The organism is Halopseudomonas phragmitis, assembly GCF_002056295.1.
Lineage (GTDB): Bacteria > Pseudomonadota > Gammaproteobacteria > Pseudomonadales > Pseudomonadaceae > Halopseudomonas > Halopseudomonas phragmitis.
The window spans coordinates 2,979,921-3,210,606 of sequence record NZ_CP020100.1; the positions used below are offsets into that span (position 1 = coordinate 2,979,921).

Here is a 230,686-nt window from a genome sequence, read left to right on the forward strand (position 1 = left end):
TGACCTCCTGGGCCTTCGCCCGGACGGCCTCGATGGACAGGAAGCCCTTGGCGTCGCCCAGGCGAACGCGGCGGGTGCCGAGCTTCACGCGGCGGCCTTGGGCGTCGCGCTCCTCGGAGTACAGGTCGCGCTGGACAGCGAACGACTTGGAGTTCGCATTCACGACAACCATCAGCCCAGGGACGAGGGTGTCCCGGACGGAGTACGATAGGACGCGCCCGGAGGTTGGGTCGCGCTCGGCGTGCGGCAGGTTCTCGACGAAGCGGATCGTGAGCTTGGTAGGTGCGAAGGTTGGCATGGCGGTGCTCCAGTTGTTGGCCCAGGGTGGCGAACCGTCCGCGAACCGTGCAGGTGCCGGACTAGGTATGCCTCTGGATGCCGAACTCTTGGCCAAACCGCCTTCGCAGCCAATCATTTTGTTGAGATGCGGAGCCTAAATGCCTCTAACTGCCGCCAAATGATGGCAAAATTTGAACTTAAAATCTTGCGGTCATTGCGACCGTGCCGGTTCGATTCCGGCTCCGGGCACCATTCACTTCGATGACTTACCAGCCTTACAGGCAATTCTCAAACCTTCCGAAGCTTATTGAATTGACGTAATGGCCATTTGAAATGGCTGTTATGCCCCGTTTCAATTCTGAAACAACCGGTTACAGATCCTCTGCTGCTGTTACAGCGCTGAAACACTGCAGGACAATTGTCGAGTTCACTTCAAGCCTGCGGGCGCTCGGGCTTTAACCGAGGAAAGGCCAGAAGCAGACTGATAAAAGTGTTTCATTGATGAAACAGATCGCGTCGAAACCTTCTCCGCAAAAACACCTATCTAATTAAAATATAAGGCTTTTTATTTTAGGGCATGAGTTCTGCTTTGTTTTGGGCGTTACACCCAACAACATAAGCGAAAAAAAGCCATGGACACAGGATGTATCGTAGGGCTGCGGTATCTGTTGTTCTTTTTCTGCCTGCTGCCTGCCATTGTCATGACGCCTCCCGCATTCGCTGCCGGCGGTGACATCATCATTATCCGCGAGGTCCAGCCTCGTAGCGCAACACGTCCGCCACTGGTACCCGATCCCAATCCTCATATCGTCAACCCCAAGCCCAATGCAGTCATTGATCAGGGGCTGAGCAATCTGACTGCTCCCGGTGAACTCAGCGACAGTGACTTCGCCAATATCACCGGGGGACACGGGATTCAGCACCATCTGACCAATCCTCAGGGGCCGCATGCGGTCGGGGAGCATGTCCAGCGCGGCAGTGCCGGTGTCAATCAGCAGAATATCCCCGCATCGCCTGGAGCCAGCCACAGCGGTGGCAGTCGCCTTGGCAACAATATCGATGGCCAGGTCAATCGAAGCCTGCAGCAGGGCTTGAGCCCACTGCAGCAGTTGCAAGGACGATAATCACAAGGAGTTCGATCATGCGTACAACCATGCAGCACGCCCTGAGTTTTGCTCTGGCGCTGAGCTTCTGCGCGCAGCTCTCGGCGGATCAGCAAGATCAGGCCCAGATCCATAATTCGCTCCAGGGCTACAGCGGCAACGCCATGGTCAACCAGGCGGCCGGCAGTGCTCAGCAACAGGTCAATGCTCGGGCCATTGCCGCCGGCGAGCACGCCTCGGTTCAGGTCCGCCAACAGCGCGACCAGATTGCCGAAGAGACCGGCCAGTTGGATGCCAGCAGTCATATCACAGGCAATGCATTCAGTGCCGGCAACGGCATCCTGGGGGTCAATCAGAGTGCCGGTGTCGGCAATCAGCAGATCAATGCTTTCAGGCTGGGTTTTGGTGCTCTGCCAGAAAGCCTTGACGACAGTGGACTGGCGCAAAGCGCTGCGCCGCTGTCGCTCAACTCGGGTGCAGAAGTACCCAACAACGGCGAACGCCTGGTCGAGATCGATGACCAGGCCTTTGTGGGAAGTCGTGGCGCGGTGCAGCTGAACCAGAGCGCGGGGGTTGGTAACCGGTCGGTAAACAACCTCGGCATACGGATCATCGATTGATCCGTTGGCAGTCAACTAAACGCAACACAAGGAGATCCACATCATGAAGACGCAAAGAGTACTCACTCCGCTGGCATTCGGGCTGGCTGTAGCCATTTCTGGCTCAGCCTATGCCGTAGGTGATGGGGCTTCTGCGGTGATCTATGACACCCAGAAGAACTTCAACAATGAGGTGCTGAATCAGGGAACCGAGAATACCGCTTCGGTGAATGATTCACTGAACAGTGCTTCGGGCAATGTCGGGGTCAACGTCGCGGCGGGTGACAACAACCAGCAAGCCAACGCTGCAGCGGTGGCCACAGCTGACGCGTTGTTTGTTTTTGGTTTCCCGGTTGTCGCCTCGGCTCAGGCCAGCATCGATGTTCAGCAAAAGGCGTTCAACAACGACCTGACCAACTACAGCGTGCCCAACGATGCGTCGTTGAACAATTCGGCCAACGACACTTCGGGTAATGTTGGTATCAACATCGCCGCTGGCAACTACAACCAACAGAAGAACGACATGGCGATCGCTTCGTCCAGCAGTGCATTCACTGCGGGTGCCAGTGTGAATGTCGAGCAGAAGTCGTTCGGCAACAACACTGACAACCTTGCCGTACTGGACTATGGCAAGCAGTACGTCCACCTCAAGCTCAAAGCTGATGGTACCTATGAAGGGGTGTCTGATCAGATCGGTGACGTATATCTCGATGTCTGGGAAGGGCCTACTCATCCGGGCGGTGCCAATATCGGTCATATCGATGTGGACAGCGCGGCGCAAGGAGCGGTTGACCTGAACGGTGATGGCGGCGCTTTTGCCTTCAACGAAGAAGGAACCCTGGGTCTGAAGGGATCCGTCAGCGGCTATATCCCGGTTGTTGTCGGATTCACCGGGCCGGTCACCAACAATGCCACGATCAACGGTTCGCTGAACAATGTATCGGGTAATGTTGGGGTCAACGTGGCTGCTGGTGGTGGCAACCAGCAGAGCAACTCGCTGGCGATTGCTGCCGGTTGCACCGCCTGCCCCAATGGTGGTGGCGGTGGTGGCGAACTCTGAGCGCAAGCATCTGGACCCGGGCTTTGCCCGGGCTCCAGTAGAGGAGGGCTGCAATGCGTCAGTTGATCATGGCCGCAGTGTGTTTCGCTGCGCTGGGCCTTGGCGCCGAGGTTAGCGAGGCGCGCGGACAGGGGTTTGCCGTTTTGCCGGGCGGCGGTTTGGCTTTCAAGTCAGTTACCAGCATGCGTGAGCGGCGCTATTTGAATCTGGTTGAACAGAAAACCGATTTCAGTTGCGGCGCGGCGTCTCTGGCTACGGTCCTGAACCACGCCTATGGCTGGAGTCTGACCGAAGAGCAGGTTATCGAAGGCATGTTGGCCGAGGCCGATGTCGAGCAGGTCAGGACACTGGGGTTTTCGATGCTGGACATGAAGAACTATGTCGAAAGCATCGGGCTGCGCGCCAGAGGATATCGCATTGAGCCGGAACACCTGGAGCAGGTGCAGATCCCTGCAATCGTGCTGGTGGATATCCGGGGCTACAAGCACTTCGTGGTTATGCAGCGCAGCAGTGATGGCTGGGTCTACATTGGTGACCCGGTTCTGGGGCAGAAGAAGATGCCGCTCGCCGAATTTGCCAATGGCTGGAACGGCATTGTGTTTGCTGTCATTGGCCCCGGCTATGACCGCAACAATGTTCTGCTGACACCGCCAGAACCATTGACCGCCAGACACCGGCTGGACCGGTTCAGCCCGGTCAAGGATGCGGACCTGATGGAGTTTGGTTTTATCCAGAGTGATTTTTTCTAGCGCCTGTGCAAGAGCTATTACGCTCCAGGAGCGCAACATGAACATAAAGATGAAATGCTGCTTGATAGGGAGCCTGGCCTGCTTGAGCCTGCCAGTCAGCGCTCAAGGCCTGTTCCAGCCGGTCGAGCTTAGAGATGCGGAGCTGGCTGAGCTGCGTGGGCGCTATGTGCTGCCGGACCGGGTCATTCATTTCGGCGTCACCATGACCACATTCTGGCAGAACAGCGCAGGTCAGGCGATTGGTGCTCAGGTCAACTTCCAGATGAATGGCAAAAGCGAGCCAAGCCTGCATGTAACCATGCTTGAACAGTTGGGCAACGGCGCAGTAGTCAACCCGGGAACCGGGCAGGTCATTGGCGGAGCAGGGCTGGGTAGCGTACAGGGTGTGGTTCAGAGCGTGCGTAGTGCCGGTGATTACAATGATGCACTGAACGATCTGACCATCAATATCAGCTCGAGCGAGCAGGTCTTTGCTCAAGGCGGTCAACCATGGAATGGCCCAACTCAATTTGCCAATGGTGCAGGTGTAGTCCAGATCAACAAACACGCCGGGGGCTTGCAGATTGCCCTGCAGGCGAACCATGGCCAGGGCAGCGCTCAGCAGATCATGGGCGGAGGCAACCTCTCGCAACAGGCCAATATAGGCGGCAATCTGAACCAGGTATTCAACACCGCTGAACTTAACGTGGCCCTGCGCGAGAGAGCCTTGAGCATGGACCTGGCCAACTGTGCCTGGGAGCAAATGCGGGCTCTGCGCCCGGCAGGCTATTGAACAAGAACCGAATAGCGCAAGGATACTGTCATGTGTCGATACTGGCGTGGTGCGTTACTTGTAGTAATGGCCAGCAGTAGCTGTGCCCTGGCCCAGGGAATGAGCAGTGAAGAAGCAGTGCTGCGTCAGGAGTTGGAGGTACTCAAACAGCGCTATGAGGCTCAGCAAAATGCGCTGATGATACTGGAGCAGCGCCTGCGTCAGTTGGAAGGCCGCACCAGCGAACCTGCTGCGCCCCCCGCAGCTCCGGCAGCAGCGCCTGCGGCGCCCGCTCAACCAGCAACACAGGTCGCCAGGGCAGAAGGTGGTTATGGCCAGACACTAAGAGAGTCATCCGAACCGCCACCTAGCGTTGAGGCTCTGTACCAGGAAGCCAGCGGTTTCTTCGGCGGCGGCACCTTCAGTATCGAGCCAGGGCTTACCTACAGTTATTACGATACCCGACAACTGTTTCTCAATGGCTTTCTGGCGCTTGATGCGATCTTTCTCGGCAACCTGGGGATCGATGAGATCAAGGCCAACACCTTCACCCTGGACCTGACCGGTCGCTACAACCTGCACCAGCGCTGGCAGTTCGACGTAAACCTGCCGCTGATCTATCGGCGTACCACCTATCAATCAGCAGGTGCCGGAGGCTCAACAGCCCAATTCAGCGAGAAAACCGTTACCGGTGATCCACGCTTGGGCGATATCAGCTTCGGCGTTTCCTACAAATTCCTTGATGAAGCCCCAGGACGCCCGGATGCGGTGGCCAGCCTGCGGATAAAAGCACCTACCGGCAAGGAACCTTACGGCATCAAGTTTGATCGTGTTTCAGGCAACACCAACCTCAGCGTTCCCGAGGATCTGCCGACCGGCAATGGCGTCTGGGCTATCAGCCCTGGTATTTCTCTGGTCAAGACTCTGGACCCGGCCGTGGTGTTCGGCAACCTGTCCTATACCTACCACAAGACCGAAAGTTTTTCAGACATCAGCACCGAGCGTAATGCCAAGGTTCCCGGCAAGGTCGATCTGGGTGATTACTTCCAGTTTGGCCTGGGGATGGCTTTTGCCTTGAATGAACGCATGAGTCTGTCCATGTCGTTTTCCGAACTGATCAGTCGCAGCAGCCGGATCAAGCCTCAGGGCGGCCCCTGGCAGAAAATCAGCGGCAGCGATGCCAATGCTGCCTATTTCAATATCGGCATGACTTATGCCGTGAACAATGACCTGACCGTAGTACCCAGTCTATCGGTTGGTCTGACACCCGATGCGCCAGACTTCACATTCAGCCTCAAGTTTCCCTATTACTTCTGAGCAGGGGGTTACCGCAAGTGATGCTTGTGCAGCAGTCGATAAAAGGTCGGGCGTGAAACGCCCAGCGCAGCTGCGGCTCGGCTGGCGTTGTTGGGAAACAGGCTCAGCGCGTCGCTCAGAGCGTGAGCTTCAGCGCGCAGTATATAGTCGTTGAGTGTATCTATGCGGCTGCGATGCGAGGGGGCCTGCTCCAGTCCCAGATCGAAAGCCTGGATCAGCCGCCCCTCTGCCAGGGCCATGCCGCGTCGAACCCGGTTGGCCAGTTCACGCACGTTGCCCGGCCAGTCGTAGTCAATCATGGCCTGCATGGCGTCCTCACTGAACCGTCGGGGCCGGCGCCCAACCTCAATCGCATACAGTTCGGCAAAATGATGAGCCAGTGGCGGGATATCTTCACGGCGTTCGTTCAGCCGCGCCGTTTGAACCTGCAGAACATTGAGACGGTAATACAAGTCTTCGCGAAACCGCCCCTGTTCGATAGCCTGCTCAAGGTCGATATGGGTGGCTGCCAGAACCCGGACATCGACATTGATCGGCTTGCTGGAGCCAACCCGCTCAATCTGTTTTTCTTGCAAAAATCGCAGCAGGTTGGCTTGCAACTCCAGCGGTAGGTCACCGATTTCATCCAGAAACAGCGTACCGCCATTGGCCTGCTCTATACGGCCAATCTTGCGCTGATGGGCGCCTGTGAAGGCGCCTTTCTCATGACCGAACATCTCTGACTGAATCAGGTGCTCGGCAATGGCCCCGCAATTGACGGGCACGAACGGCCCGCTGGCCCGCCGTGAGCGCCAGTGCAATGCTCTGGCCACCAGCTCTTTGCCGGTGCCACTGTCACCTCGAATCAGGACGGGGGAGTCAGTGGGTGCCAGTTTGCCAATCAAACCGTTGAGCTGTCGGGTGAGCTTGCTGTCGCCAATGATCTGGTAGCCTGCATTGATGGGCGTGGGCCGTTTGCGCAGTCTGGCCATGCCATAAGCCCGCCCCAACGCCACGCATACCCGCTCAGGCTCGAAGGGCAGGGTGTGGTAATCGAAAAACCACTCTCCGACAAAATTGCTGAAACTGGGGCACTGCATTGACTCAGGGCGTACAGCGGCCAACCATTCGGTTCCAGCCCGGCCAAGCAGGGCTTTCAAAGGCTCGGCGCGCTTAAGATGTGCATCATGAAGACGGATAAGGCCAACATCAAAGCCCTGGGCCGGAACTTCGGCCAGTTCACAGGTCGTGATGCTCCAGCCGCTGGCCTCCATGCGCGGAATCAGAGTCCGGCATTCCTGGCATGGGTCAACCAGCAGCAACCGGCGTGAATATTTCAAACCGGGGATGAGCTGGGCCAGTCCTTGGGTGTTTTCCATGAGTCTTTATTATGTGAGTGTTGGGGGTACTCCCTAAACATAGCAAGGCAATCCAAACCGGATGGACCGATTTCATCTAAGAGCCAGCAGCTATAAGTGAGTTGATGCATGTAGTGCTATTGTGTCATCAAGCCTTCAACTAGCGGTCATGGCGTCGTCATCCAGGTATGGCGCAATCGCGGTATCCCTCCACCATTTGGGAGTACAGCGATGCGTATCACGGTTATTGGGTGTGGTTATGTCGGATTGGTAACGGCGGCCTGTTTTGCCGAAATGGGCAACGATGTGATCTGTGTCGACCAGGACCGGGAACGGATCGCCGCGCTGTCTGACGGTCGTTCACCCATCTATGAGCCCGGAATTGAAGCCTTGCTGGCGGTCAATCTCAGCGGCCGCAGGTTGGCTTTTACCACGCGTCTGGACCAGGCCCTGGAACGCGCCGAGGTAGTCTTCATTGCGGTCGGTACGCCATCGAGCGCGGATGGTTCAGCGGATATTTCACAGATTCTCTCGGTAGCCGCCAGCCTGGGCCAGTACCTTATGGCGCCAGCGATTGTCGTCTGTAAATCGACCGCGCCGGTCGGTACCGCCTGTCGGGTTCAGGCGATTCTCGACCAGCATTGTGCTCGTCGCCATCTGAACTGGCGGGCCAGCGTGGTGAGCAATCCGGAGTTTCTCAAAGAAGGCGTGGCGATCAATGACTTCATGCGCCCGGACCGGATCATCATCGGGACTGAAGATGATCATGCCGCCGAGGTCATGTGCGCGCTGTATGCGCCATTCGTGCGCAACCACGAGCGGATTTTGCTCATGGGCCGGCGCGCCGCCGAATTCAGCAAGTACGCCGCCAATGCCTTCCTGGCCACCAAGATCTCATTCATGAATGAGATGGCCAGCCTGAGCGCCAGGCTTGGGGTGGATATCGAGCAGGTGCGCAAGGGGATCGGTTCAGATCAGCGAATCGGCCACCAGTTCATCTATGCCGGTTGTGGTTATGGTGGCTCCTGTTTTCCCAAGGATATTCGCGCCTTGTTGCACATGGCCGAAGCAGAGGATCAACAGTTGCCGTTGCTGAGCGCTGTTGAGGCGCGTAACAGTACGCAAAAGCAATGGCTGTTTCGTCAGATCAGCACACGGCTTGGCAGCAATTTGCGTGATATGACCGTGGCGATCTGGGGCCTGTCGTTCAAGCCAGGCACCGATGATATCCGTGATGCGCCAAGCCTGGTGCTGGTCAAATCCTTGCTGGATGCAGGAGTACGGGTGCAGGCGTTTGACCCGGTCGCAGGAACGAATATCGCCAATCAGTTTGCTGCCGCGGTGGCTCGGGGCCAATTACAGTTGAGTGAAGATCAGTACCAGGCCGCTCGCTTTGCCGATGCGCTGGTGCTGGTGACTGAGTGGAAGCAGTTTCGCCAGCCGGACTTCATTCGTTTGCGTGAGCTGATGCGTCGCCCGTTGTTGATTGATGGGCGCAATCAATATGATCCGCAGGCGTTGCAGGCGCAGGGGTTCGAGTATGTCGGGGTAGGGCGACCCAGTGCCGAGCCGCAACAGCGGCCAGCACTAAGGATCGCCTAGGAAACTGCGCTCAGAACTCGTATTTGAGGCTGGCCTGAATGGTGCGTTCGGCGCCGAACCAGCAGTTGTTTTCGTCGTAGCAACTGTAATAGCGCTCATCCAGCAGGTTGTTGACCGACAGCCGGATACTGGCACCGGCCAGGCTAGTGTCCAATTCGCTCAGGTCATAACCAACGGACAGATCAACCAGACGGGCCGAAGGCACCTTGCCGCCGGTGTTGCGCTCGTTCAGTTCTGCCTCGCCGATATAGCGCCAGCCCAGTCCCAGACTGGTACCGGCCAGCGGGCCATTGTACAGCTCGTAGTTGGCCCATAGAGCAACCTGCTGCTCGGGAATCCATACCGGGGTGGTGCCCTTGAGGCCGCTGTTGTCTTTGGTCACCTCTACATCCTGCACTGTCCATGAGCCGCTCAGGTGCAGGCTGTCAGTCACCTGGGAGGCCAGCTCCAGCTCCACACCCTGGGAGCGTACTTCGCCGGCCTGGATCAGATCATAGGGACCGCCGTTCGGGTCGCGGGTCTGGACGTTGTCCTTGGTGATCCGGTAAACGGCCAGTGAACCGCTGGTGCGCCGGTCGGGGGCTGCGTACTTGATTCCAGCCTCCCACTGCTGGCCGTTAGAGGGTTCGAACTTGCGGCCATTGCGATCACTGCCGTTCATCGGCTCGAAGCTTTCGGCATAGCTGACGAACGGTGCCAGACCATTGTCGAAGCCATACAGCATGCCAGCGCGATAGGTAGTCTTGTTCTGCTTGAAGCTGTCATTGGTGGCGAAGCCGTATTTGACGCCTTTTTCGCTGCCCTTGAAGTGGTCACGGCGTACCCCGGCAATTACCACCAAGCGGCCGAGACGCATCTGATCCTGGAAGTAGAACCCGGTTTGCCGCTTGCTCAGATCGAATTTGCTGCTGTAGCCCGACGCGGCGAAATCCAGACTACCGGGATCGATCAGATGATGGTTGGGATTGAACAAGTCGATATCCGGTGCTAGCGCATCTTCATACCGAATCCGCGAATCCAGATCCAGGTAGTCGAGCCCCAGCAGCAGGTTGTGCTCCACTACGCCGGTACGCACCAGGCCAGACAACTGGTTGTCCATGGTTACGCCCTTGCTGCGCTCATCGGTCAGGTAGGCGCGACGGCTCAGCGTCCGCTCGTCAGCGGCCAGAACCGTGGAGTAGGTGTTTTTCTGCAGTACATCAGCATCCAGGAACCGGGTGTTGTGCAGGAAGCTCCAGTTGTCGTTGAACTGATGGCTGATCTTGTAGCCAGGCATCAGTACTTCACGGTCAAAGGTGTTCCAGTTAGCGTCACCACTGTAGGTGTCGGGGTCCAGCTTGCCGTTGCTGTTGCGCAGGAACAGGCCGCTGGCCGGCAAGGTGGTATAGATGCCCATGTCCGGATCTTTCTGATAGTACAGATTGAAATTGACCAGTGTGGCGTCAGTGACCTGCCAGTCCAGCGAGGGCGCCAGCATGATCCGCTCCTCCTCGGAGGTCTGTGCCTGACCATCCTTGCTGCGGGCCAGGCCGACAATGCTGTAGGACAGGTTGGAGTCACCCAGTTGGCCGCGAGACTCAATACTCAGCTCACGCAAGTCCTGGCTGCCGATCGCCAGTTGTACGCTGTTGTAGGGATCCTTGCCGGGCTTTTTGCTGATCAAATTGACCATGCCGCCCGGTGGCATATTGCCGTACAGAGTTGACGTCGGTCCCTTGAAGACCTCGACCTGCTCAACGGCCAGCAGGTCGATCTGCGGCTGCAGGTTCCAGTCGTTGTATAGCAATTGCAGACCGTCATAGGCGTTCTGGTAATTGATGAAGCCGCGTACGTTGAACAGATCCAGCCGGGTTACCGCACCACCTCGCAGTTCGGTATTGACGCCCGGGGTGTAGCGTAGAGCGGCAGCTACCGAGTCGGCATTGCGCATGGACAGGGTGTTCTGGTCGATTACCGAGATACTTTGCGGCGTTTCCTGTGGGGCGAGCTGCGTTTTGGTGGCGGTGTTACGCTCGGTATTGCCGTAAATCACGACATCGTCCAGTTCGTGCTCATGCAGCTCGTTGGCCAAGGCCGGAGTGCAGAGCAGCGAAGCAATACTCAAGGCCAGCAGGGAACGCTGAAACGGATGGTGCGACTTCATTGAGGCTCCTGATCAGTGGTCTTACATCAGATGCTAATGATTCGCATTTTATGCATTACTGGCAGCAAGCCACTTAACATTTTGGGGCATACCTATCTCAGGGAAGGAGAGTACCCATGTTGGCAGAGCGTGACCGGAACCCAATACTCCATGCGCGCATCCGGATTCTGAGGTTCGAAGTCTGGTGGATAGATCTCCAGATCGAAGCCATTGACCCCGCAATAGCCAGAGTCCGGCAGCCAACTCTGAATAAACCAGTCGATGAGATGTTCAAGCTGCCCAATCGGGCCATGACAGGGAACCACTGCATATTGCTGGGCGGGAACGCTCAACCTGCTCAAACCTTGATCATTGGCCAGCGGTGCGACTACTCCGGCCCAGTAGGGGATGCGTGCTTCAGGGTGGTTGTCACGCACATCGAGAACACCAATCCGAACCCGTGAACGGGTATCGGCTACGCGCTGGGCAAAGCGCTGCCATAGCCTGGGTACGCTGGTTTTGAAGTCAGGATTGGCAGCATAGAGCCCTGCGATTTCTCCAAAGACCCCCACAAGCTCAAATGCCGGACGTGTCTCAATCCGCACCTGCACCATTTGCTGCAAGACCGGGCTGTTACAGTCCGGTCGCAACGGTGTTCGCAGGCCGATGCGCACACCCCGCTGTCGGTATTGGCCAGGTGGACAGCCAAACATTTGCCGGAAACTGCGGCTGAAGCTGATTTCAGATTCAAAACCACAGGCCAGGGCGATATCCAGTTGCCGTAAGGGGGTATCAAGCAGCAACTCGGCAGCCTTGCTCAGGCGTAATTCACGGATGTACTGAGCGACGCTCAGGCCGGTATGCAGCATGAATACCCGCTGCAATTGCCAGCGTGACCAGCAGCTCAGGCTGGCCAACTGGTCCAGCGACAAGGCCTGGTCCAGGTGAGCATGAATATGCTCAAGCACTCGGCTGATTCGGCTGAAAGATGGGTTGACGATGGACAAAGGGAAGGCCTGACACAGAATACTCCCGCTAGCTTACGGATGAACAGGTCAAATGCAAGTGATTGTCGTTTAGCTTGATTGATGTGGTAGGGATGCTGCCAGGTAAATACGGTATGCTCGGCTTTTTAAGCATTACGGGATTAAGCGCATGGCCGCATATGATTTTGATCTGTTCGTGATTGGCGCCGGTTCCGGCGGGGTACGTGCCAGCCGTATGGCTGCGGGCTTTGGTGCCCGGGTCGCCGTGGCCGAAGACCGTTATCTGGGAGGCACTTGCGTCAACGTCGGCTGTGTACCAAAAAAGCTGTTCGCTTATGCCGCTCATTTTGCCGAAGACTTCGAGGATGCCGCAGGCTATGGCTGGGATCTTCCGGCATCCGGGTTCAACTGGTCGCGCCTGGTCGAAAACAAGAATCGCGAGATTCTGCGGCTCAACGGTATTTATCGCAATCTACTGACTTCGGCCGGCGTTCAACTGATCGAAGGCCGGGCCAGACTACTCGACTCACATACCGTCGAGGTTAACGGCCAGAGCTACACTGCCGAACGAATTCTGCTGGCCACCGGGGGCTGGCCGCATATTCCCGAGTTCCCCGGCCGCGAACATGTGATCAGTTCCAACGAGGTGTTCTACCTGCCAGAGTTGCCCAAGCGCACCCTGGTGGTTGGCGGTGGTTATATTGCTATCGAGTTCGCCAGTATTTTCCATGGCCTGGGCTGTGATTCGACCTTGCTGTATCGCGGCGAACTGTTCCTGCGTGGTTTTGACCTGGGCGTGCGTGAGCATGTCGCCAAGACCCTGAAGGATAAGGGGCTGGACCTGCGCTTCAATGCCGATGTTGAACGCATCGACAAACAGCCCGATGGCAGCCTGCGTGTTGCACTGAAAAGCGGAGAAACACTGGACGCTGATCTGGTGCTCTATGCCACCGGACGCAAGCCGAATCTGGATGGCCTGGGGCTGGAAAACACCGCCGCAACTCTGGATGCCAAGGGCTTTATTGCCGTGGATAGTGACTACCAGACCCAGGACCCGGCAATTTTCGCCATTGGCGATGTAACCGATACCCTGCAACTGACTCCGGTTGCCCTGGCCGAAGGTATGGCCCTGGCCCGCCGGCTGTTTAAGCCAGAGGAGTATCGCCCGGTCGATTATGCCGATATCCCCACAGCGGTATTCTGCATTCCCAATATCGCCACGCTGGGCCTTAGCGAAGAGCAGGCCAGGGCCAAGGGCTACCAGCTCAAGGTGTTTGAAAGTCGCTTCCGTGCCATGCGCAATACCCTGGCCGGACGTAGTGAACAAAGCTTCATGAAGCTCTTGGTGGACAAGGTTACCGACCGGGTGCTGGGCATTCATATGGTTGGCCCCGAGGCAGGGGAGATCGTTCAGGGGCTGGCAGTGGCGGTCAAGGCTGGCGCTACTAAGGCGGTTTTCGATGCAACCCTGGGTATACATCCCACTGCAGCTGAGGAGTTTGTTACCATGCGCACCCCAACCCGGGAGGACTGACAATCCCGGTCTGACACTGCTGGAGCGTACCTGAATGACCTGGTTTTATGCGTTCGATCTGTTCGGTGTGGCGGTGTTCGCCATTACCGGGGCGCTGATGGCCGGACGCAAGTCCATGGACCTGTTCGGGGTGATGGTGATCGCCATCATCACCGCGCTTGGCGGCGGCACTCTGCGTGACGCCATTCTGGATAATCACCCGGTGAGCTGGATTCGTAACGACCTCTATATTCTGGTGGCCGTTCTGGCCGCCATCGGAACGGTTGTCTGGGTCCGTTTTACCCGGCCAATTCACGAAACCGGGCTGCTGGTGGCTGATGCCTTTGGTCTGGCGGTGTTCACCGTGATCGGCACCCAGGTTGCCCTGCAACATGATGTGCCGATCAGTGCTGCGGTGATCATGGGGGTAATGACCGGAGTGGCCGGCGGGGTGATGCGCGATATCATCTGCAACGAGATTCCACTGATCTTCCATAAGGAAATCTACGCCACTGCCTGCATCGCCGGCTCACTGGTGTATATCGGTCTGTATTATCTGGGGATTCCGGAAAACCTTGATATTACTCTGGCTATCCTGACAGTCCTGGCGATTCGCCTGGCAGCAATTCGCTGGCACTTGGGGCTGCCACGGTTCCACCTGCTTGACCGGACACCCCCAAACGACGATCAGTGATGATGGTGGCCGTTGCCATGCCCGTGTTCATGTCCGTGTGACGGCCCATCCTGATCCTCGACCGCTACCTCGACCTCAATCTCACCGGCATGCTCGAATCGCAGCGTCAGCGGGAAACGCTCACCCGCCACCAACGGCTGTTGCAGATTGAACAGCATGATGTGATAGCCGCCTGGCTCGAAACTGATTCGCTGACCTGGCTCAACCACGACCTGTTCAATTTGCTGCATTTTCATCAGACCATCGGCATGTACATGCTCGTGCAGCTCGGTATAGGCCGCTGCCGGAGTCTCGGCACCCAGTAACCGGTCAGCCTGGGATCCCTGATTTTCGATGACCAGATAAGCTGCACCAGTGGGCGCAACCGGTGGCATGGCGCGCGACCAGGGATGATCAATATGTAGCTCCCCGGCCCGGTATTCATGGGCAGAGACCATACCGCTCAGCAGAAAGGCAGCGCTGACTGTCAGAAACGCCTTGATCGACATGCAGAATCTCCTTGCAATAATGAGCCACGAGCCTAGCGCGCCAACTGGTTGCTGAACAAGGCCTATGAACTGGAACCCTCGATATCGGGCCATGCAACCGGCTCTTCAAGCTGATCCTTATGGAAAATCAAGCGCAAAAATGTGGTTTGGTTAACCAATTGGAACAAATATGTGGCTGTTCGCCATCACTCAAATGGCGCACACTGTGTTCAGAGGCGACCGTCAAGGAGTGAAGCATGCCAGCTAGCACCAATGGACTCGCAGTACAAGAACGCAGAAAACTGGAGCGTCATCACGTGAGTAGCAGCCTGGAGGTATTCGATCTGGATACCGGTGAATTTCTGGGACGGGTGGTGGATTTACACACTGAAGGACTGATGCTGCTCAGTGAGCGTCCAATTGAGCTGTATCGCGGTTATACGCTGCAGGTCAACTTGCCGATGATTTTCGATGGCATGCGCGAAATTCTTCTCGATGCGCGCAGTCTCTGGCATCGTGAAAGCCTGGCGGGCGGCCAGTACTGGACCGGGCTGCACTTCACCCATTTGCCGGATGCCTCGCGGCGCTGTATCGAGCGGATGGTCGGAAGCGCTTGATGCTAGACTGGACCCGCTCATGGAGGGGTTCACTGTATGTCCGACAACCTGCCGGTATTTCGTACCCGCAACCTGACCCGCAGCTTCCCAATGGGTGAGGTCGAAATCCAGGCTTTGCGTGGTGTTGATCTGGAGCTGTACCAGGGCGAGTTCGTGGTGATGCTTGGAGCATCGGGCAGCGGCAAATCGACCCTGCTCAACATCCTCGGTGGCCTGGACAGTCCCAGCAGCGGCGAACTTCATTATCGCGACACTGATCTCAGCCATGCCAGCGATGCGACCCTGACGCGCTTTCGCCGTGAACATGTGGGTTTTGTCTTCCAGTTCTACAACCTGATTCCCAGCCTGACCGCGCTGGAGAATATCGCGATTGTCACCGACATTGCCTCCAATCCCATGCCTCCAGCCGAAGCGCTGGCACTGGTGGGGCTGGAAGGGCGCATGCACCATTTTCCCTCGCAACTGTCCGGTGGTGAACAGCAACGCGTAGCCATTGCCCGGGCTGTGGCCAAGAACCCCAAAGTCCTGCTCTGTGATGAGCCAACCGGTGCCCTGGACTCGAAAACCGGTATCCGCGTGCTCGAAGTGTTGCAGGACATCAATCGGCGCCTGGGTACTACTACTGCAGTAATTACCCATAACGCGGCGATTGCCGACATGGCCGACCGGATCATCCGTCTGACCGATGGACGGGTCAGCGAGGTGCGCAGCAACCACAGCAAACGCTCGCCTGCCGAACTGAGTTGGTAGTCATGCGGACCCTGCATATCAAGCTGCTACGCGGACTCTGGTCCTTGAAAGGGCAGGGTATGGCCATCGCCATGGTCATCGCTATTGGTGTAGGCATGTATGTCATGGCCCTGACCGCACTGGAATCACTGCGCGAAACCCAGAGTGGCTTTTACCATGACCAACGCTTCAGTGATGTGTTCGCCGAGCTCAAACGGGCGCCTGAAAGTGTCGCCGAACGAATTGGCGAACTGCCCGGGGTAGCTGTGCTGGATACCAGGGTCCGGGCGCCGGTGCACATTCGCCTGAGTGGCTTCAATGAGTCGATTACCGGTCAGGCATTGTCAATTCCCGATGGCCGGCAACCGCAACTCAATCGCCTGTATCTGCGGGCTGGCGAGATGCCTGAAACTGGACGTGACGACCAGGTGCTGGTCAGTGAGGCCTTTGCCGAGGCTCACGCACTGGTGCCTGGCGATAGCCTCGACGTTGTCATCAATGGCCGTTTCCGGCAACTGCGGATCAGCGGCATCGTTCTGTCACCCGAATTCATTTATCAGATTCGTCCGGGGGATCTGTTTCCTGATTTCGCCCGCTATGCGTTGATCTGGATGAACCGCAGCGCATTGGCGGCAGCGTTCAATATGGAAGGTGCGTTCAACGATATGGTGATCCGGCTGGCACCCAATGCCAGCGCCGACGGGGTCATTGCTCAGCTTGACCCGATCCTCGAACCCTGGGGCGGGCTAGGGGCCTATGGCCGGGACGATCAGATGTCCCACCGCTACCTGGATGAAGAACTAGCCCAACTGGAAACCATGGCTCGCGTCCTGCCGCTGATTTTCATCGCCGTCGCTGCATTCTTGCTCAATGTGGTCAGTGCCCGGTTGATTCGTACCCAGCGCGAACAGATTGCCGTGCTCAAGGCCTTCGGTTATGACAACCTGACTGTGGCCGGGCACTACCTGGCACTGATCGCGGTTATCGTCTGTATTGGCGCCTTGCTTGGCGTACTCCTTGGCGGCTGGCTGGCCAGTGGTCTGGCCGGTATTTACCAGGACTATTTCCGTTTTCCCTGGCTGCACTTTCGCGTGCGCCCGCAGGTGGCGCTGACCGGGGTGGTTATTGCTGGCGGTAGCGCACTGCTGGGAACTGTCGGTGCACTACGCACGGCCTTTCGGCTGCCACCAGCCCAGGCCATGCGCCCTGAGGCGCCGGCACGCTATCGGCGCACGCTGATTGAGCGCCTGGGGATAGGGTGGTTGAGTCAACCCTCGCGGATGATTTTGCGCAACCTGGAGCGCCAACCGGTGAAATCCGGGCTGTCGGTCATAGGTATTGCCCTGGCCGTAGCGGTCATGATGCTGACCGGTTTTCAGCAAGGCGCGATCGGTCATATGCTTGACGTCCAGTTCCGCCTGGCGCAGAAACAGGATCTCACCGTCTCATTCAGTGACCCAGTCGGCTATTCGGCGCTGTATTCACTGCGCAATCTGCCCGGTGTTTATCACGTCGAAGGCTTTCGGGCGGTACCTGCCACTTTGCGCAATGGTCACTATCGCTATCGGGGAGCCTTGCAAGGCTTTGAGCACCCCGCCAACCTGTTCCAGGTGCTTGACGCCACGCTGAACCCGATCCGACTGCCGCCAGAAGGCGTGTTGCTGACCGACCATCTGGCCAACCTGCTGGAGATAAAGCCGGGGGACTTGCTACAGGTTCAGGTGCTGGACGGACGCAGGCCGGAACTGGAGATCCCTGTGGTTGGCATTGTGACCGAATATATCGGTGTGGGTGCCTATCTCAGCCGTGACTACTTGAGCCGCCTGCTGGGTGAGGGTCCATCCTACAGCGGGGCCTTCATGGCGGCCGAAGCCGAACAGCTTGAACGCCTGCAACATGAACTGGAGGGTATGCCAAAGGTTCTGGGCGTGGCGCTCAGAGCCAGTAATATTGATGCTTTTCACCGGTTGATGGATGAAACCATCCTGGTGTTTACCTTGTTCAGCGTGCTGATGGCCGGCTGTATTGCCTTTGCCGTGGTCTACAACAATGCTCGCATCGCCTTTGCCGAACGTGGTCGTGAACTGGCCAGTCTCAGGGTGCTGGGCTTTACCAGGGCGGAAACAGCCTTCATTCTGTTGGGCGAGTTGATGCTGCTGACGTTACTGGCCTTGATACCGGGTTTTGTCATAGGGGCTGGGCTGTGCTGGCTGTTGACCTGGGGGATGCAAACCGATCTGTACCGAATTCCTTTGGTACTGACGCCCAGAACCTATGCCATGGCCACGCTGGTGGTTCTGCTGGCAACGCTGCTGTCGGCATCGCTGATCTGGCGCAAGCTGGTGCGGTTGGACATGATCGCGGCGCTCAAGGCTCCGGAGTAGGGAATGAAACATAGCAAACGCAGGCTGATTCTGGCGGGAGTAGGTGTGGCGCTGTTGCTGGCCTTGGGGCTAGGCTTCCGCTCACCAGCGATATTGGTGGAAACCGCCGAAGTGCAGCAGGGGCCGTTTCGGGTCAGTATCGAAGAAGAGGGCAGAACTCGGCTTGCCGATCGTTATGAAGTCTCGGCAGCGGTAGCCGGCCACCTCAACCGGATCGAACTGGAACCTGGCGACAGACTGGAGCCCGGCGACACCCTGTTCACTATCAACCCGTCGGCCAGCATTCCACTGGACAGCCGTAGCCGCTCCCAGGCCGAAGCTGCGCTGGCTTCCGCCGAAGCCGCATTGCTCGCTGCTCATAGTCTGGTTGACAGCGAGCAGGCTCGCCTGCAACTGGCTGAAACCGAGTTGAGTCGAATTCGGCGCCTGGTCAATGCAGGGCATGTTGCCGTAGACGCCCTTGACCGCGCCGAGACTGAACAGCGCCAAGCTGATGCAGCCTTGCGCTCGGCTCGATTTGCCGCCGATGTGGCGCGTCACGAGCGGGATAATGCCCAGGCGGTTCTGGCAGTTACCAGCGGGCAGCCTGGGTCGGAAGCTCTGATCGTTCGTTCTCCCTTGTCTGCAACTGTCCTGCGCCGGCTGCGCCAGAGTGAAGGACCGGTATTGGCCGGCGACAAGCTGCTGGTACTGGGCGATCTGGACAGCCTTGAAGTGGAAGTGGACGTCCTGTCCGCCGATGCGGTGCGCCTGCGCCCCGGCATGCCGGTAGAACTTGAACGTTGGGGTGGCGATTCTTTGCTGAACGGACTGGTCAAGCGGATCGAGCCGGCGGGTTTTACCAAGGTCTCCGCCCTTGGGGTAGATGAGCAACGGGTTTGGGTCATAGTCGAATTGATCTCGCCACGTGCAGCCTGGCAGCATCTTGGCGATGGCTACCGGGTTGAAGCGCGCTTTGTGCAATGGCAGGCCGAGGAAGTGTTGCAGATCCCCACCAGCGCACTGTTTCGCCAGAGTGGCGGCTGGGCGGTGTACCTGCTGAACAATGGTCGGGCCCAGTTGCGAGAAGTCAAACCTGGCCGGCGTAGCGGGCTGATGACTGAAATAATCGAAGGCCTGGGGGCAGGGGAGCGGGTAATCCTTTACCCTGGTCAAGAGATAGCCGCTGACACGAGGGTGAAGGAGCGCTGATCCAGCCCTGTGCCATACTGCAGGTACTGGCAAAGGAACCGGAGGCGACCATGTCTGACCATCATGTCTACAAGAAAGTTGAAATCGTCGGCTCGTCGAAAATCAGTATCGACGATGCCATCAACAATGCCGTAGCCGAGTGCAGTAAAAGTATCAAGAACGTAGAATGGTTCGAGGTGACGGAAACCCGAGGTCATGTCGTCAATGGCAAAGTAGGGCACTTTCAGGTGGTACTGAAAGTGGGATTCCGTATCGAAGGCAGTTAGTCTGCTCGAGCCAAAAGGAGCTTAAAGCGCGGTTATGACGGCAACACTACCCGAAGGTCTGGCGCTGACCCGCAATGCGCACGGCCGAGAGTTCATCCAGATCAACCATCCGGCGGTAACCGCCACCATTGCCTTGGAAGGTGCGCAGGTGATTGACTGCGTACCTGCCGGCAAACAGCCGCTACTGTGGATGAGCCCCATCGACCCGCGCATGCCGGGCACCGCTCTGCGCGGGGGCATCCCACTGTGCTGGCCATGGTTTGGCAATTCCCGTCCTGGACCTGCCCACGGTATTGCCCGTACCAGTCCGTGGCAACTGATTGATGCCCAGCGCGATGATCAGCAGGTGCGTCTGCGCCTGGAGCTCGCAGCAGAGCAGATGAAAGCCTTGCTGCCTGATGAACGCTGGCATCTGCAGGTGGAGTTTGTAATCGGCAAACAGCTGAGCGTCAGCCTCACCAGCACCAACCTTGGCAAGCAGGCGCAACCGCTGAGCCAGGCGCTGCACAGTTACCTGCCGGTAGCCGATATCACCCAAGCCAGCATTACCGGCCTGGAAGGCTGCCGTTACATCGACCAGCTGACCAGCCAGGAACACCGGGCCCAACCTGGGCCAATCCTGATCGATCAGGAAGTCGACCGCATCTATTACGACCATACCGCACCGGTGATCCTGCACCAGCACAACGGCCGCTGCCTGGAAGTCACTCGCGAAGGTAGTCACTCACTGGTGGTCTGGAACCCCTGGCAGGCCAAAGCCGCCAGACTCAGCCAGTTTCCCCAGGATGGCTTTCGCCAGATGGTCTGCCTGGAAGCCAGCAACGCCGGGCCTGATGCTCGCGTGCTTGAACCAGGGCAAAGCCATACACTGGTAACCCGGATTCGCCAGGTGCCGGGGACCGGCTGAGCCCTGAAGTTACTGGGTGTCAGGCTCGCGACGGGCTCTGGCAGCCTGGACCACGCGATCAGCCGGCACCCGTAACTGACGCAGCAGATACTCCTTGAACTCCGGATGCCAGGGTTGGCGATCAATGGCCTGGGCCATACAGCCAAGCCAGGCATCACGCTCAGGCTCACCGATCGGCCAGCGCGCGTGAAAGCTCGGAATACTGATCTGGCCATAACGCTCAAGGAACAACCTTGGTCCACCAAGCCAACCACACAGGAAGCGGGTGAGCTTATCGCGCGCTTCAGTCAGATCCTCTCTGTGCATGGCACGAATATCGGTCGCATCGGGCAAGCTATCCATGATCTGGTAAAAATCGTCGACCAGTTGTCGAATACCGTCATAACCGCCAGCAGCTTGAAAAGACGCATCTTCCTGACCGTAGCGAGGCTTGTTTGAATCGTTCATGGGGACTCAGGCAATAGAGTGGAAGCAGGGGGTATTGTAGAGGCTGATCTGTGCCACTTGCATAGGCTAATACGTAATTTAACATAATATACATTATACGAACTCAAAGATCAGGCTCACGCACTACAATATAAAGCCGTCCGCAGATTTTCACCTGCGGACGGCTTGTTCAAACAGCTGGACATTCAGTTCTTCAGAAACTCCAGCAGATCCTGGTTGAAGCGATCTTTGTGCGTGTCAGTTAAGCCATGCGGCGCACCCGGGTAAACAATCAGTTTCGCGCCTTTGACCTGATCGGCTGACGCCTGTCCGGAAATATCGAGCGGTACGATCTGGTCGTCATCACCGTGAATGACCAGTGTCGGTACGTCGAACCTCTTCAGGTCCTCACGGAAATCGGTGGCCGAAAACGCTGCGATCGAGTCAAAGGTGTTCTTGTGGCCTGCCTGCATACCCTGAGCCCACCAGCTGTTGATCAGCCCCTGGGAGACTGCGGCACCAGGACGGTTGAAACCGAAGAACGGACCCGATGCAATGTCCAGATACAGTTGCGAGCGGTTCTCCAGCGAGGCCTTGCGCAGTCCATCGAACACTTCGAGTGGCACGCCGCCTGGATTGTCAGCGGTTTGCAGCATCAGCGGCGGTACCGCACTGACCAGCACTGCTTTCTTGACTCGAGCGGTACCATGGCGACCGATGTATCGAGCTACTTCGCCACCGCCGGTGGAAAAGCCCACTGCGGTTACATCCTTCAGATCGAGTGCGTTGATCACGGCAGCCAGGTCATCTGCGTAATGATCCATGTCGTTGCCATCCCAGGGCTGGCTGGAGCGGCCGTGGCCGCGGCGGTCGTGAGCGACCACTCGATAGCCCTTGTCTGCCAGGAAGATCATCTGCGATTCCCAGCTATCCGAATTGAGTGGCCAGCCGTGGCTGAAGGTAATGACCGGACCATTCTTTGGACCCCAATCCTTGAAGTAAAGACGCACGCCGTCAGCGGTGATGATGGTGTTGCCCTCTACAGTGGCGCTGGCTGCAATCTGTGCGGGAGTAACGGGTTGCGAGGCATGTGCTGCGACGCCGGTCGCCATGGCAACGGCTAACAGACTGGCTGCGAAGGTATGAGAAAAGCTTTTCATGGTGATGTCTCCTGTGTTCAATCTTAAGAACGGTCGTCGGTGGTAAGTGGCCGGACGGTGTTGCCCGGTGATGTGTATTCTGTATGGGCAATCAGAACTATTGGTGATGTATAATCCTGAAAAATTGATCAGGAGTACTTATCATGTCTGACAGGCTTGCAGCACTGATGGCCCACTTCCCGGTACGCGCTCAGACGTTCAAGACCGAAACCCTGCGTGGCACCACTACACTGACAAGCGATGGCACCCACGGGCGACTGCACCTGATACGCACAGGCTCGGTCGAGCTGCGCTACGCCAGGCAATCTCTGCAGGTCGAGCGTCCAAGCCTGCTGCTGTTACCTCGGCCGTTAACCCACCGCTTTGTTACCGACGCGGCACAGGGTGCAGACATGGTTTGTGCAGACTTGTCGTTTGAGGGTGGCGCTCATAATCCGATCGCTTCGGCGCTGCCAGATGTTATTTGCCTGCCACTGGATGAGATATGGGGAGCCGAGCCGGTTCTATCACTGCTTTTCGAAGAAGCCTTTGAGCAGCGCTGCGGGCGTGTAGCACTGGTTGAACGCCTGTTCGAGGTGGTAATGATCCAGATCCTGCGCCAATTGATGGCCAGTGGAGACGTTAAAAGTGGCATGTTGTTGGGGCTGTCACATCCGCGCCTGCGCAATGCGCTGGTGGCCATGCACGAAACACCAGCACAGGAATGGGGACTTGAAGAGCTTGCTGCCGTAGCAGGAATGTCACGCAGCGTATTCGCTACCACTTTCCGCGAAACGATTGGCATCACGCCGGGGCAGTATCTGCAAGGTTGGCGTGTGCGGCTGGCGCAAAAGGCGTTGTTGCGTGGACGGCCATTGAAGGTAATTGCAACCGAAGTTGGCTACGGCAGCGAAGCCGCCCTCTCCCGTGCCTTTAAAGCGCAATCCGGGCAATCGCCGAGGGAATGGAAAAATCAGTCGGCTATCGCGGCCGATGGCTAACCCCTACACGCAGCAGGTTCTTGATAGAAAACCTAGACCAGCCGTCCCAGGTATTCCTCAAGCTGTGCAGCCAACCAACTGACCACAGCACCACCTTGGGCCCGCTCAGACTCCAGAGCGCTGAAAACCTTCCACCACTGGGCGCTGCGATGGCGAATGAGTTTGAGGCGCCCCTGACGCAGCTCTTCAGCGATCAACGGGAATGGCAAGTCGGCCCAGCCAGCGCCGGCAGTCACTGCATCGCAAATCAGTTCGTATTGAGTAAAAGCCAGAAAGTTGTCGGTTTCTGCGGACTCTGCGACCAGTTGACCGCTGTCCATGTACGCCAAGGTGACCTGGGTGTGATTCATCAGGTCATCCTGCAGTACCCGGGGTAACCGGCTTAGCGCATGCTCGGGAGCCGCTACGGTCATCATCCGTACGTCAGCCAGTTCACGAAACCACTGATACCCCTCGCTGGTTGGCGGCGGCATCAACCCATAGGCCACATCGACCGCTTGGTTAATGACCAATGATGGCAGCTCTTTGGGTGGCGCCAGATAGACTGACACGCTGGTTTGCGGGAATTGCTCCTTGAGCTGACGCAGTACGTCCAGCCAGAAACTCTCTGGCAAGGCGTCATCCCTGGCAATCCGCAGAACCGATTCGGCACCGCTGAGGTGCTGCTGGCAGCGTGAGTGGATCTGACGGGCTATGTGATTGAACCGGCGACAATCGGTCAATACCGCCTGACCAATCGTGGATAGCTGTAATTGGTTGCCGCTGCGTTCGAACAAGTTGACACCCAATTCGTCTTCCAGCGCCGCTAGCGCGGTACTGATGGTCGTGCGGCTGCGTTTAAGGCTGATAGCTGCAGCAGCAATACTCCCCGCCTCCACCACGGCCAGAAAGGCCTCGATTTGCGATGTCCTCATAAAGACTCCAGCGCCGTTAATCCCGTCGCTCAGCGACTCACTCCACAGCATACACAGCGATAACATGGCCATGCAATTTGAAGGAGCACGTAATCATGAATCTCTTATTAGCGCGGGAAAAGCCGGCGCTGACTCTATCCGTCCTGGTTGCTGGCAGCTTTGCTGGTGCGGGGATCGCCTGGGGACTGTGGATCAACTCGCTGATGATCCTGTTCGATGGCGCCTACTCGATGATCAGCCTGTTATTGTCACTGCTGTCACTTTATGCCGCCAAGGTTGTGCGGCAGCCGGCAAACAAGGCCTACCCCTTTGGTCGAGCCGCGATCCAACCGCTGGTGATTGCGGTCAAGGGGCTGGCCATTACCCTGGTGTGTCTGGTCTCGCTGGTGTCGGCCATGTACGCCTTGTGGCAAGGCGGCCGGCCCAGCAATGCCGGTATGGGGTTGTTGTTTGCGGCCATCAGCGTGGTCGGTTGTCTGGCCATCTGGTCCTATCTGCACTGGGTATCTAAGCAACTGCAGTCGGACCTGGTCGTGGCGGAAAAGCGCCAGTGGTTCATGGACGCCGTGCTGAGCGCCGCGGTTATGCTGGGGTTTGCCCTGACGGTTCTGTTGAACCGGAGCCCCTGGGCCGACCTGGCGGTCTATGCCGACCCGCTGATGGTGGTACTGGTGTCGGGTTACTTTGTACTGGTACCGCTCAGAATGACTCGGGATGCCATCCGTGAGCTAGTGCTGGCTGCCCCGCCTCGGGATTTGCGGCGCGCTGCTGAAAGTATCCTGAATGAAGTGGAATTGCAGCCTGTTGACGTCAGAATGACCAAGATCGGTCCCTATCTGGTGCTGGATATAGATCTGGCAGCCAGTCAGGCGGCCTCATTCAACCTGGTCAGACTGGCGCTATATCGTCGCCTGAGTCAGCTCCCCGTGCGCCCGGTGGTGTTTCTGAATGCGATTTCTGACACCGATTCAGACACCGATTATGCCTGGCAATCGTAGATCATAGGCGCCACCAATGAGGTTGGTTGGCGCCTTTTGCACTTGCCCTCTCCTCGCGCTGAAAGGAAACTGAAACTACCTCATGGTGCAGCACGACGGAAATAAAAATGGCGCTTCCCGAGCCCTCAGCTTCCAGTGAAAATCTGGAAAAAATCATCAAAGGTCTACGTGCCGTAGTTGATGAGCCGGTACTGACAGCCGCGTTGATTCGCTACCAGCTCGACCAGCCAATGGCGCGCTCGCAGCGAGTACCGCTGGCGGTTATCCGCTCCATGATCGAGGATTTGAGCCAGCAGCTTAATGATCCTTTGTTGATGACCCGGGCCTTTGCTCAGCTGAATTACAAGTCGAAGCTTTCTTGGCACTACCTTTCTCTCCAGCACCAGAACCGTACTGGATGTTGTCCAGATGGCGCAGCGGTACATGCACCTTGGGACCGATCTGAGCAACATTGGGATAAGCCTTGAGGGGTCGCAAGCGCGGGTCCTGGTACAAAGCAACCCGGCGTTTCAGCCCAGCCGTCAGCAGATGGACTCGATGCTGTATGCGATGCTGCGCACCTTACAATCGCTGGGTGTACAGCAGTTGGTTGCTCACCTTCCTGCCCCGCAAGCCGACGTCTTGAAACGCCACTATCGTCAGTTGTTCAAGGTTCCGATCCAGTTCAATAGCGCGCAGGAGTGCTACCAGCTCAGTTTTCCGCGCATCGAACTGTCACGGGCACTGGACTGGGAGGCGACCGACATCGGCCGACTGGCACGCCGCGAGCGGCGTCTGATCCGCAATCACGACTCACATGACTGGGCTGGCTCGGTCATGTTGTTGTTACCGGTCCTGTTGCGCCGTGGTGATGCCAGTATCGAGCGTTGCGCCACCCTCCTCGCCCTGAGTAGCCGCTCCTTGCAACGTCGCCTGGCTGACGAGGGCCAGCCGTTCAGCCGGCTGCTCGAGCAGTGCCGGCGTCGGCTGTGCATGGAATATCTGGCGGCAGGTTATGCCAGCGAGACCGTGGCGCTACTGATTGGCTACCGTCAAACCGGGCAGTTTTTTCGCAGCTACCGGCGCTGGTTTGGTCATTCTCCGGGTGACTTTCAGCGTGCTCAGGCGGTGGCCTGACTGCTCTGTGCTTCACTGTCCTACAACTCCAATCATAAGGTCGTTCTCATGCGTCGTTTGCTTCTGCCTGCGTTACTACCCCTTGCCCTGCTCGGCTCCCCTGCCCTGGCAGAGACCAACCTGACTAGCAAGGTCATCAGTCTGGCCAGCAGCCTGGAAGACCAGGCGATTGCCTGGCGCCATGACATTCACCAGCACCCAGAACTGGGCAATCAGGAACATCGTACTGCCGCGTTGATTGCCGAGCATCTCAAAGCCTTGGGTATGGAGGTGCAAACAGGTGTCGGCAGCACTGGCGTAATTGGTTTGCTGCGCGGTGGCAAACCCGGCCCGGTGGTAGCGTTGCGGGCAGATATGGATGCCCTGCCAGTCAAGGAACAGACCGGTTTGCCTTATGCATCCCAGGTGCGGCAGCTCTATCATGGAGTGGAACGCGATGTCATGCATGCCTGCGGCCACGATGCCCATGTGGCCATTCTGATGGCTGCAGCACAAGCGCTGGCGACTGTGCGTGAGGAACTGCCCGGTAGCGTCAAATTCATTTTCCAGCCAGCCGAGGAAGGTCCCAGCGACTATGTCTACGATGGCGAGCGGCACTTCGGTGGCCGACAACTGGTTGAGGCCGGAGTGCTGCGCAACCCCGATGTCGAAGCCATTTTCGGCCTGCATGTGACCTCCAGCCTGCCAACCGGGATCATTGCCTACCGCAGTGGCCCAATCATGGCCAGCGCCGGAGATCTGCATATTCGGGTCAAAGGTCAACAAACCCACGGTGCCCAGCCCTGGAATGGCGTTGATCCGATTGTCGCCAGTGCCCAGATCATCACGGGTCTGCAATCGGTGGTGAGCCGTCAGACCAACATCATGCCCGCGCCGGCCGTCGTCAGCATTGGTACCATTGAGGGCGGGACTCGCCATAACATCATTCCTGATGAGGTGAGCATGAGCGGGACCATCAGAACCTTTGGCGACGATGTTCAGGCGCAGGTCAATCAGCGGGTACGCCAGACCGCTGAGCAGATCGCCGCCGCTTCCGGCGCCAAGGCCGAGGTTGAGATCATCGATAACTACGCCACTACGGTAAACCATGCCGAACTGACCGAGCGCATGCTTCCTACCCTGCGACATGCAGCCGATGGCAAAGCCATTGTCTCACCAATGGTCACCGGCTCGGAGGACTTTTCCTTCTACGCTCGGGAAGTTCCGGGGCTATTCTTCTTTCTTGGGGTGACTCCAGCCGAGCGCCTGCGCGGTGCTGCGCCCAATCATTCGCCCGAATTCATGATCGACGATGCGGCCCTGGTCACTGGCATCAAGGCCATGGCCAGCCTGGCAACCGATTATCTCACTCAGGCGCAATAATCCAGGTTACGCCCTATCGTGGCCATCCATTGATCAAGGTCAAAGCCCGTCATTCTGCTGGCGGGTTAACTAGACTGACAACACCTTGTCAGTGGTGATCAGATCATGGCCATGCACAAAACCCATCAATGGAACGCCAGTTACTTTTTCCTGGCGTTTATCGTCCTGATACTTTTTCAGAACTGGTGGAGCAGTCATCAATCGACCGCCACCATTGCCTACAGTGAGTTTCTGCAGCTACTTGAGAAGCAGGAAATTACCGACCTGGTTATTGGCCAACATGATATCCAGGGGCGCTTCAAGACAGCAGAAGGACGCACTGAGCGTTTCGTGACCCAACGTGTGGAACCGCAACTGGCGGAACTGCTGGCCCGGCATGACATCAGCTTCCGCCACCGGCCCAGCAATACCTGGGTAACCAATTTGCTGTCCTGGCTACTGCCGATGGCACTAATAATCCTGTTCTGGCTATTCCTTTTTCGCAATATTGCCAATCGCCAAGGGCTCGGCGGCATGGTCAACGTTGGCAAGTCTCGGGCCAGGGTGTTGGTTGAGCGTGATACCGGTGTCACCTTCGACGATGTGGCCGGGATCGACGAGGCCAAGGCCGAGCTGCAGGAGATCGTCTCCTTTCTCAAGGATCAGCCCAAGTACGGCCGGTTGGGCGCCCGGATTCCCAAAGGCATTCTGCTGGTTGGTCCGCCGGGGACCGGCAAAACTCTGGTGGCCAAGGCGGTAGCCGGGGAAGCCGGAGTGCCCTTCTTCTCGATATCTGGTTCTGAATTCGTCGAGATGTTTGTCGGTGTCGGCGCTGCGCGGGTACGTGATCTGTTCGAGCAGGCACGACAAGCCGCGCCCTGCATCATCTTTATTGATGAACTGGACGCGCTGGGCAAGATGCGTGGCGTCGGCGCCTTTGGTGGCAACGACGAAAAGGAACAAACTCTGAACCAGTTACTGGCCGAACTCGACGGGTTTGATCCGCGTGAAGGTGTGGTTCTGCTAGCCGCAACCAACCGCCCGGAAATTCTTGATCCTGCCCTGATGCGCGCCGGCCGGTTTGACCGACAGGTAGTGATTGATCGGCCTGATCGTAAGGGTCGTGCTGCCATATTGCAGGTTCATTTGCGTAAGATTCAGGCAGATAGCGCTCTGGATGTTGACGCTTTAGCCGGCCTGACTACCGGTTTTAGCGGAGCCGATCTGGCCAACCTGGTCAATGAAGCAGCCATCGTCGCCACCCGCCGTGGCGCCCAAACGGTAACCATGGACGACTTCAATCAGGCTGTGGAGCGCATTGTCGCCGGCTCCGAACGCAAGGGCCGGGTATTGCAGCCCCACGAACGCGCTGTGGTAGCGCATCATGAAATGGGCCATGCGCTGGTTGCCGCGCAGTTACCCGGTATGGACCCGGTGCACAAGGTGTCGATCATTCCTCGTTCCATTGGAGCGCTGGGGTTTACCCTGCAGCGGCCTACTGAAGATCGTTTTCTGATCACCGCCAGCGAGTTGCGTGATCGTATGGTGGTGCTGTTAGCCGGACGCGCGGCCGAAGATTTGATTTTCAATGAAATTTCCACCGGTGCAGCTGACGACCTGGCACGGGTAACCGACATCGCCCGCCAGATTGTCACGCGCTTCGGCATGTGTGCGGAGCTGGGACAGGCCGTGCTTGAACGACAGCACACCCGCTATCTGGGAGAGCACGCACTGGGAGTCAACGAGAAGGATTATTCGGAGAAAACCGCTGAGAAGATCGACCTGTCGATCAGGCAGTTGATCGACGAAGCCTATGAGCGGGCCAAGGAGCTGCTCAGGCAGCAGCGCACCACCCTGGAGTTGGGGGCGACGCTGCTGCTTGAACGCGAAACCCTGACGCCGGAGGATTTCCCAGCTTTGTTACCGGCCTCAGGCTTGCAGCCGGCTCAGGACAGTACAGCCAGTGCAGCGTCGTAGTTCGGCTCGTCAGCGATTTCACCCACCAGTTCGCTATGCAGAACCTTGTCGTTCTCGTCCAGAACTACAACCGCACGAGCAGCCAGACCAGCCAGCGGACCTTCCGCCAGGGCTACACCGTAGTTCTGCAGGAACTCGGCACCACGCAAAGTCGACAGGTTGACCACGTTCTCCAGGTTCTCAGCGCCGCAGAAGCGGGCCTGGGCAAACGGCAGATCGGCGGAGATACACAGCACCACAGTGTTGTTCAGGGCGCTGGCTTTGGCATTGAAAGTACGTACGGAGGTAGCGCAGGTCGGGGTGTCGACACTGGGGAAAATGTTGAGGATCTTGCGCTTGCCGGCATAGCTGGACAAGCTCACATCAGCCAGATCCTTGGACACCAGGCTGAATGCCGGGGCCTTGTCGCCCACCTGGGGAAGCTGGCCGGCAACGGCTACCGGATTACCACGCAATGTAACGCTGGACATTGGAAACTCCTTGGTTGTTTAAACCGCCACCCGGCGGCAAATGAAAACGGCGCCATCAATATTCCGGCGGCTGATTCACACCATTAGAAATCAATACGGTAGAAGAAATCCAGCGAACTGGCAAAACCGCTGACCGCTTCCAGATAGAGCCGGCGGGTCAGTTCATAGCGCAGACCGAGCTGGTTGGCTGGTTCGAAAACCCCGACGCCGTAGCGCAGGCTGAGCTTGTCGGTGAGGTAACCGGCGGCAACCACCTGAGTGGTCAGGCCAGTACCTTCGGTTTCCAACTGAAAGCCCTCGATTCCCAGTGAACTGGCGATACTCTGGGCCATCGGTGCACTGCCGGCCAAGCCCAAGGCCAGAGCCGCCTGCCCCAGCATGTTGTCATCCCCGCCGCCCCCCAACGGCCGACCGAGGATCAGGTACGACAGTGCCTGTTCCTGAGCCATAGCTGGCTCGGAAAACACCTCCGATTGTGGGCTTTCGGCCCGCCCGGTCAGGCGTAGGCCTGCCACCACATCGCCAGCCTGGCGAATGGCCTCAATATTCAAAAATGGCTGGCTTATCGGCCCGGCGAACAGAATCTGCGCACGGCGCAGAGTCAGGCGCTGACCATAGCCACGATACTGGCCGCCGAGGATATTCAGATCACCGCTGGCGGTAAGGTTCTCCTCGACTTCCAGGCGCCCACTAAGCCGGCCGGTCAAGCCAAAGCCGGAGAATCGCAGTTGATCGCCAATCAGCAATTGCACACGGGCACTGATTGCCAGAGCCTGATCGTCCTCCTCGACTTCCTGGCCAACAATCACTGCATCCGGCGATAACTGCACCGCCTGCTCGGGCAGTTCCCTGATCGTGATGTTGCCTTGCGGAATCGCTATCTGGCCCCTGAGCTGCAAACGATTGTCCGCCAGGCTTATACGCAAATCGGGACTGACACTCAGGTCGGCATACGGATCGACCCGAACAGGCAAAGCCGTACCGCGCAAACTCAACTGCAAATCCAGCTCAGGCGCCCAGGTCACCATACCGGTCAGGCTGCCCTGCCCTTGCTCACCGCTGCGCCAATCACCGTCAACATCCGCATGTTGACCGCTGATCCTGACCCGGATGCCCAACTGCTCGAGGCTGATGGGCAACTCCGGCCCGGCTATCTGGCCGTCGCGCAAGACAATCACACCTTCGACCTGCGGATCGGTCAACTGACCGGTAAGCAGGCCGTTGCCGTTCAGCTCACCGCGCAAGGTTTCAACTTGCGGCAGGAATGGGCGCAGGAAGTCCAGACGCAGGCCCTCGATGGCATAACGACCATTCAGCCGCTGCTGACCACCGGGATCATCGATATTCGCCTGAATATCCAGCCGGCCAATGTCTTCGCTACTGAGCAAGAACTGGCTGCGCGCCTGGTTTGCCTCCAGTACGGTATTCAACTCCAGCCGGTCATAGGGGAAGCGCAGTGTCTGCTCAGGGCTGGCCACGGTAATAGCGCCGTCACGACTGCTGACCTGAACCTGTGCCAGCGGCTGTGCACCGACAGCCTGACGGAAATCGACCTCAACATTGAGCGTGGCATCCCAACTGAAGTCCTCGGGCAGCAGATGCTGCAGCGACTCCAGCGGAAAGTCATTCAAGCTCAAGCGCAACTGCCGGTCAGGCATCAAGCGCTGCTCGCCGCTGAAGCATAGCCGTGAGCTGGAGCCGGCATGCGCCCAGCAATGCTCGCTCAGGCGCAGTTGTCCAGGCTCGAACCGATAACTGATCAAAGCTGGCTGAGACAGGTCCCAGACCAGCTCTTCACTGGCAATCCGGCTGCGGCCAAGACGGCCTTCCCAGCGTTCATCGGTCAGTTGACCGGTAAGTTGTGCGTCAAGGTCGACCAGACCTCGCTCAAGCGTAAACTGCAACTGATGCTCGGCGCGATTGCCGGCCAGGTTCAGTTCGAGATTGCCGAGCCGGGTATCGCCGCTGACAATCCGCTGGGCCGTCAGCTTCAACTCGCCGGGTAGCTGCTCGGACAGCGTTAACCGGCTTTGCAGCTCCAGGCCTGGAATGCTCAGCTCGTCATAGACCAAGCGTTGAGCTGTCAGCTCCAGGTCGACCACCGGGGCATCCTGCGGGCCGGCTGCCCGGAGCTGGCCCTGCAGATTGCCGCGCAGACCCGGCCACAGGGTATTCAGGCGCGGCATTTGAATGTCCAGAGCAGCCTGGACCTGAGGGCCCCATTCAGCATTGCCGCTGATCCGGTTGTCGCCCTGACGTAGCAGCAGATCGTTGACTGTCCAGCGCTGGTCCTGACCTGAGAGCTGACCACTCAGTGCCAGCGGCTGTGCGCGCAGGGTGCCCTCCAACGCCCAATCAGCAGACGCCTGCAGGCGATCATCCCGGAACTGTCCTTCGCTACGCAGCGGGCCGCTCAGGCTACCAGGCAACTCAGCCACGAACACGCCAGGGTCAAGCTGATCTAGCAACAGTTCGACAGCCCAGGCAATCCCATCGGCAAAGTTCAGGGTAACTTCACCCTGGGCTGAACCAGCGGCGGTTTCCAAGTGCAACGGAGCGATATCAATCCGTTCCGGAGTGCCGTCAAGGCTGAGATTCAGATTCAGTACCTGATCGGCCAGCGCGCTCACCTGCCCCTTGAGTTCTGCCTGGTAGGACTCGCCCGCCAGTTGGGCATCCAATGTCAGTTGCTGGACCACCACCGGACCAATGTCCTGGGGATACAACCACTGCCAGGGAAAGGCTTGTTCCAGCACCAAGGTGGCGTCGGCAGTCACCTGCTCGGCCCAGCCACCTAGGCCCTGAAGTGTAATCCGGCGCTGGGGCTGTTCCACCACACTCAGTTCAAGGTCAAGCTCCTGGAGTGTTTCAAGATCGGCTTTGGCCGCCAGCCTCAGAGCCACGTCACCTCCTTCGCCGGGCAATCGAGCCCTGGCCAGCAGGTTGAAGCCCTGCTCCAGGTCGCCTGCGAGATTGAGCGACAAATCATTGAGTGTGAGCGTTGACGGCAACGTCTGCAGGGCCAGGAACGGCTCCCCGGTCCATTCCAGGGCAATCGGCAGTTCCGGCTGCAGCGGCTCAAGCGTTCCGCTCAGACGGCCTTGCAGGTAACCCCGGCTAGCCAACTCCACTGTCAGCTGATCAAGGCTGCCACCCAGCCGCAGTTGAGCCTGCCAGTCACGCTCGTCGACCGGGGGCAGGTTGACCTCTGCATGCAGACGCAGCGGCCACTCGCCACTCAGACGCATGTCGGCATCCAGTTGCCAGTCCACCTCAGGGCCTATACCGCTGAACTGATGCACGACCAGATGATCACCGCTCATATGCGCGGCCAACAGCAACTCGCGAAGCAGCGGCTGCTCTTCATTCAGCCACAGGCTACCCAGATACAGCCGGTCAAGCTGAATGCCCAACGGCAGGCGAATGTCAGGCAGCGTCACGGGCTCAGACTCACTGGGGCTGTCATCGCCCTCGATCAACAAGTGCAGGCTGTCCACCTCCAGATGGTCGATACACAAGCGCCTGCCCCAGAGGCACTCAGGAGACCAGGCCAGGCTAAGCTTGTCTAACCGTACTTCCAGTCCTTCGTCACGCCAGTACAGGTGGGCAAAGTCCCAGCCGCGCCACAGTTGGCCACCAACGAAGTCCAGCTCAAGACGTGGCTCGAAGCGCGCAGCTTGCTCGAACAACCAGCGATTAACCGTTTCGCTGGCCAGCAGTAACCCAAGCACCAGCGGAATCAGGGCCAGCAGCAACAGGCCTCGAAGCAAGGTCTTGGCGATAAAGCGAATCACAGCTCAGGCCCCATGGAAAAGTGAATGCGGAACCCTTCATCGGGATCGCTGATCGAGCGAGCCAGATCAATGCGGATCGGTCCGACCGGAGAAACCCAGCGTACACCCAGCCCTGCGCTGGTCTTGCGCGGATCGGTCAATGAGTCCATGGCGTTACCATGGTCGATGAAGACTGCAGCACGCCAGCGGTCGATGAACTCATACTGATATTCGACGCTTGAGGCCAGCAGGAATCGGCCACCGATCCGCTCGCCGGAGCTGTCGGTCGGCGACAGGGTGCGATAATCATAGCCACGCACGCTCTGATCACCGCCGGCGAAGAAACGTAGCGAAGGAGGAACCCGGCGGAAACTGTTGCTGGCTATCCCCCCCAGATTGACCCGCGACAGAAAACGGTGATTGTCCCAAAGCGTGTATAGCCCTTTGGCGCTGGCGTTGGCGCGCACAAAGTCGAAATCGGAAACGATCCCTTCCTTGGCGCCCTGAACATCCAGCAGCAGACTATAGCCCTGGCTGGGATCCACGCCACCGGTACTTGTAGTACGTTGGAACGAGATGCTGGGGATCAACAAGGTACTGTCACCAGACTCATTACCCAGGCTGAACCTCTCCTGCTCCAGACGTAAACCGATAACTCGCTCCCAACCACTGCGCAGACGTTTCTGATACTGAGCGCCGATGGTAAAGGCCTCACTCTCGGTGTCGTCGATATTCTCGTTCTGCCAGCCAGTGAAGAATCGCAACGCACTGCTCTGTGGTGGCGTCAGCGGGATTTGATACCAGGCGCTAAGCTTTTGCCGCGGAGAGGAAACCTCCAGTTCTGCCCCTCTGGAGTGCCCTTTGGCATTGAGCCAATGCTGGGTCCAGTTGGCCCGGGCCCGGGGTCCCACGTCGGTAGAAAAGCCAGCACCAAACCCGAGGGAATGCTTTTTTCGGGCCTGAAGCTGAACATCAACCGGTATCAGTCCATCCTCATCTGCCCGGTTCGCCGGAGCCGAAACCTGAACCGATTCGAAAAAACCGCTGGATAGCAGATCGCGGTTTAAGCCAGCGATCAGGTCTGCATCGTAAGGAACGCCCGTGCGAAACGGCACCATGCGCTGCAGCAGGTTTTCGTTGAACGGCGTCTCGCTGAACACCACTTCACCGAGCCTGAAGCGCTCGCCGGTGTGGTAAACCAGCGTGATATCGGCCTGATTGTTCTCGATGTCGATCAGCATCCGGTGCTCGGTGAAGCGTCCAGAGAAGTAGCCATAGCGCAGGGCCTGGTTGCTGATCAGGGTTTTGAGGTCTTCATAGTAGCCATGGTGCAGGATTGCGCCGGTACGCAAGCGCCGACCCGGCGTCGTCAGGGCGAAAGCGTCAGTCCCCTGCCCTGGTCCTTCAATGCGGATGTCGACGTTGCGCAAGCGCACCGGCTCGCCAAGGGTGACATTCAAGACCAGGGTTGGCGCGTTGTTGGGGCCGGTTACCTGTGGGCGAATGCGGGTCTGGTAGTACCCCAGGGCCTGAGCAGCACGCTCGGCCTGGGCAATACTCGGGCGTGCCAGGCGCCACATTTCACGCCGGCTACTGGCCTGTACCGGGCCGACGAAGGCCTCAATATTGGCCTTTACTCGACTGTTGGCGGGTTCGATATTGACTTCGAGCTCGGCCCGGGTGCTGATCGCAAACATCATCAGGCAGATCAGAACGAAAGCTCGGACCATATGTATCATCCATAATCATTGGGTCGCGCCAGAAGCGCCGTGCATAGACTAAATGCTAACATGCCATCCAGCACGGGGCTGGGAAAATTGTGTGTGGGCATGTTCGCCCCAACACCTTGCAAGAGCCCCGAAAAATGCCTTAACCAAGCTCAGGAATAGCTATTTCAATGAAGATTGTTTCTTTTAATATCAATGGCTTGAGAGCAAGACCTCATCAGCTCAAAGAGATTGTCGAGCGGCATGCTCCCGACATTATCGGGCTCCAGGAAACCAAGGTCGATGACCCGCAATTTCCCCATGATGAGGTCGCCACATTGGGTTACCACGTTCATTTCCATGGCCAGAAAGGCCACTATGGAGTTGCCCTGCTGAGCAAAAACGAGCCGCTCTGGGTGCGCAAAGGCTTGCCTGGCGAGCCGGAAGATGCCCAGCGGCGAATGATCAGCGCAGCAATTCCCTGTGCCGACGGTCACCCCCTTTTCGTTTTCAACGGCTATTTCCCGCAGGGCGAAAGCCGGGATCACCCACTGAAATTTCCTGCCAAACAGCGCTTCTATGCTGATCTGCAAAGCCATCTGGAGCAGGACTTCAAAGCTGATCAACGTCTGTTGGTCATAGGTGACATGAACATCTCGCCAGAGGACTGCGATATCGGCATTGGCCCGGAAAACGCCAAGCGCTGGCTACGCACCGGCAAGTGCAGTTTTCTACCAGAAGAGCGCGAATGGATGCAGCGCCTGAAGGACTGGGGGCTGGTTGACAGCTTCCGCCACCTCAACCCCGAAACTGATGACCAGTTCAGCTGGTTCGACTATCGTAGCCGGGGCTTTGAAGATCAGCCCAAGCGAGGGCTGCGCATTGATTTGGTGATGGCCAGTCGTGGCCTGATTGACCATTGCATCGCGGGTGGAATTGATTACGACATCCGCGGCATGGAAAAACCGTCTGACCACGCTCCCGTATGGGCGGAGTTCACTATCTAGCTGAAGGCTGGTTTGTTTCGAGGCCGCGCCGCTCCTACCAGGGGATTCCGATTGGTAGAAGCGGCCCTGCGGCCGCGAAATCGGTTCAGGCCATTTCCTCTTCCGGGACGTCCAGCACCAGTTCGTCGTCGCGAATGCTGATATGTACCGTACCGCCATGCTCGGCCAAATCGCCGAACAGGATCTGCTCGGCCAGCGGTCGCTTGATCTTGTCCTGAATCAGTCGCGCCATCGGTCGCGCACCCATCAGCGGATCATAGCCGTGCTCGGCCAGCCAGTTACGGGCAGCCTCGTCGACATCCAGCAACACATGCTTGTCTTCCAGTTGCGCCTGCAGCTCGGTGAGGAACTTGTCGACCACGAACTTGATGCTCTCGTGGCTCAGACGACCAAACTGGATGATCGCATCCAGGCGGTTGCGGAACTCGGGCGTAAAGGTTTTCTTGATCACTTCACTGCCGTCGCTGGTGTGATCCTGGGTAGTGAAACCGATCGAAGCCCGGCTCATGGTCTCGGCCCCTGCGTTGGTGGTCATGACGATGATCACGTTGCGGAAGTCGGCTTTGCGTCCGTTGTTGTCGGTCAAGGTGCCATGGTCCATGACCTGTAGCAGCAGGTTGAATACCTCCGGATGGGCCTTTTCGATCTCGTCGAGCAACAGTACGCAATGTGGGCTCTTGGTGATCGCCTCGGTCATCAGACCACCCTGATCGAAGCCAACATAACCGGGCGGAGCACCAATCAATCGCGATACGGTATGCCGCTCCATGTACTCGGACATGTCGAAGCGTACCAGCTCGATTCCCAGGCTCTTGGCCAACTGGCGGGTAACCTCGGTCTTGCCGACCCCGGTCGGACCGGCGAACAGGAAGGAGCCTACCGGCTTATCGGCTGACTTCAGGCCGGCGCGCGACAGCTTGATCGCAGTGGACAGCGCGGCAATTGCGTCATCCTGACCGAACACCACCAGCTTGAGGTCACGCTCAAGGTTCTTCAGCAGCTCCTTGTCGCTGGAGGACACATGCTTAGGCGGAATACGCGCGATTTTCGCCACGATAGCCTCAACCTCTGGCACATCGATGAAGTCCGGTCGGTCTGCCGGCAGTTGCAGGCGCTGATAGGCACCCGCTTCGTCGATTACATCGATGGCCTTGTCCGGCATGTGCCGATCGTTGATATAGCGTGCTGCCAATTCGGCTGCCGCACGCAGGGCTTCATCGGTGTAACGAATACCATGGTGCTCCTCGAAGCGGCCCTTGAGCCCCCTGAGGATCTGGATGGTGTCGCTGACAGACGGCTCGGCCACATCGACTTTCTGGAACCGCCGAGCCAACGCCCGGTCCTTCTCGAAGATGCCGCGAAACTCCTGGAAGGTGGTTGAGCCGATGCAGCGAATCTCACCGGACGACAACAGCGGCTTGAGCAGGTTGGAGGCATCCATGACGCCGCCAGAGGCAGCGCCGGCCCCAATGATGGTGTGGATCTCGTCGATGAACAGAATCGCCTGTGGGCGCTTCTTGAGCGCCTTGAGCAGAGCCTTGAAGCGCTTCTCGAAATCACCCCGGTATTTGGTCCCGGCCAGCAACGCCCCCAGGTCAAGTGAATAGACCACGGCCTGGGACAAAATGTCAGGCACTTCACCATCGATGATGCGTTTGGCCAGACCTTCGGCAATGGCGGTCTTGCCTACCCCGGCCTCACCGACCAGCAACGGGTTGTTCTTGCGCCGCCGCATGAGGATCTGTGCGACCCGCTCGACTTCCGACGCCCGGCCGACCAGCGGGTCGATCCGGCCCTGACGGGCCTGTTCATTCAGATTGCTGGCATAGGCTTCCAGCGGATTGCTGGCGGTCGAGGTCTCACCACCTTCTTCGTCTACACCGTCCTGATCGGACTGGATCTGCTCACTGTCACCGGCAACCTTGGAGATCCCGTGGGAAATGAAGTTGACCACATCAATGCGGGCAATCTGCTGCTGTTTGAGGAAAAACACCGCCTGGCTTTCCTGCTCGCTGAAGATTGCTACCAGTACATTGGCACCACTGACCTCACCCTTACCCGAGCTCTGCACATGAAATACAGCGCGCTGCAAAACTCGCTGAAAACCAAGGGTTGGCTGGGTTTCACGCTCATGATCCTGGCGCGGGATCAGTGGTGTGGTGGAGTCAATGAACTCGGTCAGTTCGCGGCGCAGGCGCTCCAGGTCTGCACCGCAGGCCCGCAGCACAGAGACCGCAGCCTGATTGTCGAGCAATGCCAGCAAAAGGTGCTCGACCGTCATGAATTCGTGGCGTTTGTTACGGGCATCCTTGAACGCGAGGTTCAGGGTGATCTCGAGATCTCTATTGAGCATGATGCCACCTCATCTCTGGCGACCGAAGTCGCTTGTTACGCTTCCCGTTCTATTTGACACATCAACGGGTGCTGGCATTCCCTGGCGTAGTCATTTACCTGGGCCGCCTTGGTTTCGGCGATATCCCGGCTGTAGACCCCGCACACGGCCCGCCCTTCGGTATGTACCTTGAGCATGACCTGAGTAGCGGCTTCCCGGTTCAGCGAAAAGAAGCTTTCCAGTACCTCCACAACGAAGTCCATCGGTGTGTAGTCGTCATTGAGCATGACCACCTTGTAACGGGATGGGGGCTTTAGCTCGGGCTTGCTGGTCTCAACCGCCACCCCATGATCGGGTTCATGGTCCGGTTCCTGTGAACCCTGATTTAAGGTTAGTAGAATTTCCGTCATTGCAAATAGGTTATGCATCGCAGCTGGCAAATGGAGGTCCGGCTCGCCGAGGGAAACTGTGCATTGATACACAGCTTGCCAGAGGCTAACTTGACTTAGTCGAATTCAGTGTTAAAAAGTGTAAATGAGCATGGTTCGGTGGTCATCTGATTTATTACATCATATCTACCGGCCTGCCCTGTACTCGAGGAATCACCCCGTTGGGGTCTAGCAGAGGGATGTTGTATGGAAAACGGCAAGGTCAAATGGTTCAACAACGCCAAAGGTTACGGTTTTATTGTGGCCGATGGTCGTGATGAGGACCTGTTCGCGCATTATTCCGCAATCCAGATGGATGGATACAAGACACTAAAGGCTGGGCAGCCGGTTCGTTTCGATATCATTCAAGGCCCCAAGGGTCTGCACGCAGTGAATATCCAGTCCGTAGCTGAATCGGCCAACGCCGCCCCGGTCAGCAAAATCACCCATGAGGTTACCGCCACCCAGCACTAACTTCCTGGTTTTTTGCCCAGCCATCACAACAAAGCCGGCATATAGCCGGCTTTGTTCATTACCCAAACGCGTTCGCTCAGTTCATCGCGGCAACGACGTCCTTGCCGAACTCCGAGCACTTGCGCAGCGTTGCGCCATCCATCAGGCGCTCGAAGTCGTAAGTGACGGTCTTGTTGGCAATGGCGCCGTTCACGCCCTTGATGATCAGATCAGCAGCCTCGGTCCAGCCCATGTGGCGCAGCATCATCTCGGCAGAGAGAATGACCGAACCCGGGTTGACCTTGTCCTGGCCAGCATACTTCGGCGCAGTACCATGAGTTGCTTCGAACATGGCCACTTCGTCGGACAGGTTTGCACCCGGGGCGATACCAATACCGCCAACTTCGGCGGCCAGAGCATCGGACAGGTAGTCACCATTCAGGTTCAGGGTAGCGATCACGTCATATTCGGACGGACGCAGCAGGATCTGCTGCAGCATGGCGTCAGCGATCACATCCTTGACCACGATGGTCTTGCCGGTGTTCGGGTTCTTGAACTGCATCCACGGGCCACCATCCAGCAGCTCGGCGCCGAACTCGTCACGAGCGATTTCGTAACCCCAATCTTTGAAGGCACCCTCGGTGAACTTCATGATGTTGCCCTTGTGAACCAGGGTCACGGAGCTGCGATCGTTGTCGACAGCGTACTGCAGGGCTTTGCGTACCAGACGCTTAGTGCCAGCTTCGGAAACCGGCTTGATGCCGATACCGCACATGTCGGTGAAGCGGATCTTGGTAACACCCATTTCTTCGGTCAGGAACTTGATGACCTTGTCGGCTTCCGGGGTACCGGCCTTCCACTCGACGCCAGCATAGATGTCTTCGGAGTTTTCACGGAAAATCACCATGTCGACATCGCCAGGCTTCTTGACCGGGCTCGGCACGCCTTCGAACCAACGCACCGGGCGCTGGCAAACGTACAGGTCAAGCTGCTGACGCAGAGCAACGTTCAGGGAGCGGATGCCACCACCAACCGGAGTGGTCAGCGGGCCTTTGATGGAAACGACGTATTCCTTGACGGCGTGCAGGGTTTCTTCCGGCAACCAGGTATCCTGATCATATACCTGGGTAGCCTTTTCACCAGCGTAGACTTCCATCCAGGAGATCTTGCGCTTACCGGCATAGGCCTTCTCGACGGCAGCATCGACTACATCGATCATCACCGGTGAAATGTCGACACCGATACCATCACCCTCGATAAAGGGGATGATCGGGTTGTCTGGCACGTTCAGGGACAGGTCGGCATTAACGGTAATTTTGTCGCCGCTGGCCGGCACCTGGATCTTTTGGTATCCCATTTTTGACTCCGTTGCTTTGTCGTTGTCACAAGACTCCGGAGTGGTAACCCCGGAATCGCAGAATGCAGAATACGGATTTTTCGGTGGCCGTATTGTTGTAGTTTTCCTACAGAATGTCACGCGTTTTTATGGAAAAAGCTTCGCATTCCGTTACATTTTTGTCGCCATCTGGATATTGGCTGCCCAAAGCACACTTTCATGTAGTATCACTACAAGCCCCACTACATCACGACAGGGCAACAGCAATCCTAGCTGTTTTTGCCGCTAGCGCCAGCAAGCACCGATACAATAGACGAGTCGAGGACAGTTCACGCCCCCACTCCTTTAGGCTACCCTATAGGCCTTTTTCAGGAGCTGTGCATGCGCTTTTTACCTCATGTAACCGTGGCAACCATTGTCGAGGATCAAGGGCGCTTTTTGATGGTTGAGGAGCAACGTGGCGACCGCATTGTTATAAATCAACCTGCGGGGCATCTGGAAGCCGACGAAAGTCTCATCGAGGCCGCCCGGCGCGAAGTACTGGAAGAAACCGCCTGGGAAGTTGAAATCACCTCGGTCGTTGGTCTCTACCTGTTCAAAGCCGACAATGGTGTAACCTATCAGCGTGCCTGTTTTGCCGGCAAAGCCCTGCACCATTGCCCGGAACAGCCCTTGGACCATGGCATCGTGCGAGCCAGTTGGATGAGCCTTGAGCAACTACAGGCCAAACGCCAGGATTTACGCAGTTACCTGGTGCTCGACTGCATTCAGGACTACCTGAACAAACCTCACTACTCTTTGGATCTGATTCGCTGACATGACCACTTCCGCCAGCCGCCCCGCCAACCAGGCCCCCAGCCAAACCAGAGTCATCGTCGGCATGTCCGGCGGGGTCGACTCGTCCGTTTCCGCAGCCTTGCTGCTTGAACAGGGCTATCAGGTCGAAGGCTTGTTCATGAAGAACTGGGATGAGGATGACGGCACCGAGTATTGCACTGCCATGACCGACCTGGCCGATGCCCAGGCGGTAGCCGATCGGCTTGGCATCAAACTGCACACCGCCAACTTCGCCGCCGAGTACTGGGACAATGTGTTTGAACACTTCCTGGCCGAATACAAGGCCGGACGTACACCAAACCCGGACATCCTGTGTAACCGCGAAATCAAGTTCAAGGCTTTTCTCGACTACGCGCTGATGCTCGGTGCCGATCTGATCGCCACCGGCCACTATTGCCGGCGCGGTGAGCGCGACGGCCAGACCGTGCTCCTGCGTGGCATCGACACCAACAAGGACCAGAGCTACTTCCTGCATGCGGTTGGCGCGGAGCAGATCGCTCGCACCCTGTTCCCGGTCGGCGAACTGGAAAAGCCCGAAGTACGGCGTATCGCCGAGAAATACGATCTGGCTACCGCCCGCAAGAAAGATTCGACCGGGATCTGCTTCATCGGCGAACGGCGTTTCACCGACTTTCTCAAGCAATACCTGCCAGCCCAGCCCGGTGATATTGAAACCACTGAGGGCACGGTGATCGGTCGCCATCACGGTTTGATGTACCACACTATCGGCCAGCGTCAGGGCCTTGGTATCGGCGGTATGCAGGGCGCTGGCGACGAGCCCTGGTATGTTCTGCGCAAGGATTTGACCCGTAACGTGCTGGTGGTTGGCCAGGGCAATGATCATCCATGGCTGTTCGCCCAGGCTCTGGAGTGCTCCAGCATCTGGTGGGTCAACCCGCTGGAGCTTGCCCAGCCGCGGCGGCTGACCGCCAAGGTGCGCTATCGCCAGTCTGATCAGGCCTGCACCCTTGAACGCACCGCCAGCGGTTACCGCGCGCACTTTGACGAGCCCCAGCGCGCAGTGACACCCGGTCAGTCGGTGGTGTTCTACGACGGTGATATCTGCCTTGGTGGCGGCGTTATCGAAACGGCCATTCCGGCCTTTGCCGAGGATGCCGCATGACCCGCTATGAAGAGCTGGCCGTAGCCCTGGGCGCGGTATTCGAGACAGCCATTCTGGTCGACAAGCTGGCCCGTTCCGGGCAACTGGCCGAAGGGCCTGCCGCCTGTCTGGTGCGTAGTATTCTTGAGCGCTCGCCCGATGACGTGATGGGCGTTTATGGCGGCAGCCACCACCAGATCCGTCAAGGTTTGCAGGCGCTGGAATCAATGCTGGCTCGCGACAATGCCGCACTACAGCGCGATGCCCTGCGCTACACAATGAACCTGCTGGTGCTCGAGCGCCAACTCAACAAGCGCGATGACATGCTGCAGGTGCTTGGTCAGCGGCTTCAGCAAGCCGAAAGCCAGGTCGAACACTTCGGCGCCCTGCACGACAATGTCTGGGCCTCACTTGGCAGCATTTATCAGGACACCATCAGCACGCTGAAACTGCGTATCCAGGTGCATGGCGACATGCGCTACCTACAGCAGCCAGATATCGCCAACCGGATCCGCGCCCTGCTGCTGGCCGGTATCCGTTCAGCCCGGCTCTGGCGTCAACTCGGCGGTCACCGCTGGCATCTGTTGTTTTACCGCAAACGCCTGCTTGAAGCGGTGCGTGCGGTGCTCAATGACTGAATTGCCACGGACCGACCTGCCACGCAAAGGCGCCCTGCTGTTGGCTATTTCGGCGTTGTTGTTTGCACTAATGGGGGTGCTGATCAGGGAGGTCTCGAGCGGGGTCAATAATGAAACCGTGGTGTTTTTCCGCAACCTGGTCGGTGTGTTTTTCTTCCTGCCGATGATTCTGGTGCGCGGTTTTGGTCCTTTTCGTACCCAGCGCCTGGGTAATCATTTCCTGCGCACCTTTTACGGTCTGGGTGCGATGTATTGTTTTTTCTATGCCATCGCCCACCTGCCACTGGCCGATGCCATGGTGTTCACCTACGCCGCGCCGGTTTTCACTCCGATTCTGGCCTGGTGGTGGCTTAAAGAAAGCCTGACCGGGCGCATGATGTTCATGGTGCTGCTCGGCTTTGCCGGGGTGCTGCTGGTTGCCAAGCCCAGCGGCGCACTGTTCGATCCCAAGGGGTTGGTGGGCATCGGGGCCAGCTTGCTGGCTGCCTGCGCCTTTGTCTCAATCCGGGCCATGAGCAATAGCGAGCCGGCCAGCCGGATCGTCTTCTACTTCTCGACTTTCTCCGCCCTACTCTCAGCCATTCCTCTGATCTGGGCCTGGCAGCCGCTGACACTGACACAGCTGGCAATGCTGGTCGCGATCGGACTGGTCGCAACCACCAGCCAACTGGTTATGTCAAAGGCCTATGCCCTGGCACCACCCGGCAAGATCGGCCCACTCAGCTATCTGGCCATCGTCTTCTCCGGGCTGTTTGCCTGGTTGTTGTGGAGCGAGGTTCCCGGACTGTCCTCCTGGTTGGGCGCTGGCCTGATCTTCGCCTCGACCCTGATCAGCCTGACTCAACCCGCAGCGAAGACCAAATAGCCCATTGTGTTGTATCATTCGGTCCTTTTCTGCCAGACCCACTTCCGCCAGACCAATTGATGATGAGAACGCCCATGCAACTGTCCTCCCTGACCGCCGTTTCCCCGGTAGATGGCCGCTACGGCAGCAAAACCTCCAGCCTGCGTAGCATTTTCAGTGAATACGGCCTGATCCGCTTCCGCGTTGAGGTGGAGGTGCGCTGGCTCCAGTGCCTGGCCGCCCATCCAGGCATTCCGGAAATTGGTCCGTTCTCGGCCCAGGCCAATGCCCTGCTCGACGGCCTGGTCAGCGACTTCAAACTGGAATACGCCGAGCGCATCAAGGAAATCGAGCGCACCACCAATCACGACGTGAAAGCAGTTGAATACCTGCTCAAAGAGCAGGTCGCAGTCCTGCCGGAACTGCAGCAGGTCAACGAGTTCATTCACTTCGCCTGCACCAGTGAAGACATCAACAACCTGTCGCATGCACTGATGCTGCGTGCCGGGCGTGATGAGGTGGTACTGCCGCTGATGCGCCGCATCGCTGGTGAAATCCGCACCCTGGCTCATGAGCATGCCAAGGTTCCGATGCTGTCACGCACCCATGGTCAACCAGCCTCGCCGACCACTATGGGCAAGGAACTGGCTAATGTGGTCTACCGCCTTGAGCGCCAGATCGCTCAGATTGAGCAGATTCCGCTGTTGGGCAAGATCAATGGCGCAGTCGGCAACTACAACGCTCATCTGTCGGCCTATCCGCAGGTTGACTGGGAAGCCAATGCCCGCCAGTTCATCGAAACCACCCTGGGTCTGGACTTCAACCCCTACACCACTCAGATCGAGCCGCACGACTACATCGCCGAACTGTTCGATGCCGTGGCCCGCTTCAACACCATCCTGATCGACTTTGATCGCGACATCTGGGGCTACATCTCCCTCGGCTACTTCAAGCAGAAGACCGTAGCTGGCGAAATTGGCTCCTCAACCATGCCGCACAAGGTCAACCCGATCGACTTCGAGAACTCCGAAGGCAACCTCGGCATCGCCAATGCAATCATGCAGCATCTGGCCAGCAAGCTGCCGATCTCGCGCTGGCAGCGTGACCTGACCGACTCCACCGTACTACGCAACCTGGGTGTTGGCTTCGCTCATAGCGTTATTGCCTATGAGTCAACCCTCAAGGGAATCAGCAAGTTGGAGATCAATGCTCAGCGTCTTTCTGAAGATCTGAACAACTGCTGGGAGGTTCTGGCCGAGCCGATCCAGACCGTGATGCGCCGCTATGCAGTACCCAATGCCTACGAGAAGCTCAAGGAGCTGACCCGTGGCAAGGGTATTACTCCGGATGCCCTGCTGGCCTTCGTTGACGGCCTGGAAATTCCTGAGCAAGCCAAAACCGAGCTCAAAGCGCTGACCCCAGCTTCGTACCTAGGCAACGCGATTGATCAGGCCGGCCGGGTTTAAAACTTTTGCTTTGTATAATGCGTGCCTGGACGGTGTTGTACTACGGCTGTTCCGGGCACGCACAAGTACTTCCCTGTAGCTCTTCGATGCCATCCCTGGCATCGAACGGCCCGGAACAGCCGTAGCACAACACCGCCCTACCAGTTCCGTGCATAATCGCATTCAGATTACTGCTGGAACGTGGACTGACCAACTCAGACCTCAAGAGCCGACTGCCTGTCCCCATATCCTGGACCGTTCGATGCCAGGGATGGCATCGAAGAGCTACAGGGATGTACTTGTGCGTGTCCAGGATATGGGGACAGGCAGTCGGCCAGCGCGCAAACCAATGTCAGTCCGCGATCCTTGCACGAACTTGAAATCACCACGAGAAACCAACCCATGTCCGACCTCCCACTGCTTGGCAACCTCACCCCAGAACAGTTCCTGCGCGACTACTGGCAGAAAAAGCCCCTGCTGATTCGTCAGGCAGTACCAGGCTATGAAAGCCCTATCAGCCCCAATGAACTGGCAGGACTGTCGCTCGAAGAAGAGGTTGAGTCGCGGATCATTCTCGAGCACGGCCAGCACCCTTGGGAGCAGCGCCGAGGCCCCTTTGCCGAAGATGCCTTTCAGAATTTGCCAGAGCGTGACTGGACACTGCTGGTTCAGGCCGTAGATCAGTTTGTCCCGGAAGTAGCCGAGTTGCTCAAAGCCTTCGACTTCCTGCCCAGTTGGCGCAAGGACGACATCATGATCAGCTACGCAACGCCGGGTGGTGGTGTCGGGCCGCACTATGACAACTACGACGTATTTCTGCTGCAAGGGCAAGGTCGCCGGCGCTGGAAAATTGGTCAGCACTGCGACGAAAACAGCCCGCTGCTCGACCATCCTGATCTGCGCATCCTACGCGACTTCGAACAGACGGATGAGTGGGTACTGGAGCCTGGCGACATGCTTTACATCCCGCCAGGTGTCGCCCACTGGGGGACCGCTGAGGATGACTGCATGACCTTCTCGGTAGGCTTTCGCGCACCCAGCCATGCCGAAATTTTGTTGCATTACACTGACTTCGTCAGCCAACAGTTGGGTGACAGCCTGCGCTACAGTGATGCAGGCATGACGCCAGTCGAGGATCCCGCCAGCATTGATGAGCAGAGTATCGACCGGTTGCAACAAATTTTGCGCCCACTGGTCGAAGACAGAGAGGCATTGGCCACCTGGTTCGGACGCTTCATGACCGAGGCGCGTTATCCGGAACTGATACAGCCTCAAGAGTGGGAAGCAGCCGATTTGCTTGCATTGCTTGAGGCTGGGTACGGTTTGATACGTCACCCAAGTAGCCGTCTGGCATGGCGCAAAGGGAAAAATGACAGCTTGCGGCTGTTCGCCAGCGGCGAGCATTGTGAGCTGTCAATTTCCTTGCTGCCACTGGTTCAGCTAGTCTGCAAACAGGACTACCTTGAAGCCGGAGCCCTGGAGCCGTGGTTGCAGCAGGAAGATGCACGGGAATTGCTGGTGCAATTGCTCAACAAGGGAGAACTCCTGCCGGAGGAGGATGATGAATGATGCAAGGGTCGAACTGGTAAGCTGGTCAGCCACACCTGCCTTGCGGGATATTCGCCAGCGGGTGTTTGTCGACGAACAGCATGTGCCGCCCTCCCTTGAATGGGATGAGCATGATCTGAGCGCGGTGCATTTTCAGCTTCTGGTCAATGAACAACCCGCGGGCACTGCCCGGTTGCTGCGCGATGGGCACATTGGCCGGGTGGCGATTCTTCCGGATTACCGTGGCCTGGGGCTAGGCAACCTGCTTATGCGAGAGGTGATGCGCCACGCCCAAGAACTTGGGCATCGACACCTGGAACTGTCAGCGCAAACGCATGCTCAGCGATTTTACGAACGCCTGGGCTTCATTCGCTGCTCCGAACCGTACATGGATGCCGGCATTGCGCATATCGATATGCGCTGGAGCGCTGACACCCAAAGCCAGGCCGAGCTGCCGCCAATCGAGTTTGTCTCTCCTGGCTCTTTCAGCATCCACAATCCCGAGCAGCAGGCCAAGCGCTACAGCACTCACCTACCCTATCAACTGGGTGAACAGCGTGATTTGATCGAAATTGATGAGGAGCATGCCCTTGCACATGCCTGTCATCTGGTCCTGCAGGCCCGGCGACGCCTGACTATCAGCAGCCCGGAGCAGGCAATGTGGTTATTTCACCGACGCGATTTTATCGACTGCTGCGAACAGTTCATCGCCACCCATCCCAAGGGCAGTATCCGCGTACTGGTCAATCAAGTGACTGCCGATTTCACCCAGGGGCACAGCTTGTCCAGCCTGCAGCACCGCTTCCCCAGTCTGTGCGAAATCCGTAAGCGCCACCCTGATCTGGCCCGAGAGCCGCAGGTGTACCTGCTGGCTGACGACAGCGGTATTCTGATGTTTCCGCAGGCGCTTCAGCCTCAAGGGTTCGTGCGCTATAACAGCCCCGATCAGGTCAGGCGCTGGCAGGCCAGTTTTGATGAGCACTGGAGCCGCAGCCTGAGTGACCAGGGATTGAGGAGATTTACCCTATGAAATGGATTGTTTCGCTGGTTCTGCTGAGCACCCTGAGCTGGGCCGCCCCTACTCTCGCAGCGCCTCAGACCGAGGTCATCAACCTGAATTACAGCCTGGCAGAACAGGTATTGCCGGCACTTACACCCATGCTGCGCGATGATGAGCGGGCTTCGGCTTATGGCAATCAGCTTATCGTCCGTGCAGAACCTGCCCGGTTAGCCGAAATTCGTGAACTACTGCAACAACTGGATCGCCGGCCAGCCAAATTGTTGATCAGTGTGGCCAACACGGGTGACAACGTCACTCACGAGCAGGGCTACCAAGTGAACGGCCGGGTAAGTAGCGGGCCGGTGGATATCGTTGTCGGTCAGCCCGGTCAGGGCAATCAGGCCCGAGTCATACGCCGGCAAACCCGGGGAGCAGATGACTCGATACGCCAGATCAGCGCCAATGAGGGATATCCGGTGCTAATCCAGTCTGGCCAGAGCGTACCACTGACCAGCACCACGACCGACATTTACGGCCGCGTTGTTCAGCAAACCGAATACCGCGACGTCACCCAGGGGTTTTATGCCACGGTCCGGCTCAATGGTGATATTGCGACTATCAGCCTCAGCGCCAACCATGACCGACTCAATCGCTCTGACAGCCGTCTGATCGACGTCCAGCAAACCGACACCGTTGTTACCGCCCGACTTGGTGAATGGATTACTGTCGGCGGCCTGGACGACAGCAGCGCCGGGCAGTCCAGTGACATCGGCCGGCGGATCAGCACGCGCGGCCAGCATCAGTACAGCGTTCGGCTGATGGTAGAGCGTCTGGAATAGGCATTCGTGACTCGGTAGCCACAATTGATACTTTTGTAGTGGTTTGAAAAAAACACTACATTGAGATTGACTTCTCGCAAGCGAAGACGCATTATTGCCCCGCTCCCGCTAGCCAGAGACTCTGAATGAGCCTCCGGATCGGCTCCGAAACCAAAGGACCGATGCGTGTCACAACAGCCCAGAAGGCGGTTCGACGAGGTGGCGACTGGAACGAAAGTTGTCCTGAGGGACGGGGAAGCGATTTAACGTATCAGCCTGCATGACAGGTTTAGCCAGTCCGACACATGTCCCAAGTGACGAGTCGGTGGCACGGTCATCGTCTGTTCGTCACAGCCCCCATTCTGAACGGACTATCTGCTTTCTTCCTCCAGTTTGCCCTTCCTATGTCAACCCTTGACGGCAGTTCCGTTTGGCGGGAACAGGGTCACAAATCGTGCTGAACCTACTGCAAACTGTGAAGGATTGACCATGTCAGCTTATCAAAACGATATCAAGGCCGTTGCCGCTCTGAAAGAGAAGTTCGGCAGCAGCTGGAGCGCTATCAACCCCGAGTCCGTCGCCCGTATGCGTGCTCAGAACCGCTTCAAGACCGGTCTGGAAATCGCTCAATACACCGCCGATATCATGCGCAAAGACATGGAAGAGTATGACGCCGACTCCTCCGTCTACACCCAGTCGCTGGGCTGCTGGCACGGCTTCATCGGTCAGCAGAAGCTGATCTCGATCAAGAAGCACCTGAAGACCACCAACAAGCGTTACCTGTACCTGTCCGGCTGGATGGTTGCTGCACTGCGCTCCGACTTCGGTCCGCTGCCTGACCAGTCCATGCACGAGAAAACCGCTGTTTCCGACCTGATCGAAGAGCTGTACACCTTCCTGCGTCAGGCCGACAGCCGCGAACTGGACCTGCTGTTCACCGCTCTGGACGCCGCTCGTGAAGCTGGCGATACCGCCAAGGCTGCAGAGATCCAGAGCCAGATCGACAACTACGAAACTCACATCGTACCGATCATCGCTGACATCGACGCCGGCTTCGGTAACCCGGAAGCCACCTACCTGCTGGCCAAGCGCATGATCGAAGCTGGTGCTTGCTGCATCCAGATCGAAAACCAGGTATCTGACGAGAAGCAGTGTGGCCACCAGGACGGTAAAGTAACCGTTCCGCATGCCGACTTCCTCGCCAAGATCGCTGCCGTTCGTTACGCCTTCCTTGAGCTGGGCATCGACAACGGCGTGATCGTTGCTCGTACCGACTCTCTGGGTGCCGGCCTGACCAAGCAGATCGCTGTTACCAACCAGCCGGGCGACCTCGGCGACCTGTACAACTCCTTCCTGGATTGCGAAGAAATCTCCGAAGCCGAACTCGGCAACGGCGACGTCGTCATCAAGCGCGAAGGCAAACTGCTGCGTCCCAAGCGCCTGCCGTCCAACCTGTTCCAGTTCCGCGCTGGCACTGGCGAAGACCGCTGCGTTCTGGACTGCATCACCAGCCTGCAAAACGGTGCCGACCTGCTGTGGATCGAAACCGAGAAGCCGCACGTTGGTCAGATCAAGGCCATGGTTGACCGCATCCGCGAAGTCATCCCGAACGCCAAGCTGGTTTACAACAACAGCCCGTCGTTCAACTGGACCCTGAACTTCCGTCAGCAGGTATTCGATGCGATGGTTGCCGAAGGCAAGGATGTTTCTGCCTACGATCGCGCCAACCTGATGAGCGTCGACTACGACGAAACCGAACTGGCCCAACTGGCGGACGAGAAGATCCGTACCTTCCAGCGTGACGGTTCTGCTCAGGCTGGTATCTTCCACCACCTGATCACTCTGCCGACCTATCACACTGCTGCTCTGTCGACCGACAACCTGGCCAAAGGTTACTTCGCCGACCAAGGCATGCTGGCCTACGTGAAAGGTGTTCAGCGTCAGGAAATCCGCCAGGGTATCGCCTGCGTCAAGCACCAGAACATGGCTGGTTCTGACATTGGTGATAACCACAAGGAGTACTTCGCTGGCGAAGCTGCTCTGAAGGCTAGCGGTAAAGACAACACCATGAATCAGTTCGGCTAATCACCGATAGGTTCACCGGGTTCGCCCGGTTGTCAGAAAGAGGCCACCTTCGGGTGGCCTTTTTCGTGATGGGCCTGCGTATTACCCGCGAGTCGCGTACAATGCGCCCTGCCCTGCCGGTCTCTCCGGCCCCGATTGATCAAAGCCGCCAAGGCATCCGTACAATAGGTAAAAGATTCAGCATGGCTCGCCTGAACCTCGTATTCCCCGATGACCAGTTCTACTTCACCACACAGCTGACCGTTCGTATCACCGATATCAACGCCGGTAAGCATCTGGCCAATGACTCGATGATTTCGATGATCTCCGAAGCCAGAGCCCGGTTTCTGTACCAGTTTGGTATTGAAGAAGTTGGCGAGAATGACACTGGGATTATCGTCACCGATCTTGCCACCACCTACAAGCGCGAGGCCTTTGCCCGTGACCGGCTGATCTTTGAAGTGGGCCTGATGGATCTGAACAGATACGGTGGTGATATCATCTTCCGCATCAGTAAGGCCGAAGGCGGTGAGCTGGTAGCCCTGGCAAAATCAGGGTTTGTCTTCTATGACTTCACCACATCCAAGGTAGTACCCATGCCCGAAGACTTCCGTCTGCGCTTTCCCGGAGCCAATTACCTTGAGTACTGAGTTTAGTTTGGCGCAGAGCTGACAAAAAAGCCCCGGCACGAGCCGGGGCTTTTTTGTTCATGCCTGGCAAGCCAGGCATGGGATTGAGTTCGACTTAGCGAACTTCAACCTGTGCTTCAACTTCAGCTTCAACACGACGGTTCATCGCGCGACCTTCGTCGGTACTGTTATCGGCGATCGGGCGGGACTCGCCGTAGCCAACAGCACTAACGCGGGACGGCTCAACGCCTTCGTCGATCAGAGCCTGACGAACTGCATTGGCGCGACGCTCGGACAGACCCTGGTTATAGGCATCCGAACCGACAGAGTCGGTGTGACCTTCAACGGTGGTGGTGACCGACGGGTAGGTCTTCATGAATTCGGCCAGGCTCTGGATGTCCTGACGGAATTCTGGGCGGATGCTGTCGCGGTCGAAGTCAAACTTGACGTCCAGTTCAACGCGGACCGACTGCATGACCGGCTCAGGAGCCGGAGCAGGTGCAGGTGCCGGGGCAGGTGCCGGAGCAACAACCGGAGCCGGCTTGCCACCGAAGTTCAGCCCCATGCCAACACCGGCTTGCCACTCGGTGTTGCTGCTGTCGAAGCCGTACAGCACGTCCAGGCCAGCCTTGACATAGAAATTGTCGCTCAGGTACTGCTTGACGCCAGCACCGGCCAGAGCCATGGTGGTCTTGTCACGGCTGCTGCTGGTGACCTGATCCAGTTCCTGGTGACCCAGACCGCCAGACAGGTAAGGACGGAAGTTACCAGCACCGAAGTGGTAGATGGCTTCAACGGTAGCCAGGCGGCCGTTGATGTCTTCTTTGGTCGCATCGTCTTCCAGGCTGTTGCGATAGGTGCCCAGATTGATGTTCAGCAGAACGTCATCGGTCAGGAAGTAACCAATGCCGCCGCCCACCAGGGTGCCGTCGCTCATGTTGCGGTAGCTATCGGTGAAGTAGCGTTTGGCGAAAGCCTCAACTTCGACAGATCCGGCACCCTTGGCCATGACAGGCATGGTGGAAGCCGCGATAGCGGCGCCAACAACGATACCCACAGTGTTTTTCAATTTCATCTTTGAATCCCCATATAATCCATTAGGACACTAGGTTTGCGCACAACACAGGCGCAAGTATAACAGAAATACAACAATTTCAATATGCGAGCGATCTAAAAAGGATTGTCGATATGCTTTCTGAGTTTTTCCAAGGCGCGCTTGTAACGCATCTTGGTGGCACTTAGCCCCATATGCATGATGTCGGCAATCTCTTGAAACTCCAACTCGGCAATAAAACGCAACACTAAAATTTCTCTGTCTACAGGGTTCACATGGACCAGGAAACGGTCAAGACTGGTGCGCTCGGCAACACTCTCTTCCTGTTCATGATGTTCATCCTGCGGATCCAGGCTTAGTGCATCCAGCAAGCGCTTTTTGCGCTTCTCCTTGCGGTACTGAGTAATACATTCGTTATAGGTAATACTATATAGCCAGGTTTTGAACTTGGCCTTTCCTTCAAAATGTCTCAGGCCATGCAGAACTTTAAGCATGACTTCCTGACAGACATCATCTGCGTCACGCTCGTTACCAAGATAGCGTGCACAAACATTGAACAGCGTGCGCTGATAACGGCGCATCAACTCTTCATAGGCCGTGGTCGTATGAAACAGCTCGCTGTTGGCCTTGGCCACCAGCTCTTCGTCCGAGAGTTCGGCAGGTCGATAACGGGTACGGGCTACGCTGGGCGGACTCAAAATAGATCGTCGCGACGTGTCAGTATTAAGGGAGTCCCGCACTCAGCGGGACACTCGCTCATCAATCAAAGTGCGGTTTGACACCGAAATAATGGCACCCTCATCGTCGACCAGCGTGGTTTTGACTGTACCAATTTCGTCAATTATCCCTTCGAGCTCGCCGACCTTGATCCGGTCACCGACCTGATACAGCTCTCGCACATAAACCCCGGCAACGATCTGACCGACGATCTGGCGACTGCCCAGACCCAGCGCCAATGCTGCGGCAGCACCAAAGGACACAAGCACGATAGCGATGACCGTATTGAGTAACGCAGTTTCAATCTGCAGCTGACCGATCGCCAGTGACACCGTGATGATTACCAGCAAGCCTTGAACAAAACGTCCCAGACTGCTGGCATAGTCGACGCCGATACTTTCAGCAGCACCCTTGACCACACCGCCAACCAGATGCGACAGCAGCAAGCCGGCCAGCAGAATCAGAGCGGCACCAAATACTTTGGGTAGATATAGTGCAAAAGCATCAAGAGTCGCAGAGACCCGGGCCAGGCCCATGGTTTCGGCAGCAGAAACGACAAAGGTCAGCACAATGAACCAATAGACGATCTTGCCCACCACTGCTGACACCGGCGCCCGAATCCCAACCCGGCCCAGCATCTTGGTCACACCCGCCCCAGTCATCAGGCGGTCAAGCCCCAGCTTGGCCAAGCCTTTGCTAAGAATGGTATCGACGATCTTGGCTACCACGAAGCCCAACAGGATGATGAACAGCGCAGCGATCAGGTCGGGAATGAAAGAAGCCACCTTGCCCCACAGGGTAGTCATGGCGGCAACAAAGCTTTGACTCCAGGTTTCCAGTTCCATGGTTCGCTCGCTATTCAATGGGGGTCAATGGATGAGTTTTCGTCGTGTTCACGACGTACCGGCTTGATATGTCTCAAACCACGCGCGCCGCCTTCAGACAAAACCCAACCCCAACGGGTAAACAGATTCAGCAGGTCGAAGATGCCACCGTGGATATGGGCCTTGTGCAGTACCCGCTCCAAACGCTGGTCATCGGTACTCTCCGACTGCTGCTCGGATGCCTGACGCATCAATTCGCGCACTCGGCGCTCAAAAGGATCTTCCATGGCTGACCTCCGGATCAGTGGACTCCTGTTTCAGACGCACGCCGACCGGTCAGTGTCACCACTGACCGGTCATGAGAGCCCATTAAACCAGAATGCCCGCCACGCCTTATTTATTCAGGCATACTCAAAGGCTCGGCTGAGACGATGATGCCGTTGTTGTCGGCATATACGTACTCACCCGGTTTGAAGGTGACACCGCCAAAGGTGACAGCCACGTTCAGGTCGCCAATCCCCCGCTTGTCGGTCTTCATCGGGTGACTGGCCAGCGCCTGAATACCGAGCGCGGTCTGGGCCAGTACATCGACGTCCCGTACACAGCCGTAGACGATGATGCCTTCCCAGCCATTACTGGCTGCTTTCTCAGCCAGCATGTCGCCCAGCAGTGCCCGGCGCATGGAGCCGCCACCATCGACTACCATGACCTTGCCACGGCCATCCTGCTCGACCTGCTCCTTGACCACCGAGTTGTCTTCGAAACATTTGACCGTGACAATCTGGCCGCCGAAGGAGTCATGACCACCGAAGTTGCTGAACATCGGTTCGACCACGGCGACGTCAGGATAGGCGTCACACAGATCCGGGGTTACATAGTGCTGCATAGGTAGCTCCTTGCGCTTAGTTCTGACCTTCGGCCAGGAAGAACCAGGTATCCATTACCGAATCGGGGTTGAGCGATACGGTATCGATGCCCTGCTCCATCAGCCACTTGGCCAGATCCGGATGATCAGAAGGCCCCTGACCGCAGATGCCGATGTACTTTCCGGCAGCGCGGCAAGCGCTGATGGCGTTGGACAGCAGCTTTTTGACCGCGGCATTACGCTCATCAAACAGGTGGGCAATGATGCCGGAGTCGCGATCCAGCCCCAATGTCAACTGAGTCAGGTCGTTGGAACCGATCGAGAAGCCGTCGAAGTGCTCAAGGAACTCTTCGGCCAGCAGCGCATTGGCCGGCAACTCGCACATCATGATCAGACGCAAGCCATTGTCGCCACGCTTGAGGCCGTTTTCGGCCAGCAGTTCAACGACCTGCTTGGCTTCGCCGACGGTACGCACAAACGGCACCATGATTTCGACGTTGGTCAGCCCCATGACATCGCGCACGCGCTTCATTGCCCGGCACTCGAGTTCAAAACAGTCGCGGAACGAGTCGCTGATATAGCGCGAAGCGCCACGGAAGCCCAGCATCGGGTTTTCTTCTTCCGGTTCGTACAGACGACCGCCGATCAGGTTGGCGTATTCGTTGGACTTGAAGTCGGACAGTCGCACAATGACCTTTTTCGGCCAGAAGGCCGCAGCCAGGGTGCTGACACCCTCAACCAGCTTCTCGACATAGAAGTCGACCGGGTCGGGGTAGCCGGCGATGCGCTTTTCGACGCTGTCCTTGACGTCCGCCGGCAGGCTGGCGAAGTTCAGCAGCGCCTTGGGATGCACGCCGATCATGCGGTTGATGATGAACTCCAGACGGGCCAGTCCTACGCCCTCATTGGGCAGATTGGCGAAGTCGAAGGCGCGATCAGGGTTGCCGACGTTCATCATGATCTTGAATGGCAGCGGCGGCATGGCATCAACGCTGTTGGTGCGGATATCGAACGACAACTGGCCATCGTAAATCAGTCCGGTATCACCTTCGGCGCAGGAAACGGTAACTTCCTGGCCATCTCTGAGCTCGCTGGTGGCGTTGCCACAGCCGACCACAGCCGGAATACCCAGCTCACGAGCAATGATCGCCGCGTGACAGGTGCGACCACCGCGATTGGTGACGATGGCGCTGGCGCGCTTCATGATCGGTTCCCAGTCCGGATCGGTCATGTCCGAGACCAGCACATCGCCTGGCTGCACCTTGTCCATTTCCGAGACATCATGAATGACCTTGACCGGGCCAGAACCAATCCGCTGACCAATGGCTCGACCTTCGACCAGTACCTTGCCTTTTTCCTTGAGCAGGTAACGCTCCATGACATTGGCATTGCTACGGCTTTTGACCGTTTCAGGGCGCGCCTGAACGATATACAGCTTTCCATCGTCTCCGTCCTTGGCCCACTCAATATCCATCGGCCGGTCGTAATGCTTCTCGATGATCAGCGCCTGCTTTGCCAGGTTGACCACTTCCTCATCGCTGATACAGAAACGTGCCCGCTCGGCCTTGTCGACATCAACGGTCTTGACTGAACGACCGGCCTTGGCCTCTTCGCCATAGATCATCTTGATCGCCTTGCTGCCCAGATTGCGGCGCAGGATCGACGGCCGCCCGGCTTCCAGGGTCGGCTTGTGTACGTAGAATTCATCGGGGTTGACCGCACCCTGCACCACGGTCTCACCCAAACCGTAGGCACCAGTGATAAAGACCACGTCACGGAAACCCGACTCGGTGTCCAGGGTGAACATTACCCCGGCGGTGCCAGTTTCCGAGCGCACCATACGCTGCACACCAGCTGATAGCGCCACGCCCTTGTGGTCGAAGCCCTGGTGGACCCGGTAGGCGATGGCGCGATCATTGAACAGAGAGGCGAAGACTTCCTTGCAGGCGCGGATCACGTTATCGACGCCGCGAATATTAAGGAAGGTTTCCTGCTGGCCGGCAAAGGATGCGTCTGGCAGGTCTTCAGCAGTAGCCGAGGAGCGCACGGCTACTGCCAGATTGTCATTGCCCGCAGAAAGCTCAACGAAGGCCTTGCGGATCGCCTCGTCCAAAGCGGCAGGGAATTGAGCATCCATTACCCACTGACGGATTTGCGCACCGGTTTGCGCCAGGGCGTTGACGTCGTCGACATCCAGCGCATCGAGGGCTGCATGGATGCGGTCGTTCAGACCACTTTGTTCGAGGAAGTCACGATAGGCCTGGGCGGTAGTGGCGAAGCCACCAGGAACCGACACACCGGCGTGGGACAGGTTGCTGATCATTTCACCCAGGGAAGCGTTCTTGCCGCCTACCCGCTCAACATCACCAACGCCCAGCTGTTCGAAGGACACTACGTACTCTAACAAGGTGATCTCTCCGTAAATCGATAAGTTGAGTGGCGCATGCCACAAACCAGACTGTCTGGCCTGAATGTGACAAATGCGCCACAATGCCGGCAAGGAGCCTCAGGCTCGTTACCGCAGCACTCAGCCAATCAGGACATCTTAAGGCCTCGCGCATGAAACGCACCGCTTTTTTCATCTCGGATGGTACCGGTATTACCGCAGAAACTCTCGGTCAAAGCCTGCTCACGCAGTTTGAAAACATTCAGTTCACCAAACGGCTGCGGCCCTACGTGGATACCATCGAAAAAGCGCGAAACATGGTACAACAAATCAATGCGGCTGCCGAGCAAGATGGGGCACGTCCGATCATCTTCGATACCGTGGTCAACAAGGAAATTCGTGAAGAACTGGCCAAGGCCAATGCCTTCATGATCGACATCTTCTCCTCATTCCTGGCCCCGCTGGAGCAGGAACTGGGTGACGGTTCCTCCTACTCGGTCGGCAAGTCGCACTCTATTCAGCACAACGCTCACTACAAGGATCGTATTGATGCCGTGCACTTCGCCATGGACAATGACGATGGTGCCCGCACCCATTACTACAATGAAGCCGATATCATTCTGGTCGGGGTCTCGCGCTGCGGCAAAACTCCTTCCTGCCTTTATATGGCCCTGCAATATGGCATCCGTGCGGCCAATTACCCCCTGACCGAAGATGACATGGAGCGCCTGCAACTACCGGCCGCGCTCAAACAGCACAAGCACAAGCTCTTCGGCCTTACCATTGACCCCGACAGGCTGGCCAGCATCCGCAATGAACGCCGGCCAAACAGCCGTTATGCCAGCTTTGCCCAGTGCGAGTTCGAAGTTCGCGAAGTGGAAAACCTGTTCCGCCGCGAGAACATCGACTTCATCAACTCGACGCACTTTTCGGTCGAAGAGATTTCCGCCAAGATTCTGGTCCAGATGGGCATTGAGCGCCGGCTGAAATAATTGTGGGCTACTGGCGCCAGGCTTCTGGCGCCGCTTGACGTAACCAGTCGATCAGGGCGCCAACCTTGCGCGGCGCCCTACCGAAACTGTACATCAGGTTTACCGGCAAGGCTTCCGGTGCCCAGCCGTCCAGGCAGCGCACAAAGCTGCCTGGATGGGCCGCTTCGTAACGCTCGGCATACCAGTTGGGCAGAATACCGATGCCTTGCCCGCGCACCAGCGCATCAGCTTGCAGAACCACTGTGTCTGCCTTCAGCCGCGACGGCGTTGGCTTGAACAGGTAAGGCCCTTTTTGCCCATGCAGCAAACGCACCGACTCTGCACCACCGCCCAATACATCGACCCAGCGATGCAGGTTGAGCTGGCGAGGATGCTCGGGTGCTCCGTTAGCCTGCACATAGGCCGGGCTGGCATATAGTCCTGTGGTCCAGCGCCCCAGCGGCTCACTGCGCAGCCCATTGCTGGCTTCAGGTCCAAGCCAAAGCCACAGATCGCCTTGACCGGCATCCTCCTGCGACGGTGGACGCAAGCTACTGCTTACCTGGATCCGTATACCCGGATGCTCTTCTATGAATGAGTGAATTACCGGCGGCAGCCAGCCACGCTCGAAGGCATTGTGAATACGCAGCACAAGCTCACCGCTCACCTCTTCCTTCAGGTCGTCCAGAGCTTGCTGGCTTTGCTCGCCAAGATCCAGCATCTGCCGGCAATAGTTGTAAAACAACTTGCCGGCTTCAGTCGCCAGCATCCGGTTAGACTGGCGTAGTAACAGGCGTTGACCTACGCGGTTTTCGAGTTGACTGATGCGCCGGCTCAAAGTTGACTTGGGCAAACCCAGCGCGGTTGAAACCGGGGTCAGGCCTCCCTGCTCAACCACCGCGACGAACACACTCAGTTCATTGAAGTCATGCATCACCATGCCTTTTTCCCTCCACGACGGGTATGACCCAGGGCACTGACGCAAGGTTCGGATCTGGACTGCGGCATATGAAATCAAACGCTTGTTGGGGAGACTTCCCGATTCTCTTGGTAACGAGAATTATTGTCAAATGCTTGACAGCAGAATTCCGGCCAGTGGCTATCAGTCTTCGCCACCTCACCTACGCCAAGCCCTTGATCCCTATGCGGGCTGAGCAGCTACCTACCCTGTTCCAGTTTGAGCAACACGAGGTTTCACCCCTAACGCTGGAACTTTTCCTTTGCGCTCTTTAGAGTTATCGGCAGTTGATAATCATTATCATCATTGCTGCCAATCGCGAACTAGTTGCACACAAACGCACTCACGGCAGCAATTACCAAAGGAAAGGAGTACCGATTGATGACGCACTACCGCCCCTCCCTCGCCGTTGGCGGCCTGGCTTTGCTGGCCAGCAGCATTGCCATGGCCAACCAGGTCCAGGACAGTGTTCGGCTGGCCGATACCGTGGTGACCGCTTCAGGCTTTGAGCAGAAGATCACCGACGCGCCCGCCAGCATCAGCGTCATCAGTCAGCAAGACCTGCGCCGCAACCGTTACACCAACCTGGCTCAGGCGCTGGACGGGGTGGAAGGTATTGATATTCGCCAGGGTACCGGCAAGACCGGTGGGCTGAATATCAGCATGCGCGGCCTGCCCAGCGAATACACGCTGATCCTGATCGATGGCCGACGTCAGAACACCGCGGGCAATGTCACTCCCAACGGCTTCAACGAGACCGCTACCAGCTTCATGCCGCCAATGTCGGCAATTGAGCGTATCGAAGTCATCCGCGGGCCGATGTCGACCCTGTACGGATCAGACGCCATGGGCGGTGTGGTCAACATCATCACCAAGAAAGTTGCCGCTGAATGGGGAGCCACTGTAACCGTTGACCACGTTTTCCAGGAAGACAGTGACTATGGCGACAGCACCCGTACCAACCTCTATGCCAGCGGCCCGCTGGTTGATGACCTGCTGGGCGTTTCCCTGCGTGGCAGTTTCTATGACCGCGAGAAGTCCAACCTGCAGTTCAGTGACGGCAGCAACGTCAGCAAGCGCGGCGCTTCACCGGTAGAAGGTCAGAACTTCACTGCTGGTGTGCGCCTCAACCTCACTCCCAGTGAGCGTAACGATTTTTATCTGGATTTCGAGCGTGGCGCTCAGCGTTACAACAACGACGACTGCCAGTTGGGTAGTCTGGATGGCAAGGCCGGCGGCAACGCTGTCAATGGCTGTACCACCGACGCTCCGACTCGCGCCAATGGCTATAAGGATGAACTACGCTTCACCCGCAATCAGGTCGCGCTGGGGCATGAAGCCAGGCTGGACTTTGGCCGCTGGAGCAGTAGTGTGACCCACAATGTCACTGAGACCCTAGGTCGTACCATTCCCGGCACGCCTATTGGCCAGGGCTATGTAGGATTCCCAAGCATCATCGTCGGCGCCGACCGCGAGCTCAAATCTACCGACCTGATTTTCGATACCAAACTGGTCGCGCCGCTGGGGCAGTCGCATGTCGGTACGTTTGGCGCCCAATGGTGGGATGCCGAAGTAAAAGACGGCATTACCACCGAAACCTTCGAACAGAAGTCCTGGGCGCTGTTCGCCGAAGATGAATGGCGTCTGCGCCAAAATCTGGCTCTGACCCTTGGCGCACGCTACGAGCACCATGACAGTTTTGGCGGTCACGTCAGTCCACGCGCCTATCTGGTGTGGAATACCACCGACAACTGGACCCTCAAAGGCGGTGTCAGCCGGGGCTACAAAACCCCGACCCTGAATCAGTTGCACAATGGAATCAACGGGGTAACCGCTCAGGGAGCCACCATCACCATTGGTAGCCCTGATCTTGATCCAGAAATCACCACCAATACCGAGTTTGGCGTTTATTACGACAATCTGGCCAACTTCAACGCCAACGTTACCCTGTTCCACAACCAGTTCAAGGACAAGATCGATTCCGGCACCCCGATCCCGAACTGTTTCTCCAGTGCCAACCCCAACCTGCCAGGCTGCATCAGCTTCGGCCCTGGGTTTGATCAGGACAGCTTCGCCCAGAACAAGAACATCGGCAAAGCGATGACCCAGGGGGTAGAGATTGCAGGTAAATGGCAATTCGCACCGGCCTGGAGCCTGAGCGCCAACTACACCTACACTGACAGCGAACAGAAGAGCGGTGACAACAAGGGCGCCCCCCTGACCAACAGCCCGGATCATCAGCTTTATGCCCGGATCAACTGGGATACTACTCAACGACTGAACCTGTGGTTCCAGGGTGAGTATCGCAGCAAGCGTGAGCGTTTCACTGACCGTTACGAGAACCTGTCAGCGGCCAACCAGGCGCTGTACGATGCTGCTGGCGACCTTAAGGCCTACGAAGTGTTCCACCTTGGCGGCTCCTACCGTGCCACTGACCGCCTGAGTCTGAGCGCGGCTATCTACAACGTGTTTGACAAGGACTTCACCAAAGGTCAGTTCTACACGACCAATACCGGTGCGACCGGCTGGGTATCCAACTATATCCAGACGGGTCAGTCTACCGACGGCACCCTGGAAGAATCCCGCCGTCTCTGGCTGTCAGCCACCTACGAGTTCTGAAGTACAGCGGAGCTCTCTGCAACGCCCGCAACGCCCGCTTATGCGGGCGTTGTGCGTTGTTTAGCCCCTGCCACAACATGACTATCACTTCGAACTGGCTCGTCACTGACCATCTGTTGCCCCAACTCTCTGCTCAACTGTATCGCTGAGCATAGGGCAGCCTGACCTATGCTGTGCGCCCCCCCCTGGTTTCTTATTGGACATTGCGGTATGCGCACGGCTGAATCGCAGACAAACCTGCTGAATGACTTCAACTCATCGACCCTGGTGGCCGGCTTTGTCGCCACCCTCACCGGCTATGCCAGCTCGCTGGTACTGATGATTCAGGCGGGGCAAGCCGCCGGTTTGACCGAGTCCCAGATCGCTTCCTGGATCTGGGCGCTGGCCATCGGCATGGCCGTCTGCACCCTGATCCTGTCGCTGCGTTATCGAACCCCGATTCTGGTTGTCTGGTCCACCCCTGGGGCAGCCTTGCTGATCACCAGCCTGCCGACTGTCAGCTACGCCGACGCCATCGGGGCATTCATCTTTTGCGGGCTGCTGGTCATGCTTACCGGGCTGACTGGGAGTTTCGAACGTCTGGTCAGGCGCATCCCGGCATCGCTGGCGGCAGCACTGCTGGCCGGCATCCTGTTCCGGATCGCCGGTGAAATGCTGATCGCCGCTGAACAACAGGTGGGACTGGTAGTCGGCATGGGACTGACCTGGTTGCTTGGCAAGCGCTGGCTGCCGCGCTATGCCGTGCCGCTGGCCTTGCTGGCAGGCTGTCTGATTGCCTGGTTTACCGGGCTGTTTGATCTGCCTACGGTTGAATGGACGCCAACCCTGCCGGAGCTGACCATACCGGGTCTGTCACTCAGCGCTCTGATCAGCATCGGTTTGCCGCTGTATATTGTCGCGATGACTTCACAGAACCTGCCAGGCATGGCGGTACTGCGGGCCGACGGCTACCGGGTATCGGCCTCACCGATTCTTTCGCTGACCGGTCTGGCTTCAATGCTGCTGGCCCCGCTGGGGGCTCACGGGGTCAACCTGGCGGCAATCAGCGCTGCGGTTTGTACCGGCCCTGAGGCCCATCAGGACCCGAGCAAACGCTACGCCGCGGCCATCTGGTGCGGGTTGCTGAATCTACCCATCGCCCTGTTCGCCGGAGCTCTGACCGCAGTGTTCATCGCCCTGCCCTGGACACTGGTGATTTCAATTGCCGCACTGGCGCTCTTGGGGTCGATTGCCAACGGCCTGACCCAGGCCATGGCCAATCCAGGTGAACGCGATGCCGCGCTGATCACCTTTATGGTCAGCGCCTCGGGCATCAGTCTGCTGTCGATAGGTTCAGCCTTCTGGGGCGTGGTTGCCGGGGTTCTGGCCTTGTGGCTTCTGCGGCCCAAGAATCCCGACAACTGATCAGCAATCGCGCTGTTCAACCTCGGTGCCGGGCTCATCTTCGGCACCGGGAGCCTCCAGCGCCTGGGCGCAAACCTGGTTGCGACCCTGCCCCTTGGCCTGATAGAGCGCGCTGTCGGCGGCATTCATCAGGCGGCTGATCAAGCGGGTCACACCCTCATCGCTGCTGGAGCCATCCCACCAGACACAACCGACGCTGACGGTTACCACCCGCAAGGGTGAGCCGTTATGCGCAATCCCCAGACCGAACACTGCCTCTCGCAAGTTCTCGGCAGCAGCCAGAGCCTGCTCCCTGGAGTAACCGGGCAATAGTACTGAGAACTCCTCACCGCCGAGCCGAGCCGGTAACTCCGCGGCTCGTTTGAACCGCCGTTTGAGCTGATCGGCCAGGGCAACCAGACAATCATCGCCGTGACCATGGCCATAGAGATCATTGAAGTTCTTGAAATAGTCGACATCGATCATCAGCAATCCAACCGGTTGCTGATTGCGCAGCGCACGACGAACTTCATCGGCTCGGCGCTCATCGAAATGCCGGCGATTGGCCAGCCCGGTCAAGTGGTCCCGGTGTGACAACACCAACAGTTCCTGGCGGGCACGCTCCAGATCCAGTGCGTGCTCCCAGCGCTGCAACAGACTGAACAGCCACTGCCCCGCATCCTCAAGCAGACTCAGCCGGGCCGGCGGCAAGGCCTGGCGTTCGGCACTTCTGACCGCACAGGTAAAGCCCCGCTGCTGGCTGTGATAACGCACCAGTATCACGCCCGGGTCAGCCTCCGATGACTGCAGGGTCCAGCCCGGTTCCTGCGGCTGTCCTGGCAGGCCCAGTTGCCGATGAGTGCGTTCAAGCCAGGGCCAATCCTCGGAACCAAACCAGACCAGGCGAGTAGTCCAGCTCTGCTGCCCATGACGTTCGAATAGCGCACAGGCATCCAGCTTTAAGTAACCAGCCAGCTCGCCCAGCAAGCGCTGCAGAGTATCGGGGTAATCGGCATGGCCTATATGCATGAAGCTGAGCATGCTTTGCGATAGCCATTCCTGATAGCCGCTGACAAAGGCCAATTCTTCGGTGCGCTCAGCCACTCGCCGGTCCAGGCTATCGCGCTCCTGTTCCAGCGTGTGCAACGCCTGTTCATGGCGCGCGGCATAATGACCAATGCTCTCACGCAGAGTATCGAATCCCTCAGCCACCTGATCGATCTCATCTCTCCAGGGTCGCTGCGGATGAAGTGGTGCCAGTGCCGGCGGATGCTTCTCCGGTACCAGGGCGCCGACATAGCCGGCCATGCGCCCCAATGGAACCACCAGTTCCCGGCGCAGGTAATGGAAGATAACCAGGCAGATCAATAGCGTGAACAATGACAGTTCAAACAGGCGCAAGCCCGCTGCAGCGACAATAGCCTGGGTCAGGCGCTGATGCTGGTAGTACACATGCAACTCGGCCAGATCGAAGGCGCCCCCATCGGGTGGAGGAATCCGCAGGCTGGCATCCGGGCGGATCAGGCTGGCGAAATTGCCTGCGCGCACATCCAGACCGGTTGTCGCCCTAAGTTCGACGGCGGCAATGTCCGGCAGCAACGCAATCTGCTCGACCTGACGACTCAGGGCCTCGATCTCGATATCCCAAAGCGCCACCTGAAGCAGCGGCACATGCAGTTCGGCCAATTGCTGTATGGTCTGAGTGAAATGGCGTTTTTCCTGCTGGTAGAGCAGCAGCGCGTGGATGATCGAACCCGCGAGGATGCAGAGCAGCGCCAATCCGGCCAGGCGTTTGATCAGCCGGGCACTCAGCGGTGCGAAAGGCTTGTCACTGGTCATGGACCGGCGCCTCCAACCAACTTTTCAGAGAAAAGTCGTAGTCCTCGCGGGCCGAATTGCAGACCTTGCTGAAATGGCAATAGTCAACAGTTGTCCCTGTCAGGCTCTGGCGCTCGAGAAACTGCCGGGCGCTGTCCGAATCGAACGACATGAACATCGGGCGTTCAAGCTCCGTACCTTCGGTCGCAGCAAAGTCGAGACCATGATAATGATCATACAGCAGCACCAGCGCCCAGACTCCGGTCAGATAATGGCCCCCAGCCAAAGCACCCAGTTCTCCGGAAATCAGCGCCTGCATGGCTTCTTCGGAGGTATTGATCGCAGAAAACAGCATGTCCTGGCCGGGAACACCTCCACCCTGGCGCAAGCTATCAATGGCGCCAAAGGCCATTAGATCGCTCCCAGCCCAAAGCACTCTGGCTTCTGGATAGCGCAGATATAGCTGTCGAGCCTGCTCCGCCGCCTTGTCCTTGCGCCAGTCGCCATGCACCAGCTGACGCAACTGTACATCCGGATACTCGGCCAACGCCGCCTGCATTCCGCGATTACGTCGGTTCGAACTATCTGTTGCCCGGTCGCCGGAGATCGCCAGCACTTCAATAATGCCTTCAGGATTGCTCAGCCCTCGGGATCGGGCCTTTTCCACCAGAGCCCTGGCCGTCAGATAGCCGGCATCCTCGGCCCGTGGCACCAGACTACCGAGCCAAAAGGCATAGCGTTCACGGGGGTATCCAAGGACCGCCCGCTCATCGCTCTGCACAGTGTTGTAGGCCACGAAGCTTTGGATATTGGCGCCTTCGGCCAGCTCAAGCTGCTCGAACAGAGTCCGCTTGTCCCCGACCAGGACAAGATAGTCGGGCTGCAATTGTCGAGGGCGCTCAGCCACCTCACGAGTGAGACTGATCTGGGCCAGATAGTCTCTCTCGGCAAACAGCATTTCAAGCTCAATCCCCAAACTGGTGGCAGCCTCTTGCATGGCCAAGGCTGCGTCCTGCCAGAATGGCTCGTCTTGCTTGCCTGGATTGATGAAAGCCACACTGGGTCCGGCATCAGCTGAACTAACCACCAGCGCCGTCAAAGCCAAGCCCAACCCGGCGCCTAACCGGCCACTGCGTCCGTTACCCATCACCCGTTTCCTAATCCTTGAAGCTGCCCCGAAACAATGTGCCAGTATACCTGTTAAGCCGCTTCAGCTCTCGCCTTGCCTGCTTTTCATACTGCTCCAGCTGCCGTTGCCAGGTCTTGGTCAAAGGGCGCAGGTCCTGCTCAACCTGACTGCGTTGAAGCCATTGCCAGCGATCATGCCAGTCGCCCAGGCTGCTCTGGCACTGCTGCAGAGCCGTCAACAGCTCTGGAGACATCGCCAGAGCCGGTGCGAAGGCCTGAAGTAGATAACGCAAACGTTTCACCAAAATGCGCACCCGATGCAAATCGAGCGATTTGCGGCTTAGCTGATTGTCAAGCCGACGCCGCAGACGCATCAGTTCGGCAATCAACTGCTTAGCCATCCGGCCGGCCGGCCAGTCAGCCAGTAACAAGGGGGCATCGTTCAAAAAGTTCTCAAGTTGCTGTTCGAGTTGCGGCAAGAGCGGATCCTCACGCAACAGCAGATAACCAGTTTCCAGCGCTGCGCTGCGAGCGCTTAGAGCCATATCCTGTCCCTGCTTGGCCAGCTCGACACACAGCACCTCCAGATCCCGCCAAGGCCCCGAGCGCTGGCCAAACGCGCTTGCCGAGCACAATATCTCTTCGCACCAGTCTGCCTTGCGCCAGGGGCGGGTCAGGCTGCGCAACGAGCGCAAGGCTACTCGCAGGTCATGCAATGCCTCCTGCTCACCCGCCCCACCGAGCAATGCCCGGTTCGCCACCAAAGCCCGATATTGCTGTTCGATTCCTTTGCACAAACAGCCCGGTACTGTGTCCATGGACATCCCCCGTTTCCTTTGTGTCATTGCCAGAATTGAAGGTTGATCATACTCTTGGCAAAAGTCATACACGATATGGGGATGCCAATGCTTCGTGCACTGCTGTTGTTTGTCTTTTTGAGTAGCCCACTGCTGGCCGCAGAGCAGCCCGACATCGATGTCTATCGTGACCCGAACTGTGGTTGCTGCTCGGCCTGGATCGACCACCTGCGCGATAATGGCTTTGCCGTCAGGGATCACCTGGAGAGCAATATGGCGGCGGTCAAGGCCCATTTGGGCGTGCCAGCGGACATGGCGTCCTGCCACACTGCTGTGATTGACGGGCGTTTTATTGAAGGGCATGTGCCTGCTGCCGATATTCTACTGATGCGCAGCCAGCCGGATCTGTTGGGCCTGGCAGTACCCGGCATGCCCATAGGTTCACCGGGCATGGAGATCGGTGACCGGGTCGACGCCTATGATGTCATCTCCATCGATCAGCAGGGCGAGCGCCGGGTTCTGACCAGCTACCCCTGAATTGTTTGTGTCTGCACCTCCAGGGGCAGACACACCCTATTGCGCCCTTCGCGCTTTGCCCGATAGAGATTTTCATCGGCCTGCTGTAGCCAAACCTCCCAACTGGCCTGATCGGTCAGCAAGGCCCCGCCGATAGAAACCGTAACGCCTCCGCCCGGGCTGCTCAGCTCGGCGGCTATTCGTGCACGCAGGTGTTCCGCCGCTTTAAACAATCCCTTGGCATCTATTCCTGGCAACAGCAGCACAAACTCCTCGCCGCCCAGACGGAAGAGCCGGTCAGATTTACGGCAGACAGCTTTGACGATACGCACAAAATCGACCAGTACCTGATCCCCCGCCTTGTGTCCGTGCCGATCATTGATCTGCTTGAAATTGTCCAGATCTAGCACCAACAGGCCATAAGCCTGGGCATAACGCTGGCGGGCTGACATGGCGATGACCAGTTCCTGCTCCATGGTGCGACGATTACCAGCCCCGGTCAGCGGATCGATAGTGGCCAGGGTATTGAGCTGTTCGCGCTGACGGCGACCGCGATAGGCAAAAACAAAAGCGAACAGGCTGGCCATCAGACAGGTAACCAGAAACGAGCTCATCTGGTAGTAGCTTTCAAATACCTCACCGGGGTTAAGCAGCCCATACAGGCACAGCACAGCCAGCGCTGAGAGTGTCGCAACCAGGCTTTGCCGGGGAGGCACTACAAAGAAGTTGAACAGTATCAGGTTGTAGAACCAGAACAGGCCGTTGACGCCCAATTTGATAGAGACCAGCACGGCGCCAATCGAGTAGATAGTCGCCAGGAATTGACCAGGCCGAATAGTATTACCAGTACGCCAGGCATATGCGATGGCAACCAGCGTGCAGAGTACCAGCAGGCTATCGACAATGCCGACCAGCCAACTACCCTCGATCAGGCGAAAGATTGCATAGGGGGTCACGCCCAGAAGAGCCACTAGGCCAACCAGGGTGATGATGGACAACTGAAAGTCGCCTTTCAGTCTCAGCCACAGCTTTGCCATTAAGCCTCGTGCTTGCCAGATATTGTTACAGGCGATCTAAGATGCCGCCATGAGTCAATATGCGAACACTACAGTGGCTTGAAGTCACAAATCAATAGTGATGTGCGATCACGTTGCGTCGGGCGACGTATAGCCGGCCGACGCCCAGGCCAATACTTACTGAGTAGCGGTATCCTGAATCCGCTTGACCATGGCCCGCAGGCCATTGCCGCGAGTCACGCTCAAGTGCTTGAGCAGGTTGAGCTGCTCAAAATAGCCTTCGATATCAAAATCGAGAATCTGCTGGCGAGTCTTGCCGTTATAGGCAGCCAGTACTACCGCCAGCAGGCCCTTGACGATGAACGCGTCACTGTCGGCACTGAAGAACAGCTTGTCGTCGCGCTGATCGCTGACCAGCCAGACCTGGCTTTGGCAGCCACGTACGAAGTTTTCCTCGGTCCGCAGAGCATCATCCAGTACCGGCAACTCGCGGCCCAGGTCGATGATGTACTTGTAGCGATCCTCCCAACTATCGAAGAATGACAGGCTATCAACGATGTCATCGCTGGTAATATCGATACCAAACTGGCTCATGCCGACCTCTCTCAGAAAAACATACCGGTTTCGAGTTGAGCCTCTTCGCTCATCATCTCACGGCTCCAGGGCGGGTCAAATACCAGCTCAACCTTGACCGTCTCGACATTCGGCACCCGCTTGACCCGGTATTCGACGTCACCAACCAGAACTGGGCCCATCCCACATCCAGGCGCAGTCAGAGTCATGCGGATATCGACATGCTTACCCGGCTGATCCACCTCAACCCCATAGATCAATCCCAGATTGACCAGATCAACCGGAATTTCCGGGTCATAAACCGATTTCAGTGCAGTCCAGACCTGTTCAATATCGATCTGATCATCAACCGGCTCAGGGAACTCCAGCAGCTCCGGCTCCAGGCCGAGCTTGTCGGCATCAGTGCCATCCACCCGCACCATCTGACCGTGATAGGTCACCGTGTAGTTGCCACCCAGAGCCTGGGTAATGGTTACAAAGGTATCCTTGGGGATGGTCAGCGGCGTGCCATCAGGAACCCGGCGCGCAGGGCAATCGGCCTGCGCTACCACCATACGTCTTTCCATTCAGTTCACACCAGCCATTCAATTAACACTAAAGCTTTCGCCGCAACCGCACTGGTCTTTGACGTTGGGGTTGATGAAGCGGATCTGCCGGTTGATGCCTTCCTTGACCAAGTCGATCTCGGTGCCTGACAGAATCGGCAGACTATCGTGATCGACCAGCAGCGCAACCTGATCATCAAGTTGGTAGCGCAGATCGTTGTCAGCGCCCTTCTCGACCAGATCGATCACGTACATGAAACCGGTACAACCACTCTTTTTCACGCTCAAGCGCACCGCCTTGCCCGGCTCCGCGCCTAGCTGGCGACGAAAATGCTCCAGCGCCGCAGGGGTTACACTCACGACCTGGCGTGCCGGATCAAAGGACTCAACACTCATGATGCACTCCTAAACAAGGAACTGCCGGACCTTGGCCAAAGCCTCGAACAGGCGATCGACGTCGGCACGGGTGTTGTAGAAACTGAAGCTGGCACGCACTGTGCCAGGAATACCAAACTGATCCATGATCGGCTGGGCACAGTGATTCCCGGTCCGCACCGCCACGCCCTGCTGATCCAGCAGCATCCCGATATCATGGGGGTGGGCACCTTCGAGCAAAAAGCTCATCACGCTGGTTTTGCGGGCAGCAGTACCGACCAGGATCACACCGGGGGTATTGCGTGCGCAGTCTTCGGCGTAGGCCAGCAGAGCCTGCTCATGGGCCGTCGCACCAGCGCGGTCCAGGCCCAGAATGTAATCAATGGCCGCCCCCAAACCGATTACACCGGCGATGTCGGGGGTGCCGGCTTCGAACTTATAGGGCAACTGGTTGAAGGTGGTTCCGGCAAAGCTGACCGATTCGATCATTTCGCCACCGCCCTGATAAGGCGGCATCGCCTCCAGCAGAGCTGCTTTGCCATAAAGCACACCCAGACCGGTCGGACCAAACAGCTTGTGCGAGGAAAAAGCGTAGAAATCGCAGTCCAGGGCCTGTACATCAACTTCGAAATGGCTGACCGCCTGAGCCCCGTCGATCAGACACAAGGCTCCAACGCTATGAGCCAGACGCACTACCTGCTCGACCGGATTGATGGTACCCAAAGCGTTGGACACATGCACACAGGCAACCATCCGCACCCGCTCATCAAGCATGGCTTCCAGAGCGGCCATGTCCAGCGTACCACTGGCATCGACAGGAATCGGTTCGACGCTGGCACCCTTCTCCGCCGCCACCAGTTGCCACGGCACGATGTCCGAATGATGCTCCATGGCCGAAACCAGAATCCGATCACCCGGTTTAAGTTCGCTGCGGCCCCAGCAGGCGGCGACCAGATTGATGCCCTCAGTGGTACCGCGAGTCCAGATGATTTCACGCCGCTCGGCGGCATGGATGAACTGCTGAACCTTGACCCTGGCGGCCTCAAACTTTTCCGTCGCCCGGTCAGCCAGCGCGTGGGCACCGCGATGCACATTGCTGTTGTCCTGACGATAATAGTCGCTGATTGCCTGGATCACCGCTTCCGGCTTCTGGGTCGTGGCGGCATTGTCCAGATAGACCAGAGGATGCCCGTTGACCTGCTGATGCAGGATCGGGAAGTCCTTGCGGACACGCTCGGCATCGAAAGCCGGCTTGAGGTTCAGCACCTGATCATTCATAAGCCAATTGTCCCACCTGTTCGCTGCCCTGACCAAACAAAGTGGCCAAACGCGGGCGCAAATAGTCCTGAATGGCCTGTTCCGGCACTTCGTTCAGCAGCTCATTGATGAAACCGAAGCTGAGCATTGTGCGTGCATCGGCCTCGGATACGCCACGGCTTTGCAGGTAATACAGCGAGGTCTCATCCAACTGAGCGATAGTGGCGCCATGGGCACAGCGCACATCGTCGGCATAGATTTCCAACTCGGGCTTGGTGTCGATCTCGGCATTGGGTGAAGTCAGCAAATTCTTGTTGCTGAGTTCGGCCAGGGTTTTCTGGGCCTTGGGATGGATATGAATCCGACCATTGAATACCGCCTTGGCCGAGTCTCCGACGATACCCCGGAACACCTCGTTGCTAGTGCAGTGCGGCACACAATGCTCGATATTGGTGTGGTAGTCGATCAACTGGCGATTGCGCGGCAGGTAGACCCCGTCCAGCTCTAGATGCGCACCTTCACCCCGGTGATTGACCTGATAGTCGATCCGCTTGAGCCGGCTGCCCTGGGCCAGAGTGAAGCCATGGAAACGGGCATCGCGCTGCAGATCGACATGCACGCCACCAACATGCAGCAGGTCTTCCTGCTCCAGGTTGAGGCGGTAATGCTGTACCTGTGCATTGGCCCCGACCACAACCTCGGTCAGACTGTTGACGAAGCCGTTCTGGCTGGCATCACTGGAGACATAGTGCTCGATCAGCTCAGCCTGACTGTTATCCTCCAACACCACCAGTACGCGCTGGCTGGCCACGGCCGGCTCCGCGCTAGGAGTCGAGACATTCAGGATATAGACCGGCTTGGTCAGTTTCTGGCCACGGCCAACATGGACCAGCACACCGTCGGCCGCCCAGGCGTTGCTCAGCGCTGCAAACAAGTGCCGCTGGCTGTCCACCACCTTGCCCAGATGCTGCTGAATCAGCGCCTGCTGCTGCTCGTCGGCTGAGGCAAAGCGCACCACGCCAGTCGGCAGCGGATCGGAATGGGTCGCATCGAACACACCATTGACGAATACCAGACGAGTCGCGTCCAGCTCGATCGGTTCAACCGAGTCTTGCCAGTCAGCGCTGTCGACCAGCCCCCAGCGTGCCGGCGCGTCGTTGGCCAATGGAGTCAGCGGGGTGTATTTCCACAATTCGGTTTTACGGGTCGGCCAACTTGCCGCTGACCAGCTATCAGCACCCTGGCGGCGCAACGCATCAAGCCAGGCAGGGCTTTGCTGTTGCTGCGCCAGTTCCAGAGCCAGTTGTTGGAAGTCGCTCATGGGCTCAGGCTACCTCGCCTTCAAGCCAGCCATAGCCCTTGGCCTCAAGCTCGAGGGCCAGGCTCTTGTCGCCGGACTTAACGATCCGGCCACCGGCCAGCACGTGAACATAATCGGGAACGATGTAATCGAGCAGACGCTGGTAGTGAGTCACCACCAGAAAGCTGCGCTTGCCGTCACGCATAGCATTGACCCCGTCAGCCACCACTTGCAAAGCATCGATGTCCAGACCCGAGTCGGTCTCATCAAGGATGCACAGATCCGGCTCGAGCAGCATCATCTGCATGATCTCGTTGCGTTTCTTTTCACCGCCAGAGAAGCCTTCGTTGACCCCGCGCTTGAGGAAGCCGGGGTCCAGGCTAACGCGCTTGCTGGTTTCACGGGCGAGCTTCATGAACTCGACCGACGACAGCTCAGGCAGCGCCTGGTGCTTGCGCTTGGCATCGACTGCGGCCTTGAGGAACTCCATGTTGCTCACGCCCGGAATTTCGACCGGATACTGGAACGCCAGGAACAGGCCTTCGCGGGCACGCTCTTCGGTATCCATATCCAGCAGGTCGTGGCCTTTGAAGAGCACGCTGCCAGAGGTCGCTTCGTAACCAGGGCGCCCGGACAGCACATTACCCAGGGTGCTCTTGCCCGAACCGTTGGGCCCCATGATCGCATGGACCTCGCCCGGCTTTACCTCGATGCTCAACCCCTTAAGGATATTTTTCTCTTCAACTTTGGCGCACAAATCTTTGATAGATAACATATTTGTTAACCTGAAACCGTCTTAAAACCAATCCACTGATCCGCTACTGGCGATCAGCCCACTGAACCTTCAAGGCTGACTTCGAGCAACTTGCCAGCCTCAACTGCGAACTCCATCGGCAACTCCTTGAACACCTCGCGGCAGAAGCCGTTGACGATCATGGAAATGGCCTTTTCTGCATCCAGCCCGCGCTGCTGGCACAGGAACAACTGATCATCGCTGACCTTGGATGTAGTGGCCTCGTGCTCGATTACCGCACTGGGGTTCTTGCTCTCGATATAGGGGAAGGTGTGAGCCCCGCAACGATCACCGATCAGCAGCGAATCACACTGGGTGTAGTTGCGCGCGCCTTCAGCACCAGGGTTGATCCGTACCAGTCCGCGATAGGCACTGTCGCTCTGGCCGGCCGAAATCCCCTTGGCAACGATGGTCGAACGGGTGTTCTTGCCCAGGTGGATCATCTTGGTGCCGGTATCGGCCTGCTGGAAATTATTGGTCAGCGCGACCGAATAGAACTCACCGACGCTGTTGTCACCCTTGAGAATACAGCTCGGGTACTTCCAGGTTACCGCCGAGCCAGTCTCGACCTGGGTCCAGGAAATCTTGGCGTTGGTGTGGGCAATGCCACGCTTGGTGACGAAGTTGTAGATCCCGCCTTTGCCTTCGGCGTTACCCGGATACCAGTTCTGAACTGTGGAGTACTTGATCTGGGCGTTGTCCATGGCAACCAGTTCGACCACGGCAGCATGCAGCTGGTTTTCGTCGCGCATCGGCGCGGTACAGCCTTCCAGATAGCTGACGTAGGAGCCTTCGTCGGCCACGATCAGGGTCCGCTCGAACTGCCCGGTGTTCATCTCGTTGATCCGGAAGTAGGTCGACAGCTCCATCGGGCAGCGCACGCCCTTGGGGATATAGACAAACGAACCATCGGAGAACACCGCCGAGTTCAGCGCGGCATAGAAATTGTCTTTCTGCGGAACCACGCTACCCAGGTATTTCTGCACCAGATCCGGGAAACGCTTCACCGCTTCACTGATCGGGCAGAAGATTACCCCGGCTTCTTCCAGCTTCTCGCGGAAGGTGGTTACTACCGAAACCGAATCGAAGACCGCATCGACCGCCACACCGGCGAGCATTTCCTGTTCATGCAGCGGAATGCCGAGTTTTTCATAGGTCGCCAGCAGCTCCGGATCGACCTCATCGAGGCTCTTGGGCTTGTTGGCCATGCTCTTGGGCGCGGAATAATAGGATACCGCCTGGAAATCGATTTCCGGATAGTGGACATGGGCCCACTTGGGCTCTTCCATTTCCTGCCAGGCGCGAAACGCCTTCAAGCGCCACTCGAGCAGCCATTCAGGCTCCTCTTTCTTGGCTGAAATGAAACGAATCACGTCTTCATTGAGCCCAGGTGGCAGGGTCTCGGACTCAATGGCCGAATGGAACCCGGCCGCGTAGTCCTTCTTGATAAGGCTTTCGACTTCTTCAGTCACGGTATCACCTCAATCATGCAGCCCTCGATATGGGGCCGCCACTTCAGTTCAGGCTAGCGGATCCATGCTCCGCAGGATGAACGGTTCTTCCGACCGTTTTCAGATAATGCGTTCCAGGTTGACCACGCTCTCATGGCCATTGCTACAGCCACGGTCCTGGCGGGAACGTACGCGCTGGATATCGTCGCGGGACACCAGATCAGCCAGAGTGATATCACTTAGAAACTGGCGCAGGCGATCACTAAGATCGGACCACAGGTGATGGGTCAGACACACCTCGCCATGCTGGCAGTCGCCCTTACCCATGCATCGGGTGGCATCCATGGAGTCGTTCACCGCTTCGACGATCTGCGCCACACTGATGGCACCCGCACCGCCGGCCAGCCGATAACCGCCACCTGGACCGCGAACGCTTTCAACCAGCTTGCTGCGGCGCAATTTGGCAAACAACTGTTCCAGATAGGAGATCGATACGCCCTGACGCATGGAAATATCCGCCAGGGTAATCGGCCCCTGGTCCTCGTGGAGCGCCAGGTCCAGCATGGCCGTTACGGCATAGCGGCCCTTGGTCGTCAGTCGCATAAAAGCTCCCAAGCCCTTGATGACATGCTCGGCATGATGCAATATCCAAGCAAATCAGTCAAGTATTTGACCCGATAAACGACCGCTCAGGCCCGCGCAGTATAAGAGTTTTGCCACTAATCTTGAAGGAAAAGCATGGTACTCAATCAGGCTGGCTGATTGACCACAAAATGGCTGATACAAACATGCAATGAGTGTTATCGTTTGTCAGTTTTCATGAACAGTATAAAAAGGAGTCAGTGCACCATGAGCCACACCCGGCAGTTCTATATCAATGGCCAGTGGGTTGCTCCCAAGGGCGATAAAACCCTGGACGTCATCAATCCTGCCACTGAAGAAGTAGTGGCCACCATTGCCCTGGGCAACAAAGAGGATGTTGACCTGGCTGTGGACGCTGCGCGCGAGGCCTTTGAAAGCTACTCGCAGACCAGCCGCGAAGAGCGCCAGGCCCTGCTCGGTCGCGTTATTGAAGTATTCAAGAAGCGCATGGGCGACGTTGCCGTCGCCATTTCCCAGGAAATGGGTGCGCCGGCCAAGCTGTCACAGGTTGCCCAGGCGCCGTCCGGGCTGGGTCATTTCGCCACCGCCCTCGAAGCACTCAAGCATTTCGAGTTCGAAGAGCAAATCGGCACCACCCAAGTAGTCAAGGAACCCATTGGCGTTTGCGGTCTGATCACCCCCTGGAACTGGCCGATGAACCAGCTCACCTGCAAGGTCGCCCCGGCGCTGGCCACCGGCTGCACCATGGTGCTCAAGCCGTCTGAAGTTGCCCCGCTGTCAGCCCTGCTGCTGGCCGAGATTCTTGATGAGGCCGGTGTCCCGGCAGGCGTGTTCAACCTGGTCAACGGCGATGGCCCGACCGTGGGTGCCGCCATGTCCGCCCACCCCGGCATCGACATGATGTCATTCACCGGTTCCACCGGGGCCGGTCGTCAGGTGATGATGAACAGCGCTCAAACCATCAAGCGTGTTGCGCTGGAGCTGGGTGGCAAGTCCGCCAACATCCTGCTCGATGATGTCAACTTCGAGAAGATGGTTGCCCATGGGGTGATGAGCTGCATGAACAACAGCGGCCAGTCCTGTAACGCACCGACCCGCATGCTGGTACCCAACAGCCGTATGGATGAAGTCGCCGCGATTGCCGAAACTGTAGTCGCCAAGGTCAAGGCCGGTGATCCGAACGCCGAAGATACCGTGATCGGTCCGGTAGTCTCCCATGCCCAGTTCGACAAGATTCAGAGCCTGATCCAGGCCGGCATCGACGAAGGCGCGCGACTGATCGCTGGCGGCACCGGCAAGCCGGAGGGGCTGGACAAGGGGTACTTTGTCAAGCCGACCATCTTCACCCACGTCACCAACGAGATGACTATCGCTCGCCAGGAAATTTTTGGCCCGGTGCTGTCGATCATCGGTTACGAAGATGAAGAAGATGCTATCCGCATCGCCAACGACACCAACTACGGCCTGTCCGGCTATGTTTCATCGGCTGACCTGGATCGCGCTCGCCGCGTTGCCCGCCGTATCCGGACCGGCATGGTCCACCTCAACGGCGCGCCGCTGGACAACAAGGCGCCGTTTGGCGGTTACAAGGAGTCAGGCATCGGTCGCGAATGGGGCCATTACGGCTTCGAGGATTTCCTCGAGGTGAAGTCGATCTTCGGCTATCACCCCAAGCAAGCGTAAGCTCAGAAAGCCAAGGTGAGGGCGGCAACACCGCCCTCACCCCAGCGCCTTAACCGCCTCAATCATCTGCACCATGACCTTCTGCGCATCGCCATACACCATCGCGGTGTTTTCGGCATAGAACAGCTCGTTTTCAACCCCTGAATACCCTTTGCCCTGCCCGCGCTTGATCACGTAGGCCTGATGAGCCTGATCAACATTGAGAATCGGCATGCCATAGATCGGGCTGGACTTGCGGGTCCGGGCGGCGGGATTGACCACATCATTGGCACCGATGACTACGGCCACATCGGCCTGGGTGAAGTCTTCGTTGATATCCTCCAGATCCGCAATAATGTCGTAGGGCACCCCGGCCTCGGCCAATAGCACGTTCATGTGCCCGGGCATCCGGCCGGCCACCGGGTGGATGGCGAAGCGCACGTCCACGCCCTGCTTCTGCAATAGTTTCACAAACTCATAGAGTTTGTGCTGGGCCTGAGCTACCGCCAGGCCATAACCGGGAACGATAATGACCTTGCTGGCGTAGTACATGGCGATTGCCGCATCCGAAGCCTCACTGGCCTTCATGCTGCCCTGTATATCTCCGGCATCGCCCTCCTCGTCGCCGCCGAATTGACTGAACAGCACATTGGTTACCGACCGGTTCATGGCCTTGGCCATCATCAAGGTCAGCAACGTACCGGCCGAGCCAACGACCGTGCCAGCAATAATCATCGCCGGGTTCTGCAAAACGAAACCCTCGAATGCCACGGCCAGACCAGTCAAGGCGTTGTAAAGTGAGATCACCACTGGCATATCGGCTCCGCCAATCGGCGTGGTAATCATCACCCCCAGTGCCAGCGCAATCAGGAAGAACACCGCAATCAGCAGCATCGGCGGCTCGGCTCCAGCCATCCCGGCAGTAACCACTGCCGCGCCGGTAGCCAACGAAGCGAAGAACAGCACGGCATTAACCAACTGCTGCATAGGCAGACGCAGCACTCGGTTCAAGCGGCCATCGAGCTTGGCCCAGGCGACCAGCGACCCGGACAGCGCCACCGAACCGATCAGCCCTCCCAGCACGGCCAGAATGCTGATCACCACACCATGAGCCTGAGCATTGCCGGAGAACAGCTCTACCGCAGCAATCGCCGCCGCCGCACCGCCGCCCATGCCGTTGTACAGGGCCACCATCTGCGGCATATTGGTCATCGCCACTTTCTTGCCGCTGTACCAGGCCCAGCCAACCCCAAGCCCCAGAGCAATCAACACCAGGGCGATATTCATAGTCAGGTGCGGCTGGGCCCGTTCATTGACATCGAAGCCGTAGAGAAAGGCCACCACCACCGCCAGCGCCATACCCCAACCGGCAACCAGGATGCCCGAACGCGCGGTAACCGGGCTGGACATGCGTTTGAGACCGTAGATGAACAGCAGTGCCGCGACGAAATAAGCCGTCTCGATGATCAGCGAGGTGTCCATGACTTACTCCTTGTCAGCCGCTGCAGCATCCCGCTTGTCGCTGGGCTTGAACATTTCCAGCATGCGTTCGGTCACCACATAGCCTCCGGCAGCATTGCCGGCACCGAGCAACACACCGACAAAACCAATCAATTGCTCCAAAGGCGAGCCTGCGTTGAGCAGCGCCCACATGGCGCCAACCACCACGATCCCGTGAATGAAGTTGGAGCCGGACATCAATGGCGTATGCAGGATCGCCGGCACCCTGGCGATGACCTCGTAACCAGTAAAGGCCGCCAGCATGAAGATATACAGTGCAACGAACCCGGTGATGGTACTGGTGAAGTCCATGGTCTCACTCCCCCGTATTGTCGACGGCCTTACGGGCCGCTTTGTTCTTGATTTCGCCGTCTTTGGTCAGTAGCGCATGGGCCAGCACCTCATCCTCCCAGTCCGGCGCCAGCTCTCCGTCATGCATCAGCAACCCGGCCAATGCCAACAAGTTGCGGGCATATAGCTCAGAGGCGTGCTCGGCCAGATGACTGGGAATGTTCAGCGGCGCGACTATGGTCGCCGGACCGACCTCAACCGTATCGCCTGGGTGCGTCAGCGGGGTATTGCCGCCCCCCTCGGCCGCCAGATCGACGATCACCGCCCCTGGTTTCATGCCCATGATCTGCGCTTCGCTGATGATCTTCGGGCTCGGCCGCCCAGGAATCGAGGCTGTGGTGATCACCGCATCGGCCTGTTGAATATGCCTGGTCAGCACCTCGGCGACCCGCTCCTGCTCCTCGCTGGTCAGCTCCCTGGCATAGCCCCCCAAACCGCTGGCCGAAACTCCGGTATCAACGAACTTGCCACCCACCGACTCAACCTGCTCCTTCACTTCAGGGCGCACGTCATAGCCCTCGACCATAGCGCCCAACCGCCTGGCCGTAGCCAGCGCCTGCAACCCAGCCACCCCCGCGCCCATCACCAGTATCTTGGCCGGGCGTAGCGATCCGACTGCGGTGGTCATCATCGGCAATATCCGGTTGAGACTGGTCGCCGCCAGTAACGCCGCGTAATAGCCCGCCAACGCGGCCTGGGATGACAGTGCATCCATGGCCTGAGCCCGGGTAATCCGGGGAATCAGCTCCATCGCCAGACAGGTGATCTGTCGGTCGCGCAAAGCCTTAACCAATTCAGGCTCGCGGTGAGCGTGGACGAAACAGCAGAGGATGGTGCCTGGCGGCATCTGTTCGACATCCGCCAGCGCTGGTGGCTGCACCCGGAAAATCAGTCGGGTGTTCTCAGGCATTGGACCAATGCTGGTCCCGGCCTGCTGATAGAGCGGATCGGGAATTCTGGCAGCCTCGCCAGCCCCCGATTGCAAATGGGTATGTATTCCGAGCTTTTCCAACTTGGCGACGACGGCGGGGACCAGCGCCACCCGTTTTTCATGCAGTCGTGTTTCCTTGGGAACAAACAGCGTAACCGGCATGGCCACTCCTTGCGACTGATCGGTTGTCTGTCACTAGCATAGACCACCCAAGGATTCTTACACTTGCCGATCACAGCATTGCAGTAGCACCAAATCAACTCAACAGCAGCAGCCATAGCGGCATGCTGAACGCAGCCAGCAGGGTTGAAAGGAAAATTACCGAGCTGATTATCCGGTTGTCTTCCTGCCCCATCGCATAGGCCAGGACATTGACACCGGTCGGGCAAGCAGCCATCAGTACCAGCACGGTTCTGGCTTCGGGATTCAATGGCAACAGCGAAGTGAAGCCCATGACCAGCAACGGAAACGCCAGCAATTTGGCCAGGGTCAGTGACAGCATAGCCCGGCTCAGATAGAGCCGGTAATGCGCCAGACTCATGCCCAACACCAGCAGCGCACAGGGCAATGAGGCCGCAGCCAGCCAGTCGACGGTACGCCAGACCGCAGCCGGCAGCGCTAAGCCACTCAGATTGAGCGTCGCCCCCAGCAGTAACCCGACAATGATCGGATTGGTCAGGCTCGACAGGGTCTGACGCCACGACAGGCGCTCGCCCTGACCGCTGAACAGTGCGATATAGAGGCTTTGCAGGGTGAACAGTATCAGGCTGTGAAACACCAGCACGGCGAACAGATAAACCAGCTTATCCGTCCCCAGCAACAGGCTGACCAGCGGGATACCCACCAGCACGTTATTGGAGTAGCTGGCCGCCAGCCCCATGGAAGTGGGACGCCCCTGCGAGCGATGGGCAACTACATTGATCAGGATGAACACCAGCAATGCCGGGACAAAATACGCCACCAGCAACATGGGCGAGAGCCCCTCACTGAGGTCAGCCCGGGCCAGGCCAGCGAACAGCAATACCGGCATGAACAGCTTGAAGGTGATCGCCGCCAGAGCCGTGCCGGCCTCAGTCGGCAACCAGCGGCGCCAGCCGAGCAGATAACCAATGGCAATCAGGGCAAAGATCGGGATCAGTGCATCGACTACGGACACAAGCAACTCCTGACACAGGGCTGGACGGCGCAGCCCGGGGCCATAGAGTCTACCAGCGCAAAGACGCTTTAGCGGATCAGATTTGCAGAATACTCTGTTGCAGTTTGCTCAAGCAGATCCATGTTGTCGTGTTGCCAAGGATGAAAGTTCTCGCGGTAAAAATCGCGATACGCCCCAAGCAACCCGGTGAAAAAGCCATTACGCCCCCATAGCCAGCGCATACCGCGCCACCACATGCCAGGACGCAACAGCAGGCCATCGCGGCGCAACATATGCCACATCCCCCGGGTCACATCCTTGAGAAAGAAAAAGGTCGCCTGGCGCATAGCCTTGCGCAGTAGTTTGCGGTCACCACAGACCTGCATGTAGACATCAAAGGCCACCGCCTTGTGCTCGGTTTCCTCCAATGCATGCCAGCGCCACAAACGCAGCATTTCCGGGGTTGCGCCCTGCATCCAGCGCGGCTCGCGCAGCACCGCATCGGCCATGATCGCCGTAAAGTGTTCCATGGCCACAGTGCCGGCCAACTGCCGCTCAGGCGAGAAGTTCTTTTCCACGAAGCGAATGCGCCGTTTGACTGGTAATTCCAGAGCATCAATATCGTAGCCCAACTGACGCAGGCGCTGGTTGTAGTCAATATGCTCGCGGCTGTGGTGGCCTTCCTGACCGATAAACCCACGGATCTGCTCCTGCAATTGCGGATCCTTGATCTGATCCCGGAACAGGCGGACCGAGTCGATGAAATAGCGCTCACCATCCGGAAATAGCACCGACATGGCATTGAAGAAATGCGTCTTAAACGGATCGCCATCCAGCCAGTGACGGGGCAGCGGATCGGGCAAACCGGGATCCAGTCGGCGGGGACGGATATCAAGCCGCGCGGGTGTGAGGCGGGGTGTTACGGATTCCTTTTCCATAGGGCAGGACTCTCTGGTGTTATCTCATCATCATACTCCGCTATCTGCACAACCATTAGGCCATATCCGCCAACTCAAGGCGACTCTGCTGCCAGCTCCTCTCTCAGACTCAAACTGGCGTCTGCGCGTATTGCAGCTAAAGTTTAGGAAACATTCTGAAATAAGCCGTATCAGAATCCCAATGATCTCCTGGGGGCCTGTTCGCCATGACATGGATTATCGATACGCTCAACACCCTGTTCTGGGGCTATGTGCTGATCTACGGATTGCTTGGGGTTGGCATCTTCTTCACCTTCCGGCTTGGACTGCTGCAGTTTCGCTACTTCGGCGAAATGGTGCGCTCAATTCTCCATGCCCGGCAAAGCGATGCTTCAGGGATATCACCTTTTCAGGCTCTGTGTACCAGCCTGGCCTCGCGCATTGGTACCGGCAACCTGGCCGGGGTGGCAGTCGCACTCTACCTGGGCGGCGCCGGGGCAATATTCTGGATGTGGATGGTAGCGCTGGTCGGCATGGCCACCGCCTACTCAGAAAGCACCCTGGCCCAGCTTTACAAGGTTCGCGATGCCAAGGGCCAATACCGTGGCGGTCCAGCGTTCTATATTTCCAAGGGCCTCAAGGCACCTTGGGCTGGCAGCATCTTTGCCATCTGCCTGATCATTTCCTTCGGGCTGGTGTTCAATGCGGTCCAGGCCAACTCGATTGCCGACGCCATGCAGGGCGCCTTCGGCTTGCCAAAACTGTGGGTAGGGGTTGTGATTGCCATACTCGCCGGCCTGGTGATCTTTGGCGGTTTACGCTCGATTGCCCGCTTCGCCGAACTGGTCGTCCCCTTCATGGCTACCGCTTATGTGCTGGTCGCCCTGGTGGTCCTGGTGCTGAACATCACCGAAGTGCCCGGGGTGCTGGCCACCATCATCAAAAGCGCCTTCGGGCTTGAAGAAGCGGCTGGTGGAGTCGCAGGGTCGGTAACTGCCGCCATGCTCAATGGCATCAAGCGCGGCCTGTTTTCCAATGAGGCCGGCATGGGCTCGGCTCCGAACGTTGCCGCCACCGCCACCCCGGCGCCACATCACCCCTCCTCTCAGGGATTCGTCCAGGCCATGGGGGTTTTTATCGACACCATCGTGATCTGTACAGCCACCGCTATCATGATCCTGCTGTCCGGTGCGCTGGAGCCCGGTTCAGGAGTGACAGGCACCCAACTTACCCAGCAGGCTCTGCACGAGCATATTGGCGCAGCCGGCACCTATTTCATCGCCTTTGCCATTCTGTTCTTTGCCTTTACCTCGATCGTCGCCAATTACTCCTACGCTGAGAACGCCCTGATATACCTTGGCGTGGGCAACACTCTGGGGATGACCATACTGCGCCTGGGCACACTGAGCATGGTGATCTGGGGTGCCTATCAAGCGGTTGCCACGGTATTCGATGCCGCCGACGCTTCGATGGGGCTGATGGCCACCATCAACCTGATTGCCATTGTGCTGCTGTCTGGCACTGTGGTGAAACTGACCCAGGACTACATGGCCCAGCGCAAGAACGGCGAAATACCCAAGTTCAAGGCGGCGGACTATCCCGAGTTGAAGGAGAAGATCAATACCGATATCTGGCGTTAGGGTCTGTTGCCGTTTCATCGCAACCGCGCCGGAACCTGCCCTGTAACACCGTTGCAACGCTGATATGACAAGCTGGCGGCAGTCTCGTTACGAACTGCCGCCATGGCCGAAACGCTCCACCAGATCCAGCGACACCTGCCCGAACAGATCCAGCTAGATCGGCTTCTGGACAAGGGCGCTCGCCACCTGCGCGTCAGCACGGCTCATCAGGTCGATATCCAGGGCATCATCATTCCCATTCGAGTGATCGAACTTGGCAGCCGCTCCCCCCTGGCTCCGGTCATCGGCTTTTTCGGGGGAGTGCATGGGGTCGAGCGAATCGGCACACAGGTGCTGTTGTCATGGTTGCACAGCTTGGTTCACCGTCTGGACTGGGATGATCACCTGGGACGCCAGCTTGAACGCGTGCGTCTGGTGTTCATGCCGATGATCAACCCCGGCGGGATATGGCACCACCGACGCAGCAACCTCAATGGTGTCGACCTCATGCGCAACGCACCGATCGACGCCATGGGGCCGGTGCCCTGGCTGGTCGGCGGTCATCGCATCAGCCGGCGCCTGCCCTGGTACCGGGGCAGGCGCAACGCCCCGCTGGAGGCCGAGGCTCAGGCGCTGGTCGATACCGTGCGTGAACGACTGCTCAGCGCGCCCTTCGCTCTCAGTATCGACTGCCACAGCGGCTTCGGTCGCCGTGACCGGCTCTGGTGCAGCTATGCCCGCAGCCACCGACCAATCCAGCATATTGCCGAGGTCTATGCCCTCAAGCAGTTGTTTGAGCGCACCTACCCCCACCACCACCCATATATCATCGAGCCGCAGTCGGTTAACTACACCACCCATGGCGATCTCTGGGATTATCTTTACGACGAATCACTGGAACAGCATCCTGACAACCTCTACTTGCCCTTCACCCTGGAAATGGGCTCGTGGCTCTGGGTCCGCAAGAACCCCCGTCAAATGCTCGATTACTTCGGTTACTTCAATCCGGTGATCAGCCACCGCAAACGTCGGGTACTGCGCCAACATCTGCCGCTGTTCGAGTTTCTTACCCATGCTACCCAGGCCTGGCGCAACTGGCAGCCCCGTCCACAGCAACGCGACGAGTTAACCCGCCAAGCAATTGAGATGTGGTTCAACAACGACCACTAAAGAATAAATTTGCGTACTTGTTGCCCGGATGGCTGGCGTGTTGCCAGCTATACTTCAGTCAGGCCGGGAGATCACCAAAATGAAAAAGATCTTGGCGTTGATCGTAGTAGCAGTTGCCATGCAGGCCCATGCCGAGGAAGAGTCAGACTCGGACCTTCCCGAGTGGATGGTTGACAAGATAACCCCCGTCCACAGCCGGGTATCGCGCTGGGTCAGCAGCACCTCACGCGGGCTGGACGGATTCTTTGGTACCGATGACAGTCTGCGAGTCGAAAACCAGTCCTACCTGCGTCTGAGCCAGGAGTTCGAGTGGCGGGAAACCGAAGATTTCGACACCGACACCAGCCTGCGCTTTCGACTCGACTTGCCCACCACCAAGGAACGCCTGCGTCTGGTCATTGATTCTGACCCGGAAGAAACTCAGGGCACGCTTGAGCAACAAGGCTCACAGAGCCTGCGCCAGGATCAGACCGACCGGCGTAATTCGGTCGTCGGTCTTGACCGCCTGAGCAGTCGCGACAAGACCCAGAACTGGGCCACCAAGTTCGGTGCCGGGGTCAAGCTGCGTTTTCCACTGGACCCCTATGTACGCATGACCACCGAGCGTCTGTGGGATGTCGGTGACGGCCCCTGGCAACTGGAGTCCTACAACCGCCTGTCCTGGTTCGACAGCGATGGCTATTCGGCCCGTAGCCGCTGGGACTTCGGCCGGCCGCTGGATGAAGTACGCCACTTCAGGTTCATCACCAACTTTCAGTGGCAGGAAGATGTCGACACTTTGGAGTTCTCTGAGACCATTGAGCTGAACCGCCGCCTGAGCAGGCGCAGCGCCATCCGCTACGCAGGTGTGATGGTCGGCAACAGCAGTTCAAACCCGCGGATCAACAACTACTACCTGCTGACTCAATATCGTCGCAGTCTGCACAAGGACATCCTGTTCATGGATGTGATACCTGAACTGCACTTCCCCCGGGACTCGAACTTCGACCCGCGCTGGGCCTTTACCCTGCGTCTGGAAATGCTGTTCACCGGCGATATTCAGGAGCCACGCGACTGACGCAGAAAGTTGACGATCCAGCGCATCATCAGCCGATCGTCGACTTCGGCGCTCAACGAGGCCTGCCCCTCACGCAGACGCGCATCGGCAATCACGCCCTTGCGCCGATCCATCAGATCACGCGAGTAGGCCTTGCAGAATTCCGGGTGGCCCTGAACACTCATGAAATGTTGCTGGTACTGCACCAGGTAGTAAGGGCAGAAATCGCTGCTGGCAAGAATTTCCGCCTGCGGAGGCAAACGTACTACCTGGTCCTGATGGCTGACGATCAGATCGAGCTTATCCTGCCAGGGCTCCATCCAGGGCTTGCGCTCAACCACCTGATTGAACGACATACCCACTCCCCAACCTTTCTCCGATTGACGCACCTCGCCGCCCAGTGCCTTGGCCATGAGTTGATGGCCGAAACATACGCCCACCAGCGGCACGCCCTGCTCCCACAGTTCAACGATGAACGCCTGTAGATCCTCGATCCAGTCCAGCCCATCATTGACGCCATACTTGCTGCCGGTAGTCAGGTAGCCGTCGCATTCACCGGGTTGACCGGGCAGTTCACCATCCAGTGCGCGGTAAACCCGTATGTGCGCATCTGGCACCTGCTCCAGCAACAGAGTTCGAAACATCTCCGGATAATTGCCGTGCGCCGGCTGCAACTCGGGCATGACATCGTCACACTGCAGCAAGCCAATCTTCATTTCACAACTCTCCATTCAGAGCCTTGAGCAACAACTGCGAGTACTGCTGCGCAGTAAAGGGCACAGGGTTGGTCCCAGCCGAGGGATCGACCTCAGCCATCTGACCAACCCGCTCAAGCTGAGCGTCATCGATGCCGATCTCGGCTAACGTCATCGGAATGCCGACCGTAGCGCGCAAATCGAGCACCCAGTCCAGCACCGCGCCAAAGCCCGGCTGCGCCAGGCCCAGATAGCGCCCCAAACGCTCCATCGGCGCATTGATAACAGCGCGGTTGGCCATCAGCACATAGGGCATCAATACTGCATTGAGCAACCCATGATGGGCATCATAGAGCGCGCCAAGCGGGTGGGCCAGTGCATGCATGGCGCCGAGCCCACGCTGAAATGCCGTAGCGCCCATGCTTGAGGCGACCAGCATTTGCAAACGGGCCTCCAGATCGTTGCCCTGAGCCGTTGCCCGTGGCAGGTAGTCCTTGACCAGACGCATCCCCTCCAGCGCAATACCCTCAGCCATGGGGTGATACACCGGCGAGCAGAAGGCCTCCAGACTGTGCGACAACGCATCCATACCGGTGGCAGCGGTAATTTTGGGCGGCAGGCCAACGGTCAGTTCAGGATCTAGGATCACCAGTGCCGGCAGCATTCTGGCGTGGAAAATAATGCGTTTGACCCGAGCCTGCTCATCGGTAATCACCGAGGCGCGACCAACCTCAGAGCCTGTGCCGGCTGTCGTCGGCACCGCAACCACCGGCGCCATACCCGCCACATTGACCCGCAGATAGTTGTCACCCACATCCTCGAAATCCCATAACGGCCGACTTTGACCGACCATCAGCGCAATCGCCTTGCCGGCATCCAGCGCCGAGCCGCCACCGAAGGCGATCACTCCGTCATGGATTCCCGCCTTGAAGGCCGCAACCCCAGCATCCACATTGGCTCCGGTCGGATTGCCCTTGATTGCGGAAAACAACCCCACCTTGAGCCCCTGATCACGGCAATACTGCAGCGCCTGCTCGACCATCGGCAGTCCGGCCAGACCAGGATCGGTGACCAGCAACGGTGCGCTCATCCCGAGCTGCTGACAAGCCGTGGGCAACTCGGCAATCCGCCCGGCGCCCACCCGGATCAAGGTCGGATAATTCCAGTTCATACGGTACTGGTCCATGATGACCTCACAACAGGGTTTTGAAATGGAAGGACTTGGGGCGGGTCAGATGTTCATAGCCAATGCTCGACAACGTGCAGCCACGCCCTGAGTTCTTGACACCGGTCCAGGCCAGGGCCGGGTCCAGATAGTCACAGCGATTGAGAAACACCGTGCCGGCGTCGATACGCTCGGCCAGCGCCAGGGCGGCCGGCTCATTCTGGCTGAAGATCGCCGCGGTCAGACCGAACTCGCTGTCGTTCATCAGGGCCAGGGCCTCATCATCATTGCTGACCCGCTGAATCCCTACGACTGGGCCAAAGGTTTCCTCAGTCATCACTCGCATGCCATGATTAACGCCGGCCAGTATCTGCGGGGCCAGATAGCAGGTTCCGGGCTTGTCCAGCTTGAAGCTGTCAGGGTCGATCAACGCACTGGCACCCTGCCCCACGGCTTCGGCCACCTGAGCACGAATGAAGGCCGCCGCCTCGGGCCGAACCACCGGCCCCAGGGTCGTTGCCGGATCATCCGAGCGGCCCAGCCGGTAAGTCTTGACCAACGCCACCGCCTGCTCGACAAAGTCATCGTACAAGTAGTCATGGACATAGATGCGCTCAATTGCGCAGCAGGACTGTCCGGAATTGAAGAACGCCCCATCCACACAGGTTTCCACTGCATGGGCCAGGTCGGCATCGGCCCGCACATAGGCCGGGTCCTTGCCGCCAAGCTCCAGGCCGGTGGCGATGAAGCGCCCGGCAGCCGCCTTCTCGACCATGGCGCCACCGGCCACCGAGCCGGTGAAGGCCACATGACGTACCGGCTCGGCCTGAATCAGCTGTTCGGTATCAGCATGGCTAAGGTGCAAAAACTGGAACACACCCTCAGGTAGCCCGGCCTCGCGAAATGCCTCGACCATACGTTCTGAGCACAGCGGGGTCTGGGCCGAATGCTTGAGCAATACTGCGTTGCCAGCCAGCAAGGCCGGCATCACCGCGTTCACTGCCGTAAGGTAGGGATAGTTCCAAGGCGCAATCACCAGCGATACCCCGAGCGGCTCGCGGCGAATGAAACGGCTAAAGCCGGGCTTGTCCGGCAGGCGGATATCGGCCAGCGCCTGCTCGGCGATATCGGCCATGTAACTGGCACGTTCGACAAAACCCCGCACTTCACCAGGCGCATAACGAATCGGCCGGCCCATCATCCAGCACAACTCCTCGGCCAGTTGCGCCTCGCGGGCGGCGAAGGCTTCAATCGCCCGGCGCCCCAACGCAACCCGCTCGGCCAGCGGCGTCTGTTTCCAGCGCTGCTGGGCATACACTGCGCTGTCCAGCACCCGCTGAATCTGCTCCTGCGTAGCCAGATCACGCTCTAGATAAAGCGAGCCGTCAATCGGCGAAAAGGTCTGCAAGCGCTTGCTCATGCGTCACCTCAGATAATTTCGAAGTAGCGATCCAGCTCCCAGTCGCTGACATGCCGGCGGTATTCACGTTCTTCCCATTCGCGGCTAGCTGCATAGTGTTCGACAAAGGCATCGCCGAACATTTCCCGCGCCGCCTGCGAGGCTTTCAAGCGCTGGGCGGCATCCCACAGCGTGCGCGGCAACGCCAGCTCGGGCGGATGGGTCATATCGTAGGCATTACCGGTCACAGCTGCGGTGGGCTCCCACTGCTGCATCACGCCATACAGCCCGGAGCCAATCGCCACCGCCAGCGCCAGATAGGGGTTGGCATCAGCGGCGCCGAGCCGGTACTCCTGGCGCTGCGACTTGTCCGAACCGGGAATCACCCGCAGAGCGGCGGTCCGGTTCTCTACCCCCCAGGTGGCATCGGTGGGAGCCCAGAATCCGGGAATCAGCCGTCGGTAGCTGTTCAGCGTCGGCGCGACCATGCACAAAAACTCCGGCATCAGGCGTTGCTGGCCAGCCAGAAAATGGCGCTGTAGCGGGCTCATGCCATGGGGCTGATCGGGGTCATAAAAAGCCGACTTGCCGGTTGCGCTGTCACGCAGCGAAACATGCATGTGCCCGCTCTGCCCGGGGTATTTGCCCGACCACTTGGCCATAAAGGTCGCCATCAGCCCATTGCGCTGGGCCAACACTTTCATGAAGGTCTTGAACAGCGCGGCCTTGTCTGCGGCGGCTTCGGCCCCGTCAACGGCAATCGCCGCTTCCAGCACGCCGGGTCCGGTTTCGGTGTGCAGGCCTTCCAGCGGAAAGTCCATGCGCTGGCCCATATCCAGAATCTGATGATAGAGCTCGGCATGCACTGAGTTGCGCAGCATCGAGTAACCGAACCAGTCCGGGGTAAATGGCTTCAGGTCACGAAACCCCTTGGCCCGGGCCGAGTCCGGGGTTTCATCGAACATGAAAAATTCGTATTCCAGTGCGGCAAAGGGCTCAAGGCCCAATGAGCGGCAGCGTTCCACCACCCGGCGTAGAGTCGCCCGCGGACAGATGGCCTCGGCCTGTTGATCGAATTCAGCCAGAAACAGCAGCATGCCGTCCTCGAACGGGATATCCCGACAACTGTCTGGCAAGATGCGCACTGGTGCATCCGGGTAACCGGTATGCCAGCCGGTGTAGGTGGCATTGTCGTAGAGCTGGTCCTTGACGTCCCAGCCCAGTACCACATCGCAGAAGGCAAAACCCTTGTCCAGCGAGGAGAAGAACTTCTCCCGGCTCATGTATTTGCCACGCAGTACCCCGTCGTTGTCGAAAAGCCCCACCTTGACGTGGTTGAGTCCACGTTCTTCAACGATCTGCCTGGCCTGCTCCACGGTCTTGATTTCACGCGGTCTGAGCATGATAAGCCCCCCGTCTTGTTGTCGTTCCGCCCTTCGCGCTCGCAGAGCGCTCCTGTCTTGAATGCCCGGGCAGGAGCGGCCTGCGGCCGCGAAGGAGCTGACTCAGGCGCAGCGATACGGCGTACCGGCCTTGGCCATCAGTGCGTTGTATTTCTTGAAAATATCCACCACCCGGGCACAACGCGGGCTGGTCTTGGCGATTTCGTCCCAGAATTTCAGGGCCTCTGCCTCGACCGTGGCCCACTCTGCATCAGGAATGGTGGTCAACTGCATCTTGGTGCCTTCCACCCGCAACTGTGCCTCTCCGCCCCAATACCAGTGCTGACGGTAATAGTTGGAGCTGTCGATGCACAGCTTGAACAGGGTTTTGAGGTGCTCGGGCACTGCATTCCACTTGTCTTCGTTGGCAAAGTAGGAGCCGCACCAGGCGCCGGAGATGTTGTTGGTCAGGAAGTAGTTGGTCACATCGGCCCAACCCACCGTGTAGTCTTCGGTAATACCCGACCAGGCAATGCCATCGAGCTCACCAGTCTGCACCGCCACTTCCACATCCTCCCAGGGTACGGTGACCGGCACCACGCCGAAGCGTGACAGGAACCGCCCGGCAGTCGGGAAGGTAAAGATCCGCTTGCCCTTAAGGTCATCGAGCTTGTGAATCGGCTGCACAGTGGCGAAGTTGCACGGGTCCCAAGCTCCCGCGCCGAGCCAGGTCACGCCGCGAACCTCGCCATAAGCCTCGGCCCAGATTTCATTCAAACCGTATTGTTCGAACAGTACCGGAATGTCCAGGCTGTAGCGCGAGGCGAACGGGAAGTAGCCACCGAACACGGAAATATCCACCGGCGCGGCAATCGAGTCGTCGTCGCTTTGCACCGCATCAATGGTGCCGCGCTGCATAGCCCGGAACAGCTCGCCGGTCGGCACCAACTGATCGGCAAAATACAGCTGGATTTCCATTTCCCCGTTGGCAGCCTTGTTGAAGGCATCAATAGAAGGCTTGATCACGTGCTCGGCCAGGGCTGGCCCGGCATAGGTCTGCAATCGCCAGGTGATCTTGCGGGGTTCCTGAGCGTAAATGTGGGCGCTGCCGAGGGCAGCGGTACCCACCGCTGCGCCGCCGGTTATGGCCGCTTTCTTCAAAAACTCGCGTCTGCTGCTCATGCTGTCACCTCCAAAAAGTCGAACTCAATGTCGTCTACCGCATGGTCAGGCAGCCCGCTGGCTACCTGGTGCGTGAGGTCGTGGCATGAACAGCCAATCGATGCCTGGCCTTCGCGCAAAGCGCCGACTACTCGGCTGGCGCGCAAGTTGTTGCTATCGCCCGTAATGCCATTGCGGCAACCACAGCGCCAACTGTGGGAAGACCATCACCAGCACCAGAGCAATCACCATCACCAACACAAAGGGGGTGATGGACATATAAATGTCACGCAATGACACCTCGGGAGGCGCCATCGCCCGCATCAAGAATAAGTTATAGCCGAATGGTGGCGTCATATAGGCAATCTGACAGGTAATGGTGTACAGCACGCCATACCAGATCAGATCAAAACCCAAAGCGCCGACCAGCGGTACATACAGTGGGGCGACGATGACCAGCATCGCGGTATCGTCCAGAAACATGCCCATAAGGATGAAAGACAACTGCATCAGAATCAGCACCTGCCAGGCGGTCAGATCCAGCCGCTCGATAAAGAAGTGCTCAATCGCCCGCACTGCCCCAAGCCCGTCGAACACCGCTCCAAAACACAAGGCTGCGAGAATGATCCACATAAACATGCAGGTAATGGCCAGGGTCTTGCGCATGGTTTCTTCCAGCACCCGGCGGTTAAGCCTGCGTTTGACCAGCGCCGCCAGTGTGGCAGCCGTGGCCCCCACCGCCGAGCTTTCAACCAAACTGGTGTACCCCATGAGAAACAGGCCTGTCATGGAGAAGAAGATGAACAACGGCACAATACCGGCCGACAACAGCCGAAACTTTTCACCCCAACTGATTTGCCGGCGCTCCTCTTCCGCCAGTACTGGCCCCAGATGCGGCTGCAGACGGCAGCGAATGGCAATGTAGAGAATGAACAGTCCAGCCATGATCAACCCGGGGAACACCCCGGCCAGCCATAGCTGCCCGACCGGCTGACGGGCGATCATGCCGTAGAGCACCAGTACCACACTGGGCGGGATCAGAATGCCCAGCGAACTGCCAGCCTGGATCACCCCTGTGACCATTATCTTGTCATAACCGCGTCGCAACAATTCGGGCAAGGCGATACTGGCACCGATCGCCATACCTGCCACGCTCAGGCCGTTCATCGCCGAGATCGCCACCATCAAGGCAATGGTGCCGATAGCCAGACCACCATGCACCGGCCCCATCCAGACATGGAACATTCGGTATAGATCTTCAGCCAGACCCGACTCGGACAGCATATAGCCCATGTAGATAAACAGCGGCAGAGTCAGCAACGGATACCAGCGCATCAGCTTCATTGCCGCGCTGAACGCCATCTCTGAGCCACCGTCACCCCACAACCAGAAGGCAGCCACCACCGCGACAAAGCCAATGGCACCAAAAACCCGTTTCCCGGTAATCAGCAACAGCATCATGCTGCTGAACATCAGCAAGGCAATAACTTCATAACTCATTCGAGCGGTTTCCCCCAGGCTACGGCTACGTCCTTGAAGAAGGTGGAAATCGCCTGCAACAACATCAGCGCCACACCGATGGTCATGATGATCTTGATCGGCGCCATTCGCGGCGACCAGGACGAGAAGCTGGTTTCGTTGTATTCCAGGGCGTAGTACGACGAAGAAATTCCGCCGTAGAGCAGAAAGCACAGATAAACAATCAGCAGAATGATAGTGAAGGCATCAATCACAGCCCGCGTGCGTGACGACCAGCGGCTATAGAGCAAATCCATTCGCACATGGGAGCCAAGCTGCATGGAGTAGGCACCGCCAATCAGGAAATAGCCGACCATCAGAAACTGGGCGGTTTCCATGGTCCAGAGTGCCGGAGTGAAGAAGGTTTTGCTGATCGATGAGTACAACAGCACACCAATCATGACGAATATCAGGTACATCGTGCATCGGCCAATAAACCGATTCATCGCATCCACTGCCCGCACGTACCATCGAATCGCCTTTGGCATTGGCGCCTCGCCCGTTGTCGTCGTATGAATGCAATATAGACGAGGCTAAAGATATTCGAGGCATAATGAGCGCAAACTTGATTCAGGCCAGCGTAATGAACCCCGAAGACCTTTCCCTGCTAGTCACCCGCCAGATGCCCTTTGGCAAATATCAGGGTCGGCTGATCGCTGACCTGCCCGGCCATTATCTGGGCTGGTTTGCCCGTTCTGGCTTTCCCAAGGGTGAGCTTGGCCGGCTGCTGGCCCTGATGCATGAAATCGACCACAACGGCCTGAACGCCCTGCTCGAGCCGCTGCGCAAGAATGCTCGCCGCTGATCAGCGGCGACCAAAGATGTGAAAACGCGGTGCCAGTTCGGCGCTGTCGTAGGCTGCGGCCAAGGCATCATCACGGTGCCCGGCGGCCTGATCCAGCAATGCCCGCCATTGCCCCTTGAGCTTTGCACGCAGCAGATCCTGTTGCTCGGCCAGACCGGCATACAAGGCCTGCTCCTGATCATCGCGCAACATGGCTTCCTCGGCCTTGAGCACAGCAAAGTCGGTGACCACTATGGTGCCTGCCGCAGTCATGAACACCACCGCCCCCGTTGCCAATGCTCCAGGCCCACTCGGAGAAGTAGCCACTGCTGCCGCCCCACCGCTGCTGATCGCAGCACTCAGTCTGGGCGCCAGCCGGGCGGCATAGCCACTGAGAATCAGCCGTGCGCTCTGCAAGGCCGGCAGACTCGCCAGACGCGGCAACAAGGCCCGGCGGGCCAGCAGTCCAAGGCTACCAACACCAGCCACCGCCGAAGCCTGGGCGCTGATCTGCCAGCGCTGAACATCACGCTCGCCTGGGCCAAAGGCCCGGTTTATCGCCCGATCAATATCCACGCTGACCGGCTTGTCCTTGTCGCCCAGCACTACCTGCTGTTCGGCAAAGTTCGCGACCAGCCGCTGGCGCAGGGCCGTGCCCTGCTCTGCCAAACGGCGTGACAACTCCTGGGTCAAGGCCTGATCGAACTCGGCAAAGTGCTGCTGCGCGCCACTGTGTTCGAACAGATAACGGTACAGCCGCTCACTTGTGCCCGACTCGAGTTGACCGGTCACGGCCAGATACAGTCGGGTGTAGGAGCCAGGTAACGAGTAATACCAGTCCAGATAGGCCGGCACGGCCTGCTCGGCGCGGTCAAACCCCTGGGCTAGCCACAGATCGATCCAGGTCTGCATATCCTGGTCAAGCTTGCTGGCATGCTCGGCGCTCAGCGCCTCGAGTTGCTGATTGAAAGCCCGCAGGGTCTTGCCATCGAGTAGTAGTTGACGATCATCGACCAGTACCGCAAACACCTGATTGTCGGCCAGTTGAGCACTCAGGCTGCGCAACCCCCAACTCAACAGCGCAAAAACCAGCAACACGCCGAGCAGACTGAGCAACAGCCACTGCCCGCGGCCAGACCTCAAACGTGTTGCAAAATCCAAATCAGTCATGATGCTTCTCCCGCCGGTTCAGCAGCGCATCAGAACCCACCAGCACCCGGACCCAGGCCCACAGAAAGGTCGCGGTGGTCAACAGCAACAGACTCCAGCCCAATATGGCGAGCAAGCCTCCGGTTTCGACATCACCCAAGGTGTTCTGTAGCGCCCACATCAGCGTCAGATCGAGCAGTTGATACAACCGCTCAAGCACACCAAACAGCATCAGCGCCCGCTGCTCGGTATCCAGATTAACAGCCATGGCCCGATCCCAGGGCAACCCGATCATGTCCGGTTGTGACAGGGCCAGAGCCAGCAGCAGATAGCCCAGCATCAGTGCTACCGTGGCTACCGGCACCAACAGTCGCCGCCCCAGAGCCGCCAACGCCTGCGGTTTGACATGGGCCTGCAGGCGCTGGCGCATAAACACAGTCAGCCAGGCCAGTAACGGCATCGCCAACAGCAACACAGCCCAAAGCGCGGCTGGCAACAGGCTCAGTTTGACCAGCATCAGCAGCCCCAACCCAATGGCCAGCAGCAGATTCCAGCCAACCATCAACACGCCGCCACGCAACAGCCGGTGCCAGGGTGAGCTTTCCAACAGGTACTGACCCAGCCAGGTCGCCCGTCGCAACCGGGCAGACTCCAGACAACCGGTGAAAATCAGCCAGGCGACCAGTCCCCACAGCGGCAGAAACAAGCCACTGCGCCAAGGCTCCGGTAGCCACGTCCACAACAGCAGCACTGTGACAATCACTACATAATGGGCGGGCAAATAGTGCAAGAGCGGGCTCCGGTGGTGTGTCGGCCATGATTAATCATTATCATGGCGGCAGTTTACGATCCCGTACAGGACCCAATATGAGCAATTCCCCCGCAGAGACAGGCAGGCCCTTTTCCACCACTTGGCTGTGGCTAATGGGGGCCGCCGCTGTGGTGATTGTCCTGGCCGGCCTCAAGGCCATCAGTTCAATCGTCACCCCATTTCTGCTGGCCGCCTTTCTGGCCATCATCTGTGCACCACCGCTGACCTGGATGCAACGTCGTGGGGTACCCAGCCCGCTCTCGGTACTAATCCTGTTCTCTGTGGTAGGTCTGACCTTTTTTCTGCTGTTTCTGGCACTCAAAGATGCAGCAGAAAGTCTGGCGACCCACGCCCCGCTGTACCAAGCGCGATTCTCTGGCTGGATGAACGATCTGCGTCAGCTGCTGGCCAACCGCGGGCTACCGCCGGAACTGCTGCCCCAGAGTCTGCCTCTACCCGCCACGGCCACCATCACCGGCGCTGCACGCGGTATCGCCGGCGGGCTGGGGCAATTCACCGCCAGCACCCTGCTGGTGCTGTTGGCGTTCATGTTCCTCCTGCTCGAAGAGCGGACCCTTTCTGACAAGCTCAATGCCGCCTTCCCCGATCGCCCCCGCGCCCGGGTCCGAGCCCGGCGTTTCCTGCGCTCGGTTTACCGCTACCTGCTGATCAAGACCGCCGCCAGCACCACCACCGGTCTACTGGTCGGCATTGGCCTTGCGCTGATCGGTGTGGAGTTCGCTGTGCTCTGGGGGATTGTTGCCGGACTGCTGAACTTCATCCCGACCATTGGCTCAATCATCGCCGCTGTGCCGGCGGTTCTGGTTGCGCTGCTGGGGCTGGGCATTACCGAGGCCATCATAGTGCTGGGCATGTATGTGGCAATCAACACCATCATCGGCAATATCCTTGAGCCACGCCTAATGGGCCGCTCGCTGGGGCTGTCACCACTGGTGGTGCTGGTATCACTGCTGGTCTGGGGCTTTGTGTTCGGCCCAGTCGGCATGCTGCTGTCGATCCCGTTGACCATGATCGCCAAGCTTGCCCTGGACGCTTCACCACAAACTCGCTGGGCGGGCATTCTGATGAGTGATCAGGTGCGTAAACCACGCTGAGCGCGGTGTAACGCCCTACTCGTCAGATGCCTGATCCCAGCCCGGCACCCCACGGCGAATCAAACGGGAGAAATCCGGGTCGGAGCCGGCCTGGATTGCCCGCTCGGTAATGCGTCCGCGCTGGCGCAGCTCCTCGAGGTTATAGCCTTTCTCCAGCCCATCAAGCTGCTTAATGTACTCAGGCAGGTAGCCTGTCAGCAGCAAGCGATAATCGCGTGGCAGGTGCGGCAGAATCTTGCGCGCCATGCCAAACACCAGAGTTGTACAGTTGGGGCTGATGGTGTGGTAGAAGCGCGGTTCGGCTGCCAGCCGGTTGGCTTCGTCCACGAATGATAATAGCAAGGCACGACCATCACGCGGGTTGAGCCCGATCCTGTAGAGATAGGCGTCCTCATCCCGCACATTGGTCCTGACTCGCACCGCATCACGCTCGTCGGTAGCAATGATGCTCAATTCGAACTGCTTGAAGAACCCGCCAATTTCGGAGAATTCTTCGCCTCGCTCACGGCGAATCTCCACGCTGAATACCACGAACTGCCCATCATCAAAACCGAAGGAAACCAGCACATGGGCAATCGCCCGGCGCCCCCAGTAAGAGGTGATCATGTCTACGCTGTGCAATCGGCTCAGATCGTATTCGCGACTCTCCCAGCGAATGTCGTAGTCCTGGGGTGTGCGCCAGTCGAAATTGCGGACATTATGCAGAGTCAGGCGGTCACCCTGTACTTCGCCGGTGGTGATGTGCGCCAGATCATCGGCCCAGTCGCGCTCACCGGAGGGTTTGAGCGTATGCCACCAAGCCAACAGCGCTGCGAACATCAGCCCATATACCAGCAGCACCAGCCAGGGACGCCCGTTCCACAGCAGCGCCACCAGGACCATCATGGCCAGACACCAGCCAGCCATCAAAAGCAGTCGCGGCAATGTTCCCCAAGCCTGTTGAAAGTACAACGCCAGCATCGCCCAGACGCTACTGGTCAGCAACACAGTGCTAAGTAGCAGCAACAGCAGAGTTCTCAACATTCGCCCCACGATCCCAAAAACGAAGCAGCAAACATATCAGGCTTTGCCGGCAAATTCCCTTGTGGCTCCGGTAAATAGCCAACAACATCAACAAAGCCTCCCAGACAACAGCGATAAGAACCAAATGGTCAAATATTGACTTAGTGGCAATATCTAAGCTTTTAGCCACAAACTGTCCCAAAAAACACAGAAGATCGTTGCAAGATATAATCTTGGCTTTTATTTCACCATGCTTTAGCCTCCCCGGTCCGCAAAACCGGAGTGATTCAATGTTTCAACGCGTCATGAAAACCTGTCTGGCAGTGGCCGTCGCCAGCGCTTCCAGCCAAGCCCTGGCCAATGGCCTGGCCATCAACGAACAAAGCGCCAGTGGCGCCGGCACCGCCTTTGCCGGCCGCTCGTCCTCTGCGCTGGATTCAAGCACCATCTACGGCAACCCCGCTGGCCTGGCCCGGCTCAAACGCGCCGAAGTCAGCGGCGGTATCGCTATGGTCAAGGCCGATGTCGACATCTCCAACGTTAACAGCACCGCCCAAGGCAGCAACAAAGGCGACATGGTGCCGCTAGCGCACGTACCTTTCGGCTACTACGCCAAACCGATCAACGACGAATGGGCTTTCGGCCTGGGCGTCTATGTACCATTCGGCGTTATCAGCGACTACGAAAAGAGTTTCCAGGGCTCATCCCATGGTCTGTACAGCTCGGTCCGGGTCGTCACCATCCAGCCGACCGTCAGCTACGCCTTTAACGACCGCGTATCCATCGGTTTTGGCCCGACCTTCAACCGTATTGACGGCAAACTGACCAATACGCTGGCTACCAGCCAGATGGGTGCGCCGTCAGACACCCTGGTCAATATCAAGGGTGACGACACCGCCATGGGCTTCAATGTCGGCATCATGGCCAGCCTCACCGACCGCACTACTGTCGGTGCAACCTACCACTCCAAGGTCAAATACCAGCTCGAAGGGCGTACCAAAATTTCCGGCTCGCCTATGGGAATGTTCGATGGCGAAATGGATGCCAAGCTGGATATCACCATGCCTGAGTCGCTCGACCTCTCCGTGACCCATCAACTGGATGATCGCTGGACGCTGTACGCTGGCGGTGTATGGACTCGCTGGAGCCGTCTGGAAGGTATCGAGGCGCGCAACAGCAACCCGGTCAGCCCGCGCTTCACCACCATCAGCGAAGAACTGAACTGGGAGAACACCTGGTCCTTCTCAGTGGGCACGGCCTATCAACTGAACCCGCAATGGGTACTGCGCAGCGGTCTGGCTCTGGACCCATCGCCAACCAGCAACGCACACCGCAACGTGCGAATCCCGGTCGGCAACCGCAAGATCTTCACCCTGGGCGCTGGCTGGTCCCCGAACGCTGACGTCACCCTCGACCTGGCGTATGCCTACCTCTGGGAAAACACCGCCAGCGTGCATCAGAAAGCCGGCTCGGAAATCGCTCCAGGCGTCCTGCTCAAGCAGGAATACAACGCCAAGTACGACAACAGCGCCCACGGCCTGACGGCTCAGTTAACTTATCGGTTCTGAGTTTCCGGCAGACAAAAAAGAACCCCGCCCCGGGGTTCTTTTTGCCTAACCGCACACTATCAACTCAGCTCACCTGGCTGTTCAATCTGTGGCGCCAGACAAAACCGTAGCATCCGTTCTGCGCTTTGCATGCAGCATTCGCAACTGCGTATCGAGCCGGTCGATTACGGCCTGGGGGTTGGCCCAGTAGGCGAGCGACCATAGCCGCAGTATGTTCCAACCCAGCCCCGCCAATACGCTACCGCGTACCAGTTCGCGGTCACGAGCGGTAGCGGCTCGGCGGTAGGTGTCGCCATCGCACTCAATACCTGCCAGGAAATAGTCCGGGGCATCAGGATCGACTACACCCAGGTCGATACGGAACTGCGACACCCCGATCTGCGGTCGAATGGTCCAGCCGCACTGACGCAGATCCTCAGCAACTGCGGCCTCCAACGCAGAAGCAAAGCCGCCAGTATCGCCAGGTATCGCTTCAGCCAGTGCGCGTAGACCGCGCTCGGCAAACTCGAGGAAATGCTTCAGATCACGCACCCCAATGGCTGCCGTGCGTGACAGATCGATCTGCTCGGCCCGCAGACTGGAGAACACCTTGAGTTCCATTCGCGCCCGGGTAATAGCCACGTTCAGCCGGCGCTCGCCACCGTTCTGATTCAGCGGTCCGAAATTCATACTGACCCGTCCGCTCTGATCCGGCCCGAAGGTGATGCTGAACAAAATCACATCGCGCTCATCACCCTGCACCGATTCGAGGTTCTTGACGAAAACCGGTTCGATCAGGTCTTCGGCAAAGAATCGGTCCAGTTGCGGATTACGCTGGCGGGCGGCATCCAGCAGGTCGAGAATCAGCATCTGCTGTTTCTGGTTGAAGGTCACCACCCCCAGGCTCTGCTGATTGCGTCCGGGGTCCATCAGCCGCTGCTCGATTTCAGCCACAATGGCCTCGGCCTCAGCGCGATTGGTCTGACTGGCACCGCGCTCATAACAGCCTTCCAGATAGTCCATGCTAACGGCAGTATCGGTAGTGACCGGCGAGGGAAAGGTCACCAGATTGCCGTCGTAATAGCGCTGGTTGGAGAAGGTAATCAGGCTCTCATGGCGCGAGCGGTAATGCCACGACAAGTTGATCACCGGCAGGTTACAACCGAGCATTTCATCCAGAATGCTTTCCAGATCCTGCTCCTCTTCCAGCTCCTCATCGACCTCGGCCTGCGCGGTACTGAAAAAAGCCGTGGGCGGCAATTGTCTGGGGTCACCAACCACAACAGTCTGCCGCCCCCGGGCTATGGCGCCGATGGCATCCCAGACGGTAATTTGCGAGGCTTCGTCGAAAATCACCAGATCAAACGGCGGCTGTTCTACCGGCAGATACTGGGCAATCGACAGCGGCGACATCAGCAGGCACGGGGTCAGTTGGGCGATAGCGTTGGGCGCCTCGCTCATCAGTTGGCGTAGCGCCTTGTGCCTGGTTTTCTTCTCCAGCTCACGGCGAATGATGCCGAACTCGGAATTGCGGGTAACATCTTCTCGCTCCGCCAGCCCGCTGCGCACCAAACTACGCACATACTCGGCAGTCAGCGCCCTGACCTGCTGATCAAGCTCGGCGAAGCGCTCAATGCGCCGCTCGTGCTCAATGCTGAGAAAGCGTCTGAGCAGCGGCGACCGGTCAATCATCCAGGCCGACCACCAGCGCGCATAGTTGACCTCAACCGCCTGCCTGAACTGATCGGCTGAGATCAGCCCCTCCTCCAGCGCCTGCATCACCGCGAGCAGCTCGACCTCTTCGACGTCGTACCAGAGATGCCGCCAGGCACACCAGGTCTGCAGCGGCGTTTTAGCCGTGCGAATGCGTTGATCTATCGCCTCCAGCTCTGCCAGGCTGTCGAGCTGTGCCCTCGCCCTCTGTGGCTCATAGGGGTCGACCTGTTGCACAAAATGTCCCAGTGCATCCTGCAGGTTGCTCATCAGCCCGACAAACTCACTCAGTTGCACGCCGGTAGCACGCTCTGGACGCAGCAGTTCATTGCCATGCACGACCAGCTTGTGCACCGCACTGCGTAAAGCAACCAGGGTATCGGCATCCCTGGCCAGTGCGGCAATCTCTTCGCGCAGGTTGCCGGCCAGCTCACGCAGGGTCTGCAACTGCCCGGCATCGGAGTCCAGCCCAGCCCAGCCCGGTACATCACCCAGCTCTCGCTTGAAGCCATTCAACTCGGCGTGCATCTGTTGCAGCCGATCCAGAATAGCCAGATCAGCGGCAATGTCCGGATTGGCGTCCTGCGCGCCCGCTTGTTGCTGCAACAACTTGCGGCACTGGCGCCGCCGCAGCAGCCGCAACGGCCACCAATCCTGAGTAGCCGACTGCCAGAGCCGGTGCACCTGTGCCAGATCGATACTCAGCACACGCTGGCGGTCATAACCACAGGACAATGACGCCCAGTCCTGTTCAAACGAGTGCAGCAGCTCCAGCGCCCGATCCAATGTCTGCAAGGTACTCGCCAAATCAGGGGCAAAAGCAAAGCGCAGGTCCTTGCCTGCGCTACTCAGCAGCGTTCCCGACAGTGACTTCAGATACTCGAGCGTAGCCAGATTCGGCGCGTCTTCACGCAGCCCCAACAGCAGCAAGATTCCCGGCAATTTCGTGCTCAGGCTACGCGTCGCTTCAGTCAAGGCGGCACCGGCCTCCAGCAGCGTTTGCTGCCAGGACATGCTCCACTCGGTTACGTCGATGATCTGCAACGGATGATCTTTCAGCTCACCAACCTCACCGGCCAGCACCTGCACCCGCTCCGCCAGATCGAGCTTGTAGAGATAACCACCCTCATCGTCTATGGCACTGTGCGGCCAACCAAAATCAATGACCGGCATCCGAGGATACCCGGCTGCCAGACTTATCGACTCACGCAACGTCAACCCCGGCTCGTGCCGGTGATGCAACGCATCGACCAACGCATTCAGCTCCTCACGCACCGCCGCCAACTGGCCGGTACGTTCCAGCCAACGGTCTTCGGTCGACTCACCACAGGCATCCCAGGCCACGCCGAGCTGGCGGATCACATCCAGCTTGCGCGCTTTGTTGGAATGCAGTTCCAGGCAAAATTCACCCAAGCCCTGCTCGCGCAAACGCCGATAAACCACATCCAGCGCTGCGGCCTTCTCCGAGACGAACAGCACCGTGCGCCCCAGCCCCAGGTTATGCACGATCATGTTGGCAATGGTCTGAGACTTGCCGGTGCCCGGTGGGCCGATCATGACGAAGTTCTTCCCCGCCGCAGCAGCCATCACCGCCGCCAGTTGCGACGAGTCGGCGCTTAGCGGGGTGAACTGGCGCTCTGGAGGCAACTGAGCGTCGAGCGTATGCGGCTCGACAAAATCAACCTGGGCATCGAACGGGTCACGCGGCGAGTCGATCAGGTGCCGAACCACGGCGTTATCCTTGAGCGAATCGGTACGATCGACCAGATCCTTCCACATCAGGTACTTGGCAAAGGAGAAGGTGCCCAGATAAGCCTCTTCGCGCACCTCAAAGCCGCTGACGTCACGTATCTCGCGGCGCACCCGGTTCAGAATCGCATCGATGTCGGTGCCGCTGTCATCCTCCGGCAGCGCGCCCTCAAGCCCCTGAATATCCAGTGCGAAGTCCTGGCGCAGCATCTCCAGCAGTGTGGTGTTGAAGCGTGGTTCATCGTCAGCCAGGCTGATCTTGATGCCCGATCGCACCGACTGACGGGTGATGGTGACTGGCAGCAGAATCAGCGGCGCTCGGAAACGTCGTGTGTCTGCTCCCGGGCGCTGCCAATACAGACAGCCGATGGCCAGGAACAGCGTATTCGAGCCTCCCTCCTGCAAGTCGTTACGGGCCTTGCGGTAAAGATCTACCAAGGCTCCGTCGAGCCACTGCTGATCAGCCTGCACATACAGCGTCTTGCGTGTCAGCGCTGCCAGCGCCACGGTCTCATCCAGCCGCTGGCCCGTTTGCCGGGCAACCTGCCTGGCATCACGCAGATCCTGCCCCGGCGCCGCCTGAATGGTAAACGCCTGCCCCTGGGCCATCAGGTCTTCCAGCTTGGCCGGCTGCGGCACCTCAAGCGCAATATTGGAGCGCGTGTTGCGCATGTTCAGCAGCGGATTGCGCAGGCTCAGGTCCAGCAGCCGGCGCTGCCATTGCCCAAGCCGGCCTGTCGGCAAGCCCTGATCCTGTTGCCATTCGACCACCTGGCCGAGCAACGCCGGATCGTCCGGCACCTCTTCCAACGCTGGCGCACTCAGCGTCTCTGCTGCATCGGGCTGGGCCGGGCGCGGCGTATCGACAAAACTCAGCGGCAGAATGCGCTGCTCGCGGGCATGAGCGATATCCAATACTCCCTCAAACAGCGCATCCGATTCGGCCAAATGCTGTTCGGCAGTTTTCAGCGCCATACCAAAGCTGGCGCGCCGGCACAGCAGCGTGCTCTCCATCACCAGCAGTTCACGCAACTGAACCCGTTTACGCAGAGCCAGCAAATCCTGGGTATAGGCATGGGGAAAACCTTCCGGACGCAACCACACGCCAACATAGGCATGACCATGTTCCAGAATCAGCAGCGGCTTGAGCCCCATCTGCTCGAACAGCGCCGCCAGCAGCAAACTGGTATCCAGGCAGGTAGCGCGGCGGGCATCAACAATCGCCTCTGGCGTGCGCACCTTCTGCCCGGTGCGCTCAAAGCTCTTGGGCGGATAGGCATAATCCAGATTCAACGCCAGCAGCGCATTCCAGACTGCGGAAACCTGCAACCAGATACGCCGTGGATCGGCCACCTCATAGGGGTGCAGCACACCATCATGACCGCCCTCGCGTAGCAGATCCGAAGCGCTGCGCAGCAAACGCTCGATCGTCGGCGCATTGGGCATGCAAAAAGCCGCCAGCAGCTCGGGGCTGTTGCCGTAACCACCCCACTCGTTATACGCCAGCACCTCCAGAGTCAGCCGCTGCTCGGCCAACACCTCGCCAGTGCCGTCCAGCAGCCGGAACAGCAACTGCGCCTGCACACTCTCCTGCAACGTGCGCAGATATTGGCTATCCAGCTCCGTTGCACAATCGGTGATATGAAAAGTACCGCCCGCCGCCAAACGCTCAACCTGCCAGACACGCGGCAATACAACGCCCGGCTCGGTCTGCAGCTCAACCCGCAGCCCGGCGAAGCTGCGCTCGCTGTCATTGATCAACTCGATATCACGAATGACCGGCACGCCATTTTGCTGAAACGCCAGATTGACCTGTGGCGCAGCACTGACAGCCAGGCGAATTAGCGCAGGCTGTTGCAGTGCGGGAGTGAGTGCGTCGGGAGTGAGCTGATCCATCAGAGCGCGTCCTTGAGTGCGGTTATCGAGCAGGCATATGGGGTATTGTGCCGGAGCCGGGATTGGGTGTCATTGTTGGGCTGCCCCAGGAGAGAACAGCCCCGTCTCCTGACGAACGGCTGATTACTTTATTGACATATCGGAAAATCTCGATATTATCGAGCCATGGAACTGATCAATGTTTTCAAAGCCCTCTCAAACCCTACGCGCCTTGAAATTCTCAAGGGCTTGAAGGATCCGGTGAAGAACTTCCCTCCACAGGATGAAGGGGACGTTCATACGGTGGGCGTCTGCGTCAGCAGTATTCAAGAGGGTGTTGGCCTGTCGCAGTCGACGGTGTCCGATTACCTTGCGACGCTGCAGCGTGTGGGATTGGTCGAAGTCCGTCGTATCGGACAGTGGACCTACTACAAACGCAATGAAGCAAACATACGTGCTCTCGCCGAGATGATAGGCAAGGAGCTGTAATTTTTTAAACTTTAATATCGAGAAATACCGATATTTCTTTTTATCGAAGCGAGATTACACATTGGAAAACTCGTAGGAAAAGCCCGTAAATTTTTTGCTTCAATATATCGAAAAATCTCTATATCCCTTTTTACCGAAATAAGGATCTACAATGAAAGCGCAAATTCTTGAATCATTTGGCGGCCCGAACGCGTTCGAACTGAGCGAAGTAGCCAAACCAGTACCGCAGGCAGGACAAGTGCTGGTGCGGGTACACGCAACCTCCATCAACCCGTTGGACTACCAGGTACGTCGGGGCGACTACGTTGATTACGTACCCCTCCCCGCCATTACCGGGCATGACGTCTCCGGCGTCGTCGAAGCCGTCGGCCCAGGTGTGACGAGCTTTGTGCCGGGCGACGAAGTCTGGTACACCACGCAAATCTTCGAAGGCGACGGCAGCTATGCCGAATACCACGTTGCATCCGAAAGCATCATCGGCAAGAAGCCGGCATCGCTGAGCCATCTCGAGGCGGCAAGCCTGACGCTGGTAGGCGGGACGGTCTGGGAAGCGCTGGTCGGACGTGTATCGCTGAGGGTCGGGGAAAGCATTCTGATCCACGGCGGCGCCGGTGGCGTCGGCCATGTCGCGATCCAGGTGGCAAAGGCCATTGGCGCGAGGGTTTTCACCACCGTGCGCGAAGCGAACTTCGAGTTCGCCCGGGGTCTGGGTGCCGACGTGGTCATCGACTACGAACAAGAGGATTACGTGGACGCCATCCTGCGGGAAACCGATGGCCACGGCGTGGATGTAATCTTCGACACCATCGGCGGCGACACCTTGACCCGCAGCCCCGACGCGCTCGCCCAGCTCGGCCGGGTGGTTTCGATCGTGGACATCGCCAAGCCGCAGAATCTCATTCAGGCCTGGGGCAAGAACGCCAGTTACCACTTCGTCTTCACCCGCCAGAACCGCGGCAAGCTCGATGAGCTGAGCGCATTGGTCGAGCGCGGGCAACTGCGACCCCATGTTGGTGCGGTCTTTTCGCTCGCTGACATTTCAAGCGCGCACGCGTTGCTGGAGACACCTAACAACGGTCTTCGCGGGAAAATCGCGATTGCCGTCGAGCCATCGCTCATCCCGTAAGTGCGCACTTTTAATCGTTTAACTCAATTTGAGGTAATGCCCCATGATTTATGAAATCGCTCTGCTGCCCATTCACGAAGAACACATTGAACAGTTCAAACGCGCATTTGCCGAAGTAGCGCCTCTGCTCCGTCGTGCCAAGGGTTATGGCGGCCACATGCTCGCGCCCGGCATCGAAAGCCCCGAGCGATTCAACCTGATCGTGCGCTGGGCTTCACTTGAGGATCACACGCCAGGCTTCGAAGCGAGTGAGGACCATCGGGTGTTCATGGCAGGTTTAGAGGAATACTTTTCAGAAGAACCGACGGTCTACCACATTGAGGGGACAGCGTTTACTACTGAAAAACACAGCGATCAGAACAGCATCTTTGACAAGGCATCACCAATGTCTTAGGAGGTTTTGGCTTTAATGAATTGTTCTTCGCGGGAAATAGGCAAGCTTGATGCCGCTAATGTGTAATTATCGCGATTTGATCTGGCAGTCCCTGCTTTGCAGTCTACGACTGTCAGGTCAAATTTAGCTGTCAGTACGGCAGTAAGACAGATTCAGCCTTGTATTAAGTCGGCAAACCAAAGCCGGCTAGATCTGTTCCTGACCGGCCGCTGAAGGCCCAGGCTGTGTAAAACGTTGGCATCGACCTTGCTGTGATTTTATGGATTCAAATCAGCGGGGGATGCCGATGAAGCGTTTTATCCAAGGAGAGCATCGGGACCAAGCAGCACTGGGTCGTTTTCGAGGTAAGGGCGGTGACGCAGACGCTGCTGCGTTCAATGCTCGCAACATGGTGAGTGCGTACTTGGAAGGACAAGGCTTATAAAAGCGCTCGACTCACCTACATATCAGCCTGCCTTCATAAAAAATCCGTCTCCTTTTGCTCCCTCAAGAAAATCTCGAGTGCTTCATACTTCATCGGTTTGGCAAAATAATACCCCTGTAACACATTGCACCTGCAGCCCTTCAGGAAGGCCACCTGAGATTCGGTTTCAACACCTTCGGCGACCACCGTTAGACTCAGGTGCTGGGCCATAGAGATAATGCCTTGGATGATGGCGGCATCGTGACAATCAGTGCTGAGCTCCTGGATAAACGAGCGGTCGATCTTGATCTTGTCTATCGGCAAGCGTTTGAGGTAGCTGAGACTGGAAAATCCGGTGCCGAAATCATCGAGAGCAATGCGCACTCCCAAAGCCTTGAGCCGGTGCAATGTGTCGATCGCTTGTTCAGCGTTATGCAGCAAAAGCGATTCGGTGATCTCCAGTTCCAACTGCTCACCACAGAGTCCGTGCTTCTCCAGGACGGTTTGGATAAATTGAACGAAATGACCACGCTGGAAATGCATTGGCGAAATGTTCACAGCCATCGAGATGCCAGTGATGCCCTGTTCGCCTAGCTGGCGCAGTTGAGCGCAAGCCGTATCGAGTACCCAGAGGCTCAGCGGGATGATCTGGCCACTGTCCTCTGCCACTGGTACAAACACTGCTGGTGAGATATATCCTTTTTCCGGATGCTCCCAGCGCAGTAATGCTTCGACCCCGGCCACTCGCCCCGTACGCGCTTCTATCTGTGGCTGATAATGCAACTTGAGCGACTGAGTTTCGATAGCCTTCTGTAACTCATTGCGTAGTCTCGCGTGTTCACAAACACGCTCATTAAGATCGCTGGTGTACCACTGAAAGTGGTTGCGCCCTTGCTGCTTGGCTTTGTACATGGCCATGTCAGCCTGCTGGATCAGCTGCATCGGCTGCTCGATGTAACCATCGCTCATGGTGATGCCGATACTTGCACTCACATGCAGGTCAATGCCTTGGATGCAGTAGGGCCTGGCAATGCCAGACATCAGTCGTTCGACCACCGGTACAACGTCGTCATCACGGAGCAGGTTCGGCAGCAGAACGATAAATTCATCGCCGCCCATACGCACGATAGTATCACTGGGGCGAACCTGCTGGGCCATACGCTGCGCCACCTCAATCAGCACCTGATCGCCGACGGAGTGCCCAAGCGAATCGTTGATGGATTTGAATCCATCCAGATCAATGCACAATATCGCCAGACGACGCTTATGCCGACGACTGATGTGACAATCCAGAACGAGCCTATCTTCAAGAGATACACGGTTAAGCAAACCAGTCAGTCGATCATGGCAAGCGTTGAAGCTCAACTCGCGCTCGTAATGCTTCTGCTTGCTGATATCCCTGACAACTCCGAATACCCCGATGACCTCGCCATTGACCATGATCGGCAGGTTGGAAATGTCCATGGTCAGCAACCTGTCACTCTCGTCGCGAACCCGTGCTTCGAAACGCTGTGACTTTCCGGCGCAGGCTGCAGAGAAATGCCGACTGGCTCGATGCAGATCCTCTTCGACCACTAGATTGACAAAGTGATGACCGATCAAGTCGGTAGTGGTGTATGGCTTGAGCTTCAAACCTGCAGGGTTCGCACTCTGGATTTTACCGTCCAGATCGAGGACGAACACCGGGTTGGGGTTGTAGGTGAACAATGAGCGAAAACGTTGTTCGCTTTCCTCCAGGCGTCGGCCGTCACACTCACGGCGGATCGCAATGGCTGCCAGTTGGGCCGCGCAGCCCAGTCGTTGAATCTGCGTCTCGTCCGGCGCCTGGGCGCGGTTCTGGTACAAGGCAAACGTACCTAACACGCGCCCTTGATGGGAGAGCAAGGGCACCGACCAGCAGGAGTGCAGATTATGCCTCAGCGCCAGACTGCGGAACCGCTCCCAGCTTGGGTCACGGGCGATGTCTTCGGTGACCACCAGCTCGCGCCGGAACGCTGCGGTACCGCAGGTTCCTTCCTGTGGGCCAATAGCCATTCCATGAATCGCCTGGCTGTATTCAACCGGTAAACCGGGCGCCGCACCGCTCAGCAAGCGTTTGCCCTCGGCATCAGCGAGCAGGATTGAGCTGAAAACTTCGGGGAACTGTGCGTCCAGCATCTGACAAATGGCGCAGAGTATTTCGTCCAGATGGCGATCGGTCGCAATCATATCGAGGATGCTATTCTGCGACTCGGAAAGTGCCTTGCTGTTAAAGCTCGTGGAACAAGTATTCATACTGGTTCTTGAAGACTCTCGATCTCATCCGATCCTCAGAGAGCCTGAAATAGTGAACGGTCGGGCACTTTCAACTAGCGCCTCTGGCGTTCACATTATAAAAGCGCTGATCTAGTCAAAAGGCTCAGATTAGCCATAAAAAATCATATCAGATGACCTAGAAGGCAGACTGCCCCTCCTGGCCGAAAGCTGCCCTCCCTCAAACCAACACCACCACAAGCTCAGCCAACACCCTCACCTCATCCTGATCCTCAGGCACCAGCACAATAGGCAGGAACGAGCAATCAGTAGACTCCGGCGACAACGTAATACGTTGATGGGTCCAACCTACGCCATCGGCTTCGAGTACTTTTTCACTGTGATATTTCTTCACCGTAAAACCACCACCGGTCTCGGCATCATCAATACTGCGATGCTGAGCGACTACGATCTTGCCTTGTCGTGTCCCTTTCGGGTTGGATCGAAACAGGCACCAGGCGCCATTGGGTATTCGCCGGTTCATGGATTCGCCGACTACTTGAGCAACGAACAGGTCTTCGCTGGCGTTTAGCCCTTCCGGCAGTTCTACCCATTCGTCCGCATCCACATCCAGTGACTGCGACTCGGAAAATGCGCCTGCGGCAATCTGCAGAGGAATCAATGGCACGGTACGAGGGTGTGACCTGCCCTCCTCACCACGTATGACGGTAAACGGCAGAGCGGTTTCAACCTCACCCATGGACGGTATAACCGGCTGGGAACCCAGCAAATCCGCCTGGGTGTTTGTGCCAACAACCCGGCTGCGGAAAAAGGCAGTTGTTTCTGCATCGGTAAAATACACATAGCAGCCTTTCATGCCACGCGTCATCAAAGTGCGGTAGGTGTTCTTGATGATGGCGTCAGCCTTGCTTTTAGCGAGTTCAGGGTTCGTTTTGGCAAGTTGTTTCAGGCCAGAGATGGAGCGGTCTGACGGCGCGCGCTTTTCCGGGCGAGTAACGACCTGCCCATCGCGCACTACAAAGTCATCACCGACGATGACCCCGATATAGTCGGTTTCAAGCCCTTGACAGGTGTGGATACAGCCCACTTCATGCACGGAGTCCTCGGAGATCATCCAGAGCCCGCCATCTTTGGTCAGATTCCAGCGAGCCTTGAAGCCATGTTCCGGCATTTCAATATCGTAGGCGGCCGGGTTCTTTTTGCTTGGCCATTTCCAACAGTAGCCTGCGACCATCCGAGCACGGTTTCTTTCCCGGTTGCGTGCGGTGATCAACGCCTTGAGTTCGGTTGGCGAGTCCAGCACGCGAAAGTCGTATTCAGCCACATCCAGTGTGGCGTTGGCTGTTTCGCGTATCTGTAAGGTGTTATCCAGCCAAGCGAGATAACCGTCAGACCCGTTGCAGCGAAACTGAGACTCCAGCGCCCCCTCCACAACCGTGGCACCAAGTTCAGCGGCCCACTGGCGAATAGTTTCCTTTTTACCAACATCCTTGAGGGTGACAATCTGCGACTCATCGATGAAAAAAACGGAGAACCGGGCGGCATTGATGATCTCCTTGACCTGATGTTCGCCCAGGTTGGCATACAACCCGGACTTTTCATTCAGGCGATGCGCCTCATCGACCACCAACGCATCAAACTCGTTGCTGCTGGTGGCTGTGAAGGCGCCCGAGCCTACGAACAGGTTGGAGATGTAGGTTTTCTTGAACGATCCGGCCAGACGAGCTTCATATACGGCTCTGGGTGCAGCATTCTTGGTGACGTACTTGGCAACCATGCCTGCATTGGTCAACCCGACCAGCAGATTGACCGCCACTACTGATTTTCCGGTGCCGGGGCCGCCTTCCACGATATAGACACGCTTACCCTGCTCTCGCACAGCTCTTGCGTGGCTTAGGGCAGTTTCATAAACCAGCTTTTGGTCGTCGACCAGAACAAACTCCTGATTACCCTTGAGCAATCCAGCCAGACCATCAGCCAGACTTTTGGACGGTCTGATACGCCCACCTTCAATCCGAAAAAGCGTATTGCCCTTGTCACCATATTTGACGTGTTGGCGAATAAACTGCCGAAGCCGGTCACGCTCCATATCCCCCTTGAGAAATACCGGAGCACGCTCAATATGCGCGGCGTAAAAAGGATCATTGATGGCACCCTGGGAGTCGGCATAATTATGCAGATAGGCGCAGGGGCGCAGCTGCACGCCACCGTCATACACGACTTCGTTGTAGCCTTCCAGCAGCGCAGCGTAGGACCATGCCTGATACGAGGGATGACCAACTTCTGTTTCGCCACGAGCAAAACGGGTCGAAACGATACCGTCTTTTGCGGTTTTACGCGCAGACTCCCACTGTTTCAGTTCTACGATGACGACACAGTCCTTGTCTTCATGGTTCTTGCCGGTCAGCAGGAAGTCAACCCGCTTGGCCGTTTGTGGGATAACGTATTCAATGGCTACACCACAATCATCGGGAATCGCTTCGTCATTGAGAACCTTGCCCATGTAATGGAGCGAGGACGCCCAGGAGCGTATCTCTTCTTTCGAGACGCTCCTGCCAGTCCGGTTGCGGAAGGACTCCAGCACGATGTTTTCAATATCACGCTTGAACACATCATCCAGAAAATGCTGTTTGTCTGTCTGATAGATAATCAAGCGTCACAGCTCCGTATACTTCTTGTTCGAGCCTTTGGCTTTTTCAGCCGGGTATTTGACGCCGTTCTTCTCTATCTTGGATTCCAGAGCCTGCTCCAAGTCTATGCCCAAGTCATTGGCCAGTAGTAAGGTGTAGCAGAAAACATCGGCCAGTTCGTCAGCAAGATCCTCTTTGCGCTCCCGGGCAGCGTTCTGGATGGCTCCCATGTCCTGTTTCCACTGAAAAATCTCCAGCACTTCGGCCGCTTCCAGCACTAGTGACAACGCCAGGTCCTTGGGGTTGTGAAACTGTTTCCAGTCACGCTCATCGCGGAATGCCAGGACTTTTTCGGTCAGTTTTTTTATCTCGGACACACTCTCTCCAAAATCCTTGTCAGCAAGACGACAGTGCAGGCTCGTGCCTCTGGGCCTGCATCACGATGTGAACCACTTTGCATTATCTACCGGGATTTGTCTCTAGTCGCCCTGCTCACGCAAGGTCAGAAACAACCTCAAGTCCAGCTCCAACTGGTGATAGTCCGGTTCCATATGCTGACATAGCTGATAGAAGGACTTGTTGTGCTCCTTCTCGCGCAGGTGCGCAAGCTCGTGCACCACGACCATCCGCAGTAACGGCTCTGGCAGGGTCTTGAAGATAGCCGATACCTTGATCGCGTTTTTGCGCTTGAGCTTGCTGCCCTGCACACGGCTGACAAACTGATGCTGGCCCAGGGCGTTGCCGATGACGTGCATGCGGGTGTCATAGAACACCTTGCTGATCGGATCAGCGCTACGCATGAATTGCTGCTTGATGCGCTGCACGTAGTCGTACAGGGCCGCGTCGGTTTGGATCAGATGCTGAGCTTGCGCTGGATAACGCTGTTCAAGCCAGGTGCCAAGTCGCTTGCTGTCGATCAGTTGCTGAACCTGCTGTTGCAGGCTGGAGCTATAGCCGCCGAGGTACTTGAGTGTGGTCATGGTTACTCCTCTAGCAAGCTACCTGGATCAAACAGCTCCCTCCTCACCAGAATCACGTAATACAGTTGGCGACTGTACTCAGTAAAATCGCTCAGAGGCTTCCCCATATCCAGAGCGGCTTCGCAGGCTACCGAAAAGATACGCCGCTGACGGCTGGGTATTACCTGATACAAAACCTCAAGAATCGCTGGCAGGTTCATGTCGGCTCCTTGCCTTCAATTCTCGTTGTATGCGCACAACAATACAACCGCATCCGTGGGGTACCCCCGTTTTAGTGGGGCAGCAAAGCAAAGGATCAGAGCAGTTGATATCACCGGGCAATCAGAAACCTCAGCCGCAGCAACACCCCTTCAGCCTGCGATTACGGTAAGGCTGCAAGAACGGGGTCACCATCAACATAAGCACCCCTACTGCCACCAATAGCCACAAGGCCGACTGGAAGTGACCCGCACTATCACGCAGATATCCCACGAGCAACGGACCGGCAGCGCCGACCAGATAACTCTGCAACATCACAAAAGCAGTCCAGGCGCCAGCCTCCTCAGGTGTCGAAGCGTTGTCCAGCGGTAGGGTCATACCCAGGGTAAAGGCACCTCCGGTACCAAAAGCCGCAATCGCAGCAGTCACCAGCGGCATGGCATCAGGCGCAACGGCCATCGCCAGGCTGCCCAGCAAGGCGATGCTGGAGCTCGCGGCAAGCAACAGACGTCGATCATCGCTACGGCTGAGCAAGCCAAACACCGGGTTGGCCAGCATGAACCCCAGGGTATAACTGGCCAGGATCAAGCCTGCCGAGCTGGCGCTCTCGCCACGCTCGATATACATCGGTGCCAACCAGGCAATCAGGGCGTAGAACACCAGGTTGTTGCAGGCGAAGAACAGTGCGATCAGCCAGGCCGTAGGGTTGCGCAGCGGCATCCTGGGCATCTGGGTCGAAGCGGTAGAGACCGGCGCTCTCAGGCTCCGATGCTCGATGCCCACCCAGGCCATGATCGCCAGCAGTGCCGGCAGTACCCAGAAACCGCCCGCCCAACGCCAATCACCAATCAACTGCTCGATCGGCCCGGTCGCCACCGCAGCGACTGTGCTGCCCAGGCCGATGGCCGTTGCATAGATACCCATGAACAACGCGATACGATTCGGCGAGCGCGCCTTCACGTAACTGGAAAACAGCGTTCCGGCGACCGCGATACCCGCCCCGACTGCCGCAGTACTGGCAAACAACTGCCCAATGGAGCCAGCCAGCGCACGCAGGATGATCGCGGCGCCCAGCACGATCAGCGCCAGCAGGATGATCCGGTCACGCCCAAATCGATGCGCCAGCCAGGGTGCGGGCAGTGCCAGCAATCCCATCAGCAAGGTCGGAATCGTGGTCAGCAGCGAGGCCTGGGTGTGAGTCAATCCCAGCTCATCGATGATGGCGGTCAGCAATGGCCCCATGGAAACGATGCCCGGGCGCAGCGTGAGCGCGACGAGCAGGATACACACGACCACGGCTGCGACTGACGGAGCACGGACGTCGCTGCCAGCCAAGGCCGGATACGCCAGACCCGGCGTAACATCGCGTTCGATCGGTACGGATTTGACAGACATGACGAAGACTTCCTACGCAGTGAGCAGTTACGCAGGCGTGTCCCCGTCCATTCGCGTCGAGGCCACGCCGGCAGATGTGAACGTCAGTCCGAGTAGGTCGGGTAGTCCGTCAGGCCCTTCTCCGCGCCACCATAGACAGTGGCAGGATCCAGCGGGTTGAGCGGCCAGCCATTGGCGATGCGTTCGGGCAGATCGGGGTTGGCGATGAAGGGACGACCGAATGCGATCAGGTCGGCCAGCCCGGCCTCGATCAGCCGCTCACCACGCTCGGCGGTATAACGACCGGCGTAGAGAATCTTCCCGCTGAAGTTCGCGCGTACGTCGCGGCGGAAGCTCTCGGGCAGATCCGGCGCGTTGTCCCAGTCCGCCTCGGCGATCGACACATAGGCCACACCTGCTGCCTCCAGCACCTTGATGGCTTCGATATAGGTGGTGTGCGGGTCCTCTTCGACCAGGCCGATATACACCCGGTCCTGATCGGTGCCGGTGAACAACGGGGTGAAGCGCACACCAAGGCGATCCGCGCCTACGGCAGCGGCCACGGCGTCTACGATCTCGCGCAGGAAGCGCAGGCGGTTTTCCAGCGAGCCTCCGTAAGCATCATCGCGCTGGTTGGAATGTGCGGAGATGAACTGGTTGACCAGATAACCGTTGGCTGAGTGAATTTCCACGCCATCGAAACCGGCGTCGATGGCATTGCGTGCCGCCTGGGCGTACTGCCCGACCAGATCGCGGATTTCAGCCAGCTCCAGTGCGCGTGGAAGCGACGGCTGAACCAGCTCGCCGACACCAGGGCCGGTCTGAATGAATGCCTTGACCTTCTGCGCCTGAATGGCGGATGGCGCCACGGGCGCCTGCCCGTCAGGCTGAAGCGCGTTATGGGAAACGCGACCGACGTGCCAGAGCTGGGCGAAGATCACGCCACCTTCGGCATGTACCGCTTCGGTCACCTTGCGCCAGCCATCGATCTGAGCCTGGCTGTAGATACCGGGCGTCCAGGCATAGCCCTGGCCACGCGGTTCGATCTGGGTGCCCTCACTGACCATGAAACCGGCACCGGCACGCTGGCGGTAATAAGTGGCCATCAGATCAGTCGCGATATCGCCTGGCTGGGCGCTGCGCTGACGAGTCAACGGCGGCAGCACGATGCGGTTCTTGAGAGTGATACGCCCCATGTCGATGGGGGTAAACAGAGCAGCATGTTTCATGATTTCTATCCTGTTGTTCAGGCGACTGCACTTATCGACAGGCGCACGGGCGCGAATGGACGCACCTGGCGCCCAATGGGCTTGATGATTGGGAGTGCGGCCCCTCTGCTGGAGAGGCCGCTCAGGCGTTACTTCTTGATCAACACGGTTTTCGGGTTGGTGAACAGCAGGCGGCCTTCATGGCCGTGCTCAGTGCCGATACCCGATTGCTTATGGCCACCGAAGGGAATATCGATGCCTTGCGTGTGGATCTCGTTGACCCAGACCATCCCGGTTTCCAGGCGATTGGCCACGGCCACCGCTGCCTGGGTATCACGCCCCCAGACCGAACCACCCAGGCCGAACGGACTGTCGTTCGCGCGGGCCACGACATCGTCGACGTCGTCGTACGCGATGATCGGCACGATCGGTCCGAACTGCTCCTGCTGCACGATCATCGAGCTCTCTGGCGGGTTGTCGACCACTGTTACCGGGATGAAATAGCCAGGACGGCTCTCGTCTACCTCACCGCCCAATACCACTTTGTAACCATTGGCCTTGATGTCATCCAGGAAGCTACGAACCTTGTCGTACTGCATCTTGTTCTGCACAGGGCCGACGGTCACGTTCGGGTCGAGACCGTCACCCATGACCTGCTGCCGCGCGTACTCAACGAACGCTGCCACGAACTCATTGCGATAACTGCTATGCACGTAGAGGCGCTTGATACCCACGCACCACTGCCCCGAGTTACCGACGGCGCCCCAGTACAGTTGCGGGATGATCGCTTGCCAGTCGGCATCAGGCATGACGATTGCCGCGTCGTTGCCGCCCATCTCCATGGTCAGCCGCTTGACGGTGCCTGCAGCCGAACGGATGACATGCTTGCCGGTCTCGGTGGAGCCGGTGAAACTGATCTTGGCGATGTCCGGGTGAGCGGTCATTTGCGGGCCCAGCTCGTTGCCACCTGAAACCACTGAAAGCACACCAGCAGGCAGCACGGACTGAGCAATCTGCCCAAAGCGCAAGGTGGTGAGGGGTGTGAATGGCGACGGTTTGATGACCATGGTGTTGCCGGTGATCAGCGCGGGCGCCACTTTCCACAGCGCCAGCAGCACCGGGAAATTCCACGGCGTGATCGCACCGACCACACCCAGCGGCGTGTGATGCAGCTCGACGATGTGGTTGTCGTTCTCCTCGACGATCTCCACCGGAATACGCCGCGCAGCGATCTGGCGAATCCACGAGATCGCCTGGTCAACTTCCGGCTCGGCCATGGTTTTCAGCGGCTTGCCTTGTTCCAACGTCAGCAAGCGAGCCAGTTCATCGCGGTGTTCCAAAAGCGCATCGGCATAGGCATCCAGATAGCTCTGGCGCTGGTCGTAGCTCAGGACCGACCAGGTCTTGAACGCGCCTTTGGCAGCAGCGATCGCCGCCTCCAGTTGCTCAGGCGAACCCGACGGAGCCTTGGCGAAGACCTCGCCAGTCGCCGGATTGAACACATCGAAATGCGCATCGGTGGCGACCAGCTTACCGGCGATGGACAGGTAGTACGGGCCATCGAAAATGCTAGTAGAGCGGGAATCTTTCATGACAGTAGACATTAGCCTATCTCCTTGAATCCAAATGAAAATCTATTGACTTAAATGATCAAGACAGCTTTCTTCAGGCAGCAGAAATCCCGTCACCCAAAAGGCGACTGCTGCTGCGGTGTTGTTATGCGGTAGCGTGCGCGAGGGCGCTCAGAGCGGGCGCACAGTGCGCCCGCTCATTACTTGCACGGGTTCGTCTGAACCCTGCAGATTGCGCGAATCAAGCCAGCAGTTTGAGCAAGGCGTTGGCAGCGGACTCTGAGCTGGCGGGGTTCTGACCAGTGACCAGGCGCCCGTCGACTACGGTGAACGGCTGCCAGTCGCCGGCTTTCTCATAACGTGCGCCAAGTGCCTGGAACTCGTCCTCGATGAGGAAAGGCACCACGTCAGTCAGTCCTACAGCGGCCTCTTCGCTGTTGGTGAAACCAGTCACCCGGCGGCCCTTGATCAGCGGCTCGCCATCCGCAGCCTTGACGTGGCGCAGCACGCCCGGAGCATGGCAGACGAAACCGATTGGCTTACCGGCGCGCTCGAAGCTTTCGATCAGGGCGATGGATGTATCCGACTCCGCCAGATCCCACAGAGGGCCATGGCCGCCTGGGTAGAACACCGTGTCGAAATCCTCAGCCTTCACTTCACTGAGTTTCACCGTGCTGGCCAGGGCTTGCTGCGTGGCCGGATCGGCAGCGAAACGGTGGGTCGCCTCGGTCTGGAAATCCGGCAGATCACTCTTGGGATCCAGAGGCGGCTGGCCACCGGCTGGCGATGCCAGCACGATGTCGGCCCCGGCGTCCTTGAAGACGTAGTAAGGCGCGGCGAACTCTTCCAGCCAGAAGCCGGTTTTATTGCCGGTGTTACCCAGCTTGTCATGGGATGTCAGAACCATCAGAACTTTCATGATCATTGCCTCATAGTGGGTATTGCATTGGTTTCGACCGACCCTTGCCGGTCATGGGTTCACTGGTTACCGAGAAGGTGTTGCGTCTGCTGCAGTGCCTCTTCGAACGAATCGGGCGTACGGGTGATCTTGGTCATCACACTGGCCCCCAACCACAGGGCATAGAGCCTCAGTGCCAGCTGAGCGGGCGTAGCAACGATGGTTACCGTGCCCTCCTCCACGCCTCTGCTGATCGCAGCCTCCAGCCGCTCGACGATCTGCGCGGTACCGCGCCGAAGTGCCAATCGCATCGGTTCGGAAAGATCGGCGACTTCAGCGCCCAATTTCACGGCCAGGCATTTACCGCACTCGACCTGACAGGTCTGGTTGGAGATCCACAGTTGCCAGTAACGCATCAGCGCGTCATGGGCGCTGGTTGCTGGGTCCTGAAAAATACGATCCATGTCAGCGAAATAGGTTTCGAAGTAGTGCTCCAGCAGCGCTGTGCCGAAGGCGTCCTTCGAAGCGAAGTAGTGGTAGAAGGAACCCTTCGGCACGCCCGCGGCATTCAGTACCTCATTCAGCCCAACAGCGGAGAAACCTTTGCGGGCGATGATCGATTGGGCGGCGCCGAAAATGCGCTGCCGGGTCTGATTGCTATCAGTGGTTGTCATAGCTGCCTGCCTAAGTAGACCAGTCGTCTAGTTCGTTGGAGCTATGTTAGGAGTCGGTACTGATAGCAGCAATGTCATATCTGCAAGGATTTCGGACATGCACGGCAAGCCGATTGCGCAAACCACCCGGCTCTCCGACAATAGACGCATGCCCGCAGAGAGGAAATGATCGATGCATACCGTGGCATTAGTGGTCTACCCGCAATTCCAAGCGCTGAGCCTGTCGGTCGGTTCCGTATTCGAATGCGCCAATCTCCTGCATGGCGAGCCGGTCTACCGGTTCACTCTGGTGTCCGAGACAGGTGGAGCCGTGCTGTCGTCTCAGGGCTTCTCGGTCAATACCGAGGCGCTCGGCCTGGCTGGCTATGACACCATCATCGTCAGCGGCTACCTGGAGTTGGGTGAACCCAGTCCCGAGCTGCTGACGTGTCTATCCAGCACCAGCTCGCAATCGCGACGTATTGCATCACTGTGCACAGGAGTCTTCGTGCTCGCCGAAGCCGGCCTATTGGAGGGCAAACGGGTCACGACTCATTGGTTGCACGTGCCCGAGTTCAAGAAACGTCATCCCACTGTCAGAATCGATGATGATCGGCTGTTCGTAGTCGACGGGCAGATCTGGACGGGTGCAGGCATGAGTGCCGGAGTGGATCTTGCCCTGGCCATGGTAGAGAGCGACCTGGGCCCTGACCTGGCCCGCCGCGTGGCCCGCAAACTGGTAATCGCCCAGCGCCGGGGCGCTGAGCAATCACAGCTCTCGGCTCTGCTGGAGATAGACCCCAAATCCGACCGCGTACAACTGGCGATGGCCTATGCGCGCGAAAACCTGCGCAGTGATCTCTCGGTCGAGGCACTGGCAGATGTCGCGCGACTAAGCCCTCGCCAGTTTAGTCGAGTGTTCCGCGAGGAAACCGGAAAAACTCCAGCGAAAGCAGTCGAAAGTCTGCGAATAGAGGCCGCACGCGTGATGATGGAGACGAGCCGTCATCCAGTAGAAGTGATCGCACGCGAGACTGGTTTCGGCGATCGTGAGCGCATGCGTCAGGCTTTTCTACGTGCCTATGGGAAACCGCCGCAATTGATGCGAGATGAGCTGTACAAGACAGCCAACGGGGCAGGCTGAACACGCCTATTAGAACTTGCTCACCAACAGATACACCTGAGTTCCCTACTGCAACCACAATTCTCTCAGTAGCGCTCACTGTAGTCGCCTACCAAAAAACAGCAGGCATAAAAAATCCAGTCACCGCTAAGTGACTGGATTTTTTCTGAAGTTGGTCGGGACGGAGTGATTCGAACACTCGACCCCTTGCACCCCATGCAAGTGCGCTACCAGGCTGCGCTACGCCCCGACGATGCCTGAGCTTGTCGGCTCAGGCGGGTCGCATCATACAATAACTGCCTGAAATGAGAAAGTTTTTTTTCGATTCAGTCAGTGATGCGAACGCATTTTGAGCACCTGCAGCACATCTTCCAGTTCGGCAATAGTCTGACGGATCAGTTGCTTGTACTGGGTAATGTCTTCCTTGGCCTCCTCGCCGGACAGGCGCTGTCGCGCACCGCCGATGGTGAAACCCTGGTCGTACAACAAGGCGCGGATCTGGCGGATCATCAGCACATCCTGGCGCTGATAATAGCGGCGATTGCCGCGCCGCTTGACCGGCGACAACTGCGGAAACTCCTGTTCCCAGTAGCGCAGGACATGCGGTTTGACCGCACAGAGTTCACTGACCTCACCAATGGTGAAGTAGCGTTTGCCGGGGATAGCCGGCAGTTCATCGTTATGGCTGGGTTCCAGCATAGGCTTCCACTCGTGCCTTGAGTTTTTGTCCGGGCCTGAAGGTTACGACACGTCGGGCGGTAATTGGTATTTCTTCACCGGTCTTGGGATTGCGGCCGGGGCGCTGGCGCTTGTCGCGCAGGTCGAAGTTGCCGAATCCGGACAACTTGACCTGCTCGTTGTGCTCCAGCGCGTTGCGGATCTCCTCGAAAAACAGCTCGACCAGTTCTTTGGCTTCACGCTTGTTAAAGCCTAGTTCCTCGTACAGCCTTTCGGCCATTTCTGCTTTTGTCAGAGCCCCCATACACCTATTTCCTTAACGTGGCATTGAACCCTTGCTCCAGGGACGTCAGCACCTTGTCCATGACAGCGTTCACCTCTTCATCAGTAAGAGTGCGCGATGAATGCTGTAAGGTCAAGCCGATGGCCAGACTTTTTCTATTGGGATCAATACCTTTGCCTTCATACACGTCAAACAACCTGAGGTTCTTGAGGTTTTCGCCTGCATTGCGGCGGATATCCTCGAGCAAATCCTCGGCCATGACCTGCTTGTCGACGAGTACGGCAATGTCCCTTCTGACCTCGGGGAAACGCGACAGTTCAGAGAATGCCGGCAATACGCCCTCGCTGATACGCTCAAGCTCCAGTTCGAACGCAAATACCGGGCCCTGCAGATCCAGCTCGCTGAGCAATTGCGGATGCAACGCGCCCAGCCAGCCAACGACTTCGCCATTGCGACTGATCCGTGCACTCTGGCCAGGATGCAGAGCTGGGTGTTCGGCCGGCTCGAACCGGTAGCTGGACAGTGCCCCACCCTGCCCCAGTATGGCTTCGACATCACCCTTGAGGTCATAGAAGTCGAGCTTGTCGCCGGCATTGGCCCAGGCTTCGGGCAGCCGGGTGCCAGTGGCGATACCCGCCAGCATCGGTTGCTGCAGCAATTCGCCGCTGGCTTGCGGCAGGAAGCGCAGGCCGCTTTCGAACAACCGCACCCGCGGTTGCTGGCGGTTCTGGTTGTGCAGTACTGCCTTGCTCAAACCCGGCAGCAGACTGGTGCGCATGACCGCCAAATCAGCGGAGATCGGATTGGCCAGTGCCAGCGGCTCATGCACAGGATCAAACAACTTGCTCAGCCCCGGCTCGATGAAGCTGTAGGTGATCGCTTCCTGGTAACCACGGGCAACCAGCAGCCGGCGCAGCACAGTCAGCTCACTGCGCGCTTCAGGCTTGGCAGTCAGATTCAGGTCGGCAGTTGGCGCGCTGACCGGCAGGCGGTTGTAGCCATACAGGCGAGCCAGCTCTTCAATCAGATCGATCTCCAGGCTGATATCGAAGCGATGACTGGGTACTTCGACCTGCCACTGCCCTTCGCCATCGGCTGCGATTCCCAGGCCCAGGTTGCTCAAATAAGCTTCGATATCGGCCCTGGGCAGCTCCATGCCCAGCATCTGGGTAATACGCTCGTTGCGCAGGGTGATATGGGCGATCTTCGGCAGGTGCTCGGACGCAACCTGTTCGATGACCGGGCCCGGCTCACCGCCGACAATCTCCAGCAGCAGGGCGGTGGCGCGCTCGACCGCTTCGCGCTGCAACTGCCAGTCGACACCACGCTCGAAACGATGCGAGGAGTCGGTGTGCAGGCCATAACCACGGGCCTTGCCGGCGATGGCGATGGTGTCAAAGAAGGCGCTTTCCAGGAACAGGTCGGTGGTACTGGCCGCCACGCCACTGTGCTCGCCCCCCATGATCCCGGCCATGGCCAGCGGACGCTCATGATCGGCAATAACCAGGGTATCCGGGCGCAGGCTGACTTCCTGACCATCAAGCAGAACCAGCTTCTCGCCCTCTTCGGCCAGGCGCACGCGGATGCCGCCCTTGATTTCAGTCAGGTCGAAGGCATGCATGGGCTGGCCCAGCTCGAGCATCACATAGTTGGTGATATCGACCGCCGGATCAATGCTGCGGATGTCGCTGCGACGCAGACGCTCAATCATCCACAAGGGCGTTGGCCGCGACAGGTCCACATTGCGAATAACGCGACCGATGTAACGCGGGCAGGCTTGCGGTGCCAGCAACTCAACCGGACGGGTTTCGTCATGCACGGCCGGTACCGGGTCGATCTGCGGGCGCTGCAGCGGCGCTGCGTAATTGGCCGCCACTTCACGGGCCAGACCGGCAATCGACTGGCAGTCACCACGGTTGGGAGTCAGGTCGACTTCGATAATGGCATCGTCCAGCCCCAGATAGACGCGCAGATCCTGACCCACCGGCGCATCGGCCGGCAGTTCGAACAGCCCGTCATGGTCTTCGGACAGCTTCAGCTCGGACGCCGAGCACAGCATGCCAGAGGACTCAACGCCGCGCAGTTTGGCCTTCTTGATCTTGAAGTCTTCACCGAGTACCGCGCCAACCATGGCAAACGGCACCTTGATACCGGCCCGGGCGTTGGGTGCGCCGCAGACTACCTGGAATTCCTCGTTGCCACTGCTGACCCGGCAAACTCGCAACTTGTCGGCATCCGGATGCTGCTCGGCGCTCAGGATCTCGCCCACCACCACGCCGCTGAACTCGCCAGCAGCCGGGGTGACGCTGTCCACTTCCAGACCGGTCATCGACAGCCGGGCGACCAGTTCGTCCCGGCTCACCTGCGGATTGACCCAGCTCCGCAGCCACTGTTCACTGAATTTCATCTTGAATTCCTGCTGTCAAAGGGTTGCCGGGTGCTCATCGGAACTGCGCCAAAAAGCGCAGATCGTTGTCGAAGAACAGGCGCAAGTCGTTGACGCCGTATCGCAACATGGCCAGGCGCTCAACGCCCATGCCGAAGGCAAAGCCCTGATACTGCTCCGGATCGATGCCCGAAGCGCGGAATACATTGGGATGCACCATGCCGCAGCCCATGACCTCCAACCAACCAGTCTGCTTACACACCCGACAACCGTCGCCATTACACATCACACACTGGATGTCGACCTCGGCCGAGGGCTCGGTGAACGGGAAGAACGAGGGCCGGAAACGCACGGCCAGTTCCTTCTCGAAGAACACCCGCAGAAACTCTTCGATGGTGCCCTTGAGGTCGGCGAAGCTGACCTTGCGATCGACCAGCAGGCCTTCGACCTGGTGGAACATCGGCGAGTGGGTCAGGTCCGAGTCGCAACGGTAAACCCGCCCAGGGCAGACGATACGGATCGGCGGCTTCTGGCTTTCCATGGTGCGCACCTGAACCGGAGAGGTGTGGGTGCGCAGCAGGGTATTGGCGTTGAAATAGAAGGTGTCATGCATCGCCCGCGCCGGGTGGTGGCCGGGGATGTTGAGCGCCTCGAAGTTGTGATAGTCGTCCTCAACCTCGGGGCCTTCCGCGACGGCATAGCCGACCCGGGAAAAGAATTCTTCGATCCGCTCCATGGTCCGGGTTACCGGATGCAGGCCACCACTGACCTGACCACGGCCCGGCAGGGTCACATCGACCCGCTCGGCAGCCAGCTTGGCATTCAGTGCCGCTGCTTCCATCTCGGATTTGCGCGCATTGAGCACGCTCTGCACCCGCTCCTTGGCCTCATTGACCATCGCCCCGACCTTGGGACGCTCTTCTGCGGGGATATTGCCCAGGGTCTTCATCACCTGAGTCAGTTCGCCCTTTTTGCCGAGGTACTGAACGCGGATCTGCTCCAGCGCATTGACATCAGCCGCCTGCTGCACAGCCTCCAGGGCTTGGGAGACCAGGGCGTCGAGATTTTCCATGAACACGCACTCCAGAAACAAAAATAGGGGAAGAGCTATGAGGCTCTTCCCCTATCATTGACGTTGCCAGCCGGCGCGAACGCCGGTGATTGTCGTAACGAGGGCTTAAGCCAGGCTAGCCTTTGCTTTTTCGACAATCGCGGTAAACGCCGCTTTTTCGTTCACAGCCAGATCGGCCAGAACCTTACGGTCGATTTCGATGGACGCCTTTTTCAGACCGGCGATCAGACGGCTGTAGGACAGACCGTTCTGACGGGCACCAGCGTTGATACGGGCAATCCACAGAGCACGGAACTGACGCTTGCGCTGCTTGCGGTCACGGTAGGCGTACTGACCTGCCTTGATGACGGCCTGCTTGGCAACGCGGAATACACGCGAACGTGCACCGTAGTAGCCTTTGGCGAGCTTCAGAATTTTCTTGTGACGCTTACGCGCCATTACACCACGCTTAACACGAGCCATTCTTAATATCCTCTACCTAGACTTAACGGAGACGCAGCATGCGTTCAACTTTTTGGACGTCAGAAGCATTGAGCTGCTGAGTACCACGCAGTTGGCGCTTACGCTTGGTGCTCATCTTGGTCAGGATGTGGCTCTTGAAAGCGTGCTTGTGCTTGATGCCCTTGCCAGTCACTTTAAAGCGCTTGGCGGCACCGCTTTTGGTTTTCATCTTTGCCATGTTCGTAACTCCATAAGAGAGTAAATAAAGGTAACCACAAGGCCTGGCGTTGCCCTGGAGATTACTTTTTCTTCTTGGGTGCGATGACCATCATCAGCTGCCGACCTTCCATCTTCGGGTGCTGTTCAACGGTACCGTATTCGGCCAGGTCAGCTTCGACCCGCTTCAACAGTTCCATGCCCAGCTCCTGATGCGCCATTTCGCGGCCGCGGAATCTCAGAGAGATCTTGGCCTTGTCCCCATCGGAAAGGAACCGGATCAGGTTGCGAAGCTTAACCTGATAGTCCCCTTCCTCCGTCCCTGGACGAAACTTGATTTCCTTGATTTGAATCTGCTTCTGATTCTTGCGCGCAGCCGCCTGCTGCTTTTTCTTCTCGAACAGGTGCTTGCCGTAATCCATGATCCGGCAAACTGGCGGCTGGGCATCGGGAGAGATTTCAACCAGATCGAGCTTGACCTCCTCTGCGGCTGCCATAGCTTCCTGAATGGACACGATACCGATTTGTTCTCCATCGGCGCCAATCAGGCGCACTTCGCGCGCCGTGATGTTTTCATTGATCGGCGGACGCTGTGCGGCTCTTTTGTCTTGTCTCATCTCGCGTTTAATCTTTATTGCTCCGAATTCGGGCGGCCTCGTTGTGCAACAGAGCGGGCAAGGAATTCGGAGAACTCGGCGACTGACATCGAACCCAGATCTTTACCCTCCCGCGTGCGCACGGCCACAGTGTGCGATTCGACTTCCCGGTCACCTACTACCAGCAGGTAGGGAGTCTTGTGCAAAGTATGCTCGCGGATTTTAAAACCGATCTTCTCGTTTCTCAAGTCCGCAACAGCGCGATAGCCCATTTCATTTAGGCTTTTCTCGACTTCACGGCAAAATTCCGCCTGATTATCGGTGATATTCAGCACTGCGGCCTGAGTCGGCGCCAACCAGGCCGGGAAATCGCCAGCATAATGTTCGATCAAAATTCCGATGAAGCGCTCGAACGAACCGAGAATCGCCCGGTGCAGCATGACCGGAGTCTTGCGACTGCCATCCTCGGCAACATATTGGGCACCCAAGCGGCCCGGCAGCATGAAATCTAGCTGCAGAGTACCGCACTGCCAGACTCGACCAATGCAATCACGCAGCGAAAACTCGATCTTCGGCCCGTAGAATGCACCCTCGCCCGGCTGCAGATCCCATTTCAGGCCAGCCTCATTGAGCGCAGCTTCCAGCCCCTGCTCCGCCTGATCCCACAGCGCATCGTCACCTACACGGCTTTCAGGGCGGGTCGACAGCTTCAGTTCGACGTCATCGAAGCCAAAGTCCTTGTAGACTTGCAGGGTCAGGGCGATGAAGTCAGCTGCCTCGGACTTGACCTGCTCATCGGTACAGAAAATGTGCGCGTCATCCTGGGTAAAACCACGCACGCGCATCAGGCCGTGCAGCGACCCAGATGGCTCATTGCGGTGGCAGGAGCCGAACTCGGCCAGCCGCAACGGCAGCTCGCGGTAGCTCTTCAGGCCCTGATTGAACACCTGAATGTGGCACGGGCAGTTCATCGGCTTGATCGCGTAGTCGCGACTTTCCGACTCAGTAGTGAACATGTTCGCCGAGTAGTGCTCCCAGTGACCGGAGCGCTCCCACAACACACGATCAACTACCTGCGGGGTCTTGATCTCGCGATAGCCGCTGTCGCGCTGAACCTTGCGCATGTACTGCTCAAGCACCTGGTAGACGGTCCAGCCATTGGGGTGCCAGAACACCATGCCGGGCGCTTCTTCCTGGGTATGGAACAGATCCAGGCGCTTGCCGAGTTTGCGATGATCGCGCTTCTCGGCCTCTTCCATGCGCTGAATGTAAGCCGCCAACTGCTTCTTGTCGGCCCAGGCGGTGCCATAAATGCGCTGCAACTGCTCGTTCTTGGAGTCGCCGCGCCAGTAGGCGCCGGAAATCCGGGTCAGCTTGAACGCCTTGAGAAAGCGAGTATTGGGCACGTGCGGACCACGGCACATATCGACATATTCTTCGTGGTAGTACAGACCCATGGCGGTTTCGTCGGGCATATCCTCGACCAGCCGCAGCTTGTAGTCCTCACCACGCGACTTGAACACTTCGATGACCTGATCACGCGGAGTCATTTTCTTGATGACGTCGTATTCGGTATCGATCAGCTCACGCATGCGCTGCTCGATCGCCGCCATGTCTTCAGGGGTAAACGGCCGCTCGAAGGAGATATCGTAATAGAAACCTTCTTCAATCACCGGCCCGATCACCATCTTGGCGCTCGGATACAGCTGCTTGACCGCATGGCCAACCAGGTGGGCACAGGAGTGGCGAATGATCTCCAGCCCGTCTTCGTCTTTCGGTGTGATGATCTGCAGACTGGCGTCGCTGTCGATAAGGTCACAGGCATCGACCAAACGACCATCGACCCGGCCAGCTACGGTGGCCTTGGCCAGCCCGGCACCAATCGAGGCGGCGACTTCGGCCACGGTTACGGGATTGTCGAACGAACGCTGACTGCCGTCGGGGAGAGTAATAACGGGCATGCTGCCACTCCTTCTCAGTGGTGACCCCTACGCAAGGCCACATGATGGAAATGCCGCACTGGCTGACCGCCACAGCTCATACCGGCGTCACAGTCGCCGGCAGCCCTCATCAGGCTGCTGTGGAGCCGCACAGGGCGGCGCTGAAACAAAAAACCCGGCCACAGGGACCGGGTTTTTAATTTGGTAGGCACGATTGGATTCGAACCAACGACCCCCACCATGTCAAGGTGGTGCTCTAACCAACTGAGCTACGTGCCTGCGATGGAGGCGAACTTTACGCAGCACCTCCGACCCTGTCAAGCACTAAGTTACTGAAAAGGTGAAAAAAGCTGCAAACTCATGGGGCTGGTTAGACATTGACCAACTGCCCTCTCAACTTCTGTATCTGATCACGCAATTGCGCCGCCGACTCAAACTCAAGATCACGGGCATGCTGATACATCTGCTCTTCCAGCTGACGAATGCGCTTGCTGATTTCCGAGGGCGAACGCAGCGTCGCATCGTAACCTGCCGCCTCTTCCGCCACTTTTTGCTGCCTGCGCTTGCCTGACCGGCTACCCGGCACCACCGCGCCCTCGAGAATATCGGCAACACTTTTGACCACGCCCTTGGGGGTAATGCCATGCTCAAGATTGAAGCTGATCTGTTTGGCCCGGCGGCGCTCGGTTTCACCAATGGCCCGCTCCATTGAGCCAGTAATCCGGTCGGCATAAAGGATCGCCTTGCCGTGGAGGTTACGCGCGGCACGGCCAATGGTCTGGATCAGCGAACGCTCGGAGCGCAGGAAACCTTCTTTGTCGGCATCCAGAATCGCCACCAGCGAGACCTCTGGCATATCCAGGCCCTCGCGCAGCAGGTTGATACCAACCAGCACGTCAAAGCTACCCATGCGCAAATCACGAATGATCTCGACCCGCTCGACCGTGTCGATATCCGAGTGCAGGTAGCGCACCCGGACATCATGATCACCAAGATAGTCGGTCAGATCCTCGGCCATGCGTTTGGTCAGAGTGGTGACCAGCACCCGCTCGCTGCGCTCTACCCGCAGCCGGATTTCCGATAGCAGGTCATCGACCTGGGTGGTGGCTGGGCGTACTTCGATTTCCGGGTCGACCAGACCGGTCGGCCGCACCACCTGCTCGACCACCCGGCCTGCATGCGCTTCTTCATAGGGACCCGGTGTAGCGGAAACAAAGATGGTCTGTGGCGAAATGGCCTCCCACTCGTCAAAACGCATCGGCCGGTTGTCCAGCGCCGAGGGCAGACGGAAGCCGTATTCGACCAGAGTCTCCTTACGTGAACGGTCGCCCTTGTACATGGCCCCGACCTGCGGCACCGAGACGTGCGACTCATCGATCACCAGCAAGGCATTGGCTGGCAGATAGTCGAACAGGGTCGGCGGTGGCAGGCCTGGCTCGCGCCCGGACAGATAGCGCGAGTAGTTCTCGATGCCATTGCAGTAACCCAGCTCAAGAATCATTTCCAGGTCGAAACGTGTGCGCTGCTCCAGACGCTGCGCCTCGACCAGTTTATTCTGGTTGCGCAGCACTTCCAGGCGCTCACCCAGCTCAATCTTGATCTGTTCCACAGCCTCAAGCAAAGTCTCACGTGGCGTCACATAATGCGTTTTAGGATAAATAGTTACACGCGGAACTTTACGTAAAACTTCACCTGTTAACGGGTCGAAGAAGCTAATGTTCTCGACCGTATCATCGAACAGTTCGATACGTATGGCTTCAAGGTCGGATTCGGCCGGGAAGATGTCGATCACATCGCCCCGGACCCGATAATTGGCCCGCGCCAGCTCCATGTCGTTGCGGGTGTACTGCAACTCCGCCAAGCGCCGCAGCAGCGTCCTCTGATCCAGCACGTCGCCCCGGTCGACATGCAGCACCATGCGCAGGTAGGACTCAGGATCACCCAGACCATAAATGGCCGAGACGGTGGCAACGATGATCGCATCCGGCCGCTCCAGCAGCGCCTTGGTCGCCGACAGACGCATCTGCTCGATATGGTCGTTGATCGAGGCATCCTTCTCGATATAAGTATCCGACGACGGCACGTAGGCCTCGGGCTGGTAATAGTCGTAGTACGACACGAAGTACTCCACCGCGTTGTTCGGGAAGAACTCCTTGAACTCGCCATAGAGCTGGGCCGCCAGCGTCTTGTTCGGCGCCATGATGATCGCCGGGCGCTGCATGCGCTGAATCACGTTGGCCACGGTAAAAGTTTTGCCCGAGCCGGTCACGCCGAGCAAAGTCTGGTGCGACAAACCCGCCTCCAGGCCTTCGACCAATTGCGCGATGGCCACCGGCTGGTCACCGGCCGGCTTGAAACGGGTCTGCAACTTGAACTCATTCATGGCGCTCACTCATCAGGGCTGCGGCAACAACCGACTATCTTAGCACCCGACGATGTGACGATCAGGCTGGTTTGGACATCGGATGTTTCAGCATGCTGGTCTCGCACTTAACAGGCTCTGCGTCTATAATGAGCGGCCGCGTACGGCATGACCCGACACCATTCACCCATCTGTCTCGAGTTAGCCCCTATCATGAGTGTTTTCTCCCCTGTTGAAATGGCTCCCCGCGATCCCATCCTTGGCCTGAACGAGGCGTACAACGCCGACACCAGAGCCAGCAAGGTCAACCTGGGGGTTGGTGTCTATTACGACGAAAATGGCAAGGTTCCGCTACTGCGCGCCGTCGAGGCCGCCGAGCAGGCCCGGGTCGCTGAACACGCCCCGCGCGCTTACCTGCCGATTGAGGGCCTGGCCGCCTACGATCAAGCTGTGCAGAAACTGCTGTTTGGTCAGGACTCGCCGCTGCTGACCGCCAACCGTCTGATCACCGCTCAGTCTCTGGGCGGTACCGGAGCCCTGAAACTGGGCGCCGACTTCCTTTATCGTCAGACCGGCAAGCGTTTGGTCGCGATCAGCAATCCGAGTTGGGAAAACCACCGCGCACTGTTCGAAGCTGCCGGCTACGAAGTGGTCGAGTACCCCTATTACCATCCAGCCACCAACGGCCTGGATCTGGACGGCATGCTCAAGAGCATCGAAGCCCTGCCGGAAGGCAGTGTGGTTCTGCTGCATGCCTGCTGCCACAACCCGACCGGCGTTGACCTCTCACTGACAGACTGGGCCAAGGTCATCGACGTAGTTCAGCGCCGCAACCACGTCCCCTTCCTCGACATCGCCTACCAGGGCTTTGGCGAGAACCTGCAGGACGATGCGATGGCCGTGCGCCTGTTCGCCGAATCAGGCCTGGCGTTCCTGGTAGCCAGCTCGTTCTCCAAATCGTTCTCGCTTTACGGCGAGCGGGTTGGAGCTTTGACTCTGGTTACCGCCAACAGCGAGGAAACCGCACCGGTACTGTCGCAGCTCAAGCGGGTGATTCGCACCAACTACTCCAACCCGCCAACCCACGGCGCCCAGGTAGTGGCCAAAGTGCTGACCAACCCCGAGCTGTATAGCTTGTGGGAGCAGGAACTGGCTGAAATGCGCGTGCGCATCAAGGCCATGCGCCAGGCTCTGGTGGAAAAGCTCCAGGCCGCCGGGGTTACCCAGGACATGAGTTTCATCCAGCGCCAACGTGGCATGTTCTCCTACTCAGGCTTGACCAAAATCCAGGTTGAACGCCTGGCCAGTGAGTTTGGCATCTATGCAGTTGGCAGCGGGCGGATCTGCGTTGCCGCACTCAACCAGAGTAATATCGAACACGTGGCCAACGCTGTGGCCACCGTGCTGCAGGAAGCATGAGAAGCTGCGCACTGACTGACAAAAATCACTCAAGGCCTTGACCTTCCTGATTTTTTTGGTAAAGTGCGCAGCGTCCGATCCGCGATAGCTCAGTCGGTAGAGCAAATGACTGTTAATCATTGGGTCCCTGGTTCGAGTCCAGGTCGCGGAGCCAAACAAAAAAGGCCGGTGCATTGCACCGGCCTTTTTCTTTGCCTGATCAGGCTACTTGAGCGATCGACTCTTCCGCCTCGGCCCGCCCCTTGGCCGCCTCACCCTCGCCCATCGCCTGACCTTCGACGTGGACGAACTCGACGTCATCAATGCCGATAAAGCCCAGCGCGGTTTTCAGATAGGGAGCCTGATGATCAAGCGGGCTGCCCTGATAGCGGCCACCACGGGCGGTTACTACGTAGACCTTGCGATCACCGGCCAGACCTACCGGGCCATTTTCGGTGTACTTGAAGGTCCGCCCAGCCTGCAGCACATGATCCAGCCAGGCTTTCAGGGTAGAGGTGATGCCGAAGTTATACATCGCCGAACCGATCACCACGATATCGCTGGTCAACAACTCATCAACCAGCCCAGCAGCGCGGGCCGCGGCAGCACGCTCAGCTTCGTTTTGCTGCTCTGCCGGCTTCATCCAGCCGCCCAGCAGAGTTTCATCCAGGTGTGGCAAGGGCTCTGCCCCAAGGTCACGTACGACCACCTTGGCATCAGCATGGCTGGCGCGCAGGCGCTCAACGAGACGTTCGGTGTATTCACGCGACAGGGAGCCGTCACGGCGGGCACTGGTATGCAAAACAAGAATCTGGGTCATGGCTTGGCAACTCCATCTGTGTTGGGTTTCGATGGAGGCCATACTATGAACCAATCAACAGATATAAAAGCGCAAAAATATGCTTAAAAATATCAACCTGATCGATATATCATGCAGCCTTGCAGTCAACCGTCACACGTACCCGGTTGATTTGCCGGAAAAAGGCCTGGGTCAACACCGTCTTTTCGCCAGCCTTGATACGAACACGACTCGCGGACGGTCGTTCGGGGCCATTAACAAAGGTTGCCTCGCACAACGCTGCATGTTGCCCCTGGTTAACCAGGGTTACCGTGGCGATGTTGCTCATATAGCCACTGGTGGCGGCAATCGAAACCCCCTGGCTCTTGAGTTCGACTTCCACCGGGAAAGCCAAGGCCGTCAAGGGCAAGCACAGCATCAGGCAGGTACACAGATAACCACGCATAGGTCACCCCCTCTCTCACGGATGGGTCTGGCGTTTCTTCCACAATAAGTCAGTGGAGCAGGCAATGAAAGCACCTCGCGTTACTCTCGATCAATGGCGAACCCTTCAGGCCGTAGTAGACCATGGTGGCTTTGCCCAAGCCGCCGAAGCGCTGCACCGCTCTCAGTCCTCGGTCAGTTATACCGTAGCCAGGATGCAGGAGCAGCTCGGTGTCCCGCTGCTTGAAATCGAAGGCCGCAAGGCAGTGCTGACCGAAGCCGGCGCGGTATTACTACGCCGTTCCCGCACTTTGGTAAAACAGGCCAGCCAGTTGGAAATGCTGGCCCACAACATGGACCAGGGGTGGGAACCGGAAGTGCGACTGGTGGTCGATGCGGCCTACCCTACCGAACGTCTGGCCCGCGCGCTGCAGGCGTTCATCCCGCTGAGTCAGGGTTGCCGCGTGCAATTGCGTGAAGAAGTACTGTCCGGGGTCGAGGATTGTTTGCAGGACGGCTCGGCGGATCTGGCCGTGTCCGGCTTGACCATCACCGGCTACATGGCCCAACAACTCAACACTGTCGAGTTCGTCGCCGTGGCCAATCCAGGCCACCCACTACATCAACTGCAGCGTCAACTGAACCACCATGATCTGGAAAGCCACATGCAAGTGGTCATTCGTGATTCCGGCCGCCGCCAACCACGTGATAGCGGCTGGCTCGGGGCCGAACAGCGCTGGACCGTTGCCAGCTTGGCCACCGCCGCCCGCCTGGTAGCCAGCGGCCTGGGGTTCGCCTGGCTACCAGGGCACGAGATCCGCGATCACATCGCCAACGGACAACTCAAGCCCCTGCCGCTGGAACAGGGCGGCCAGCGCTCGCATTATCTTTACTTGTATGCAAACAAGGACAAACCCTTGGGACCTGCCAGCCAGATCCTGGCCAATCTGATCATCGAACACTCAATGCATGACTGATGTCATAAAGCATGGCTAGAATGAGCGCTTTAGTCGCGGCGAAAGGACTGCATAATGCCCGAGATGATCATCAATGGTTGTCGCCTGCACTATACCGATCAGGGCCAGGGGCCCGCAGTACTGCTGATACACGGCCTGGGCTCTAGCAGTCGAGATTGGGAATATCAGTTACCAGCCCTGCTGCCACACTTTCGAGTACTGACCCTGGACATGCGTGGCCACGGGCAAAGTGACAAACCACGACGAGGCTACTCGATCAAGGCCTTCGCCGAAGACTGTCTGAGCTTCATTGAGCAACTGGAGCTGAACAAACCACACCTGGTCGGCATTTCGATGGGCGGCATGATTGCCTTTCAACTGGCCACCGACCACCCGGAAGTCCCCGGCAGCCTGACCATCGTCAACAGTGCCCCGGAAGTCATTCCGAGGCGCCCCACCGAGTTCGCAGCGGCCGCCAAGCGCCTGTTTTTCGCCCACGTATTGCCCATTGGCACTGTCGCCCGCGGCCTGGCCCGGCTGTTGTTTCCCAAGGACGAACAGCAAGCCCTGCGTGAGAAGTTCGAGCAGCGCTGGCGGGAAAACGATCGGCGTGCCTACCTTGCCTCACTGCGCGCCATCGTCGGCTGGGGCGTGAGCGAGCACCTGGACCGGATCGCCTGCCCGGTACTGGTAATCAGTGGCGACAAGGATTACACCCCGGTCGAACATAAGCGCAATTATGTCTGTCGGCTCGGCGATGCCCGGCTTGAGGTGATCAGCGACTCGCGGCATGCTACCCCGGTCGATCAACCCGAGTCGTTCAACCAGTTGCTACTGGATTTTCTGCTGCCACAAGCAGGCCATCACAGCATTCATCACAACAAAACCTGACGGAGTTACACAATGTTGAAACACCTGGCCGGGGCCTGTGCCCTCGCATTTTTTGCCACTACTGCCCTGGCGGACAACCCGCGCGTATTGCTGAATACCAGTCATGGTGATATCGAGCTAGAACTCAATGCCGAGGCAGCGCCGGTCACCGTTGAAAACTTTCTGCGCTATGCCGATGCTGGCCATTACGAAGGCCTGATATTCCACCGGGTCATCCCCGGTTTCATGATCCAGGGTGGCGGTTTTACCCCGGACATGCGCCAACGCGAAGTCGGCACGCCGATCAAGAACGAAGCCGACAATGGCCTGCGCAATGATCGTTACACCATCGCCATGGCCCGCACCCAGGTGGTTGACAGCGCCACCAGTCAGTTCTTCATCAACCTGAGCAACAACGACTTCCTCAACCACGGCAGCCGCGACTTTGGCTACGCAGTGTTCGGCAAAGTCACCAGCGGCGAGCATGTGGTGGAAACCATCGGCAAGGTGCCGACCGGCAACCAGGGCATGCACCAGAACGTTCCGCGCAATCCGGTGACCATTCTCAAGGTAACCCGGGTCGAAAGCGCCGAGTAATAGACCGCGCATCTGGATTGCCACGGGCCAAAGGCCCGTGGCAATCCAGGCGCTATCTCAGCACGACAACAACCCGGTCAATCCCGCCGATAGGGCAAAAACTCCCGGGCCTGTTGCTGATAGCGTTGCACTCCCACCTGCTCGCGCCGAAGAAAGTCCGCCACCGCCTCGTGCAACCCCGGCTGCAGGCGATGCCAAGACTGGGTCAGAACCGGCTCAAAACCGCGAATCAGCTTGTGCTCACCCTGAGCGCCAGCATCAAAGCGTGCTAACCCCTCAGCAATGCAGCGCTCCATCCCCTGATAGAAACAGGTCTCGAAGTGCAGCCTGTCATACTCATCCAGACAGCCCCAATAGCGCCCGTACAGCGTATCCTCGCCCACCAGGAACAACGCCCCGGCAACCTCGCGGCCCTGATGCAGAGCAAAGACCAGGCGCAGCGCCTGGGGCATGGCGGCCGACAGCTGCGTAAAGAACCGCTGACTCAGATAGGGGCTCTGACCCCGCTTGAGATAGGTCGCCGCATAGAACGGATAGAATAGCTCCCAGGCCTGCTGATCAATCTCCTCAGCAGCCAGCCAGCGAAAGCTGATACCTTGCTCGCTCACCGCCTGGCGCTCCTTGCGAAAGTTCTTGCGCTTACGCGAGTTGCAGACGGCCAGGAAATCATCAAACTCGGCATAATCCTGATTGCGCCAGTGGAATTGACAGCCCAGCCGCTGCAGCCAACCACGGCTACGCAACCAGGCGTCCTCCTCTCCGGAATTGAACAGCAGGTGCAGGCTCGAGACCCGCTGCTGCTCAAGCTCGACTTCCAGGCCATCGAGAATCAGTGCTGCACTGTCGATATCACTCGCCAGTAGGCGTGGCCCCTGAACCGGTGAAAACGGAATCGCCGCCAGGTACTTGGGATAGTAGCGCCGCCCTGCCCGTTCCCAAGCCTCGGCCCACTGCCAGTCGAACACATACTCGCCGTAGGAATGGCTCTTCTCGTACAGTGGCAGCAATGCTTGTAGCTGTCCCTGCCGCTCTACCACCCGATGTGCCGGCTGCCAGCCTGTGGCGGTAGTTGTCGCCCCACTGCGCTCCAGCGCGGCTAGAAAGGCATGCCGTAGGAATGGATAACCGGCAGGGACCAGCGCATCCCACTGAGCTTGGGGTAATTGATCGATGCTGTGCAGATTGAGAAGTTTCATGCAATGCCAGGCTCAAAGACAACGCCTAGCATGCCGACTGATGCCCACTCAGGCAAGACGGCCGCCCGAATCGACTCGGGCGACCTGACACGGGTTATTGCTCAGCCCACTCCAAAAAGCTCTTGCGGCTTTCCGGAGTCAGCAGCAGCCAGAGTTGCTGTAGCGTAGTCAGCGTCGCATCACTGTGCGGTAAGGCGGCTTGAGCGGGCTGTACGACCGGGCTCCGGGGTGCGACCGCGGCAGACACCGGCATCAACGCAGGCGCGACGGACTCAGCCGGGGCAGCATATCCCAGCGGCTCCACACTCTGATTACGATCACGCGGCGCCGCATCCCCACTAGAGAATAGCTGACCAATCACGCTACTCGGTACAGCGCCCTCCTGGGCCTGAATTCGTTGCCCGGTACGCGGATTTTCGGCCCAGGCATCAAAGCGTTTGGTCATTTCCCGAGCCTGATCCAGATTTGCTGGCTTCTGGAAGCCCAGGCGCCAGGTTTCACCAGCCTGGCCATTAATGTTGAAGGTTGCTGCGCGCGAACGCACTACTTCATGGGTCATGCCGCCAATATCGAATACCCGGCGATAGTAGGCATCGATCTGATATTCGCCTGGCAATAGGTGCACCTGCTGATCATCGCCGCGCACCAGATTATCCAGCGCAGCAACCTTCTGGCCATTGATGCTCTGAATCTCCAGATCAGCCGGCACTTGCACCACCAGCACCTGACTGGCGGATCGTTCTGGCCCTGAGTAGAGCTTTACCGGCCCCTGCTGGGCACAACCGGCAAGCAAGCTGATCAGAACCACACAAAACAGATTACGCATGGACATCCCTCGTTGCGAAAAGGCGCTATGGCCTGACTGGACAGGTGTGGCCATCACCATGTGACAGCCACAAGACAAGACTAAGGCAGCCTTATGACAGTTTCGTGATAGAAAAAGGCCAGGTTGTACAATGACAACCTGGCCGTTGAAATTCGCCCAGCGATTCAAACCGAGCGAAGGAGCACTTTTAAGCTACGCTCAGAAGTCGTAACGCAGACCGGTGCTGAATGCCTTGGCGTTCTCGCCGTTGACACCAGCGCGAGTGGCGGTACGACCCTGACCCCAAGGAGTCAGGCCAACGTTGTCGTCGTTGGTAACCACCGCGTAGTTGGCGTAGACGCGCAGAGCGCTGTCCAGACGATGCTCGACGCCGATGGCGTACATGTTGCTCTTGGTGTCGTCCAGATCGGCGTCACGGGTCATCCACATGCCGCGAATGTAGGTCTTGGGAGCAACTTTGAAGTCAGCACCCAGGCCCCAGACATCGGCCGAGTTGCGGTCCTGAGTAACGCTGTCGCCAGCCTTGTAGTTAACGTCCTGATAGAAGCCGACCAGTTTGACCGCGTCAGTTACCTTGTAACCGGCAGCCAGACGCCAGGCGTTACGCTTGCCACGGGCGGCATCTTCGTTGTAACGCTCATAGGCCAGAGCTGCATCCAGCGGGCCTTCGGCATAGGTCAACGAGGTGCTGAAGGCGTTGTCCTTGTCTTTGGTGTCGTCATCGTTGGTAGTACCTTCATGCACCGAGTAGGCGAAGTTGGCGGCCAGGCCGTTGAACTTCGGAGTCTGGTAATGCACGGTGTTGTCGGTACGCTCGTCGAAGCGGCCATCACCAACGCGGGTCAGGTTGCGCATGTCACCGACCTGATCACCGAACAAGTTGGCTGGACCACGGGCGGCCTTGAACGGGGTATCGAAGCGACCCAGACGGATCATCCCCATATCACCACTCAGACCGACGAAAGTGTCGCGAGTAGTGAAGGTGTCGTTGGTGCCACTGTTGCTGATATTGACTTCCTGTTCAATCTGGAAGAACGCAGTCAACGAATCCAGTTCACGGCTGCCTTTAAAACCGATACGCGAGGAGTTGCTGGAGATGTTGGTTTCCGAGTAACGATCAACATCCAGATAATCTACAGACACATGGACCCGGCCATAGATGGAAACATCAGCCATGGCAGCGGCGGGGATGGCCGCAGCCAGGGTGGTCAAGGCGAATCCGGCAAAATGCTTACGCAGTGTCATTGAGTCTTCCCTCAGTTATGTTTTGCGTTGACAGAAAAACAACACGTTGGCGCCAGCCCGACTGGCTGGCCCGGTGTTGGAGGGAATCTTCTCAGGGGGTTATTTCAGCTCAGTTGCATTGGAATGAAGATTTGATGACAACGGAACTTTTTGGAATAAGAGACAAAACAAGGAGTTGGCGGACTCAGGTCCCGCGCGGTTGCTGATAACGCATGGATTGCCGCGTCGCTACGCGACTCGCAATGACGCGGATAGGTGGGACTGGCGCGCATTGCGCAAAGACCACACCTCGTCACTGTATGAGCCGGAGGCCCGTGGTAATCCGAGAGGGGTTACAGGTCACGCATGGATGCCGCATCGGCGGATGGCCGCCCCCGGCTCCTCGCAATGACAGTGGCTGGGCCATGGTGCGTTAGCCGCACCTCGTCATTGCGAGGGCCGAAGGCCCGTGGCAATCCAGGCGGATTGCCGGGCGGGAGCTAGAGGTTAGGTGATTAACGCTTGCGCACAATCACGCTGCCGATCGAGTAACCGGCACCGAACGAGCAGATCACCCCATGACTGCCACTTGGCAGGTCATCCTGATGCTTGTGGAAAGCGATGATCGAGCCAGCCGAGCTGGTGTTGGCGTACTCATCGAGCACCACTGGCGCTTCCTGAGCATCCGGATCGCGGCCCAGCAGCTTACGAGCAATCAACATGTTCATGTTGAGGTTGGCCTGGTGCAGCCAGAAGCGCTTGACGTCGGTCACCGGCAGGTTGTGCTCTTGCAAGTGATTGCCGATCAGCTCAGCCACCATCGGGCAGACATCCTTGAACACCTTACGCCCCTGCTGCACGAACAGCTTGTCCGGCGCGCCGACGCCGCTTTCATCGCAGCGGTTGAGAAAACCGAAGTTGTTGCGGATATTGTTGGAGAACTTGGTCAACAGCTTGGTACCCAGAATATCGAACTGGCGCGAAGATACGGCCTGGTCGGCACGCTCAACGATCACCGCGGTGCAAGCGTCACCAAAGATGAAGTGGCTGTCACGGTCACGGAAGTTCATGTGGCCGGTGCAGATTTCCGGGTTGACCATCAGTACCGCGCGGGCCTGGCCAAGCTGGACGCTGTTGGCCGCGGCCTGGATGCCGAAGGTTGCCGAGGAACAGGCCACATTCATGTCAAACCCGAAGCCTTCGATCCCCAGTGCCTCCTGCACTTCAACGGCAATCGCCGGATAGGCACGCTGCAGGTTGGAGCAGGCAACGATCACGCCGTCGATATCGGCAGCAGTACGGCCAGCATTCTCCAACGCCTGAGTGGCTGCCTTGACCGCCATTTCGCAAAGCACCGACCATTCGTCATTGCTGCGCTCAGGGATGCTCGGCACCATGCGATTGATATCCAGAATGCCGTCCTTGTTGACCACAAAGCGGCTCTTGATACCCGAGGCCTTCTCGATGAAGTCGGTACTGGAGGGCGCCAGGGCTTCCAGCTCACCCGCAGCGATGGCATCGGCATTGTCGCGGTTGAATTGCTCAACATAGGCATTGAAGCTTTCAACCAGTTCTTCATTGCTGATGCTGTTGGGGGGTGTATACAAACCCGTTCCGCTGATCACGACTTTCTGCACGGTCGGTCCTCTATCGTTCACTCAATACGTTATAAATATCCCGGTGCACGCTGGCCAAGCCAGTCCAGCACCAGGGGAAAATGTTCCTGGGTCGCCTGCGGATGCGTCAGCAGGTCGTTGTGACCATAATTGCGAGAGCAGCCAAGGCCCTTCTTGAGCAGCACTACTTGCGCATCATGCTCACCCAACTCACGGGCAAAGGCTTTTACGTCATCCACATGCCCCAGGTAATGGTCGTTTTTGCCAGCCAGATACAACCCGGGAGGCCAGGCCAGCGTTTTCACTGCCAAAGCATAGTCGAAACCGTCCTCCAGATCACGCCATTGGCCACCATTCATCCAGGCAAGATTGGCACGCAGCATGGCGCGCGACTCATCTGCAGAGCCGATACCCAGTGCCCGCGCAGGAATCAGCCCGTTGAAAAGGCCGATCAGCGGCGCTACCCGGCACCAGAGCAGATCGATCATCAGGCGTTTGCGCCAATTGCGCTGGCGAATCACCCGCTTGCTAGCAAAATGCACCTGCCCGGCCAGGTATTGCAGCCACTGAGGCTGACGAGCCAAGGCACTGGCCAGCCAGACCCCGCCCCAGGAGTGGCTGATGGCGAACCAGGGCTGGTTCGGGTGGCGCTGCGCGATCAGTTCGAACAGAGCCGGCAGGTCCTCGGTAATCAATTGATGCTGAGTGACCTGCAAACCACGGCTCAGAGGTGGCTCGCTCTCGCCGCGCCCGCGCAGGTCAGCCACATAAACCTCATAGCCTGCATCGGCCAGCCAGGGCGCCAACCCTTGCCCGCCGCGCGACCAGAAAATCCGTCCATCTTCGACCAGGCCATGGACCATCAATATCGCCGGCCCGCCCCGGCCAGGAAAATGCCGCACATGTAGCCGGACCTGATCATCGACACTGACCTGCAGAGCGTTACCCGGGGTTTCGAACACAATGGCGCTCCTTGATGGCATTAGGGAATCACAGTGTAAACATCAATTCCCTATCAGGCTGTGATCTCCTGCCAAAGTTTCATCAATCGTTTCTCGGAAACCGGCATCCGGGTGCCCAACTGCTGGGCGAACAGTGACACCCGATATTCCTCAACCAGCCAACGCCACTGATCCAGGCGCGGGTCGGCCCGACCTTCCTGACGCAGCCGCTCGCTGCGGTCACGGTACAACTGGCCCAGGCGTTGCAACTCCTCGGTCCAGACCCGGTCGCGCTGCACCTGGCTACCCAGCTTATCCAAGCGCTGATCGATCGCGCCGAGATAGCGCAGATATTGATCCAGCCACTCGGCTGGCACGGCTCGCACAAACCCCTTGAACACAAGCCCAGCCAGTTGCTCACGGATATCATTGAGCGCCAGCGCCCAGCTCAGGTCGATCCGCCCCTTGAGACGCTTCTGCACCGCATGCCAGGCCTTGAGAATGGCTAGCACCTGGCCACCTAGCTTCTCGGCCACCGCCATCCATTCACCACGACCAGCCTCAATACAAGTCTCCAGCGCTTGCGGATCGCGTGGCAGAGGCCCGCTGGCAAGAAACGCGCGGTCAACGGCGGCCAGCAGCAGATCCTCGGTCAACTGTTGCTGCGTGCCAAAATCACGGTAGTAGATGGCTGCCTCTTTGACCGAGCTCAGCTTCTGACGCAGGTAGCGGGCCTGCTCGTTGAGCCGCTCGAGTATCAACCGCTGCACCCCCAGCCTATGGGCCTGCTCGGCCTGGGTCTGGGTATCGTAGAGCTGTTCGGCAACTTTTACGCCTTGTTCACCCTGCCCTCCCTGCTCGCTCCAGGCCGGCCAGAAGGTCACCGCGATACCGGCTTGCTGGCTCGTTACCTGTTCCGGCAATGCTGTCTGGCCAGCGGGCCGCTCGGGCTCGTGCTGAGGCTCGGGCAGTGGCGCACTGCGCTGTGGCAAGCCCGCCAGTTCACTGCACAACAGCCCAAGATCACGTCCCTGGGCAACCACCTTGCCAGCCGCATCCAGCACTTCAATACGCATGCGCAGGTGGGTTTCCAGCTCAGCAGAATCCCAGGCATCGTCAGGAATTCGCGCACCAGTCATGCGCGTCAGCTCACGGCCGAGCACCTGAGTCAAATTGCCCTGAGCAAACGGCATGCGCTCCAGCGCGGCGCGAACGAAATCCGGCACCGGCACAAAGTTCTTGCGCAGCGCCTTGGGCAGCCCCCGTACCAACGCCACACACTTATCGAACAGCAACCCTGGCACCAGCCACTCCAGGCGCTCGGCCGGCAATTGGCGCAGCAACGCCGCCGGCACCCTGAGCGTTACGCCATCAGCCTCGTGATTGGGCTCGAAGTGATAACTGAGCGGCAGTGCGACCTGTTCCCAGCGCCATACATCCGGATACTGCTCGGCGGTTACCTCGCCCGCTTCGCGCTGGAGCAGCTCGTCACGAGTCATATGCAGCAGTTGGGGCTCGCTCTGGCTGGTCTTTTTCAACCACCGTTCAAAACTGGCAAGCTGACAGATATTGGCCGGAATCCGCGCATCGAAATAACGGAACAGGGTCTGGTCATCGACCAGAATATCGCGCTTGCGCGCCTTGGCCTCCAGCTCATCGAGCTGAGCCAGCAACTGGCGGTTAGCCTGATTGAATGCCGCCCGGCCATGCCATTCACCGTCGACCAATGCCCGGCGAATGAAGATCTCGCGCGAGACGACCGGATCGATCGGACCAAAATGCACCTTACGCCTGGGCACGATGATCAAACCGTAGAGGCTGACCTGCTCATAGGCCACCACCTGACCGCGCTTTTTCTCCCAATGTGGCTCGCTGTGACTGGTCTTGACCAGATGCCCTGCGAGCGGCTCGACCCACTGCGGATCGATCTTGGCCGCCAGCCGGCCGTACAGTCGACGGGTTTCAGTCAATTCAGCAACCATGACCCAGGCCGGGCGTTTCTTGGCCAGGGCCGAGGATGGATGCAGCAGGAAGCGCCGCTGACGGGCGCCCTGATAGTCGCCCTCTTCGGTCTTGTTGCCGATCTGGCTGAGCAGCCCGGCCAGCAGCGCCTGATGCACGGCGTCATAGCTGGCCGGCACAGGGTTGAGGTTGAGTCCCAGGTCACGGCAGGTCAGCAGCAACTGGCGGTGCGTTTCACGCCATTCACGCAACCGCAGGTAATTGAGGAAGTTGCGCCGGCACCAACTGCGTAACTGACTCTGACTGAGTGCCTGACGTTGCTCTTCAAAACCCCGCCAGAGGTTGATGAAGGCAACGAAGTCCGAACTGTCGTCCTTCCACTGCGCATGGGCCTGATCAGCGGCCTGTTGACGTTCAACCGGGCGCTCTCGCGGATCCTGTACCGCCAGCGCGCTGGCGATGATCAGCGCTTCGTCGAGGCTGTTCAGACGGCTGGCTTCGATCAGCATGCGGCCAATACGCGGGTCGACCGGTAGCCGCGCCAACTGCCGGCCGACTTCGCTGATCTGGCCCGACTTATCGACTGCGCCCAACTCCTGCAGCAGAGTGAAGCCGTCACTGATCGCGCGGCCATCTGGCGGCTCAATAAACGGGAAGTCCTCAATTCGCCCCAGACGCAGATGCAGCATCTGCAAAATGACCGCCGCCAGATTGGTGCGCAGGATCTCGGGATCGGTAAAGGCCGGCCGGGCATTGAAATCGTCTTCGCCATACAGCCGCACGCAAATGCCCGGAGCAACCCGTCCGCAGCGCCCTTTGCGCTGGTTGGCACTGGCCTGTGATATTGCTTCGACCGGCAGCCGCTGAACCTTGGAACGCGGGCTGTAGCGGCTGATGCGCGCCTCGCCAGGGTCGATTACATAAACAATGCCCGGCACCGTGAGCGAGGTTTCCGCCACGTTGGTAGCCAGCACCACCCGGCGCCCGGCATGTGGGGCAAAGATTTTCTGCTGTTCGCTGACTGACAGCCGCGCATAGAGCGGCAGAATTTCGGTATGCCTGAGGTTGGCCTTGCGCAGAAACTCGGCGGTATCGCGAATCTCGCGCTCGCCGGGCAAAAAGATCAGGGCATCGCCCGGTCCTTTGCCCTGGCTACGCTCCTGCTGCTCCAGTTCACGCAGCGCGGCGAGGATGCCCTGATCGATCGACAGGTCTTCCTCAACCGGGTTGCCCTCCTCGTCCATCTCGGCAGCCAGCGGCCGGTACCAGACATCCACAGGATAGGTGCGCCCGGACACCTCGATGATCGGCGCGCCATCAAAGTGCTGGGAGAAGCGCTCCAGATCGATGGTCGCCGAGGTGATGATCAGCTTGAGATCGGGCCGCTTGGCCAGGATAGTCTTGAGGTAGCCGAGCAGAAAATCGATGTTCAGGCTACGCTCATGAGCCTCATCGATGATCAGGGTGTCATAGCGCTCCAGAAAACGGTCATGCTGGGTTTCAGCCAGCAGGATGCCGTCGGTCATCAGCTTGACCAGGGTGTTCTCATTACTCTGATCGGTAAAGCGCACCTGGTAACCAACCAGCTCACCCAGACCGCTGCCCAGCTCTTCGGCCACCCTGCTGGCAACACTGCGCGCGGCCAGCCGGCGCGGCTGGGTATGCCCGATCAACCCGTAGGCACCACGCCCCAGCTCCAGGCAGATCTTCGGCAACTGGGTAGTCTTGCCCGAGCCGGTTTCGCCGGCGATCACCACCACCTGATGGGCAGCAATCGCCTGCTTGATCTCCTCACGCTTGGCGGCAATCGGCAGGTTATCGTCGTAGCGGATCGACGGCACGCTGGCACGGCGCTGTGCTACCTGGGCACAGGAGCGCTGAAAGCGCTCCAACCATTGGCTCAGCTTATGCTCATCCGGTTGCTTGCCGAGGTTATGCAATTGCCGGCGCAAACGATGGCGGTCAGCCGCCATGGCCTGATCAAGATTGTTGGCGAGTTGGTGCAGGTTGGTCATGAACGGCCTGTCAGAAATGAAACACCCCGCCCGGTTACCCGGGCGGGGTGCATTGTCGCAAAGAACGCGGCTCAGGTGTTACTTGGCGCCGAGTTTCTTCAGCTCTTCGTCACGCAGTTCACGACGCAGGATCTTGCCAACGTTGGTGGTCGGCAGGGCATCGCGGAACTCGACGAACTTGGGCACTTTGTAGCCGGTCAGGTTGTTGCGCATGTGGTCCTTGACCTGCTCTTCGCTGAGTTGCGCACCGGGCGCCTTGACCAGGAACACCTTGATCGCTTCACCGGACTTCTCATCCGGCACCCCGATCGCAGCGCACTGCACCACACCAGGAATCGCAGCCATTACGTCTTCCAGTTCGTTGGGATAGACGTTGAAGCCAGAGACCAGAATCATGTCTTTCTTGCGATCGACAATGCGCAGGAAACCGTCTTCCTGGATGATGGCGATGTCGCCGGTTTTCAGCCAGCCTTCAGCATCGAGAATCTCGGCAGTGGCTTCTGGACGCTGCCAGTAGCCTTTCATCACCTGCGGGCCCTTGACGCACAGCTCGCCACGCTCACCGATCGGCAGCTCGTTGCCATCGTCGTCGATGATCTTGCACAGAGTCGAGGGTACCGGGATACCGATGGTGCCGATCTGTACCGCATCGATCGGGTTTACCGTGGCTACCGGGCTGGTTTCGGTCATGCCGTAACCTTCGCAGATCTTGCAGCCGGTAACCTGCTCCCAGCGCTCGGCAGTTGCCAATTGCAGGGCCATGCCGCCAGACAGAGTAACCTTGAACTTGCTGAAGTCGAGCTTGCGGAATTCCTCGCTGTTGCACAGGGCAACAAACAGGGTATTGAGGCCGACAAAACCGCTGAACTTGAACTTGGACAGTTCCTTGACGAAGGCCGGAATATCGCGCGGATTAGTGATCAGCACGTTGTGGTTACCGCTGATCATCATCGCCATGCAATGGAAGGTGAAGGCGTAGATGTGATACAGCGGCAGCGGGCAAATCACGACCTCTTCGCCATCAACCATGTTGGCACCCATCAGCGCCTTGGACTGCAGCATGTTGGCGACCAGATTGCGGTGGGTCAGCATCGCGCCCTTGGCTACGCCGGTGGTGCCGCCGGTGTATTGCAGCACAGCGATGTCATCACCTGCAGGCGAGGCTTCCTGAAAGCTCTGGCCTTTGCCCTTGGCCATGGCGTCATTGAAGCGGACCATGCCGGGAATGTTGTAGGCCGGCACCATTTTCTTCACATGCTTGACCACGGTATTGACCAGCAGGCGCTTGAGCGGCGGCAGCATGTCACCGACTTCGGTAACGATGACCTGCTTGACTCCGGTCTTGGGTACCACTTCTTCGGCCAGATGGGCCATGTTGGCCAGGCAGACCAGTGCCTTGGCGCCGGAGTCGTTGAACTGGTGTTCCATTTCGCGGGCGGTGTACAGCGGGTTGGTGTTGACCACCACATAACCGGCACGCATGGCCCCGAAGACGACGATCGGGTACTGGAGAACGTTGGGCATCTGTACCGCAATGCGATCACCCGGCTGCAGGCCAGTATGTTTTTGCAGGTAAGCAGCGAATTGCCCGGACAGGGCGTACATTTCACCGTAGGTGATGGTCTTGCCCAGATTGCTGAAGGCCGGCTTGTCGGCGAACTTTTGGCAGGACTCCTTGAGAACGGCAAGGATATTGGGGTACTGATCCGGATTGATCTCGGTGGGAATGCCCGCCGGATACTTGTCCTTCCAGAAATTTTCAAGCATAGATGCCCGCTCCTGAACAGGTTCGGCTCAAGGCCGATATTGCCTTTATATTAGGTTCTTCTAGAAATTTTGGCTTTTCGCCGCATGTTCGTGAACGAATCTTGCTATTCGGTCGAAAAGTGGCCGAAGACTAGCAGTTTTTCTCAAACCAAACCAGTCTTGCCAGAGTTACAGAGGGTAAGTGCTGGCCTGGAGCGTCGGACGCCGCTCAACATGCACGGCGCCCTTCCAGGTCATATTCTCAGACGATCATGAACAGACTCTTAGAGATCCCGCAGCTCACGGCGCAGGATCTTGCCCACCGGAGTCATCGGCAGCGACTCACGAATTTCATAATGCTTGGGCACCTTGTAACCGGTGAAATTCTCACGACAGTAGGCCTTGAGCTCATCAATGGTCAACTCACCGGAACTCGGCACCACGAACAGCTTGACCGCCTCCCCGGACTTCTCATCCGGCACTCCGATGGCTGCTGCGTTGGCAACCTTGGGATGGGCAGCGACAACGTCTTCAATCTCGTTCGGATAAACGTTGAAGCCGGAAACGATGATCAGGTCCTTCTTGCGATCCACGATGCTGACGAAGCCATCTTCATCGATGATCGCTACGTCGCCGGTCTTCAGCCAGCCTTCGGCATCCAGCACCTCTGCGGTGGCTTCCGGACGCTGCCAGTAGCCCTTCATCACCTGCGGACCTTTGACGCACAGCTCGCCACGCTCACCGATCGGCAGTTCGTTGCCATCATCATCGATCACCTTCAGCCCGGTGCCCGGCGCAGGCAGACCAACCGAGCCCAGACGGGCCAGACCATCGCCTGGGCTGGAACAGACCACCGGCGACGTTTCGGTCAGGCCATAACCTTCGCCGATCAGGCAGCCGGTTTTGCTCTGCCAGCGTTCAGCAGTAGCCTTGACCAAGGCGGTACCGCCGGAGCTGGTCGACTTGAGCTTGGAGAAGTCGATGTCGGCAAACTCTGGATGTTCCATCAACGCTACGAACAGGGTGTTCAGACCAACAATGGAAGAGAACTGCCACTTTTTCAGTTCCTTGACGAAACCGGGGATGTCACGCGGATTGGTGATCAGAATATTGTGATGCCCAGCCAGCATCATGCACATGCAGTTCACGGTGAAGGCGAAGATGTGGTACAGCGGCAGCGGTGCTATCACCACCTCGCCGTCGTCGCTCATGATCTTCTTGCCGTCCTTGTCGACCTGCTGCATGTTGGCGTAGACCTGCAGCATGTTGGCCACCAGGTTGCCGTGGGTCAGCATCGCGCCTTTGGCTACGCCGGTGGTGCCGCCGGTGTACTGCAGGACTGCAACGTCGTCCAGAGCTTTGCTGACCGGTTTGGGCGACTGGCCGGCGGACTTCTTCAGGGAGTCCTTGATCGAGACAGCCTGCGGCAACTGGTACTCCGGGACCATTTTCTTGACTTTCTTGACCACGGTATTGACCAGCCAGCCCTTGAAGGTCGGCAGCATATCGCCCATACGCGCTTCAAACAGGTACTTGATCTCGGTATCGGGCAGCACTTCCTGAACCAAGTGGCCGAACAGGTTCATGTAAACCAGCGCCTTGACCCCGGCATCCTTGAACTGGTGGCGCATTTCCCGCGCGGTATACAGCGGGTTGGTGTTAACCACGACCAGACCGGCGCGCATGGCACCGAATACCACTACGGGGAACTGGAGGACGTTGGGCATCTGCACAGCGATCCGGTCGCCGGGCTTGAGGTCGGTATGGTTTTGCAGATAGCTGGCGAAGGCGGCGGAGTAACGTTCCAGGTCGCCGTAGGTGATGGTAACGCCCATGTTGGTGAACGCGGGGCGTTCGGCATATTTGCGACAGGACTGTTCGAAGACGTCGATGATCGAACTGTACTGCCCCAAGTCGATATCATTGGGTACCCCGGCCGGGCGTTTGTCGTTCCAGAACGCTGCTTCCATTATTGTTGTCCTCTTCCCCGTATTGATGCGGTAGTGTGTATTTATAGTGCTTCTCGCTCGCGGGCCTGCCCCCGAGACGAAGCTCGTTATCGGTTGCAACGGGAAAATTACCAGCAACCGAGTGAAATACAAAACCCTGTTCTGTTTCATTTGGTATATGAATACTGCCGCTGCACTCCAACCCAATCGTCTCGAAAGGACACAGCATGCACTACCAGCCCGACTGGCTTGAACGCCCGGACGCAGCCCGGCTGCGAGTTCACCGCTGGCACCCGGACAGCCCACCTCGGGCAACGCTGCTCATCAGCCATGGTATGGCCGAACATGCTCAGCGCTATCAGCGCCTGGCCGCAAGCTGCACTGAGGAGGGCTATCAGGTGGTTGCACTCGATCAGCGAGGGCATGGCGCCAGCGCAGCCTGCGGTCAACTGGGACACTTTGCCGATCAGCACGGCTGGCGAGCGGTGATCGATGATCTTGGGGCGCTGCTCAAGCAGGTTCGCCGCGAGCAACCAACACTGCCAATATGCCTGCTGGGTCACAGCATGGGGTCGTATATCAGCCAGGGCCTGCTACTGCAGCAGCCAGCAGCTGCCGATGCACTGATCCTCAGCGGCAGCAACGCTCACCCACCCTGGCTCAGTCGCCTGGCGCGCTTTGGCGCCAGTATTGAAGGCCAATTACGCGGCTGGCAGCAGCCGGCCCTGACGGTTGAACGCCTGAGTTTTGGTCAGTTCAACCGTCAGTTCCACCCAAACCGAACCCGTGCCGACTGGCTTAGCCGGGATCCGCTTGAAGTCGATCAGTACCTCAACGATCCACTCTGTGGCTTTGCCTGTAGCGCCCGGCTTTGGCACGATCTGTTCGGCGGCCTGCTGGAAATTGCCGACCCGATAGCCTTACAAAGGCTGCCAGCCAGCCTGCCGGTTTTGATCATTGGCGGCGATGCCGACCCGGTCAGCGCTGGAGATGGTCTGAAGAAACTGTGTCGGCGCTTGCAGCACGCCGGGCTTGAACGAGTAGAATTACGCCTTTATCCGGGCGCTCGTCATGAGCTGTTCAACGAGACCAACCGAGCCCAGGCCACCCAGGACCTGCTCGACTGGCTCGTGCAGGCTCTGCCCGCCGCCACCCAGCATCAGGAGAATCAGAATGTCCAAGCTTGAAAACCGCACCTACGACGAACTCACTGTTGGCGACAAGGCCCACGTTAGCCACAGTGTCAGCGAGCGCGACCTGACGCTGTTCGCCGCAGTCTCCGGTGACGTCAACCCGGTGCACCTGGACGAGGCCTTTGCCGCCGCCACCCCGTTCAAAGGCCGCATCGCTCACGGCATGTTCTCTGGCGCCCTGATCTCCGCTGCCATCGCCTGCGAGCTGCCTGGCCCTGGTAGCATCTATATTGGCCAGGAGCTCAGCTTCATGCGCCCTGTACGTCTGGGCGACAGCCTGCGTGTTGAGCTGGAAATTCTGGAAAAACTGCCAAAGAACCGAGTCAAGATCGCCACCCGGGTCTTCAATCAGGACGATAAGCAGGTGGTCGATGGCGTAGCCACAGTGATGGCACCAACAGAGAAGGTCAGCATCGAGAAGCCAGAGCTGCCGACAGTTCAGGTAAGTTAAGCTGGCAGGAGCGCTCTGCGAGCGCGAATGGGCCCTGCAGTCTTCGCTAGCTCACGTCGCGGCCGCAGACCGCTCCCACAAGCTCTGAGCAATTAGCGCTAACGCTATTTGCTCAGATAACGCATCCCCTCTTCCAACCCTTCCAGAGTCAGCGGGTACATGCGGTCTTCGATCAGATCACGAATGATCCGGGTCGAGGTGGTGTAATCCCAGGCATCCTTGGGGTACGGGTTGATCCAGATGAGCTTCTTGTACTTCTCCATGAAGCGCTGAATCCACACATGCCCGGCCTCTTCGTTCCAGTGCTCGACACTGCCACCGGGCTGGGTGATTTCGTAGGGCGCCATGGCGGCATCACCGACGAACACCACCTTGTAGTCCGGACCATATTTGTGCAACAGATCGATGGTCGGGGTGCGTTCGCTGGTACGGCGCAGGTTGTTCTTCCACACCGATTCATAGATGCAGTTATGGAAATAGAAGTACTCCAGGTGCTTGAACTCGGTACGACAGGCCGAGAACAGCTCCTCGCAGACCTTGATATGCGCATCCATCGAACCGCCGATATCGAACAGCAGCAGCAGCTTGACCGCGTTGCGTCGCTCGGGGCGCATCTGGATATTCAGCAGGCCACCGTCACGCGCGGTGTGATCAATGGTACCGTCGATATCGAACTCTTCAGCCGCACCGGTTCGGGCAAACTTGCGCAGCCGGCGCAGGGCCACCTTGATATTGCGCGTGCCGAGTTCGACCTGGTCATCAAGGTTCTTATACTCGCGCTGATCCCAGACCTTGACCGCCTTGCCCTGACGCTTGCCAGCATTGCCGACACGGATGCCTTCGGGGTTGAAGCCACCGGAGCCGAACGGGCTGGTGCCGCCGGTACCGATCCACTTGTTGCCCCCCTCGTGGCGCTCCTTCTGTTCTTCAAGGCGTTTCTTGAACTCCTCGATCAGCTTGTCCAGGCCGCCCAGGCTCTGGATCTGGGCCTTTTCCTCATCGGTCAGCAGGCGCTCGAATTCCTTGCGCAGCCAATCTTCAGGAATCAGCGCCTCAAGCAACTGATCGAGATTTTCCAGCCCCTTGAAGTAGGCACTGAAGGCGCGGTCAAACTTGTCGAAATGGCGCTCATCCTTGACCATTACGGTGCGCGACAGGTAGTAGAACTCTTCCATGTCGGCAAACACCACATGGTGCTTGAGCGCATTGATCAGATCTAGCAGCTCACGGACCGAGACCGGCACCTTGGCTGCACGCATTTCATTGAACAGGCCCAATAACATCGGGCACCCCCTTAGCGATTCTGCCGACGGGTCATGAACGCCAGACGCTCAAGCAGCTGTACGTCCTGTTCGTTCTTCACCAGCGCGCCGTACAGCGGCGGAATGGCCTTGGTCGGATCACGATCACGCAGCACCTCAGCGCCGATCTGATCAGCCATCAGCAGCTTCAGCCAGTCGACCAGCTCCGAGGTTGAAGGCTTCTTCTTCAGGCCCGGCACCTTGCGCACGTCGAAGAAGATATCCATCGCCTCGGCGACCAGCTCCTTCTTGATCTCCGGGAAGTGCACATCAACGATCTTCTGCATGGTGACGCGATCAGGGAAAGCGATGTAATGGAAGAAGCAGCGGCGCAGGAAAGCATCCGGCAGCTCCTTCTCGTTGTTCGAGGTAATGATGATGATCGGGCGCTGCTTGGCCTTGATGGTCTCGTTGGTTTCGTAAACGAAGAACTCCATCTTGTCGAGTTCCTGCAACAGGTCGTTGGGGAACTCGATGTCGGCCTTGTCGATCTCATCAATCAGCAGGATGGCGCGCTGGTCAGACTCGAAGGCCTCCCACAGCTTGCCCTTTTTGATGTAGTTGCGGATGTCGTGAACCTTGTCTTCACCCAACTGCGAGTCACGCAGGCGGCTGACTGCGTCGTACTCGTACAGCCCCTGATGGGCCTTGGTGGTCGACTTGATGTGCCAGGTGATCAGCTTGGCGCCCAGCGACTCGGCCAACTGTTCGGCCAGCATGGTCTTGCCGGTACCCGGTTCACCTTTGACCAGCAGCGGACGCTGCAGGGTGATGGCGGCATTGACCGCCAGTTTCAAATCGTCTGTGGCGACGTAGGAAGCGGTACCTTCGAATTTCATGCAGGCTGTCCTCAATAAAACCGGTTTGCGGTTGCCTTGGGCTGGCAACTTTCAAGTAAGCCGTTGACTATATCGCGTGCATAGGCGCAGTGTGAACCGGGGTGTAGTATTCAGTCACTGAATGATCATCAGGACAAGGAATCATCCATGAGCAAGATTTACGCAGACAACTCCCAGGCCATCGGCAACACACCGCTGGTGCGCATCAACCGCTTGGCCCCCAAGGGCGTGACCATTTTGGCCAAAATCGAAGGCCGCAACCCCGCCTACTCGGTCAAATGCCGCATTGGTGCCAGCATGATCTGGGACGCTGAATCCAGCGGCCGGCTCAAGCCCGGCATGACGCTGGTCGAGCCAACCTCGGGCAACACCGGAATCGGCCTGGCTTTTGTTGCTGCGGCACGCGGCTACAAGCTGATCCTGACCATGCCGGCATCGATGAGTCTGGAGCGGCGCAAGGTGCTCAAGGCCCTGGGCGCCGAACTGGTCCTGACCGAGCCGGCCAAAGGCATGAAGGGCGCCATCGAGAAAGCCCATGAAATCGCCACCAGCAACCCCGAGCAGTATCTGCTGCTGCAACAGTTCGACAACCCGGCCAACCCGGCGATTCATGAAAAGACCACCGGCCCGGAGATCTGGCGCGATACCGATGGCGATATCGATGTACTGGTCGCAGGTGTGGGTACCGGCGGCACCATTACCGGAGTATCGCGCTATATAAAGCAGCAGTGCGGCAAACCGATCCTTTCCGTGGCGGTAGAGCCGATCAGCTCACCGGTGATCAGCCAGACCCTGGCCGGCGAAGAAGTCAAACCCAGCCCGCACAAGATACAGGGTATCGGTGCCGGCTTTGTGCCAAAGAACCTCGACATCAGCCTGGTCGATCGCGTCGAGCAGGTCAGCGATGATGAGGCCAAGGCCATGGCCATGCGTTTGATGCGCGAAGAAGGCATTCTCAGCGGCATTTCCTGCGGCGCCGCCATGGCCGCCGCGGTACGCCTGGCCGAGAAGCCCGAGTTTCAGGGCAAGACCCTGGTAGTGATCCTGCCGGATTCCGGCGAGCGCTATCTGTCCAGCATGTTGTTCACTGACCTGTTCACCGAGCAGGAAATGGTGCAGTAAGCCTCCCCTGTGGGCCGCAACAGCGGCCCGCGACCTTCGAACACTTCCACCAGCGCCCACGACTGGCTTATTCTGCCGGCAGACATTCTGCACAAGGCCCAGCCAATCATGCCCTACAGCCCAGAAACCCTGGCTCAGACCATTCTCGACAGTTTCGACGATTACCGCCGTCAGTTTCGCGACATCACCGAAGGCGCCCGGACCCGGTTTGAACAGGCTCGCTGGAACGACATCCAGGACGCCTCAACTCAACGGATCAACCTGTACGAAGAGTGCGTTCACAATACTGCCGACACCCTGCGGGCTAATGCCGAGGTCAGTGGCATCATGGACGCCGAGCGCTGGCCGGCGATCCGCCAGGCTTACATTCCGCTGATCGACCAACGCTTCGATGACGAGTTGGCTGAGACCTGGTTCAACTCGATTTTCTGCGCGCTGCATCACCATGACCAGATCAGCGACCGGACCATGTTCGTCCATAGCTCCCGCCCGCTGACCAGGCCGCCGTCACGCATCGCCCTGACCCGCGGGTTCATTTCCGATGGCTCACTGGATGCCCTGGTCCGGCAGATACAGGATGAATACGCCTTTGATGCGCCATGGGCCGACCCGGATGCGGATCGCCACATGATTGTCGAGAAGCTGCGCCAGGGGCTGCCTGACTGGGCCCAGCAGGATCGCGGTCTGACACTGGAGCTGGTGCAGTCAGTATTCTACCGCAACAAGGGCGCCTATCTGGTCGGTCGGGTCCTGAGCCAGGGCGAACAATGGCCGTTCGTACTGCCGCTGGTACACCGCGAGCATGAAGGTATTGCCGTCGACACCCTGATCACCGACGAATCCGAGGTGTCGATCATTTTCTCCTTCACGCGCTCCTACTTCATGGTCGATGCACCGGTGCCGAGCGAGATGGTCGCCTTCCTCAAGCGCCTGCTGCCGGGCAAACACATCGCCGAGCTCTATACCGCCATTGGCTTCTACAAACAGGGAAAGTCGGAGTTTTACCGCGCACTGATCGACCACCTGGCCAACAGCGACGACCGTTTCATCATGGCCCCTGGCGTGCGCGGCATGGTCATGAGCGTATTCACCCTGCCCGGCTTCAACACCGTCTTCAAGATCATCAAGGATCGCTTTGCGCCATCGAAAAATATCGATCGCGCTACTGTCATCGACAAATACCGCCTGGTGAAACGCCACGACCGGGTCGGGCGAATGGCCGACACCCAGGAATTCGCCGATTTCCGCTTCCCTCGCGAGCGCTTCGACCCCGAATGCCTGGCCGAACTGCTGGAAGTGGCGCCCAGCACGGTGGTCGAGGAAGGTGACACCATTCTGATCCGCCACTGCTGGACCGAACGGCGCATGACCCCGTTGAACATCTATCTGGAACACGCCAGTGAAAGCCAGACCCGCGAAGCCCTGTTCGATTACGGCCAGTCGATCAAGGAACTGGCAGCCGCCAACATCTTTCCCGGCGACATGCTGCTGAAAAACTTCGGTGTCACTCGCCACGGCCGTGTAGTGTTCTACGACTACGACGAGATCAGCTACCTGACCGAAGTGAACTTCAGACATATTCCCGAGCCCATGTATCCCGAGCAGGAACTGTCATCAGAGCCTTGGTATTCGGTAGGCCCCAACGACGTGTTCCCCGAAGAGTTTCCAGTCTTTCTGTTCGCCGACATTGGCCACCGCAGGCTGTTTGCTTCGATGCATGGCGACCTGTTCGACGCCGATTATTGGAAAGGCCTGCAAGCCCGGATCCAGGCCGGTCAGGTACTGGATGTCTATCCGTATCGACGCCAGCGGATGGAGGCCTGATGGGGCCTGGTAAAAAAATTTGTCGGGAAACGTGCGCTTTTACAAATCTGTCGTATACTCAAGTTCGTTTATTCGCGCATTAACGCTTGATGGGTTCTACTTGACTTGTTTGGCGATAAGGCGCAGAGTGAGCGCGTAGGTTTTCAAGAGATAGAGTTGTAGGCTGCAAGCGCACTTTTCAGTACGTATGTTCGTCATCTCGTAATCTTTGATTCCCACGCTAACTGAGCATTTGCTCTAGTTTTTCAATTTGATAGGAATTATCTGAAATGGCAACTGGTACTGTTAAGTGGTTCAACGACACCAAAGGCTTTGGCTTCATTACTCCGGATGGCGGCGGTGACGATCTGTTCGCCCACTTCTCTGAAATCAAAGTACAAGGTTTCAAGTCCCTGGCCGAGAACCAGAAGGTGTCTTTCGACATCACTACTGGTCCGAAGGGCAAGCAAGCTGCAAACATTCAGATCATCGGCTAATTGCTGAAATCTGACTGAAAAACCCGGCTCCGGCCGGGTTTTTTGTGCCCGTCTTTCAGACCGTGCACAGGCATGAAAAAACACTCGCCCTGAACTCTCTGACAGCGTACCCTATGGGCCATTGAATCCAGGGCCTGCACGACGCACCATGCCTACCTGCCGGGCCCGTTACCACGTAGTTTCCAAGGGGTTCGTACAGTGGATAGCACCGAATCGAAAAAAGCCGCCGACACGCTCAGACTGACCATCTTCCGCGCTGCCGAGGCCATCGTCAGTGAACAAGGCGCCTCGCAACTCAACTTCACCACCCTGAGCGAACGCACCAAGATCGACGAAGCCAGCCTTCAGTCGATGTTTTCCGACCGTGAAGCTCTGCTGACCGCCATGATCGAGCATCGCCTGGAGCGCTTCCGGGTCCGCTGGCGCGCCTATGAAAGCGTCCTGCCGGACGATCCCATGACCGAGCTCAAGGCTTTGCTGCTCAGCAACCTGAGCGAATCAACCGAAGAGAAGAACCTGGACTCAGCCATCCTGGCCGCCGCTGCCAGCAACCCGGCGCTGCTGCAGACAACCTCGGACGACGTTCGCGGGCTGTTTGACATCCTCGACAAGTCACCTCTGGGCCTGGCTCAGGCCAGCATTCTGTTCTTTTCGGTACGTGGCTACCGGCTGTTCGAGCAAATCGGCATCTGCCCGATGACCGACGCCCAGCGTACCGACTTCCAGGAACAGATCATGAAGCTTGCCCGTACCCTGTACGAGCAGAAGAACGAAGAATAATTCAGTCGCTGGCCGGAGCCGCCTCAGCACTCCGGCCACGCCAGTGCCGCCAGGCCAGCCGCAAGCACGCAAGACCAATCCAGGCCAGCAACGCCAAGGTCATTACCAGCGCCAACTCGCCGAGCACCCGCGCCTGGTTGTCGCCAGTATTGAGGAAGGTATCCAGCCCCCAGATGATCACCGCCGGCGCCAACCACGGCTCGCTGACATTGACCTGCGCCGGGGTAAACAGCAGAACCGCCATGATCACCCACAGCGGCTCACGGACAAACCACCAAGCCCAACGGGTCATTACCCACCATACCAGCCAACTACAGGCCGCCGCACCCAGGTAGGCGATCCAGATCAACTGATATTCAGACTCATTGAACATCGATAGGTATCCGCTTGCAGAAATGAGGTGCCTATAATAGCGGTTTTACCCTTGGAGTCCCAGACAGATGCCACCCCGCGCCCAGCGCCTCGCCGGCGAAGACCCCTACGCCTGGCTCGAACAGCGTGACGCTCCCGAGGTTCGCGCCTACCTCGAGGAAGAAAACCGCCATACTGAACAGTGGCTGAGCAGTCACCAGGACTGCCGCGAGCAACTGTTCGAGGAAATCCGCGGTCGCATCCGTGAAACCGACCTGTCCCTGCCCAGCATCTGGGGCCCCTGGCTGTATTATCAGCGCACCCAGGCCGGAGCCGAATATCCCCGCTACTTCCGATGCCCCAAACCGGCGGGCGACAGCCTGCAAATCGATGAGGTTCAAGAAAGCCTGCTGCTCGATCTGAACCAACTGGCAGGCGATGGATTTCTCCAGCTAGGCGACTTTGCCATCAGCCCCGACCACCAATGGCTAGCCTATAGCCTCGACCGTCAGGGCGACGAAATTTATCAGCTCTATCTCAAACACCTGCCCAGCGGGCAGGTCAGCAAGCTGCCGCTGGAACGAGCGGATGGCAGCCTGACCTGGGCGGCCGACAGTCAAACCCTGTTCGCCGTCAGCCTGGATGCCGCTTCCCGCCCCGCTACCCTGTGGCGCCTGAACCATGAAGCCGCACCAGTACAGGTCTATCACGAAGCCGATGAACGCTTTCTGCTGCATTGCTACCGCAGCAGCTCCGAACAATGGCTGCTGCTGGCCAGCAACAGCAAAAACACCAGTGAAGTAAGACTGCTCGATGCTCATCAACCTGATGCCACCTGGCAATTGATCGCCCCGCGTCGCAGCGGCCATGAGTACCATGTCGACCATGGCCCGGACGGCTTGCTGATTCGCAGCAACCAACCCGGCGACAACTTTGCCCTATATCAGGCCGACCCATCTACTCCTGGTTCAGAGCACTGGCAACTGCGAGTCACCATGGACAGCCAGCGCACCCTGGAAGATTTTCACGTCCAGTTGCATGGTCTGGTGCTGAGCTACCGCGACCAGGGCCTGACCCGGCTGCAGGTCTTGCCCAGCCACGGCCAGCCCTACCAGGTTGACATGCCCGACGCGGTCTATAGCCTGCATGTCCAGGGCGGCGAGGAATATCCCAGCGAGCGTATCCGGCTGCGCTATGAATCACTCAACCGCCCGGCCGAGATCCGGGCTCTGAATCTGGCCAGCAGTGAACAGCAGGTTCTGCGCAGGACCCCGGTGGAAGGCCCATTCGATCCAGCCGACTATCGGGTCGAACGGCGCTGGGCTACAAGCCCTGATGGCCAGCGCGTCCCCATCAGTCTGGTCGGCCAGCATGCCAGCTTTAACGCTCCTGCCCCGCTCTACCTGTATGGCTATGGCGCCTATGGCGCAAGCATGGACCCGTGGTTCTCCCACGCGCGCCTGTCACTACTGGAACGCGGCTGGCTGTTCGCGATTGCCCATGTGCGTGGTGGCGCCGACATGGGCGAGCACTGGTATCTGGATGGCAAGCTTGAGCACAAGGAAAACACCTTCAGGGATTTTATCGCTTGCGCTGAACAACTGCTCAGCGATGGCCTGAGCACACCTGCTCAACTGGTGATTGCCGGTGGCAGCGCCGGCGGCCTGCTGATTGGTAACGTGATCAACCAGCGTCCCGAGCTTTTCGCCGCCGCCGTCGCCGATGTGCCCTTCGTGGATGTCTGGAACACCATGAACAACCCCGACCTGCCATTGACCATCGGCGAGTACGAGGAATGGGGCGACCCGTCCGAGCCCGAGGTGGCGGCCCGCATCCGTGGCTACGCACCCTATGAACAGGTACGCGCCCAGGCCTACCCGGCCCTCTGGATCACCGCCGGCTATCATGACGTGCGCGTACAGTACTGGGAAGCCGCCAAGTGGGCAGCCAAACTGCGGCATATGAAAACCGACAATAATCCACTGCTGCTACGCACTCAAATGGATGCAGGCCATGGCGGGGCCAGCGGGCGCTACCAGGCGATCCGGGAAATCACCGAGGAGTACAGTTTCCTGCTTAGTCAGGTTCCCGTTTGAACCACAGGCGGCCCGTCAAACGGGCCGCTGTTCCGCTTCAACCTTAGGTTCACGCCGGAACCCACGCTGCTCCAGCACCATGTAGAACACCGGCACGAAAATCAGCGCCAGGGTGCTGGCCGCCAACATGCCGCCCACCACCACGGTACCAATTTCCTGGCGGCTCACTGCTCCTGCGCCAGTACTGAAGGCCAGTGGCAGGCTACCGATGATGAAGGTCAGCGCGGTCATCATGATCGCCCGGAAGCGCTGCTGGGCAGCGGTCAACGCCGCATCGAACGGGGTCATGCCCTGTTTGCGGTTCTGCGCTGCAAATTCGACGATCAAAATAGCGTTCTTGGCCGCCAAGCCAATCAGTACCAGCAGCCCAACCTGGAAATAGATGTCATTGGGGAAACCGCGCAACATCGAGGCAACGATGGCGCCGAATACCCCGAATGGGATCGCCGTAGCCACAGCCAGGGGCAAGCTCCAGCGCTCATACTGGGCTGCCAGGATCAGGAACACCATAACAATGCCAAGCCCAAAGGCGATCGCTCCGGAGGATGCGGCTTCCAGCAACTGATAGGCCTCACCGGTCCAACCAAGCAAGCCCTGCTCGCTCAGCGCCTCATTGCCAAGCTCCTGCATCGCGGCCAGCGCTGAGGCGGTGTTGTAGCCGGGCGCAGGATCAGCCGTGAGTTTGGCTGCCGGATATAGATTAAAGCGGCTGACGCTGTCGATACCCTGGGTACGCTCGAGATTGACCACGCTATTGAGTGGTACCAGCTCTCCGCTGCCCGAACGCACAAACACCTTGCGCAGGTCGTCCGGGTGACTGCGAAACTCGCCTTCGGACTGCAGATTTACCTGCCAGTTGCGGCCCTGCAGAGTGAAGTCGTTGACGTACAGGGCGCCAAAGGTACTGCGCATGGTGGTGAAAATGTCGTTGATCGAGACATCCATGGCCTTGGCCTTGTCCCAATCGACCACCGCATTGTAACGCGGTACGCCAACATCTACGGCAATCCGGACATTGGCCAGCTCCGGGCGCTGCCGGGCCGCAGCCAGCAAGCGGTCAGCTTCTGCCTTGAGCCGGACCGGATCGCTATCGCCACGCAGTTGCAGATAACCTTCAACACCGCCGGTCAGCGACAGGCCGTTGATCGGTGGCGGTACAAAGGCAAACACGTTAGCCTCCTGGATCGCCATACCAAGGCCCGTGATACGCCGGGCAATGCCCTGAGCACTCTGCTCCGGGCGGGTTCGTTCCGACCAGTCATTGAGTGACACAAAGGCCACGCCCATATTGGTTCGCAAGCCACGATTGAGGATGTCGAACCCGGCGAAAGCGGTCATGCCACGAACCTCATCCATGGCTATCACCTTGCGGCTCAATTCATCACGCACGACTTCAGTACGAGCCAGGGCTGAGACCGGAGGCAACTGGTAAACGGTCAGCAGTGAGCCCTGATCTTCCTGAGGAACCAGACCGCTCCCCATGCGTCCCAGCAGAAAGAGCGTGGTGCCGATCAGCACGATGAACAGCAGCAAGCTGATCAGTACATGCCGTAGCATCCAGCCGACCACCCCGGTAAAGCTGTTGGTCAGCCAGTCAAATCCGTTATTGAACCAGGCAAAGGCCGGTGACGGCTCGGTTTCAGCCCGGTCGAGCAGCAGCGCACACATGGCCGGCGTCAAGGTCAGCGCCACTATCCCGGAAATGGCCACCGATACTGCAATGGTCACCGCAAACTGACGATACAACTCACCACTCAGGCCACCCAGGAAGGCCACTGGTGCGAATACCGCCACCAGCACCAGGGTCGAGCCCAGTACCGCGCCAGCCACCTGCTTCATGGTCTTGCTGGCGGCCTGATAACTGGAAAGCCCCTCCTCCTTGATCAGCCGCTCGGCGTTCTCCATCACGATGATGGCGTTGTCCACCACCACACCGATAGCCAGAATCAGACCGAACAGGGTCAGCAGATTGATCGAAAACCCCAACACCGCCATACCGGCAAAGGTGCCGACCAGCGATACCGGGATCGCTACCAGTGGAATCAGCGTGGCCTTCATGTGTTGCAGGAAGAGAAAGGTCACCAGCACCACCAGCGCCAACGCCTGGATCAGCGTAATGATCACCTCACGAATCGAGACTTCAATGAACAGCGTGGTGTCATAGGGGATGTCGTAGACCAGATCACCCGGAAAACGCTGGGACATGTCGGCCATGGCCGCATGCACAGCGCTGGCGGTATCCAGGGCATTGGCTCCAGGCTGCAGGTAGATGCCGATCGGTACCGCAGCCTTGGCGTTGTAGTTGGCAGTAAAGTCGTAGCTCTGGGCACCCAGTTCCGCCCGGGCAACGTCACCCAGACGCAATGTCCGCCCTTCGGCATCGCTGCGCAGAATAATCCGCTCGAAATCTTCCGGGGTCACCATCCGCCCCGGAGTGCTGACGCTGTAGGTAAACGCCTGACCTGGTGGGGACGGCTCGGCGCCGATGCGCCCGGCCGCGAACTGGGCATTCTGTTCGCGCAGGGCGGCGGCCACGTCACTGGGAGTCAGGTTGTATTCGGCCAGCTTGTCGGGGCGCAGCCAGATCCGCATCGAGTAGTCCTGGGCACCAAACAGCGCAGCATTGCCGACCCCCGGCAGCCGCACCAGCTCATCGATCACATTGAGCAAGGCAAAGTTGCCGATATCCAGGGTGTCGATCTGGTCGTTCTCCGACGACAGCGTAATTACCTGCAGAATCGAGGTCGAACGGGCCTGAACCTGCACCCCAAGATCCCGCACCTCCTGCGGCAGTCTGGCGGTGGCACGCTGCACCCGGTTGTTGACGTCAATGGTCGCCTGATCTGGGTCCGTGCCGATGCGGAAATAAATCGTCAGCTGCATGGCTCCGGAGTCGCCGCTGAAGGACTCCATATAGAGCATGTCATCGACCCCGTTGATAGCCTGCTCCAACGGAGCTGCCACAGTATCGGCAATTACCTGGGCACTGGCGCCAGGGTAGTTGGCCTGTACCACCACCTGTGGCGGTACCACGTTGGGGTACTGCTCAACCGGCAACTGGGTTAGGGAAGAAACACCGGCAATCAGGATCAATACCGACAGAACCGTGGAAAAGATCGGCCGATCAATGAAGAATTGCAGCATCAGCCCTCTCCCTGGCCAGCCAACCGCACCTGCATACCCGGTTGCAGGCCAACATGGCCGTTGACAACCACCCGCTCGCCGGCTTCAAGACCGGCACTGATGATCTGCCGGTCACCGATCACCGGCCCCAATCGTACAGCCCGACGCTCGACCTTCAGCTCCTGATCGACGACAAACACCGACGGCCCCTCGGGGCTGGCCCCCAGAGCATCGGCAGGAATCAGGATTTCATCACTGAATGTACTGAGCACTACCCGGACCCGGACGAATTGACCTGGGATCAGCTGCAGTTGGGGGTTGTCGAAGACCGCCCGCAAGGTAATGGTCCCGGTTGCCGGGTCAATCCGGTTTGAAGTGAAATCCACTCGCCCGCTCAGGCTGTAGTCAGAGCCGTCGGGTAACTCCAGCGCAACCTGCTGCCCGCGGCCATTGCCATCCAGGCCGGCGGCCCGCTGGATGGCCAGATCTCGCTCCGGTAACGCAAAAATCACATGCACCGGATCCTGTTGCACCAGCGTGGTCATCAGGCTGCCCAGCTCAATCAGGCTGCCCTCGGGCTGCACCTCCAGGCTGGTTGCCCCGGACACCGGAGCTCGTACTTCGGTATAGGACAGATTCAGTTCCGCCTCATCGAGCCGGGCTTCGGCCTGGGCCATACCTGCTTCAGCGAAATCCAGTTGGGAGCGAGCCCGATCGCGCTCACTGGTGCTGATCACCCCGCGCCCAAACAACTGCTCAGCCCGCGCCCAGTCACGCTGGGCCTGCAAGAGTTCGGCCCGTGCATTGGCCTGGGCGGCCTGAGCCTGTTTGACCTGTAACTGCATCGGAGCCGGGTCGATACGAAACAGCAGATCCCCCTGTTCGACCCGTTCCCCCTCCTGATAGGCCCGCTCAAGCAGAATACCGGATACCCGGGCACGCACTTCAACTTCACGCGCACCACGCACCCTGGCGGGATACTCCTGAACCAGCTCGGCGCTATCCGGGCTGACGGCCTTCACGGTCACCACTGGCGCCGGACGTGACATGCTGGCGTTATTGCCTTCACCGGATGAACAGCCCTGCACCAGCACACCCAGAATAGCCAGCCCGACAGCAGCCAGTAAATGGGGCAAAGTTCGTGTTGTCATACGGGGATTCCATGTCCTTGTTATAAATGGCCAAGCAGGCCGGACAGCCAAGGGCCGCAGCGAAATACCTCTGATTAGAAGTCAGGAACGGCAACAGCCTCAAGCGATACAACAAATACAGACTGTTGCACTGAGAGAACAGTTGGTTTCAGGCAGAAAAAACCCGCGCCCTGTACCGAGCGCGGGTTTCGGGGACAACCGCTTAGAAGCGGCTGGAGACGTCGTCGAAGGTCGCCTCGATAGTCTTGGACGGTGCCGGAGTCAGCAGGGTAACCACCACGATGGCGATGGTCGCCAGGATGAAGCCCGGAATGATTTCATACAGCCCAATAGTGTCGATCTGTTTGTAAATCACTACGGTCAGACCACCAACAATGATGCCGGCCAGAGCGCCGTTGCGGTTCATGCGCTTCCAGAACAGCGACAGGATAATGGCCGGGCCGAAGGCCGCACCGAAACCAGCCCAGGCGTAGGACACCAGGCCCAACACGGTGCTTTCCGGATTGAAGGCGAAGATCAAGGCCAACAAGGCAATGCCCACTACCGCAAAACGGCCCACCCAGACCAGCTCAGTCTGGGTCGCGTCACGACGGAACAACGCCTTGTAGAAGTCTTCAGCCAGGGCCGAGGACGACACCAGCAATTGCGAGTCAGCGGTCGACATGATCGCCGCCAGTACTGCGGCCAGCAGGATACCGGCTACCAGCGGATGCATCAGCGCCTGCACCAGAGCAAGGAACACCGTTTCCGCATCACCGAGGCCAGCGTCGCCAAAGTAGCCAATCCCAATCCAGCCGATGAACAGAGCGGCCAACAGGCACACGGCGGTCCAGAGGACTGCGATACGGCGGGCGGTCGGCAGCGCTGCATCGCTCTGTACAGCCTTGAAGCGAGCCAGAACGTGCGGCTGGCCAAAGTAGCCCAGCCCCCAACCCAGCAGCGAGATGATCGCCACAAAGCCCAGTGCGTTACCGTCAACATCTGTGAAGAAGGTCAGCAGATTGGGATTCTTGGCTTCCATCGCCGCATGCGCGACTTCCCAGCCACCCATGGTGTTGAGCGCCATGATCGGCACAATCACCAGCGCGGCGGCCATCAGCAGGCCTTGAATCACGTCGGTCCAGGAGACCGCCAGGAAGCCGCCGAAGAAGGTGTAGGAAATGATCGCCAGGGTGCCGACGATAACCGCGATCTCGTAGCCGAAACCGAACGTGCTTTCGAACAGCTTGCCCGCTGCCACCAGACCAGAGCTGGTATAGAACAGGAAGAAAAGTAGAATGAACACCGCTGCGATCACCCGCAGCAGGCGGGTGTTATCTTCAAAGCGGAATTCGAAGTATGCCGGCAAGGTCAGCGAATCATTGACCGCATGCGAATACACCCGCAGTCGCCGGGCCACGATCAGCCAGTTCAGCCAGGTACCGGCCAACAGGCCAATGGCGATCCAGCTCGCCTCGTAACCGGCAGCCAGCGCGTAACCAGGCAAGCCCAGCAACAGCCAGCCACTCATATCCGATGCGCCAGCCGACAGCGCCGCAGTGCCCGGCCCCAGAGAGCGACCGCCCAGGATATAGTCGGACAGGTTGGTAGTTCGTTTGTAGGCGATGTAGCCGAGGGCCAACATCACCCCGATATACACCACGAAGGTTGCACTCACAATGCCAGTGTTACCAGTCATGTTGTTTTTCTCTCTTAGTTGATCGAACAGTCCCTGTCCTGTTGATTATTAATGGGAAGAGTCCCCTGCTCCAAATACAACCGGCGCCCAAGGGCGCCGGTTAACAACTCAAGGTTCGCCATCACCCAGCGACAGCAGGCTGGCGTTGCCGCCTACCGCAGTGGTGTTGATGGTCCGCGTACGCTCAGTCACAAAACGCAGCAGATAGTGCGGGCCACCCGCCTTTGGACCCGTCCCGGACAGGCCCTGGCCACCGAAGGGCTGTACCCCGACCACCGCGCCGATCTGGTTACGGTTGATGTAGACATTGCCAATCCGCACCCGGCTATCGATATGCTGGGCGGTTTCCTCGTTGCGGCTATGGATCCCGAGGGTCAGACCGAAACCGGTAGCATTGATATCATCAATGACCTGGTCAAGCGTATCGTTGCGCCAGGTGATCACATGCAAGATCGGACCAAAATTCTCGCGATTCAGCTCGCCGATCCGGTTCAGACGGAAGGCTACCGGTGCCACGAAGTGGCCATCCAGCCCGTCGGGCATTGGCGTCTGCGCAATAAGGCGACCTTCGGCCTTGAGTTTTTCAACATGCCTGAGCAATCCTTCACGGGCTTCGGCGTCGATTACCGGCCCAAGATCGGTATCGCGGTTGGCCGGATCGCCGATATGCAGCTCAGCCATCGCCCCTTTCAGCAGTTCGATCACCCGTTCGGCGATATCTTCCTGGACATACAACACCCGTAGGGCTGAGCAGCGTTGACCGGCGCTGGTAAAGGCCGAGTGAACCACATCCTTGACCACCTGCTCAGGCAATGCCGTCGAGTCAACCAGCATGGCGTTCTGGCCGCCGGTCTCGGCAACCATGGGCGCAATCGCACCATCGCGGGCAGCCAGAGCACGGTTAATGATGTGCGCGGTCTGGGTCGAGCCGGTGAAGGCCACGCCAGCAATACGCGGATCAGCCGTAATCACGCTACCCACCTGGGCACCATCGCCCGGCAACAGCGCCAGCACCTGCGGCGGCAGACCGGCTTCGAGCATCAGTTCGATACAGCGTACCGCCACCAGGCTGGTCTGCTCGGCCGGTTTGGCCACTACGGTATTGCCACACACCAGCGCAGCCGCAACCTGACCCAGGAAAATCGCCAGCGGGAAGTTCCACGGGCTGATGCAGGCAAATACCCCACGGCCCTGCAAATACAGCTCGTTGCTTTCACCGGTCGGCCCCGGCAGCGTGATGGTAGCGAAGCGCGCGCGGGCCTGCAGCGCGTAATAGCGGCAGAAGTCCACTGCCTCGCGTACTTCGTCGATACCGTCCTGCAGACTCTTGCCCGCTTCACGGGTACACAGCGCCATCAGCTCGGCCATGTTTTGCTCAAGCAGATCGGCAGTGCGCTCAAGCACCGTGGCACGCTGGTCCACCGGTGTTGCGTTCCAGGCCGGGAAAGCGGCGGCCAACTGATCGATCGCTCCACGGGTCTGCTCGGCAGTGGCCCAGACAACCTCGCCGACCAGATGCGACAACTGATAAGGGCACTGTACCGGTCGGGCCTCACCGCTCAGGCGCTGGCCATTGACAATCGGTGCACCGCTCCAACGCTGGGCGAGGAACTTGTCGAGGTCTTCTTTGAGAGGGAGCCACTGGGTCATTACATTCATATTGATACCACGTGAGTTGCGACGGTCCGCCCCATAGATCATCGGCGGCAAGGGAATACGCGGGTTGGCCAGGCTCGCATGCCTGCGCAGGGCCACAGCCGGATGCTCGATCAGTGAATCCACCGGGACCCTGGGATCAACCAGCTTGTGCACAAACGAGGAGTTGGCACCGTTCTCCAGCAGCCGGCGTACCAGATAGGGCAACAGATCCTTGTGCGCGCCTACCGGGGCATAGATCCGTACAGTGCAGCCATGCTGCTCGATAAGAGTGTCGTACAGGGCATCGCCCATGCCATGCAGGCGCTGGAATTCATAGTCACGCTGGCCAGCCATGGCCAGGATGCAGGTGACTGTATGAGCATTGTGACTGGCGAATTGCGGATAGATCAGCCCGTCGGTCAACGGGCTAAGCAGGTAGCGAGCACAAGCCAGGTAGGACACATCGGTGGCTTCCTTGCGGGTAAAGACCGGGTAACCGCCAAGCCCGCCCTGCTGGCACAGCTTGATTTCGGAGTCCCAGTAGGCGCCCTTGACCAAGCGCACCGGAATCCGGTCACCCTGCTGTCTGGCCAGCAGAGTCAACCAGCACAGCACCGGCAACGCCCGCTTGGAATAGGCCTGCACCACCAAACCGAAGTTACCCCACCCCTTGACGTCCGGGTGGTTGTAGAGCTTGGCGAACAGCTTTAGCGAAAGCTCCAGGCGATCAGCCTCCTCGGCATCGATGGTGATCCCGACATCGCCCTTGCGCGCCTGACGCACCAGCTCCAGTACAGTTTCGCTCAGCTCTGCCAGCACCTGGGCTTCACGTGCCGGTTCGTAGTGCGGGTGCAAGGCCGACAGCTTGATCGAGATGGTTGGTTTGGGGCTCTTGCCCTGATAGTTGTCGGCCACCAGCGCGCCGATAGCGTCACTGTAGTCCTTGAAATACTTGGCGGCATCGGCACGGGTCAGAGCCGCTTCACCAAGCATGTCGAACGAATAGGTATAACCGGCATCGCGCTGCGGCTTGCCGTTCTTCAAGGCTTCCTTGATGGTACGCCCGAGCACGAACTGGCGACCCATGATTTTCATTGCCTGCATCATCGCCGCGCGAATCACCGGCTCACCGCTACGCTTGATCAACCGCCCGAGGATAGTTCCCGGGGTACCGTCTTCGCGCTTATCCAGATTGACCACCTTGCCGGTCATCACCAGGCCCCAGGCAGCGGCGTTGACCAGCGTGTGTTCGCTCTGGCCGACGTGTTTATCCCACTGCGCGGCATTGAGCTTGTCGCGAATCAGAGCATCGGCGGTTTCGCTGTCCGGCACCCGCAACAGGGCTTCGGCCAGGCACATCAACATGATCCCTTCCTGGGTGTCGAGGCTGTACTGCTGTAACAGCGCATCAATGCTATCGACGGCGTTGTCACGCTTGCGGACGCTTTCGATCAGACCCCGGGCACGCTGCGACAGGGCAGCATGATCCTCTGGCTCAGCCAGGGTCAGCAACTCTTTGAGGTACTCGCCCTCGTCGACTGCATAATTGTCACTGAGGACCTTGAGGAATTCATCAGGTTGGCTGGTCAGGAAGGCACCTTCCAGCACGGCACTGGCTTTGAACATAGGACTCGCTCCACAGATTCCCAACCACATGCTGGCAGACATGGCTGGTGCACAGAACACGTCTTTCTACTAACCCTAGACCAAGGTCAGACGTTTGACGTAATACATTGTTTTGGGCCGACACCGTCAGGCGGGGGACAGGCCAGATGGGAATGTAGAAGCGAGGCGGGTGAAAATCTTGTCAAAAACTGGGGGATTTTTGCAAAAAACTCTGAGATAGCACTCAGAGTGGGCTCGACAGGCGCAATTTGCGTGGTGTCAACCCGGTATGCCGGCGAATCGCATGGGTCATGGCGCTCTGGCTGGAAAAGCCGCAACGACTGGCAATTTCGGCTACCGGTAGCGAGGACTCGCGCAACAACCTGCCCGCTTCATCCAGCCGCACATTGAGTACGAACTGATGCGGCGTCAGACCGCTGACCTGCTTGAACAGTGCGAAGAAATGGCTGCTGCTGACACAGGCACATGCCGCAAGCTCAGCAACACTGACCGGTCGATCCAGGCGTTCACGGACATAACGTTCGATACGCTCCAGATCGATGACCGAGGCCGAGCGCAATGGAATAGGCGTAGAAAACAGCCGGTCATGCAGGCTATGCAACAGGATGCCGCCCAGATGCCAGGCCATCGGCGAATCACTGGCATCCGGACCACCAAGCGCCTGGGCAGCGAAGTCCAGCAAACTCTGCATGCGCTGATCCAGACGCACGAAACGTGGCTTATCGAACAGCCGAGCCAACTGCTCTTCCTCTACGCCGCCAGGGCCTGGGCCCTCGGTCAGCAGGTCGAGAATCAGCATGTGGTTGTTGCCCCGGCCGGAAAACGCATGCATCTCATGCCCCGGTACCAGGCATGCGTGCAGCCGGTTAACCGCACCACCCTGCCCCATGACCTCAAAATCGGCACAACCATCCAGCCCGACGATCAATTGATGTTGAGCATGGGCATGGGTAGCACTTTGCACCGGCAAGTCGAGAATGCGGGTCTTGATCATGATGGCTGTGAGTTGAAGTGAAATTCCATCTTAGTCCTAGAACCGCCCCGCCTCAACCATTGAAATCCCTGACCGCTACCTCCACCTATTCGGTAAGGTTCATGTCACACAGGGTGTAATCAATGAGCGACCAGGAAGACTTTCAGGCGGATGTAATCGAGCAGGATGAAACCACTGACGACCAGCCGGGGACTGGGCTGGTGTTGCCGGACCAGCGCTTGCCCGAGCGCCTGTACCTGATACCGATCAACAACCGCCCCTTCTTTCCCGCCCAGGTAATGCCGGTTGTTGTCAATGAGGCGCCTTGGGCGGAAACCCTCGAACGGGTGGCCAACACTCCACACCAGAGTCTGTCGCTATTCTTTATAGACAGCCCCGGCACCGACCCGGAACAATTCAGCCCTGAACAGCTGTCACTGACAGGCTGCGCGGTGAAGGTACATCACGCCAGCCGTGGCGACGGCAAGATGCAGTTCATCGCCCAAGGTCTGACCCGAGTGCGGATTACCCAATGGCTAAGCCGCAAGCCGCCCTATCTGGTAGAGGTCGAATACCCACAAGCCCCGGCGGACGAGCGCAACGAGGTGCGTGCCTACGCGATGGCCCTGATCAATGCGATCAAGGAACTGCTGCCGCTCAACCCGCTATACAGCGAAGAGCTCAAGCACTATCTCAACCGCTTCAACCCCAACGAGCCCTCACCGCTGGCCGACTTCGCCGCCGCACTGACCACGGCCAAAGGGCCGGAGCTGCAGGACGTACTCGATACCGTACCCGTTCTGCGCCGTATGGAAAAGGTACTGGTGCTATTGAAGAAAGAAATCGACGTAGCCCGTTTGCAGGGCGAAATCAGCGCCGAGGTCAACCGCACCATCAGCGAACATCAACGCAAGTTCTTTCTCAAGGAACAGCTCAAGATCATTCAGAAAGAGCTGGGCTTGTCCAAAGACGACCGCACCGCCGATATCGAGCAGTTTCAGGAGCGCCTTCAGGGCAAAATCCTGCCCGAAGCCGCCAGCCGCCGAATTGAGGAAGAGCTGAACAAGCTTTCGGTCCTGGAAACCGGCTCGCCTGAATACGCGGTAACCCGCAATTACCTGGACTGGGCCACCGCCATGCCCTGGGGCCTTGAGCACCAGGACCGCATCGATATAAAACAGGCCCGCAAGCTGCTGGACCGTGACCATGACGGCCTGGAGGATGTGAAACAGCGGATTCTGGAGTTTCTCGCCATCGGCAGCTTCAAGGGCTCTGTAAGCGGCTCAATCATCCTGCTGGTCGGTCCGCCCGGGGTCGGCAAGACCAGTATTGGCCGCTCGATCGCCGAAAGCCTGGGCCGTCCGTTCTATCGCTTCAGCGTCGGCGGCATGCGCGACGAGGCCGAGATCAAGGGGCATCGACGCACTTATATCGGAGCCATGCCCGGCAAGTTCGTCCAGGCGCTCAAGGAGGTCGAGGTGATGAACCCGGTGATCATGCTCGACGAGATCGACAAGCTTGGCGCCAGTCATCAGGGCGACCCGGCCTCAGCCCTGCTCGAAACCCTCGACCCAGAGCAGAACAGTCAGTTTCTCGATCACTATCTGGATCTGCGTCTGGACCTGTCTAAGGTGCTGTTCGTCTGCACTGCCAATACCCTGGACAGCATTCCCGGCCCGCTCCTCGACCGTATGGATGTGATCCGCCTGTCCGGCTACATCACGGAGGAAAAACTGGAGATCGCCAAACACCACTTGTGGCCAAAACAACTGACCAAAGCCGGGCTACGCAAGAGTCAGTTACGTATTACCGACAAGGCCCTGCGCCAGGTGATTGAAAGTTATGCCCGCGAGGCCGGGGTGCGCAACCTGGACAAACAGTTGGGCAAGTTGGTGCGTAAATCGGTCATGCGTCTACTGGAACACCCGGATGACAAGCTCAGTATCAAACCCGACGATCTGGCGAACTTGCTCGGCACCCCGGCCTTTCGCAAGGAAAAGAAACTCAAGGGGGTTGGCATCATCACCGGGCTGGCCTGGACCGCCATGGGTGGAGCCACCCTGCCGGTCGAGGCTAACCGCATTCACACCCTGAACCGGGGATTCAAGCTGACCGGGCAACTGGGTGAGGTGATGAAGGAGTCAGCGGAAATTGCCTACAGTTACCTGTGCGCCAACCTCAAAAGCTACCAGGCCGACAAGAGTTTCTTTGACGAGGCCTTCGTGCATTTGCATGTGCCTGAAGGAGCAACACCCAAGGACGGCCCCAGCGCCGGCATCACCATTGCCAGCGCACTGCTGTCCCTGGCACGTAATCAGTCGCCGCGCAGCGGCCTGGCAATGACCGGCGAGATCACCCTGACCGGACATGTGTTGCCGGTAGGCGGCATCCGCGAGAAAGTGATTGCTGCACGCCGCCAGTCAATCCATGAGCTGATACTGCCCGAGGCCAATCGCGGCGATTACGAGGAGCTACCTGAATACCTGCGAGACAACATGACGGTGCATTTTGCCGGCCATTTCAAGGACGTGGCCAAACGCCTGTTTGACTGAGGCTGTCCAACCTAATCCAGCCTAACAATAAAAAGGGGCACCCCTGAGTGCCCCTTTCACTCTCCCACGCCGAGCCCTAGCGTCGTTCAGATTTGTGCGGCTCGTCGTGCTCCCACTCCTCCACATCAGGCAGATCATCCAGGCTGACATCGAAGTCGTCATCCACCGCTTTTGGTGGCTGCTTGCTACGCACAGGCTGCGGCCCCAGTGCGTCGAGCAGGTCCACGTCCAGATCCAGCTTGAAGTCTTCAAGGTTCAGGCGGACATCATCCTGCGCCTCCTGCTCGGCTGCGCGCGGGGTTCTGGACGGCTGCTCCAACTCATCATCCATCAGCAGCGGATCCAGGTGATCGACCCGCTCGACCATATCGGTCTCAACTTGGGCCAGCAGTGCAGGGAAGCGCATTTTCAACTGATCGATACGCTCCATGTCGGCTCCCAACGCCAGCGCTTCGCGCTCCTGTGCGGCAAAGGCCGGGCGGTCACACAATTCAGCCAGCACCCGCAGCAACCTGTAGCGCAGATCAAGACGCTCAGGTTGTGTGGCAATGGCCTTATCCAGCAATACGCGGGCCTCAGCAAACCGCCCATAGGTGATATAAAGCTCCACCCCGGCCAACGGGTCGGTTGCCGGTTTCGGCTGAGCCGGCGCAGGCTGGCGTACCCTCACTGAGCCGGGCGCGACCTGCTCGCGCGGGCGGATAGGAGGCATGGGTATCGATTCCGACTCGGCCGAAGACTTCTTGCGCATACCGAACAGCAAGCCAAGCACAGCCAGTCCCAGCCCGACCAGGATTGGCCACCAGCTGAACCAGCGTTCCAGGCTGCTCGATGTCACCTGTGCACCCAGTCTATCGTCCATCAGCCCGGCTGCCGGCAAAACACCCAGCGCCCCCGGATTCGGATCATCCGATCCCTGTACCGAACTCTGAGCCCCAGGCTCCGCACCCGCTACTGCAAGCAGCGCACCCGCCGCAGCCGACTCTTCAAATGCGGCCTGCTCCAATGCCCGCGCCTCGCGCAGCACTTCGAGCTCAGCCTGCAGACTGGCGATCTGGGAGTCACGATTATCCAACTCGCTAAGCAGCACACTGAAGCGCGTCTCCAGCATGCTTAGGCGATCACGCAACTCCGCCGATTCATTGGCTGCAGGCTCCAACGCATCGATTCGCAAACGATCAGCGCTCGCAACCGGCTCGGCAACCGTTGCGATCGACTCCGGCTGACTGTCCAGCGGACGCTGGGCCGGCGGCGCAGCTGAAAATCCCAACTGCTCAGCGGTCGGCAACACCAACGCCTGCCCCTGGCGCAAACGGTTGATGTCTCCGTCAATAAAGGCCTGAGGATTCAAGGCGCGAATCGCCAGCATGGTTTGTCGCACACCAGCACGCTCATCAGGACGGTAGCGTTCGGCAATCGCCCACAGGGTATCACCCGCCACGGTCTGATATTGCGCAGCACCCGGCTGCGGTTGCAAATCGGGCAGTGCCAGCGCAGCTGGCGCCGGTTGCACTGGACGTGAGACTGGCGTCTGGACGCTTGATCGGGTCTGGGCCGCAGCAGCTACCGGTTGACTGATGCCCGGTCCCGGACTGTACAGCGGCGGATCAAGCAGCACGGTATATTCACGCAGCATGACCCCATTGGGCCGGCGCAACTCAACCAGGAAGTTCAGATAAGGCTCGCGTACCGGCCAGTTGGATTCAACATCGATGAATAGACGATTGTTGCGCAGCACCGGGACGAAACGCAGGTCGGTGAGAAAATAAGGTCGCTGAATGCCTGCTTGATCGAAAGCCTGCTGGTCAGCCAGACGAACCCGAATATCCTCAGGTGTCACGCCACTACTGCCATGCAACTCAATAGTGGCCTTGAGGGGTTCGTTGAGCGCCGACCCCAAAGCAATGTCACCCAGCCCCAGCGCATTGGAGATTCCGGCATACAAAGCCGCCACGGTGGCGACTCCCAATACAACCCGGTGTTTGGCAGGCATACCTTAATCCCTTGTTGTTCAATGACCCCAGCTTGGCGGAGTCTTATTCACGGAGCACCCAGGGCAATACCATTATGCCACTACAAATCCCAAAAACGAACACACCATCGCCACGTTTTTGGCGAAACAGAGAAAAAACTCATTCGATCGACAAATGACAGTCACATACAAAGCCAAGCCTATAGTTATATAGCTAGACGCCAGTACCGAGACCGTCAAGCTGCGACCGGCAAATCCTCCCAAGCCTGGCGACTTGCGGTAGAATCGGCTCCCGGCCCGTCAACACTAAATGCCTCATGAATGATGTAGACAAACTGTTCGCCCAACCACTGACCAAGGTTAGCGACTTCGTGTTCGATCACGACGTAGCTCGGGTATTTCCCGACATGATCAAACGTTCGGTCCCTGGCTATCCGACCATTGTCGAGACGATCGGCCTGATTGCCGGGCAGCATGCGGGGCCGCACACACTGATTTACGACCTGGGCTGCTCGCTTGGCGCCGCCACTCAGTCCATGCGCCGGCATGTGCGCAGTCAAGGCTGCCGCATCATTGCAGTGGACAATGCCCCAGCCATGGTCGAGCGCTGCCGTGAATACCTCAGTGCCCAGTCGGCCATGACTGAAGAACTGACCCCGGCCGAAGTGATCGAGGCAGACATTCTCGAGCTGCCCCTGCAGCCCTGCTCGGTGGTAGTGCTGAACTTCACCCTGCAGTTCATCAATCCAGAGCTGCGCTTGCCCCTGCTCAGCCGCATTCGTCAGGCACTCAAACCGGGCGGCATATTGCTGTTGTCGGAAAAGTTGCGTTTCGATGACCCGGATCAGCAGCAACGCCTGGAAAACCTGCACTACGCCTTCAAACGGGCCAACGGCTACAGTGAGCTGGAGATCGCCCAGAAGCGCAGCGCGATTGAAAACGTCATGCGCCCAGACACTCTGGATACTCACCTGCAACGCCTCCAGCAGGCCGGCTTCAGCCAGGCGCATAGCTGGTTTCAATGCCTCAATTTCTGCTCGATGATCGCCACTTGTGATTGACTATCAACCGCTTTTCCACGCCCTGCGCAACACCCCACTGGAACACTGGCTGGATAACCTGCCACAGGCCCTGAACCAGCGGCTGGACACAACCAATCATGGCGATCTGGCTCGCTGGCAGGCGGCACTGGAACAGATTCCGTCACTGCCGCAAGCGTCCATTGAGTTGCAGCACGGAGTGCGCATCGGGCACCCGGAGGCCATCGACGAGTCGACCCAAGCAGCTCTGCGCCAGGCCTTGCAAGGTCTGCATCCATGGCGCAAGGGGCCGTTCGAGCTGTTCGGGGTTCATATCGATACCGAATGGCGTTCGGACTGGAAATGGCAGCGCGTCGCCCCGCACCTTGATCTGCGCGGCAAGCGAATTCTGGATGTTGGCTGTGGCAACGGCTATTACATGTGGCGGATGTGGCAGGCAGGCGCCCAACTGGTTGTCGGCGTTGACCCCAACCTGCTGTTTCTCAATCAATTTCTGGCAATCCGTCGATTCATGCCTGAGGCGCCGGTCTGGCAACTGCCCTTCACCCTTGAAGAGTTGCCGGAGCCGACCGATGGCTTCGACGCGGTGTTCTCCATGGGCGTGCTGTATCACCGACGCGCGCCTATCGACCACCTGTTACAGCTCAAGGCCTGCCTGCGCCCCGGCGGTGAACTGGTCATGGAAACACTGGTGGTTGAGGGCGACGCACAACAATGTCTGGTGCCCGAAGACCGCTATGCGCAAATGCGCAACGTCTGGTTCCTGCCTTCAGTCCCACTGCTTGAGCGATTCCTGCGCCGGGCAGGCTTTCAGGATGTGCGCTGCGTGGACCAGGCTCATACCAGCACCGAGGAACAACGCAGCACCGACTGGATGCGTTTTCAGTCACTGCCTGACTTTCTTGACCCGGAGAATCCGGCACTGACCCGCGAAGGCTATCCTGCACCCTTGCGGGCAGTGATACTGGCCCGCAAGCCCGGCTAAGAGGGTATTTACAAATTACTGCGCTCGGCTTAGGGAAACACTGATTAAATCAGTTCGGTGTTGGCCCAATTGTCGCTGACCTGTTCTGGACACGCCGTGAACCCATCCATGGGGGCTTGGCGATGCCCATCCGGGGCATCGACAGTCCAGAACAGGTCAGCGCCAACCGGGCTACTGGGCTGGTGTGCAATTAATCAGTATTCCCTTTTGGACTGCGCTCAGCCGAAAACCGCAACCGTTTGCCGGCTAATCGCGACCAACGCCCCATCCTCGCGCCAGACCATCGCTCCGGCATGCCCGTAGCCATCCCGGGCATGCTCAATACTGGCTTTGTAGAGCAGCCAGTCGGTATTACCAAGTGCAGGCTGGGGCTGCACAAACTCGATGGTCCAGGTCAGCGAGCTGGCTGGAGCGCGCTCGGCGAGATGCGGCAGCACTGCCGGTGGCCAGACATCGACCAAGCCAAGAATATGCGCCTCGTGAATCGCTCCCTCATCCTGTCGAAAGCGCATCCAGCCGCCCATATCGCGCTTGCGGCTGCGACTGAACGGCAGATCGCCAAAACACCAGCGCAGGTTGAAGTGTTTGAGAAAGACCGGACTCAGACCTTCGATATACGGCGTATCGACATACTGATCAGGTGCTTTGACCTCAGGAGGCGGCTCAGCCACGACATTAACCACCGACTCCCGCGCCGCGCCGAAGCTACCCTGAATGATGCACATCACCTGGCCATTCTGACGGGCCATGCCGAGCATCTGGCTGACTGCCTTGCCCTCACGCAATACCTCTGCTTCAACCATCATCGTCTCGCCCGGCACCACCGGCCCGACGAACGTGATCGCCAGCGAACGCACCGGACGCCCAGCCGGAACTTTCTCACGCATGCCCTGGTACACCAACGCCGCCACCAGGCCGCCATAGCCGGCCCGGCCCTGAGCCCAGTCGAGCGGGATGGTCACCTGCTTGTCGGGCGAATTGGACAGAGCCGCAAGTAATTCTGCAAAGGTCATCAATGGCTTCCTTTGGTCAATATCCTTGCATGTTAATGCCCGGCGCAGTGTATTCGCATACTCATTGGTGCACTGAATGGCCCACTATCTCAGGACTCCCTGCGCAACCCCGCTAACCAGCCCAGAGCCAGCCAGGCCGCGGGTATCTCCGGCCAGTCATGCTCGCCCAGGCCCGCCAGGTCATAACCCGAGACCCCTGCCCGGGCCAACAAGCGCTCATGCCACCAGCGCAGGCATGCCCCGCTACCCGGCTCAAGCTGCCTAGCCAGGGTCATGCGCAGGCGCATGGGCAACGACAACAGCAAGCGCTGCTCAACCGCGAGAAAGATTTGCTGCTCATTCTCTAGATAGGCCGCTTCAGCCGCAGCCGTAAGGTTCAATTGCTGAGCCAGGATCAGTAGTTGGCGGGCATACTCACGATGACTCTGGAGCGGATCAAGGCGGCTGCGCCAATCCAGCTGCAAACGCTCTACGGCCTCGGTCAGGGTATGCACCCCAGCGCTTGGGGCGTCCAGCAACACCGCTAACCAGCGGCGCTGCAGCAGTGACAGACCATGCAGCAACAGCAACAACTCGGCGCTGCTGGAACCAGGCCTTGGGCGCCAGTCGCCGACTTCAGAATCGGCGACCTGGAGTAGCCGTGCACAGCGTTCCGGCCATTCGGTCGGCCCCAACTGGCGACGCATGGTGCGCCATTGCTGCTCTAGCACCTCAACTCCCTGCTGCAACCAGCGTCCGGCCTGCTGCCGGGCCGTGCGCTTAGCCCTCATCCTTACCTCCGGTCAAACGCTCACGAATTGCCTGAATGATGCCCCGATTATCTTCAGCCAGCATGCCCTGATCATCCGCGGGCACTGCCCGGCACAAGTCCAGGGTGAAATGTCCCAGCCGTGAACTGTACAGGCCAACACCAATCCCCTGCCCGACCCGAGCCGCCAGTTTCTCCATCAAGCCAGACAGCAAACTGTCGCTCAATGCTCCGATAGCCATCTCAGTACCGCCAGCCAAAGCGATATTGCGTAGCACATGACGGGCCAGTCGCCAGCGTCCTAGCTGCCCCATTGGAATGCCGAACAGTTGCGCCAGCTTCTGCATCATCCGGACATTGCGCCAGACCACCAACAGCAGATCAACCGCCACCCAGGGGCTGGTTGCCACCAGCATTCCGGTTCCGGTCGACTCGCGGCGGATCAACTGCCGTGCCTGCAGGTCCAAAGCCTGATAGAACTCCTGGTTCAGCCGGTGCCGAACTTCTTCAGGACTGTGCGAGACATCCAGCGTGGCACAACTGGCACGCACGGCCTGTGCCAGCGGGGTGTCCCGGTACAGAGTCTGCAAACGCTCCAGCCAGTCGACCGACAGGCGAGCCCCGGGCTCGCGCAGTGCCAACTGCATTTCCCGACGCAATTGCTCCAATTCGGTCAGCCGTAGGCGCTGACGCCGAATATCACGCCAGGCCAATGCCGCCGTGCTTGCCAGAGCCAACCCCAGCCCGCCAAGCAACACACCGGCCAACGGCTGCCAGTTCCAGGCATCCAGGGTCCAGCGCCCCCACTCGAAGGCAGCCCCGCCCAGGACCAGCGCAAGAACCGAGCGCCCTAGCCGGCCCGGCCAGGGACTGTTTGGTGGCGGATTGAGCGTGTCCGGCAATGCTGGCTCGGTCTCAGGCAGCCGGCTGACCAACTGTTCAGCCGGCACATCGCCAATGATCCGAGTGGCTGCGTCCGCCCCTTGCTGCTCGGTTTCCCAGCGCTCAAGAATACGGGTTTTGTCCTGACTCATCAGCCATCACCCTCCAAAGTCCAGTCAATCAGGTCATCCATCCGGTAATGGGCAAAGGGCTCATTACGGTGCAGCCCCGTTGGTGGGCGCAGGCGCAGCAGTTCAGGCCCCTGAACCTTAAGATCCAGCGGTAGATGCTCAGGAATATGTCCTGGCTGATAGCGCACCCCGCCACTTTGACCATCCAGCGCCGCAACCAGCGCATCGCCCTCCTGACGTGCAGCACGGATCGCCGCAAGAGGAAAGCCCTTGACCTCCACACCACCATGGCGAACTTCCGACAAGCTGTCAGTCAACAAGTCTTCCAGGCACTGCTGAACCGCTCGCTGCTGGCTCGGCGCGACCTGATCCACCTTGCTGGCGCAGACCGCCAGGCGCTCGATACGCGGCTTGAACCAACGCTCCAGCAGGCTGTTGCGACCATAGCGAAAACTGTCCAGCACCGCCTCCAGCGCCGCCTTGAGATCCACCAGCGCGGCCTGTCCGGCATCCATAGGGGTAAGCATGTCAACCAGCAGGATCTGCCGATCCAGAGTACTGAAATGCTGGTCATAAAAGCCTTTGACCACATAGTCGCGGTAGTAGTCGAACCGGGTACTGCACTGATGCCACCAACTGCCGGACTCGCCTTGGGTATGCTGATTGACCGCCGGCAACGGAACGAACTGCAGCATCTCTGCCGCCACCCCTTGGCCTGGCAGCAAAAATCGTCCCGGCTGGTTGCGCGACAACCCCGCATCAGCTCGGCAGCGGTGCAGGAACGCGGTCCATTCTGTCGTAAGCTCGGCCAGCAGCCCGGCATCAACCGGGGCCAACGGATCAATCGCGGTCAGACGTTCGAGTAACGGCCCCGCCAATGATCGGCGAGGCTCCTGACTCAGCCAGCCCTGAAGCTGTTCACACCAGCGGCCATAGTCGAGTCCGAGCAATGGCAGATCCAGCAGCCACTCCCCCGGGTAGTCGATGATTTCGATATGCAAGGTCCGACTGCCCTGAAGTTTGCCCAGCAACCCGTGGGGGCGAAAACGCAGATCTATCACCACCCGTGACAGATCGCTGGTCGACTCCGGCCAGCGCGGCGGATCTGCTGCCAACGCAGCCAGTGCCGAAAGATAGGGAAACGGCTGCTCAACCCCGTCGCGCTGCCAGCGTACCGATTCCAGCCGGTCAAACGGCGGACGCCGGGCCAGCAGCCCACGCTGATGGTTTTCCAGCTGGTTGATAAAGCTGGTAATGAAGGTGGTTTTCCCGGCGCCACTCAGCCCAGTCACGCCAATGCGAATTCGCTGACCGGTCAAGCGTTCGGCCTGATAACGCACCTGCTTGAGCCAGTTCACAGTTTTCGCTTTCACCATACGGGCACTCCCTGAGGCATCCATGGTCTATTGGGGTCTACGATCAGTATCATACAGGCACAATCCCGGAGGACACCGCCTATGGCTTACTCTGATACGCACAGCAAGGTGATTGGATATCTGCTGTGGATCTTTGGTTTCATGGGGGCCCACCGGTTCTACTATGGCAAGCCATGGACCGGCACGCTCTGGTTTTTCACCTTGGGACTGCTGTTCATTGGCTGGATTGTCGACTTGTTCCTGATTCCGAAAATGGATCGGGAAGCCGGTCACCGTTTTCGTAGCGGGCCGATAAACTTCAACTTGACCTGGGTGCTGCTGACCTTTCTCGGCATCTTCGGTGCCCACCGACTGTATATGGGCAAATGGATCACCGCCATTTTGTATTTCTTCACTGGCGGCCTGCTGCTGCTCGGGGTGCTGTACGACTACTGGACACTGAACGAGCAGATATCCGAGAAAAATATGCAGCGCTCCTGGTAAGCGCCGCGGTGTTGCCGCAGGCTCAGATCCAGTAAACTGGTGGCCTTTCAATCAGCAGGCATCAATGGCGTGGAAATCTTCAAGGAATTTACTTTCGAAGCGGCACACAAGCTGCCGCACGTTCCGACTGGGCATAAATGTGGCCGACTGCACGGGCACTCGTTCCAGATAGCCATTCATATCAGTGGCGAGGTTGACCCGCACACCGGCTGGATCCGCGACTTCGCCGAGCTCAAGGCGGTGTTCAAGCCCATCTATGACCAGCTCGACCACCACTACCTTAACGACATTCCCGGGCTCGAAAACCCAACCAGTGAAGTAATTGCCAAGTGGATCTGGCAACAGCTCAAGCCGCAGCTGCCGGAACTGTGCCAGATTACCATTCGCGAAACCTGCACCAGCGGATGCATCTATCGCGGTGAGTAAACCCCGCTATAGCGGATCATTAAGGCGCAGCAACTCTTCGGGCAAATGCTCGATGTACTCTTCTTCAGCCGGCGGCATCTGCAGGTGGAACCCCTGCCCCTGCAGATTGTCCAGCACAGTCTGAATCTCTTCCTGAGCCAGCTTGCGCTCAGGGCTCAATACCAGATCCAGACTGTGCTCGGGCTTGCCGAACACCTGCAGCAGCGCTTCTGGCACTTCACTCAGGCCCTTTTGACGCGGCACATACAGATACATGCCAGGCTTGCGCCGACTACGATAAATCGAACACAGAACTTTCATGCACTCTCCTGAGCCGTGGCATTGGCCACGGCCAACAACTCATCACCCATCAGGCGTCGCCGCCACCCAGTCAGCTCTGGCGGCAACTGGTAGGGTCCGTTGGGATAACCGCTACGCACCAGGCTTTCCAGCACTTTTTTACGCAGCATCAATTCCGGGGCAATCCCTAACCGCTCGGCATGCGTCTGGCCAACTTTGCGCAAAGCCTTGAGCAATCGGTTGGCATCCGCCGGCAACGGCTCAGGCAAACGCTCGGGCCATTGATCCTCCGGCATCGCCTGACCTTGACGAATCAGAGCCAGTAGGGTCTGACCATCATGCCGGACGGTGCGCGGATGCATGTCCTCAATACGCGACAGTGCCTGGAGGTTGTCCGGCTGATACTGGGCCAGCGGATACATTGCCCGTTCGCGAAGCAGCCGATTGCGCGCCTGATCACGGCGCCTGGCCTCACGCTCACGCCAGCTTGCCAAGACCTTGAGAACCGCCAGTTGCGACGGCTTTAAGCGCCAGGCCTGTTTAGTCTGCTGGTAAGCCAGTTCGGGGTCGGTCTCGACGGTGCTGACTGCCACCTGCTCGGCTGTATCTTCCAGCAGCCAGTCGCGCAAGCCTGCTGCATCAATACGTGGCGCCAGAACCTGATAGAGCTCAGCCAGATGCACCGCATCACGGGCTGCATAATCAATTTGAGCCTCGCTCAGCGGGCGTTGCAGCCAGTCTGAACGGGTTTCATCCTTGGGCAAATCGATACCCAGCAGACTCAGTACCAGCCGCGAATAACCCATGGAGAAATCCATACCCAGGTAAGCCGCAGCCAGCTGGGTATCAAACAGCGGCGCTGGCGTGGCACCACACAGGTGCTGAAACACCTCCAGATCCTCGCTACAGGAGTGCAGCACCTTGGTAACCGCCGGGTCACGCAGCAGCTCTACCCAGGGGCTCCAGTCACTGATTTTCAACGGGTCAATCAGGTAAGCCTGACGTCCGTCGCCGACCTGCAACAGCCCGGCTATGGGGTAAAAGGTCTCGGTACGAACAAACTCGGTATCCACTGCCACATAGGGCAGTTGTCGCCAGCGCTCGCACCAGGCAGCCAGCTCGGCGTCCTGGTCGATCATCAAGGGTTGAGCCAGAGGCGGTGTCATATATCTGTTCCTTAAACCAGGGCAACAGTATAACCGATCGTCTGCCAGCCCGTGCGGCCGATGCTCCGCAGCAAGAGAGTCGCGAATAGCTGTCAAGATTGACCGGGATCAACCGATACAGTTCATGGATCAGCAATAATTGCCAAAATCCGGCCCTTGGCCACCATCAAGGTCGGGTAACACTGCTAGGAGCCTGCATGGTCGTTCTCCAACACATCCCCCTCAAATACAAGTTTTGGGCGGTCAATGGCGTTACTTTTTTCAGTACCTTGCTACTGGTTCTGGTTGCCTTGTGGGTCGAGCAAGGGAGCCTGCACGCTGAGCGCCAACGCGTTGGCGAGCAACTGGTGCATCAAGCCGCGCAGGTCAGGCTGACAGAGTTTGAACCTATTGCCGCCGGCGGACGCTATGCCCGCCTGGAACAAGGCCTGGGCACCAGCCCGCGCTGGTTCCCGGTCGAGCAACTGGTAGCCACCGACCAGGACCGCCTGCTCGGGGTCTGGGCCCTGCGCCAGAACGAACAGGCCCTCCTTCTTGGAGTGAAACGCCAGGGCTACCTTGAACTGCTGCTGGACCGTGCACCCTTTTACGCGCTGGTGGTCTTTGTCCTGATGGTCGGCGTACTGCTGGTATCACAATTGTTGATTCTGTTCATCACCCGCCACCTTCATGCATTGCGTGACGTTATGCAGAAGGTTCAGGAAAGCGGCGACCTGACCCTCAGGGCTCAGGCCAGCTCACGCGATGAGGTCGGTGCCATGGCGCGCGCCTTCAATGCTATGCAGGATGCCCAGCAACAGGTAGTTGGTGCTGTGCGTAAGGCAGCCGAGGAACTTGACCAGGGAGCCAGCCAATTGGCCGGGCTGATGGCGCGAGTCAATGACGGTATGATCAGCCAGCAGAGCGAAACCGACATGGTGGCAGCTGCCGTCAATGAAATGAGTGCGACGGTTCAGGACATTGCAGCCAATGGCGCCACTACCCGCGACCAGTCCGGCCAAGCAGATGAACTGGCCCGCCAGGGACGTGATCAGGTGCTCAAGGTCAGCGAAACCATCACCGGCTTGGCTACCAGCATCGAGCGTTGTACTCAGCATATGCAACGACTGGAGGGTCACAGCAAGGAAATCAGTGGCGTGGTAAGAGTGATCCGCGACATTGCCGAGCAAACCAATCTTTTGGCGCTCAACGCCGCCATCGAAGCAGCCCGGGCCGGGGAATCCGGTCGCGGCTTCGCCGTGGTCGCTGACGAGGTCCGCGCCTTGGCCCAGAGAGTCCAGAATTCCACCGATGAAATCCAGCGCATGATCGAAGCCTTGCAGGGAGGTACCCGCGATGCCGTCGCGGACATGCAAGCCAGCGCCGAGCTGACCCATGAGTCGGTTGAGCAGGTTGAAGAGGCCGGTACCTCCCTGAGCCGCATCACCACGGCAGTCAGCCAGATCCGTGACGGGAACAGTGAGATTGCCTCAGCGGTAGAACAGCAAAGTGAGGTCGCCGAATCCATCACCCAAAGTGTGGTACAGATTCGCGATGTGACCGAGCGTACGGTCGAGCAAACCCAGCAAAGCGCCGCCACCAGCCAGCAACTGGCTGCCCTGGCGCATCAATTGACCTCGGCCGTAAGCAAACTCAAAACCTGAGCGGTGTGCGCTCTGAGCGAGTCACGGGCAGGTTCATTTGCCCGTGACATGCTCATTACGGAAACACTGATTAAATCAGTTTCGGTGTTGGCCCAATTGTCGCTGACCTGTTCTGGACACGCTGTAAATCCCCTCCGGGTCCGGCCAACCGATCACAGATCGGTCGGCGTTTGGCTGCACACGAAGCATGCTTCGTAAACGCTTGCCTCACCCCTCTACGCTCTTAGATGCCATCCGACCGCCAGGGATGGCGGAAGTGTCGAAAATGCAGGAGCAATTTTCGACACTGGCATCTAACGGTCCAGAACAGGTCAGCGACAACCGGGCTACTGAGCTTGCGTGCAATTAATCAGTGTGTCCTTACTGCAGACTGATCCGCTCGCGATTACGCTCGACAGTGGCCTGGCCGATGCCCTTGACCCCGGCCAGTGATTCGACCGATTCGAACGCGCCGTTCTCATCACGGTAGGCAACAATCGCCTGGGCCTTGGACTCCCCAACCCCCTGCAACACTTCGGCAATTTCCGCGGCACTGGCGTGGTTGATGTTGACGACCGGGCCAACCGACTGTTCGGCCAAAGCCGGCACAGCAACCCAGGTAGACATGACGAACATAACTGCGGCAAAAAGTTTGCGCATAAATTGATTCCTCTCCATGTGATTGAATGCCGTACAGCCGGGCGACTGCCTGCGATTTCCTTCGCACTCCCTGCGGCTTGCCAAGACTAAACAAAACGGCGCCCGGAGCAAGCTCGCGGACGCCGTCTTGTGAAACAATTGGCAAATATGTCTCAATTAGCTATTTGCCACCGCCTCCAGGCCACGCTGCAGATCGGCACGCAGATCCTCAACATCCTCCAGCCCCACCGCAATACGGATCAGCCCTTCGCGGATTCCTGCTGCTTCACGAGCCTCCACACTCAGGCGCCCGTGTGTAGTAGTGGCCGGATGGGTGATAGTACTTTTGGCATCGCCCAGGTTGGCGGTGATCGACAGCAACCGGGTGGCATCGATAAACCGCCAGGCCGCCTCACGACCACCCTTGAGTTCAAAACTCAGCACGGCGCCAAAGCCTGACTGCTGGCGCTTGGCCAATTCATGCTGCGGATGACTAGGCAGGCCGGCATAGTAGACCTTATCGATCCCAGGCTGGCACTCCAGCCACTCAGCCAGGCTCTGGGCGCTGGCACAATGGGCATTCATTCGCAGCTTCAAGGTTTCCAGCCCCTTGAGAAATACCCAGGCATTGAACGGACTCAAGGTTGGGCCGGCAGTACGCAGGAAGCCGACAACCTCCTGCATGTGCTCCCGGCGCCCGGCAACCACACCACCCAGACAGCGGCCCTGACCATCGATATACTTGGTTGCCGAGTGGATAACGACATCTGCCCCCAGGGCCAGCGGCTTCTGCAAGGCCGGAGTACAGAAGCAGTTATCGACGACCAACAAGGCCTCCTGCCCTTTGGCCACATCGGCCAGGGCGGCGATGTCTACCAGCTCGGCCAATGGGTTGGACGGCGACTCGACAAAGAACAAACGAGTGTTGGGCTTGCAGGCGGCCTGCCAGCCAGCAATATCGGCTAAAGTAACGTAGTCGACCTCGATACCGAAGCGCTTGAAATACTTCTCGAACAGGGTCACGGTGGCGCCAAATACGCTACGCGAGACCAGAATGTGGTCGCCCGCCGAACACAGACTCATCACCGTCGACAGAATTGCTGCCATACCGGAAGCGGTACCCACCGCTTGTTCAGCCCCTTCGAGCGCAGCAATACGCTCCTCGAAAGTACGTACCGTAGGGTTCATGTAACGTGAATAGACATTGCCCGGCGCTTCGCCAGCGAAGCAGGCGGCGGCATCCGCAGCACTGCGAAAGACATAGCTGGAGGTCAGAAACAGCGCCTCGCCATGTTCGGCCTCCGGACCTCGACGCTGACCGGCACGCACCGCCAGTGTATCGAAACCGGCATCGAGCAGATCGCTGTCGAGCCGCCCGGCATCCCATTCAATAGTCATTACCTTCCCCTTGCCGCCAGGCGTCTCCCAAGGTCATTGCTACGCAGCAATGACCGGTTTCCGAGATGCCCTATTGCTCAATTGTTGTGCAGGTCAATAATCGCGTTGCCGATTTCCGACGTGATCTTGGCCGCATCATTGCGCGCCTGCTCGATCTTGCCCAGATACGCCTCATTGACGTCGCCGGTGACGTACTCACCGTTGAACACCGAACAGTCGAAATCATGGATATTGGGGTTACCCTCACGCACCGCCTCGACCAGGTCATCAAGATCCTGATAGATCAGCCAGTCAGCACCGATCAGCTCAGCCACTTCTTCGGTACTGCGATCATGAGCGATCAGCTCGTGGGCGCTGGGCATGTCGATGCCGTAGACATTAGGGTAACGGACCGCCGGAGCCGCCGAGCAGAAATAGACCTTATTGGCACCCGCTTCACGGGCCATCTGAATGATCTGCTTGCAGGTGGTACCACGCACGATGGAGTCATCGACCAGCAGAACATTCTTGCCACGAAATTCCAGTTCGATCGCATTGAGCTTCTGGCGCACCGACTTCTTGCGCGCCGCCTGGCCAGGCATGATGAAGGTCCGGCCGATATAGCGGTTTTTGACAAAACCTTCACGGAACTTAACGCCCAAGTGGTTGGCCAGCTCGACTGCCGAGGTCCGACTGGTATCAGGAATCGGAATTACCACGTCAATCCCGTGGTCCGGGCGCTCATGGGCAATTTTCTCGGCCAGCTTTTCCCCCATGCGCAGGCGTGCCTTGTAGACCAGAATCCCGTCGATCATGGAGTCCGGACGCGCCAGGTAGACATGCTCAAAGATACACGGCGAATACACCGGGTTGTCAGCACACTGACGAGTGAAGATTTCGCCCTTGTCAGTGATATAAACCGCCTCGCCGGGTTCCAGATCACGAATCAGCTCAAACCCCAGAACATCCAGCGCCACGCTTTCCGAGGCGATCATGTACTCGATGCCGGTCTCGGTTTCCCGCTTGCCATAGACAATAGGCCGGATTGCCCAGGGATCGCGGAAACCAACGATGCCATAGCCGGTGATCATGGCAATTGCAGCATAGCCACCCCGGCAACGATCGTGCACGCCTCGTACTGCATTGAAAATATCCTCTTCGCCCGGTTGCAGCTTGCCACTGCGGGCCAGTTCATGGGCGAAAACGTTGAGCAGCACTTCAGAGTCGGAGTTGGTATTGACGTGGCGCAGATCCGATTCGTAGATCTCACGCGACAACTGCTCGACATTGGTCAGGTTGCCGTTATGCGCCAGGGTGATGCCGTAAGGCGAGTTGACATAGAACGGCTGGGCTTCAGCCGAACTGGAGGAACCCGCTGTCGGGTAGCGCACATGCCCCATACCCATGTTGCCCACCAGCCGCTGCATGTGACGCTGCTGGAAGACGTCTCGTACCAGACCGTTATCCTTGCGCAGGAACAGCCGGCCCCGATCACAGGTTACGATGCCGGCGGCGTCCTGGCCGCGATGCTGCAGGACGGTCAGGGCGTCGTAGAGCGCCTGATTGACGTTCGACTTGCCCACAATGCCAACAATGCCACACATGCCTAAACACCCTTACGTTGAATGTGTAAAACAGCCGTATCCGGAAGGATACCCACATCAGCTACCGAAAAAGCCGAGAATCGTGTTCTTGGACCAATCGGCAACCAGCAAAAAATGAGGAATCAGCTCGGACTGTGTCCACCAGATATCACCCTCGACAGGGGCCAGGCTTAGCAGGCCAATAACCACCACGACCAGTAACACACCTCGGGCCGCACCGAAAATCATACCGAGAAAGCGGTCAGTCCCGCTCAGCCCCGTCACCCTGACAAGTTGACCAATCAGATAATTGATCAACCCACCCAGAATCAGGGTCAACACGAACAGAATGGCACAGGCAACGATAACCCGTAGCGATGGCGTTTCTATGTAGCCTGTGAGCAGATCAGCCAAAGCGCCGCCAAACATCCAAGCGACCAGCCCGGCGATCACCCAGGTCAACAATGACAGCGCTTCCTTGACGAAACCACGCGCAAGGCTGATCAAGGCGGAGATAGCTATAACACCGATGATCAACCAGTCGACCCAGACGAATGTCACTACAGGCTACCCGATAACGAAAGAACGCTATTCTAACAGACTCTAACGCGCACGAGTATTCGCATCATAGGCAACCACCAACCCCTGGTTACCATGCTTGCGGGCCAGTTCATCGCGCAAGCTGTTGGCTGCAGCACGCTCGACTAACGGCCCGACATAAACCCGCGTGATGCTACGCCCGTCAACCTGGACCGTAAGGGTGTAGGCGTTATAGCCTTCGCTACGCAGGGTTTGACGGAAGCTTTCGGCGTTGGCGGCATTGGAGAAGCTGCCGAGCTGGATTACCCAGTCGCCAGTCACTGTGACCGGAGCAGCAGGTGCGGGAGCAGCAGGAGCTGACACCGGCGGCTCAGGTGCAGCAGTTACAGCAGGAGCTGGCTCGGGAGCCGGTGCGACAGGAGGGAGTTCGGTAGGCAGGTCAGCGCCCGGCTCGGGTATTTCGGCGACCTCCGCCGGCTCAGGCAACTCAATCGGCGCTGCCACCTCAATTGGACGAGAGTCCAGCACAGGAGGCTCTGGCACTTCAACCTCAACCCGAACCGTTTCATCTTGCCCGGACAACAGCATCGGCAGGAATACCACCGCCGCAATGATCAATACCAGCGCCCCAATGATGCGCTGCTTCAGACCTTCATCCATCGATCGGCTCCTGTGTCTGTTCAGAAAGCCAGAGTATGGCCTCTGCGACACAGAAAAACGACCCAAAAATCACGATCTCACTGTCAACCGGGGTTTGTTCGAGCTGGGCAACGATAGCCTCAGCCACCGAGTTGCATGACTTGGCCTCAGCCCCCTGCCTCGCCAGTACTTGCGCCAGGACAATGGCCGAGCAACTACGCGGGCTTGGCAAGGGCGCAGTCAACCACTGGGAAAACTCACCAAGCAGCGGTTCGACAACCCCTTGCATGTCCTTGTCGGCCAACAGCCCGAATACCGCCACGCGCGATCGGGGTCGCCGACGCAGTTCGCGGGCCAGAAAACTGGAAGCCTGGGGGTTGTGCCCGACATCAAGACACAGCTCTCGCCACTGTCCGCGCCACAGCACCCGGCGCCGATCCACTCGTCCGGGCACATGCGCTTTGCGCAGCGCCTGAGCCAGCAGCGGGTCGGGCAAATCCAGTCCAGCGGCCCAGAACGCCTGGAGCGCCCCGGCCAGGTTGTCTCGCGGCAGACTGACCGCCGGCAACTCGACCCGGCGCTGCCGCCCCTTTGCATCCACGCCCTGCATACACCAGGCACCCTGCTCCAGCGCTGACCAGTGATAATCCCGGTCAAGTAGCAGCAGGCGAGCATCCAGGCGTTGCACCTCAGCCATAAAGGTATCGGGCAGATCGGTTTCACCAGACACCACCGGCCGACCGGCACGTATGATCCCAGCCTTTTCGAAAGCTACCGACTCACGGCTGTTGCCCAGAAACTCCTGGTGATCGAGACCAATGCTGGTGACTACTGCGATATCGGCATCGACCACGTTGACCGCATCCAGCCGCCCGCCCAGACCGACTTCCAGCACCACAGCATCCAGCCCGGCACGCTGAAACAGCCAAAGCGCCGCCAAGGTGCCAAACTCGAAATAGGTTAGGGAAATATCATCGCGCGCCGCTTCGACCGCACCAAAGGCCTCGCACAGCTCAGCATCGCTTGCCTGCTGACCATTAATGGTTACGCGCTCGTTGTAATGCAGCAGGTGGGGAGAACTGTACACGCCGGTCCGCAGACCGGCGCATTGCAGCAGACTACCAAGAGTGGCGCAGGTCGAGCCCTTGCCGTTGGTGCCAGTAACCGTAAACACTAGAGGAGCCGGCTTGAGTACTCCGAGCCGGCCAGCAACCTGACCGACTCGTCCCAGCCCCATATCGATGTCTTTAGGGTGCAGCTTTTCCAGACGCGCCAGCCAGTCGGCCAGCGACAACTCGGCGATCAAGCGTCCTCAACGGCGGCGGCCGCCTCCCGTTCAGGGGCTGGCTGCTGAGTGAACATCGACAGCAGACTGGCAAGACGATCACGCATTTGATGACGCGAGACAATCAGGTCCAATGCACCGTGCTCAAGCAGAAACTCACTGCGCTGGAAACCTGGTGGCAGTTTTTCGCGAACAGTCTGCTCAATCACCCGCGGCCCGGCAAAGCCGATCAGTGCGTTGGGCTCGGCGACATTCAGATCACCCAGCATGGCCAAGCTGGCCGACACACCGCCATAGACCGGATCGGTCATGACCGAGATATAGGGAATGCCCTCTTCCCGCATCTTGGCCAGCGCAGCACTGGTTTTAGCCATCTGCATCAGCGAAAACAGCGCTTCCTGCATCCGTGCACCACCCGAGGCCGAGAAGCACACATAGGGAATACGTTCCTGCAGGGCGATTTCCGCACCACGTACGAAACGGGCACCGACCACACTACCCATCGAACCGCCCATGAAGTTGAACTCGAAGGCACTGGCTACCAACGGCATCCCCTTGAGCTTGCCCTTCATGACCACCAGTGCGTCTTTCTCGCCAGTGTCCTTTTGCGCAGCAGTGATACGATCCTTGTACTTCTTGCTATCACGAAACTTCAGCCGGTCGACCGGTTCCAGCTCGGCAGCTACTTCGCTGCGGCCTTCTGGATCAAGGAATACGTCCAGGCGGCGACGAGCGTCGATACGCAAGTGATGGTTGCACTTGGGGCACACATCCAGGTTCTTTTCCAGTTCCGGGCGATAGAGCACCGCGTCACAGGACGGGCACTTGCGCCACAGCCCTTCCGGCACGGTGCTCTTCTTTGCCTCGGAACGCACGATGGAAGGAATCAGTTTGTCCACCAGCCAGTTGCTCATCGCCAATCCTTATCTTGTCAGTTACACCAATTGGGTGGCTCTCAACGATCCATCGCCGCCCGCATTTCGCGGATGATCGAGGCAATGGCTTCGCGAGCCTTGTCCGGTTCTTGCTGATGGGCGGCAATCTGATTGACCAGCACAGAGCCGACAACGACTCCATCGGCCACCTGAGCCACTGCGGCTGCCGAGCCCCCATCACGAATACCAAAGCCGACACCGATGGGCAGATCGGTGACGCTACGCAGCTTTTCAAGTTTGGCTGCTACATCGGTGACGTCCAATGCACTGGACCCAGTCACACCCTTGAGTGAAACATAGTAAATATAGCCGCTGGCTTGGGCACAAATTTTCTTCGCCCGCTCCAAAGTCGTAGTTGGCGACAGCAGGAAAATACTATCCAGCCCTTGCTCACGGAACAGCACGGTGACCTCTTCGCCTTCTTCCGGCGGCAGGTCCACAGTCAATACCCCGTCAACCCCGGCACTGGCTGCAGCCTGGGCAAACTCGGCATAGCCCATGCGCTCGACCGGATTGAGATAACCCATCAGTACCACCGGGGTGGTCTGGTCACGTTCACGGAACTGGCGCACCATCTCCAGCACCTGGACAAGGCTGACCTTGTGGGCCAACGCCCGCTCCATGGCCAACTGGATGACCGGACCATCGGCCATTGGGTCGGAGAACGGAATACCCAGCTCAATCACGTCCGCCCCGGCCTCGACCAGCGCGTGCATCAGTGGCAGTGTCATCCCCGGCTCAGGATCGCCAGCGGTGATGTAGGGAATCAGGGCCTTGCGGCCGGAAGCCTTGAGAGCTTCAAAACAGGCTTGAATTCGACTCATGGTGTACTCGTTCAAATACTGATGCCGTCGATACCGGCGACCGTGTGGATGTCCTTGTCGCCACGACCGGACAGATTGACCACGATGTGCTGATCAGGCCGCATGGTGCGGGCCAGCTTCATCGCATAAGCGACCGCGTGACTAGATTCCAACGCAGGCATGATGCCTTCGACCCGGGTCAATTCGCGGAAGGCCGCAAGCGCCTCATCATCGGTAGCGTCCACGTAATTGACCCGGCCAATATCCTTGAGCCAGCTATGTTCAGGGCCTACACCGGGGTAATCGAGACCAGCCGAAACCGAATGAGTTTCGATGATCTGCCCATCTTCATCTTCCATCAAGTAAGTGCGGTTGCCGTGCAACACACCCGGACGCCCGGCATTCAGCGGAGCCGCATGCTGACCGGTCGCCAGCCCGAGTCCGCCAGCCTCAACCCCGTACATGGCCACACCTTCATCCTCCAGGAATGGATGGAACAGCCCGATGGCGTTGGAGCCTCCCCCGACACAGGCCACCAGGGCATCAGGCAGGCGTCCAGCCTGGGCCAGACACTGGGCGCGAGCTTCGCGACCAATCACGCACTGAAAATCCCGCACCAGTTGCGGATACGGATGCGGACCGGCCACAGTCCCGATAATGTAGAAAGTGTTGTCGATATTGGTTACCCAGTCGCGCATGGCCTCGTTCATCGCATCCTTGAGGGTCTTGGAGCCGGAGGTAACCGGAATCACCTCGGCACCCAACAGCTTCATGCGATAGACATTCAGTGCCTGACGTTTGACGTCCTCCGCGCCCATGTAGACCTGGCACTGCAAACCCAGGCGAGCGGCAACTGTAGCGGTGGCCACGCCATGCTGGCCAGCACCAGTCTCGGCAATCACCCGTGGCTTGCCCATGTGTTTGGCCAGCAGCGCCTGACCAATGGTGTTGTTAACCTTGTGCGCGCCGGTGTGATTGAGATCCTCACGCTTGAGCCAGATTTGCGCGCCGCCCAGCTTGGCCGTGAGCCGTTCAGCCAAATACAGTGGCGAAGGCCGACCGACATAGTGCGCCAGATCACGATCAAACTCGGCCTGGAACGCGGGATCGACCGACAATTGGCGATAGAGCGCCTCCAGATCTTCGAGCGCATCCATCAGTGTTTCGGAGACGAAACGCCCGCCGTAGGGGCCGAAATGGCCGCGCGCATCGGGCACTGCCGCATAATCGATTCGGGTTGAGTCAGACACGCTTCACCTCATGAACAAAAGCGTTGATTTTATTCGCATCCTTGATGCCTTTGGCGGCTTCAACACCGCCACTCACATCCACCGCCCAGGGTTTAACCCGAGACACGGCCTCGGCCACATTGCTGGCATCCAAACCACCTGCCAACACCAGCGACCAGCTGCGCTCGGACGGGATCATCGACCAGTCAAAGGTCAGGCCGGTCCCACCCGGAACCCCAGGCTTGAAACTATCCAGCAAAATTCCGCTAGCCGACGGCCACTGACCCGCCAGGGCATTCAGATCATCGCCGGCACGCACCCGTATGGCTTTGAGATAAGGCCGGCCAAACTGCAGGCAATAAGGCTCTGGCTCATCGCCGTGAAATTGCAGCACATCCAGCGGAACCTGCTCCAGCACGGCGCGGACCTGTTCGGCTGGCGCATCGACAAACAGGCCAACCGTGGTTACAAAGGGGGGCAAAGCCCGGACTATTTCAGCTGCACGTGCCGGCTCAACTGCCCGAGGGCTCGGCGCATAAAACACCAGACCAATGGCGTCAGCACCCGCCGCAGCCGCCGCTCTGGCGTCCTCGACACGGGTAATCCCACAGATTTTCACACGCGTTGCCATCGACCAGTACACCATCGGGAAACAAGGGTTGGATACTAACAGATCGCCCCGACAGCGTCAGTCCTGTGCGTTCAGCGCCGCCAGAAAGTGCGGCCCCATATAACGCTGCGGCAATCCGAACTGCTCGGGATAGGTCACATCCACCAGATAAAGCCCATAGGCTGGTGCGGTCAGCCCGCCTTCACGCCGATCTCGCGCCTGCAGAACCTCCGCCGCCCAGTTCTCTGGACGCTCACCAGCACCAATCTGCATCAGCACCCCGGCAATATTGCGCACCATGTGATGCAAAAAGGCGTTGGCGCGAATATCCAGCACGATGAAACGACCGAAGCGGATCAGCTCTAGATGGTGCACGGTCTTGACCGGCGACTTGGCCTGGCAGCCGATGGCCCGGTACGAGGTAAAGTCATGCTCCCCCACCAGCACCCGGGATGCCCGCTGCATCCGCTCAAAGTCCAGAGGCCGGTAATTCCAGGTCACCTCGTGAGCCAGATGCGCCGGGCGAATCGGGTCGTTGTAGATGACGTAGCGGTAACGCCGGGCCATGGCCGAGAAGCGGGCATGAAAATCCATGGGCACGACCTTAACCCAGCTCAGACTGATATCAGGGGGCAGATTGGCATTCGCGCCATGAATCCAGTTCAGCGGCTGACGACGGGCGTTACTGTCGAAGTGAATGATTTGGCAGGAAGCATGCACCCCAGCGTCAGTGCGCCCGGCGCAGGCGACCTGGACCGGGTGATTAGCCACCCGAGACAACGCCTTTTCAACCGCTTCCTGAACGCTGGGCACACCCTCTTCCTGGCGCTGCCAGCCTCGATAGGCGGTCCCGCGGTATTCGACACAGGCTGCCACCCTGGAAACAACAGCGGCCGCCCCATGGGCGGCCGCGTCGAAGTGATTGGAATCACTGCTCATCAGTCAGTCAATGTCTCCATCATGCTACGAGCTTCCTGCTTCTGTTGCTCGTTACCTTCATCGATCACCTCGGAGAGGATATCCCGGGCACCTTCATTGTCGCCCATGTCGATATAGGCCCGAGCCAGATCCAGCTTGGTCGCGCACTCGTCAGTACCAGAGAGGAAGTCAAACTCATCATCATCCATGTCATCCCCCAATGGCACACCCTGCTCTGCCGGACTGGCAGTATCCTCAGCTGCGTCGCCGAGGTCATCGGCCGCATCGCCATCGGCCTCTTCAAGCTGGGCGCCCTGCGCCGCCATCGCCGAGCTGAGCTCATCCTCAAAGCCCATCAGATCTTCATCAGACAGGGCAAACGCATCATCACCAGCCTGCGGCTCGTCTTCAACGCTCAACGGCCCATCCTGAACCGGCTCGCCAGCCTCAAACTCGGCCAGCAGGTTATCGGCCTGCAGATCATCGGTGAGCGACAGATCGAAGTCTTCGCTCAGATCGAGCGAGGTCAGCTCTTCGGCGGGCTCTTGCGCAGACTCCGCTGGTGTTTCCGGCTCAAGAGCATCCAGGTCGAAATCCAGATCGAAAGCGCTTTCGGCACTCTCGGCACTCTCGCTGCTCTCAGCACTTTCCTGCTCGTCCGTCAGCGACGGCTCATCCAGCGAGAAGTCCACTACAGCAGCTTCAGCAGAACCTTCAGCATCCAACTGACTCTCGTTCAACTCTGCTTCAAAGTCACTGAAGTCAAAATCCAGGTCATCGGCTACTTCAGACTCAGCAGGCTTGCCAGTACTGACCGCATCATCGGTAGCCTGGGCTGCGGGATAGTCAATCGGCTGGTCCCGCTCATCTTCGGCAACCGCCGCTGCCGCCCCCAAGGCTGCAGCCGCCATCAACGGGAAGCGAGCATCCAGTGCCTGCAACTCGTTTTGCGCAGTGCTCTTATTACGCAGCACTTCAGCCTGGGCGGCATAGCCGAGGCTATTGTTACGCAGGGCATGCACTTCCATCAGTTTGAGCCGCAGCTCATCGCGCTCAGGATCAGCCCCAACCGCAGCCTGCAGCACGTCCGCTGCTTCATCCAGCTTACCATAAGCAATCAGCGCATCGGCCTCGGTCAGCGGGTCACCGGCAATATCCAGTTCTTCGCTACCCTCAAGCTCATCGAAGCCCGCCAGGGCGACATTGAAATCATCGCTGGCTGACTGGGTATCGTCACTCTCCCTGTCAGTTTCGGCAATAAACTCTTCAACCATTTCCGCTTCACGCCGGGCGTTGCGACGAGCCACAGCCATCAACACCAACAGCAGCACCAGCAGTGCCAGGGCACCACCACCCAGCAACAGTGTCTGGTTCTGCATCAGTCGCTGCAACATGGCTTCCGGCGATTGATCTACGCTCGAGGCCGGCGTCACATCAGCACTTGGTGGGCTAGGCGGAGTTATCGCATCGCCAGCACCAGGCTCCTGACCAGCGATAGTTGCCGCCGGCACAGGCTCTTCATCTTCACTCAAGTCCTGTTCGATGCGCTCAAGCTCAGCCAGCTCATCACGTTCTGTCGGCTGCCCGGCGAGGTCCTGAGCGGCCTCTTCAACCAGTTCCTCAGATACCTGCTCGAGCTCCTGCTCAGCCACTGTCTCATCCAGGGGCTCAGGCAGGATGTCCGGCAGAGCCTCATCGCGACCCAGTTCCTGCTGCAAGGCAGCCAACTGGGCATCCTTGAGTTCCAGCAAGCGTTGCAGCGTGTCGAGCTGGCCCTGAACTTCAGCCAGACGTTCGTTCAGCTCAGCCTTTTCACGCTCGGTCGAATCCAACTGTTCCTTGGTTCGATCCAGCACATCGCGCAACTGGCCGTTACCAGCCTGATCGGCAGCATCGGCGCCGCCATCGACCGACTCATCAGCAGCCGCCACCAGGCGCAGCGCATCGCCCCGCTCGGCCTGCGCCGGCGCCGCCCCTGCGGTTTCACGCTGACGTGCATCAAGTTGCCGTTGACCAGCCTGAGCCTGGCGCGCAGCCTGCCAACTGGCGTTTTGCTGAGCGACCTGGGCAATTGCGTCAGCCTGACTGCGGCTACGGGCCTGCTCTGCGTCAGGCAGGCGCAGAGTCTGGCCAGCCCGCAGTTGATTGATGTTGCCATCAATGAACGCATGGGGGTTCAGGTCCAGAATCGCCAACATGGTTTGGTGTACAGAAGCGCCAGCCGGGCGATTCTGCAGGGCGATATCCCAGAGCGTATCAGAGCGGCTGGTCTGCAATTCGCTCCGAGCAGCTGCGGCCCGCACTGGAGCCGCCGCGGCTGGCGCGGCAACCGGGGTCGGCGCGCGAACGATCGGAGCAGGAGGGGTTGCCGGCGGGGTAACCGGGGCCGAAACAGAAGTGACCGCAGCTGGCTGATATAGCGGCGGGTCAAGCAGCAGAGTAAATTCCCGCAGCACGCGCCCGGACGGCCAGCGCACCTCAATCAGGAAGTTAAGATAGGGTTCACGCACCGGCCGCTCGGAAGTCACCCGGATCAAGGCCCGGCCACCCTCCACCACCGGCGTGAATTTCAAGTCGGTCAGGAAGAAGGGGCGCTCGATACCAGCTCGACCGAAGTCGTCCGGCGTTGCCAGTGCGGCCAGAATCTCCGCACTGGACAAGTCGCGAACCTGCAACAGCTCGATATCTGCCTGCAACGGCTGATTCAGAGCCGAGTGCAGATTGATCTCGCCTACTCCCAACGCCTGAACCACACCCGAAGACATCAAGGCGCTTGCTGCGGCGACGGCCAAAACCAGTTTGCGAACCATAGCGAAAATCCTTTGCTTTATCGTTTTCTCTCGCGTCTGCAGAACCATTGCCCGGATTGGCCAACTACCTCCCCACCCAATCCGGACAACCTAAAATCGCTGAGTCCAGGCAACCCGTCAAGGCAATAAACCTAAGCTGCTGGATACGAAATCAACAGCAAGTATCGATTACAACAAGCCTTTTATCAACAGCTCAACCGTCTGAAGACTATTAAGTGCCACACCTTTTCGCAGATTATCCGACACAGTCCACATATTAATCCGACGCGAATCCCCGGAGTCGGTACGCAAACGCCCCACCCACACCTGATCGCTGCCGGTGGCATCGGTAACCGGCGTCGGGAAGCCCCCAGCCGCTGGCTTGTCCAGCAGTTTCAGACCATCGAGTTTGCGAATCGCGCTATTGATACGCTTGAGCTCGAGGGTTTCTCGGGTTTGCACTTGCAGCACCTGGGCATTGCCATAGAACAGCGGCACCAGCACGCAGGTGATCGATACCAGCAACTGCGGCAGACCCAACACTCGGCGCAGATCCTCAGCGAACTGCTGCTCCGGCAGAGTGCCACCATCATCCAGCGGCTCACCAACCCGGGCCAACAGATTGAACGCTACCTGCTTGTCAAACACGCCCTTCTCGACCGGCTGGCCATTGAGCAGCTTACCCGTCTGCATGGCCAGCGCCTCTAGCGCCTCCTGCCCTCGGGTCGACATCGATTGATAGGTTGCCAGCACCAGCGCTTCAAGCCCTGCACTCAGCAGCGGCTGCACAGCCAGTGCTGCCTGCACCACCTGACTATCGGCGGCACAAACTTTTGCACCCCGGGTGCAGCCGGCCAGCACCTCATCATTGACCCCGGCCACCACCAGCGGCACCTCTGGACATTCACGCAAAGCACCAGTCGTATCCACCACCATACAACCCGCAACACTGGCCTTGTCGGCCCAGTCATTGGTCAGCGCCGGATCACCAAGAAACAGAACTGCCTGCACTTCGGTGAAATCAAAACGTTCCAGCGGCTCGACCTTGAGGCTTTGCCCCTTGACCATCAATCGACCGCCGGCAACGGCTTCAAGATCCACCAGGCGCACCTGAGCGAAGGAGAACTCATGATCCTCAAGCACGGCCAGGACCGCCTCCCCTGCCAGATTCTCAACCCCAACAATCGCCACACTCACGGCTGCACTCATAAGCCTTCCGGTCTCACTTTCTTTGATTACACATAATCTGACGGTTCAATCAGCACCAACCTGGTCAGCACCCGACTGAATATCAGCACAACTCAAACACAAAGGGCACCCCCGCTTGCACAGGGGTGCCCTCCTATAGCCGGGCGGCCTGCCGCCCGACCATCTCAACCTTCCTGCAGGATGCGCAGCATCCGCCGCAGAGGCTCGGCGGCCCCCCACAGCAACTGATCACCGACAGTAAAGGCCGACAGATACTGCGAGCCCATGTTGAGCTTGCGCAAGCGCCCCACCGGCACAGTCAGAGTACCGGTCACGGCGGTCGGGGTCAGATCGCGCAGAGTATCTTCCTTGGCATTGGGCACCACCTTAGACCAAGGGTTGTGCGCATCGAGCATGGCTTCGATATCAGCCAGCGGCACGTCCTTGTTCAGCTTGATGGTCAGAGCCTGGCTATGGCAACGCATCGCACCGATCCGCACACAGATGCCGTCAACCGGAATTGGCCGGGCACTGCGACCAATGATCTTGTTGGTTTCAGCCTGAGCCTTCCACTCCTCACGGCTCTGGCCGTTCGGCAACTGCTTGTCGATCCAGGGAATCAGACTGCCAGCCAGCGGTACGCCGAAATGCTCGGCCGGGAAAGACTCGCCACGCAGGGTGTCGGCGACCTTGCGGTCGATATCGAGGATCGCGCTGGCCGGATCGGCCAACTCGTCAGCCACACTTCCCTTGATCGCCCCCATCTGATTGATCAGCTCACGCATGTTCTGGGCGCCGGCGCCAGAGGCAGCCTGATAGGTCATGGCACTCATCCACTCGACCAGGCCGTTCTCAAACAGCCCGCCCAGCCCCATCAGCATCAGGCTGACGGTGCAGTTGCCACCAACAAAGGTCTTGACCCCGTCGCGCAGCGCCTGATCGATACTGCGACGGTTGACCGGGTCGAGAATGATCACCGCGTCATCTTCCATCCGCAGCGTCGAAGCCGCGTCGATCCAGTAGCCGTTCCAGCCTTCAGCCCGCAGCTTCGGATAAACCGCCTGAGTGTAGTCACCACCCTGACAGGTAATGATCACATCCATCGGCTTGAGCGATTCCAGGTCAAAGGCGTCCTTTAGCGCAGGAATGTCCTTGCCCACATCCGGACCACGACCTCCGACATTGGAGGTGGTGAAGAACACTGGCTCGATCGCAGCGAAGTCATTTTCTTCACGCATGCGCTGCATCAGCACGGATCCGACCATGCCACGCCAGCCAACCAGACCAACTCTTTTCATGACAACAACCCCCCGTGGGGTAACAATTCATAGACAGCTACGCCCGACCGAGGCCGGGCGCGATGGAAAGTCGTACAGATTACAGGTTTTTCAGCGCCGCGACCACGGCGTCACCCATCTGTACGGTACCGACTTTCTGGCAACCTTCGGCCATGATATCGCCGGTACGCAGCCCCTGGTCCAGCACCAGACTCACCGCCTGTTCGATCGCATCGGCCGCGGCCACTTCATTGAAGCTGTAACGCAGCATCATCGACACCGACAAGATGGTCGCCAGCGGGTTGGCTACACCCTGTCCGGCAATATCCGGGGCACTGCCGTGGCAGGGCTCGTACATGCCCTTGTTGCCGGCATCCAGCGAGGCCGACGGCAGCATGCCAATCGAACCGGTCAGCATCGAGGCCTGGTCGGAAAGGATATCGCCGAACATGTTGTCGGTAACGATCACATCGAACTGCTTGGGTGCACGCACCAGCTGCATGGCGGCATTATCTACATACATGTGCGACAGCTCGACCTCGGGATAGTCCCTGGCCACTTCCTCGACCACTTCACGCCAGAGCTGACTGGAAGCCAGCACGTTGGCCTTGTCGACCGAACAGAGCTTCTTGTTGCGCACCATCGCCATATCGAAGGCCACCTTGGCAATCCGGCGCACTTCGCTTTCGCTGTAGGGCAGCGTGTCGTAGGCCATCCGCTCGCCGTTATCCAGCACCTTGCGCTCGCGCGGCTGGCCGAAGTAGATGCCGCCCGTCAGTTCGCGCACGATCAGAATATCCAGCCCCGATACCACCTCAGGCTTGAGTGTCGAAGCGGCGGCCAGTTGCGGATACAGCAGAGCAGGACGCAGATTGCCGAACAACCCCAGCTGAGAACGGATCTTCAGCAGGCCGCGCTCGGGGCGCAGTGCCGGGTCAATTGTGTCCCACTTGGGGCCACCCACTGCACCGAGCAGGATCGCATCAGCAACGCGCGCGCGCTCCAGGGTTTCATCAGCCAGCGGCACCCCATAACGATCATAGGCGGCACCGCCCAGATCGTCATGACTCAGCTCTACCCCCAGGTCGAACTTGTCGTTGGCAACGTTCAGCACCTTGACCGCTTCGGCCATGATCTCCGGACCAATACCATCACCGGGGAGGATAAGGATATTTTTCATGTACTTGTACAGCTCCCAATATTCAGATGTGGCGGCCAGAGGCCGCCAGCTCATCGCTTTACTTGATTGCCCCGAACAGCCATGGCTGGCTCTGGCGGTGCTTTTGCTCGAAGCTGCGAATGGCCTCGGCATCCTGCAGAGTCAGACCAATATCGTCCAACCCGTTGAGCAGGCAGTGCTTGCGAAAAGCATCGATTTCAAAACCGTACTGCTTGCCGTCCGGTCGAGTCACGGTCTGAGCGGCCAGATCGATGGTCAGCTCATAACCCTCTTCCGCTTCTGCCTGCCTGAACAATTCATCAACATCTTCTTCAGATAAAACAATAGGTAACAAACCATTTTTGAAGCTGTTGTTGAAGAAAATATCGGCAAAGCTCGGCGCGATCACGGTGCGGAAACCGTACTCATCCAGCGCCCAGGGCGCATGCTCGCGGCTCGATCCACAACCAAAATTCTTGCGCGCCAGCAGTACGCTAGCACCTTGATAACGCGGCAGATTGAGCACGAACTCCGGATTCAACGGGCGCTTGGAACAATCCTGCCCAGGGTAGCCCTCATCCAGATAACGCCACTCATCGAACAGGTTCTGACCAAAGCCGGTACGCTTGATCGACTTGAGAAACTGCTTGGGAATGATCTGATCGGTATCTACATTGGCCCGATCGAGCGGAGCCACCAGGCCGGTATGCTGGGTAAAAGCCTTCATCAGCGGGCCTCCTCTGCGAGCATTTCACGAACATCGACAAAATGACCTGCCACCGCGGCGGCGGCCGCCATCGCCGGGCTGACCAGGTGAGTACGTCCGCCATTGCCCTGGCGGCCTTCGAAGTTACGGTTCGAGGTCGAAGCGCAATGCTCGCCGGACTGCAGGCGATCAGGGTTCATCGCCAGACACATGGAGCAACCCGGGTCGCGCCACTCGAAACCGGCGGCCTTGAAGATCACGTCCAGCCCTTCACGCTCAGCCTGCTCCTTGACCAGACCAGAACCCGGCACCACCATCGCTTGCTTGACACTCGCGGCCACCCGGCGCCCCTTGGCCACCACCGCGGCAGCGCGCAGATCCTCGATCCGCGAGTTGGTGCATGAGCCGATGAACACCCGGTCAACCTTGATCGAAGTAATCGGCTGATTGGCTTCCAGGCCCATGTACTGCAAGGCCCGCTCATAGCCACTGCGTTTGACCGCATCCGTTTCAACTGCCGGATCCGGCACCCGATCATCGACCGGCACGACCATCTCCGGCGAAGTACCCCATGACACCTGCGGCTTGATCTGGGCAGCATCGAGCTCGACCACGCTGTCGAACCTGGCGTCAGCATCCGAAACCAGGCCCTGCCAAGCTGCAACAGCGACATTCCAGTCCGCTCCCTTCGGTGCATAGGGACGATCCTTGACGTAAGCGATGGTCTTCTCATCGCAGGCTACCAAGCCAACCCGAGCACCCGCTTCGATCGCCATGTTGCAGATGGTCATGCGCCCTTCCATCGACAGCTCACGAATGGCCGAGCCACCGAACTCGATCGCGTGGCCATTGCCGCCGGCAGTACCAATCTTGCCGATCACCGCCAGCACTATATCCTTGGCGGTAACGCCGAAGCCGAGCGTGCCTTCGACCTTGACCAGCATGTTTTTCATTTTCTTGGCCACCAGGCACTGGGTTGCCAGCACATGTTCGACCTCGGAGGTACCAATGCCATGAGCCAGAGCGGCGAAGGCGCCGTGGGTGGCAGTGTGCGAGTCACCGCAGACGATGGTCATGCCCGGCAGGGTGGCGCCCTGCTCTGGGCCAACCACGTGGACGATACCCTGACGACGATCGGTCATCTTGAACTCGAGGATCCCGAAGTCGTCGCAGTTCTCGTCCAGGGTTACAACCTGCAACTTCGAGACTTCGTCTTCGATACCGGCAACACCAGCACTACGATTGGTGGTCGGCACGTTGTGGTCTGGCGTGGCCAGGTTGGCGTCGATCCGCCATGGCTTGCGCCCGGCCAGGCGCAACCCCTCGAAGGCCTGCGGCGAGGTAACCTCGTGCAGCAGGTGGCGATCAATATAAATAAGGGCCGAACCATCATCCCGTTGCTTGACGAGATGCTGGTCCCAGAGCTTGTCGTAGAGCGTCTTGCCGGACATGCTGAACTCCTGGATCAGGCTGTGACTGCCGGTGCGCCAATGGTCGCCCGCCAGTGCGTTTTAATGACGAAGCCATGATAAGCGCTGGCCAACAATAAAACTAATTCATAATATTCATGCATTGGATAACCAAGAGGAATCCAACATGGATACTGCCAACCTGGTAGCTTTTCTCGCCGTCGCCGACAGCGGCTCGTTTTCCCGGGCTGCCGAACAGTTGCACCTGACTCAGCCAGCAGTCAGCAAACGTATCGCGATGCTTGAGCAACAGCTCGACACCCGACTGTTTGACAGGATCGGCCGGCATATCAGTCTGACCGAAGCCGGGCGTGCGCTGAAGCCTCGGGCCGAGCAGATTTTGCAGGTGCTCAGCGACACCCGCCGGGCTCTGGGTAATCTGTCCGGCCAGGTACGTGGCCGCCTGAGCATGGCCACCAGCCATCACATCGGTCTGCACCGCCTGCCGCCGGTGTTGCGCCGGTTCACCAAAGCCTATCCGGGGGTAGCGCTGGATATCCAGTTCCTTGATTCCGAAGTCGCCTATGACAAGGTGCTGCACGGAGAAATCGAGCTGGCAATCATCACCCTGGCGCCCCAGATCGAAGCCCCGATCATGGCTCACACTATCTGGAATGATCCACTGGAGTTTGTCAGCGCGCCAGAACATCCGCTGAGCCAGCTCAGTGAAGTGAGTCTCAAGCGTCTGGCCGACTACCCCGCGGTTTTCCCCGGGCCCAATACCTTTACCCACCGGGTGGTCAGCGCCCTGTTTGAGCAACACGGCATCAGGCCCGATATCGGCATGAGTACCAACTACATGGAAACCATCAAGATGATGGTATCGATCGGCCTGGCCTGGAGCGTGCTTCCGCGCACCATGCTCGATAACCAGGTTCATGTGCTGAACATCCCCGGTGTACAGTTGCAACGCCAGCTCGGCTGCATCTGGCATAGCGGGAGGACCCGCTCGAACGCTGCCAGCGCACTGATCGAGCTGCTGCAAGCCGAACCCAGCCAGTAATAACCAGCGTCGCTGGCGAGCCTGTGCGCGGCAACATACACTCCAATCATTCCATCAGCCGCGCAAGGATTGTCCGGTGTCGCTCCACAACAAAGCTCTGGTCGTTTACCCGCAAGCCCACGCCAACCGCCTCGAGTCGATCCGCGAATATGCGGCGACACAGGCCATCGAACTGTTCGAATTCACCACCGAAGAGTTTTTCAGCCAGCCCGGGCGCTGCCTGGACCAGACCGACCATGTCGTCATTCTGGCCGACGATGAAGACATGACCGAGCACGTCAATCTGGCCAAAACCCTGAATTTCTCGCTTGGCGTCATTCCGCTCAATCCCAGAAGTCGCCTGCACAAGTGGTTCAACATCCCAACCCAGCCCGAAGAGGCGCTTCAGTTGGCCTTTTCCTCAGACAGCACCGCGCTGGACATCATGCGCTGCAACGAGCAGGTGGTACTGGGCATGCTCATGCTCGGTGAAACCCCGTTTCTCGATCAGCGCAGCAAGACTTATCTAAACCGCCGCTCATCCCTCTGGCAGCTTCTGCTGTACCGCCTGGCCCTGGTCTGGAGTAGCCTGCGCAACTTGCTGAATATCAAACCCTTCGCCGTCACCCTGACCACTGGCCGCGAGGTCACCCTCAAAACTGCAATCACCGGCCTGGTCGCCATAGAGAACGATATCAACTGCGCCGCCGCCCGGCTGATCAACACCAGCCTGTCGGCCCAGGATGGCAAGATTTCCACCGTGCTGATTGCACCAAAGTCCATCAGCGAGTACCTGGGCTTTCTGGTCACCGCAATTTTGCGTGGCGAAGCGGGGGTCAAGCGCCTGCCCAGGGCACTGAGCTACATCAAGAGCCAGTACCTGAAGATTGAGTCGAGCCGACCACTGAGCTATTTCATCGACGGGCGCAAGCATGAGGCCAGTTGTATTGAACTGCAGCTCTACCCCGGCGCAGTCCGGCTAAACGCTGGCCCCATCGTCCAAGCTGGACAAAACGGTAGCACCCAGGTCAAGGACACCATGAAGGTCGACAACCTGCCACTCAATGAAACCCGTCTGAACATGATCCAGCACCACCTGCCACTGTTCACCCGGGCGCTGGAAGATGACTTCAAGGACCTGTTCCTGCTGCTGCGCGACAATGCCCAGGCTCACTCGCACTACATTGCGCTGATGGTGCTCAGCGTGATTGTTGCCAGCCTCGGCCTGTTTCTCTCCAGCGCCGCGGTGATCATCGGCGCAATGGTCCTGGCCCCGCTGATGGCTCCCATCATCTCTCTGGCCATGGGGCTGTTGCGCGGCGACCGCCTGCTGCTGCAGCGGTCACTGGCCACTATAGGAATTGGTGTCTTGCTGGCATTGACAACCGCCAGTCTGATCGCCCTGCTAATCCCAATCGACAAGATCACCCCGGAAATGGCTGGACGCCTGCACCCCAACCTGCTCGACCTGGGCGTAGCAGTGGCCTCTGGTATTGCCGGAGGTTACGCCCATGCACGCGAAAGTGTGATGAAGAGCCTGCCAGGTGTAGCCATCGCTGTAGCACTGGTGCCACCGCTGTCGGTAGCCGGTATCGGCATCGGCTGGTGGCAGTGGGAAGTGTTCAGCGGCGCCATGCTGCTGTTCCTGACCAACCTGGTGGGTATCGCCCTGAGTGCCGCGCTGACCTTTCTGGTGCTCGGTTACGCCCCGCTGGTCAAGGCCAAGCGCGGCCTGGCGATCTCCGCCGCGCTGCTGGCAGCGGTTGCAGTCCCGCTGACCATTGCCTTCAGCGACATGCAGGACCGCTGGCAAATCGAGCGTGACCTGACTCGCGAGCCATTCAGTATCCACGGCAAAAGCATGAGCATGATCGGCCCGCAAGTCACTCGTCAGGGCGAGGTCATCGTTATTCGCGGCGACCTTGTCGCCGAACAGCCAATCCTGCTGGCTGACCTGCGTGCCCTTAAAACACGCCTGGAAATGCACTGGCAGCGGCCAGTCATGCTGGAACTGAACACCCGCATAAGGATGCGACCAACATCACAGAATTAGTAGTCCCAAGGGAACCAGTAGCACAATTGCAAGGTCTCAAGCCACAGACAACAGGGAAGTGTCCGAGAGCAATCAACCTATGATAAGCGCCGGCCAATGAACTGCCGGCCATGCAAGCCTTGGAGCCAGAACCATGAATAAATCAATGCTGTCAGGTATCGTTATCGGCGCGGTGGTAGCCACTGCGGGCGGTGCAATTGCCGGCTACAGTGCATTGACCAGCAGCAAACCACCGACCCACGCTGAGGTCATCAAGGTTGCCGAGATCAAGGAAACCGAACGCACTCCTCGCCAGGTATGCCAGGACGTAGCCGTAACCCGGCAAAAACCGGTCCAGGATCAACACAGAATCACCGGAACCGTCGCTGGCGCTGTTGTCGGCGGGGTGCTGGGCAATCAGGTAGGCGGCGGCAGTGGCAAAAAACTGGCCACCATCGCTGGCGCGGCAGCCGGCGGCTATGCCGGTAACCGGACTCAGGAACACCTGCAGAACAATAACACCTACACCACCACCGAACGGCGCTGTGAAACCGTCTATGACAGCCACGCCAAAGTGGTCGGCTATCAGGTTGACTACCGGATCGGTGAGCAGGTTGGCAGTGTCCGCATGGACCATCACCCTGGCGACCAGATTCCGCTGCATGACGGCCAACTGGTGCTGGCCGGCCAGTAATCGGATTGCCAACATAAAACGGAGCCCTCTTGGCTCCGTTTTTTTAGAACAAACACTGATTAATTGCGCACAAGCCCGGCAGCCCGGGTGGCGCTGACCTGTTCTGGACTGTCGATGCCCCGGATGGGCATCGTCAAGCCCCCAGGGGTGAGGCAAGCGTTTACCAAGCATGCTTGGTGCGCAGCCGAACGCCGACCGATCTGTGATCGGTTGGCCGGACCCGGAGGGGGTTCACGGCGTGTCCAGAACAGGTCAGCGACAATTGGGCCGACACAGAAACTGGCTTAATCAGTGTTTCCTTTATACCTGCTCAACCACTCTCGCGGCACATTTCCAGCCAGCGCTGCATACCGGCACTGCGGAACTTGTTGCGCTGCAAGGCAAAGTAGAAGCGTCGATGAAAATTGCGTTGCGGAACCGGTAGCGGCACCAGGCTCCCGCGCCGGAACGCATCGACCAGAGTAATCGCTGACAGACAACCGACTCCCAGTCCCGCCTCAACCGCACGTTTGATCGCTTCGGTGTGCTGTAGCTCAAGCTTGATGTTCAACTCCGGAAGCAACCCATGCATCGCCCAGTCGAAATGCTGACGGGTGCCCGAGCCTGATTCACGCACAATCCACTCAGTCGCCAGCAATTGCTCATCGCTCAGCCAGGGCTTGCCGGCCCAAGGATGGTCTGGCGCACAGAACACTACTAACTCATCATCACGCCAAGGCAGCATATCCAGTTCCGGGTGGTGTACCTCACCTTCGATCAGGCCGATATCCAGCTCGAAATTCGCCACTTTGCGCACAATCGTCGAAGTATTGGCCACTTCCAGCTCAACCCGCGCTCCCGCCTGTTCGCCCATATAGCGGGCCATGATTTCAACCGCCAGGTAATTACCAATACTTAGGGTCGCACCGACCTTGAGATGACCAATATCCTGATGGCGCTGCAACGTCAGTTCCAATTGCCGGGCCTGCTCCAGCAAGGCCTCGGCCCGGGGCCTGACGCTCTGCCCCAGCTCATTGAGCTGAAGCCGCTTGCCCACCCGGTCGAACAACTGCACATCAAACTGCGACTCAAGATCACGCAAGGCACTACTGGCCGCCGATTGCGACATGGCCAGGCTCTCTGCCGCACGAGTCAGATTGTTGTGGTGAGCTGCGGCCAGGAACACTTCCAATTGACGCAAGGTGTATCTCATTATCGATTTTCTCGATTATCAAAATAAAAATTAATCGCTTAACCGATAGATTAACCAACCGCTACACTGCCGGCAATCAAGAACGTAAAGGGGGATTTCATGGCTGGCTTCAATACCGAACGCGTACTCAGTGTCCACCACTGGACCGATAACCTGTTCAGTTTTCGCACCACACGTGACTCCGGGTTCCGCTTCAAGAATGGCCATTTCATCATGATCGGCCTTGAGGTCGAGGGCCGGCCACTGATGCGCGCCTACAGCATCGCCAGCCCCAACTACGAAGACACCCTTGAGTTCTTCAGCATCAAGGTGCCGGATGGCCCGCTGACTTCGCGACTGCAGAACATTCGTGAGGGTGATCAGATCATCATCAGCCGAAAGCCGACCGGCACTCTGGTGCTCGATCACCTGCTGCCAGGCCGCAATCTCTATCTGCTTAGCACCGGCACTGGCCTGGCGCCCTTCATCAGTATTATCCAGGACCCGGAAACCTACGAGCAGTATGACAAGGTGATTCTGACCCATGGCTGCCGCCATGTGCGCGAACTGGCTTATCAGGACCTGATCAACCAGCATCTGCCCAGCCATGAGTATTTCGGCGAACAGGTTCAGGACAAGCTGATCTATTACCCGACAGTGACGCGTGAACCGTTCCACAACCAGGGCCGCCTGACCGACCTGATGACCAGTGGCAAGCTGTTCGAAGATATTGGCCTACCCAAACCGAGCCTGGAGCACGACCGCTTCATGCTGTGCGGCAGCCCAAGCATGCTCAAGGACACCTGTGCCATTCTCGATGACTGGGGGTTTATGGAGGCCCGGCACGGCGACCAGGGTCACTATGTGATTGAGCGCGCCTTCGTTGAGAAATAACTCTCGCTGTGATGGATGCTCTACTCGGCGTAGAGCATCTGCCGCGTCATGCCACCATCGGCAACCAGATTCTGCCCGGTGATGAATCCTGCTTCCGGGCTCAGCAAAAAACTCACCAGCGCCCCTATATCCTCAGGCTGACCAACCCGCCCGACGGAGTGCTGTTCATGATCCAGTGCGCGCAGCGGATCGCTGGCCTGCAACGCTGGCGGCCTGGTATCAATCCAGCCTGGGCTGACCGCATTGACCCGAATGTCCGGCCCCAGACTCACGGCCATGGCATGAGTCAGCGCCACCAACCCACCCTTGCTGGCGGCATAGGCCTCAGTATTGGCTTCCGACTGCAAGGCCCGGGTCGAGGCGATATTGACGATAGCTCCACCGCTTTCTCGCAGCAGCCTGAGCGCATGCTTGCTGACCAGAAAACTGCCGGTCAGGCTGGTTGTCAGCCAGCGATTCCAGGCTTCCAGAGTCAATTGCTCCAGCGGACCGCTATCAGGATCGGCAATTCCGGCATTGTTGACCAAGCCGTCAAGCTGACCAAAGTCCTCTTCGATCCGCTCCAGACAGCGAATAACCGCCGCCTCGTCACTCACGTCCAGCGTCACGAACTCCACCACGCCCAGCCGTGCCAACTCTTCAGCGGCCGCCTGGCCGGCCAGTTCATCGATATCCGCAATCACCACCGACCAACCTGCACGCAGCAGGCTGGTGGCAATCCCTTTACCAATGCCCCGGGCAGCGCCTGTAACCAACGCCACCCTGACAACTTCACGCTCCACTCAGGTGCGCCCTCCTCGCGGTCCGGCCACAAACCAGATAATCAGTCCCAACACGGGCAACAACACCACCAGAGCGATCCACAGCACCTTGGCGCCATTAGTCGCACCACTTTGAACGATATTGACGATGGCCCAGATATCCAGCAACAGGATGATCAAACCAAAAATGCCGCTGACATTCATATTCATCGGACTGCTCCTTGCTCGTCTGTCGGGATTGTCCCTGTGACACTATAGCCCAGACGCATAAGAGCGCTTCGTTAAAGATCCAGCGGCTCCAGCCCGACGAAAGGATCAGCCGTCAGCGGCTGTCCGCGCAAGTCGTCAGGCGTGCTGGCCAGGCATAGCAGCAAACAGCCCTGCCCGACCCTGGGCACGAAGCTCAACGGCGTGTCCGCCGGCAGCTCCAGCAGGCTGCCGGCTTCACAACATACAGCCAGAATCTGCGTCCCCCGCTGCAGAAACAGCGTGCCGGCTCCGCTCAGCAACAACCAGCCTAAAGGCCGGGCATGCTGGCAGGCCGGTTCGATTGATTGGCTGGTCGCTTCGGCATAGGCCGGCAACCCTTCGTAGCTGCGCAGCTCGCCGGCACTGTAATCACTGCCTGGTAGCTGCTCTCGCAGCATCTGCTGCCCCGCCGCCAGCCAGTCGCCCTGCTCGGCCAGCTCAACCGGCGCCAAACGCTGCAGGCCAATCCCCTGCTCTGCCAACGCCGCGAGGATATCCTCATCATGGGTCAGGAGCTTCTGCGGGCAGGCAAGCTGATCGTGGGCGTAGAGAACAAGAACTGTCATCGGCTGAATATCTGTTGGCGGCAAGGGTTGAGGGCAGTATACGGCCCCGCTGGCGATGCCGAAAGGCGGCTAAAGTCGCAACGACTCAAACCCTGGCATCCAGCCGTAAAGCCAGAATCAGCGCTGCACTGGCCGCCGCAAGGCTGGCCAGCACAAAGGTCCACAGCGGCCCCAGCGAACTCCAGCTATAACCGGCGTAGAGGGCTCCCAGGGCGCCGCCAACGCCCGCCAGCGTGGCATAAAGTGCCTGTCCCTGGCCTTGCTGGCGGTCATGAAAGCTGCGCTGCACAAAGTGAATTGCCGCCACGTGAAAACAGCCGAAGGTCGCCGCGTGCAGCAGTTGAGCCAACAATAACCAGGCCAGATTGTCAGCCAACGCACCCAGTAACAGCCAGCGGATGGCAGCCAGGATGAAGCTCGTTAGCAACAACTGTTTGAGGCTGAATAACGCCAGCACACGGGTCATGACCATGAACAGCAGGATCTCTGCCACCACACCCAACGCCCACATCAACCCAATCAGCCCCCGACTGTAGCCTAGGGCCTCCAGATGCAAGGTCAGAAAGGTGTAGTAAGGCCCATGGGATAGCTGCATCAAGGCGACACAGAGAAAGAACGCTGGCACTCCAGGCCGCCATAGTTGCAGCCAAAACCCACTACTGCCTTCAACACCGCGTCCAGCCGACCGTGGCGCTGGCGGCACCAGCAGACTAGCCAGAATAATTCCAAGCATGATCAACAACAGCATGGCCGGATACAGATCCAGACTGAAACGCCCAAACAGCCAGCCCAGGCCAACCACAGTCAGAATGAAGCCAACCGACCCCCACAGACGAATGCGGCTATAGCGCGCCGACTGCGGACCCAGATGCCCAAGGGTGATGGCTTCGAACTGCGGCAGTACCGCATGCCAGAAGAAACTGTGCAGAGCCATCACCAGTACCAGCCACCAATAGTCCTGACGCAGAAAAATCAGACAGAAGCTCAGTGCAGTCAGCAGTGAGCCTAGCCGTACGATCAGTAGCCGCTGCCCGGTGCGGTCGCCCAGCCAGCCCCAGAGATTAGGGGCCAGGCAACGCATCAGCATGGGGATCGCGACCAACTCACCGATACGTGCAGGAGAAAAGCCCAGATGATCGAAGTACAACGCCAGAAACGGCGCCACCCCACCCAGCAGGGCGAAGTAGAACAGATAAAAGTTGGAAAGACGCCAGTAAGGCAGCGCACCGCTCATATCGCTGCGGCCCTCGCCTCAAAACAAACCCTGAGAGATTGAGCGGGCCGGCGCGCCGGACTGCGCGCCGTCAGCATGGTGATTACAGCTGCCCCAGTACCGGAGTGACCACCTGTACCCCGGCATTCTGGGCCCGGTGGCGCAACAGATGATCAATCAGCACAATCGCCATCATCGCCTCAGCGATCGGGGTAGCCCGGATACCTACACAGGGATCATGCCGGCCCTTGGTAATGACCTCGACCGGATTGCCGTCAACATCGATCGAACGGCCCGGCGTGGTAATGCTGGAAGTCGGCTTGAGCGCCAGATGGGCAATGATCGGCTGCCCCGAGGAAATACCACCCAGAACCCCGCCAGCGTTGTTGCTGACAAAGCCCTCCGGGGTCAATTCGTCACGGTGCTCAGTGCCGCGCTGGGCCACCGAGGCGAAGCCGGCACCGACTTCAACGCCCTTGACCGCGTTGATGCTCATCAGCGCATAGGCCAGCTCGGCATCCAGCCGGTCAAAGATCGGCTCGCCAAGCCCCGGCGGCACACCCTCGGCCACGACGGTAATGCGCGCACCCACCGAGTCCTGATCACGGCGCAACTGGTCCATGTAGGCTTCCAGTTCCGGCACCTTGTCCGGGTCGGGGCTGAAGAATGCATTCTGGCCCACGGCTTCCCAGCTCTTGAACGGAATTTCGATCGGCCCGAGCTGGCTCATGTAACCGCGCACACTGATTCCCAGACTCGCAAGATACTTCTTGGCAATGGCCCCAGCGGCGACCCGCATGGCGGTTTCCCGGGCGGAACTGCGGCCACCGCCACGGTAATCACGGAGCCCGTATTTGTGGTGGTAGGTGTAGTCGGCGTGGGCCGGGCGAAACAGATCCTTGATCGCCGAGTAGTCCTTGGATTTCTGATCGGTATTTCGAATCAACAGACCAATCGGGCAGCCGGTGGTGCGCCCTTCGAACACGCCGCTGAGAATCTCGACCTCATCGGCCTCCTGACGCTGGGTAGTGTGCCGGCTGGTACCCGGCTTGCGCCGATCCAGCTCGATCTGCAGATCCTCGACAGACAGCTCCAGACCCGGCGGACAACCATCGACAATTGCCATCAAGCCCGGGCCATGACTCTCGCCGGCAGTAGTGACAGTGAACAGAGTGCCAATGGTATTTCCGGACATGCGCAGTACCCGACGTCAGATTCAAAGATTCAGATGAGCGCGCAGTATAGCGCCAGGCCGCAACGGGTGACAGTCCGAGACCTCGCCGTTAGCATGTTGCAACCCCGCCGCCTTAACGGAGCCACCATGCCTGAGCTGTTTGACGTGCTACTGCCCAGCACCCTGCCAGCAGCCACAACCCTGCTGCTGATAGCCCTGTCAGCCGTCACCTCGGCCATCACCGCCTCGCTGGGTATTGGCGGCGGCGTGCTGATGTTGGCGGTCATGGCTCTGGTGATGCCACCAACCGCCATCATTCCGGTACACGGGCTGGTTCAGTTCGGCTCCAATCTCAACCGCGCACTGATGACCCTGCGGCATATCAATCTACAGGTCATTGTCTGGTTCCTGCCCGGCGTCATACTGGGCGCCTGGCTGGCCAGCCTGATTCTGGTGGACCTGCCCGCCGCACTGATCCAACTCTGCATTGCCGGTTTCATTCTGCTGCTGGTCTGGGGCCCGGCGATCCCCAAAGTGGCTACCGGTCGCTTTGGTACCTTAGTGGCCGCCACCCTGACCACCTTTATCAGCCTGTTCGTTGGCGCCACCGGCCCGTTGGTTGCAGCCTTTGTCAAACAGCAGCAGGCTGGCGAACGGTTCTCCACCGTCGCCACCTTTGCCGCCGCCATGAGTCTGCAACATGCACCCAAAGCTGTCGTCTACGGCGCCGCCGGGTTTGTATTTTTCGATTGGCTGGGCCTGATCCTGTTGATGATCGCGGCCGGAGCACTGGGCACCTGGCTTGGCCTGCACCTGCTGAGGCACCTAAATGATCGGCGCTTCGCGCGGATTTTCAATGGCCTATTGACCCTGCTTGCGGTACGTTTGCTGTGGCAGGCTTGGACAGGCTGGCCAAGTTAAGACTCAAGTTGCCAGAGCAATGGCCGATAGTTTCGCTGACAAGCCAATGGAAACCGTCATGAGCAGTGCAGAACAGGCCCCTTCGCAAGCCACCAGAGAACCGGCAGAAAAGCCGGTGCGCAACCCGTTCGCCAATGCCAAGCCGTCTGACTTCTACTGGATTCAGCTACGCCCGATCTTCAAAGGCCGGCAACTGGCCCAGACTGAAGTACTGGCCCAGGTTGCGGTCACCCATGAACAGGTTGCCAGTCTGGAACTACTGCGCCTGCAGGCAAGAATCGAAGGGGAAACCCCAGGCGGCAACCTCAACACCCTGGAAGTGCTGGTCGACCACAAACACCAGCGGCTGCGCTTTGGCCCACCGGAAGGGATTCAGATGGGCCCACCTCAACGCGGCCTGGCCGGTTTTTTACTGGCGCAACTGATTGACTGGTGTCAGCGCAACTGCCCTGACTACGCAGTAACCCCCATCATGCTCCACAGTGCGGATGTAGCCACCGAAGAGTTGCGCCTGATCCGCGAGCGACTGCTCAAGCGCGCCGGTTTTTTCATCCACTACACCGACGAGGCCATGAGCCAGGGAAAAGCCCAGGCCAACCGTGCCTCGGACCTGATCAGCAGCTGGAATACCGAGCTGATCCAGCCACTTCAGGTCAGTGAGCTACTGCGCCAGTTGCGCGAGCAGGAAACCGCCAACCGCAAACTACAGGCTGAACTCAGCACTCTGCAGGCCACCCTGGAGCACTTCAAGCGCAACGATCTGGGTCACCGCTTCGCGATTGGCTGCCTGATCGTCTTTGCCGTGTTTCAGGCGTTGATGTTGCTATGGGTGGTATTACGCTGAAAACAGCGCCTGATGGCGGCGACACTGTTCTGCCGTCAGCACGAAGACCCCGTGACCACCACGCTCGAAGTTGACCCACTCGAAGTCGACATCAGGCCAGGCCGTTGCCACATGTACCATGCTATTGCCCACTTCGATCACCAGCAGACCATCCTCGCTTAGGTGATCCGCCGCCTGGGCCAGCATTCTGCGCACCAGATCCAGCCCATCGTCACCCGCAGCCAGGCCCATTTCTGGCTCATGGTGGTACTCATCCGGCAGGTCGGCCATGTCTTCAGCATCGACATACGGCGGATTGCTGACAATCAGATCAAAGCGCTCGCCCGGCATCCCATCAAAGCCGTCCGACCAGCGCGCCTCAACCCGTTCAGCCAACTGGTGCAAATCGATGTTGGCCTCAGCCACTGCCAGCGCATCGGCGGACAGATCGGCCAGCAGCACCTCGGCTTCGGGGAAGGCATAGGCACAGGCAATACCAATGCAGCCGCTGCCACAGCACAAATCGAGAATCTGCTGCGGCTCGCGCTCCAGCCACGGCGAGAAACGCCGCTCGATCAGCTCGGCAATCGGCGAGCGCGGCACCAGCACCCGCTCATCCACCAGAAAATCGAGCCCGGCAAAGCGCGCCTGCCCGGTCAGATAGGCCGCTGGGATGCGCAAATCGATACGCTGGTGCAGCAAGGCCAGAACAGTCTCGCGCTCTTCATCGGTCACCTGGCAGTCGCTGTACTCGGCGGTGGTTTCCCATGGCAGATGCAATGCGTGCAACACCAGCAGACGCGCCTCATCCCAGGCGTTGTCGGTACCGTGGCCGAAGTACAGACCGGCCTGATGGAAACGGCTGACGCCCCAGCGCACCAGGTCCTTGATTCGGGTCAAACGGGATACATCGCTCATAATAGCCTCTTAAGAACCTGTCCATGATCTGCTGCGCGCCGGCCCTGGGGTCTGGACAGATCTAGTGTTATTGACTGCCAGCTATTCTAACCTGCGCAGGCACGGCTTCTACTGATAAACTTCAGGTTTTTGCAGCCAGTTCAGCCCAGAACCATGAGCCACGATTCCAACGACACCGACGATCTCGAGCTGTTTCGCAGCGCAGTCAAAGGCGCCAAGCCCCTACGCGTCGATCAGGCCGATACCGGCAAGCCCCGGATCGACAAAGACCGGCTTCAAGCCCGTCGCCAGGGGGCACTGACCGGACAGGAACCGGTACGGGTGGATGGCCTCTCCGACCAGTTCGTTATCGATGTACACCCTGAAGAGGAGCTGGCCTGGGCCGGCAACGGTATCCAGGACAGTCAGTTGCGTAAACTCAAGGGCGGACAGATCCCCTTTGACGGGTCGATCGACCTGCACGGCATGACCGTGGAAAAAGCCCGCGACCTGTTGTGGGAGTTTCTTGCCGAAGCCACCCGCCTGGAAATACGTTGCGTGCGGGTAACCCATGGTAAAGCGGTACGCAAGGATGGGCGCAAACCCATCCTCAAGAGCCACGTCAACACCTGGCTGCGCCAGCACCCGCAGGTGCTGGCGTTTAGTTCCTGCCTGCCGCGCCATGGCGGCACCGGCTCGGTCTACGTGCTACTCAAGCGCACCATGCTTGAAGGACGGGATGAGTAGGTTCAAATACAGGTTGCGCCGCCATCGACCGGCAAGGCAATCCCGGTTGTGAAGCCCGCACCTTCCGAGCACAGATAGAGTACCGCCGCGGCGATCTCTTCGGCCTTGCCCAAACGTCCGACCGGATGCATTGCCGCAGCGAACTCAGCCTTGCGCGGCTCAAGGGCCGCAGCCCGGCGGAACATATCAGTATCGATAACCGCCGGGCACACGGCATTGATGCGAATGCCTTTTTTGGCATATTCCACCGCTGCCGAACGGGTCAGACCCAATACTGCGTGCTTGCTGGCGGCGTAGATGCTCATCTTCGGCGCCGCACCCAGCGCAGCTACCGAAGCGGTATTGACAATAGCTCCGCCGCCCTGGGCCAGCATCAGAGGCAATTCGAAGCGCATGCACTGCCAGACGCCCTTGACGTTGACATCCATGATGCTGTCGAACACCTCTTCATTGCCGTCGGCCAGCTTGTCCTTCTCAATCTCGATACCAGCGTTGTTGAACGCACAATCCAGACGGCCAAACTCGGCCTTGATCTGCCCCATCATGGCCTCGACCTGATCAGCCTTGCGCACATCGCAGGCAATGAACAGAGCCTTTGCGCCCGCAGCGCGAATGGCCTGGGCCAGCGCTTCACCGCCCTGGACGTCGATATCCGACACCACAACGCTGGCGCCTTCTGCGGCAAACGCCTCAACGGTTGCCTTACCGATCCCAGCGGCACCACCGGTAACCAGGGCTACCTTACCTTCGAACTGCTTACCCATCTGTCTCACTCCTGACCAATACACTGCCGAAGACATTTCGGCCTATCCAGACAGATCATAAAAGAGAAAAAGTCAGAAACCGACCAGATTGACGAAATTGTTCACGAAACATGCCCAGAACCAATAACCGGCCCCACTGGCTGTTGATGAACCGGAAAGGATTGCCCCGTCATTGCCAGGAGCACAGCGACGCGGCAATCCATCGCAGCCTGAACCCCCGCCTTCGCATGACGGTATATAGGTGGCAGCGATTACTCAGTGGCTCGCGCGCTCGCGCAGATACTCAATCACAGCTACCTGCTCGCCACTGAATACCACTCGCGCCTCTTTGCCACTACGCTGATAGGCATACATCGGGTCGTAGTATTCATTGAGCAAAGTCTCGATCCAGCCACAGTGATCGGATACGTCGCCACTGTGCTGCTGGATTGCCAAGGCATCACTCATCAGTCTTTCAAGCTGCTGATAGCGCTCACCGCCCAGGCGCTTGCGAATTCGCTGCAAGCTTCCCAGCAGATGGGCCGAGAGCGCCTGGAAAGCCTGTTCGGGCTGATCGGGGTGGAGCAGTGCAAACTCAGCCTGCATGTCCACCACGTAATCCTTGAGGATACGCTGGACGCGGTTGTCGAAGCTGTCTTCCAGCCATACCAGCGGAGCATCCTGCATGACACGGTAGAGCTCCAGCGGCACCGAGCAACTACCAACGATGCGCCCTTCATCCTCCAGAACCAGACTGCGCTCACCCGCCTCCCGGCGGTGCAGGACCTCGATTGCCAAGCGATTCTCAAAATCGATCTGCGATGGCTGCGGAGTCGCATGACGGCCAAAACTCGAGCCCCGGTGGTGGGCATGCCCTTCCAGATCCAGACTATTATCCAGGGCAGTGATGACCTCGGTCTTGCCGGTACCAGTCAGCCCAGCCACCAGCAGCAGCGGGCAATCAACGATGGCCTGCTCCAGGGTATCGATCAGAAACCGGCGCATAGCCTTGTAACCGCCGATCACCCGCGGATATTCGACGCCGGCCTCGGCCAGCCATTGCTGGACGATCTGCGAGCGCAAGCCACCGCGAAAACAGTACAGATAACCATTTGGATGGGCCCGTGCGAAGGCCTGCCACTGCTCGACCCGGGCCGCCTTGACCTTGCCGCCAACCAGTTGGTGACCCAGGGCAATGGCTGCCTGCTGCCCCTGCTGTTTGTAACAGGTCCCCACTTTCTGCCGCTCAACATCGGTCATCAGCGGGTGATTGACCGCACCGGGAAAAGCGCCCTTGGCATGTTCGACCGGGGCCCGCACATCCATCAGCGGTACCTGATCAAGGAACAGCCGACGGAAATCCTCGGTATTGCTACGCATCAAACCACCTCGACCCAGACTTCACCATCACTGGGCAAGCATTCGCCAATCGCGGTCAGTTGCAGCCCCTCTTGCGCCGCCAATGCCATGAATGCCTGCTCGGCCTCCGGCGCCACGGCTACCAGCAAACCGCCACTGGTTTGCGGGTCGCACAGCAGGTCACGCCAGGCTTGCGGCATGTCTGCCACTTTGTGCCCATAACTGGCGAAATTGCGTCCGGTACCACCCGGGATGCAGCCCTGTTCCAGGTAGTAATCAACGCCGTTAATCCGCGGCACCCGGGCCTGCTCGATACGCGCCTTGACCTGCGAGCCTTCAGCCATTTCCACCAGGTGGCCAAGCAGACCGAAACCGGTAACATCGGTCATTGCCTGCACCCCTTCCAATGTGGCGAAACGCTGACCAGACCGGTTCAGGCGGCACATCAGGTCACGGGCAACGCCAACATCCTCGGCCCGCAGCTTCTTCTGCTTTTCAGCCGTGGTAAGAATGCCGATGCCCAGCGGCTTGGTCAGGTACAACCGGGCTCCGGCCTTGGCCTGATCATTACGCTTGAGCTGACTGCGGGTGACTTGCCCGGTGACCGCCAGACCGAAAATCGGTTCAGGGGCATCAATCGAGTGACCGCCAGCCAATGGCATGCCTGCCTCGGCGCAAACGGCACGGGCCCCGGCGATGACCTCGCCGGCAATCGCTGGGGCCAGCACATTGACCGGCCAGCCCAAAATGGCGATGGCCATCAATGGTGTGCCGCCCATGGCGTAGATATCGCTGATTGCATTGGTGGCGGCGATGCGGCCAAAGTCATAGGGATCATCAACGATGGGCATGAAGAAATCGGTGGTGCTGACGATGCCGGTCTCATCATCCAGACCGAAAACTGCTGCATCATCCCGACTGGCGTTGCCCACCCACAACCGCTCGAAACGGGGACCGGGTTGGCCGACCGCCAGGATTTCATCCAGCACCTTGGGAGATATCTTGCAGCCACAGCCGGCACCATGGCTGTATTCGGTCAATCGCACGGTCTGAGTCATGCCTTAATCTCTCACTCTCGCTCATTGGCAGATCGGGACCGGCATTCTACCAGCTGCGGCGAGCCGCGCATCAATGCCGGCTGCGCTCGAACCGATCCAGGGTATCGCTGGCCACCTGACGGCCCAGCTCAATCAGCTCAGGAGCCCGGTAAAACTCGAAAAACCGGCACAGCCGCTTGGGTACATCAATCACCAGATCAGGGGGGTAGCCCGCGATCTTGTACTGGGTCAGGGAGGCCTGCATCGCTTCGAAGGACAGGGTCACCAGTTCGAGCATGCTGGCCGGGCCCACACTTTCTTCAACCTCGAGCGGCTTGCCCTGATCCTGTTCACGCGAGTGCGGCGCTTCAGGCTGCCCCACCGTCTCACTCTCTGGCAGATAGGCTAGGGCATCCCCCTCCGGCGAGGGCTCAGCACTCTTGCGCGCCAACCAGTTGCGAAACTTGAACATTTCCAGCCACTGCTCCCACTGCTGACGCACCGGGGCCGGACGCTCGATCACCGGCAGAGTGTAGCCATTGGTGTGAGTGGAGTTGAGGTTGACAGCAATAATCAGATCGCAGTGCGCCGACACCACCGGAATGATCGGTAACGGGTTGAGCAGGCCACCATCGACCAGCACTCGCGAGCCCTGGCGAACCGGCGAGAACAAACTGGGGATCGCAGCCGAGGCACGCATGGCCTGGTGCAGACAGCCCTGCTGGAACCAGACCTCCTGCTGATTGGTCAGGTCGGCCGCTACTGCGGTGAAAGGGATTGCCAGATCTTCGATCTGCTGATCACCCAGCATCTCACGAATCCGGCCGAAGACTCGCTCGCCACGGATTGCGCCCAGATTGCCGAAGCCGATATCCAGCAGGCGCAAAACGTCCAGATAATCCAGCCCTGAGACCCAGTCACGGTAGTCGTCCAGCCGTCCGGCAGCATAAATCCCGCCAACTACCGCCCCCATTGAGCACCCGGCGATACAGCCAATCTCGTAGCCCCGGCGCTCGAGTTCTTCGATGACGCCGATGTGGGCATAGCCCCTGGCTCCGCCGCTACCCAGCACCAGTGCAACACGCAACCCCATGTTCAGTTCTCCATTCGGTGAATCCGGATTGACGAGGACAGTCCCACTAAGCATGATGCCCGGACCGTTCCGTTCTAACCAAGGTCAATCGTGATTAAAGGTCGTCAATCCACCAAGATAAAACTGCTGGCCGCTCTGTCTCTGCTGGCGATTGTGCTGATCGCCGGCTGGAACTGGGTTCAACACACCGCCGAGGCCCGACGTAGCGGCCAGCTCAACTTGACCGGCCTCAAGGCTCCGGTCAATGTATTTTACGATGCCTGGGGGGTTCCCCACATCGATGCCAGCAACGACCTTGACGCCTATCGCACCCTGGGTTATCTGCATGCGCAGGATCGACTGTTCCAAATGGACATGTTGCGCCGAATTGGTGCCGGCCGGCTATCCGAACTGTTTGGCCAGGACTCGTTCAATACCGACCGATTCTTTCGCACCCTGGGAATCAGCCGCTATGCCCGCCAGTATGCCGAACGTCTTCAGGAGCAAAGCGACAAGCCTCACGTGCAGTTGATCAAAGCCTATCAGGACGGAATCAATCAATACATCGATCAGGGCGGACGCCCAGTCGAATACCGCCTGCTGATGACCCGTCCGGATTATTTCAGCACAGCCGATATCGCCCACATCATGGGCTATATGGCCTACTCCTTCGCTGAAGCATTCAAGACCGATGCGCTGGTTGACCATGTTCGCGGTACCCTGAGTCCACGTCACATGCAGGACCTGGTACCAGGCTGGCCAGACAACCTGCCGCCCCGCGCCCAGCCCCATAGCCCGAGTCAAACCAGCCTGCTGACACCCCTATTGGAGCAGTTGGCCGAAGTTGAACGCAGCGTCCCTGCTGGCCAGTTCATGGGCAGTAACGCCTGGGCAGTCAGTGCCGAGCGCAGCCGCAATGGCGCTCCATTGCTGGCCAATGACCCACATATCGGGTTTTCGGTTCCAGCGGTATGGTACGAAGCTCATATCCGCACCCCTGAGCATGAGGTTTACGGACACTTCCTCGCGGGTCTGCCGTTCGCCCTGCTCGGACAAACCCGTCAGCATGCCTGGGGGCTGACCATGCTGATGAACGATGAGATCGACTTTTACCGTGAACGAGCCAACCCCGACAATCCGGAACAGGTCTGGGCGGTCGATCGCTGGCAACGCTTGCGGGTACACGAAGAGGTCATCAAGATTCGTGGTCAGGAAGACCGCCTGGTCCGCATGCGCAGCTCGCGTCACGGCCCGATCATCAACGATCTACCGGGCGAACTGGAAAGCCTGGAGCGTCAACCGGTCAGCCTGTTCTGGACCTTCCTTGACCCCGAGAACGATTCGGCCGAAGCCTTTTACGGGTTTGCCCGTGCCAACAACATGCAGGAGTTCGAGGCGGCCGCAGCACTGCACTGGTCACCAGGTCTGAATGTTGTGTATGCCGACGTTGAAGGCAATATCGGCATGTGGGCGATTGGCCGACTCAAGCGCTGGCCGGCCAGCAGCAATGGCTTTGCTTTGCTCAATGGCGGCAGTGGCCGCGACGACTTCCTTGGTTATCAGCCGTTTTCGGCCAACCCTCGAGTCATCAACCCGCGCGAGGGTTATCTGTTCAGCGCCAACAACCCCTACCCCAACAGCAATCCTCGGCGCATCCTGCCCGGTTATTACGCCCCAAGTGAGCGAGCCGAGCGTCTGGCCGAACTGCTGAACAGCGACGAGCCTTTCGATCTCGCCAGGTTCAAGGCCATGCAGCTCGACACGCAGCGTCCCCAGGCCCTGGCCATGGTCCGTGACGCTCTGCCACTGTTCAATGAACACCTGCTGCGCACTGATCTGCGCGCCCCTGCTGAGCGTGCCATGGCGATCCTGGGCGAATGGGACGGCAACTTCCAGCGAAGCAGCGTGGGCGCCACCATTTTCCAGCGCTGGCAGGAAAAGCTCATGGAAGCCCTGTTCGCTGACGAACTGGGCCCCCGCTATGAGTTTTTCCGCAACACTTACATGGCCGAAAAAAGCCTGAACAGCCTGTACTGGAAACCGGCTTCACCCTGGTGGGACAACCGCCTGCAGCCAACCCTGGACGGACGTCAAGCTGCAATCGAGCATGCCTGGGCACGCACCTTCGAGTCGCTGGTAGAACAGTTCGGGATTGATCCGAATGACTGGACCTGGGACCGGATGATCAGCCTTCAACACATTCATCCGCTGGCGGACAAAACCTGGTTCGGCAGCCGATTCAATACCGACCCGGTGATCGTCGACGGCGGCCGCGAAACGCTCAACAACATGGCCTTTGACCTGGGCGGCAGTAGCTACCGGGTCAAGGCTGGCCCCTCAACCCGGCGAATGATAGATCTGGGCGATCTCAACGGCACTCTGGGCATCAATCCGCTGGGGCAGTCGGGCAACCCATTCGACCGGCATTACGACAACCAGGCCGAACTGTTCAATGCAGGTCGTTACCGCACTCAACTGTTCGACTGGCTGGCGATTCAGGCTCTGCCCGACCGTCTGGAGGTGCGCCCCGCACGCCGTCAGCGCTGATGGGTCAGAGCGTACTGATCCGAATCCCCACCTCCGGACTAGGCTCCCCTACCTCCAGGCGCTGATCCCGGATACCCCGGTCAACCAGCGCCTGAACGAAAGCTGGCGCCTGCACTCCGTGAACCGCTACGCGCATACGCATATCGGTTCGCAGAGCACGATTAAGCAGATCAAGCCAGGTGCGAGTGGCCTCACTGTCGGGATCGGTCATGTCGGCATTTGGCAGGTCAATCGACCCGTCCGCCCGAAGGACCTTGATCAGCGTCGCCGGTGTCGGATATAGATCCTCGGTTACTGGCTGATCCGGGGTGAACTGGTCAATGTGCAAAAACACCTGGCGATTGCCGCGGGTAATCGCGTAAAGACTGATGAAACGCTGCGGCTCGTCATCCAGGCGCATGGATACATAGGCCTGATTATCTTCAGGGCCATACAGACGGGCGAACCCCAACACCTGATTGGCCCACAGGCTGCTGCTGCCACATTCACGGCCTTCGCAGAAATACAGCATGCGGTGCGGCTGCGCCAGCACCTGGCGCTTGGCATGCAGGAAAGCCTCAGTTCTGTCGTGTCCTGCAGGAATTTCCAGAGTCACCCTTATCAGTTCGCCGGTAGTACGCACTTCGCGCTCGGCTCGCAATTGATTGTTGATCCGCCGGATGCTGCCGATCACCACGCCGTGATCGACGCTTTCCTCCACTACCTGCTGTACTATCGACGAGCGCGGAAAGGGCTCAATGACCAGTCGTTCGTTCGCCGCAGCCCACCCCACTGGGCCCAAGACGAACAGGGCTATGGCTGCCCCTCCCAATCCAACACGCGATCTGTACAACATCGACACTCCTTATGGCCAAACGCAACCTGGATACAGGTTCATGCTGCAAGCCTTGCCCAGTGCGCCTGAGTGGTCAAGCCAGGCCTTGGAAAAAACTGTCAAGAATCGTTGCCACTTCCGGGGCCTGGCTTTCAAGATGCAGGTGATGGCCACCATCAATCCGATGCACGACGATATGCTCGAAGCGCTCGATCCGCTCCAATACCTGGGGATGCTTATGCATGACGCCCTGATTGGCCAGCACCAGACTCACCGGTGAGCGGATCGCCTCAATAAAGGTCAGTGCATGTCGGCTGGTAAATCGTAATGGTGAAGGCAGCATCAACTGCGGATCGGTGCGCCAGGTCCAGCCGCCGTGGTCAGACATCAGCCCTCGCTCGACCAGGATACCCGCGGCCTCGCGTGATAATGGCGTGGTTCCACCCATGACCCGCGCGCTGACCGCCTGTTCCATACTGCGATAAACCGGTTTGCGCTTGCTGCTGAGCGCCAGGCTGGCTTCGAAGAAGCGTGCCATCTGCTTGGGTGCATCGTCGGCTTCGGAGGTGAATGGCAGCAAACCATCGATCAACCCTGCACCAATGACCCGCTCCGGCAAGGTTCCGGAAAGAATCCCGCTGATGATTGCACCCATTGAGTGACCAAGCAGAGCAAAGCGCTCCCAGCCCAGACTTTCAGCCACCTGCAACACTGTCGCGGCCTGCTGCCAAAGACTGTAACCACCGGCAGGCAGGTGCCCGGACAGCCCATGACCAGGTAAATCCAGCGCCACCAGATGAACGCCCTGCAGACGTGGTGCAATCAGGTCGAAGGTGGCAGCATTGTCCAGCCAGCCATGCAGGCCGATAACCGGCAAACCGTCAGGATCACCCCAGACCTTAGCCGCAACCTCAATGGACGGCAGATTGAATCGCACCTCGTGACTACTTGTTGTTTGCATGTCGACTTCTCGGCTCTTGTTCAGGCCCAGACCCTAACAGATTCAGTTCTCGGGACAAGCCTGGCGCAGCCTGTGAATACGTCAGCATAACGCTCGCTCAGCGCTAGTCCATGGCATGCCATACCACGGGCTGGCCACTGACCGACCACAACTCGCACTGCTCGCGGTAAGTGGCCTCGACCACGCTGCGCTTGATTTTCAGGGTCGGTGTCATGAAGCCATTTTCGATCCGCCAAGCATCACCAATCACCACCAGACATCCCAGCTTCTCATGCCGATCAAGCCGCGCGTTGACCGCCAGCAACAACTCTCCCAGCATCTGCTCCAGCACTGCACGCTGTTGCTGGGCCTGACGCAACCCAAGTTCCGACAGCTGAATCAGCGCCAAAGGCTGAGGCAGGTTGTCGCCAACCACACATACCTGCTCGACACGCTCATGTTCAGCCAGCAGGCTCTCAATCGGCCCTGGCGCCACATACTTGCCCTTGGAGGTCTTGAAGATATCCTTGAGCCGGCCGGTCAGGCGCAAAAAGCCTTCATTGTCGATTTCACCAACATCACCTGTGTGCACAAACCCCTGCTCATCCAGGGTTTCAGCGGTTCTTTCCGGGTCCTTGTAATAGCCGAGCATATTGGCCTTGCTGCGTACCAGCACTTCGCCCTGCTCAGCGATCCGGCACTCAACCCCTGGATTGGGCAGCCCGATCCAGCCGGGTTTGAGCTTGCGCGGCCGACCCAAGTGCGAATAGCCACAATTTTCGGTCATTCCATACACCTCGGCGATCTTTAACCCCAGGCGCTTGTACCACTCCAGCAGGCTCGGCGGCACCGGTGCCGCACCACAGACCGCATAGCGGATCTGATCCAGCCCTAGCCTGGCCAACACCCGGCGCCCTACCCTGTGTCTGAGCACCGGCACCTTCAGCATCGCATCCAGCAGTCGCGCCGGCATCTTAGCAATCACCCCCAGATGGAGCTTGACCCAGATCCGCGGCACACCAAAGAACACGGTCGGTCTGGCCCGCTGCATGTCCTGCAGAAAGGTTTCAAATGTCTCAGAGAAGTACACCGTTTCACCGGCCAGCAGTGACGCAATCTCAACAAACTGCCGTTCGGCCACATGACACAACGGCAAGTAGGACAACAGGCGGTCCTGATCGGTAATCCCGAACAGCCTCAAACAATTCTTGGCGGAAAAGTACATACCAGCAAAACTCAGCATCACCCCCTTGGGCATGCCAGTAGTACCGGAGGTGTAAACAATAGTGGCCAGCGCCTCGGGATCCGGTGTCGGGCTATCCGTCATCGGCTCATAGGCCTGCATCAGCTCTTGCCAGGGCCGCAGACGCGCATCCTCGGCCGCCAGTGGCAGGCCAACCCAAGGAATATCCTCAGGCAGCCCCGAGCTCAGAGAGGCCCAGTCATCCAGCTTGCCAACCAGAACCACCCGCGATTCGGAGTGTTCGATAATTTGCCTGGCCGAATCAGCCGTCAGGTTGGGATACAAAGGGACTGAGACATGCCCTGCCATCCAGATCGCCAGGTCGGCAATGATCCAGTGGGCACAGTTCCTCGACACCAAGGCAATACAGCTACCCGGAGCCAACTCCAGACTGAGCAGATAGCTCGCCAGACGGCGGGCCTGATCCCCCACCTGCCCCCAGGTATACTGCTGAACCTGTCCGCCGGGCAGTGGCTGGATCAGGTAGGTCTTATCAGGATGAGCCTGCTCGCGAGCATAAAACGCGTCCAATGCGGATGAACCAGCCAGCGCCACCTGGTTGTTCATGGCGTCACCTCTATCAACGTGAGATTTGTAGTTATTGTTGTCACGAGCCGGGCAACCCGGCCCTGCGCCTTAATGGGGCTCACTATCCCATGCCAGAGCCCTGGCAACAAGCTCAGAACCTTTGGCATTCAGATCAACAGGGCGGAACTGCCCAGCAACTCAAGAATCTTTTGGTGTATTCAGGCTCAACAGTTGTGCCAGTCCGGCAGCGACCACGTCCATTTCCAGACAGGCCAGGGCAGCGGTCGGCATGGGATAATGCCCACGACGGTGTCCTTCGACCAGCAGACTCACCAATTGACTGACCAGTGGCTGGTGACTGACCAGCAATAGCGACTGTTCAGTGCGCTCGCTCAGGTAATTGATCACCTGCATGGGGTCATCATCCGGCGTCAGCCAGGGTGCAGTAGCCACGCCGCGGGCAAAGTTCAGATGCTCCCCTACCAGCCCGGCGGTCTGTTGGGCCCGCAGATACGGGCTGGCCAGGATGCCATCCAGTTGCTGGTCACGTAGCAGCTCGGCCATGTGCAGGACATCTGCACGGCCTCGCTCGGTCAACGCCCGCTGCGGATCGGATGCGGCCATGGCTTGCGCTTTGCCATGACGCAAAATCCAGAGTTTCATGGCTTGGGGGCCTCATCGCCAGACGTACCCGGCTTGCGTTGCCACTCGGCCTCGGCGGCCGGCCACTCCATGAACGGCCAGGGCTTCTGCTCACTCGCCCCACTGACATAGCGGCCAATCTGCCAGGCATACTGGGACAGACTGTTACCGAGCCCCGCCACCCGTACATTGGCTTCGCCCTGGAACAGACGGAAGCCGATCTGGACAATGACCACCAACAGCAGCAACAACTCACAAACCTGCCAGGCCAACGCAAACAACAGGATATACAGCAGCCGCAGCCAAAAATCCGCCGAACTGACCGTCGCCACGAAACCAGGTTTCTCGCTCATACCCCCTCCAATGGTGTGCAAGCCATAAAGGCCGCGAACTCGACATCATGCTTCTGCTCCGCACTCATCAGCTTGCCAATAACCTGGGGCAGCGGCTGCTGTTCGAACAGGATCGCATGCAGGCCACTGACCAGCGGCATGTAGACCCCTTCCTCATCTGCCTTCTGTTTCAGCACTTTGAGTGTATTGACGCCCTCAGCCACCTGACCGAGTCTGGCTACGCTTTCCTCAAGAGACAAGCCCTGCCCCAGCGCATGTCCAACCTGGTAATTGCGCGACTGCGGCGACATGCAGGTCACAATGAGATCGCCTACCCCAGCCAGCCCCAGGAAAGTCAGCGGGTTGGCCCCCATATGCACGGCAAACCGGGTCATTTCAGCCAACGCCCGGGTAATCAGCATGCTGCGGGTGTTTTCGCCCATGCCCATTGACGCAGCCATACCGGAGATGATCGCATAGACATTCTTCAGCGCCCCACCCAACTCAACTCCGTAGCGATCCTGGCTCGCGTAGACTCGCAGGCTGCGACTACCCAGCACCTCTTGCACTTCACGGCACAGCGCCTCGTCATCGCTGGCTACCACCGTAGCGGTCAGGGCGCCAGCAGCCATTTCCTTGGCCAGGTTCGGCCCGGACAGCACCGCTACCCGAGCATCAGGCGCTTCCTGCTCGACGATATCACTCATCATCAGAAAGCCCGGCTGTTCGATCCCTTTGGTTGTACTGATCACGCCTTTGCCAGCCAGGGCCGGCCCAATCTGCTGCAACACGGTGCGAAAGGCGCTGCTGGGAATCGCCAGAAACACCAGCTCAACGTTGGCCAGCGTCGCCATCAGATCAGTACTGACCCGCAGCCGCTCATCCAGCTTGATACCAGGCAGATAACGGCTGTTCTCATGCTCACGGCTGATTGCATCGGCAACTTGCTGATCACGTAGCCACAGGGTTACCGGAACGCCATTGCAGGCCAGCAGATTGGCCAGGGTGGTGCCAAAACTTCCGCCACCGAGAACGGCTACAGGCACTTTTTGATCGGTCATGAAAAATCCTTGCTGCTTTGTAACATACGCTTGAGTAGTCAACGCGGCCCGGTAGCCTGTCCAACCGAACAACGTTGAATCAGTATAGGGTGGCCGCAGAATAACAGCGATCAGGGAGTGGAAAAACCATCGGCTACCGTTAATATGGGGGCCAAAGTCAAAACGATAACTCGACGCCATCACTATGCCGATATCGCGCTCCAGACGCATTACAGCCCTGTTTTTGCTGGGGACGGCCTTGCCTGTCGCCGCTTTCGATGATCCTCTGCTGAACGCTCCCGAACTGCCGACTGTGCTCAGTGCCTCTCGCCTGAAGCAGGCTCCCACCGAAGTTCCCGGTAGCATGACAGTCATTGATCGCGAGCTGATCCGCGCCACAGGGGCTCGGGATATCCCGGAAATTCTGCGTTTGGTCCCTGGTATGATGATCGGCTATCGGCGCGGTAACCAAATCAATGTCAACTATCACGGTACCAATGTCACCGAAGCCAGGCGCCTGCAGGTTTTGATTGACGGACGTTCAGTTTACCGGCCCGGTCTGGCCACAGTGGACTGGACGGAGATCCCTCTGGCGATTGAGGACATCGAGCATATCGAAGTATTTCGTGGCCCCAATACCGCCGCCTATGGCGCCAACGCACTGATGGGGGTAATCAATATCGTTACCCGCCACCCTCGAGAAACACTGGGCAGCATACTCAAGATCACCCGCGGCAAACGCGGGGTCAACGACTGGTATGCCAGCCAGGGCACCGCCGGTGAGAACAGTCACTGGCGCCTGAGCCTGTCCGGGCAGGAGGATGATGGTTTCGATCACTTCCCCGATGGCCGAGACTACCGCGACGGTCGTCGCCTCAGCCGCATCAATCTCAGCAACTCACTGCAACTTTCAGCCAACCAGACCCTTGACTGGCAAGCTGCCGCCAGTGAAACCAATCGCCAGAGCTATTACGAGTTCAGTCCATTCGTTCGGGTACCCAACCCACCGCAAAGCCAGTATGACCGAGTCGTCGGAGCCCACACCCCGCCAGCAGATATCAGCGGCAAGGATTACGCCTTGCAAGGGCTATGGAAAATCGACCCCAGTCCTGATCACAGTTTCCAGCTCATGGCCTATGCCCAGCACATGGAACGACTGCGTGACTGGCGAGTGTGCAACGCACCGGTGACACTGTCACCCGAGCTACGCCGGATCAACCAGCTAAGCACCCTGGCTGCTCGACGGGTCAGCCAGTTCCTGCGCCCAGAGAACATTCATAGAGATATGCGCACACTCTTGATGCAGACCACAGACGGCCAATATACCGAGGAAATTGGTGATTTAGCTGACATTGTCAAACAGAAACACCTCGACTCACTCGATAGTGATCCGGCGTGCTGGGACATTGACCAGAACATTCGCGAAACCCGCTACCAGCTCGAGTTCCAGGATACTCGTCGCCTCTCTCACTGGCTGCGTATGGTCAACGGAATCAGCTACCGGCACGACCAAGCCAGTTCACGAACCTTTTTTGCCGGCACTGTGAAAAACGATATTGTTCAGGTTTTCAGCAATATTGAAGTACGTCCGCATCAGCGTCTGCTACTGCAGGCCGGGGGCATGTACGAAGATGCCTCGCTGATCGGCACCTCATTTTCTCCGCGTCTGGCCGCCAACCT

201 protein-coding genes, 3 tRNA genes and 1 pseudogene (2 of these 205 only partly in view) are annotated in these 230,686 nt (G+C 58.6%); 75 read left to right on the forward strand and 130 right to left on the reverse strand.

Translation table 11 applies throughout. The features are described 5' to 3' along the window. Positions 1-298, reverse strand: the start of a protein-coding gene (locus BVH74_RS13865; protein WP_177344535.1) for a tyrosine-type recombinase/integrase. Its footprint begins 980 nt before the window's first position; the window shows 298 of its 1,278 coding nt (coding positions 1-298); the start codon lies at positions 296-298; its stop codon lies off the left edge, out of view. A gap of 613 nt (positions 299-911) precedes the next feature. Here BVH74_RS13865 and fapA point away from each other — a divergent pair. The 6 genes from fapA to fapF are packed head-to-tail and all read left to right on the forward strand — an operon-like array spanning position 912 to position 5,858. Beyond that, positions 912-1,403: a functional amyloid chaperone FapA gene (fapA, locus tag BVH74_RS13870; protein WP_505689804.1), complete on the forward strand. Its 492-nt coding sequence runs from the start codon at positions 912-914 to the stop codon at positions 1,401-1,403. Positions 1,404-1,420: 17 nt separating this feature from the next. Next, on the forward strand, positions 1,421-2,002 hold the full coding sequence (fapB, locus tag BVH74_RS13875; RefSeq protein ID WP_231705522.1) for a fibril amyloid subunit FapB: 582 nt from the start codon (positions 1,421-1,423) through the stop codon (positions 2,000-2,002). Between the two features lie 43 nt (positions 2,003-2,045). Further along, positions 2,046-3,041 carry an amyloid-like fimbrin subunit FapC gene (fapC, locus tag BVH74_RS13880; RefSeq protein ID WP_080050645.1) on the forward strand — a complete coding sequence of 332 codons (996 nt, stop codon included), beginning with the start codon at positions 2,046-2,048 and terminating at the stop codon, positions 3,039-3,041. Between the two features lie 53 nt (positions 3,042-3,094). Beyond that, positions 3,095-3,790 (forward strand): fibril amyloid maturation endopeptidase FapD, encoded by a 696-nt coding sequence (gene fapD, locus BVH74_RS13885; protein WP_080050646.1) that lies wholly within the window; start codon positions 3,095-3,097, stop codon positions 3,788-3,790. A 37-nt stretch (positions 3,791-3,827) separates the two neighbouring features. After that, positions 3,828-4,562, forward strand: a complete 735-nt coding sequence (gene fapE / locus BVH74_RS13890; RefSeq protein ID WP_080050647.1) for a fibril amyloid subunit FapE — start codon at positions 3,828-3,830, stop codon at positions 4,560-4,562. A gap of 30 nt (positions 4,563-4,592) precedes the next feature. Continuing rightward, on the forward strand, positions 4,593-5,858 hold the full coding sequence (gene fapF / locus BVH74_RS13895) for a fibril amyloid transporter FapF (protein ID WP_080050649.1): 1,266 nt from the start codon (positions 4,593-4,595) through the stop codon (positions 5,856-5,858). 8 nt (positions 5,859-5,866) lie between these two features. Here fapF and BVH74_RS13900 read toward each other — a convergent pair whose 3' ends face one another. Next, the gene (locus tag BVH74_RS13900) at positions 5,867-7,216 is read right to left on the reverse strand and encodes a sigma-54 dependent transcriptional regulator (RefSeq protein WP_080050650.1); all 1,350 of its coding nucleotides are present in this window, start codon (positions 7,214-7,216) and stop codon (positions 5,867-5,869) included. A 210-nt stretch (positions 7,217-7,426) separates the two neighbouring features. On the opposite strand from BVH74_RS13900, the gene BVH74_RS13905 reads away from it, so the two are divergent. Then, on the forward strand, positions 7,427-8,797 hold the full coding sequence (locus BVH74_RS13905) for a UDP-glucose dehydrogenase family protein (RefSeq protein ID WP_080050651.1): 1,371 nt from the start codon (positions 7,427-7,429) through the stop codon (positions 8,795-8,797). Positions 8,798-8,807: 10 nt separating this feature from the next. Here the strand turns inward: BVH74_RS13905 and BVH74_RS13910 are convergent, their stop codons facing one another. Next, complete coding sequence (locus BVH74_RS13910; RefSeq protein WP_080050652.1) at positions 8,808-10,940, reverse strand: TonB-dependent siderophore receptor; 2,133 nt, start codon at positions 10,938-10,940, stop codon at positions 8,808-8,810. 92 nt (positions 10,941-11,032) lie between these two features. Beyond that, positions 11,033-11,926, reverse strand: coding sequence for an AraC family transcriptional regulator (locus tag BVH74_RS13915; RefSeq protein ID WP_218189136.1), 894 nt, complete (start codon positions 11,924-11,926; stop codon positions 11,033-11,035). A 148-nt stretch (positions 11,927-12,074) separates the two neighbouring features. On the opposite strand from BVH74_RS13915, the gene gorA reads away from it, so the two are divergent. Beyond that, positions 12,075-13,439, forward strand: a complete 1,365-nt coding sequence (gorA, locus tag BVH74_RS13920) for a glutathione-disulfide reductase (RefSeq protein ID WP_080050655.1) — start codon at positions 12,075-12,077, stop codon at positions 13,437-13,439. Positions 13,440-13,473: 34 nt separating this feature from the next. Further along, on the forward strand, positions 13,474-14,112 hold the full coding sequence (locus BVH74_RS13925; RefSeq protein ID WP_080050656.1) for a trimeric intracellular cation channel family protein: 639 nt from the start codon (positions 13,474-13,476) through the stop codon (positions 14,110-14,112). Here the strand turns inward: BVH74_RS13925 and BVH74_RS13930 are convergent. Next, positions 14,106-14,600: a copper chaperone PCu(A)C gene (locus BVH74_RS13930; protein ID WP_080050657.1), complete on the reverse strand. Its 495-nt coding sequence runs from the start codon at positions 14,598-14,600 to the stop codon at positions 14,106-14,108. The two genes, BVH74_RS13925 and BVH74_RS13930, sit on opposite strands and share 7 nt — an antisense overlap. A gap of 236 nt (positions 14,601-14,836) precedes the next feature. Between BVH74_RS13930 and BVH74_RS13935 the strand changes: the two genes are divergently transcribed. From BVH74_RS13935 to BVH74_RS13960, 6 genes are read left to right on the forward strand one after another with little or no spacing between them, the layout of a single operon-like run. After that, positions 14,837-15,196: a PilZ domain-containing protein gene (locus BVH74_RS13935; protein ID WP_080050658.1), complete on the forward strand. Its 360-nt coding sequence runs from the start codon at positions 14,837-14,839 to the stop codon at positions 15,194-15,196. Positions 15,197-15,232: 36 nt separating this feature from the next. After that, positions 15,233-15,946, forward strand: coding sequence for an ABC transporter ATP-binding protein (locus tag BVH74_RS13940; protein WP_080050660.1), 714 nt, complete (start codon positions 15,233-15,235; stop codon positions 15,944-15,946). Between the two features lie 2 nt (positions 15,947-15,948). Next, entirely contained in the window at positions 15,949-18,309 is a 2,361-nt protein-coding gene (locus tag BVH74_RS13945) for an ABC transporter permease (protein ID WP_080050661.1), read from the forward strand. Positions 18,310-18,312: 3 nt separating this feature from the next. Further along, positions 18,313-19,500, forward strand: a complete 1,188-nt coding sequence (locus BVH74_RS13950; RefSeq protein WP_080050662.1) for an efflux RND transporter periplasmic adaptor subunit — start codon at positions 18,313-18,315, stop codon at positions 19,498-19,500. A 50-nt stretch (positions 19,501-19,550) separates the two neighbouring features. Next, positions 19,551-19,766 carry a dodecin gene (locus BVH74_RS13955; RefSeq protein ID WP_080050664.1) on the forward strand — a complete coding sequence of 72 codons (216 nt, stop codon included), beginning with the start codon at positions 19,551-19,553 and terminating at the stop codon, positions 19,764-19,766. 34 nt (positions 19,767-19,800) lie between these two features. Next, a complete protein-coding gene (locus tag BVH74_RS13960) occupies positions 19,801-20,673 on the forward strand; it encodes a D-hexose-6-phosphate mutarotase (RefSeq protein WP_080050665.1) in 873 nt (290 codons plus the stop codon). Between the two features lie 9 nt (positions 20,674-20,682). Here BVH74_RS13960 and BVH74_RS13965 read toward each other — a convergent pair whose 3' ends face one another. Further along, on the reverse strand, positions 20,683-21,120 hold the full coding sequence (locus BVH74_RS13965; protein ID WP_080050666.1) for a group II truncated hemoglobin: 438 nt from the start codon (positions 21,118-21,120) through the stop codon (positions 20,683-20,685). Positions 21,121-21,305: 185 nt separating this feature from the next. Continuing rightward, the gene (locus BVH74_RS13970; RefSeq protein ID WP_080050669.1) at positions 21,306-22,259 is read right to left on the reverse strand and encodes an alpha/beta fold hydrolase; all 954 of its coding nucleotides are present in this window, start codon (positions 22,257-22,259) and stop codon (positions 21,306-21,308) included. Between the two features lie 143 nt (positions 22,260-22,402). Here BVH74_RS13970 and BVH74_RS13975 point away from each other — a divergent pair, with 143 nt between their 5' ends. Then, entirely contained in the window at positions 22,403-23,239 is an 837-nt protein-coding gene (locus BVH74_RS13975) for an AraC family transcriptional regulator (RefSeq protein ID WP_080050670.1), read from the forward strand. Positions 23,240-23,271: 32 nt separating this feature from the next. Here the strand turns inward: BVH74_RS13975 and BVH74_RS13980 are convergent, their stop codons facing one another. Then, positions 23,272-24,153 (reverse strand): LysR family transcriptional regulator, encoded by an 882-nt coding sequence (locus tag BVH74_RS13980; RefSeq protein WP_080050671.1) that lies wholly within the window; start codon positions 24,151-24,153, stop codon positions 23,272-23,274. A 95-nt stretch (positions 24,154-24,248) separates the two neighbouring features. Between BVH74_RS13980 and BVH74_RS13985 the strand changes: the two genes are divergently transcribed. The 5 genes from BVH74_RS13985 (at position 24,249) to ftsH (ending at position 29,585) form a co-directional block, all read left to right on the forward strand. Further along, the gene (locus BVH74_RS13985; protein WP_080050673.1) at positions 24,249-25,151 is read left to right on the forward strand and encodes a cation diffusion facilitator family transporter; all 903 of its coding nucleotides are present in this window, start codon (positions 24,249-24,251) and stop codon (positions 25,149-25,151) included. Between the two features lie 107 nt (positions 25,152-25,258). Then, positions 25,259-25,618 carry a hypothetical protein gene (locus tag BVH74_RS18815; RefSeq protein WP_155121727.1) on the forward strand — a complete coding sequence of 120 codons (360 nt, stop codon included), beginning with the start codon at positions 25,259-25,261 and terminating at the stop codon, positions 25,616-25,618. Then, entirely contained in the window at positions 25,575-26,267 is a 693-nt protein-coding gene (locus tag BVH74_RS13990; RefSeq protein ID WP_231705523.1) for a helix-turn-helix transcriptional regulator, read from the forward strand. The genes BVH74_RS18815 and BVH74_RS13990 overlap by 44 nt, the downstream gene beginning before the upstream one ends. Positions 26,268-26,315: 48 nt before the next feature. Beyond that, complete coding sequence (locus tag BVH74_RS13995) at positions 26,316-27,629, forward strand: amidohydrolase (protein ID WP_080050677.1); 1,314 nt, start codon at positions 26,316-26,318, stop codon at positions 27,627-27,629. Between the two features lie 111 nt (positions 27,630-27,740). Then, positions 27,741-29,585, forward strand: coding sequence for an ATP-dependent zinc metalloprotease FtsH (gene ftsH, locus BVH74_RS14000; protein WP_080051740.1), 1,845 nt, complete (start codon positions 27,741-27,743; stop codon positions 29,583-29,585). Here the strand turns inward: ftsH and tpx are convergent. The 3 genes from tpx to BVH74_RS14015 form a co-directional block, all read right to left on the reverse strand. Continuing rightward, positions 29,555-30,055: a thiol peroxidase gene (tpx, locus tag BVH74_RS14005; protein WP_080050679.1), complete on the reverse strand. Its 501-nt coding sequence runs from the start codon at positions 30,053-30,055 to the stop codon at positions 29,555-29,557. The genes ftsH and tpx overlap by 31 nt on opposite strands. A gap of 83 nt (positions 30,056-30,138) precedes the next feature. Beyond that, positions 30,139-33,849: a translocation/assembly module TamB domain-containing protein gene (locus BVH74_RS14010; RefSeq protein WP_080050681.1), complete on the reverse strand. Its 3,711-nt coding sequence runs from the start codon at positions 33,847-33,849 to the stop codon at positions 30,139-30,141. Continuing rightward, positions 33,846-35,558: an autotransporter assembly complex protein TamA gene (locus tag BVH74_RS14015; protein WP_080050684.1), complete on the reverse strand. Its 1,713-nt coding sequence runs from the start codon at positions 35,556-35,558 to the stop codon at positions 33,846-33,848. The genes BVH74_RS14010 and BVH74_RS14015 overlap by 4 nt, the downstream gene beginning before the upstream one ends. A gap of 167 nt (positions 35,559-35,725) precedes the next feature. On the opposite strand from BVH74_RS14015, the gene xthA reads away from it, so the two are divergent. Further along, a complete protein-coding gene (xthA, locus tag BVH74_RS14020; protein WP_080050685.1) occupies positions 35,726-36,541 on the forward strand; it encodes an exodeoxyribonuclease III in 816 nt (271 codons plus the stop codon). Positions 36,542-36,626: 85 nt separating this feature from the next. On the opposite strand, the gene clpA is transcribed toward xthA, so the two are convergent. Beyond that, entirely contained in the window at positions 36,627-38,894 is a 2,268-nt protein-coding gene (gene clpA / locus BVH74_RS14025) for an ATP-dependent Clp protease ATP-binding subunit ClpA (protein WP_080050686.1), read from the reverse strand. Between the two features lie 35 nt (positions 38,895-38,929). Beyond that, positions 38,930-39,301 (reverse strand): ATP-dependent Clp protease adapter ClpS, encoded by a 372-nt coding sequence (gene clpS, locus BVH74_RS14030; RefSeq protein ID WP_080050687.1) that lies wholly within the window; start codon positions 39,299-39,301, stop codon positions 38,930-38,932. A gap of 207 nt (positions 39,302-39,508) precedes the next feature. On the opposite strand from clpS, the gene cspD reads away from it, so the two are divergent. After that, entirely contained in the window at positions 39,509-39,775 is a 267-nt protein-coding gene (cspD, locus tag BVH74_RS14035; protein ID WP_080050689.1) for a cold shock domain-containing protein CspD, read from the forward strand. A gap of 76 nt (positions 39,776-39,851) precedes the next feature. Here the strand turns inward: cspD and icd are convergent, their stop codons facing one another. After that, positions 39,852-41,111: an NADP-dependent isocitrate dehydrogenase gene (gene icd / locus BVH74_RS14040; protein WP_080050691.1), complete on the reverse strand. Its 1,260-nt coding sequence runs from the start codon at positions 41,109-41,111 to the stop codon at positions 39,852-39,854. Positions 41,112-41,471: 360 nt separating this feature from the next. On the opposite strand from icd, the gene BVH74_RS14045 reads away from it, so the two are divergent. From BVH74_RS14045 to BVH74_RS14090, 10 genes are all read left to right on the forward strand, one after another. Beyond that, complete coding sequence (locus BVH74_RS14045; RefSeq protein ID WP_080050693.1) at positions 41,472-41,906, forward strand: NUDIX hydrolase; 435 nt, start codon at positions 41,472-41,474, stop codon at positions 41,904-41,906. Between the two features lies 1 nt (position 41,907). Further along, positions 41,908-43,050 (forward strand): tRNA 2-thiouridine(34) synthase MnmA, encoded by a 1,143-nt coding sequence (mnmA, locus tag BVH74_RS14050; RefSeq protein ID WP_080050695.1) that lies wholly within the window; start codon positions 41,908-41,910, stop codon positions 43,048-43,050. Next, positions 43,047-43,667 carry a high frequency lysogenization protein HflD gene (hflD, locus tag BVH74_RS14055; protein WP_080050697.1) on the forward strand — a complete coding sequence of 207 codons (621 nt, stop codon included), beginning with the start codon at positions 43,047-43,049 and terminating at the stop codon, positions 43,665-43,667. The genes mnmA and hflD overlap by 4 nt, the downstream gene beginning before the upstream one ends. Continuing rightward, a complete protein-coding gene (locus BVH74_RS14060; RefSeq protein WP_080050699.1) occupies positions 43,660-44,532 on the forward strand; it encodes a DMT family transporter in 873 nt (290 codons plus the stop codon). Before hflD ends, BVH74_RS14060 begins: the two co-directional genes overlap by 8 nt. A gap of 74 nt (positions 44,533-44,606) precedes the next feature. Then, positions 44,607-45,977 (forward strand): adenylosuccinate lyase, encoded by a 1,371-nt coding sequence (gene purB, locus BVH74_RS14065; protein ID WP_080050701.1) that lies wholly within the window; start codon positions 44,607-44,609, stop codon positions 45,975-45,977. A gap of 381 nt (positions 45,978-46,358) precedes the next feature. Continuing rightward, positions 46,359-47,525 carry a ribosomal protein uL16 3-hydroxylase gene (locus BVH74_RS14070; protein WP_080050702.1) on the forward strand — a complete coding sequence of 389 codons (1,167 nt, stop codon included), beginning with the start codon at positions 46,359-46,361 and terminating at the stop codon, positions 47,523-47,525. After that, entirely contained in the window at positions 47,518-48,534 is a 1,017-nt protein-coding gene (locus tag BVH74_RS14075) for a GNAT family N-acetyltransferase (protein ID WP_080050703.1), read from the forward strand. The genes BVH74_RS14070 and BVH74_RS14075 overlap by 8 nt, the downstream gene beginning before the upstream one ends. Next, complete coding sequence (locus BVH74_RS14080) at positions 48,531-49,343, forward strand: secretin N-terminal domain-containing protein (RefSeq protein ID WP_080050704.1); 813 nt, start codon at positions 48,531-48,533, stop codon at positions 49,341-49,343. The genes BVH74_RS14075 and BVH74_RS14080 overlap by 4 nt, the downstream gene beginning before the upstream one ends. A gap of 468 nt (positions 49,344-49,811) precedes the next feature. After that, positions 49,812-51,407, forward strand: coding sequence for an isocitrate lyase (locus BVH74_RS14085; protein WP_080050705.1), 1,596 nt, complete (start codon positions 49,812-49,814; stop codon positions 51,405-51,407). 182 nt (positions 51,408-51,589) lie between these two features. Then, positions 51,590-52,036 carry a thioesterase family protein gene (locus BVH74_RS14090; RefSeq protein WP_080050706.1) on the forward strand — a complete coding sequence of 149 codons (447 nt, stop codon included), beginning with the start codon at positions 51,590-51,592 and terminating at the stop codon, positions 52,034-52,036. Positions 52,037-52,130: 94 nt separating this feature from the next. On the opposite strand, the gene BVH74_RS14095 is transcribed toward BVH74_RS14090, so the two are convergent. The 6 genes from BVH74_RS14095 to ppsA form a co-directional block, all read right to left on the reverse strand. Further along, positions 52,131-53,090 (reverse strand): OmpA family protein, encoded by a 960-nt coding sequence (locus tag BVH74_RS14095; protein ID WP_080050707.1) that lies wholly within the window; start codon positions 53,088-53,090, stop codon positions 52,131-52,133. A 95-nt stretch (positions 53,091-53,185) separates the two neighbouring features. Then, positions 53,186-53,767 carry an RNA polymerase sigma factor SigX gene (gene sigX, locus BVH74_RS14100; protein ID WP_080050708.1) on the reverse strand — a complete coding sequence of 194 codons (582 nt, stop codon included), beginning with the start codon at positions 53,765-53,767 and terminating at the stop codon, positions 53,186-53,188. Positions 53,768-53,809: 42 nt separating this feature from the next. Further along, positions 53,810-54,631: a mechanosensitive ion channel family protein gene (locus tag BVH74_RS14105; RefSeq protein WP_080050709.1), complete on the reverse strand. Its 822-nt coding sequence runs from the start codon at positions 54,629-54,631 to the stop codon at positions 53,810-53,812. 14 nt (positions 54,632-54,645) lie between these two features. Next, positions 54,646-54,897 carry a hypothetical protein gene (locus tag BVH74_RS14110; protein ID WP_080050710.1) on the reverse strand — a complete coding sequence of 84 codons (252 nt, stop codon included), beginning with the start codon at positions 54,895-54,897 and terminating at the stop codon, positions 54,646-54,648. 110 nt (positions 54,898-55,007) lie between these two features. Next, the gene (rraA, locus tag BVH74_RS14115) at positions 55,008-55,496 is read right to left on the reverse strand and encodes a ribonuclease E activity regulator RraA (RefSeq protein ID WP_080050711.1); all 489 of its coding nucleotides are present in this window, start codon (positions 55,494-55,496) and stop codon (positions 55,008-55,010) included. A gap of 16 nt (positions 55,497-55,512) precedes the next feature. Beyond that, positions 55,513-57,882, reverse strand: a complete 2,370-nt coding sequence (gene ppsA, locus BVH74_RS14120; RefSeq protein WP_080050712.1) for a phosphoenolpyruvate synthase — start codon at positions 57,880-57,882, stop codon at positions 55,513-55,515. A gap of 152 nt (positions 57,883-58,034) precedes the next feature. Between ppsA and ppsR the strand changes: the two genes are divergently transcribed. After that, positions 58,035-58,853: a posphoenolpyruvate synthetase regulatory kinase/phosphorylase PpsR gene (gene ppsR, locus BVH74_RS14125; protein ID WP_080050713.1), complete on the forward strand. Its 819-nt coding sequence runs from the start codon at positions 58,035-58,037 to the stop codon at positions 58,851-58,853. Positions 58,854-58,860: 7 nt separating this feature from the next. Here ppsR and BVH74_RS14130 read toward each other — a convergent pair whose 3' ends face one another. Further along, entirely contained in the window at positions 58,861-59,772 is a 912-nt protein-coding gene (locus tag BVH74_RS14130) for a LysR family transcriptional regulator (RefSeq protein WP_218189137.1), read from the reverse strand. A 462-nt stretch (positions 59,773-60,234) separates the two neighbouring features. Here BVH74_RS14130 and BVH74_RS14140 point away from each other — a divergent pair, with 462 nt between their 5' ends. Beyond that, a complete protein-coding gene (locus BVH74_RS14140; protein ID WP_231705624.1) occupies positions 60,235-62,409 on the forward strand; it encodes a TonB-dependent receptor domain-containing protein in 2,175 nt (724 codons plus the stop codon). Positions 62,410-62,619: 210 nt separating this feature from the next. Then, positions 62,620-63,813 carry a benzoate/H(+) symporter BenE family transporter gene (locus BVH74_RS14145; RefSeq protein ID WP_080050716.1) on the forward strand — a complete coding sequence of 398 codons (1,194 nt, stop codon included), beginning with the start codon at positions 62,620-62,622 and terminating at the stop codon, positions 63,811-63,813. Here the strand turns inward: BVH74_RS14145 and BVH74_RS14150 are convergent, their stop codons facing one another. Genes BVH74_RS14150 through BVH74_RS14160 form a run of 3 tightly spaced genes read right to left on the reverse strand, consistent with a single transcriptional unit; the run spans position 63,814 to position 67,562 of the window. After that, positions 63,814-65,631, reverse strand: a complete 1,818-nt coding sequence (locus tag BVH74_RS14150; protein WP_080050717.1) for a GGDEF domain-containing protein — start codon at positions 65,629-65,631, stop codon at positions 63,814-63,816. It lies immediately after the preceding gene. Next, positions 65,621-66,757 (reverse strand): ABC transporter substrate-binding protein, encoded by a 1,137-nt coding sequence (locus BVH74_RS14155; RefSeq protein ID WP_080050718.1) that lies wholly within the window; start codon positions 66,755-66,757, stop codon positions 65,621-65,623. The genes BVH74_RS14150 and BVH74_RS14155 overlap by 11 nt, the downstream gene beginning before the upstream one ends. Before the next feature lie 10 nt (positions 66,758-66,767). Further along, the gene (locus BVH74_RS14160) at positions 66,768-67,562 is read right to left on the reverse strand and encodes a CHAD domain-containing protein (protein WP_165443794.1); all 795 of its coding nucleotides are present in this window, start codon (positions 67,560-67,562) and stop codon (positions 66,768-66,770) included. 81 nt (positions 67,563-67,643) lie between these two features. Here BVH74_RS14160 and BVH74_RS14165 point away from each other — a divergent pair, with 81 nt between their 5' ends. After that, positions 67,644-68,072 carry a DUF411 domain-containing protein gene (locus tag BVH74_RS14165; protein WP_080050720.1) on the forward strand — a complete coding sequence of 143 codons (429 nt, stop codon included), beginning with the start codon at positions 67,644-67,646 and terminating at the stop codon, positions 68,070-68,072. Here the strand turns inward: BVH74_RS14165 and BVH74_RS14170 are convergent. From BVH74_RS14170 to iscR, 9 genes are all read right to left on the reverse strand, one after another. Continuing rightward, the gene (locus BVH74_RS14170) at positions 68,063-69,088 is read right to left on the reverse strand and encodes a GGDEF domain-containing protein (protein ID WP_080050721.1); all 1,026 of its coding nucleotides are present in this window, start codon (positions 69,086-69,088) and stop codon (positions 68,063-68,065) included. The two genes, BVH74_RS14165 and BVH74_RS14170, sit on opposite strands and share 10 nt — an antisense overlap. Positions 69,089-69,244: 156 nt before the next feature. Continuing rightward, the gene (locus tag BVH74_RS14175) at positions 69,245-69,661 is read right to left on the reverse strand and encodes a SufE family protein (protein ID WP_080050722.1); all 417 of its coding nucleotides are present in this window, start codon (positions 69,659-69,661) and stop codon (positions 69,245-69,247) included. An 11-nt stretch (positions 69,662-69,672) separates the two neighbouring features. Continuing rightward, entirely contained in the window at positions 69,673-70,206 is a 534-nt protein-coding gene (sufT, locus tag BVH74_RS14180; protein WP_218189139.1) for a putative Fe-S cluster assembly protein SufT, read from the reverse strand. A gap of 18 nt (positions 70,207-70,224) precedes the next feature. After that, entirely contained in the window at positions 70,225-70,581 is a 357-nt protein-coding gene (locus BVH74_RS14185) for a HesB/IscA family protein (RefSeq protein WP_080050724.1), read from the reverse strand. Positions 70,582-70,590: 9 nt separating this feature from the next. Then, a complete protein-coding gene (locus tag BVH74_RS14190; protein WP_080050725.1) occupies positions 70,591-71,838 on the reverse strand; it encodes an aminotransferase class V-fold PLP-dependent enzyme in 1,248 nt (415 codons plus the stop codon). Further along, positions 71,831-73,138 (reverse strand): Fe-S cluster assembly protein SufD, encoded by a 1,308-nt coding sequence (sufD, locus tag BVH74_RS14195; protein WP_080050726.1) that lies wholly within the window; start codon positions 73,136-73,138, stop codon positions 71,831-71,833. The genes BVH74_RS14190 and sufD overlap by 8 nt, the downstream gene beginning before the upstream one ends. A 4-nt stretch (positions 73,139-73,142) precedes the next feature. Further along, positions 73,143-73,892 (reverse strand): Fe-S cluster assembly ATPase SufC, encoded by a 750-nt coding sequence (sufC, locus tag BVH74_RS14200; RefSeq protein ID WP_080050727.1) that lies wholly within the window; start codon positions 73,890-73,892, stop codon positions 73,143-73,145. Between the two features lie 53 nt (positions 73,893-73,945). Beyond that, a complete protein-coding gene (gene sufB, locus BVH74_RS14205) occupies positions 73,946-75,382 on the reverse strand; it encodes a Fe-S cluster assembly protein SufB (protein ID WP_080050728.1) in 1,437 nt (478 codons plus the stop codon). Between the two features lie 99 nt (positions 75,383-75,481). Further along, the gene (gene iscR / locus BVH74_RS14210) at positions 75,482-75,964 is read right to left on the reverse strand and encodes a Fe-S cluster assembly transcriptional regulator IscR (protein ID WP_080050729.1); all 483 of its coding nucleotides are present in this window, start codon (positions 75,962-75,964) and stop codon (positions 75,482-75,484) included. Between the two features lie 246 nt (positions 75,965-76,210). Here iscR and BVH74_RS14215 point away from each other — a divergent pair, with 246 nt between their 5' ends. Further along, positions 76,211-77,647 (forward strand): aldehyde dehydrogenase family protein, encoded by a 1,437-nt coding sequence (locus BVH74_RS14215; RefSeq protein WP_080050730.1) that lies wholly within the window; start codon positions 76,211-76,213, stop codon positions 77,645-77,647. Between the two features lie 36 nt (positions 77,648-77,683). Here the strand turns inward: BVH74_RS14215 and BVH74_RS14220 are convergent, their stop codons facing one another. The 5 genes from BVH74_RS14220 to BVH74_RS14240 form a co-directional block, all read right to left on the reverse strand. Further along, on the reverse strand, positions 77,684-79,108 hold the full coding sequence (locus BVH74_RS14220; RefSeq protein ID WP_080050731.1) for an NAD(P)(+) transhydrogenase (Re/Si-specific) subunit beta: 1,425 nt from the start codon (positions 79,106-79,108) through the stop codon (positions 77,684-77,686). Positions 79,109-79,111: 3 nt separating this feature from the next. Continuing rightward, a complete protein-coding gene (locus tag BVH74_RS14225) occupies positions 79,112-79,438 on the reverse strand; it encodes an NAD(P) transhydrogenase subunit alpha part 2 (protein WP_080050732.1) in 327 nt (108 codons plus the stop codon). 4 nt (positions 79,439-79,442) lie between these two features. Then, a complete protein-coding gene (locus tag BVH74_RS14230) occupies positions 79,443-80,570 on the reverse strand; it encodes an NAD(P) transhydrogenase subunit alpha (RefSeq protein WP_080050733.1) in 1,128 nt (375 codons plus the stop codon). A 94-nt stretch (positions 80,571-80,664) separates the two neighbouring features. Further along, the gene (locus BVH74_RS14235) at positions 80,665-81,564 is read right to left on the reverse strand and encodes an AEC family transporter (RefSeq protein WP_080050734.1); all 900 of its coding nucleotides are present in this window, start codon (positions 81,562-81,564) and stop codon (positions 80,665-80,667) included. Between the two features lie 68 nt (positions 81,565-81,632). Further along, positions 81,633-82,481: a metal-dependent hydrolase gene (locus BVH74_RS14240; RefSeq protein WP_080050735.1), complete on the reverse strand. Its 849-nt coding sequence runs from the start codon at positions 82,479-82,481 to the stop codon at positions 81,633-81,635. 206 nt (positions 82,482-82,687) lie between these two features. Here BVH74_RS14240 and BVH74_RS14245 point away from each other — a divergent pair, with 206 nt between their 5' ends. The 3 genes from BVH74_RS14245 (at position 82,688) to BVH74_RS14255 (ending at position 86,306) form a co-directional block, all read left to right on the forward strand. Continuing rightward, positions 82,688-84,100 (forward strand): alanine/glycine:cation symporter family protein, encoded by a 1,413-nt coding sequence (locus BVH74_RS14245; RefSeq protein WP_080050736.1) that lies wholly within the window; start codon positions 82,688-82,690, stop codon positions 84,098-84,100. Positions 84,101-84,202: 102 nt separating this feature from the next. Beyond that, positions 84,203-85,249 carry a M14 family zinc carboxypeptidase gene (locus BVH74_RS14250; RefSeq protein ID WP_080050737.1) on the forward strand — a complete coding sequence of 349 codons (1,047 nt, stop codon included), beginning with the start codon at positions 84,203-84,205 and terminating at the stop codon, positions 85,247-85,249. Between the two features lie 79 nt (positions 85,250-85,328). After that, positions 85,329-86,306 (forward strand): hypothetical protein, encoded by a 978-nt coding sequence (locus BVH74_RS14255; protein ID WP_080050738.1) that lies wholly within the window; start codon positions 85,329-85,331, stop codon positions 86,304-86,306. Here the strand turns inward: BVH74_RS14255 and BVH74_RS14260 are convergent. From BVH74_RS14260 to BVH74_RS14290, 7 genes are all read right to left on the reverse strand, one after another. After that, on the reverse strand, positions 86,288-87,001 hold the full coding sequence (locus BVH74_RS14260; protein ID WP_080050739.1) for a glutamine amidotransferase-related protein: 714 nt from the start codon (positions 86,999-87,001) through the stop codon (positions 86,288-86,290). The genes BVH74_RS14255 and BVH74_RS14260 overlap by 19 nt on opposite strands. A 1-nt stretch (position 87,002) precedes the next feature. Continuing rightward, on the reverse strand, positions 87,003-88,166 hold the full coding sequence (locus BVH74_RS14265) for an iron-containing alcohol dehydrogenase (protein ID WP_080050740.1): 1,164 nt from the start codon (positions 88,164-88,166) through the stop codon (positions 87,003-87,005). Between the two features lie 7 nt (positions 88,167-88,173). Then, positions 88,174-89,565, reverse strand: coding sequence for an aldehyde dehydrogenase family protein (locus BVH74_RS14270; protein ID WP_080050741.1), 1,392 nt, complete (start codon positions 89,563-89,565; stop codon positions 88,174-88,176). A gap of 8 nt (positions 89,566-89,573) precedes the next feature. After that, positions 89,574-90,947, reverse strand: coding sequence for a glutamine synthetase family protein (locus tag BVH74_RS14275; protein ID WP_080050742.1), 1,374 nt, complete (start codon positions 90,945-90,947; stop codon positions 89,574-89,576). 102 nt (positions 90,948-91,049) lie between these two features. Continuing rightward, complete coding sequence (locus BVH74_RS14280; protein ID WP_080050743.1) at positions 91,050-92,108, reverse strand: TRAP transporter substrate-binding protein; 1,059 nt, start codon at positions 92,106-92,108, stop codon at positions 91,050-91,052. A gap of 153 nt (positions 92,109-92,261) precedes the next feature. Continuing rightward, positions 92,262-93,587, reverse strand: a complete 1,326-nt coding sequence (locus tag BVH74_RS14285) for a TRAP transporter large permease (protein WP_080050744.1) — start codon at positions 93,585-93,587, stop codon at positions 92,262-92,264. Further along, positions 93,584-94,093, reverse strand: a complete 510-nt coding sequence (locus BVH74_RS14290; protein WP_080050745.1) for a TRAP transporter small permease subunit — start codon at positions 94,091-94,093, stop codon at positions 93,584-93,586. The genes BVH74_RS14285 and BVH74_RS14290 overlap by 4 nt, the downstream gene beginning before the upstream one ends. Positions 94,094-94,188: 95 nt before the next feature. On the opposite strand from BVH74_RS14290, the gene BVH74_RS14295 reads away from it, so the two are divergent. Continuing rightward, positions 94,189-94,410, forward strand: coding sequence for a DUF3820 family protein (locus BVH74_RS14295; RefSeq protein ID WP_080051742.1), 222 nt, complete (start codon positions 94,189-94,191; stop codon positions 94,408-94,410). On the opposite strand, the gene BVH74_RS14300 is transcribed toward BVH74_RS14295, so the two are convergent. After that, complete coding sequence (locus BVH74_RS14300) at positions 94,411-95,559, reverse strand: hypothetical protein (RefSeq protein ID WP_080050746.1); 1,149 nt, start codon at positions 95,557-95,559, stop codon at positions 94,411-94,413. Next, positions 95,552-96,328 carry a hypothetical protein gene (locus BVH74_RS14305; RefSeq protein ID WP_080050747.1) on the reverse strand — a complete coding sequence of 259 codons (777 nt, stop codon included), beginning with the start codon at positions 96,326-96,328 and terminating at the stop codon, positions 95,552-95,554. Before BVH74_RS14305 ends, BVH74_RS14300 begins: the two co-directional genes overlap by 8 nt. A gap of 77 nt (positions 96,329-96,405) precedes the next feature. On the opposite strand from BVH74_RS14305, the gene BVH74_RS14310 reads away from it, so the two are divergent. Then, positions 96,406-97,464, forward strand: a complete 1,059-nt coding sequence (locus BVH74_RS14310) for an AI-2E family transporter (protein ID WP_080050748.1) — start codon at positions 96,406-96,408, stop codon at positions 97,462-97,464. A 15-nt stretch (positions 97,465-97,479) separates the two neighbouring features. On the opposite strand, the gene BVH74_RS14315 is transcribed toward BVH74_RS14310, so the two are convergent. Beyond that, positions 97,480-98,487 carry an Lnb N-terminal periplasmic domain-containing protein gene (locus BVH74_RS14315; RefSeq protein WP_080050749.1) on the reverse strand — a complete coding sequence of 336 codons (1,008 nt, stop codon included), beginning with the start codon at positions 98,485-98,487 and terminating at the stop codon, positions 97,480-97,482. Positions 98,488-98,756: 269 nt separating this feature from the next. Here BVH74_RS14315 and BVH74_RS14320 point away from each other — a divergent pair, with 269 nt between their 5' ends. Then, entirely contained in the window at positions 98,757-100,034 is a 1,278-nt protein-coding gene (locus tag BVH74_RS14320) for an OmpP1/FadL family transporter (protein WP_080050750.1), read from the forward strand. An 81-nt stretch (positions 100,035-100,115) separates the two neighbouring features. Here the strand turns inward: BVH74_RS14320 and proA are convergent, their stop codons facing one another. Continuing rightward, positions 100,116-105,371 (reverse strand): anti-phage protein ProA, encoded by a 5,256-nt coding sequence (gene proA / locus BVH74_RS14325; RefSeq protein ID WP_080050751.1) that lies wholly within the window; start codon positions 105,369-105,371, stop codon positions 100,116-100,118. Positions 105,372-105,536: 165 nt separating this feature from the next. Here proA and BVH74_RS14330 point away from each other — a divergent pair, with 165 nt between their 5' ends. From BVH74_RS14330 to BVH74_RS14340, 3 genes are all read left to right on the forward strand, one after another. After that, entirely contained in the window at positions 105,537-105,839 is a 303-nt protein-coding gene (locus BVH74_RS14330; protein WP_080050752.1) for an ArsR/SmtB family transcription factor, read from the forward strand. A gap of 151 nt (positions 105,840-105,990) precedes the next feature. Beyond that, complete coding sequence (locus BVH74_RS14335) at positions 105,991-106,965, forward strand: zinc-dependent alcohol dehydrogenase family protein (RefSeq protein WP_080050753.1); 975 nt, start codon at positions 105,991-105,993, stop codon at positions 106,963-106,965. A 43-nt stretch (positions 106,966-107,008) separates the two neighbouring features. After that, positions 107,009-107,359: an antibiotic biosynthesis monooxygenase family protein gene (locus BVH74_RS14340; protein WP_080050754.1), complete on the forward strand. Its 351-nt coding sequence runs from the start codon at positions 107,009-107,011 to the stop codon at positions 107,357-107,359. Between the two features lie 457 nt (positions 107,360-107,816). Here BVH74_RS14340 and BVH74_RS14345 read toward each other — a convergent pair whose 3' ends face one another. From BVH74_RS14345 to BVH74_RS14390, 11 genes and pseudogenes are all read right to left on the reverse strand, one after another. Continuing rightward, entirely contained in the window at positions 107,817-110,036 is a 2,220-nt protein-coding gene (locus BVH74_RS14345; protein ID WP_080050755.1) for a putative bifunctional diguanylate cyclase/phosphodiesterase, read from the reverse strand. 199 nt (positions 110,037-110,235) lie between these two features. After that, entirely contained in the window at positions 110,236-110,754 is a 519-nt protein-coding gene (locus BVH74_RS18985) for a LexA family protein (RefSeq protein WP_231705626.1), read from the reverse strand. 54 nt (positions 110,755-110,808) lie between these two features. Next, a pseudogene (locus BVH74_RS14350) lies at positions 110,809-112,668 on the reverse strand (DNA/RNA helicase domain-containing protein); the annotation flags it as partial. A gap of 3 nt (positions 112,669-112,671) precedes the next feature. Then, positions 112,672-113,022 (reverse strand): nucleotide pyrophosphohydrolase, encoded by a 351-nt coding sequence (locus tag BVH74_RS14355; protein ID WP_218189140.1) that lies wholly within the window; start codon positions 113,020-113,022, stop codon positions 112,672-112,674. A 102-nt stretch (positions 113,023-113,124) separates the two neighbouring features. Further along, a complete protein-coding gene (locus BVH74_RS14360; RefSeq protein WP_080050757.1) occupies positions 113,125-113,625 on the reverse strand; it encodes a M48 metallopeptidase family protein in 501 nt (166 codons plus the stop codon). A gap of 2 nt (positions 113,626-113,627) precedes the next feature. Next, positions 113,628-113,825 carry a hypothetical protein gene (locus BVH74_RS14365; RefSeq protein ID WP_080050758.1) on the reverse strand — a complete coding sequence of 66 codons (198 nt, stop codon included), beginning with the start codon at positions 113,823-113,825 and terminating at the stop codon, positions 113,628-113,630. A 130-nt stretch (positions 113,826-113,955) separates the two neighbouring features. Next, positions 113,956-115,218, reverse strand: a complete 1,263-nt coding sequence (locus BVH74_RS14370; protein WP_080050759.1) for an MFS transporter — start codon at positions 115,216-115,218, stop codon at positions 113,956-113,958. Positions 115,219-115,301: 83 nt separating this feature from the next. After that, a complete protein-coding gene (locus BVH74_RS14375; protein ID WP_080050760.1) occupies positions 115,302-116,426 on the reverse strand; it encodes an alkene reductase in 1,125 nt (374 codons plus the stop codon). 128 nt (positions 116,427-116,554) lie between these two features. Then, complete coding sequence (locus BVH74_RS14380) at positions 116,555-118,009, reverse strand: aldehyde dehydrogenase family protein (RefSeq protein WP_177344537.1); 1,455 nt, start codon at positions 118,007-118,009, stop codon at positions 116,555-116,557. 208 nt (positions 118,010-118,217) lie between these two features. Then, complete coding sequence (locus BVH74_RS14385; RefSeq protein ID WP_080051744.1) at positions 118,218-118,895, reverse strand: type 1 glutamine amidotransferase domain-containing protein; 678 nt, start codon at positions 118,893-118,895, stop codon at positions 118,218-118,220. Positions 118,896-118,954: 59 nt separating this feature from the next. Then, entirely contained in the window at positions 118,955-119,548 is a 594-nt protein-coding gene (locus BVH74_RS14390) for a TetR/AcrR family transcriptional regulator (protein ID WP_080050762.1), read from the reverse strand. A 172-nt stretch (positions 119,549-119,720) separates the two neighbouring features. On the opposite strand from BVH74_RS14390, the gene BVH74_RS14395 reads away from it, so the two are divergent. Further along, positions 119,721-120,671, forward strand: coding sequence for a GlxA family transcriptional regulator (locus BVH74_RS14395; RefSeq protein WP_080050763.1), 951 nt, complete (start codon positions 119,721-119,723; stop codon positions 120,669-120,671). A 152-nt stretch (positions 120,672-120,823) separates the two neighbouring features. Here BVH74_RS14395 and BVH74_RS14400 read toward each other — a convergent pair. From BVH74_RS14400 to uvrB, 11 genes are all read right to left on the reverse strand, one after another. Continuing rightward, positions 120,824-120,900 (reverse strand) — tRNA-Pro (locus BVH74_RS14400). Between the two features lie 80 nt (positions 120,901-120,980). After that, positions 120,981-121,349, reverse strand: a complete 369-nt coding sequence (locus BVH74_RS14405; protein WP_080050764.1) for a MerR family transcriptional regulator — start codon at positions 121,347-121,349, stop codon at positions 120,981-120,983. Continuing rightward, positions 121,330-121,632 carry an integration host factor subunit alpha gene (gene ihfA / locus BVH74_RS14410; RefSeq protein WP_080050765.1) on the reverse strand — a complete coding sequence of 101 codons (303 nt, stop codon included), beginning with the start codon at positions 121,630-121,632 and terminating at the stop codon, positions 121,330-121,332. Before ihfA ends, BVH74_RS14405 begins: the two co-directional genes overlap by 20 nt. A 4-nt stretch (positions 121,633-121,636) precedes the next feature. Further along, on the reverse strand, positions 121,637-124,018 hold the full coding sequence (pheT, locus tag BVH74_RS14415; RefSeq protein WP_080050766.1) for a phenylalanine--tRNA ligase subunit beta: 2,382 nt from the start codon (positions 124,016-124,018) through the stop codon (positions 121,637-121,639). Positions 124,019-124,052: 34 nt separating this feature from the next. After that, positions 124,053-125,069 carry a phenylalanine--tRNA ligase subunit alpha gene (gene pheS, locus BVH74_RS14420; protein ID WP_080050767.1) on the reverse strand — a complete coding sequence of 339 codons (1,017 nt, stop codon included), beginning with the start codon at positions 125,067-125,069 and terminating at the stop codon, positions 124,053-124,055. 105 nt (positions 125,070-125,174) lie between these two features. Continuing rightward, positions 125,175-125,531, reverse strand: coding sequence for a 50S ribosomal protein L20 (gene rplT, locus BVH74_RS14425; RefSeq protein ID WP_080050768.1), 357 nt, complete (start codon positions 125,529-125,531; stop codon positions 125,175-125,177). A 22-nt stretch (positions 125,532-125,553) separates the two neighbouring features. Next, entirely contained in the window at positions 125,554-125,748 is a 195-nt protein-coding gene (gene rpmI / locus BVH74_RS14430) for a 50S ribosomal protein L35 (protein WP_080050769.1), read from the reverse strand. A gap of 61 nt (positions 125,749-125,809) precedes the next feature. Continuing rightward, positions 125,810-126,361, reverse strand: coding sequence for a translation initiation factor IF-3 (infC, locus tag BVH74_RS14435; RefSeq protein WP_176472794.1), 552 nt, complete (start codon positions 126,359-126,361; stop codon positions 125,810-125,812). After that, entirely contained in the window at positions 126,358-128,283 is a 1,926-nt protein-coding gene (thrS, locus tag BVH74_RS14440) for a threonine--tRNA ligase (RefSeq protein ID WP_080050771.1), read from the reverse strand. The genes infC and thrS overlap by 4 nt, the downstream gene beginning before the upstream one ends. Before the next feature lie 181 nt (positions 128,284-128,464). Further along, a tRNA-Val gene (locus tag BVH74_RS14445) sits at positions 128,465-128,541 on the reverse strand. Positions 128,542-128,632: 91 nt separating this feature from the next. Continuing rightward, entirely contained in the window at positions 128,633-130,645 is a 2,013-nt protein-coding gene (uvrB, locus tag BVH74_RS14450; protein WP_080050772.1) for an excinuclease ABC subunit UvrB, read from the reverse strand. Positions 130,646-130,837: 192 nt separating this feature from the next. On the opposite strand from uvrB, the gene BVH74_RS14455 reads away from it, so the two are divergent. Next, on the forward strand, positions 130,838-132,043 hold the full coding sequence (locus tag BVH74_RS14455; RefSeq protein ID WP_080050773.1) for an amino acid aminotransferase: 1,206 nt from the start codon (positions 130,838-130,840) through the stop codon (positions 132,041-132,043). Positions 132,044-132,121: 78 nt separating this feature from the next. Next, positions 132,122-132,197, forward strand: a tRNA-Asn gene (locus tag BVH74_RS14460). Between the two features lie 45 nt (positions 132,198-132,242). Here BVH74_RS14460 and BVH74_RS14465 read toward each other — a convergent pair. Beyond that, positions 132,243-132,842 carry an FMN-dependent NADH-azoreductase gene (locus BVH74_RS14465; protein WP_080050774.1) on the reverse strand — a complete coding sequence of 200 codons (600 nt, stop codon included), beginning with the start codon at positions 132,840-132,842 and terminating at the stop codon, positions 132,243-132,245. A 109-nt stretch (positions 132,843-132,951) separates the two neighbouring features. Then, positions 132,952-133,266 carry a hypothetical protein gene (locus BVH74_RS14470; protein WP_080050775.1) on the reverse strand — a complete coding sequence of 105 codons (315 nt, stop codon included), beginning with the start codon at positions 133,264-133,266 and terminating at the stop codon, positions 132,952-132,954. A gap of 64 nt (positions 133,267-133,330) precedes the next feature. On the opposite strand from BVH74_RS14470, the gene BVH74_RS14475 reads away from it, so the two are divergent. Genes BVH74_RS14475 through BVH74_RS14485 form a run of 3 tightly spaced genes read left to right on the forward strand, consistent with a single transcriptional unit; the run spans position 133,331 to position 135,667 of the window. Next, complete coding sequence (locus BVH74_RS14475; RefSeq protein WP_080050776.1) at positions 133,331-134,221, forward strand: LysR family transcriptional regulator; 891 nt, start codon at positions 133,331-133,333, stop codon at positions 134,219-134,221. A gap of 54 nt (positions 134,222-134,275) precedes the next feature. Beyond that, positions 134,276-135,091 carry an alpha/beta fold hydrolase gene (locus BVH74_RS14480; RefSeq protein ID WP_080050777.1) on the forward strand — a complete coding sequence of 272 codons (816 nt, stop codon included), beginning with the start codon at positions 134,276-134,278 and terminating at the stop codon, positions 135,089-135,091. A 12-nt stretch (positions 135,092-135,103) separates the two neighbouring features. After that, positions 135,104-135,667, forward strand: a complete 564-nt coding sequence (locus BVH74_RS14485; RefSeq protein WP_080050778.1) for a peptidylprolyl isomerase — start codon at positions 135,104-135,106, stop codon at positions 135,665-135,667. Positions 135,668-135,744: 77 nt separating this feature from the next. Here BVH74_RS14485 and BVH74_RS14490 read toward each other — a convergent pair whose 3' ends face one another. From BVH74_RS14490 to BVH74_RS14525, 8 genes are all read right to left on the reverse strand, one after another. Continuing rightward, positions 135,745-136,863 (reverse strand): GNAT family N-acetyltransferase, encoded by a 1,119-nt coding sequence (locus tag BVH74_RS14490; protein WP_080050779.1) that lies wholly within the window; start codon positions 136,861-136,863, stop codon positions 135,745-135,747. Positions 136,864-136,957: 94 nt separating this feature from the next. Beyond that, a complete protein-coding gene (locus BVH74_RS14495) occupies positions 136,958-137,689 on the reverse strand; it encodes a DUF2057 family protein (protein ID WP_080050780.1) in 732 nt (243 codons plus the stop codon). 198 nt (positions 137,690-137,887) lie between these two features. Further along, positions 137,888-138,934: a porin gene (locus tag BVH74_RS14500; protein ID WP_080050781.1), complete on the reverse strand. Its 1,047-nt coding sequence runs from the start codon at positions 138,932-138,934 to the stop codon at positions 137,888-137,890. A 494-nt stretch (positions 138,935-139,428) separates the two neighbouring features. Then, complete coding sequence (locus tag BVH74_RS14505; RefSeq protein ID WP_080050782.1) at positions 139,429-140,550, reverse strand: beta-ketoacyl-ACP synthase III; 1,122 nt, start codon at positions 140,548-140,550, stop codon at positions 139,429-139,431. A 29-nt stretch (positions 140,551-140,579) separates the two neighbouring features. After that, complete coding sequence (locus tag BVH74_RS14510; RefSeq protein WP_165443802.1) at positions 140,580-141,491, reverse strand: alpha/beta fold hydrolase; 912 nt, start codon at positions 141,489-141,491, stop codon at positions 140,580-140,582. Positions 141,492-141,544: 53 nt separating this feature from the next. Continuing rightward, entirely contained in the window at positions 141,545-145,447 is a 3,903-nt protein-coding gene (gene hrpA / locus BVH74_RS14515; protein WP_080050784.1) for an ATP-dependent RNA helicase HrpA, read from the reverse strand. A 78-nt stretch (positions 145,448-145,525) separates the two neighbouring features. Beyond that, on the reverse strand, positions 145,526-147,214 hold the full coding sequence (fadD1, locus tag BVH74_RS14520; protein ID WP_080050785.1) for a long-chain-fatty-acid--CoA ligase FadD1: 1,689 nt from the start codon (positions 147,212-147,214) through the stop codon (positions 145,526-145,528). A gap of 263 nt (positions 147,215-147,477) precedes the next feature. After that, the gene (locus BVH74_RS14525) at positions 147,478-149,163 is read right to left on the reverse strand and encodes a long-chain-fatty-acid--CoA ligase (protein ID WP_080050786.1); all 1,686 of its coding nucleotides are present in this window, start codon (positions 149,161-149,163) and stop codon (positions 147,478-147,480) included. A gap of 206 nt (positions 149,164-149,369) precedes the next feature. Between BVH74_RS14525 and BVH74_RS14530 the strand changes: the two genes are divergently transcribed. Beyond that, complete coding sequence (locus BVH74_RS14530; RefSeq protein WP_080050787.1) at positions 149,370-150,329, forward strand: alpha/beta hydrolase; 960 nt, start codon at positions 149,370-149,372, stop codon at positions 150,327-150,329. Then, positions 150,316-150,786 carry a MaoC/PaaZ C-terminal domain-containing protein gene (locus BVH74_RS14535; RefSeq protein ID WP_080050788.1) on the forward strand — a complete coding sequence of 157 codons (471 nt, stop codon included), beginning with the start codon at positions 150,316-150,318 and terminating at the stop codon, positions 150,784-150,786. The genes BVH74_RS14530 and BVH74_RS14535 overlap by 14 nt, the downstream gene beginning before the upstream one ends. A gap of 104 nt (positions 150,787-150,890) precedes the next feature. Here BVH74_RS14535 and BVH74_RS14540 read toward each other — a convergent pair whose 3' ends face one another. Together BVH74_RS14540 and BVH74_RS14545 are read right to left on the reverse strand one after the other, a co-directional pair. Beyond that, positions 150,891-152,069: a vWA domain-containing protein gene (locus BVH74_RS14540; RefSeq protein WP_080050789.1), complete on the reverse strand. Its 1,179-nt coding sequence runs from the start codon at positions 152,067-152,069 to the stop codon at positions 150,891-150,893. Positions 152,070-152,080: 11 nt separating this feature from the next. Continuing rightward, the gene (locus BVH74_RS14545) at positions 152,081-152,926 is read right to left on the reverse strand and encodes an AAA family ATPase (protein WP_080050790.1); all 846 of its coding nucleotides are present in this window, start codon (positions 152,924-152,926) and stop codon (positions 152,081-152,083) included. Positions 152,927-153,073: 147 nt separating this feature from the next. On the opposite strand from BVH74_RS14545, the gene cysK reads away from it, so the two are divergent. The 4 genes from cysK (at position 153,074) to BVH74_RS14565 (ending at position 157,128) form a co-directional block, all read left to right on the forward strand. Then, a complete protein-coding gene (cysK, locus tag BVH74_RS14550; protein WP_080050791.1) occupies positions 153,074-154,048 on the forward strand; it encodes a cysteine synthase A in 975 nt (324 codons plus the stop codon). Positions 154,049-154,156: 108 nt separating this feature from the next. After that, positions 154,157-155,872: a bifunctional isocitrate dehydrogenase kinase/phosphatase gene (aceK, locus tag BVH74_RS14555; RefSeq protein WP_080051745.1), complete on the forward strand. Its 1,716-nt coding sequence runs from the start codon at positions 154,157-154,159 to the stop codon at positions 155,870-155,872. Positions 155,873-156,141: 269 nt separating this feature from the next. Continuing rightward, positions 156,142-156,348, forward strand: coding sequence for a cold-shock protein (locus tag BVH74_RS14560; protein WP_036989629.1), 207 nt, complete (start codon positions 156,142-156,144; stop codon positions 156,346-156,348). 198 nt (positions 156,349-156,546) lie between these two features. Next, positions 156,547-157,128, forward strand: a complete 582-nt coding sequence (locus tag BVH74_RS14565) for a TetR/AcrR family transcriptional regulator (RefSeq protein WP_080050792.1) — start codon at positions 156,547-156,549, stop codon at positions 157,126-157,128. Between the two features lies 1 nt (position 157,129). Here BVH74_RS14565 and BVH74_RS14570 read toward each other — a convergent pair whose 3' ends face one another. Next, complete coding sequence (locus BVH74_RS14570; RefSeq protein ID WP_080050793.1) at positions 157,130-157,501, reverse strand: hypothetical protein; 372 nt, start codon at positions 157,499-157,501, stop codon at positions 157,130-157,132. 67 nt (positions 157,502-157,568) lie between these two features. Here BVH74_RS14570 and BVH74_RS14575 point away from each other — a divergent pair, with 67 nt between their 5' ends. Continuing rightward, positions 157,569-159,575 (forward strand): S9 family peptidase, encoded by a 2,007-nt coding sequence (locus BVH74_RS14575; RefSeq protein WP_080050794.1) that lies wholly within the window; start codon positions 157,569-157,571, stop codon positions 159,573-159,575. Positions 159,576-159,590: 15 nt separating this feature from the next. Here BVH74_RS14575 and BVH74_RS14580 read toward each other — a convergent pair whose 3' ends face one another. The 5 genes from BVH74_RS14580 to BVH74_RS14600 form a co-directional block, all read right to left on the reverse strand. Further along, positions 159,591-162,719 (reverse strand): efflux RND transporter permease subunit, encoded by a 3,129-nt coding sequence (locus BVH74_RS14580; protein ID WP_080050795.1) that lies wholly within the window; start codon positions 162,717-162,719, stop codon positions 159,591-159,593. After that, positions 162,719-163,849 carry an efflux RND transporter periplasmic adaptor subunit gene (locus BVH74_RS14585; protein WP_080050796.1) on the reverse strand — a complete coding sequence of 377 codons (1,131 nt, stop codon included), beginning with the start codon at positions 163,847-163,849 and terminating at the stop codon, positions 162,719-162,721. The genes BVH74_RS14580 and BVH74_RS14585 overlap by 1 nt, the downstream gene beginning before the upstream one ends. A 202-nt stretch (positions 163,850-164,051) precedes the next feature. After that, a complete protein-coding gene (gene putP / locus BVH74_RS14590; RefSeq protein ID WP_080050797.1) occupies positions 164,052-165,527 on the reverse strand; it encodes a sodium/proline symporter PutP in 1,476 nt (491 codons plus the stop codon). 108 nt (positions 165,528-165,635) lie between these two features. Beyond that, positions 165,636-168,791 (reverse strand): bifunctional proline dehydrogenase/L-glutamate gamma-semialdehyde dehydrogenase PutA, encoded by a 3,156-nt coding sequence (putA, locus tag BVH74_RS14595; RefSeq protein ID WP_080050798.1) that lies wholly within the window; start codon positions 168,789-168,791, stop codon positions 165,636-165,638. Between the two features lie 223 nt (positions 168,792-169,014). Further along, on the reverse strand, positions 169,015-169,785 hold the full coding sequence (locus BVH74_RS14600; protein ID WP_080050799.1) for an AraC family transcriptional regulator: 771 nt from the start codon (positions 169,783-169,785) through the stop codon (positions 169,015-169,017). Between the two features lie 122 nt (positions 169,786-169,907). Here BVH74_RS14600 and lon point away from each other — a divergent pair, with 122 nt between their 5' ends. Further along, on the forward strand, positions 169,908-172,316 hold the full coding sequence (gene lon / locus BVH74_RS14605; protein ID WP_080050800.1) for an endopeptidase La: 2,409 nt from the start codon (positions 169,908-169,910) through the stop codon (positions 172,314-172,316). Between the two features lie 76 nt (positions 172,317-172,392). On the opposite strand, the gene BVH74_RS14610 is transcribed toward lon, so the two are convergent. Then, a complete protein-coding gene (locus BVH74_RS14610) occupies positions 172,393-174,309 on the reverse strand; it encodes a type IV pilus assembly protein FimV (protein ID WP_080050801.1) in 1,917 nt (638 codons plus the stop codon). Between the two features lie 296 nt (positions 174,310-174,605). On the opposite strand from BVH74_RS14610, the gene cmoA reads away from it, so the two are divergent. Beyond that, positions 174,606-175,349: a carboxy-S-adenosyl-L-methionine synthase CmoA gene (gene cmoA, locus BVH74_RS14615; RefSeq protein ID WP_080050802.1), complete on the forward strand. Its 744-nt coding sequence runs from the start codon at positions 174,606-174,608 to the stop codon at positions 175,347-175,349. After that, a complete protein-coding gene (gene cmoB / locus BVH74_RS14620; protein ID WP_080050803.1) occupies positions 175,342-176,313 on the forward strand; it encodes a tRNA 5-methoxyuridine(34)/uridine 5-oxyacetic acid(34) synthase CmoB in 972 nt (323 codons plus the stop codon). Before cmoA ends, cmoB begins: the two co-directional genes overlap by 8 nt. A 218-nt stretch (positions 176,314-176,531) precedes the next feature. On the opposite strand, the gene BVH74_RS14625 is transcribed toward cmoB, so the two are convergent. The 4 genes from BVH74_RS14625 to BVH74_RS14640 all read right to left on the reverse strand — a co-directional run bounded on the left by BVH74_RS14625 (position 176,532) and on the right by BVH74_RS14640 (position 180,463). Further along, on the reverse strand, positions 176,532-177,326 hold the full coding sequence (locus BVH74_RS14625) for an acyl-CoA thioesterase (RefSeq protein WP_080050804.1): 795 nt from the start codon (positions 177,324-177,326) through the stop codon (positions 176,532-176,534). Positions 177,327-177,415: 89 nt separating this feature from the next. After that, positions 177,416-178,096, reverse strand: coding sequence for a hypothetical protein (locus tag BVH74_RS14630; RefSeq protein ID WP_080050805.1), 681 nt, complete (start codon positions 178,094-178,096; stop codon positions 177,416-177,418). Continuing rightward, complete coding sequence (locus BVH74_RS14635) at positions 178,086-179,108, reverse strand: TIGR01620 family protein (RefSeq protein WP_080050806.1); 1,023 nt, start codon at positions 179,106-179,108, stop codon at positions 178,086-178,088. Before BVH74_RS14635 ends, BVH74_RS14630 begins: the two co-directional genes overlap by 11 nt. Further along, positions 179,108-180,463, reverse strand: a complete 1,356-nt coding sequence (locus BVH74_RS14640; RefSeq protein ID WP_177344538.1) for a YcjX family protein — start codon at positions 180,461-180,463, stop codon at positions 179,108-179,110. The genes BVH74_RS14635 and BVH74_RS14640 overlap by 1 nt, the downstream gene beginning before the upstream one ends. An 81-nt stretch (positions 180,464-180,544) precedes the next feature. On the opposite strand from BVH74_RS14640, the gene BVH74_RS14645 reads away from it, so the two are divergent. Both BVH74_RS14645 and queD read left to right on the forward strand, forming a co-directional pair. After that, positions 180,545-180,946 carry an NINE protein gene (locus BVH74_RS14645; RefSeq protein WP_080050808.1) on the forward strand — a complete coding sequence of 134 codons (402 nt, stop codon included), beginning with the start codon at positions 180,545-180,547 and terminating at the stop codon, positions 180,944-180,946. 69 nt (positions 180,947-181,015) lie between these two features. Then, positions 181,016-181,372, forward strand: coding sequence for a 6-carboxytetrahydropterin synthase QueD (gene queD, locus BVH74_RS14650; protein ID WP_080051746.1), 357 nt, complete (start codon positions 181,016-181,018; stop codon positions 181,370-181,372). Positions 181,373-181,378: 6 nt separating this feature from the next. Here queD and BVH74_RS14655 read toward each other — a convergent pair whose 3' ends face one another. Beyond that, positions 181,379-181,672, reverse strand: coding sequence for a YcgL domain-containing protein (locus BVH74_RS14655; protein ID WP_080050809.1), 294 nt, complete (start codon positions 181,670-181,672; stop codon positions 181,379-181,381). After that, positions 181,669-182,817: a ribonuclease D gene (rnd, locus tag BVH74_RS14660; protein WP_373279460.1), complete on the reverse strand. Its 1,149-nt coding sequence runs from the start codon at positions 182,815-182,817 to the stop codon at positions 181,669-181,671. The genes BVH74_RS14655 and rnd overlap by 4 nt, the downstream gene beginning before the upstream one ends. A 197-nt stretch (positions 182,818-183,014) precedes the next feature. Here rnd and BVH74_RS14665 point away from each other — a divergent pair, with 197 nt between their 5' ends. After that, positions 183,015-184,460, forward strand: a complete 1,446-nt coding sequence (locus BVH74_RS14665; protein WP_080050810.1) for a methyl-accepting chemotaxis protein — start codon at positions 183,015-183,017, stop codon at positions 184,458-184,460. A 360-nt stretch (positions 184,461-184,820) separates the two neighbouring features. Here BVH74_RS14665 and BVH74_RS14670 read toward each other — a convergent pair whose 3' ends face one another. From BVH74_RS14670 to leuC, 17 genes are all read right to left on the reverse strand, one after another. Next, entirely contained in the window at positions 184,821-185,099 is a 279-nt protein-coding gene (locus BVH74_RS14670) for a ComEA family DNA-binding protein (protein WP_080050811.1), read from the reverse strand. A 156-nt stretch (positions 185,100-185,255) separates the two neighbouring features. Further along, on the reverse strand, positions 185,256-186,476 hold the full coding sequence (locus BVH74_RS14675) for an O-succinylhomoserine sulfhydrylase (protein ID WP_080050812.1): 1,221 nt from the start codon (positions 186,474-186,476) through the stop codon (positions 185,256-185,258). Between the two features lie 77 nt (positions 186,477-186,553). Next, positions 186,554-188,059, reverse strand: coding sequence for an amidophosphoribosyltransferase (gene purF, locus BVH74_RS14680; RefSeq protein WP_080050813.1), 1,506 nt, complete (start codon positions 188,057-188,059; stop codon positions 186,554-186,556). 57 nt (positions 188,060-188,116) lie between these two features. Beyond that, positions 188,117-188,599, reverse strand: a complete 483-nt coding sequence (locus tag BVH74_RS14685) for a CvpA family protein (protein ID WP_080050814.1) — start codon at positions 188,597-188,599, stop codon at positions 188,117-188,119. Positions 188,600-188,641: 42 nt separating this feature from the next. After that, a complete protein-coding gene (locus BVH74_RS14690; protein WP_080050815.1) occupies positions 188,642-189,238 on the reverse strand; it encodes an SPOR domain-containing protein in 597 nt (198 codons plus the stop codon). Further along, entirely contained in the window at positions 189,231-190,520 is a 1,290-nt protein-coding gene (gene folC, locus BVH74_RS14695) for a bifunctional tetrahydrofolate synthase/dihydrofolate synthase (protein ID WP_080051748.1), read from the reverse strand. Before folC ends, BVH74_RS14690 begins: the two co-directional genes overlap by 8 nt. Next, a complete protein-coding gene (gene accD / locus BVH74_RS14700; RefSeq protein ID WP_080050816.1) occupies positions 190,520-191,416 on the reverse strand; it encodes an acetyl-CoA carboxylase, carboxyltransferase subunit beta in 897 nt (298 codons plus the stop codon). Before accD ends, folC begins: the two co-directional genes overlap by 1 nt. Positions 191,417-191,457: 41 nt before the next feature. After that, complete coding sequence (gene trpA, locus BVH74_RS14705; RefSeq protein WP_080050817.1) at positions 191,458-192,261, reverse strand: tryptophan synthase subunit alpha; 804 nt, start codon at positions 192,259-192,261, stop codon at positions 191,458-191,460. 11 nt (positions 192,262-192,272) lie between these two features. Beyond that, on the reverse strand, positions 192,273-193,490 hold the full coding sequence (trpB, locus tag BVH74_RS14710) for a tryptophan synthase subunit beta (protein WP_080050818.1): 1,218 nt from the start codon (positions 193,488-193,490) through the stop codon (positions 192,273-192,275). After that, on the reverse strand, positions 193,483-194,100 hold the full coding sequence (locus BVH74_RS14715; protein ID WP_080050819.1) for a phosphoribosylanthranilate isomerase: 618 nt from the start codon (positions 194,098-194,100) through the stop codon (positions 193,483-193,485). Before BVH74_RS14715 ends, trpB begins: the two co-directional genes overlap by 8 nt. A gap of 57 nt (positions 194,101-194,157) precedes the next feature. Then, the gene (truA, locus tag BVH74_RS14720) at positions 194,158-195,018 is read right to left on the reverse strand and encodes a tRNA pseudouridine(38-40) synthase TruA (RefSeq protein WP_080050820.1); all 861 of its coding nucleotides are present in this window, start codon (positions 195,016-195,018) and stop codon (positions 194,158-194,160) included. Continuing rightward, positions 195,018-197,807, reverse strand: coding sequence for a FimV/HubP family polar landmark protein (locus BVH74_RS14725; RefSeq protein WP_080050821.1), 2,790 nt, complete (start codon positions 197,805-197,807; stop codon positions 195,018-195,020). Before BVH74_RS14725 ends, truA begins: the two co-directional genes overlap by 1 nt. 168 nt (positions 197,808-197,975) lie before the next feature. Next, positions 197,976-198,995 carry an aspartate-semialdehyde dehydrogenase gene (locus BVH74_RS14730; RefSeq protein ID WP_080050822.1) on the reverse strand — a complete coding sequence of 340 codons (1,020 nt, stop codon included), beginning with the start codon at positions 198,993-198,995 and terminating at the stop codon, positions 197,976-197,978. Positions 198,996-199,159: 164 nt separating this feature from the next. Next, the gene (asd, locus tag BVH74_RS14735) at positions 199,160-200,272 is read right to left on the reverse strand and encodes an aspartate-semialdehyde dehydrogenase (RefSeq protein WP_080050823.1); all 1,113 of its coding nucleotides are present in this window, start codon (positions 200,270-200,272) and stop codon (positions 199,160-199,162) included. A gap of 79 nt (positions 200,273-200,351) precedes the next feature. After that, complete coding sequence (gene leuB, locus BVH74_RS14740) at positions 200,352-201,431, reverse strand: 3-isopropylmalate dehydrogenase (protein ID WP_080051749.1); 1,080 nt, start codon at positions 201,429-201,431, stop codon at positions 200,352-200,354. 58 nt (positions 201,432-201,489) lie between these two features. Next, positions 201,490-202,137 carry a 3-isopropylmalate dehydratase small subunit gene (gene leuD, locus BVH74_RS14745; protein WP_080050824.1) on the reverse strand — a complete coding sequence of 216 codons (648 nt, stop codon included), beginning with the start codon at positions 202,135-202,137 and terminating at the stop codon, positions 201,490-201,492. Next, positions 202,137-203,567, reverse strand: a complete 1,431-nt coding sequence (gene leuC, locus BVH74_RS14750) for a 3-isopropylmalate dehydratase large subunit (protein WP_080050825.1) — start codon at positions 203,565-203,567, stop codon at positions 202,137-202,139. Before leuC ends, leuD begins: the two co-directional genes overlap by 1 nt. Positions 203,568-203,712: 145 nt before the next feature. On the opposite strand from leuC, the gene BVH74_RS14755 reads away from it, so the two are divergent. The 3 genes from BVH74_RS14755 to BVH74_RS14765 all read left to right on the forward strand — a co-directional run bounded on the left by BVH74_RS14755 (position 203,713) and on the right by BVH74_RS14765 (position 207,293). Next, positions 203,713-204,588 carry a LysR family transcriptional regulator gene (locus BVH74_RS14755; protein ID WP_080050826.1) on the forward strand — a complete coding sequence of 292 codons (876 nt, stop codon included), beginning with the start codon at positions 203,713-203,715 and terminating at the stop codon, positions 204,586-204,588. A gap of 76 nt (positions 204,589-204,664) precedes the next feature. Beyond that, positions 204,665-206,620, forward strand: a complete 1,956-nt coding sequence (locus BVH74_RS14760; protein ID WP_080050827.1) for a DUF389 domain-containing protein — start codon at positions 204,665-204,667, stop codon at positions 206,618-206,620. A 133-nt stretch (positions 206,621-206,753) separates the two neighbouring features. Beyond that, positions 206,754-207,293 carry a glycine zipper 2TM domain-containing protein gene (locus tag BVH74_RS14765; RefSeq protein ID WP_080050828.1) on the forward strand — a complete coding sequence of 180 codons (540 nt, stop codon included), beginning with the start codon at positions 206,754-206,756 and terminating at the stop codon, positions 207,291-207,293. A gap of 310 nt (positions 207,294-207,603) precedes the next feature. Here the strand turns inward: BVH74_RS14765 and BVH74_RS14770 are convergent, their stop codons facing one another. Next, positions 207,604-208,485: a LysR family transcriptional regulator gene (locus BVH74_RS14770; protein WP_080050829.1), complete on the reverse strand. Its 882-nt coding sequence runs from the start codon at positions 208,483-208,485 to the stop codon at positions 207,604-207,606. Between the two features lie 99 nt (positions 208,486-208,584). Between BVH74_RS14770 and BVH74_RS14775 the strand changes: the two genes are divergently transcribed. Continuing rightward, positions 208,585-209,358 carry a ferredoxin--NADP reductase gene (locus tag BVH74_RS14775; RefSeq protein ID WP_080050830.1) on the forward strand — a complete coding sequence of 258 codons (774 nt, stop codon included), beginning with the start codon at positions 208,585-208,587 and terminating at the stop codon, positions 209,356-209,358. 20 nt (positions 209,359-209,378) lie between these two features. Here the strand turns inward: BVH74_RS14775 and BVH74_RS14780 are convergent, their stop codons facing one another. From BVH74_RS14780 to aroC, 5 genes are all read right to left on the reverse strand, one after another. Then, positions 209,379-210,140 (reverse strand): SDR family oxidoreductase, encoded by a 762-nt coding sequence (locus BVH74_RS14780; RefSeq protein ID WP_205890171.1) that lies wholly within the window; start codon positions 210,138-210,140, stop codon positions 209,379-209,381. Next, a complete protein-coding gene (locus BVH74_RS14785) occupies positions 210,141-210,329 on the reverse strand; it encodes a PLDc N-terminal domain-containing protein (protein WP_080050831.1) in 189 nt (62 codons plus the stop codon). It abuts the gene before it with no gap. A 71-nt stretch (positions 210,330-210,400) separates the two neighbouring features. Then, positions 210,401-210,934 (reverse strand): hypothetical protein, encoded by a 534-nt coding sequence (locus BVH74_RS14790; protein WP_080050832.1) that lies wholly within the window; start codon positions 210,932-210,934, stop codon positions 210,401-210,403. 85 nt (positions 210,935-211,019) lie between these two features. Beyond that, the gene (locus BVH74_RS14795; RefSeq protein ID WP_080050833.1) at positions 211,020-212,168 is read right to left on the reverse strand and encodes an MFS transporter; all 1,149 of its coding nucleotides are present in this window, start codon (positions 212,166-212,168) and stop codon (positions 211,020-211,022) included. Between the two features lie 82 nt (positions 212,169-212,250). Beyond that, the gene (gene aroC / locus BVH74_RS14800; protein WP_080050834.1) at positions 212,251-213,342 is read right to left on the reverse strand and encodes a chorismate synthase; all 1,092 of its coding nucleotides are present in this window, start codon (positions 213,340-213,342) and stop codon (positions 212,251-212,253) included. Between the two features lie 126 nt (positions 213,343-213,468). Between aroC and BVH74_RS14805 the strand changes: the two genes are divergently transcribed. Continuing rightward, positions 213,469-214,242, forward strand: coding sequence for a sulfite exporter TauE/SafE family protein (locus BVH74_RS14805; protein WP_080050835.1), 774 nt, complete (start codon positions 213,469-213,471; stop codon positions 214,240-214,242). A 58-nt stretch (positions 214,243-214,300) separates the two neighbouring features. Further along, the gene (locus BVH74_RS14810) at positions 214,301-215,086 is read left to right on the forward strand and encodes a hypothetical protein (protein ID WP_080050836.1); all 786 of its coding nucleotides are present in this window, start codon (positions 214,301-214,303) and stop codon (positions 215,084-215,086) included. On the opposite strand, the gene prmB is transcribed toward BVH74_RS14810, so the two are convergent. Next, entirely contained in the window at positions 215,078-215,983 is a 906-nt protein-coding gene (gene prmB / locus BVH74_RS14815; protein ID WP_080050837.1) for a 50S ribosomal protein L3 N(5)-glutamine methyltransferase, read from the reverse strand. The genes BVH74_RS14810 and prmB overlap by 9 nt on opposite strands. 153 nt (positions 215,984-216,136) lie before the next feature. Here prmB and BVH74_RS14820 point away from each other — a divergent pair, with 153 nt between their 5' ends. Further along, positions 216,137-216,709, forward strand: coding sequence for a Smr/MutS family protein (locus BVH74_RS14820; RefSeq protein WP_080050838.1), 573 nt, complete (start codon positions 216,137-216,139; stop codon positions 216,707-216,709). Positions 216,710-216,711: 2 nt separating this feature from the next. Here the strand turns inward: BVH74_RS14820 and BVH74_RS14825 are convergent, their stop codons facing one another. The 4 genes from BVH74_RS14825 to BVH74_RS14840 all read right to left on the reverse strand — a co-directional run bounded on the left by BVH74_RS14825 (position 216,712) and on the right by BVH74_RS14840 (position 220,941). Beyond that, positions 216,712-217,473, reverse strand: a complete 762-nt coding sequence (locus tag BVH74_RS14825) for an SDR family oxidoreductase (RefSeq protein ID WP_080050839.1) — start codon at positions 217,471-217,473, stop codon at positions 216,712-216,714. Positions 217,474-217,728: 255 nt separating this feature from the next. Then, positions 217,729-218,832: a tRNA 2-selenouridine(34) synthase MnmH gene (gene mnmH, locus BVH74_RS14830; RefSeq protein WP_080050840.1), complete on the reverse strand. Its 1,104-nt coding sequence runs from the start codon at positions 218,830-218,832 to the stop codon at positions 217,729-217,731. Then, positions 218,832-219,869: a selenide, water dikinase SelD gene (gene selD, locus BVH74_RS14835; RefSeq protein ID WP_080050841.1), complete on the reverse strand. Its 1,038-nt coding sequence runs from the start codon at positions 219,867-219,869 to the stop codon at positions 218,832-218,834. The genes mnmH and selD overlap by 1 nt, the downstream gene beginning before the upstream one ends. 70 nt (positions 219,870-219,939) lie before the next feature. Beyond that, positions 219,940-220,941, reverse strand: coding sequence for a patatin-like phospholipase family protein (locus BVH74_RS14840; protein ID WP_080050842.1), 1,002 nt, complete (start codon positions 220,939-220,941; stop codon positions 219,940-219,942). A gap of 90 nt (positions 220,942-221,031) precedes the next feature. Here BVH74_RS14840 and BVH74_RS14845 point away from each other — a divergent pair, with 90 nt between their 5' ends. Beyond that, positions 221,032-223,467, forward strand: a complete 2,436-nt coding sequence (locus BVH74_RS14845) for a penicillin acylase family protein (protein ID WP_177344539.1) — start codon at positions 221,032-221,034, stop codon at positions 223,465-223,467. A gap of 4 nt (positions 223,468-223,471) precedes the next feature. On the opposite strand, the gene BVH74_RS14850 is transcribed toward BVH74_RS14845, so the two are convergent. The 6 genes from BVH74_RS14850 to BVH74_RS14875 form a co-directional block, all read right to left on the reverse strand. Then, positions 223,472-224,302: a DUF4892 domain-containing protein gene (locus BVH74_RS14850; protein ID WP_080050844.1), complete on the reverse strand. Its 831-nt coding sequence runs from the start codon at positions 224,300-224,302 to the stop codon at positions 223,472-223,474. A gap of 73 nt (positions 224,303-224,375) precedes the next feature. Continuing rightward, the gene (locus tag BVH74_RS14855) at positions 224,376-225,242 is read right to left on the reverse strand and encodes an alpha/beta fold hydrolase (RefSeq protein WP_080050845.1); all 867 of its coding nucleotides are present in this window, start codon (positions 225,240-225,242) and stop codon (positions 224,376-224,378) included. 103 nt (positions 225,243-225,345) lie between these two features. Beyond that, positions 225,346-227,031, reverse strand: coding sequence for an AMP-binding protein (locus BVH74_RS14860; RefSeq protein ID WP_080050846.1), 1,686 nt, complete (start codon positions 227,029-227,031; stop codon positions 225,346-225,348). Positions 227,032-227,190: 159 nt separating this feature from the next. Beyond that, positions 227,191-227,655 carry a phosphohistidine phosphatase SixA gene (gene sixA / locus BVH74_RS14865; RefSeq protein WP_080050847.1) on the reverse strand — a complete coding sequence of 155 codons (465 nt, stop codon included), beginning with the start codon at positions 227,653-227,655 and terminating at the stop codon, positions 227,191-227,193. Further along, positions 227,652-227,987 carry a DUF4389 domain-containing protein gene (locus tag BVH74_RS14870; protein WP_080050848.1) on the reverse strand — a complete coding sequence of 112 codons (336 nt, stop codon included), beginning with the start codon at positions 227,985-227,987 and terminating at the stop codon, positions 227,652-227,654. Before BVH74_RS14870 ends, sixA begins: the two co-directional genes overlap by 4 nt. After that, entirely contained in the window at positions 227,984-229,027 is a 1,044-nt protein-coding gene (locus BVH74_RS14875) for an NAD(P)H-dependent glycerol-3-phosphate dehydrogenase (protein ID WP_080050849.1), read from the reverse strand. Before BVH74_RS14875 ends, BVH74_RS14870 begins: the two co-directional genes overlap by 4 nt. A 184-nt stretch (positions 229,028-229,211) precedes the next feature. On the opposite strand from BVH74_RS14875, the gene BVH74_RS14880 reads away from it, so the two are divergent. After that, positions 229,212-230,686, forward strand: partial view of a TonB-dependent receptor plug domain-containing protein gene (locus BVH74_RS14880; protein WP_080050850.1) — the 5' portion only. It continues 712 nt past the right edge of the window; 1,475 of the gene's 2,187 nt are visible here — the first part of the coding sequence; its start codon is at positions 229,212-229,214; its stop codon lies beyond the right edge, outside the window.

Coding starts and splice junctions, on each gene's coding strand:
- leuD (WP_080050824.1), bottom strand. CDS start 202,137: ATGAAGGCTTTTACCCAGCATACCGGCCTGGTGGCTCCGCTCGATCGG.
- BVH74_RS14640 (WP_177344538.1), bottom strand. CDS start 180,463: ATGGTGAAAGCGAAAACTGTGAACTGGCTCAAGCAGGTGCGTTATCAG.
- leuB (WP_080051749.1), bottom strand. CDS start 201,431: ATGAAAAATATCCTTATCCTCCCCGGTGATGGTATTGGTCCGGAGATC.
- cspD (WP_080050689.1), top strand. CDS start 39,509: ATGGAAAACGGCAAGGTCAAATGGTTCAACAACGCCAAAGGTTACGGT.
- BVH74_RS13940 (WP_080050660.1), top strand. CDS start 15,233: ATGTCCGACAACCTGCCGGTATTTCGTACCCGCAACCTGACCCGCAGC.
- BVH74_RS14090 (WP_080050706.1), top strand. CDS start 51,590: ATGGCTCGCCTGAACCTCGTATTCCCCGATGACCAGTTCTACTTCACC.
- sufC (WP_080050727.1), bottom strand. CDS start 73,892: ATGTTATCTATCAAAGATTTGTGCGCCAAAGTTGAAGAGAAAAATATC.
- BVH74_RS13910 (WP_080050652.1), bottom strand. CDS start 10,940: ATGAAGTCGCACCATCCGTTTCAGCGTTCCCTGCTGGCCTTGAGTATT.
- fapD (WP_080050646.1), top strand. CDS start 3,095: ATGCGTCAGTTGATCATGGCCGCAGTGTGTTTCGCTGCGCTGGGCCTT.
- BVH74_RS13950 (WP_080050662.1), top strand. CDS start 18,313: ATGAAACATAGCAAACGCAGGCTGATTCTGGCGGGAGTAGGTGTGGCG.
- BVH74_RS14870 (WP_080050848.1), bottom strand. CDS start 227,987: ATGAGCGAGAAACCTGGTTTCGTGGCGACGGTCAGTTCGGCGGATTTT.
- BVH74_RS13935 (WP_080050658.1), top strand. CDS start 14,837: ATGCCAGCTAGCACCAATGGACTCGCAGTACAAGAACGCAGAAAACTG.
- sufD (WP_080050726.1), bottom strand. CDS start 73,138: ATGAGCGACTTCCAACAACTGGCTCTGGAACTGGCGCAGCAACAGCAA.
- rnd (WP_373279460.1), bottom strand. CDS start 182,817: ATGACACCGCCTCTGGCTCAACCCTTGATGATCGACCAGGACGCCGAG.
- rraA (WP_080050711.1), bottom strand. CDS start 55,496: ATGCAGCACTATGTAACCCCGGATCTGTGTGACGCCTATCCTGACGTC.
- BVH74_RS14535 (WP_080050788.1), top strand. CDS start 150,316: ATGTCCAAGCTTGAAAACCGCACCTACGACGAACTCACTGTTGGCGAC.
- putA (WP_080050798.1), bottom strand. CDS start 168,791: ATGTTCAAAGCCAGTGCCGTGCTGGAAGGTGCCTTCCTGACCAGCCAA.
- BVH74_RS14390 (WP_080050762.1), bottom strand. CDS start 119,548: ATGACAACCACTGATAGCAATCAGACCCGGCAGCGCATTTTCGGCGCC.
- BVH74_RS14485 (WP_080050778.1), top strand. CDS start 135,104: ATGTTGAAACACCTGGCCGGGGCCTGTGCCCTCGCATTTTTTGCCACT.
- BVH74_RS14270 (WP_080050741.1), bottom strand. CDS start 89,565: ATGAGCAAGCGCTTGCAGACCTTTTCGCCGATTGACGGCTCGCTTTAT.
- hflD (WP_080050697.1), top strand. CDS start 43,047: ATGACCCGCTATGAAGAGCTGGCCGTAGCCCTGGGCGCGGTATTCGAG.
- BVH74_RS14575 (WP_080050794.1), top strand. CDS start 157,569: ATGCCACCCCGCGCCCAGCGCCTCGCCGGCGAAGACCCCTACGCCTGG.
- BVH74_RS14480 (WP_080050777.1), top strand. CDS start 134,276: ATGCCCGAGATGATCATCAATGGTTGTCGCCTGCACTATACCGATCAG.
- thrS (WP_080050771.1), bottom strand. CDS start 128,283: ATGCCCGTTATTACTCTCCCCGACGGCAGTCAGCGTTCGTTCGACAAT.
- lon (WP_080050800.1), top strand. CDS start 169,908: ATGAGCGACCAGGAAGACTTTCAGGCGGATGTAATCGAGCAGGATGAA.
- BVH74_RS14215 (WP_080050730.1), top strand. CDS start 76,211: ATGAGCCACACCCGGCAGTTCTATATCAATGGCCAGTGGGTTGCTCCC.
- BVH74_RS14825 (WP_080050839.1), bottom strand. CDS start 217,473: ATGGGTAAGCAGTTCGAAGGTAAGGTAGCCCTGGTTACCGGTGGTGCC.
- xthA (WP_080050685.1), top strand. CDS start 35,726: ATGAAGATTGTTTCTTTTAATATCAATGGCTTGAGAGCAAGACCTCAT.
- cmoA (WP_080050802.1), top strand. CDS start 174,606: ATGAATGATGTAGACAAACTGTTCGCCCAACCACTGACCAAGGTTAGC.
- BVH74_RS14255 (WP_080050738.1), top strand. CDS start 85,329: ATGAAAAAGATCTTGGCGTTGATCGTAGTAGCAGTTGCCATGCAGGCC.
- BVH74_RS14600 (WP_080050799.1), bottom strand. CDS start 169,785: ATGATCAAGACCCGCATTCTCGACTTGCCGGTGCAAAGTGCTACCCAT.
- sufT (WP_218189139.1), bottom strand. CDS start 70,206: ATGGAAAGACGTATGGTGGTAGCGCAGGCCGATTGCCCTGCGCGCCGG.
- BVH74_RS13955 (WP_080050664.1), top strand. CDS start 19,551: ATGTCTGACCATCATGTCTACAAGAAAGTTGAAATCGTCGGCTCGTCG.
- BVH74_RS13990 (WP_231705523.1), top strand. CDS start 25,575: ATGCACCTTGGGACCGATCTGAGCAACATTGGGATAAGCCTTGAGGGG.
- BVH74_RS14160 (WP_165443794.1), bottom strand. CDS start 67,562: ATGTCCATGGACACAGTACCGGGCTGTTTGTGCAAAGGAATCGAACAG.
- aroC (WP_080050834.1), bottom strand. CDS start 213,342: ATGTCCGGAAATACCATTGGCACTCTGTTCACTGTCACTACTGCCGGC.
- BVH74_RS14790 (WP_080050832.1), bottom strand. CDS start 210,934: ATGACAGTTCTTGTTCTCTACGCCCACGATCAGCTTGCCTGCCCGCAG.
- BVH74_RS14545 (WP_080050790.1), bottom strand. CDS start 152,926: ATGAAATTCGAAGGTACCGCTTCCTACGTCGCCACAGACGATTTGAAA.
- BVH74_RS13995 (WP_080050677.1), top strand. CDS start 26,316: ATGCGTCGTTTGCTTCTGCCTGCGTTACTACCCCTTGCCCTGCTCGGC.
- BVH74_RS14150 (WP_080050717.1), bottom strand. CDS start 65,631: ATGACCAGTGACAAGCCTTTCGCACCGCTGAGTGCCCGGCTGATCAAA.
- BVH74_RS14525 (WP_080050786.1), bottom strand. CDS start 149,163: ATGGAAGCAGCGTTCTGGAACGACAAACGCCCGGCCGGGGTACCCAAT.
- BVH74_RS14220 (WP_080050731.1), bottom strand. CDS start 79,108: ATGGACACCTCGCTGATCATCGAGACGGCTTATTTCGTCGCGGCACTG.
- fapF (WP_080050649.1), top strand. CDS start 4,593: ATGTGTCGATACTGGCGTGGTGCGTTACTTGTAGTAATGGCCAGCAGT.
- BVH74_RS14610 (WP_080050801.1), bottom strand. CDS start 174,309: ATGCCTGCCAAACACCGGGTTGTATTGGGAGTCGCCACCGTGGCGGCT.
- BVH74_RS14095 (WP_080050707.1), bottom strand. CDS start 53,090: ATGAAATTGAAAAACACTGTGGGTATCGTTGTTGGCGCCGCTATCGCG.
- BVH74_RS14365 (WP_080050758.1), bottom strand. CDS start 113,825: ATGAACCTGCCAGCGATTCTTGAGGTTTTGTATCAGGTAATACCCAGC.
- BVH74_RS14275 (WP_080050742.1), bottom strand. CDS start 90,947: ATGCTCAGACCGCGTGAAATCAAGACCGTGGAGCAGGCCAGGCAGATC.
- clpS (WP_080050687.1), bottom strand. CDS start 39,301: ATGCATAACCTATTTGCAATGACGGAAATTCTACTAACCTTAAATCAG.
- BVH74_RS14080 (WP_080050704.1), top strand. CDS start 48,531: ATGAAATGGATTGTTTCGCTGGTTCTGCTGAGCACCCTGAGCTGGGCC.
- BVH74_RS14770 (WP_080050829.1), bottom strand. CDS start 208,485: ATGAGATACACCTTGCGTCAATTGGAAGTGTTCCTGGCCGCAGCTCAC.
- BVH74_RS14470 (WP_080050775.1), bottom strand. CDS start 133,266: ATGCGTGGTTATCTGTGTACCTGCCTGATGCTGTGCTTGCCCTTGACG.
- asd (WP_080050823.1), bottom strand. CDS start 200,272: ATGAAAAGAGTTGGTCTGGTTGGCTGGCGTGGCATGGTCGGATCCGTG.
- BVH74_RS14560 (WP_036989629.1), top strand. CDS start 156,142: ATGGCAACTGGTACTGTTAAGTGGTTCAACGACACCAAAGGCTTTGGC.
- BVH74_RS14385 (WP_080051744.1), bottom strand. CDS start 118,895: ATGAAAGTTCTGATGGTTCTGACATCCCATGACAAGCTGGGTAACACC.
- BVH74_RS14130 (WP_218189137.1), bottom strand. CDS start 59,772: ATGGTGATGCATGACTTCAATGAACTGAGTGTGTTCGTCGCGGTGGTT.
- BVH74_RS14625 (WP_080050804.1), bottom strand. CDS start 177,326: ATGACCTTTGCAGAATTACTTGCGGCTCTGTCCAATTCGCCCGACAAG.
- rplT (WP_080050768.1), bottom strand. CDS start 125,531: ATGGCTCGTGTTAAGCGTGGTGTAATGGCGCGTAAGCGTCACAAGAAA.
- BVH74_RS14765 (WP_080050828.1), top strand. CDS start 206,754: ATGAATAAATCAATGCTGTCAGGTATCGTTATCGGCGCGGTGGTAGCC.
- fapC (WP_080050645.1), top strand. CDS start 2,046: ATGAAGACGCAAAGAGTACTCACTCCGCTGGCATTCGGGCTGGCTGTA.
- fapE (WP_080050647.1), top strand. CDS start 3,828: ATGAACATAAAGATGAAATGCTGCTTGATAGGGAGCCTGGCCTGCTTG.
- BVH74_RS14570 (WP_080050793.1), bottom strand. CDS start 157,501: ATGTTCAATGAGTCTGAATATCAGTTGATCTGGATCGCCTACCTGGGT.
- BVH74_RS14190 (WP_080050725.1), bottom strand. CDS start 71,838: ATGAATGATCAGGTGCTGAACCTCAAGCCGGCTTTCGATGCCGAGCGT.
- BVH74_RS14690 (WP_080050815.1), bottom strand. CDS start 189,238: ATGGATGAAGGTCTGAAGCAGCGCATCATTGGGGCGCTGGTATTGATC.
- ppsR (WP_080050713.1), top strand. CDS start 58,035: ATGAAACGCACCGCTTTTTTCATCTCGGATGGTACCGGTATTACCGCA.
- BVH74_RS14540 (WP_080050789.1), bottom strand. CDS start 152,069: ATGTTATTGGGCCTGTTCAATGAAATGCGTGCAGCCAAGGTGCCGGTC.
- BVH74_RS14070 (WP_080050702.1), top strand. CDS start 46,359: ATGTCCGACCTCCCACTGCTTGGCAACCTCACCCCAGAACAGTTCCTG.
- BVH74_RS14875 (WP_080050849.1), bottom strand. CDS start 229,027: ATGACCGATCAAAAAGTGCCTGTAGCCGTTCTCGGTGGCGGAAGTTTT.
- BVH74_RS14170 (WP_080050721.1), bottom strand. CDS start 69,088: ATGGCAAAGCTGTGGCTGAGACTGAAAGGCGACTTTCAGTTGTCCATC.
- BVH74_RS18815 (WP_155121727.1), top strand. CDS start 25,259: ATGGCGCTTCCCGAGCCCTCAGCTTCCAGTGAAAATCTGGAAAAAATC.
- BVH74_RS14060 (WP_080050699.1), top strand. CDS start 43,660: ATGACTGAATTGCCACGGACCGACCTGCCACGCAAAGGCGCCCTGCTG.
- BVH74_RS14260 (WP_080050739.1), bottom strand. CDS start 87,001: ATGAAGATTGGCTTGCTGCAGTGTGACGATGTCATGCCCGAGTTGCAG.
- BVH74_RS13925 (WP_080050656.1), top strand. CDS start 13,474: ATGACCTGGTTTTATGCGTTCGATCTGTTCGGTGTGGCGGTGTTCGCC.
- aceK (WP_080051745.1), top strand. CDS start 154,157: ATGCCCTACAGCCCAGAAACCCTGGCTCAGACCATTCTCGACAGTTTC.
- uvrB (WP_080050772.1), bottom strand. CDS start 130,645: ATGAATGAGTTCAAGTTGCAGACCCGTTTCAAGCCGGCCGGTGACCAG.
- mnmA (WP_080050695.1), top strand. CDS start 41,908: ATGACCACTTCCGCCAGCCGCCCCGCCAACCAGGCCCCCAGCCAAACC.
- BVH74_RS14380 (WP_177344537.1), bottom strand. CDS start 118,009: ATGTCTACTGTCATGAAAGATTCCCGCTCTACTAGCATTTTCGATGGC.
- BVH74_RS14165 (WP_080050720.1), top strand. CDS start 67,644: ATGCTTCGTGCACTGCTGTTGTTTGTCTTTTTGAGTAGCCCACTGCTG.
- prmB (WP_080050837.1), bottom strand. CDS start 215,983: ATGAGCGATGTATCCCGTTTGACCCGAATCAAGGACCTGGTGCGCTGG.
- BVH74_RS14285 (WP_080050744.1), bottom strand. CDS start 93,587: ATGAGTTATGAAGTTATTGCCTTGCTGATGTTCAGCAGCATGATGCTG.
- BVH74_RS14455 (WP_080050773.1), top strand. CDS start 130,838: ATGAGTGTTTTCTCCCCTGTTGAAATGGCTCCCCGCGATCCCATCCTT.
- cysK (WP_080050791.1), top strand. CDS start 153,074: ATGAGCAAGATTTACGCAGACAACTCCCAGGCCATCGGCAACACACCG.
- BVH74_RS14465 (WP_080050774.1), bottom strand. CDS start 132,842: ATGACCCAGATTCTTGTTTTGCATACCAGTGCCCGCCGTGACGGCTCC.
- BVH74_RS13900 (WP_080050650.1), bottom strand. CDS start 7,216: ATGGAAAACACCCAAGGACTGGCCCAGCTCATCCCCGGTTTGAAATAT.
- BVH74_RS14375 (WP_080050760.1), bottom strand. CDS start 116,426: ATGAAACATGCTGCTCTGTTTACCCCCATCGACATGGGGCGTATCACT.
- BVH74_RS14840 (WP_080050842.1), bottom strand. CDS start 220,941: ATGGGGTTGCGTGTTGCACTGGTGCTGGGTAGCGGCGGAGCCAGGGGC.
- accD (WP_080050816.1), bottom strand. CDS start 191,416: ATGAGCAACTGGCTGGTGGACAAACTGATTCCTTCCATCGTGCGTTCC.
- BVH74_RS14320 (WP_080050750.1), top strand. CDS start 98,757: ATGTTTCAACGCGTCATGAAAACCTGTCTGGCAGTGGCCGTCGCCAGC.
- selD (WP_080050841.1), bottom strand. CDS start 219,869: ATGACTCAGACCGTGCGATTGACCGAATACAGCCATGGTGCCGGCTGT.
- proA (WP_080050751.1), bottom strand. CDS start 105,371: ATGGATCAGCTCACTCCCGACGCACTCACTCCCGCACTGCAACAGCCT.
- BVH74_RS14635 (WP_080050806.1), bottom strand. CDS start 179,108: ATGAGTCAGGACAAAACCCGTATTCTTGAGCGCTGGGAAACCGAGCAG.
- BVH74_RS14755 (WP_080050826.1), top strand. CDS start 203,713: ATGGATACTGCCAACCTGGTAGCTTTTCTCGCCGTCGCCGACAGCGGC.
- ihfA (WP_080050765.1), bottom strand. CDS start 121,632: ATGGGGGCTCTGACAAAAGCAGAAATGGCCGAAAGGCTGTACGAGGAA.
- BVH74_RS14855 (WP_080050845.1), bottom strand. CDS start 225,242: ATGCAAACAACAAGTAGTCACGAGGTGCGATTCAATCTGCCGTCCATT.
- BVH74_RS13965 (WP_080050666.1), bottom strand. CDS start 21,120: ATGAACGATTCAAACAAGCCTCGCTACGGTCAGGAAGATGCGTCTTTT.
- BVH74_RS13945 (WP_080050661.1), top strand. CDS start 15,949: ATGCGGACCCTGCATATCAAGCTGCTACGCGGACTCTGGTCCTTGAAA.
- fapB (WP_231705522.1), top strand. CDS start 1,421: ATGCGTACAACCATGCAGCACGCCCTGAGTTTTGCTCTGGCGCTGAGC.
- tpx (WP_080050679.1), bottom strand. CDS start 30,055: ATGTCCAGCGTTACATTGCGTGGTAATCCGGTAGCCGTTGCCGGCCAG.
- BVH74_RS14490 (WP_080050779.1), bottom strand. CDS start 136,863: ATGAAACTTCTCAATCTGCACAGCATCGATCAATTACCCCAAGCTCAG.
- BVH74_RS14140 (WP_231705624.1), top strand. CDS start 60,235: ATGGCCAACCAGGTCCAGGACAGTGTTCGGCTGGCCGATACCGTGGTG.
- rpmI (WP_080050769.1), bottom strand. CDS start 125,748: ATGGCAAAGATGAAAACCAAAAGCGGTGCCGCCAAGCGCTTTAAAGTG.
- BVH74_RS14775 (WP_080050830.1), top strand. CDS start 208,585: ATGGCTGGCTTCAATACCGAACGCGTACTCAGTGTCCACCACTGGACC.
- BVH74_RS14585 (WP_080050796.1), bottom strand. CDS start 163,849: ATGACAACACGAACTTTGCCCCATTTACTGGCTGCTGTCGGGCTGGCT.
- BVH74_RS13905 (WP_080050651.1), top strand. CDS start 7,427: ATGCGTATCACGGTTATTGGGTGTGGTTATGTCGGATTGGTAACGGCG.
- BVH74_RS14335 (WP_080050753.1), top strand. CDS start 105,991: ATGAAAGCGCAAATTCTTGAATCATTTGGCGGCCCGAACGCGTTCGAA.
- BVH74_RS18985 (WP_231705626.1), bottom strand. CDS start 110,754: ATGGGTGAGGTTGAAACCGCTCTGCCGTTTACCGTCATACGTGGTGAG.
- BVH74_RS14280 (WP_080050743.1), bottom strand. CDS start 92,108: ATGAGCAGCAGACGCGAGTTTTTGAAGAAAGCGGCCATAACCGGCGGC.
- BVH74_RS14240 (WP_080050735.1), bottom strand. CDS start 82,481: ATGGAAAAGGAATCCGTAACACCCCGCCTCACACCCGCGCGGCTTGAT.
- clpA (WP_080050686.1), bottom strand. CDS start 38,894: ATGCTCAATAGAGATCTCGAGATCACCCTGAACCTCGCGTTCAAGGAT.
- BVH74_RS13960 (WP_080050665.1), top strand. CDS start 19,801: ATGACGGCAACACTACCCGAAGGTCTGGCGCTGACCCGCAATGCGCAC.
- BVH74_RS14185 (WP_080050724.1), bottom strand. CDS start 70,581: ATGAGTGTTGAGTCCTTTGATCCGGCACGCCAGGTCGTGAGTGTAACC.
- BVH74_RS14665 (WP_080050810.1), top strand. CDS start 183,015: ATGGTCGTTCTCCAACACATCCCCCTCAAATACAAGTTTTGGGCGGTC.
- iscR (WP_080050729.1), bottom strand. CDS start 75,964: ATGCGACTGACGACCAAGGGCCGCTATGCCGTAACGGCCATGCTGGAC.
- BVH74_RS14850 (WP_080050844.1), bottom strand. CDS start 224,302: ATGTTGTACAGATCGCGTGTTGGATTGGGAGGGGCAGCCATAGCCCTG.
- purB (WP_080050701.1), top strand. CDS start 44,607: ATGCAACTGTCCTCCCTGACCGCCGTTTCCCCGGTAGATGGCCGCTAC.
- BVH74_RS14675 (WP_080050812.1), bottom strand. CDS start 186,476: ATGACTATTGAATGGGATGCCGGGCGGCTCGACAGCGATCTGCTCGAT.
- mnmH (WP_080050840.1), bottom strand. CDS start 218,832: ATGCGTAGCAATACCGAGGATTTCCGTCGGCTGTTCCTTGATCAGGTA.
- BVH74_RS14345 (WP_080050755.1), bottom strand. CDS start 110,036: ATGAATACTTGTTCCACGAGCTTTAACAGCAAGGCACTTTCCGAGTCG.
- pheT (WP_080050766.1), bottom strand. CDS start 124,018: ATGAAATTCAGTGAACAGTGGCTGCGGAGCTGGGTCAATCCGCAGGTG.
- BVH74_RS14730 (WP_080050822.1), bottom strand. CDS start 198,995: ATGAGTGCAGCCGTGAGTGTGGCGATTGTTGGGGTTGAGAATCTGGCA.
- BVH74_RS14820 (WP_080050838.1), top strand. CDS start 216,137: ATGAGCCACGATTCCAACGACACCGACGATCTCGAGCTGTTTCGCAGC.
- BVH74_RS14370 (WP_080050759.1), bottom strand. CDS start 115,218: ATGTCTGTCAAATCCGTACCGATCGAACGCGATGTTACGCCGGGTCTG.
- BVH74_RS14645 (WP_080050808.1), top strand. CDS start 180,545: ATGGCTTACTCTGATACGCACAGCAAGGTGATTGGATATCTGCTGTGG.
- putP (WP_080050797.1), bottom strand. CDS start 165,527: ATGACTGGTAACACTGGCATTGTGAGTGCAACCTTCGTGGTGTATATC.
- BVH74_RS14145 (WP_080050716.1), top strand. CDS start 62,620: ATGCGCACGGCTGAATCGCAGACAAACCTGCTGAATGACTTCAACTCA.
- BVH74_RS14580 (WP_080050795.1), bottom strand. CDS start 162,719: ATGCTGCAATTCTTCATTGATCGGCCGATCTTTTCCACGGTTCTGTCG.
- truA (WP_080050820.1), bottom strand. CDS start 195,018: ATGAGCAGTGATTCCAATCACTTCGACGCGGCCGCCCATGGGGCGGCC.
- icd (WP_080050691.1), bottom strand. CDS start 41,111: ATGGGATACCAAAAGATCCAGGTGCCGGCCAGCGGCGACAAAATTACC.
- BVH74_RS13975 (WP_080050670.1), top strand. CDS start 22,403: ATGTCTGACAGGCTTGCAGCACTGATGGCCCACTTCCCGGTACGCGCT.
- BVH74_RS14715 (WP_080050819.1), bottom strand. CDS start 194,100: ATGGCAACGCGTGTGAAAATCTGTGGGATTACCCGTGTCGAGGACGCC.
- BVH74_RS13985 (WP_080050673.1), top strand. CDS start 24,249: ATGAATCTCTTATTAGCGCGGGAAAAGCCGGCGCTGACTCTATCCGTC.
- BVH74_RS13970 (WP_080050669.1), bottom strand. CDS start 22,259: ATGAAAAGCTTTTCTCATACCTTCGCAGCCAGTCTGTTAGCCGTTGCC.
- BVH74_RS14245 (WP_080050736.1), top strand. CDS start 82,688: ATGACATGGATTATCGATACGCTCAACACCCTGTTCTGGGGCTATGTG.
- BVH74_RS14395 (WP_080050763.1), top strand. CDS start 119,721: ATGCATACCGTGGCATTAGTGGTCTACCCGCAATTCCAAGCGCTGAGC.
- BVH74_RS14155 (WP_080050718.1), bottom strand. CDS start 66,757: ATGGGTAACGGACGCAGTGGCCGGTTAGGCGCCGGGTTGGGCTTGGCT.
- BVH74_RS14045 (WP_080050693.1), top strand. CDS start 41,472: ATGCGCTTTTTACCTCATGTAACCGTGGCAACCATTGTCGAGGATCAA.
- ftsH (WP_080051740.1), top strand. CDS start 27,741: ATGCACAAAACCCATCAATGGAACGCCAGTTACTTTTTCCTGGCGTTT.
- BVH74_RS14015 (WP_080050684.1), bottom strand. CDS start 35,558: ATGGTCCGAGCTTTCGTTCTGATCTGCCTGATGATGTTTGCGATCAGC.
- BVH74_RS14175 (WP_080050722.1), bottom strand. CDS start 69,661: ATGAGCCAGTTTGGTATCGATATTACCAGCGATGACATCGTTGATAGC.
- BVH74_RS14250 (WP_080050737.1), top strand. CDS start 84,203: ATGGCCGAAACGCTCCACCAGATCCAGCGACACCTGCCCGAACAGATC.
- BVH74_RS14725 (WP_080050821.1), bottom strand. CDS start 197,807: ATGGTTCGCAAACTGGTTTTGGCCGTCGCCGCAGCAAGCGCCTTGATG.
- BVH74_RS13980 (WP_080050671.1), bottom strand. CDS start 24,153: ATGAGGACATCGCAAATCGAGGCCTTTCTGGCCGTGGTGGAGGCGGGG.
- BVH74_RS14075 (WP_080050703.1), top strand. CDS start 47,518: ATGAATGATGCAAGGGTCGAACTGGTAAGCTGGTCAGCCACACCTGCC.
- BVH74_RS14475 (WP_080050776.1), top strand. CDS start 133,331: ATGAAAGCACCTCGCGTTACTCTCGATCAATGGCGAACCCTTCAGGCC.
- BVH74_RS14500 (WP_080050781.1), bottom strand. CDS start 138,934: ATGACACTGCGTAAGCATTTTGCCGGATTCGCCTTGACCACCCTGGCT.
- fadD1 (WP_080050785.1), bottom strand. CDS start 147,214: ATGCTTGAAAATTTCTGGAAGGACAAGTATCCGGCGGGCATTCCCACC.
- BVH74_RS14670 (WP_080050811.1), bottom strand. CDS start 185,099: ATGCGCAAACTTTTTGCCGCAGTTATGTTCGTCATGTCTACCTGGGTT.
- BVH74_RS14810 (WP_080050836.1), top strand. CDS start 214,301: ATGAGCAGTGCAGAACAGGCCCCTTCGCAAGCCACCAGAGAACCGGCA.
- BVH74_RS14860 (WP_080050846.1), bottom strand. CDS start 227,031: ATGAACAACCAGGTGGCGCTGGCTGGTTCATCCGCATTGGACGCGTTT.
- BVH74_RS14530 (WP_080050787.1), top strand. CDS start 149,370: ATGCACTACCAGCCCGACTGGCTTGAACGCCCGGACGCAGCCCGGCTG.
- BVH74_RS14785 (WP_080050831.1), bottom strand. CDS start 210,329: ATGAATATGAATGTCAGCGGCATTTTTGGTTTGATCATCCTGTTGCTG.
- BVH74_RS14085 (WP_080050705.1), top strand. CDS start 49,812: ATGTCAGCTTATCAAAACGATATCAAGGCCGTTGCCGCTCTGAAAGAG.
- BVH74_RS14360 (WP_080050757.1), bottom strand. CDS start 113,625: ATGACCACACTCAAGTACCTCGGCGGCTATAGCTCCAGCCTGCAACAG.
- BVH74_RS14805 (WP_080050835.1), top strand. CDS start 213,469: ATGCCTGAGCTGTTTGACGTGCTACTGCCCAGCACCCTGCCAGCAGCC.
- BVH74_RS14295 (WP_080051742.1), top strand. CDS start 94,189: ATGAACCCCGAAGACCTTTCCCTGCTAGTCACCCGCCAGATGCCCTTT.
- BVH74_RS14405 (WP_080050764.1), bottom strand. CDS start 121,349: ATGCTGGAACCCAGCCATAACGATGAACTGCCGGCTATCCCCGGCAAA.
- BVH74_RS14795 (WP_080050833.1), bottom strand. CDS start 212,168: ATGAGCGGTGCGCTGCCTTACTGGCGTCTTTCCAACTTTTATCTGTTC.
- purF (WP_080050813.1), bottom strand. CDS start 188,059: ATGTGTGGCATTGTTGGCATTGTGGGCAAGTCGAACGTCAATCAGGCG.
- gorA (WP_080050655.1), top strand. CDS start 12,075: ATGGCCGCATATGATTTTGATCTGTTCGTGATTGGCGCCGGTTCCGGC.
- BVH74_RS14310 (WP_080050748.1), top strand. CDS start 96,406: ATGAGCAATTCCCCCGCAGAGACAGGCAGGCCCTTTTCCACCACTTGG.
- BVH74_RS14265 (WP_080050740.1), bottom strand. CDS start 88,166: ATGGACCAGTACCGTATGAACTGGAATTATCCGACCTTGATCCGGGTG.
- BVH74_RS14225 (WP_080050732.1), bottom strand. CDS start 79,438: ATGGACTTCACCAGTACCATCACCGGGTTCGTTGCACTGTATATCTTC.
- BVH74_RS14330 (WP_080050752.1), top strand. CDS start 105,537: ATGGAACTGATCAATGTTTTCAAAGCCCTCTCAAACCCTACGCGCCTT.
- hrpA (WP_080050784.1), bottom strand. CDS start 145,447: ATGACCAACCTGCACCAACTCGCCAACAATCTTGATCAGGCCATGGCG.
- BVH74_RS13930 (WP_080050657.1), bottom strand. CDS start 14,600: ATGTCGATCAAGGCGTTTCTGACAGTCAGCGCTGCCTTTCTGCTGAGC.
- BVH74_RS14630 (WP_080050805.1), bottom strand. CDS start 178,096: ATGAGGGCTAAGCGCACGGCCCGGCAGCAGGCCGGACGCTGGTTGCAG.
- BVH74_RS14340 (WP_080050754.1), top strand. CDS start 107,009: ATGATTTATGAAATCGCTCTGCTGCCCATTCACGAAGAACACATTGAA.
- BVH74_RS14230 (WP_080050733.1), bottom strand. CDS start 80,570: ATGCCGGTTACGCTGTTTGTTCCCAAGGAAACACGACTGCATGAAAAA.
- BVH74_RS14105 (WP_080050709.1), bottom strand. CDS start 54,631: ATGGAACTGGAAACCTGGAGTCAAAGCTTTGTTGCCGCCATGACTACC.
- BVH74_RS14655 (WP_080050809.1), bottom strand. CDS start 181,672: ATGAAAGTTCTGTGTTCGATTTATCGTAGTCGGCGCAAGCCTGGCATG.
- BVH74_RS14315 (WP_080050749.1), bottom strand. CDS start 98,487: ATGTTGAGAACTCTGCTGTTGCTGCTACTTAGCACTGTGTTGCTGACC.
- BVH74_RS14495 (WP_080050780.1), bottom strand. CDS start 137,689: ATGCGTAATCTGTTTTGTGTGGTTCTGATCAGCTTGCTTGCCGGTTGT.
- trpA (WP_080050817.1), bottom strand. CDS start 192,261: ATGAGTCGAATTCAAGCCTGTTTTGAAGCTCTCAAGGCTTCCGGCCGC.
- BVH74_RS14300 (WP_080050746.1), bottom strand. CDS start 95,559: ATGACTGATTTGGATTTTGCAACACGTTTGAGGTCTGGCCGCGGGCAG.
- BVH74_RS14110 (WP_080050710.1), bottom strand. CDS start 54,897: ATGGAAGATCCTTTTGAGCGCCGAGTGCGCGAATTGATGCGTCAGGCA.
- sixA (WP_080050847.1), bottom strand. CDS start 227,655: ATGAAACTCTGGATTTTGCGTCATGGCAAAGCGCAAGCCATGGCCGCA.
- leuC (WP_080050825.1), bottom strand. CDS start 203,567: ATGTCCGGCAAGACGCTCTACGACAAGCTCTGGGACCAGCATCTCGTC.
- fapA (WP_505689804.1), top strand. CDS start 912: ATGGACACAGGATGTATCGTAGGGCTGCGGTATCTGTTGTTCTTTTTC.
- BVH74_RS14290 (WP_080050745.1), bottom strand. CDS start 94,093: ATGCCAAAGGCGATTCGATGGTACGTGCGGGCAGTGGATGCGATGAAT.
- pheS (WP_080050767.1), bottom strand. CDS start 125,069: ATGGAAAATCTCGACGCCCTGGTCTCCCAAGCCCTGGAGGCTGTGCAG.